Annotated in this window: 207 protein-coding genes, 2 tRNA genes and 2 pseudogenes (2 of these 211 running past the window's edge); 132 read left to right on the top strand and 79 right to left on the bottom strand. The window is 75.3% G+C overall.

All coding sequences use genetic code 11. The features are described from left to right. The 5 genes from JOD57_RS12380 to pknB form a co-directional block, all read left to right on the top strand. Positions 1-234: the end of a PP2C family protein-serine/threonine phosphatase gene (locus JOD57_RS12380; RefSeq protein WP_204692301.1), read on the top strand. The gene continues 1,185 nt to the left of window position 1, outside the view; only the last 234 of its 1,419 coding nucleotides appear in the window; the start codon falls outside the window, past its left edge; its stop codon occupies positions 232-234. Further along, entirely contained in the window at positions 231-1,649 is a 1,419-nt protein-coding gene (locus JOD57_RS12375) for an FtsW/RodA/SpoVE family cell cycle protein (RefSeq protein WP_307824642.1), read from the top strand. The genes JOD57_RS12380 and JOD57_RS12375 overlap by 4 nt, the downstream gene beginning before the upstream one ends. Next, the gene (locus tag JOD57_RS12370) at positions 1,646-3,094 is read left to right on the top strand and encodes a peptidoglycan D,D-transpeptidase FtsI family protein (RefSeq protein ID WP_204692300.1); all 1,449 of its coding nucleotides are present in this window, start codon (positions 1,646-1,648) and stop codon (positions 3,092-3,094) included. The genes JOD57_RS12375 and JOD57_RS12370 overlap by 4 nt, the downstream gene beginning before the upstream one ends. After that, entirely contained in the window at positions 3,094-5,031 is a 1,938-nt protein-coding gene (locus tag JOD57_RS12365) for a serine/threonine-protein kinase (protein WP_204692299.1), read from the top strand. Before JOD57_RS12370 ends, JOD57_RS12365 begins: the two co-directional genes overlap by 1 nt. A gap of 136 nt (positions 5,032-5,167) precedes the next feature. Then, the gene (gene pknB, locus JOD57_RS12360; RefSeq protein ID WP_204692298.1) at positions 5,168-7,102 is read left to right on the top strand and encodes a Stk1 family PASTA domain-containing Ser/Thr kinase; all 1,935 of its coding nucleotides are present in this window, start codon (positions 5,168-5,170) and stop codon (positions 7,100-7,102) included. 74 nt (positions 7,103-7,176) lie between these two features. On the opposite strand, the gene JOD57_RS12355 is transcribed toward pknB, so the two are convergent. Beyond that, on the bottom strand, positions 7,177-7,827 hold the full coding sequence (locus tag JOD57_RS12355; RefSeq protein WP_204692297.1) for an aminodeoxychorismate/anthranilate synthase component II: 651 nt from the start codon (positions 7,825-7,827) through the stop codon (positions 7,177-7,179). A 36-nt stretch (positions 7,828-7,863) separates the two neighbouring features. Then, positions 7,864-8,628 (bottom strand): DUF881 domain-containing protein, encoded by a 765-nt coding sequence (locus JOD57_RS12350; RefSeq protein ID WP_204692296.1) that lies wholly within the window; start codon positions 8,626-8,628, stop codon positions 7,864-7,866. A 132-nt stretch (positions 8,629-8,760) separates the two neighbouring features. On the opposite strand from JOD57_RS12350, the gene crgA reads away from it, so the two are divergent. Both crgA and JOD57_RS12340 read left to right on the top strand, forming a co-directional pair. Further along, entirely contained in the window at positions 8,761-9,033 is a 273-nt protein-coding gene (gene crgA, locus JOD57_RS26865) for a cell division protein CrgA (RefSeq protein WP_204692295.1), read from the top strand. A gap of 512 nt (positions 9,034-9,545) precedes the next feature. After that, on the top strand, positions 9,546-9,953 hold the full coding sequence (locus JOD57_RS12340) for a PH domain-containing protein (protein ID WP_204692294.1): 408 nt from the start codon (positions 9,546-9,548) through the stop codon (positions 9,951-9,953). A 74-nt stretch (positions 9,954-10,027) separates the two neighbouring features. Here JOD57_RS12340 and JOD57_RS12335 read toward each other — a convergent pair whose 3' ends face one another. The 3 genes from JOD57_RS12335 to JOD57_RS12325 form a co-directional block, all read right to left on the bottom strand. Beyond that, a complete protein-coding gene (locus JOD57_RS12335; protein ID WP_239568418.1) occupies positions 10,028-10,810 on the bottom strand; it encodes a rhomboid family intramembrane serine protease in 783 nt (260 codons plus the stop codon). A gap of 134 nt (positions 10,811-10,944) precedes the next feature. Next, positions 10,945-11,478 (bottom strand): peptidylprolyl isomerase, encoded by a 534-nt coding sequence (locus JOD57_RS12330; protein WP_204692292.1) that lies wholly within the window; start codon positions 11,476-11,478, stop codon positions 10,945-10,947. Between the two features lie 66 nt (positions 11,479-11,544). Beyond that, on the bottom strand, positions 11,545-12,054 hold the full coding sequence (locus JOD57_RS12325; RefSeq protein WP_204692291.1) for a MarR family winged helix-turn-helix transcriptional regulator: 510 nt from the start codon (positions 12,052-12,054) through the stop codon (positions 11,545-11,547). Positions 12,055-12,140: 86 nt separating this feature from the next. On the opposite strand from JOD57_RS12325, the gene JOD57_RS12320 reads away from it, so the two are divergent. Continuing rightward, positions 12,141-13,064, top strand: coding sequence for an EamA family transporter (locus JOD57_RS12320; protein ID WP_204692290.1), 924 nt, complete (start codon positions 12,141-12,143; stop codon positions 13,062-13,064). A 98-nt stretch (positions 13,065-13,162) separates the two neighbouring features. Further along, positions 13,163-15,460, top strand: a complete 2,298-nt coding sequence (locus tag JOD57_RS12315; RefSeq protein WP_204692289.1) for a putative bifunctional diguanylate cyclase/phosphodiesterase — start codon at positions 13,163-13,165, stop codon at positions 15,458-15,460. Positions 15,461-15,737: 277 nt separating this feature from the next. On the opposite strand, the gene JOD57_RS12310 is transcribed toward JOD57_RS12315, so the two are convergent. Beyond that, entirely contained in the window at positions 15,738-16,748 is a 1,011-nt protein-coding gene (locus JOD57_RS12310; RefSeq protein WP_204692288.1) for a class I SAM-dependent methyltransferase, read from the bottom strand. An 804-nt stretch (positions 16,749-17,552) separates the two neighbouring features. On the opposite strand from JOD57_RS12310, the gene JOD57_RS12305 reads away from it, so the two are divergent. Together JOD57_RS12305 and JOD57_RS12300 are read left to right on the top strand one after the other, a co-directional pair. Continuing rightward, entirely contained in the window at positions 17,553-17,915 is a 363-nt protein-coding gene (locus JOD57_RS12305) for a cyclophilin-like fold protein (protein WP_204692287.1), read from the top strand. Between the two features lie 128 nt (positions 17,916-18,043). After that, positions 18,044-18,811 carry a glucose 1-dehydrogenase gene (locus JOD57_RS12300; protein ID WP_204692286.1) on the top strand — a complete coding sequence of 256 codons (768 nt, stop codon included), beginning with the start codon at positions 18,044-18,046 and terminating at the stop codon, positions 18,809-18,811. A gap of 195 nt (positions 18,812-19,006) precedes the next feature. On the opposite strand, the gene JOD57_RS12295 is transcribed toward JOD57_RS12300, so the two are convergent. The 6 genes from JOD57_RS12295 to gyrB form a co-directional block, all read right to left on the bottom strand. Then, positions 19,007-19,082 (bottom strand) — tRNA-Ala (locus JOD57_RS12295). Between the two features lie 37 nt (positions 19,083-19,119). Next, entirely contained in the window at positions 19,120-19,272 is a 153-nt protein-coding gene (locus tag JOD57_RS12290; protein ID WP_204692285.1) for a DLW-39 family protein, read from the bottom strand. Positions 19,273-19,361: 89 nt separating this feature from the next. After that, a tRNA-Ile gene (locus JOD57_RS12285) sits at positions 19,362-19,435 on the bottom strand. A gap of 55 nt (positions 19,436-19,490) precedes the next feature. After that, on the bottom strand, positions 19,491-20,333 hold the full coding sequence (locus JOD57_RS12280; RefSeq protein WP_204692284.1) for a DUF3566 domain-containing protein: 843 nt from the start codon (positions 20,331-20,333) through the stop codon (positions 19,491-19,493). A gap of 156 nt (positions 20,334-20,489) precedes the next feature. After that, complete coding sequence (gene gyrA / locus JOD57_RS12275) at positions 20,490-22,958, bottom strand: DNA gyrase subunit A (protein WP_204692283.1); 2,469 nt, start codon at positions 22,956-22,958, stop codon at positions 20,490-20,492. 70 nt (positions 22,959-23,028) lie between these two features. Then, positions 23,029-25,065 (bottom strand): DNA topoisomerase (ATP-hydrolyzing) subunit B, encoded by a 2,037-nt coding sequence (gene gyrB / locus JOD57_RS12270; RefSeq protein WP_204692282.1) that lies wholly within the window; start codon positions 25,063-25,065, stop codon positions 23,029-23,031. A gap of 280 nt (positions 25,066-25,345) precedes the next feature. Here gyrB and JOD57_RS12265 point away from each other — a divergent pair, with 280 nt between their 5' ends. Beyond that, entirely contained in the window at positions 25,346-26,860 is a 1,515-nt protein-coding gene (locus JOD57_RS12265) for an SDR family oxidoreductase (protein ID WP_204692281.1), read from the top strand. 409 nt (positions 26,861-27,269) lie between these two features. Here the strand turns inward: JOD57_RS12265 and JOD57_RS12260 are convergent, their stop codons facing one another. From JOD57_RS12260 to dnaA, 7 genes are all read right to left on the bottom strand, one after another. Further along, the gene (locus JOD57_RS12260; protein ID WP_307824641.1) at positions 27,270-29,090 is read right to left on the bottom strand and encodes an ABC transporter ATP-binding protein; all 1,821 of its coding nucleotides are present in this window, start codon (positions 29,088-29,090) and stop codon (positions 27,270-27,272) included. Between the two features lie 26 nt (positions 29,091-29,116). Then, the gene (locus JOD57_RS12255; RefSeq protein WP_204692280.1) at positions 29,117-30,046 is read right to left on the bottom strand and encodes a hypothetical protein; all 930 of its coding nucleotides are present in this window, start codon (positions 30,044-30,046) and stop codon (positions 29,117-29,119) included. Between the two features lie 45 nt (positions 30,047-30,091). Continuing rightward, positions 30,092-30,592: a DciA family protein gene (locus JOD57_RS12250; RefSeq protein ID WP_204692279.1), complete on the bottom strand. Its 501-nt coding sequence runs from the start codon at positions 30,590-30,592 to the stop codon at positions 30,092-30,094. Then, positions 30,585-31,757, bottom strand: a complete 1,173-nt coding sequence (recF, locus tag JOD57_RS12245) for a DNA replication/repair protein RecF (RefSeq protein WP_204692278.1) — start codon at positions 31,755-31,757, stop codon at positions 30,585-30,587. The genes JOD57_RS12250 and recF overlap by 8 nt, the downstream gene beginning before the upstream one ends. A 147-nt stretch (positions 31,758-31,904) precedes the next feature. After that, on the bottom strand, positions 31,905-32,837 hold the full coding sequence (gnd, locus tag JOD57_RS12240; protein ID WP_372440243.1) for a phosphogluconate dehydrogenase (NAD(+)-dependent, decarboxylating): 933 nt from the start codon (positions 32,835-32,837) through the stop codon (positions 31,905-31,907). A gap of 170 nt (positions 32,838-33,007) precedes the next feature. Beyond that, positions 33,008-34,270, bottom strand: coding sequence for a DNA polymerase III subunit beta (dnaN, locus tag JOD57_RS12235; protein ID WP_239568416.1), 1,263 nt, complete (start codon positions 34,268-34,270; stop codon positions 33,008-33,010). Positions 34,271-35,159: 889 nt separating this feature from the next. Further along, a complete protein-coding gene (gene dnaA / locus JOD57_RS12230; RefSeq protein ID WP_204692276.1) occupies positions 35,160-36,959 on the bottom strand; it encodes a chromosomal replication initiator protein DnaA in 1,800 nt (599 codons plus the stop codon). A 750-nt stretch (positions 36,960-37,709) separates the two neighbouring features. On the opposite strand from dnaA, the gene rpmH reads away from it, so the two are divergent. The 8 genes from rpmH (at position 37,710) to JOD57_RS12190 (ending at position 43,575) form a co-directional block, all read left to right on the top strand. Continuing rightward, positions 37,710-37,847 carry a 50S ribosomal protein L34 gene (gene rpmH / locus JOD57_RS12225; protein WP_040338882.1) on the top strand — a complete coding sequence of 46 codons (138 nt, stop codon included), beginning with the start codon at positions 37,710-37,712 and terminating at the stop codon, positions 37,845-37,847. Between the two features lies 1 nt (position 37,848). Next, positions 37,849-38,232 carry a ribonuclease P protein component gene (gene rnpA / locus JOD57_RS12220; RefSeq protein WP_204692275.1) on the top strand — a complete coding sequence of 128 codons (384 nt, stop codon included), beginning with the start codon at positions 37,849-37,851 and terminating at the stop codon, positions 38,230-38,232. After that, positions 38,229-38,621 carry a membrane protein insertion efficiency factor YidD gene (gene yidD / locus JOD57_RS27275; RefSeq protein ID WP_372440242.1) on the top strand — a complete coding sequence of 131 codons (393 nt, stop codon included), beginning with the start codon at positions 38,229-38,231 and terminating at the stop codon, positions 38,619-38,621. Before rnpA ends, yidD begins: the two co-directional genes overlap by 4 nt. Beyond that, positions 38,614-39,825 (top strand): membrane protein insertase YidC, encoded by a 1,212-nt coding sequence (gene yidC, locus JOD57_RS12210; RefSeq protein WP_204692274.1) that lies wholly within the window; start codon positions 38,614-38,616, stop codon positions 39,823-39,825. Before yidD ends, yidC begins: the two co-directional genes overlap by 8 nt. A 133-nt stretch (positions 39,826-39,958) precedes the next feature. Beyond that, positions 39,959-40,612, top strand: a complete 654-nt coding sequence (locus tag JOD57_RS12205) for a Jag family protein (RefSeq protein ID WP_307824640.1) — start codon at positions 39,959-39,961, stop codon at positions 40,610-40,612. Continuing rightward, a complete protein-coding gene (gene rsmG / locus JOD57_RS12200; protein ID WP_204692273.1) occupies positions 40,609-41,271 on the top strand; it encodes a 16S rRNA (guanine(527)-N(7))-methyltransferase RsmG in 663 nt (220 codons plus the stop codon). Before JOD57_RS12205 ends, rsmG begins: the two co-directional genes overlap by 4 nt. Before the next feature lie 94 nt (positions 41,272-41,365). Beyond that, the gene (locus JOD57_RS12195) at positions 41,366-42,508 is read left to right on the top strand and encodes a ParA family protein (protein WP_204692272.1); all 1,143 of its coding nucleotides are present in this window, start codon (positions 41,366-41,368) and stop codon (positions 42,506-42,508) included. After that, positions 42,505-43,575, top strand: a complete 1,071-nt coding sequence (locus tag JOD57_RS12190; protein ID WP_204692271.1) for a ParB/RepB/Spo0J family partition protein — start codon at positions 42,505-42,507, stop codon at positions 43,573-43,575. The genes JOD57_RS12195 and JOD57_RS12190 overlap by 4 nt, the downstream gene beginning before the upstream one ends. A 57-nt stretch (positions 43,576-43,632) precedes the next feature. Here JOD57_RS12190 and JOD57_RS12185 read toward each other — a convergent pair whose 3' ends face one another. The 9 genes from JOD57_RS12185 to JOD57_RS12145 all read right to left on the bottom strand — a co-directional run bounded on the left by JOD57_RS12185 (position 43,633) and on the right by JOD57_RS12145 (position 55,828). Then, positions 43,633-44,640, bottom strand: a complete 1,008-nt coding sequence (locus tag JOD57_RS12185) for a D-alanine--D-alanine ligase family protein (protein WP_204692270.1) — start codon at positions 44,638-44,640, stop codon at positions 43,633-43,635. A gap of 4 nt (positions 44,641-44,644) precedes the next feature. After that, positions 44,645-46,039 (bottom strand): aminotransferase-like domain-containing protein, encoded by a 1,395-nt coding sequence (locus JOD57_RS12180; protein WP_307824639.1) that lies wholly within the window; start codon positions 46,037-46,039, stop codon positions 44,645-44,647. A 130-nt stretch (positions 46,040-46,169) separates the two neighbouring features. Continuing rightward, positions 46,170-47,270: an N-acetylmuramoyl-L-alanine amidase gene (locus tag JOD57_RS12175; RefSeq protein ID WP_307824638.1), complete on the bottom strand. Its 1,101-nt coding sequence runs from the start codon at positions 47,268-47,270 to the stop codon at positions 46,170-46,172. 186 nt (positions 47,271-47,456) lie between these two features. After that, the gene (gene trxA / locus JOD57_RS12170; RefSeq protein WP_091368131.1) at positions 47,457-47,783 is read right to left on the bottom strand and encodes a thioredoxin; all 327 of its coding nucleotides are present in this window, start codon (positions 47,781-47,783) and stop codon (positions 47,457-47,459) included. Between the two features lie 109 nt (positions 47,784-47,892). After that, positions 47,893-48,903, bottom strand: coding sequence for a thioredoxin-disulfide reductase (trxB, locus tag JOD57_RS12165; RefSeq protein ID WP_443667586.1), 1,011 nt, complete (start codon positions 48,901-48,903; stop codon positions 47,893-47,895). Between the two features lie 89 nt (positions 48,904-48,992). Next, a complete protein-coding gene (locus JOD57_RS12160) occupies positions 48,993-50,660 on the bottom strand; it encodes a hypothetical protein (RefSeq protein ID WP_204692269.1) in 1,668 nt (555 codons plus the stop codon). A gap of 80 nt (positions 50,661-50,740) precedes the next feature. Continuing rightward, complete coding sequence (gene murJ, locus JOD57_RS12155; RefSeq protein WP_307824637.1) at positions 50,741-52,981, bottom strand: murein biosynthesis integral membrane protein MurJ; 2,241 nt, start codon at positions 52,979-52,981, stop codon at positions 50,741-50,743. Then, on the bottom strand, positions 52,954-55,284 hold the full coding sequence (locus JOD57_RS12150) for a DUF6049 family protein (RefSeq protein WP_204692268.1): 2,331 nt from the start codon (positions 55,282-55,284) through the stop codon (positions 52,954-52,956). The genes murJ and JOD57_RS12150 overlap by 28 nt, the downstream gene beginning before the upstream one ends. Positions 55,285-55,351: 67 nt before the next feature. Next, a complete protein-coding gene (locus JOD57_RS12145) occupies positions 55,352-55,828 on the bottom strand; it encodes an NUDIX hydrolase (protein WP_204692267.1) in 477 nt (158 codons plus the stop codon). A gap of 42 nt (positions 55,829-55,870) precedes the next feature. On the opposite strand from JOD57_RS12145, the gene JOD57_RS12140 reads away from it, so the two are divergent. Then, a complete protein-coding gene (locus tag JOD57_RS12140) occupies positions 55,871-57,355 on the top strand; it encodes a CCA tRNA nucleotidyltransferase (RefSeq protein ID WP_307824636.1) in 1,485 nt (494 codons plus the stop codon). A 110-nt stretch (positions 57,356-57,465) separates the two neighbouring features. Beyond that, positions 57,466-58,347, top strand: a complete 882-nt coding sequence (locus tag JOD57_RS12135; RefSeq protein ID WP_204692266.1) for a matrixin family metalloprotease — start codon at positions 57,466-57,468, stop codon at positions 58,345-58,347. On the opposite strand, the gene JOD57_RS12130 is transcribed toward JOD57_RS12135, so the two are convergent. After that, entirely contained in the window at positions 58,344-59,624 is a 1,281-nt protein-coding gene (locus JOD57_RS12130; protein ID WP_204692265.1) for an MFS transporter, read from the bottom strand. The genes JOD57_RS12135 and JOD57_RS12130 overlap by 4 nt on opposite strands. 63 nt (positions 59,625-59,687) lie before the next feature. On the opposite strand from JOD57_RS12130, the gene JOD57_RS12125 reads away from it, so the two are divergent. Continuing rightward, positions 59,688-60,353, top strand: a complete 666-nt coding sequence (locus tag JOD57_RS12125) for a YqgE/AlgH family protein (protein ID WP_204692264.1) — start codon at positions 59,688-59,690, stop codon at positions 60,351-60,353. A gap of 150 nt (positions 60,354-60,503) precedes the next feature. Here the strand turns inward: JOD57_RS12125 and JOD57_RS12120 are convergent, their stop codons facing one another. The 3 genes from JOD57_RS12120 to JOD57_RS12110 all read right to left on the bottom strand — a co-directional run bounded on the left by JOD57_RS12120 (position 60,504) and on the right by JOD57_RS12110 (position 63,260). Beyond that, positions 60,504-61,262, bottom strand: coding sequence for a hypothetical protein (locus tag JOD57_RS12120; protein WP_204692263.1), 759 nt, complete (start codon positions 61,260-61,262; stop codon positions 60,504-60,506). Positions 61,263-61,448: 186 nt separating this feature from the next. Continuing rightward, the gene (locus tag JOD57_RS12115; protein ID WP_204692262.1) at positions 61,449-62,528 is read right to left on the bottom strand and encodes an inositol-3-phosphate synthase; all 1,080 of its coding nucleotides are present in this window, start codon (positions 62,526-62,528) and stop codon (positions 61,449-61,451) included. Between the two features lie 138 nt (positions 62,529-62,666). Beyond that, on the bottom strand, positions 62,667-63,260 hold the full coding sequence (locus JOD57_RS12110) for a PadR family transcriptional regulator (RefSeq protein WP_204692261.1): 594 nt from the start codon (positions 63,258-63,260) through the stop codon (positions 62,667-62,669). A 157-nt stretch (positions 63,261-63,417) separates the two neighbouring features. Here JOD57_RS12110 and JOD57_RS12105 point away from each other — a divergent pair, with 157 nt between their 5' ends. The 3 genes from JOD57_RS12105 (at position 63,418) to JOD57_RS12095 (ending at position 67,953) form a co-directional block, all read left to right on the top strand. Next, positions 63,418-63,837 (top strand): DUF5318 family protein, encoded by a 420-nt coding sequence (locus tag JOD57_RS12105; protein ID WP_307824635.1) that lies wholly within the window; start codon positions 63,418-63,420, stop codon positions 63,835-63,837. Positions 63,838-63,986: 149 nt separating this feature from the next. Beyond that, complete coding sequence (locus tag JOD57_RS12100; protein ID WP_204692259.1) at positions 63,987-66,386, top strand: transglycosylase domain-containing protein; 2,400 nt, start codon at positions 63,987-63,989, stop codon at positions 66,384-66,386. 22 nt (positions 66,387-66,408) lie between these two features. Then, positions 66,409-67,953, top strand: coding sequence for a glycosyltransferase family 87 protein (locus JOD57_RS12095; protein ID WP_204692258.1), 1,545 nt, complete (start codon positions 66,409-66,411; stop codon positions 67,951-67,953). Between the two features lie 16 nt (positions 67,954-67,969). Here the strand turns inward: JOD57_RS12095 and JOD57_RS12090 are convergent, their stop codons facing one another. Beyond that, positions 67,970-68,788 carry a deoxyribonuclease IV gene (locus tag JOD57_RS12090; protein ID WP_204692257.1) on the bottom strand — a complete coding sequence of 273 codons (819 nt, stop codon included), beginning with the start codon at positions 68,786-68,788 and terminating at the stop codon, positions 67,970-67,972. A 193-nt stretch (positions 68,789-68,981) separates the two neighbouring features. Here JOD57_RS12090 and rpsF point away from each other — a divergent pair, with 193 nt between their 5' ends. The 6 genes from rpsF to JOD57_RS12060 all read left to right on the top strand — a co-directional run bounded on the left by rpsF (position 68,982) and on the right by JOD57_RS12060 (position 74,667). After that, a complete protein-coding gene (rpsF, locus tag JOD57_RS12085; RefSeq protein WP_204692256.1) occupies positions 68,982-69,269 on the top strand; it encodes a 30S ribosomal protein S6 in 288 nt (95 codons plus the stop codon). Between the two features lie 2 nt (positions 69,270-69,271). Further along, positions 69,272-69,760: a single-stranded DNA-binding protein gene (locus JOD57_RS12080; RefSeq protein ID WP_204692255.1), complete on the top strand. Its 489-nt coding sequence runs from the start codon at positions 69,272-69,274 to the stop codon at positions 69,758-69,760. Positions 69,761-69,852: 92 nt separating this feature from the next. After that, positions 69,853-70,089 (top strand): 30S ribosomal protein S18, encoded by a 237-nt coding sequence (gene rpsR / locus JOD57_RS12075; RefSeq protein ID WP_014378671.1) that lies wholly within the window; start codon positions 69,853-69,855, stop codon positions 70,087-70,089. A 2-nt stretch (positions 70,090-70,091) separates the two neighbouring features. Continuing rightward, entirely contained in the window at positions 70,092-70,547 is a 456-nt protein-coding gene (gene rplI / locus JOD57_RS12070) for a 50S ribosomal protein L9 (RefSeq protein WP_204692254.1), read from the top strand. A gap of 606 nt (positions 70,548-71,153) precedes the next feature. Then, positions 71,154-72,524, top strand: a complete 1,371-nt coding sequence (gene dnaB, locus JOD57_RS12065; RefSeq protein ID WP_204692253.1) for a replicative DNA helicase — start codon at positions 71,154-71,156, stop codon at positions 72,522-72,524. A gap of 232 nt (positions 72,525-72,756) precedes the next feature. Then, a complete protein-coding gene (locus JOD57_RS12060) occupies positions 72,757-74,667 on the top strand; it encodes an Ig-like domain-containing protein (RefSeq protein WP_204692252.1) in 1,911 nt (636 codons plus the stop codon). An 85-nt stretch (positions 74,668-74,752) separates the two neighbouring features. Here JOD57_RS12060 and JOD57_RS12055 read toward each other — a convergent pair whose 3' ends face one another. Both JOD57_RS12055 and JOD57_RS12050 read right to left on the bottom strand, forming a co-directional pair. Further along, positions 74,753-75,982 carry a fatty acid desaturase family protein gene (locus JOD57_RS12055; RefSeq protein WP_204692251.1) on the bottom strand — a complete coding sequence of 410 codons (1,230 nt, stop codon included), beginning with the start codon at positions 75,980-75,982 and terminating at the stop codon, positions 74,753-74,755. A gap of 29 nt (positions 75,983-76,011) precedes the next feature. Further along, entirely contained in the window at positions 76,012-77,130 is a 1,119-nt protein-coding gene (locus JOD57_RS12050) for a ferredoxin reductase (protein WP_204692250.1), read from the bottom strand. Between the two features lie 103 nt (positions 77,131-77,233). Here JOD57_RS12050 and JOD57_RS12045 point away from each other — a divergent pair, with 103 nt between their 5' ends. Both JOD57_RS12045 and JOD57_RS12040 read left to right on the top strand, forming a co-directional pair. Continuing rightward, positions 77,234-78,415, top strand: coding sequence for a PucR family transcriptional regulator (locus JOD57_RS12045; RefSeq protein WP_204692249.1), 1,182 nt, complete (start codon positions 77,234-77,236; stop codon positions 78,413-78,415). Between the two features lie 110 nt (positions 78,416-78,525). Then, positions 78,526-78,846 (top strand): hypothetical protein, encoded by a 321-nt coding sequence (locus tag JOD57_RS12040; protein WP_204692248.1) that lies wholly within the window; start codon positions 78,526-78,528, stop codon positions 78,844-78,846. Positions 78,847-78,849: 3 nt separating this feature from the next. On the opposite strand, the gene JOD57_RS12035 is transcribed toward JOD57_RS12040, so the two are convergent. Together JOD57_RS12035 and JOD57_RS12030 are read right to left on the bottom strand one after the other, a co-directional pair. Continuing rightward, positions 78,850-79,440 carry a class I SAM-dependent methyltransferase gene (locus tag JOD57_RS12035; protein ID WP_204692247.1) on the bottom strand — a complete coding sequence of 197 codons (591 nt, stop codon included), beginning with the start codon at positions 79,438-79,440 and terminating at the stop codon, positions 78,850-78,852. Continuing rightward, on the bottom strand, positions 79,437-80,801 hold the full coding sequence (locus JOD57_RS12030) for a DNA polymerase IV (protein WP_204692246.1): 1,365 nt from the start codon (positions 80,799-80,801) through the stop codon (positions 79,437-79,439). The genes JOD57_RS12035 and JOD57_RS12030 overlap by 4 nt, the downstream gene beginning before the upstream one ends. Before the next feature lie 66 nt (positions 80,802-80,867). Here JOD57_RS12030 and JOD57_RS12025 point away from each other — a divergent pair, with 66 nt between their 5' ends. Together JOD57_RS12025 and JOD57_RS12020 are read left to right on the top strand one after the other, a co-directional pair. Further along, positions 80,868-81,707: an alpha/beta fold hydrolase gene (locus JOD57_RS12025; protein ID WP_204692245.1), complete on the top strand. Its 840-nt coding sequence runs from the start codon at positions 80,868-80,870 to the stop codon at positions 81,705-81,707. Positions 81,708-81,795: 88 nt separating this feature from the next. Next, entirely contained in the window at positions 81,796-82,221 is a 426-nt protein-coding gene (locus tag JOD57_RS12020) for a nuclear transport factor 2 family protein (RefSeq protein ID WP_204692244.1), read from the top strand. 147 nt (positions 82,222-82,368) lie between these two features. Here JOD57_RS12020 and JOD57_RS12015 read toward each other — a convergent pair whose 3' ends face one another. Then, positions 82,369-84,075, bottom strand: coding sequence for a DEAD/DEAH box helicase (locus tag JOD57_RS12015; protein ID WP_239568410.1), 1,707 nt, complete (start codon positions 84,073-84,075; stop codon positions 82,369-82,371). A 69-nt stretch (positions 84,076-84,144) separates the two neighbouring features. Between JOD57_RS12015 and JOD57_RS12010 the strand changes: the two genes are divergently transcribed. From JOD57_RS12010 to JOD57_RS12000, 3 genes are all read left to right on the top strand, one after another. Continuing rightward, on the top strand, positions 84,145-84,999 hold the full coding sequence (locus tag JOD57_RS12010; RefSeq protein WP_204692243.1) for an alpha/beta fold hydrolase: 855 nt from the start codon (positions 84,145-84,147) through the stop codon (positions 84,997-84,999). Positions 85,000-85,076: 77 nt separating this feature from the next. Then, positions 85,077-85,301 carry a FitA-like ribbon-helix-helix domain-containing protein gene (locus JOD57_RS12005; protein WP_204694806.1) on the top strand — a complete coding sequence of 75 codons (225 nt, stop codon included), beginning with the start codon at positions 85,077-85,079 and terminating at the stop codon, positions 85,299-85,301. Beyond that, positions 85,298-85,693, top strand: coding sequence for a type II toxin-antitoxin system VapC family toxin (locus tag JOD57_RS12000; RefSeq protein ID WP_204692242.1), 396 nt, complete (start codon positions 85,298-85,300; stop codon positions 85,691-85,693). The genes JOD57_RS12005 and JOD57_RS12000 overlap by 4 nt, the downstream gene beginning before the upstream one ends. A 31-nt stretch (positions 85,694-85,724) precedes the next feature. Here JOD57_RS12000 and JOD57_RS11995 read toward each other — a convergent pair whose 3' ends face one another. Then, positions 85,725-88,982 carry a DEAD/DEAH box helicase gene (locus tag JOD57_RS11995; protein ID WP_204692241.1) on the bottom strand — a complete coding sequence of 1,086 codons (3,258 nt, stop codon included), beginning with the start codon at positions 88,980-88,982 and terminating at the stop codon, positions 85,725-85,727. Between the two features lie 110 nt (positions 88,983-89,092). Further along, on the bottom strand, positions 89,093-90,307 hold the full coding sequence (locus JOD57_RS11990; protein ID WP_204692240.1) for an HNH endonuclease signature motif containing protein: 1,215 nt from the start codon (positions 90,305-90,307) through the stop codon (positions 89,093-89,095). A 265-nt stretch (positions 90,308-90,572) separates the two neighbouring features. On the opposite strand from JOD57_RS11990, the gene JOD57_RS11985 reads away from it, so the two are divergent. From JOD57_RS11985 to JOD57_RS11950, 8 genes are all read left to right on the top strand, one after another. Beyond that, positions 90,573-90,986 carry a DUF4190 domain-containing protein gene (locus tag JOD57_RS11985; RefSeq protein ID WP_204692239.1) on the top strand — a complete coding sequence of 138 codons (414 nt, stop codon included), beginning with the start codon at positions 90,573-90,575 and terminating at the stop codon, positions 90,984-90,986. A 96-nt stretch (positions 90,987-91,082) separates the two neighbouring features. Then, positions 91,083-91,937 carry a helix-turn-helix domain-containing protein gene (locus tag JOD57_RS11980; protein ID WP_204692238.1) on the top strand — a complete coding sequence of 285 codons (855 nt, stop codon included), beginning with the start codon at positions 91,083-91,085 and terminating at the stop codon, positions 91,935-91,937. After that, positions 91,934-92,329, top strand: coding sequence for a VOC family protein (locus tag JOD57_RS11975; RefSeq protein WP_204692237.1), 396 nt, complete (start codon positions 91,934-91,936; stop codon positions 92,327-92,329). The genes JOD57_RS11980 and JOD57_RS11975 overlap by 4 nt, the downstream gene beginning before the upstream one ends. Then, a complete protein-coding gene (locus JOD57_RS11970; RefSeq protein WP_204692236.1) occupies positions 92,326-92,643 on the top strand; it encodes an MmcQ/YjbR family DNA-binding protein in 318 nt (105 codons plus the stop codon). The genes JOD57_RS11975 and JOD57_RS11970 overlap by 4 nt, the downstream gene beginning before the upstream one ends. Next, a complete protein-coding gene (gene bluB / locus JOD57_RS11965) occupies positions 92,640-94,382 on the top strand; it encodes a 5,6-dimethylbenzimidazole synthase (protein WP_307824634.1) in 1,743 nt (580 codons plus the stop codon). The genes JOD57_RS11970 and bluB overlap by 4 nt, the downstream gene beginning before the upstream one ends. A gap of 48 nt (positions 94,383-94,430) precedes the next feature. Beyond that, a complete protein-coding gene (gene pgm, locus JOD57_RS11960) occupies positions 94,431-96,065 on the top strand; it encodes a phosphoglucomutase (alpha-D-glucose-1,6-bisphosphate-dependent) (RefSeq protein ID WP_204692235.1) in 1,635 nt (544 codons plus the stop codon). A 49-nt stretch (positions 96,066-96,114) separates the two neighbouring features. Continuing rightward, complete coding sequence (locus tag JOD57_RS11955; protein ID WP_204692234.1) at positions 96,115-97,224, top strand: M20 family metallopeptidase; 1,110 nt, start codon at positions 96,115-96,117, stop codon at positions 97,222-97,224. Positions 97,225-97,309: 85 nt separating this feature from the next. Further along, positions 97,310-97,867: a hypothetical protein gene (locus JOD57_RS11950; protein ID WP_204692233.1), complete on the top strand. Its 558-nt coding sequence runs from the start codon at positions 97,310-97,312 to the stop codon at positions 97,865-97,867. 31 nt (positions 97,868-97,898) lie between these two features. On the opposite strand, the gene JOD57_RS11945 is transcribed toward JOD57_RS11950, so the two are convergent. Further along, positions 97,899-98,795: a diguanylate cyclase domain-containing protein gene (locus JOD57_RS11945; protein WP_307824633.1), complete on the bottom strand. Its 897-nt coding sequence runs from the start codon at positions 98,793-98,795 to the stop codon at positions 97,899-97,901. 143 nt (positions 98,796-98,938) lie between these two features. Here JOD57_RS11945 and JOD57_RS11940 point away from each other — a divergent pair, with 143 nt between their 5' ends. Both JOD57_RS11940 and JOD57_RS11935 read left to right on the top strand, forming a co-directional pair. After that, positions 98,939-99,883, top strand: coding sequence for a hydroxymethylglutaryl-CoA lyase (locus JOD57_RS11940; RefSeq protein ID WP_307824632.1), 945 nt, complete (start codon positions 98,939-98,941; stop codon positions 99,881-99,883). Beyond that, positions 99,880-100,380 (top strand): flavin reductase family protein, encoded by a 501-nt coding sequence (locus tag JOD57_RS11935; protein WP_307824631.1) that lies wholly within the window; start codon positions 99,880-99,882, stop codon positions 100,378-100,380. The genes JOD57_RS11940 and JOD57_RS11935 overlap by 4 nt, the downstream gene beginning before the upstream one ends. 82 nt (positions 100,381-100,462) lie before the next feature. Here JOD57_RS11935 and JOD57_RS11930 read toward each other — a convergent pair whose 3' ends face one another. Further along, entirely contained in the window at positions 100,463-102,832 is a 2,370-nt protein-coding gene (locus JOD57_RS11930) for a SpoIIE family protein phosphatase (RefSeq protein ID WP_307824630.1), read from the bottom strand. Between the two features lie 163 nt (positions 102,833-102,995). Here JOD57_RS11930 and JOD57_RS11925 point away from each other — a divergent pair, with 163 nt between their 5' ends. After that, entirely contained in the window at positions 102,996-103,811 is an 816-nt protein-coding gene (locus tag JOD57_RS11925) for a hypothetical protein (protein WP_204692231.1), read from the top strand. 3 nt (positions 103,812-103,814) lie between these two features. On the opposite strand, the gene JOD57_RS11920 is transcribed toward JOD57_RS11925, so the two are convergent. Both JOD57_RS11920 and JOD57_RS11915 read right to left on the bottom strand, forming a co-directional pair. Further along, positions 103,815-104,264 carry a hypothetical protein gene (locus JOD57_RS11920; protein ID WP_204692230.1) on the bottom strand — a complete coding sequence of 150 codons (450 nt, stop codon included), beginning with the start codon at positions 104,262-104,264 and terminating at the stop codon, positions 103,815-103,817. Beyond that, a complete protein-coding gene (locus JOD57_RS11915; RefSeq protein ID WP_204692229.1) occupies positions 104,257-104,622 on the bottom strand; it encodes a hypothetical protein in 366 nt (121 codons plus the stop codon). The genes JOD57_RS11920 and JOD57_RS11915 overlap by 8 nt, the downstream gene beginning before the upstream one ends. 120 nt (positions 104,623-104,742) lie before the next feature. On the opposite strand from JOD57_RS11915, the gene JOD57_RS11910 reads away from it, so the two are divergent. Next, positions 104,743-105,567 carry a PaaX family transcriptional regulator C-terminal domain-containing protein gene (locus JOD57_RS11910; RefSeq protein WP_204692228.1) on the top strand — a complete coding sequence of 275 codons (825 nt, stop codon included), beginning with the start codon at positions 104,743-104,745 and terminating at the stop codon, positions 105,565-105,567. Positions 105,568-105,631: 64 nt separating this feature from the next. Here the strand turns inward: JOD57_RS11910 and JOD57_RS11905 are convergent, their stop codons facing one another. After that, complete coding sequence (locus JOD57_RS11905; protein WP_204692227.1) at positions 105,632-106,624, bottom strand: aldo/keto reductase; 993 nt, start codon at positions 106,622-106,624, stop codon at positions 105,632-105,634. 103 nt (positions 106,625-106,727) lie between these two features. On the opposite strand from JOD57_RS11905, the gene JOD57_RS11900 reads away from it, so the two are divergent. The 5 genes from JOD57_RS11900 (at position 106,728) to JOD57_RS11880 (ending at position 111,955) form a co-directional block, all read left to right on the top strand. Continuing rightward, the gene (locus tag JOD57_RS11900) at positions 106,728-107,672 is read left to right on the top strand and encodes a siderophore ABC transporter substrate-binding protein (protein WP_204692226.1); all 945 of its coding nucleotides are present in this window, start codon (positions 106,728-106,730) and stop codon (positions 107,670-107,672) included. Beyond that, positions 107,669-108,703 (top strand): ABC transporter permease, encoded by a 1,035-nt coding sequence (locus JOD57_RS11895; protein WP_204692225.1) that lies wholly within the window; start codon positions 107,669-107,671, stop codon positions 108,701-108,703. The genes JOD57_RS11900 and JOD57_RS11895 overlap by 4 nt, the downstream gene beginning before the upstream one ends. After that, entirely contained in the window at positions 108,703-109,683 is a 981-nt protein-coding gene (locus tag JOD57_RS11890; protein ID WP_204692224.1) for an iron chelate uptake ABC transporter family permease subunit, read from the top strand. Before JOD57_RS11895 ends, JOD57_RS11890 begins: the two co-directional genes overlap by 1 nt. After that, positions 109,680-110,438, top strand: coding sequence for an iron ABC transporter ATP-binding protein (locus JOD57_RS11885; RefSeq protein WP_204692223.1), 759 nt, complete (start codon positions 109,680-109,682; stop codon positions 110,436-110,438). Before JOD57_RS11890 ends, JOD57_RS11885 begins: the two co-directional genes overlap by 4 nt. Positions 110,439-110,611: 173 nt before the next feature. Beyond that, on the top strand, positions 110,612-111,955 hold the full coding sequence (locus JOD57_RS11880; protein ID WP_239568404.1) for a 13E12 repeat family protein: 1,344 nt from the start codon (positions 110,612-110,614) through the stop codon (positions 111,953-111,955). Here JOD57_RS11880 and JOD57_RS11875 read toward each other — a convergent pair. Further along, entirely contained in the window at positions 111,915-112,586 is a 672-nt protein-coding gene (locus JOD57_RS11875) for a peptidyl-tRNA hydrolase (RefSeq protein ID WP_204692222.1), read from the bottom strand. The two genes, JOD57_RS11880 and JOD57_RS11875, sit on opposite strands and share 41 nt — an antisense overlap. A 170-nt stretch (positions 112,587-112,756) precedes the next feature. On the opposite strand from JOD57_RS11875, the gene JOD57_RS11870 reads away from it, so the two are divergent. Both JOD57_RS11870 and ngg read left to right on the top strand, forming a co-directional pair. Then, complete coding sequence (locus JOD57_RS11870) at positions 112,757-114,538, top strand: N-acetylglutaminylglutamine amidotransferase (protein ID WP_204692221.1); 1,782 nt, start codon at positions 112,757-112,759, stop codon at positions 114,536-114,538. Between the two features lie 10 nt (positions 114,539-114,548). After that, positions 114,549-116,309, top strand: coding sequence for an N-acetylglutaminylglutamine synthetase (gene ngg / locus JOD57_RS11865; protein WP_307824629.1), 1,761 nt, complete (start codon positions 114,549-114,551; stop codon positions 116,307-116,309). 13 nt (positions 116,310-116,322) lie between these two features. Here ngg and JOD57_RS11860 read toward each other — a convergent pair whose 3' ends face one another. After that, a complete protein-coding gene (locus JOD57_RS11860; protein WP_204692220.1) occupies positions 116,323-116,610 on the bottom strand; it encodes a helix-turn-helix transcriptional regulator in 288 nt (95 codons plus the stop codon). A 171-nt stretch (positions 116,611-116,781) separates the two neighbouring features. Between JOD57_RS11860 and JOD57_RS11855 the strand changes: the two genes are divergently transcribed. From JOD57_RS11855 to JOD57_RS11765, 19 genes are all read left to right on the top strand, one after another. After that, positions 116,782-117,816: a TerC family protein gene (locus JOD57_RS11855; protein WP_204692219.1), complete on the top strand. Its 1,035-nt coding sequence runs from the start codon at positions 116,782-116,784 to the stop codon at positions 117,814-117,816. A gap of 238 nt (positions 117,817-118,054) precedes the next feature. Further along, the gene (locus JOD57_RS11850; protein ID WP_204692218.1) at positions 118,055-118,429 is read left to right on the top strand and encodes a fluoride efflux transporter FluC; all 375 of its coding nucleotides are present in this window, start codon (positions 118,055-118,057) and stop codon (positions 118,427-118,429) included. Further along, on the top strand, positions 118,426-118,776 hold the full coding sequence (locus JOD57_RS11845) for a fluoride efflux transporter FluC (protein ID WP_204692217.1): 351 nt from the start codon (positions 118,426-118,428) through the stop codon (positions 118,774-118,776). The genes JOD57_RS11850 and JOD57_RS11845 overlap by 4 nt, the downstream gene beginning before the upstream one ends. A gap of 48 nt (positions 118,777-118,824) precedes the next feature. Then, a complete protein-coding gene (locus tag JOD57_RS11840) occupies positions 118,825-120,240 on the top strand; it encodes an alpha,alpha-trehalose-phosphate synthase (UDP-forming) (protein ID WP_204692216.1) in 1,416 nt (471 codons plus the stop codon). Further along, entirely contained in the window at positions 120,237-120,995 is a 759-nt protein-coding gene (gene otsB / locus JOD57_RS11835; protein WP_204692215.1) for a trehalose-phosphatase, read from the top strand. Before JOD57_RS11840 ends, otsB begins: the two co-directional genes overlap by 4 nt. Positions 120,996-121,314: 319 nt before the next feature. Then, entirely contained in the window at positions 121,315-122,916 is a 1,602-nt protein-coding gene (locus JOD57_RS11830; RefSeq protein ID WP_204692214.1) for a methyl-accepting chemotaxis protein, read from the top strand. Between the two features lie 48 nt (positions 122,917-122,964). Further along, on the top strand, positions 122,965-124,575 hold the full coding sequence (locus JOD57_RS11825; RefSeq protein ID WP_204692213.1) for a methyl-accepting chemotaxis protein: 1,611 nt from the start codon (positions 122,965-122,967) through the stop codon (positions 124,573-124,575). Between the two features lie 100 nt (positions 124,576-124,675). After that, entirely contained in the window at positions 124,676-126,274 is a 1,599-nt protein-coding gene (locus JOD57_RS11820) for a methyl-accepting chemotaxis protein (RefSeq protein ID WP_204692212.1), read from the top strand. A gap of 309 nt (positions 126,275-126,583) precedes the next feature. Beyond that, positions 126,584-128,242, top strand: a complete 1,659-nt coding sequence (locus JOD57_RS11815; protein WP_239568401.1) for a methyl-accepting chemotaxis protein — start codon at positions 126,584-126,586, stop codon at positions 128,240-128,242. 271 nt (positions 128,243-128,513) lie between these two features. Further along, positions 128,514-130,145, top strand: a complete 1,632-nt coding sequence (locus JOD57_RS11810; RefSeq protein WP_204692211.1) for a methyl-accepting chemotaxis protein — start codon at positions 128,514-128,516, stop codon at positions 130,143-130,145. Between the two features lie 198 nt (positions 130,146-130,343). Then, positions 130,344-132,785 carry a chemotaxis protein CheA gene (locus JOD57_RS11805; RefSeq protein ID WP_204692210.1) on the top strand — a complete coding sequence of 814 codons (2,442 nt, stop codon included), beginning with the start codon at positions 130,344-130,346 and terminating at the stop codon, positions 132,783-132,785. Position 132,786: 1 nt separating this feature from the next. Further along, a complete protein-coding gene (locus tag JOD57_RS11800) occupies positions 132,787-133,239 on the top strand; it encodes a chemotaxis protein CheW (protein ID WP_204692209.1) in 453 nt (150 codons plus the stop codon). A 145-nt stretch (positions 133,240-133,384) separates the two neighbouring features. After that, a complete protein-coding gene (locus JOD57_RS11795; RefSeq protein ID WP_204692208.1) occupies positions 133,385-134,293 on the top strand; it encodes a hypothetical protein in 909 nt (302 codons plus the stop codon). 406 nt (positions 134,294-134,699) lie between these two features. Further along, on the top strand, positions 134,700-135,812 hold the full coding sequence (locus JOD57_RS11790) for a protein-glutamate methylesterase/protein-glutamine glutaminase (protein ID WP_204692207.1): 1,113 nt from the start codon (positions 134,700-134,702) through the stop codon (positions 135,810-135,812). Next, positions 135,809-136,633 (top strand): CheR family methyltransferase, encoded by an 825-nt coding sequence (locus tag JOD57_RS11785; protein ID WP_204692206.1) that lies wholly within the window; start codon positions 135,809-135,811, stop codon positions 136,631-136,633. Before JOD57_RS11790 ends, JOD57_RS11785 begins: the two co-directional genes overlap by 4 nt. Then, complete coding sequence (locus JOD57_RS11780; protein WP_239568398.1) at positions 136,630-137,019, top strand: response regulator; 390 nt, start codon at positions 136,630-136,632, stop codon at positions 137,017-137,019. The genes JOD57_RS11785 and JOD57_RS11780 overlap by 4 nt, the downstream gene beginning before the upstream one ends. After that, positions 137,016-137,540 carry a chemotaxis protein CheX gene (locus tag JOD57_RS11775; protein WP_204692205.1) on the top strand — a complete coding sequence of 175 codons (525 nt, stop codon included), beginning with the start codon at positions 137,016-137,018 and terminating at the stop codon, positions 137,538-137,540. Before JOD57_RS11780 ends, JOD57_RS11775 begins: the two co-directional genes overlap by 4 nt. After that, the gene (locus JOD57_RS11770) at positions 137,537-137,899 is read left to right on the top strand and encodes a response regulator (protein WP_204692204.1); all 363 of its coding nucleotides are present in this window, start codon (positions 137,537-137,539) and stop codon (positions 137,897-137,899) included. The genes JOD57_RS11775 and JOD57_RS11770 overlap by 4 nt, the downstream gene beginning before the upstream one ends. Continuing rightward, positions 137,896-138,387, top strand: a complete 492-nt coding sequence (locus tag JOD57_RS11765) for a hypothetical protein (protein ID WP_204692203.1) — start codon at positions 137,896-137,898, stop codon at positions 138,385-138,387. The genes JOD57_RS11770 and JOD57_RS11765 overlap by 4 nt, the downstream gene beginning before the upstream one ends. A 133-nt stretch (positions 138,388-138,520) precedes the next feature. Here the strand turns inward: JOD57_RS11765 and JOD57_RS11760 are convergent, their stop codons facing one another. Then, positions 138,521-138,979: an ATP-binding protein gene (locus tag JOD57_RS11760; RefSeq protein ID WP_204692202.1), complete on the bottom strand. Its 459-nt coding sequence runs from the start codon at positions 138,977-138,979 to the stop codon at positions 138,521-138,523. Between the two features lie 199 nt (positions 138,980-139,178). Between JOD57_RS11760 and JOD57_RS11755 the strand changes: the two genes are divergently transcribed. Beyond that, on the top strand, positions 139,179-140,951 hold the full coding sequence (locus JOD57_RS11755; RefSeq protein WP_204692201.1) for a SpoIIE family protein phosphatase: 1,773 nt from the start codon (positions 139,179-139,181) through the stop codon (positions 140,949-140,951). Positions 140,952-140,973: 22 nt separating this feature from the next. On the opposite strand, the gene JOD57_RS11750 is transcribed toward JOD57_RS11755, so the two are convergent. The 3 genes from JOD57_RS11750 to JOD57_RS11740 all read right to left on the bottom strand — a co-directional run bounded on the left by JOD57_RS11750 (position 140,974) and on the right by JOD57_RS11740 (position 143,692). After that, the gene (locus JOD57_RS11750) at positions 140,974-141,894 is read right to left on the bottom strand and encodes an alpha/beta hydrolase (protein ID WP_204692200.1); all 921 of its coding nucleotides are present in this window, start codon (positions 141,892-141,894) and stop codon (positions 140,974-140,976) included. A 125-nt stretch (positions 141,895-142,019) separates the two neighbouring features. After that, on the bottom strand, positions 142,020-143,216 hold the full coding sequence (locus JOD57_RS11745; protein ID WP_204692199.1) for an ATP-binding protein: 1,197 nt from the start codon (positions 143,214-143,216) through the stop codon (positions 142,020-142,022). Between the two features lie 44 nt (positions 143,217-143,260). Next, positions 143,261-143,692: a thiol-disulfide oxidoreductase DCC family protein gene (locus JOD57_RS11740; protein WP_204692198.1), complete on the bottom strand. Its 432-nt coding sequence runs from the start codon at positions 143,690-143,692 to the stop codon at positions 143,261-143,263. 100 nt (positions 143,693-143,792) lie between these two features. Here JOD57_RS11740 and JOD57_RS11735 point away from each other — a divergent pair, with 100 nt between their 5' ends. The 6 genes from JOD57_RS11735 (at position 143,793) to ppk2 (ending at position 153,213) form a co-directional block, all read left to right on the top strand. After that, entirely contained in the window at positions 143,793-144,188 is a 396-nt protein-coding gene (locus tag JOD57_RS11735) for a nuclear transport factor 2 family protein (RefSeq protein WP_204692197.1), read from the top strand. A gap of 65 nt (positions 144,189-144,253) precedes the next feature. Next, positions 144,254-144,625, top strand: coding sequence for a phage holin family protein (locus tag JOD57_RS11730; protein WP_204692196.1), 372 nt, complete (start codon positions 144,254-144,256; stop codon positions 144,623-144,625). Positions 144,626-144,730: 105 nt separating this feature from the next. After that, entirely contained in the window at positions 144,731-149,686 is a 4,956-nt protein-coding gene (locus tag JOD57_RS11725) for an NAD-glutamate dehydrogenase (RefSeq protein WP_204692195.1), read from the top strand. 186 nt (positions 149,687-149,872) lie between these two features. Further along, the gene (locus JOD57_RS11720) at positions 149,873-151,219 is read left to right on the top strand and encodes an alkaline phosphatase (RefSeq protein WP_204692194.1); all 1,347 of its coding nucleotides are present in this window, start codon (positions 149,873-149,875) and stop codon (positions 151,217-151,219) included. A gap of 225 nt (positions 151,220-151,444) precedes the next feature. Next, a complete protein-coding gene (locus tag JOD57_RS11715; protein ID WP_204692193.1) occupies positions 151,445-152,203 on the top strand; it encodes a lysophospholipid acyltransferase family protein in 759 nt (252 codons plus the stop codon). Then, positions 152,185-153,213 (top strand): polyphosphate kinase 2, encoded by a 1,029-nt coding sequence (gene ppk2 / locus JOD57_RS11710; protein WP_307824628.1) that lies wholly within the window; start codon positions 152,185-152,187, stop codon positions 153,211-153,213. The genes JOD57_RS11715 and ppk2 overlap by 19 nt, the downstream gene beginning before the upstream one ends. Positions 153,214-153,261: 48 nt before the next feature. Here the strand turns inward: ppk2 and JOD57_RS11705 are convergent, their stop codons facing one another. After that, complete coding sequence (locus JOD57_RS11705; protein WP_204692192.1) at positions 153,262-154,701, bottom strand: amidase; 1,440 nt, start codon at positions 154,699-154,701, stop codon at positions 153,262-153,264. Positions 154,702-154,857: 156 nt separating this feature from the next. Then, on the bottom strand, positions 154,858-155,868 hold the full coding sequence (locus tag JOD57_RS11700; protein WP_204692191.1) for a GNAT family N-acetyltransferase: 1,011 nt from the start codon (positions 155,866-155,868) through the stop codon (positions 154,858-154,860). A 115-nt stretch (positions 155,869-155,983) separates the two neighbouring features. On the opposite strand from JOD57_RS11700, the gene JOD57_RS11695 reads away from it, so the two are divergent. The 4 genes from JOD57_RS11695 (at position 155,984) to fdhA (ending at position 162,527) form a co-directional block, all read left to right on the top strand. Next, on the top strand, positions 155,984-157,711 hold the full coding sequence (locus JOD57_RS11695; protein ID WP_204692190.1) for a DEAD/DEAH box helicase: 1,728 nt from the start codon (positions 155,984-155,986) through the stop codon (positions 157,709-157,711). Between the two features lie 670 nt (positions 157,712-158,381). Next, positions 158,382-159,335: a cyclase family protein gene (locus JOD57_RS11690; protein ID WP_204692189.1), complete on the top strand. Its 954-nt coding sequence runs from the start codon at positions 158,382-158,384 to the stop codon at positions 159,333-159,335. A gap of 6 nt (positions 159,336-159,341) precedes the next feature. After that, positions 159,342-161,003, top strand: coding sequence for an AMP-binding protein (locus JOD57_RS11685; protein WP_204692188.1), 1,662 nt, complete (start codon positions 159,342-159,344; stop codon positions 161,001-161,003). A gap of 306 nt (positions 161,004-161,309) precedes the next feature. Then, entirely contained in the window at positions 161,310-162,527 is a 1,218-nt protein-coding gene (gene fdhA / locus JOD57_RS11680; RefSeq protein ID WP_204692187.1) for a formaldehyde dehydrogenase, glutathione-independent, read from the top strand. Positions 162,528-162,577: 50 nt separating this feature from the next. On the opposite strand, the gene JOD57_RS11675 is transcribed toward fdhA, so the two are convergent. The 3 genes from JOD57_RS11675 to JOD57_RS11665 all read right to left on the bottom strand — a co-directional run bounded on the left by JOD57_RS11675 (position 162,578) and on the right by JOD57_RS11665 (position 167,300). Next, positions 162,578-165,130 (bottom strand): SpoIIE family protein phosphatase, encoded by a 2,553-nt coding sequence (locus tag JOD57_RS11675; protein ID WP_307824627.1) that lies wholly within the window; start codon positions 165,128-165,130, stop codon positions 162,578-162,580. Between the two features lie 216 nt (positions 165,131-165,346). Continuing rightward, positions 165,347-166,093 carry a peroxide stress protein YaaA gene (gene yaaA / locus JOD57_RS11670; RefSeq protein ID WP_204692185.1) on the bottom strand — a complete coding sequence of 249 codons (747 nt, stop codon included), beginning with the start codon at positions 166,091-166,093 and terminating at the stop codon, positions 165,347-165,349. A 76-nt stretch (positions 166,094-166,169) separates the two neighbouring features. Beyond that, positions 166,170-167,300: an SPL family radical SAM protein gene (locus tag JOD57_RS11665; RefSeq protein WP_204692184.1), complete on the bottom strand. Its 1,131-nt coding sequence runs from the start codon at positions 167,298-167,300 to the stop codon at positions 166,170-166,172. Positions 167,301-167,470: 170 nt separating this feature from the next. Here JOD57_RS11665 and JOD57_RS11660 point away from each other — a divergent pair, with 170 nt between their 5' ends. The 3 genes and pseudogenes from JOD57_RS11660 (at position 167,471) to JOD57_RS11650 (ending at position 169,801) form a co-directional block, all read left to right on the top strand. After that, the gene (locus JOD57_RS11660) at positions 167,471-168,217 is read left to right on the top strand and encodes a sulfite exporter TauE/SafE family protein (protein WP_204692183.1); all 747 of its coding nucleotides are present in this window, start codon (positions 167,471-167,473) and stop codon (positions 168,215-168,217) included. Positions 168,218-168,231: 14 nt separating this feature from the next. Continuing rightward, a pseudogene (locus JOD57_RS27270) lies at positions 168,232-168,936 on the top strand (MOSC domain-containing protein); the annotation flags it as partial. 226 nt (positions 168,937-169,162) lie between these two features. Beyond that, entirely contained in the window at positions 169,163-169,801 is a 639-nt protein-coding gene (locus JOD57_RS11650) for an ATP-dependent Clp protease proteolytic subunit (protein WP_204692182.1), read from the top strand. A gap of 184 nt (positions 169,802-169,985) precedes the next feature. On the opposite strand, the gene JOD57_RS11645 is transcribed toward JOD57_RS11650, so the two are convergent. Continuing rightward, the gene (locus JOD57_RS11645) at positions 169,986-170,168 is read right to left on the bottom strand and encodes a hypothetical protein (RefSeq protein WP_204692181.1); all 183 of its coding nucleotides are present in this window, start codon (positions 170,166-170,168) and stop codon (positions 169,986-169,988) included. A gap of 275 nt (positions 170,169-170,443) precedes the next feature. Between JOD57_RS11645 and JOD57_RS11640 the strand changes: the two genes are divergently transcribed. Beyond that, positions 170,444-170,809: a hypothetical protein gene (locus JOD57_RS11640; protein WP_204692180.1), complete on the top strand. Its 366-nt coding sequence runs from the start codon at positions 170,444-170,446 to the stop codon at positions 170,807-170,809. 6 nt (positions 170,810-170,815) lie between these two features. On the opposite strand, the gene JOD57_RS11635 is transcribed toward JOD57_RS11640, so the two are convergent. After that, positions 170,816-171,094: a VOC family protein gene (locus JOD57_RS11635; protein ID WP_204692179.1), complete on the bottom strand. Its 279-nt coding sequence runs from the start codon at positions 171,092-171,094 to the stop codon at positions 170,816-170,818. A 108-nt stretch (positions 171,095-171,202) separates the two neighbouring features. Between JOD57_RS11635 and JOD57_RS26270 the strand changes: the two genes are divergently transcribed. Continuing rightward, entirely contained in the window at positions 171,203-171,331 is a 129-nt protein-coding gene (locus JOD57_RS26270) for a hypothetical protein (RefSeq protein ID WP_275582080.1), read from the top strand. 27 nt (positions 171,332-171,358) lie between these two features. Beyond that, entirely contained in the window at positions 171,359-171,745 is a 387-nt protein-coding gene (locus JOD57_RS11630) for an AhpC/TSA family protein (protein WP_204692178.1), read from the top strand. Between the two features lie 219 nt (positions 171,746-171,964). On the opposite strand, the gene JOD57_RS11625 is transcribed toward JOD57_RS11630, so the two are convergent. Next, the gene (locus JOD57_RS11625) at positions 171,965-172,768 is read right to left on the bottom strand and encodes an exodeoxyribonuclease III (protein ID WP_204692177.1); all 804 of its coding nucleotides are present in this window, start codon (positions 172,766-172,768) and stop codon (positions 171,965-171,967) included. Between the two features lie 266 nt (positions 172,769-173,034). Here JOD57_RS11625 and JOD57_RS11620 point away from each other — a divergent pair, with 266 nt between their 5' ends. The 3 genes from JOD57_RS11620 to JOD57_RS11610 all read left to right on the top strand — a co-directional run bounded on the left by JOD57_RS11620 (position 173,035) and on the right by JOD57_RS11610 (position 175,446). Then, positions 173,035-174,657 carry an LCP family protein gene (locus JOD57_RS11620; protein ID WP_307824626.1) on the top strand — a complete coding sequence of 541 codons (1,623 nt, stop codon included), beginning with the start codon at positions 173,035-173,037 and terminating at the stop codon, positions 174,655-174,657. Between the two features lie 154 nt (positions 174,658-174,811). Further along, the gene (locus JOD57_RS11615) at positions 174,812-175,006 is read left to right on the top strand and encodes a hypothetical protein (RefSeq protein ID WP_204692176.1); all 195 of its coding nucleotides are present in this window, start codon (positions 174,812-174,814) and stop codon (positions 175,004-175,006) included. 236 nt (positions 175,007-175,242) lie between these two features. Further along, positions 175,243-175,446 (top strand): hypothetical protein, encoded by a 204-nt coding sequence (locus JOD57_RS11610; protein ID WP_204692175.1) that lies wholly within the window; start codon positions 175,243-175,245, stop codon positions 175,444-175,446. 133 nt (positions 175,447-175,579) lie between these two features. Here the strand turns inward: JOD57_RS11610 and JOD57_RS11605 are convergent, their stop codons facing one another. From JOD57_RS11605 to JOD57_RS11585, 5 genes are all read right to left on the bottom strand, one after another. After that, the gene (locus tag JOD57_RS11605; protein WP_204692174.1) at positions 175,580-176,791 is read right to left on the bottom strand and encodes an acyl-CoA dehydrogenase family protein; all 1,212 of its coding nucleotides are present in this window, start codon (positions 176,789-176,791) and stop codon (positions 175,580-175,582) included. A gap of 164 nt (positions 176,792-176,955) precedes the next feature. Further along, the gene (locus tag JOD57_RS11600; protein WP_204692173.1) at positions 176,956-177,399 is read right to left on the bottom strand and encodes a DUF4383 domain-containing protein; all 444 of its coding nucleotides are present in this window, start codon (positions 177,397-177,399) and stop codon (positions 176,956-176,958) included. A 207-nt stretch (positions 177,400-177,606) separates the two neighbouring features. After that, on the bottom strand, positions 177,607-179,253 hold the full coding sequence (locus tag JOD57_RS11595) for a carbamoyltransferase family protein (protein ID WP_204692172.1): 1,647 nt from the start codon (positions 179,251-179,253) through the stop codon (positions 177,607-177,609). Positions 179,254-179,362: 109 nt separating this feature from the next. Then, positions 179,363-181,081 (bottom strand): RecQ family ATP-dependent DNA helicase, encoded by a 1,719-nt coding sequence (locus JOD57_RS11590; RefSeq protein ID WP_204692171.1) that lies wholly within the window; start codon positions 181,079-181,081, stop codon positions 179,363-179,365. A gap of 142 nt (positions 181,082-181,223) precedes the next feature. Next, positions 181,224-183,548, bottom strand: coding sequence for a putative bifunctional diguanylate cyclase/phosphodiesterase (locus JOD57_RS11585; RefSeq protein WP_204692170.1), 2,325 nt, complete (start codon positions 183,546-183,548; stop codon positions 181,224-181,226). 169 nt (positions 183,549-183,717) lie between these two features. On the opposite strand from JOD57_RS11585, the gene JOD57_RS26860 reads away from it, so the two are divergent. The 8 genes and pseudogenes from JOD57_RS26860 to JOD57_RS11550 all read left to right on the top strand — a co-directional run bounded on the left by JOD57_RS26860 (position 183,718) and on the right by JOD57_RS11550 (position 189,645). Next, positions 183,718-184,113 (top strand): TOBE domain-containing protein, encoded by a 396-nt coding sequence (locus JOD57_RS26860; protein ID WP_204692169.1) that lies wholly within the window; start codon positions 183,718-183,720, stop codon positions 184,111-184,113. Positions 184,114-184,226: 113 nt separating this feature from the next. Further along, the gene (modA, locus tag JOD57_RS11575; RefSeq protein WP_204692168.1) at positions 184,227-185,009 is read left to right on the top strand and encodes a molybdate ABC transporter substrate-binding protein; all 783 of its coding nucleotides are present in this window, start codon (positions 184,227-184,229) and stop codon (positions 185,007-185,009) included. Beyond that, positions 185,006-185,800, top strand: coding sequence for an ABC transporter permease (locus JOD57_RS11570; RefSeq protein ID WP_204692167.1), 795 nt, complete (start codon positions 185,006-185,008; stop codon positions 185,798-185,800). The genes modA and JOD57_RS11570 overlap by 4 nt, the downstream gene beginning before the upstream one ends. 29 nt (positions 185,801-185,829) lie before the next feature. Then, a pseudogene (locus JOD57_RS27430) lies at positions 185,830-186,273 on the top strand (ATP-binding cassette domain-containing protein); the annotation flags it as partial. Positions 186,274-186,393: 120 nt separating this feature from the next. After that, on the top strand, positions 186,394-186,849 hold the full coding sequence (locus JOD57_RS27425) for a TOBE domain-containing protein (RefSeq protein ID WP_443667593.1): 456 nt from the start codon (positions 186,394-186,396) through the stop codon (positions 186,847-186,849). A gap of 13 nt (positions 186,850-186,862) precedes the next feature. Further along, positions 186,863-187,444 (top strand): nucleotidyltransferase family protein, encoded by a 582-nt coding sequence (locus tag JOD57_RS11560; RefSeq protein ID WP_204692165.1) that lies wholly within the window; start codon positions 186,863-186,865, stop codon positions 187,442-187,444. Next, positions 187,441-187,866, top strand: a complete 426-nt coding sequence (locus tag JOD57_RS11555; protein WP_307824625.1) for a molybdenum cofactor biosynthesis protein MoaE — start codon at positions 187,441-187,443, stop codon at positions 187,864-187,866. The genes JOD57_RS11560 and JOD57_RS11555 overlap by 4 nt, the downstream gene beginning before the upstream one ends. Positions 187,867-188,040: 174 nt before the next feature. After that, on the top strand, positions 188,041-189,645 hold the full coding sequence (locus JOD57_RS11550) for a SpoIIE family protein phosphatase (protein WP_307824624.1): 1,605 nt from the start codon (positions 188,041-188,043) through the stop codon (positions 189,643-189,645). A gap of 6 nt (positions 189,646-189,651) precedes the next feature. On the opposite strand, the gene JOD57_RS11545 is transcribed toward JOD57_RS11550, so the two are convergent. The 6 genes from JOD57_RS11545 to JOD57_RS11520 form a co-directional block, all read right to left on the bottom strand. Beyond that, positions 189,652-189,867: a hypothetical protein gene (locus JOD57_RS11545; RefSeq protein ID WP_204692164.1), complete on the bottom strand. Its 216-nt coding sequence runs from the start codon at positions 189,865-189,867 to the stop codon at positions 189,652-189,654. Then, on the bottom strand, positions 189,864-190,925 hold the full coding sequence (locus JOD57_RS26855) for a hemolysin family protein (protein ID WP_204692163.1): 1,062 nt from the start codon (positions 190,923-190,925) through the stop codon (positions 189,864-189,866). Before JOD57_RS26855 ends, JOD57_RS11545 begins: the two co-directional genes overlap by 4 nt. Beyond that, positions 190,918-192,309, bottom strand: coding sequence for a hemolysin family protein (locus JOD57_RS11535; RefSeq protein ID WP_204692162.1), 1,392 nt, complete (start codon positions 192,307-192,309; stop codon positions 190,918-190,920). Before JOD57_RS11535 ends, JOD57_RS26855 begins: the two co-directional genes overlap by 8 nt. 69 nt (positions 192,310-192,378) lie before the next feature. Continuing rightward, on the bottom strand, positions 192,379-192,642 hold the full coding sequence (locus JOD57_RS25370) for a MoaD/ThiS family protein (RefSeq protein ID WP_204692161.1): 264 nt from the start codon (positions 192,640-192,642) through the stop codon (positions 192,379-192,381). Between the two features lies 1 nt (position 192,643). Continuing rightward, positions 192,644-193,705: a GTP 3',8-cyclase MoaA gene (moaA, locus tag JOD57_RS11525; RefSeq protein ID WP_204692160.1), complete on the bottom strand. Its 1,062-nt coding sequence runs from the start codon at positions 193,703-193,705 to the stop codon at positions 192,644-192,646. Positions 193,706-193,813: 108 nt separating this feature from the next. Next, complete coding sequence (locus tag JOD57_RS11520) at positions 193,814-194,701, bottom strand: hypothetical protein (RefSeq protein WP_204692159.1); 888 nt, start codon at positions 194,699-194,701, stop codon at positions 193,814-193,816. Between the two features lie 190 nt (positions 194,702-194,891). Between JOD57_RS11520 and JOD57_RS11515 the strand changes: the two genes are divergently transcribed. Continuing rightward, on the top strand, positions 194,892-196,154 hold the full coding sequence (locus JOD57_RS11515; protein WP_204692158.1) for an MFS transporter: 1,263 nt from the start codon (positions 194,892-194,894) through the stop codon (positions 196,152-196,154). Positions 196,155-196,229: 75 nt separating this feature from the next. Next, positions 196,230-197,069 (top strand): aldo/keto reductase, encoded by an 840-nt coding sequence (locus tag JOD57_RS11510; protein WP_204692157.1) that lies wholly within the window; start codon positions 196,230-196,232, stop codon positions 197,067-197,069. An 82-nt stretch (positions 197,070-197,151) separates the two neighbouring features. On the opposite strand, the gene JOD57_RS11505 is transcribed toward JOD57_RS11510, so the two are convergent. Further along, positions 197,152-197,931, bottom strand: coding sequence for a DUF3097 domain-containing protein (locus JOD57_RS11505; protein ID WP_307824623.1), 780 nt, complete (start codon positions 197,929-197,931; stop codon positions 197,152-197,154). Between the two features lie 369 nt (positions 197,932-198,300). On the opposite strand from JOD57_RS11505, the gene JOD57_RS11500 reads away from it, so the two are divergent. The 7 genes from JOD57_RS11500 (at position 198,301) to JOD57_RS11470 (ending at position 206,604) form a co-directional block, all read left to right on the top strand. After that, positions 198,301-199,335, top strand: coding sequence for a PRC and DUF2382 domain-containing protein (locus tag JOD57_RS11500; protein WP_204692155.1), 1,035 nt, complete (start codon positions 198,301-198,303; stop codon positions 199,333-199,335). A gap of 180 nt (positions 199,336-199,515) precedes the next feature. After that, positions 199,516-200,430 (top strand): AAA family ATPase, encoded by a 915-nt coding sequence (locus JOD57_RS11495; protein WP_307824622.1) that lies wholly within the window; start codon positions 199,516-199,518, stop codon positions 200,428-200,430. 88 nt (positions 200,431-200,518) lie between these two features. Continuing rightward, on the top strand, positions 200,519-201,601 hold the full coding sequence (locus JOD57_RS11490) for a vWA domain-containing protein (RefSeq protein ID WP_307824621.1): 1,083 nt from the start codon (positions 200,519-200,521) through the stop codon (positions 201,599-201,601). Between the two features lie 83 nt (positions 201,602-201,684). Next, positions 201,685-202,806 (top strand): XdhC family protein, encoded by a 1,122-nt coding sequence (locus tag JOD57_RS11485; RefSeq protein WP_204692153.1) that lies wholly within the window; start codon positions 201,685-201,687, stop codon positions 202,804-202,806. Beyond that, entirely contained in the window at positions 202,803-203,375 is a 573-nt protein-coding gene (locus JOD57_RS11480) for an MOSC domain-containing protein (RefSeq protein ID WP_307824620.1), read from the top strand. Before JOD57_RS11485 ends, JOD57_RS11480 begins: the two co-directional genes overlap by 4 nt. Before the next feature lie 141 nt (positions 203,376-203,516). Beyond that, positions 203,517-204,656 (top strand): NDMA-dependent alcohol dehydrogenase, encoded by a 1,140-nt coding sequence (locus JOD57_RS11475; RefSeq protein ID WP_204692152.1) that lies wholly within the window; start codon positions 203,517-203,519, stop codon positions 204,654-204,656. Between the two features lie 76 nt (positions 204,657-204,732). Continuing rightward, the gene (locus tag JOD57_RS11470; protein ID WP_204692151.1) at positions 204,733-206,604 is read left to right on the top strand and encodes an AAA family ATPase; all 1,872 of its coding nucleotides are present in this window, start codon (positions 204,733-204,735) and stop codon (positions 206,602-206,604) included. A gap of 72 nt (positions 206,605-206,676) precedes the next feature. Here the strand turns inward: JOD57_RS11470 and JOD57_RS11465 are convergent, their stop codons facing one another. Next, entirely contained in the window at positions 206,677-207,534 is an 858-nt protein-coding gene (locus JOD57_RS11465; protein ID WP_307824619.1) for a LuxR C-terminal-related transcriptional regulator, read from the bottom strand. Between the two features lie 173 nt (positions 207,535-207,707). Here JOD57_RS11465 and JOD57_RS11460 point away from each other — a divergent pair, with 173 nt between their 5' ends. Continuing rightward, positions 207,708-209,405, top strand: coding sequence for an AMP-binding protein (locus tag JOD57_RS11460; protein ID WP_204692149.1), 1,698 nt, complete (start codon positions 207,708-207,710; stop codon positions 209,403-209,405). A gap of 47 nt (positions 209,406-209,452) precedes the next feature. Here JOD57_RS11460 and JOD57_RS11455 read toward each other — a convergent pair whose 3' ends face one another. Then, complete coding sequence (locus JOD57_RS11455; protein WP_204692148.1) at positions 209,453-210,580, bottom strand: NDMA-dependent alcohol dehydrogenase; 1,128 nt, start codon at positions 210,578-210,580, stop codon at positions 209,453-209,455. A 200-nt stretch (positions 210,581-210,780) separates the two neighbouring features. On the opposite strand from JOD57_RS11455, the gene JOD57_RS11450 reads away from it, so the two are divergent. The 4 genes from JOD57_RS11450 to JOD57_RS11435 all read left to right on the top strand — a co-directional run bounded on the left by JOD57_RS11450 (position 210,781) and on the right by JOD57_RS11435 (position 214,210). Then, entirely contained in the window at positions 210,781-212,223 is a 1,443-nt protein-coding gene (locus JOD57_RS11450; protein ID WP_204692147.1) for a bifunctional 3-(3-hydroxy-phenyl)propionate/3-hydroxycinnamic acid hydroxylase, read from the top strand. Positions 212,224-212,258: 35 nt separating this feature from the next. Next, positions 212,259-212,477 (top strand): hypothetical protein, encoded by a 219-nt coding sequence (locus JOD57_RS11445; protein WP_204692146.1) that lies wholly within the window; start codon positions 212,259-212,261, stop codon positions 212,475-212,477. A gap of 304 nt (positions 212,478-212,781) precedes the next feature. Beyond that, positions 212,782-213,567 (top strand): sensor histidine kinase, encoded by a 786-nt coding sequence (locus tag JOD57_RS11440; protein ID WP_204692145.1) that lies wholly within the window; start codon positions 212,782-212,784, stop codon positions 213,565-213,567. Next, positions 213,560-214,210, top strand: a complete 651-nt coding sequence (locus JOD57_RS11435) for a MadR family response regulator transcription factor (protein ID WP_204692144.1) — start codon at positions 213,560-213,562, stop codon at positions 214,208-214,210. The genes JOD57_RS11440 and JOD57_RS11435 overlap by 8 nt, the downstream gene beginning before the upstream one ends. Positions 214,211-214,227: 17 nt before the next feature. Here the strand turns inward: JOD57_RS11435 and JOD57_RS11430 are convergent, their stop codons facing one another. Further along, positions 214,228-215,142, bottom strand: coding sequence for an IS982 family transposase (locus JOD57_RS11430; RefSeq protein ID WP_204692143.1), 915 nt, complete (start codon positions 215,140-215,142; stop codon positions 214,228-214,230). 262 nt (positions 215,143-215,404) lie between these two features. Between JOD57_RS11430 and JOD57_RS11425 the strand changes: the two genes are divergently transcribed. Beyond that, entirely contained in the window at positions 215,405-216,352 is a 948-nt protein-coding gene (locus tag JOD57_RS11425; RefSeq protein WP_204692142.1) for an oxidoreductase, read from the top strand. A gap of 52 nt (positions 216,353-216,404) precedes the next feature. Here JOD57_RS11425 and JOD57_RS11420 read toward each other — a convergent pair whose 3' ends face one another. Further along, complete coding sequence (locus tag JOD57_RS11420; RefSeq protein ID WP_204692141.1) at positions 216,405-216,869, bottom strand: SRPBCC family protein; 465 nt, start codon at positions 216,867-216,869, stop codon at positions 216,405-216,407. Positions 216,870-217,273: 404 nt separating this feature from the next. Between JOD57_RS11420 and JOD57_RS11415 the strand changes: the two genes are divergently transcribed. Beyond that, complete coding sequence (locus JOD57_RS11415; protein WP_204692140.1) at positions 217,274-218,479, top strand: cysteine desulfurase-like protein; 1,206 nt, start codon at positions 217,274-217,276, stop codon at positions 218,477-218,479. 38 nt (positions 218,480-218,517) lie between these two features. Here JOD57_RS11415 and JOD57_RS11410 read toward each other — a convergent pair whose 3' ends face one another. Beyond that, entirely contained in the window at positions 218,518-219,183 is a 666-nt protein-coding gene (locus tag JOD57_RS11410; protein WP_204692139.1) for an acyl-CoA-like ligand-binding transcription factor, read from the bottom strand. 135 nt (positions 219,184-219,318) lie between these two features. On the opposite strand from JOD57_RS11410, the gene mftA reads away from it, so the two are divergent. The 6 genes from mftA to JOD57_RS11380 all read left to right on the top strand — a co-directional run bounded on the left by mftA (position 219,319) and on the right by JOD57_RS11380 (position 223,936). After that, positions 219,319-219,441 carry a mycofactocin precursor MftA gene (mftA, locus tag JOD57_RS11405; protein ID WP_204692138.1) on the top strand — a complete coding sequence of 41 codons (123 nt, stop codon included), beginning with the start codon at positions 219,319-219,321 and terminating at the stop codon, positions 219,439-219,441. 13 nt (positions 219,442-219,454) lie between these two features. Next, on the top strand, positions 219,455-219,817 hold the full coding sequence (gene mftB, locus JOD57_RS11400; protein WP_307824618.1) for a mycofactocin biosynthesis chaperone MftB: 363 nt from the start codon (positions 219,455-219,457) through the stop codon (positions 219,815-219,817). After that, entirely contained in the window at positions 219,814-221,043 is a 1,230-nt protein-coding gene (mftC, locus tag JOD57_RS11395; protein WP_204692137.1) for a mycofactocin radical SAM maturase, read from the top strand. Before mftB ends, mftC begins: the two co-directional genes overlap by 4 nt. 366 nt (positions 221,044-221,409) lie before the next feature. Next, a complete protein-coding gene (locus tag JOD57_RS11390) occupies positions 221,410-222,246 on the top strand; it encodes a mycofactocin-coupled SDR family oxidoreductase (protein ID WP_204692136.1) in 837 nt (278 codons plus the stop codon). An 11-nt stretch (positions 222,247-222,257) separates the two neighbouring features. Then, complete coding sequence (locus tag JOD57_RS11385; protein WP_204692135.1) at positions 222,258-223,085, top strand: mycofactocin-coupled SDR family oxidoreductase; 828 nt, start codon at positions 222,258-222,260, stop codon at positions 223,083-223,085. A 17-nt stretch (positions 223,086-223,102) separates the two neighbouring features. Continuing rightward, positions 223,103-223,936, top strand: a complete 834-nt coding sequence (locus JOD57_RS11380) for a mycofactocin-coupled SDR family oxidoreductase (RefSeq protein WP_204692134.1) — start codon at positions 223,103-223,105, stop codon at positions 223,934-223,936. A gap of 80 nt (positions 223,937-224,016) precedes the next feature. Here JOD57_RS11380 and JOD57_RS11375 read toward each other — a convergent pair whose 3' ends face one another. Beyond that, the gene (locus JOD57_RS11375) at positions 224,017-224,505 is read right to left on the bottom strand and encodes a pyridoxamine 5'-phosphate oxidase family protein (RefSeq protein ID WP_204692133.1); all 489 of its coding nucleotides are present in this window, start codon (positions 224,503-224,505) and stop codon (positions 224,017-224,019) included. Between the two features lie 106 nt (positions 224,506-224,611). Between JOD57_RS11375 and JOD57_RS11370 the strand changes: the two genes are divergently transcribed. Continuing rightward, positions 224,612-225,862, top strand: a complete 1,251-nt coding sequence (locus tag JOD57_RS11370; protein ID WP_307824617.1) for a multidrug effflux MFS transporter — start codon at positions 224,612-224,614, stop codon at positions 225,860-225,862. Between the two features lie 10 nt (positions 225,863-225,872). Next, complete coding sequence (mftE, locus tag JOD57_RS11365) at positions 225,873-226,556, top strand: mycofactocin biosynthesis peptidyl-dipeptidase MftE (protein ID WP_204692131.1); 684 nt, start codon at positions 225,873-225,875, stop codon at positions 226,554-226,556. A gap of 4 nt (positions 226,557-226,560) precedes the next feature. On the opposite strand, the gene JOD57_RS26850 is transcribed toward mftE, so the two are convergent. After that, a complete protein-coding gene (locus JOD57_RS26850) occupies positions 226,561-227,325 on the bottom strand; it encodes a DUF427 domain-containing protein (RefSeq protein ID WP_204692130.1) in 765 nt (254 codons plus the stop codon). 75 nt (positions 227,326-227,400) lie between these two features. On the opposite strand from JOD57_RS26850, the gene JOD57_RS11355 reads away from it, so the two are divergent. Next, the gene (locus JOD57_RS11355; RefSeq protein WP_239568391.1) at positions 227,401-228,909 is read left to right on the top strand and encodes a purine-cytosine permease family protein; all 1,509 of its coding nucleotides are present in this window, start codon (positions 227,401-227,403) and stop codon (positions 228,907-228,909) included. A gap of 1 nt (position 228,910) precedes the next feature. On the opposite strand, the gene JOD57_RS11350 is transcribed toward JOD57_RS11355, so the two are convergent. Further along, positions 228,911-229,921, bottom strand: coding sequence for an iron-siderophore ABC transporter substrate-binding protein (locus JOD57_RS11350; protein WP_204692129.1), 1,011 nt, complete (start codon positions 229,919-229,921; stop codon positions 228,911-228,913). 92 nt (positions 229,922-230,013) lie between these two features. On the opposite strand from JOD57_RS11350, the gene JOD57_RS11345 reads away from it, so the two are divergent. Together JOD57_RS11345 and mftF are read left to right on the top strand one after the other, a co-directional pair. After that, positions 230,014-230,553 (top strand): cysteine hydrolase family protein, encoded by a 540-nt coding sequence (locus JOD57_RS11345; RefSeq protein ID WP_204692128.1) that lies wholly within the window; start codon positions 230,014-230,016, stop codon positions 230,551-230,553. Beyond that, positions 230,550-230,686, top strand: partial view of a mycofactocin biosynthesis glycosyltransferase MftF gene (gene mftF / locus JOD57_RS11340; protein ID WP_204692127.1) — the 5' portion only. Its footprint extends 1,321 nt past the window's final position; the window shows 137 of its 1,458 coding nt (coding positions 1-137); its start codon is at positions 230,550-230,552; its stop codon lies off the right edge, out of view. The genes JOD57_RS11345 and mftF overlap by 4 nt, the downstream gene beginning before the upstream one ends.

Here is a 230,686-nt window from a genome sequence, read left to right as displayed (position 1 = left end):
CTGCACGTCGCCGCCTTGCCCGTGTGCCCCTCCGAGGCGGCCTCCGCGACCCCGGCCACCTCCGCCCCGGCCGCGCCGTCCACCGAACCGCCCGCCGAGCCCGCACTCCCCGTCCCCGACGGCGGCGCGCCCGCGCCCGAGACCCAGGCGGCGCCGGCACCCACGACGACCACGACGTCGTCGACGCCGACGGAGGCGCCCGAGCCCGGAGTGGACTGCCGGGAGGCCGAGTGATCGGCGGCCCCTCGACCGACCCGCGCTCGGCGGCGCCGGGCACGGCGATCCCCACCCGGCGCAACACCGAGCTGGCGCTGCTGGGCTTCGCCGTCCTCATCACGCTCGCGGCGCAGTCCATCGTGGACGTCACCGTCACCGGGTCGCTGCGCCCGGAGCTGGCCACGTTCGGCGGCTGGTTCGCCGCGCTGTGGGCGGTGCTGCACCTCGTCGTCCGCCGGTTCGCGCCCTACGCCGACCCGTTGCTGCTGCCCGCGGTCGCGCTGCTGTCCGGCCTGGGGCTGACCATGATCCACCGGCTCGACCTCGCCGGGGAGCAGGTCGGCGCCGCCGCGGGCTCGGAGGACGCGCCGGTCCAGCTGCTGTGGGCCACCGTCGGCTCCGGGCTGTTCATCGCCGTCCTGGTCGTCCTGCGCGACCACCGGCTGCTGTCCCGCTTCGCCTACACCCTCGCGCTGGTCGGGCTGGTGCTGCTGGCGATCCCCGCCGTGCTGCCCGCCTCGATCTCGGAGGTCTACGGCGCCAAGATCTGGATCCGCGTCGCCGGCTTCAGCATCCAGCCCGGCGAGTTCGCCAAGATCTGCCTGATCGTCTTCTTCGCGTCCTACCTGGTCGACAAGCGCGACGTGCTCGCGCTGGCCAGCCGCCGGGTCGCGGGGCTGGAGCTGCCCCGCGGCCGCGACCTCGGCCCGGTGCTGGTCGCCTGGGCGCTGTCGATCCTCGTGCTGGTCTTCGAGCGGGACCTGGGCAGCTCGCTGCTGCTGTTCGGCATCTTCGTGGTGATGCTCTACATCGCCACCGAGCGGGCCAGCTGGCTGCTCATCGGTCTCGGGCTCTTCGCCGGCGGGGCGTTCTTCGCCTACCAGGTGTTCGGTCACGTGCAGGTCCGGGTGGACACCTGGCTCGACCCCTTCGCCTACCGCGACGAGGGCGGCTACCAGCTGGTCCAGTCGCTGTTCGGGCTGGGCACCGGCGGCCTGTTCGGTGCCGGGCTCGGCGGCGGGCGCCCCGACCAGGTGCCGGTGGCCAAGAGCGACTTCATCGCCGCCGCGCTGGGCGAGGAGCTGGGCCTGTTCGGCCTGGTCGCGGTGATCGTCGTCTACCTGATCCTGGTCGAGCGCGGTCTGCGCACCTCGCTGGTCGTGCGCGACGCCTTCGGCAAGCTGCTGGCCGGTGGGCTGGCCTTCGCCGTCGCCTGGCAGCTGTTCGTCGTCCTCGGCGGCGTCACCGGCCTGCTGCCGCTGACCGGCCTGACCACCCCGTTCGTCGCCTACGGCGGCTCGTCGCTGGTGGCCAACTTCGGCCTGGTGGCGATCCTGGTGCGGATCAGCGACGCCGCACGCCGTCCGGCCACCCCGCCGGCACCGCCCAAGCAGGCGATCGGCGAGGCGCCCACCGAGGTGGTGACGCCGTGAACGCACCCCTGCGCCGCGTCGCGATCAGCGTGCTCGTCCTGTTCACGCTGCTGATCGTCAACGTCAACTACATCCAGGTCGTGCGCTCCGACGAGCTGCGCGAGGACTCGGGCAACACCCGCGTGCTCACCGAGGAGTACTCCCGCGAGCGCGGCTCGATCGTCGTCGACGGCACCGAGGTGGCGCTGTCGGTGCCCACCCAGGACACGCTGACCTACCTGCGCCAGTACCCGCAGGGGACGACGTACGCGCCGGTCACCGGCTACTACTCGCTGATCTACAACAGCTGGCAGATGGAGCAGGCGGCCAACGACGTGCTCGCCGGCTCCGACGCCCGGCTGTTCACCCAGCGGCTGGCCGACCTGTTCACCGGCCGCGACCCGGCCGGCGGCGACGTCGTCCTCACCCTCGACCCCGCCGTCCAGGAGGCCGCGATGGCCGGGCTCGAGGGCGTCACCGGCGCCGTCGTGGCGCTCGACCCGTCCACCGGCGCGGTGCTCGGCATGGCCAGCACCCCGACCTACGACCCCGGCCGGCTGTCCAGCCACGACCCCGACGCCATCCGCGCCTACGCTGCCGAGCTCGAGGCGATGGACGCCGACCCGCGGCTGAACCGGGCAATCCAGGACAACTACCCGCCGGGCTCGGTGTTCAAGGTCATCGTCTCGGCCGCGGCCCTGGCGTCGGGCGAGTACACCCCCGACACCGTCGTCCCGGCGCCGGACACGCTCACCCTGCCGGGCACCTCGACCCAGCTGCGCAACTTCGGCAACTCCTCGTGCAGCAGCAGCCAGGAGCAGTCGCTCATCGACGCGCTGACCATCTCCTGCAACACCGCCTTCGCCCAGCTGGGGATCGACCTCGGCGAGGACCGGGTGCGGGAGATGGCCGAGGCCTTCGGCATGACCGGCGAGGGCCTGGAGATCCCGATGGAGACCGCCGGCAGCAGCGTCGGCGACATCGAGAGCGAGGCCGCGCTGGGGCAGAGCTCGATCGGCCAGCGCGACGTCCGGATGACCCCGCTGCAGGCGGCGATGGTGGCCGCGGCCGTGGCCAACGACGGGACACTGATGACGCCCTACCTGGTCGACCAGGTGCGCGCCCCCGACCTCACGGTCATCGACCGGGCCGACCCGGAGGAGCTCTCCGAGCCGGTCAGCGCCGAGGTGGCCGGCCAGCTGACGGAGATGATGGAGAGCGTGGTGGCCAACGGCAGCGGCCGGGCCGCGCGCGTCCCCGGCGTCACGGTGACCGGCAAGACCGGCACCGCCCAGGTGGCCGAGGACGTCCCCGACCACAACTGGTTCATCGGCTTCGCCCCCGCCGAGGACCCGCAGATCGCCGTCGCGGTGTTCGTGGCCAACGGCGGGGGTACCGGCGGCGACACGTCCGCACCGATCGCCCGCGAGGTGATCGAGGCGCACCTCGAGGGTCAGGGGGGCTGATGGCCCTGTCCACCGGCACCGTCCTGGCCGGCCGCTACGAGATCACCGAGCCGATCGCCACCGGCGGCATGGGCGAGGTCTGGCGCGCCCGCGACCGCGTGCTCGACCGCATCGTGGCCGCCAAGGTCCTGCGCAGCGAGTACACCGGCGACCCGAGCTTCGTGGCCCGGTTCCGCAACGAGGCCCGGCACACCGCGGCCCTGTCGCACCCGAACATCGCCTCGGTCTACGACTACGGCGAGACCAGCGCCGACGGCGGCCCCGGGCAGCTGGCCTTCCTCGTCATGGAGCTGGTCGAGGGCAAGCCGCTCGTGCAGATCCTGCACGAGGAGGGGCGGCTGCCGGTCGACTGGACGCTGCACGTGCTCGGCCAGGCCGCCGACGGGCTGTCGGCCGCGCACGCCGCCGGCGTCGTCCACCGCGACATCAAGCCGGGCAACCTCATCGTGCGGCCCGACGGCGTGGTGAAGCTGACCGACTTCGGCATCGCCCGGACCCGCGACGCGACGCCGCTGACCCGCACCGGGATGGTGGTCGGCACCGCGCAGTACCTCTCGCCCGAGCAGGCACAGGGCCTGGAGACCACCGCGGCCTCCGACGTGTACTCCCTCGGCGTCGTCGGCTACGAGTGCCTCACCGGTGGGCGGCCGTTCGACGGCACCTCCCAGGTCGCCATCGCGCTGGCGCACATCAACCGGCAGCCCCCGCCGCTGCCGGCGGACATCCCGGCCCCGGTGCGCCGGCTCGTGGACCGGGCGCTGGCCAAGGACCCCCACGACCGGTTCAGCGACGGCGCGGACTTCGCCGCCGCGATCCGGGCGGTCGCCGCCGGCGGGAGCCCGGCACCGGCGACCACGGCCACCGGCACCGCCGCCGCGGCCGGGGCCGCGACCGAGGTCATCCCCGAGGTGGGCGGCGACGGCACCCGCGTCTTCGGCGGGCCGGTGACCGGCGCCGCCGCAGGAGCGGCCGCCGCCGGGGCCGCCGCAGCGGCGGCCGGGGGCCCGCGCACGGGCGGACGGCACGCCGCCGACGCGCGGACCATGCCACCGCTGCAGGGCCCGCCGGTCGACGACGACGAGCAGGAGTACGGACGGCCGGCGCCGCAGCCGCGGCGCAGCGAGCGGCGGCAGAGCGAACGCCGCCAGGGCAACCGCCGCTGGGCGTGGCTGGTGGCCGGCCTGGTGGTCCTGGCCGGGTTGCTGACCGGCGCCTTCCTCCTCCTCGGGGGCGGGGACGGCGACAGCGGCGGCACCACCGCCGAGGAGACCACCACCAGTGCCCCCACCACGGGCGCGCCGACCGCGGCGCCGCAGCAGGTGACCATCGGCGCGGCGTCGGAGTACCTCGGCGAGGACGCCGACGTCGTGCAGGCCGACCTGGAGGAGCTGGGCCTGGTCGTGTCCCGGACGGCCGCCACCGCCGACCAGCTCGCCGCCCTCGGCCTCGAGCTCGACGCGAACGACGTCGCCGGCGTCGACCCGTCGGGCGTGCAGGTCGCCGCGGGCAGCACCGTGACCCTCACCGTCGCCGAGGACGGCTACAGCCCCGTGCAGGAGGAGCCCGAGGAGGACCAGGGCTCCGGCGACGACGGGCAGGGCGACAGCGGCAACGGGAACAGCGGCAACGGGAACGGCAACAGCGGGAACGGCAACAGCGGGAACGGCGGGAACCCGACCCCGACCACCCAGGCGCCCACTCCGACGCCGACGCCGACCACCACGCCGCCCGCCGAGGAGGAGCCCGAGGAGGAGCCCGCTCCGGGCGGGGGCGGGGGCGAGGACGAGGGCGGGGACACCCAGCCCGGCAGCTCCGCACCGGCCCCGTCGTCGGCGGTGACGACGACGACACCGACCGCGCCGGTGCAGCAGAACGTGCCCCCGAACGGGCAGCAGTCCGGCGGTGGGGCGGCCGTGGCCGAGGGTCCGCAGGCGTGACGCCGCTCACCCGCGCCGTCCCGGCATCGGGCACCTCGGCCGTTACGCTGCCCGCCGGGAGGGGGTCCCTGCCCGGCGCTCGACCGTGCCCGGCCCCGCCCACGACGCGCCGGCGCACCGCCCGAGAGGACCACCGATGACCACCCCCCAGGTGCTCGGCGAGCGCTACGAGATCGGCGGGGTGCTCGGCCGCGGCGGCATGGCGGAGGTGCACCGCGGTCGCGACCTGCGCCTGGGCCGCGAGGTGGCGGTCAAGGTGCTGCGCAGCGACCTCGCCCGCGACCCCTCCTTCCAGGTGCGGTTCCGCCGGGAGGCCCAGGCGGCCGCGTCGCTGAACCACCCGGCGATCGTCGCGGTCTACGACACCGGCGAGGACCGGACGCCGTCGGGCGCGACGCCCTACATCGTCATGGAGTACGTCGAGGGCGAGACGCTGCGCGACGTCCTCCGCCGGGAGGGCGTGCTCCCGCCCGAGCGGGCGATGAGCCTGGCCGCCGACACCTGCGCGGCGCTGGACTTCAGCCACCGCAACGGCATCGTGCACCGCGACGTGAAGCCCGGGAACGTGATGATCACGCCCCAGGGCACCGTCAAGGTGATGGACTTCGGCATCGCCCGCGCGGTCTCCGACTCCGCCGCGACGATGACGTCGACCGCGGCGGTCATCGGCACCGCGCAGTACCTCTCCCCCGAGCAGGCGCGCGGCGAGGCCGTCGACGCCCGGTCCGACGTCTACTCGGTGGGCTGCCTGCTCTACGAGCTGGTGACCGGCGCGCCGCCGTTCACCGGCGACTCCCCCGTCTCGGTGGCCTACCAGCACGTCCGGGAGGACCCGCGGCTGCCGTCGTCGATCAACCCGGCGATCCCGCCGGACCTCGACGCGATCCTGCTCAAGGCGCTCAGCAAGAACCCGGCCAACCGCTACCAGTCGGCCGCGGACATGCGCAACGACCTGCTCCGGTCACTGGCCGGGCAGCGGGTCGAGGCGACGCCGGTGATGGGTGACGAGGAGAAGACCACCATCCTCGGCGCGACCCCCGGCTTCCCCGGCGACGAGGACGGTTGGGACGACGACGAGGCCGCCCGCCGGCGCAGGCGCAACCGGCTGGTCGCACTCGTCGTGGGCGCCCTCGTGCTGGTCGGCGCGGTCGTCGGGGTGGCGCTGCTGCTGAACTCCGGCGACGAGGAGCCGCCCGCGGCCGAGGTCGCCCGGGTGGCGGTGCCCGACGTGGTCGGGGACCCGCAGGCGGAGGCGGAGGCGGCCCTGCGCGAGGCCGGCCTGACCGTCGGCCCGGTGACCCCGCAGGCCAGCAGCGCCGAGCAGGAGGGCCTGGTGCTCAGCACCGACCCGGCCAGCGGCGCCCAGGTCGAGCGCGAGAGCACGGTGGCCCTCGTGGTGGGCGCCGGACCCGGCACGCTGACCGTGCCGCCGATCGTCAACCTCGACGCCGACGACGCCGAGACGGCGCTGCGCAACGCCGGTTTCACGGGGAACATCAACACCGACCAGGTCGACTCGCTCGAGGACGAGAACACCGTCGTCGCCGCCGACCCGGCGCAGGGCTCGCAGGCCGCCCCGGACACCGCGTTCACCCTCGAGGTCTCCGACGGCACCGTCGAGATCCCGGACGTCGTCCGCCAGGACGAGGCCACCGCCCGCGACACCCTCGGCACGGCGGGCTTCGGCCGGGTGACGGTCGAGGAGGTCGACTCCGACCAGCCGGCCGGCACGGTCGTCGCCAGCGACCCGGCCGCCGGCACCCAGGCCACGGCCGACACCGACATCACCCTGCAGGTGTCCGGCGGCGCCGCGGAGGTCACCGTGCCGACCTCGATCGTCGGCGCCACCGAGGCGCAGGCGCGCCAGGCGCTGGCCCAGGCGGGCTTCACCGGCACGATCACCGTGCTGCCCACCGAGGGCGAGGGCGGCCAGACGCCGGGCACCGTGGCCGGCAGCGACCCCGAGCCGGGTCAGACCGTCGAGCCCGACGGCCAGATCACGCTGCTCGTCGTCCAGCAGGTTCCCGCCACGGGCAGCTCCACCCCGAGCACGGCGACACCGACCGGCTGACGCCTGCCGCACACGACACGAGGGCCCCTCCCGGACGGGAGGGGCCCTCGTGTCGTACGGAGGTCCGACGCGGCTCAGGCAGGCGTGGCCGACAGCCGGCGGGCGCCGGCCGCGGCGGCCTCGACCACGTCGGGGTCGGGCGCCAGGCCGCAGGCCGCCAGCCAGGTGGCCAGCATCCGGTGCCCGCCCTGGGTGAGCACCGACTCGGGGTGGAACTGCACGCCCTCGACGGGCAGCTCGCGGTGGCGCAGCGCCATCACGATGCCCGAGGGCGTCGTCCCGGTGACCTCGAGCTCGGCGGGCACGGTGGTCCGGTCGACGGCCAGCGAGTGGTAGCGGGTGGCGGTGAACGGCGAGGGCAGCCCGGCCAGCACGCCGACACCGTCGTGCACCACCTCGCTGGTCTTGCCGTGCAACAGCTCCGGCGCCCGCACCACCTCGGCGCCGAACGCCTCGGCGACGGCCTGGTGGCCCAGGCACACACCCAGCACCGGCGTGCCGGCCTCGGCGGCCGCGCGCACCATCGGCACGGTCACCCCCGCGCCGGCGGGCGTCCCGGGACCGGGGGAGAGCAGCACCCCGGCGACGTCGAGGTCGGCCAGCTCGTCGACGGTGACGGCGTCGTTGCGCCGCACGACGCACTCCACGCCCAGCTGCCCGAGGTACTGGACCAGGTTGTAGACGAAGCTGTCGAAGTTGTCGACGACGAGGACGGGACGGCTCACGCCTCCTGTCTACACCGCTCCCCACCGCGGCCGGGCTCACCCGTCGGCCGCTGTGGCGTACTCCATGACCGGCGGGGCGTCGTGGCCCGGCAGCGTGAGGTCGGGCCGCTCGCGGAAGGCGAAGCCCAGCCCGTAGTCCTCGACCGCCTGCAGGAAGACCTGCACCTGCGGCGAGGCGTCGAGCTGGGTGCGGACGGCCGCCGGGTCCCCGATGGCGGTGACCACGAACGGTGGCGAGTACGTGCGCCCCTGCAGCAGCAGCACGTTGCCGACGCAGCGGACGGCGCTGGTGGCCACGAGCCGCTGGTCCATGATCGCGACGCCGTCGGCACCGGCGGCCCACACGGCGTTCACCACCGCCTGGACGTCGGACTGGTGGATGACGACGTCGTCGGGCCGGGCGCCGGTCGGCAGGCCGCCGTCGGGACGGCGCGGTGCGTCGTCCAGGGTGATCTCCACGCCCCGCCCGCTCATCGCCACCAGCCCGGCCGACAGGGCGCCGTCCTCGCCGGCCGCCCGGGCGGCCGCGACCGCGCCGTCGCGGGAGGCGGCCTGGTCGGTGAGCGCCTCGGCCCGGCGCTGCAGCGCCTCCAGCTGCGCCTCCTGCTCGAGGATGACCTCGTTGCGCTGGGCGATCAGCGTGGACAGCTCGGTCACGTCGCCGGCGCGCAGGTCCGAGCCCTGGGCGGTCTGGCCGGAGGTGGCGAACAGCAGGCCCGCCGCCAGCGCCACCACGGGCACCAGGGCGCCCCACGCCGCGCGCCCGCGGGGCGGGGGCCCGGGTGTCGGAGGCGGGGTCACGGGCGGCTCCAGGGACACGTGGGGGGAGCGACGGCCCTCGGGAGAGCCGACCTGCACCCCTCTCAGCCTAGGCTGGGACGAGTACGTGCCGGTCGCGACGGACCGGTGCCCCGGGAACAGGAGTCGGTCGGAGTGCCCAAGTCGAAGGTGCGCAAGAAGTCGGTCTACACGCCGCCCGAGGGTGTGCTGCAGTCCCGGACGTCCCAGGCGCGCGCCGTGCAGCCGAGCCCACGCTGGTGGGCGCCGCTGATGGTCACGCTCATGGTGCTCGGGCTGCTGTGGATCGTCGTCTACTACGTGGCCGGCGACCAGATCCCGTTCATGGCGTCGCTGTCGGCCTGGAACTTCGCCATCGGCTTCGGCGCCATGGTGCTCGGCCTGGTCATGTCGATGCGCTGGCGCTGAGGACGGGCCCTCCTGCCCGCCGCAGGAGGGCCGGACCACCGCTCGCGAGGCCCTCGTCCCCTGGGGACGGGGGCCTCTCGCGTACCGGGGACGTCTACACCAGCCGCCCGGACGTCGTCCCGGGGGGTGGACGGTCACTGTGCACAGGCCGTCGTGGGATCCACAGGTCGACAAGGCGCTCCACCCCCAGGGTTGTCCACGACGTGTGGAGAACGGGTGTTCGACTGCACCGCGCTGACCTCGGGCTTCACGTCTGGTGTGGCGCGTGTGACGAGAAAGGCGGCCGAGTAACTACAGGTCTGTGCTTTGTCCCCAGCTGTGTACCCAGCTGGGGACAAAGCGACGTGGGCCGTGTACGAGGGCGGTCACGCTGTGCGAGCAGGTCTGCACTGTCGAGCAGTCGACACGCGGCTGAACAGGGCACATCCCCGGTGACGGGCGGTCGTCCCCAGGTCCGGGGGCCTGTGGACGGAGGGTCCGCGGGGACGGCGGCCGCCTGGGAGGCTGGGGACGTGCAGTGGTCGGCGCGGACGGCGGAGGCGGTGGCCCTCGCACTCGGGGGACTGCTGCTCGGACTGGCCGCCCTGGGGCTCGACGCCGTCGGCCGGGTGCTGGTGGGCACGGCGGGGGTGCTCCTGCTGGCCCTGGCCGTCCGCGACGTCGTGCTGCGGCCCCGGCTGTCCGCGGGCGCCGACGGCGTGGAGGTCCGCACGCTCGCCGGCCGGACGCGGCTGCCCTGGGCCGCCCTGCGGGTGCGGCTGCGGACGACGAGCCGGCTCGGGGTGCGCTCCCGCCTGCTCGAGCTCGACACCGCGTGCGGCCCCGACGACGGCGGGACGCTGGTGGTCCTGGGCCGCCGTGACCTGGGCACCGACCCGGCCGACGTCGCACGGGCCCTGGAGGCCCTGCGGCCACGGTGAGCTGATGGAACGGCCCTCCTGCAGGGGCCCACGTCGAGCCTGCGAGGCGTGGGCCCCTGCAGGAGGGTCCTCCTTCAGAGGCCGAGGACCACCACGGGCACGGGCACGGCCAGCGCGACGGTCACGAGCACGGCGGCGAGCAGCAGCAGCCCGGCGCCCTGGACCACGGCGCGGCGCCGCTGCAGCGCCCGCCGGGTGAGCACCAGCAGCGCGGTGGCGAGGACGCCGGCGACCAGGCCGCCGAGGTGGCCGAGCAGCGAGACACCGGGCAGGAAGCTGATCACGACGTTGATCGCCAGCAGGGTGAGCAGTCCGCGCAGGTCCTGCCGGGCGGCGAGCATGAGCACGCCCAGGGCGCCCAGCAGGCCGTAGAGGGCCGCCGACGCCCCGGCGACGGGGCGGCCGGGCTCCCCGAACAGCTGGATCGCCACGGAGCCGCCGAGGGCGGAGACGAGGTAGACGCCCAGGTAGCGCCACCAGCCCAGCCGGGCCTCCAGCTCGGGGCCGAAGACCAGCAGGCTGAGCATGTTGAGCAGCAGGTGGGTGATCCCGATGTGCAGGAAGGCGCCGGTGATCAGCCGCCAGTCCTGGCCGAAGACGTCGACGAGGACGGGGACCTGGGAGAACTCCTGGAACACCGGCGAGCGCCAGTTCTCCAGCGGCCGCTCACCGACCGTCACCGCCGAGACGGCCGTGACGACGAAGACGACGACGTTGACCGCGACGAGCGTGGCGGTCACCGGCCCGAAGCGGCGGCGGGCGGCGGTCCAGCGCGGGACGGGCCGGGCGCGGCGCACGCCGGCGTTGCCCGCCCGGACGTCGTCGGGGCACTGGAAGCCGACCGAGGCCGGCGTCATGCACTCGGGGCAGATCGGCCGGTCGCACCGGGTGCAGCGGACCCCGGTCGGCCGGTCGGGGTGCCGGTAACAGGTGGTCGGCGGGGGCACCGGCGGCGGGACGTCGCCGGCACCCCCGTCGGACGGGGAGCCGGTCAGCTGCGCTGCACCTCGACCGACTGCAGGACGACGTCCTCCACCGGCCGGTCACCGCGCGCGGTGGCGACCTTGCCGATCCGGTCGACGACCTCGCGGCTGGCCTGGTCGGCCACCTCGCCGAAGATCGTGTGCTTGCCGGTCAGCCACGGGGTGGCGGCCACGGTGATGAAGAACTGCGAGCCGTTGGTGCCGGGCCCGGCGTTGGCCATGGCCAGCAGGTAGGGCCGGGTGAAGGCCAGGTCGGGGTGGATCTCGTCGCCGAACTGGTAGCCGGGGCCGCCGATGCCCTGACCCAGCGGGTCACCGCCCTGGATCATGAAGCCGTCGATGATCCGGTGGAAGACGGTGCCGTCGTAGAGGCGGTCGGTGGTCTTCGCGCGGGTGCGCGGGTGGGTCCACTCGCGGCGCCCCTCGGCCAGGTCCGCGAAGTTCGCGACCGTCTTCGGCGCGTGGTCGGGGAACAGGTCGACGGTGATGTCGCCGTGGTTGGTGTGGAGCACGGCACGGCGTGCGGGAGTCGCTTCGGTCACGGCGTCCACTCTCCCACCCCGTCGCCGGGTGGTCCCGCGGGACGAGGAGCGGCCGCTCCGCTGCAGCTACTCCGGCGCGACGTGCCGCTCGACGGAGGCGAGCAGGTCGCGCAGGTCGCCGTCGAGCCGGCGCACCCGGTCCGGGTCGAGGTCGCCGAGCATCCGCTGCTGCTCGGCCAGCCCGGCGCCGACGGCCTCGTCGACCAGCGCCCGCCCGCTGTCGGTGAGCCGGACGAGGAGGGCCCGCCGGTCGGTCGGGTCGGGCGTGCGGACCAGGTGGCCGGCCCGCTCCAGCCGGTCGAGCCGGCTCGTCATCCCCCCGCTGCTGAGCATGAGCGCGGCGGTCAGCCGGCCCGGTGAGAGCCCGTCGGGCGTGCCGGCGCGGCGCAGCGTGGCCAGGACGTCGAAGTCGGCGCGGGTCAGCCCGAACCGGGCGTAGCACCGCTCCTGCGCGTCGCCGACCAGGCGCGCGACCCGGTAGACGCGGCCGAACACCGCCATGGCCGCGGTGTCGAGGTCGGGACGCTCGACCGCCCACTGCTCGACGATCGCGTCGACCCCGTCCCGTCCCGCCACGTCCCCAGCCTGCCACGTCCCTCGGTTGACAGTGACTCGACGCCGAGTATCTTGACATCGAGATACACGACGACGAGAGGACCGTCATGGTCGCGACGACGACGTCCGCACCGGTCGCTCCGGCCCCGGCCCGCCTCGGGCACGGGTGGTCGCTCACCCTCGCCACCGCGGTCGCCCCGGTGACCTGGGGGACCACCTACGTCGTCACCACCGAGTGGCTGCCGCCGGACCGGCCGCTGCTGGCCGCCACGGTGCGGGCGCTGCCCGCCGGGCTGCTGCTGCTGGCCGTGGGCCGGGTCCTGCCGCGCGGCACCTGGTGGCTCAAGGCCGCCGTGCTCGGCGTCCTCAACATCGGTGCGTTCTTCGCGCTGCTGTTCGTCGCCGCCTACCGGCTGCCGGGCGGGGTCGCCGCCGTCCTGGGCGCCGCGCAGCCCCTCCTGGTGGCCGTGCTGGCCGTCCCCCTGCTCGGTCAGCGGCTGCGGCCGCGGAGCCTGCTGCTCGGTGTCCTCGGGGTCGGGGGCGTCGCGCTGATCGTGCTCAGCGGTCCGGTGCGCCTCGACCCGCTCGGCATCGCGGCCGGGCTGGCCGGCACGGCGAGCATGGGCACCGGCGTCCTGCTCACCAAGCGCTGGGGGCGGCCGGTGCCCGTCCTGGCGTTCACCGGCTGGCAGCTGACGGCGGGAGGCGCGGTGCTGCTGCCGCTGGCGCTCGCCGTGGAGGGGATGCCGCCCGCGCTGACCGGCACGCACGCGGCCGGCCTGCTCTACCTGGCGACGGTGAACACGGCGCTGGCCTACGTGCTGTGGCTGCGCGGCATCGGCGGGCTGCCCGCCGACCGGGTCAGCTTCCTCGGCCTGCTCTCCCCCGTCGTCGCCACGGTCGTGGGGTGGCTGCTGCTCGGCGAGGGACTCACCGCCCCGCAGCTGGCCGGCACGGTGCTCGCGCTGGGCGCCGTCGTCCTCGCCCAGCGCGCCGACGCCGCGGAGCCCCGGGAGCGGCCGACCGGCTGACCGGCGCGCCTCCCGGGGCGGCGTCAGGGATCCCCCCAGCGGGGGTGTTCCCGGACGATGCCGTCAAGGAAGGGCGCGCCGCCGTCGATGGCCTGTCCGTGCTCCACTCCCCGCCTCCCGCTCCCCGGCCGGTCGCCGACCGCTCGCGGGTCCTCCGCCGCGTCCTGCAGGCGGTCGCGGCCGGCTCCGGCGTCCCGTACCTGGTCTCCCTGCTGCCCGGCGTCCGGCCGGAGGCCGGCTTCTCGCTGGTGCTCGACGGGTGGTGCCAGACGGTCTTCGTCGCCGCCGTCATCGGTCTGGTGTCCTGCCGGGCCGTCGCCTCGGACCAGGACCGCCGCGCGTGGGCCGCCTTCGGCGTGGGCCTGGCCAGCTTCCTGGCGGGCACCCTCGTCTACTACGCGCGCTACCAGGACCTCGCGGTCGTCCCGTACCCGGCGTGGTCGGACCTGGGCTGGGTGCTCTTCTACCCGTTCGTGTACGTCGCGCTCCTGGGGATGCTGCGCACCCGCGTCCCGCGGCTGAGCGCCAGGGTGTGGCTCGACGGCCTGGTCGTCGGCCTGACCGTCGCCGCGGCCGGCGCCGCCTTCGCGCTGGGTGCGGCGCTGCGCGCCGCCGAGGGCAACCTGGACGTCGTCCTGGTCGGCCTCGCCTACCCGGTGGCCGACCTCGTCCTCCTCACGCTGGTGGCCGGCGCCATCGCCGTCATGGGCCGTGGTGCAGGCGCCTCGTGGTGGTGGATCTCGGGCGGCCTGGGCCTGTTCGCCGTCGTCGACACCGTCTACGCCTTCCAGCTCGCCCACGGCAGCTACGTCGACGGCGGTCCGGTCGACCTCGGCTGGGGACTGGCCTTCGCCTGCTTCGGCGCCGCCGCCGCCCGGCACCCCGCCCGCGAGCCGGGCCGGCGCCGCGAGGGCGCCGACGCGCTGGTGCTGCCCGCCGTCTGTGTCCTCGGCGCCCTCGCGCTGCTGCTGCGGGGCTACCTGGGCGACGAGAGCGAGCCGCTGGCGGGGTGGCTGGCCCTCGGCGCCGTCCTGGCCGCCCTCGCCCGCACCGCACTCAGCTTCCACGACGTCAAGGCCCTGGCCGACAGCCGCCGCCAGGCCCGCACCGACGAGCTGACCGGGCTGGTCAACCGGCGCGGCGTCTACGAGCTGCTGGCCACCCTCGACGAGGAGCTGGCCGCCGGCGCCGAGATGGCCGTGCTGCTGGTCGACCTCGACCGGTTCAAGGAGATCAACGACTCGCTGGGCCACGCGGCCGGTGACGAGCTGCTGCGCCAGGTGGGCCCGCGGCTCGCCGCGGACCTGCGCGCGACCGACGTGCTCGCCCGCCTGGGCGGCGACGAGTTCGTCGTCGTCGCCCGGGACCTGGACGCCGACGGCGCCACCGCGCTGGGCGAGCGGATCCGCACCCACCTGCGGGAGCCGTTCCGGTCCGGCTCGATGGACCTCACCGTGGACGCGAGCGTCGGCATCGCCGTCGGCCCGGTCCAGGCGTGCTGTGCCGAGGAGCTGCTGCAGATGGCCGACCTGGCGATGTACGCCGCCAAGCGCCGCCGCACCGGTGTGGCCGTGTTCGACGAGGCGCGCGACGGCCAGGGCCGTCACCGCCTCGAGCTGGCCGACCAGCTGCGGCGGGGCATCGCCGGCGGGGAGCTCGTGCTGCACTACCAGCCCAAGCTCGCCTTCGACGGCGACCACGTCGTCGGCGTCGAGGCGCTGGCGCGCTGGCGGCACCCCGAGCGCGGCCTGCTGTTCCCCGACACCTTCATCGAGGTGGCGGAGTCCTCCGGGCTCATGGGCGAGCTGACCGTCGCCGTCCTCGACCTCGCCCTGGCGCAGGTCCGGACGTGGGCCGACACCGGGCACCGGCTCAGCGTCGCGGTCAACGTCAGCCCGTCGAACCTGGTCGACGACCGCTTCCCCGACGAGGTCGCCCAGCGCCTGCGGGTGCACGGCCTGCCCGCCTCCGCGCTGGTCCTCGAGGTGACCGAGAGCCTGCTGATGGAGGACCGCGAACGCGCCGTCAGCGTGCTGCGCCGGCTGCGGGACGCCGGGGTGGGCATCGCGATCGACGACTACGGCACCGGCTACTCCAGCCTGGCCTACCTCGCCGAGCTGCCGGTCACCGAGCTCAAGCTCGACCGGGCGTTCGTCGGCAGCATGGTCGACAGCCCGCGGAACTCGGCCATCGTCACCTCGACGCTGCAGCTGTCGCACGCGCTGGGGCTGGTGCTGGTCGCCGAGGGCGCCGAGGACCAGGCCACCGTGGACGCGCTCGCCGACCTCGGCTGCGACCAGGTGCAGGGGTACCACCTGAGCCGGCCGCTGCCGCCCGAGCAGCTGCTCGGCTGGCTGCGCGACCGCGCCGCCCGCGCAGCGGCCGTGCCGGCCTGAGCGGACGGCCTACCGGCTTCTCAGCGTCATCGAGCGGGCCTCCGACCAGCTCAGGGCCTGGCGCGGCATCGCCACCCGCCACGACGAGCACGCCACCGTCTTCCACGGGGCGGTCGTCCTCGCCTGGATCCTGATCCGGCTACGGGACCGAGCGATGCGCCCCGGTCCGCGGACACTCACGACTCGGACCGGAGATCCTCCGATCCGGTCTCGATGGCGCTCGCAGGGACGACTCGTCCCAGGCCGGGGTCGGGCGGGCCGTCGAGGGCTCGGCCGGTCAGCGCCGGGCCGCCACCGCGACCAGCGGCTGCCCCGGCGCGAGCCGCCGGGCCGGTGCAGGCCGCAGCCCCGCATCGGCGAGCTGCTGGCGCAGCGGCTCCACCTCGGGCAGCTCCATGCCTCTGCCCTGGGCGCGGAGCAGCAGGTCGAAGTGCCGACTGAACGGGTCGGACGTGGCGGCGGTCGTCGTGACCAGCAGCGCGCCACCCTCGGACAGCAGGCCCGCCACGGCCCGGAACAGCGGGACCCGCTCGGCCAGCGGCAGGTAGTAGACGACGTTGGCGAGGAGCGCGAGGTCGTAGGGGCCGCCGGCCCGGTCGCCGGCCGCCAGGGCCGCGACGTCGCCGCGCAACACGCGAGCCCGCCCGGTCAGCCCTCGCCGCGCGAGCAGCCGCTCGGCGAGGTCGGCGACGGCGTCGTCGACCTCGATCCCCGTGCCCTCCGCCACCGGCGCGGCGGCCAGCATCGCGGCCAGGTTCTGCCCCGCCCCGCAGCCGACGTCGAGCACCCGCGCGGGACGCACCTCACGCACCGCGGCCACCAGCGCCTCGTGCAGGACCGGCTCCATCGCCCGAGTGAGCTGGGCGATCGTCTCCCCCTGCTCCGCGACGTCGCGGCGTGGCGTCCCCCCGCGCAGCTGGCGAGGGAGCTCCCGATAGAGCCCGGTGTGGAAGCCGGCGAACCCCTCGTACGCGGCGCGCAGCACCTCGTCGTCCAGCAGCCGCCGTCCGCGCCGGGACAGTGACCACCCGGCGTCCGAGGCGCGGACGAGCCCGTGCGCCTGCAGCACCCGCAGCCACGGCTCGAGCAGGCCACCGTCGTCGAGGCCGAGCTGCGCACGCACGGAAGCGGTGCCGACCGGCCCGTCCCGCAGGCACTCGAGCACGCCGGTGGACGAGCCTGCCGCGGCCACCGCGAGCCGGACGGCGGCCAGACCGTCACGGGCAGCGCGCAACCACGGCACCCCGCCGCCGCGGAGGAGCTTCGCGGTCGCGACGAGGCGGCTCATGCTCGCTCACCGAGCTCAGGGCCCGGCGCGACACCACCACCCGCGAGGACGAGCACGGCACCGTCTTCCACGGCGCGATCGTGCTCGCCTCGATCCCGACCCGCTCATCGACAGGGAGACGCGCCTCGGACGCCCGCTGCGGGATGGGCCTCGGGCCACCCCTTCCCCAGCCTCCGAGGGGGACCCGGCGGTACCCGACTCGACTCCTGGCCCGTCGCCACTCCGACCTGACTGCCGGAGCTCGGGCTTCGCCGACGAGCGGCTGACAACCCCTCCATCAGCGCCTGATCAGGTCGGAGATCGTGCGGTGGTCGGCACGCCGTGCCCAGGCGATCCCAGCTCCCACCAGTGGCGAGGCCCCCTGACCGCAGGGCGTCGGGCTCCGCAGCCCTGTGGCGCAGGGAGCTCGACGCCTCATGCCGCGATCAGCAGGTGGAGCGGCGGCCACACCGTCCGGCGTGGACTGCAGGAGCACCTCGGACACCAGGACATCGGTCGCGGACGTCGGAGGGTTGTCCACCCGATCGACGCCACGTCGCCCCGCCGGTCGAGGGAGGTCGAGCTCCTCCCCCCTACAAGCCGGCCCTCCCACGCCCGACCGCGAGCCGGTTGCATCGGTGTCGCCGAACGGGACAACTGCCGCGAGGAGATCACATGAGGTCCGCTGTCGCCGTGGTCGCCACCATCGCCGTGGCGGCGTGCAGCCCATCGTCCCCGGCCAGCGACCGGGCCGTCGGGAACAGCGGCCCAGCGGGCACCGGCGCGACCTCGACCACCCCACACGCACGTCAGGAGGCAGCCACCATGCGCATCCGCTTGACCGTCGACGGCGCCAGCGCCACCGCCACCGCACGTCTCTACGACACCGCCACGGCCCGCGACCTCGCGTCGCTGCTGCCGGTCACGCTCACGCTCCACGACCTGGGTGGGCGGGAGAAGGCCGGTGCACTGCCGCGCGCGCTGGCCGCCGACGAGGGGCAGAGCGACTACCGCGCTGGCCAGCTCGGCTACTGGTCGCCGAGCCACGACCTGGCGGTCTACTACCACGAGGACGGCTTTCGCATCCCGTCGCCGGGCACCGTGATGGTCGGCGAGATCGAGTCCGGACTGGACGCGATCAGCAGCGCCGAGGATGACGCGATCGTGCGCATCACCGCCGCCGAGTAGGCCACACCACCGTTCTGCAGCGTCACTCCTCGAACCGCCGGGCGGGCCCGGATCGACGTCGGGCTGACGAGCTGCCACCGGTCTGCTGACACACCCACATCCACACCCCGCGAGAGGGGACCCCTCCTGTGAACCCGACCTACGACTTCACCGGCCGCGTCGCGTTCGTCACCGGCGCCAGCTCCGGGATGGGCCTGGCCACCGCTCGGGCCTTCGCCGAGGCCGGCGCGGCCGTCACGCTGGCCGACGTCGACGCCGACGCGCTCGCCGCGTCCGAGACGGAGCTGCGCGAGGCCGGGCACCGGGTGCTCGCCGTGCGCTGCGACGTCGCCGACGAAGACCAGGTCGCCGCGGCCGTCTCCGCGACCGTCGACACGTTCGGCAGCCTGGACTTCGCCTACAACAACGCCGGCATCCAGTCGCCCACGACCGACGCCGCCGATGAGCCCGCCGAGGTGTTCGACCGGGTCAACGGGATCAACCTGCGGGGGATCTGGGCCAGCATGAAGCACGAGCTCGCCCACATGCGCACCCAGGGCTCCGGTGCGATCGTCAACTGCTCCTCACTCGGCGGGCTGGTCGGCCTGCCCGGCCGCGCCGCCTACCACGCCTCCAAGCACGGCGTGATCGGGCTGACCCGCAGCGCCGCGCTCGAGTACGCCCCTCGCGGCATCCGCGTCAACGCCATCTGCCCCGGCACCATCGAGACCCCGATGGTCACCCGGATGTTCGACTCCGGTGACCTCGACCGCGACGAGGCCGCCGCCAACCAGCCCATCGGTCGGCTCGGCACCGCCGAGGAGATGGCCGCCGCCGTGCTGTGGCTGTGCAGCCCCGGCGCCAGCTTCGTCGTCGGCGTCGCCCTGCCCGTCGACGGCGGCTACACCGCCCGCTGACCCCACCCGATCCGCGAGGCGCCCCCGGTGACGTCCGCGTCGAGGACCGGCCGGACCCGGAACCGAGCAGCCGACCGATGCAGCCACCCGGCTGTCGGCGACCCTGCGGGCCGCATCCCGCGGACGAGTTGCGGACCGAGACCCTGTCGGAGGGTTCGTCCGAGCCTCCGACGGAGGTGGATCCGCAGGTCAGGGTGGTGGAGACGAGGGGAATCGAACCCCTAACCCCCGCCTTGCAAAGGCGGTGCTCTGCCAATTGAGCTACGTCCCCGGGGCTGTCCCCGGCCGGCCCCGCGAGGGGACCGGGGTCAGCGGGTGGTGGGGCGGCTGACGGCCTGTGGGCCGCTGGTGGCCTCGTGCCACAGGTCGGCCTCGGCCTTGCCTGCGCCTCCTCCGGCGCGGCGCCGCACTGCGGCGACACCCGCTGCCGCGACGGCGGCCAGAGCCAGCTTCTTCAACACGCGGTACCTCCTGCGGTCGACGGCGCCACGGACGGCGCCCCCGCGCCGTGACGACGGGGCCGTCCGGCGCCGGGGCACCGGTACACGGGTGGGCCTGGGAGGACTTGAACCTCCGGCCTCATCCTTATCAGGGATGCGCTCTAACCGCCTGAGCTACAGGCCCGTGGACCTCGACCAATGTACCCGGCCCCTCGCGCGGCCCGGCACCTGGCCCCCCTCTACTCGCGCTCGGCGAGCGTGACCTCGAGACCGCCGACGAGGTCGGCACAGAGGTTGTAGATGAAGGCCGCGACGGTGCACAGCGCGGTCATGAGCACGATGTTGATCGCACCGATGACCGCCGCGCCGCCGAAGACGATGCCCGGGGTGATCACGTTCCCGCCGCCTTCGCCGCCCTCGGCGCCGGAGGCGGTGCCGAGCTGGCCGAAGAGGTCGTTGAGGGTGTCGAAGACGCCCAGGCCGGACAGGACGCCGTAGAGGACGCCGACCGCGACCATCCAGATGAAGAACAGCGCGATCGACAGGACCAGCGAGATCTTCAGCGCCGACCAGGTGTCGATGTGCCGCAACTGCAGGCGGGCCCGCCGCGGGCCGCGGGGACCGCGCTTGGGGGCCTTGCCCGCGGCCGGCTGACCGCCACGGGCGGCGGCCGGCGGCGGAGCCGCGGCTGCAGCGACCGGGGTGATGGTCTGGGTGGTGCCCGACGAGCCCGGGCCCGCGCCGGCCGGCGGCGGGGCGGCACCGGCCGGCTGCTGCCCGGCCGGCTGGGCGGGCACCTGACCGGTGTCCGGCTTGGACAGCGACGGCGCACCGCCGGTGGCCGGCTGCGCGGCCGGGGCGGCCCCGGTCTGCGCACCCGCGGCCGGGGCTCCGCCAGCGGAGGCACCGGCGGCGGACGCCCCGGTGGGCGGGCCACCGGCCGGCGCACCGCCCGCGGACGGACCACCGGCCGGAGGGGTCCCCGCCGGGCCGGCCGGCGACGGGTCTGCCCCGGGCGCCCTGTCCGCTCCGGCGCCGTCCGGGCGGACCCCGGTGCGCACCGCCTGCGGCCGGTCGCTCATGCCAGTCTCCCGTTCGCCTGCGGCCCTCGCCGCGTTCTCGCGACCGGGCGCCCCGGCGCACAGCCGAGGGCGCCCGGGCGCCGGTCGTTCCCGTCAGGAGGAGGCCGGAGGGAGCCGTGGCGCGCGGCCACGGTCCCCCGTGCTCCCGGTCCCACCCTAGGCGGCGGGCTCGTCGTTGTCCGTCGTCCGGGCGATCGCCACGATCGTCACGTCCTCGGGCAAGTTCATGAGCTTGACACCCATGGTGGCCCGGTCCTTGTTGTGGCGCACCCCGTTGACCGGGGTCCGGATGACACCGCCGCCGGAGGTGATCGCGTACAGCTCGTCACCGAGCCGCACCGCCAGGGCCCCCACCAGGTTGCCCTTGCGCGCCTTGGGGTCGGCGGTGAGCACGCCCTTGCCGCCGCGACCCTGGTTCGGGTAGTTCTCGATCCCGGTCCGCTTGGCGAAGCCGCGCTCGGTGGCGACGAGCACGTCGACGCCCTCCTCGACGACCATCATCGACAGCAGCGAGTCGTCCGAGCCCAGGGAGATCCCCCGGACGCCCTCGGTGGCCCGCCCCATCGGCCGCAGCGTGGCGTCGTCGGCCTTGAACCGGATCGACATCGCCTTGCGGGTGACCAGCAGCAGGTCCTGCTCCTGGTCGATGAGCGCCGCGCCGACCAGCTCGTCGCTCTCCCGCAGGTTGATCGCGATGACGCCGCCGCTGCGCGGGGAGTCGAAGTCGGTCAGCCGCGTCTTCTTCACCTGCCCGTTCGCCGTGGCCAGGACCAGGTACGGGGCGACCCCGTAGTCCTTGATCTGCATGACCTGGGCGATCTTCTCGTCGGGCTGGAAGGCGAGGATGTTGGCCACGTGCGCGCCGCGGGCGGTGCGGTTGGCCTCGGGCAGCTCGTAGGCCTTCGCCCGGTACACCCGGCCCTTGTTCGTGAAGAACAGGATCCAGTCGTGGGTGGAGCCCACGAAGAAGTGGTCGACGAGGTCGTCCTGCTTGAGGGCCGCACCCATCACGCCCTTGCCGCCGCGGCGCTGGGAGCGGTAGAGGTCGCTCTTGGTGCGCTTGGCGTAGCCGGTGCGGGTGATGGTGACGACGACCTCCTCCTCCGCGATGAGGTCCTCCATCGTCACGTCGCCGTCGTTGGCGACGAACTTGGTGCGCCGGTCGTCGCCGTACTTCTCGACGATCTCGGCCAGCTCGTCCCGGATGATCTCCCGCTGCCGCTGCGGGGAGTCGAGGATCGCCTGCAGCTCGGCGATGCGGGCCTCGATCTCGGCCAGCTCGTCCATGATCCGCTGGCGCTCGAGGGCGGCCAGCCGGCGCAGCTGCAGGTCGAGGATCGCGACGGCCTGGATCTCGTCGACGTCGAGGAGCTCCATCAGGCCGCTGCGGGCCGCCTCGGCCGACTCGCTGCGGCGGATGAGCGCGATGACCGCGTCGAGCTGGTCGAGGGCCTTGGCGTAGCCGCGCAGGATGTGCGCGCGCTCCTCGGCCTTGCGCAGCCGGTAGCGGGTCCGCCGCTGGATGACCTCGATCTGGTGGTCGACGTAGAGGCGCACGAGCTCGTCGAGGCGCAGCGTCCGCGGGACGCCGTCGACGATCGAGAGCATGTTGCAGCCGAAGGAGGTCTGCAGCTGGGTGTGCTTGTAGAGGTTGTTCAGGACGACCTTGGCCACGGCGTCGCGGCGCAGGGTGATGACCAGTCGTCGGCCGACCCGGTCGCTGGACTCGTCGGCGATCTCGCTGATGCCCTGCAGCCGGCCGTCCTTGACCCCCTCGGCGATGGCCTCGGCGAGGTTGTCCGGGTTGACCTGGTAGGGCAGCTCGGTGACGACGAGCTGCACCCGGCCGCGGGCGTCCTCCTCGACGGTGACCACCGCGCGCATGCGGACCGAGCCGCGGCCGGTGCGGTAGGCCTCCTCGATGCCGTCGCGGCCGACGATGAGGCCGTGGGTCGGGAAGTCGGGGCCCTTGATCCGCTCCATGCACGCGGTGAGGGCCTCCTCCGGCTCGGCGTCGGGGTGCTCGAGCACCCAGAACACCGCGGCGGCGACCTCGCGCAGGTTGTGCGGCGGCATGTTGGTGGCCATGCCGACGGCGATGCCGGCCGAGCCGTTGATCAGCAGGTTGGGGATGCGCCCCGGCAGGACCAGCGGCTCCTGGTTCTTGCCGTCGTAGTTGGGCTGGAAGTCGACGGTCTCCTCGTCGATGTTGGCCAGCATCTCCATGGCCAGCGGCGTGAGCCGGGCCTCGGTGTAGCGCATGGCCGCGGCCGGGTCGTTGCCCGGGGAGCCGAAGTTCCCCTGACCGTCGACCAGCGGATAGCGCATCGACCACGGCTGGGCCAGCCGCACGAGGGCGTCGTAGATCGAGCTGTCGCCGTGCGGGTGGTAGTTACCCATCACCTCACCGACGACGCGGGCGCACTTGACGTAGCCGCGGTCGGGACGGAAGCCCTGGTCGTACATCGCGAACAGCACGCGGCGGTGCACGGGCTTGAGGCCGTCGCGGACCTCGGGCAGCGCGCGGCCCACGATGACGCTCATCGCGTAGTCGATGTAGCTGCGCTGCATCTCCTGCTGGAGGTCGACCGGCTCGACGCGGTCGCGGGCAGGGGTCTCGGTCACGGTTCAGGTCTCCACGGTTGCGCAGGAGGGGAACGGGCGGGCGGAGGACGTCCGGGGACGTCCCCCGCGCTCACACGTCGAGGAAGCGGACGTCCTTGGCGTTGCGGGTGATGAAGCTGCGGCGGGCGTCGACGTCCTCGCCCATCAGCACGCTGAACAGCTCGTCGGCGGTCGCGGCGTCCTCGAGGGTGACCTGCGACAGGATCCGGGTCTCGGGGTTCATCGTGGTCTCCCACAGCTCCGTGGCGTTCATCTCGCCGAGCCCCTTGAACCGCTGGATCGCGTCGTCCTTGGGCAGCTTGCGGCCGGCCTCGGCGCCGGTCTTGAGGACGGCGTCGCGCTCCTTGTCGGTGTAGACGTACTCGTCACCGAACTTGCCACCCCACTTGATCTTGTACAGCGGCGGGTTGGCCAGGTAGACGTGCCCGGCCTCCACCAGCGGCCGCATGAAGCGGAACAGCAGCGTCAGCAGCAGGGTGCGGATGTGCTGGCCGTCGACGTCGGCGTCGGCCATGAGGACGATCTTGTGGTACCGGAGCTTGGAGACGTCGAACTCGTCGTGGATGCCGGTGCCGAAGGCGGTGATCATCGACTGGACCTCGTTGTTCTTGAGGACCCGGTCGATGCGCGCCTTCTCGACGTTGATGATCTTGCCGCGGATGGGCAGGATCGCCTGGAACATCGAGTCGCGGCCGGACTTGGCCGAGCCGCCGGCCGAGTCGCCCTCGACGATGTAGATCTCCGAGGCGCGCGGGTCGGTGGAGCGGCAGTCGGCCAGCTTGCCCGGCAGCGAGTTGTTGCTCAGCAGGTTCTTGCGGGCCAGCTTGCGGGCGTCCTGCGCGGCGCGGCGGGCGCGGGCGGCCGAGGCGGCCTTGGTGATGATGGTCTTGGCCTCGGCCGGGTTGGCCTCGAACCAGTGCGAGATCTGCTCGTTGCAGACCCGCTGCACGAAGCCCTTGACCTCGGTGTTGCCGAGCTTGGTCTTCGTCTGGCCCTCGAACTGCGGATCGCCGATCTTGACCGAGACGATCGCGGCCAGGCCCTCGCGGATGTCCTCGCCGGTGAGCTTCTCGTCCTTCTCCTTGAGCAGCTTCTTCTCGACGGCGTAGCGGTTGACGATCGAGGTCAGCGCGGTGCGGAAGCCCTCCTCGTGGGTGCCGCCCTCGTGCGTGTTGATCGTGTTGGCGAAGGAGTAGACCGACTCCGAGTATGCGTCGGACCACTGCATCGCGACCTCGATGCTCATCCGCATGTCGTTCTTGCCGAGACCCTCGGCGCCGAAGCCGACGATCGAGCGGTGGATCGGCGTCTTCTTGGCGTTGATGTGGCGGACGTAGTCCTCGAGGCCGCCGTCGTAACGGTAGGTGATCTCCGTGGGCTCGAACGCCGCGTCCTCGTGGCCCGGGGCGGGGGCCGCGTCGGCCAGCGAGATCTCGTCGGCCATGCCCGTGTCGGCCTTGCCCTGGCCGGGCCGCTCGTCGCGCAGGACGATCGTCAGGCCCCTGTTCAGGAAGGCCATCTCCTGCAGGCGGCGGCTGATCGTGTCGAACGAGTAGGTCGTCGTCTCGAAGATCGACCCGTCGGCCCAGAAGGTGATCTGGGTGCCGCGCTTGGTGGTCGGGCCGACCTCCTCGAGCGGGCCGGGCTTGGCCAGCGCGTAGCTCTGGTGGTACTCCCGGCCGTCGCGCCAGATGCGCACGTCGAGCGAGCTGGACAGCGCGTTGACGACGGTGACGCCGACGCCGTGCAGGCCGCCGGAGACCGCGTAGCTCTTGCCGTCGAACTTGCCGCCCGCGTGCAGCACGGTCATGACGACCTCGACGGTCGGCCGCTTCTCCCGCGGGTGCACGTCGACCGGGATGCCACGGCCGTTGTCCTCGACGCGCACCCCGCCGTCGGCCAGCAGCGTGACCCGGACGGTGTCGCAGTGACCGGCCAGGGCCTCGTCGACGGAGTTGTCGACGACCTCCCACACCATGTGGTGGAGACCGCGCTCCCCCGTGGAGCCGATGTACATGCCCGGCCGCTTGCGGACCGCCTCGAGCCCCTCGAGGACGGTGATGGAACTGCCGGAGTAGCTGTTGTCGGTCTGGGTCCGAGCGACCACGTGGGGCCCTTCTGTCACGCTCCCGGCGCGGGCCCCCCTCCCGACGGGGAGGGTCCCGAGGGCGCACAGCGCCACTGAGCCGGATGCTGGGGATTCCTGTCCTCCATGTTACCGGGTCCACCGACAGGAACGTCGCCGTCCACGCCCTGACGTGGCGTCTGCGCCACTCGCGGCACCGGCTGCACCACTGGTGCTGGCCCGGGGGTCGACACGCCCGCCCAGGGCCGCTGGCCGGTCCACCGGACGGCACCGTCCGTCCCGGGCTCCCAGACTGGTCGGCATGCAGCCCGCGCAGCGCGCACTCACCTGTCTGGTCACCGGTGCCACCGGCTACGTCGGCGGCCGACTCGTGCCCGAGCTCCTGGCCGCCGGTCACCGCGTGAGGGTGCTCACCCGCGCGCCGCGGAAGCTGCGCGACCGGCCCTGGATCGGGCAGGTGGAGGTCGCCGAGGCCGATGCCGCCGACGCCGAGGCGGTGGCCCGCGCCTGCGCCGACGTCGACGTCGTCTACTACCTCGTCCACTCCCTCGGCAGCGGCCCGGAGTTCGAGGCCACGGAACGGCGGACGGCGGAGGTGGTGGCCCGCGCCGTGCGGGAGGCCGGCGTCGGCCGGCTGGTCTTCCTCGGCGGGCTGGAGCCGGAGGACGAGGAGCTCTCCCCGCACCTGCGCAGCCGGGCGGAGGTGGCGCGGGTGCTGCTGGGCTCCGGGGTGCCGACGGTGGTCCTGCGCGCGGCGGTCGTCCTCGGGTCGGGGTCGGTGTCGTTCGAGATGCTGCGCTACCTCACCGAGCGGCTGCCGGTGATGGTCACCCCCCGCTGGGTGCACAGCCGGATCCAGCCGATCGCCATCCGCGACGTCCTGCGCTACCTGGTCGGCTGCGCCACCCTGCCGCCCGACGTGCACCGCAGCTTCGACATCGGCGGCCCCGACGTCATGGACTACGCCACGATGATGCAGCGCTACGCCGAGGTGACCGGCCTGCCGCGGCGGCGGATCCTGCCGGTCCCGGTCTTCTCCCCGTCGCTGTCGAGCCACTGGGTCGGCGTCATCACGCCGGTCCCGGCGGGCATCGCGCGGCCGTTGGTGGAGTCCCTGCGCAACACCGTCGTCTGCAAGGAGCACGACATCGCGCAGTACGTGCCCGACCCGCCCGAGGGACTGCTCGGCTTCGACGAGGCGGTGCGGCTGGCCGTGCTGAAGGTCCGCAACAACGCCGTCGACACCCGGTGGAGCGGCGCGTCGGTGCCCGGGGCGCCGTCGGACCCGTTGCCCTCCGACCCCGACTGGGCCGGCGGCAGCCTCTACCTCGACGAGCGGACCAAGGAGACCGACGCCCCGCCCGAGGCGCTGTGGCGGGTCGTCGAGGGCATCGGCGGGGAGACCGGCTGGTACAGCTTCCCCCTGGCCTGGGAGGTGCGCGGCTGGCTGGACCGCGCCGTGGGGGGCGTCGGCCTGCGCCGCGGCCGGCGCGACCCCCGTGACCTCCACGTCGGGGACGCGCTGGACTGGTGGCGGGTCGAGGAGCTCGACGAGGGCCGGCTGCTGCGGCTGCGCGCCGAGATGCGGCTGCCCGGCCTGGCCTGGCTCGAGTTCCACGTGGAACGGACCGACTCCGGGCGCACCCGGCTGCGGCAGAAGGCGACCTTCCACCCGCTGGGCCTGCTCGGCCAGCTCTACTGGTGGAGCGTCTCGCCGTTCCACGGGATCGTCTTCGGCAGCATGATCCGCAACATCACCAAGACCGCCGAGGCGTCGGCCGCCCGTTCCCCGCAGGAGCACGACCGCGCCGCCTGACCCCACGGCCCTGGTCACCCCGGCCCACACCGCCGGCGGGCGCCGTCCCCCGCCTGCGCCCGGCCGTGCGGACGCGGCACGTCCTCCCACACCGCAGCGCGTCCTCCCTGACGGGAGGCGGTCGGGGAGGACGCGCCACGATCAGTGGAAGGACCCCCTACCCCCCACCACTCGCAGGCTCGCGGCGGGACCCGGCCGGGCCGCGACCCACAGCGGTGTGCGCGTTGGTTGCCGAGTGCTGGCCCGGGCTCGCACGCCGGCAGGAGCTGGTGCCGGTCGGCTGACCACGGTGGGGGCGTGAGCTGCAGCAAGGTGCGCCCACGGCGCATCCGGTCTCCAGGACGAGCCCTCGGCGCACGTCACCGCCGGCGCCGGAGGCCACGGCCGCCAACCGATCGGCACACCGCTGTCAGACCAGCAGCTGAGCGGTGGCCAGCTCCCGGTAGAGCGGGCTGGTCCCCACCAGCTCGGCGTGCGTGCCACGGGCGACCACGCGGCCGGCGTCGAGGACGACGATCTGGTCGCTGTCGAGCACGGTGGACAGCCGGTGGGCGACGACCAGCAGCGCCCGGTCGGCGGCCGCCGCGGCCAGCGTGTCGCGCAGCAGCCCCTCGTTGCGCGCGTCGAGGCTGGCCGTCGGCTCGTCGAGCAGCAGCAGCGCCGGGCGGGACAGCAGCGACCGGGCGATCGCCAGCCGCTGCCGCTCCCCACCGGACAGCAGCACCCCCTCGTCGCCGACCGGCACGTCCAGGCCGCGCGCCGAGCGCTGCACCACGCCGGTGAGGCCGACGTCGGCCAGCACCGCCCACAGCTCGTCGTCACCGGCGTCCGGGGCGGCCAGCAGCAGGTTCTCCCGGACCGTCCCGGCCAGCACCGGCGCCTCCTGCTCGACGTAGCCGATCCGGGCCCGCAGCGCCGCGCGCGGCAGCTCCCGGACGTCGGTGCCGGCCCACCGGATCACGCCGCCCGAGAGCGGGTAGAAGCCCTCGACCAGCGCCAGCACCGTGGACTTGCCGGCGCCCGAGGGGCCCACCAGTGCCACCCGGCTGCCCGGCGGCACGGCCAGGGAGACCCCGCGCAGCACCTGCGTGCCGTCGGGATAGGCGAACGAGACGTCGTCGAGCTCGAGCAGCGGGGCGGGTGAGCCGGGGGCGGGGACGCGGGGTGCCGTCGTCGCGCCGCCCACCTCGGGGGCGTCGTCGCGCTCGGGCTCGAGCGCCAGGACCTCCTGCACGCGGGCCAGGGCACCCAGCCCGGTCTGCAGCTGGGTCCACGCCCCGATCGCCTGGCCGAGGGGCATCACCAGCAGGAACAGGTAGAGGATGAACGCGACCAGGTCGGCGACGGCGATCGAGCCGGTGGCCACCCGGTAGCCGCCCAGCCCCAGGACGGCGAGGAACGCGCCCTGGACGGCGATCGACCCGGCCGGCTGCACCAGGGCCTCGACCCGGGCCACCGAGACGCCGGCCCGGTACGCCCGTGCCGCGCTCTCGCCGACGCCGGCCACCTCGCGGGCGGTGGCCCCGCTGGCCCGGATGGTGCGCACCGCCGACAGCGCCCGCTCCACCGACGCCGTCATGGCGCCGACCTCCTCCTGCGCCTCGCGGGACAGCGTGCGCACCCGCCGGCTGGTGCTGACCACCACGGTCAGCCCCACCGCGACGGAGGCGACGGTGACCAGGAGCAGCCAGACGTCGACCAGCGCCATGGCCACCAGCGCGCCGACGCCGACGACCGCCGAGCCCGCCACCTCGACCACGCCGGAGGTCACCGTCGCCCGCAGCATCGTGGTGTCGGCGCCGATGCGGGACATCAGGTCGCCGGTGCGGCGGCGGTCGTACTCGGCCACCGGGAGCCGCAGCAGCCGGTCGGCCAGCGTCCGGCGGGTGGTGAGGACGACGCCCTCGCCGGTGCGCTGCAGCAGGTAGGACTGCACCGCGTTGAGCACCGCCCCGGCGACCAGGACGAGCAGCAGCGCGGCGACGGCGGGCAGCAGCGGCCGGCCCGCGCCGACGGCGGAGATCACCCGGCCGGTGAGCGCCGGCTGCGCCAGGGCCGCGGCGGCGCCCACCAGCGACAGCCCGGCGGCCAGCAGCAGCGGACGGCGGTGCGGCCGGACCAGCGGCAGCAGGTCGCGCAGCCCGGCGGCCGGGGAGGGAGCCGGTCCGGGGGTCGGCTCGCCGGTCAGGGTCCCGTCGCCGGGCGGGGCGTCGTCGGCGGTGGTGGCCACGTCGAGCTCGGTCGCCGGGCCGGGGCTCAGGCGACGCCCGCGAGGGCGGAGACCATGGCACCGAGCAGCCGGGCGTGGTGCTCGAGCAGCTCCGGCCGGTGGCCGTCGGGCCGGATCGCGGCCAGGTGCCCGGCGGCGGCCCAGAACTCGTCGCCGTCGTCGGTGCCCAGCAGGAGCCCGCGGACGGCCGGGTCGGCCACCAGCCGGCGCACCGCCCCACCGTCCTCGGCGGCCAGCAGCACCCAGCGGGCGTCGAAGACCTCGTCACCGCTGGGCACCGGTACCAGCCCGCCGGTGCGGTGCCGCCAGAAGCGGGCCGGGGACAGCCGCAGGCCGGGCAGCGGCAGCAGCACCGGCGCGGCGGTGACGGCGTACTGCGGCACGGTGTAGCGCTTGTCGACGAAGACGACGTCGAAGGCCACCAGCTCCAGTGCCCCGGCCCGCCCGCGCATCACCCCGGCGGCCCGGTGGTCCCGGGTGGTGCGGACCGGCGCGGTGGCGACCAGCTCGGCGAGGACGGCGTCCTCCGGCGCGGTGCCGTCGGAGACGGTCCAGCCGTGCTGCAGCGCCCAGCCCTGCGCGCCCACCGGGTCGCCCTGGTAGCGGAAGACCTGCTCGACGACCGACGGCGGCCGCAGCCGCGGGCCCCAGGCGACCCCGCCCGGCTGCGGCTGCCCGACGTCCACCGGCCGCCCGGCGTGCGGCTGCCCGGGCTCCTCGGCGGGCGGGTGCTCGGCGGGCCGCTGCTCGGCGGGCCGGTGCTCGTCCCCGGCCGGCGGCAGGTCCCAGCCCGGCGGCTGCCAGGCGCTCGCGCCGGAGCCGGTGCCCGGCCCTCCCTTGGTCAGGTCGACACCGTCCCCGTCGCCCAGGTGGGCCGGCTCCTGCCAGCCGTCGGGCCGGCCCGCCTCGCCTGGGCGGCGGTCGTCGTCGCGGTCGTGGTCGCTCGGGCCGCTCATCGCTGCACCGTCCTCCCGGGTGCCCGGTCCCAGCCGGGCGTGCCCTCATCCGTACGTGTCGCGGGGTCCCCGCCCGCGGACCGACCGCGGGCCCTTCTTCCAGCTGGGGGCCGTCGGTCCGACAACGCGCAGCCGGGTCACGACGTCCCCGCCGACCTGCGCGCGCAGCCGGGCGAGGATCGTCGGGGCCAGCAGCCGCAGCTGCGTGGCCCAGGCGGTGGACTCGGCGACGACGAGCAGCTCCCCCTCGGTGAGCGTCTCGGGGCGGCAGTGCGCGGCGATGTCGGGCCCGACCAGCGTCGACCACCGGCCGAACACCGCGCCGACCCGCGTCTGCTCCGACCAGTCCTGCGTGCTGACCAGCGAGTCGACGAGCCGGGCCAGCGGCTGCGGGTCGTCGTCGCCGGGGTGGGGACCGGTCCACCGCCGCCGCGGGCCGGCCACCCGGCGGCGGGTGGGGGCCGGTCGCGAGGCCGAGGCCGCCCGGGCCGCCTCCAGTGCGGCGCGGGCGATGTCGCTGGGCCGGGCCGGGCGGTCGTCAGACACCGGGCACCTCCTCCCCCGTGGGCTCCACCAGCGTCGCCGTCCCGTCGGAGACCTCCACGCGCGCTCCTCTCAGCTCCTCGGGCACGTCGTCGAGGACGGCCGCGGTGACGAGCGTCTGCTCCGCCGCGCGGGCCACCTCGGCGAGCGCGGCCCGCCGGCCGGCGTCCAGGGTGGCGAAGACGTCGTCCAGGACCAGGATCGGCTCCTCGCCGTCGGCCCGCAGCAGGCCGAAGCAGCCCAGCTTGAGCGCCAGCGCCAGCGACCAGGACTCCCCGTGGCTGGCGAAGCCCTTGGCCGGCGCGGGTCCCAGGTGCAGCACCAGGTCGTCGCGGTGCGGGCCGACCAGCGTCACGCCGCGGTCGACCTCGTCGCGGCGGCGCTCGGCGATGCGCTCGCGCAGCGCCGCGGACAGCTCGGCGGCCGGCGGTGTCGGGACGGCGGGCTCCAGCGGCGACCCGTCGCCGGCCCGGGGCACGCTGCTGGCGTAGCCCAGGCCCGCGGGCACCGAGCCCGGTCCGGCGACGCCGGCGTAGGCGCGCGCCACGTGCGGCACGAGGTCGGCGACCAGCGCCAGCCGGGCGGCCAGCAGCTGCCCGCCGAGCTCCACCAGGTGGGTGTCCCAGACGTCGAGCGTGGCCAGCGCGTCGCCGCGGGCCATCCGGGCGGTCTTGAGCAGGGCGTTGCGCTGCCGGAGCACCCGGTCGTAGTCGCTGCGGACGCCGGCCAGCCGCGGGGTGCGGCTGACCAGCAGGTCGTCGAGGAAGCGCCGCCGCTCGGCGGGGTCGCCACGCACCAGCGCGAGGTCCTCGGGGGCGAACAGCACGGTCTTGACCAGCCCGAGCAGCTCCCGCGGGCGGGGCAGCGCGGCCCGGTTGACCCGCACCCGGTTGGCCCGCCCGGGGTTGACCTCCACCTCGACGAGCAGCTCGCGGTCCTCGCGCCGCAGCGCCGCCCGGACGACGGCCTGCGACGCCCCGTGCCGCACCAGCGGGGCGTCGGCCGACACCCGGTGGCTGCTCATGGTCGCGAGGTAGCCGACCGCCTCCACGAGGTTGGTCTTGCCCTCCCCGTTGCGGCCGACGATGACCGTGGGGCCCGGCTGCAGCGCCAGGTCGACCTTCGCCCAGCTGCGGAAGTCGACCAGCTGCAGGTGCCGGACGTACACCTCAGCGCCTGCCCGCTGGTGAGGTGCTGGAACGCCCCCCCTGCAAGCCCCCACGAGCCTCTGTCGGCCTTCCTGCAGGGGCCCGCCGCGAGCCTGCGAGCGGTGGGGGGCAGGGAGGTCCTTCCCGGGGGGCAGGGGGGTCCTCCGTCATGCCGGGCGCTCGACCTCCTGCGCCTGGACGGCGTGCACCGCGTGCCCGCCGAACTGGTTGCGCAGGGCGGCCACCGCCTTCATGGTCGGGGAGTCCTCCTGGCGGGAGGAGAACCGGGCGAACAGCGAGGCGGCGATGGCCGGCATGGGGACGGCGTTGTCGATGGCCTCCATGACCGTCCAGCGGCCCTCGCCGGAGTCCTCGGCGTAGCCGGAGATCTGCTCCAGGGCCGGGTCCTCCTGCAGCGCGCGGACCAGCAGGTCCAGCAGCCAGGAGCGGATGACGGTGCCCTGGGTCCAGGAGGCGACGACGCCGGGGACGTCCTCGATGAGGTCCTTGGCGGCCAGCAGCTCGTAGCCCTCGCCGTAGGCCTGCATCATCGCGTACTCGATGCCGTTGTGGACCATCTTCGCGTAGTGGCCGGCACCGACCGGGCCGGCGTGCACGAACCCGGCGCCGGGCACGGCCTGGCCCGACGCGTCGGTCGGCTCGGGCGGCTTGAGCGCGTCGAACACCGGCTGCACCTTGGCGACGTCCTCGGCGGAGCCCCCGACCATCAGCGCGTAGCCGTTCTCCAGGCCCCACACCCCACCGGAGACACCGGCGTCCACGTAGCCGATGCCCTTCTCGCCCAGGATCCCGGCGTGCACCGCGTCGTCGGTGAACTTGGAGTTGCCGCCGTCGACGACGACGTCGCCGGGCTCGAGCAGGTCCCCCAGCTCGCGGACGGTCTGCCGCGTGGGGTCACCGGCCGGGACCATCACCCACACCACGCGCGGGGCCGACAGCGCGCCGACCAGCCCCTCCAGGCTGTCGACGTCCCGCCTGCCGGGCGCGCGGTCGTACCCGACCACCTCGTGACCGGCGCGACGCAGCCGCTCGGCCATGTTGCCGCCCATCTTGCCCAGCCCGATCAGCCCCAGCTGCACGGCTTCAGTCCTCTCGTCGCACACCGTCGTCGTCATGCGGGCGCACGCGCCGGTGCGGGTGCCCGCGCACTGCCGTGCCCGGGCCGGCGGCCCGGGACACCTCGTCGCCACGGCCCTCCTGCGGGGTCCCGCCGCCGGGGCCTCCCACGGTGAGGGCAGGAGGGTCCTCCTCAGCCGGGCAGGCGCACCGGCATGATCAGGTAGCGGTAGCTGCCCGGGCGGTCGGCAGGGCGCTGGGCGCCGTCCCCGTCGTCGGCGGCCGGCTCCTCGACACCGGAGAGCACGGCGGGCTTGAGCGGGCTGGTGAAGTCCATCCGCGCCCGGCCGGTGTGCACCGCGGCCAGCCCGTCGAGCAGGAACGTCGGGTTGAAGCCGATGGTCAGCGGGTCGCCGTCGAACTCGACGTCGCAGCGCTCCTCGGCCTGGCCCTCGTCGTCGCTGCCGCCGGCGCGCAGGGTCACCTGGCCGGGGGTGAACTCGCAGCGCAGCGGGGTGCCCCGCTCGGCGACCAGCGCCACCCGCTTGGCGGCGTCGGTGAACGGCACGACCGGCAGCGTCGCGTTGGCGCTGGAGTCGCTCGGCATGATCGCCCGGTACTTCACGAACTCGGCGTCGAGCAGCCGGGTGGTGGTCTGCCGGTCCTTGCCGGACAGGCCGAGGATGCCCTCGCCCGAGCCGCCGGAGGACAGCGAGACGACGATCTCCGGGCCGCTGGTCAGCGTCCGGGCCGCCTCGGCCAGCGTCCGGGCGGGCACCAGCACGGCGGCCGAGACCCCCGGGGTCTCCGGGCGCCAGGCGAACTCGCGCACCGCCAGCCGGTAGCGGTCGGTGGCCGCGAGGGTCACCCGGTCGTCGTCGATCTCCAGCCGCACGCCGGTGAGCATCGGCAGGGTGTCGTCGCGCCCGGCGGCGACGGCGACCTGGGCGACCGCCTCGGCGAACACGTCGCTGTCGACCACACCCGCCGACGACGGCATGGACGGCAGGGACGGGTAGTCCTCGACCGGCAGCGTCGGCAGGCTGAACCGGGCGTTGCCGCAGGTGATCGACAGGCGCGGGCCCTCGGCACGGACCTCGACCGGGTGCGGCGGCAGCGCCCGGGTGATCTCGGCCAGCAGCCGGCCGGGGACGAGCACGCGGCCGCTCTCCCCGCCCTGCACGTCGACCTCCGCGCGCGCAGAGACCTCGTAGTCGAAGCCGGACACCGACAGCTGGCTGCCGTCGACCTCGAGCAGGATGCCGGCGAGCACCGGCACCGACGGGCGCGGCGGCAGGCTGCGCGCCGTCCACGCGACGGCATCGGCGAGCACCTCGCGTGTCACCCGGAACTCCATGACCGACCCACCCCAGCTCTGCACGGCCCACTGCTTCGTCGTCTGTGCACCGCTGCTGTCCGGCGTCCGTGCGCCGACCGGGCGCGGTGCGTCGTTCATCGTGCCCGTCCGGCCTGGTCCGGGGGAACCCGGGACCCGATCAGGGGCCGCTCAGCGGGTTCCCGACCAGGTCGGAGCGACTGCCCGGAGCCCCTCCGGCCGGAGCTTCCCCACCCCTACTGGGGTTCAAGGAATCCTCGATACATCTCCCTCATCTTCGTCATCACCGGTGTGGAAGCTGGGGATCGGACCCCTTCGCGCAGGTCAGCCCCGAGGTCGACGTGTTGGTCCACTGTGGGTGGCCGGTGTCCGGCTGTTGTCGACACGTGGACATCTCGACGGCCGTGCACACCTCCCGTCCGTCGTCCACCCGCTGTCCCCCGTCCCTCCCGGGTCCGTCCCCAGTCCGTACCCAGGCCCTCGGCGGCGGCGAGGACCGACGGCGGGCTCCGGGGCGCTCCGGTCGTCCGTGGCGGGGCATCCGCGCAGGTCAGCGGCGTGCCGACCGTCCACTGCACAGGATGGGGACGGCTCTGGGGACGACGGGGCACCTGGACACCGGTCGCGGGACGGCCGGGTGCCGGTCGCCCCGGTTTCGAGACGATCTCCCCAGGGTGTGCACATCCCTGGGGACAACTCCTCGACGTGTCGACAGCTCAGCGGCGGCCGACCGGCGCACGAGCCCGTGACGACGGGCTCTCCGAGCAGGTCGCCGTCGTCCCCCGGCTGTGGACAGCCGCGGGACGGACCTGCACGGCGCCGTGGAGAACGGGGGGTCGCCGGAGGGTCCGCAGCCGCTCGGCTCAGCGGTGGGAACGGCACGTGGCCGCGGGGCGATCGACGAGTGGGGCCCGGAGGGTCCCCGAGGAGGGAAGGGTCGCAGCTGCTCAGCTCAGCGGGGAACGGCACGTGGCCGCGGTGTCGGCCGGAGGCCGACCGTGTCATCGCGTCACTGCCGGGCGCGGCTCTTGATCCGCGCCGTGAGCTCGGTGACCTGCGTGTACGTCGCGCGGCGCTCGCTCATCAGGTTGGTGATCTTCTTGACGGCGTGCATGACCGTGGTGTGGTCCTTGCCGCCGAAGGAGGCGCCGATCCGCGGCAGGGACAGCTCGGTGAGCTCCCGGCACAGGTACATGGCGATCTGGCGGGCGTTGACCAGCGTGCGGCTGCGGTTGGAGCCCTGCAGCTCCTCCATCGTCACGGAGAAGTACTCCGCGGTGGCCGCCATGATGATCGCGGCGGTGATCTGCGGACCCTGCTCGTCGCTGATCAGGTCCTTGAGGACCAGCTCGGCCAGCGGGAGGTCGACCTGCTGCTTGTTGAGGCTGGCGAACGCCGTGACGCGGATCAGCGCGCCCTCGAGCTCGCGGATGTTGGTCTGCACCTTGCTGGCGATGAACTCCAGCACCGGGTCGGGCGCCTGCAGGCGCTCGCCGTAGGCCTTCTTGCGCAGGATCGCGATGCGGGTCTCCAGGTCCGGCGCCTGGACGTCGGTGATCAGTCCCCACTCGAAGCGTGTGCGCAGCCGGTCCTCGAGCGTGGTCAGCTTCTTCGGCGCCCGGTCGGAGGTGATGACGATCTGCTTGCTGGCGTTGTGCAGCGTGTTGAAGGTGTGGAAGAACTCCTCCTGCGTCCGCTCGGCGCGCTCCAGGAACTGGATGTCGTCGATGAGCAGGAAGTCGATGTCCCGGTAGCGGCGGCGGAAGTCCTCGGCCCGCCCGGAGTGCACCAGGTTGATGAACTCGTTGGTGAACTCCTCGGTGCTCACGTACCGGACGCGCACGTTGGGGAACATCCGCGCCGCGTAGTGCCCGATCGCGTGCAGCAGGTGGGTCTTGCCGAGCCCCGAGTCGCCGTAGACGAACAGCGGGTTGTACGCGCGCGCCGGCGCCTCGGCGACGGCGACGGCCGCGGCGTGGGCGAACCGGTTGCTGTTGCCGATGACGAAGCTGTCGAAGACGTACTTGGGGTTCAGGCCCGGGTCCAGACCCGGCGGGCGGCGGTCACCGAACAGCGGCACCGCGCTCCCGCCCCCGCGCGTGCCCGCGCTGCGCCGCGGCGGACCGTCGACGTCCTCGGGCGCCCCGGGTGGGCCGTCGTCGTCGCCGAGGTCGAAGGGCAGCACCTCGGCGCCCTCCCCCGGCCGCGGACCGCGCCGCCGGCCGCCGGTGCGGCCCCGCCCGGCGGGGCTCCAGTCCGTGGCGCCCCACTCGTCGGCGCCGGGACGCTCGGCCGGCTCACCGGCCCCGGCCGAGGCGGCCGGGGCGTCGTACGCCGGCGGGTCGTACGCCGGCGGGTCGTAGGTGGGTGCGGGGTCGAAGCCGGCGCCGTCGAAGGAGCGGTCCAGCGGTCGCGCGTCGCTGCGCACGCCGAACGCGCTGCGCCCGTCGTCGGCCCGCTCCCGGTCCTCGTCGGTGGGCCGGTCCCCGGCCGGAGGCGTCCAGGGCCGGCGGGTCGGGGCCTCCTCGCGCGCCGGTGCGGCATCGGCCGGGCTGTCCTCGAGCTGCACGGCGACCCGGATGTCCCGGCCGAACTGCTCGGACAGCGCCTCGGCCAGCACCCGGCGCATGCGCGACTCGAGCACGGTCTGGGTGAACTCGTTGGGCGCGGCCAGCACCGCGGTGTCCTCGACCAGGCCCAGCGGCCGGGTGAGGTCGAGCATCGCGTTCTGCTGGCGGGTCAGGCTGGTGGCCAGCCGTTCGCGGACCGAGTCCCAGACCGTCGCCAGGTCGACCGTGGCATCGGCCATGTCCCTGTCCCTCCCACGCAGTTCGTCCCCGCCGTCGGCACACCCGGCGTCCCCGGGAGCCGGCCCGGCGTCCTCGCTCCGCGCGGCCCGGCTGTCCGGTTGTGGACATCCGGACACACGGGTTCCACACGAGTGTCCACAGGCTGTGCACGGCCGGCGACACGGCGCTCGGCGAGCCCGCTCCAGCGGGCTCTCTCCGTGCGTCGTCGCTGGTCGGGAGGGAGGTCGGGATGCGGCTCCGGGCGGACGGCGGTCGGGTCGACCGGGTGGTCGGCTCCCGGACCGGACGCGGTTGCCCGGACCGGAGCGACGGCGACGCTAACAGCCTCGTCCACAGCCCGGCAACGACGCCCGGGTGCTGGTGGGACGCCCGGTGCGCGTGTCGGTCGGCGTGTCGTCGGCGGCGCGTCGGCGTGCCGACACCGCGTGTCCTCCCGGCCGGTGCAGCCTGACCGGTCGGGCTCCCGCCGGGACCTCCTCCGGGTCCCCGGCGGGTCCCCTCCCGGTCGTCGTCCCGGGTGCCGGCCGACCTCGGCTATGCTGGTCGGAGTCTGTGGACCGGTCGCGGTGCCCGGACACGGTCCGGCGCGCAGTGGCGCCACACCGTGGCCGGAGGCGGCGGGGACGGTCCACAGCGACCAGCCTCCCGGGGTGCTGCGGAGCGGCCGTCGCCGCCCCGACCGGCACCCCGCCGCGTGCCTGCCCACCGGCGGGCCCGCACCACCCGATGTCCTGCCGTAGGAGCACCCCGTGAGCAAGCGCACCTTCCAGCCGAACAACCGCCGCCGGTCCAAGACCCACGGCTTCCGGCTCCGGATGCGCACCCGCGCCGGCCGCGCCATCCTCGCCGGCCGCCGCCGCAAGGGCCGCGAGAAGCTCTCCGCCTGAGGTGCTGCCCGCGCAGGCCCGCCTGCGCCGGCGTCCGGAGTTCACCGCGGTCGTCCGGTCGGGTCGGCGTGCCGGTCGGCCGACCATGGTGCTCCACTACCTCCCCGCCCGTCCCCCGGTCCCCCCGGCCGGGGCCGTCGGTGTGCCCGGGGGTCCGCGGGCGGGTTTCGTCGTGGGGAAGACGGTCGGCAACTCCGTCGTGCGCCACCGCGTGACCCGGCGGTTGCGCGCCGCCGTCCGCGAGGAGCTGCCGCGGCTGCCCGACGGTGCCGACCTCGTCGTCCGGGCCCGTCCGGAGGCGGGGACGGCGTCCTCCGCGCAGCTGCGCCGGGACCTCGCCGCGGGCCTGGACCGGCTGCTCGGCGAGCGGGGCCGGCCCGCGTGAGCGCCGACCGCGGCTCCGGGCCGGTCGCCCGCGCGCTGCTGGCCGCCGTCGGCTTCTACGCCCGTGCGATCAGCCCGGCGCTCCCCCCGCGGTGCCGGTTCGCGCCGACCTGCAGCGCCTACGCCGCCGAGGCGGTCGCCGTCCACGGCGCCGGCCGCGGGTCGTGGCTGGCCCTGCGGCGGCTGCTGAAGTGCGCGCCGTGGCACCCCGGCGGCTTCGACCCGGTGCCACCGCACGCCGGACAGCACGCCACCGGAACCGGTGGGGCCGGTCGTCCGTCGAGCACACCGGCACCCCTGGTGCCCGCCGCCGACGGTGCCCGTCGCCCCGCCCACGAGACCCCGCCGGCGTCCCGCCGGGCCCCGCAGGAGGAGTCCTCCCTTGCTTGACTGGCTCTACACCGCGATCGCCTTCGTCATGAAGACGTGGCACTCGGTGTTCTCGTCGTTCCTCGACCCGGCAGGCGGCATCACCTGGGCGCTGTCGATCGTCTCCCTCGTCGTCACCGTCCGGCTCATCCTCTTCCCGCTGTTCGTCAAGCAGGTGAAGAGCCAGCGGGCGATGCAGGAGATCCAGCCGGAGATCGCGAAGCTGCGCAAGCAGTACGGCGCGGACCGGCAGGGCTTCAGCCAGGCGATGATGGCGCTGCAGAAGGAGCGCGGGGTCAACCCGCTGGCCGGCTGCCTGCCGATCCTCCCGCAGATCCCGGTCTTCCTGTCGCTGTTCCACGTGCTGCGCCGGCTGCGGCCCAACGCGCCGGGGCTCTACAGCTGGGACGACACGCTGACCGACCAGGCCGCCCGCGCGGAGCTGTTCGGGGCGCCCATCTCCTCGTCGTTCAACATGACGGGGACGAAGGCGGAGGCGATCCTCGCCATCACCGGCGGCTACGGGCCGATCCGGACAGTGGCGCTGATCCTCATGGTCGTCATGTGCGTGACGACGTACGTCACGCAGAAGCAGATCATGCGGCGCAGCGGCCCGGTCGAGGGTCAGGCCGCCATGGTGCAGAAGCTCCTGCTCTACGGCATGCCGATCAGCCTCTTCGTCACCGGCTTCTTCTTCCCGATCGGCGTCCTCCTCTACTGGCTGGTCAACAACCTGTGGACCATGGGCCAGCAGTTCTTCATCCTGCGCAAGATGCCCCCGCCCGGGTCCCCCGCGGCCCAGGCCAGGGCCGCCGCCGACAAGCCGGCCGTCGACCCGAAGACGCTGGCGCCCAGGCCCGGCGCCAAGCCGGTCCGCGCCAAGGGCGGCCGCCCGGCGACGTCCGGCGTCGACCTGAGCAAGGACGGCGCCCGGGACGGTGACGGCCCCCCGGAGGCGACCGGCGTGGCCCTGACCAAGGACGGCGCGGGGGGCACCGGCGGCACCGGCACCGGCGCGGACGGCCCTGGCACGGACGGCACCGGCGCGCACGGCACCGGCGCGGACGGCAGCGGCGCGAACGGCACGGGCGCGCACGGCAGCACCGCGGCCGGCGCCGCCGGCGGGCCGAGCGGCCGCGCCGGTGGCGGCAAGGGCTCCCGGCCGGCCAACCGCGCTCCGCACGGCCGCCCCGCCGGCACCGGCGGCAAGCGCAAGCGCCGCTAGACCGCTCCGGTCCGCGCCGGGAGCCTCCTCGCGAGGACGCCCCGCGGACCCCGCCGGTACCGCGCCCGCACGGCGCGACCGGCTCCCGACCACCGGGTCCGCCCGGCTGCCCGCACCGACTGGAGGTACCTCCGTGAGCGCTCCGCACCAGCCCCCCGCCGACACCGCCCCGACCGCCGAGGTCACCGCCGGCGCCGTCCTGAGCCCCGCGGCCTCCACCGCGCCGGACGGGCCGACCGACCTGCCCGACCCCGACGACGCCAGCGCCGACGCGCTGGTGGAGCCGGCCGACGACGTGCCCGACGACGGCGCGGCCCGGAGCGGCACCGAGCTGCTCGTCCGCGAGGGCGACGTCGCCGGCGACTACCTCGAGCGGCTCCTCGACATCCTCGACGTGGACGGCGACATCGACCTCGACGTCGAGGGCGACCGGGCCTCGGTGGCCATCGTCGGCGGCGAGCTGCAGGACCTGGTCGGCGCCGACGGCGCCGTCCTGGAGGCCCTGCAGGAGCTCACCCGCCTGGCCGTGGCCCAGTCGACCGGCGTCCGCAGCCGGCTGATGCTCGACATCGGCGGCTACCGCGCCCGCCGCCGCTCCGACCTCACCTCGCTGGCCGCCGAGGCCGCCCGCCGGGTGGCGAGCAGCCGGCAGGCCGAGCGGCTCGCGCCGATGAACCCGTTCGAGCGCAAGGTCGTCCACGACGTCGTCGCCGGCGTCCCGGGCGTGCACAGCGAGTCGGAGGGCGAGGAGCCGAACCGTCGCGTCGTGGTCCTGCCGGACAGGTGAGCGAGCCCGGCACCGACGCCCCACCCGCCCCGTCCGCACCGGACGCCGCCCGGTCGGTCTTCGGTCCGGCGCTCCCCGACGCCGAGCGGTACGTCGCGCGGCTGGCCTCCGACGGTGTGACGCGTGGGCTCATCGGGCCGCGTGAGGTCCCACGGCTGTGGGAACGCCACGTGCTCAACAGCGCCGCGGTCGCCGAGGCGGTGCCGGAGGGCGCCCGGGTGGTCGACGTCGGCAGCGGTGCCGGCCTGCCGGGGGTGCCGCTGGCGCTGGCCCGCCCCGACGTGCGGCTCACGCTGGTCGAGCCGATGGCGCGGCGGGTGGAGTTCCTCGAGGAGGTCGTGGCCGAGCTCGGCACCCCGTGGCGGGTGGTCCGCGGCCGAGCCGAGGAGCCGGCGGTGGTCCGCGAGGTGGGCCCGGTCGACGTCGTCACCGCCCGTGCGGTGGCCGCGCTCCCCCGGCTGGTCGGCTGGTGCCGCGGCCTGCTGCGTCCCGGCGCCCAGCTGGTCGCCCTGGTCGGCGCCCGCGCCCTGGAGGAGCTGCCCGATCTGGTCCCCGAGCTGGAGCGGGCGGGGATGCGCGACGTCCACGCCCGGGCTGTCGGCACCGGGCTGGGAGAGGCTGCCACTACCGTGGTGGTCATGACCCGTGGGCCGCGGTGAGCCGTCGTCGGACGACCGGTACGCCGTTCCACGTGGAACCGCACAGACACCCGACCCCGTTCCACGTGAAACGGGTCGGCAGGGAGGACCCGCGATGACCGACCCGGGCCAGCGGCTGCGCAGCAGCCTCACGGCCGACTCGGCGGCCAGCTCCGGCGCGGACTTCGACAGCCCCATCGCCATGGAGGCACTGCGGGCCACCCGCGTGCTGCACGCCGCCGACCAGGAGCCGTTCCCGGCGCCCGGCCGCATCCGCGTGGTCACCGTGGCGAACCAGAAGGGCGGCGTCGGCAAGACCACCTCGACGGTCAACCTGGGCGTCGCCCTGGCGCTCTACGGCCTGCGTGCGCTGGTCATCGACCTGGACCCGCAGGGCAACACCAGCACCGCGCTCGGTGTCGAGCACACCGTCGGGACCCCGTCGATCTACGACGCCCTGGTCGGCGACAGCTCGCTGGCCGACGTCGTCCACCCGACCACCGCCAGCCCGAACCTGCGGTGCGTGCCGGCCACGATCGACCTGGCCGGCGCGGAGATCGAGCTGGTCTCCGTCGTCGCGCGCGAGTACCGGCTGCGCCGGGCGATCGAGGGCTACCTCCACTCCCTGCCGGAGGAGGAGCGGCCGCACTACGTGCTCATCGACTGCCCGCCGTCGCTGGGGCTGCTCACCCTCAACGCGCTCGTGGCCGGCGACGAGGTGCTCATCCCCATCCAGTGCGAGTACTACGCGCTGGAGGGGCTCGGCCAGCTGCTCAACAACATCGAGCTGGTGCGCGCGCACCTCAACCCGGGCATCGCCGTCCGCACCATCCTGCTCACGATGTACGACGGCCGGACCCGGCTCGCCGACCAGGTCGCCGAGGAGGTCCGCAGCCACTTCAAGGACCTGGTGCTGCAGACCGTCATCCCCCGCAACGTCCGGGTGTCGGAGGCGCCGGGCTACGGCCAGTCGGTGCTGACCTACGACCCGGGCTCGCGCGGCTCCACCAGCTACGTCGAGGCCGCCCGCGAGCTCGCCGAACGGGGCGTGCACCTGGTGCCCGAGGCCGACCCGCGTCCGATGGGCCCGCCGCCTCCCCCACCCGCGCCGGCCACCGCGCCGATGCGGGCGATCCGTCCCCAGGCCGGCCCGGCCACCGGCTCGCACGCCGACAGCTCGCTGGCCGGACGGGCCTTCGCCGGCACCGACGCGGCCGTCCTGCCCGTTCCCACCTCCGTCGACGAGGAGACCCGATGAGCAAGCGTGGCGGCCTCGGCCGGGGGCTGGCGGCGCTCATCCCCACCAGCGCCCCGCCCGCCGAGGCCCCCGCGGTGCACCAGGCGCCCCAGGGGTCACCGCCGTCCCCGGTGTCACCGGCCCCCGACGTGCCGGCCGACGGGCGCGCGGCTCCCGAGGCCCCGGCGGCGCCGGTCACGGTGCTGCCGCCGGCCGCGCAGGCCGCGGCCGAGGTGGCGCGGCAGCGGGAGGAGGCCGTCGGCGTCCCCGGCGCGCAGCTGCGCGAGCTGTCCGTCGACGAGATCGTCCCCAACCCGCGCCAGCCGCGGCAGGTCTTCGACGACGAGGCGCTCGAGGAGCTCACCCACTCGGTGCGCGAGTTCGGGCTGCTCCAGCCGATCGTCGTCCGCGAGAGCTCCGACGACGGCGGCCGCTACGAGCTCATCATGGGCGAGCGGCGCCTGCGGGCCGCCCGCGCGGCCGGTCTGGACGCCGTCCCGGCCATCGTCCGGGACACCACCGACGACGCCCTGCTGCGCGACGCGCTGCTGGAGAACATCCACCGGGTCCAGCTCAACCCGCTGGAGGAGGCCGCGGCCTACCAGCAGCTGCTGGAGGAGTTCGGCGCCACCCACGAGGAGCTGGCCCAGCGCATCGGGCGCAGCCGCTCGCAGGTCACCAACACGATCCGCCTGCTCAAGCTGCCGGTGAAGGTGCAGACGCGGGTGGCCGCGGGGGTCATCACCGCCGGCCACGCGCGGGCGCTGCTCGGTCTCGACGACTCCGACGCGCAGGACGCGCTCGCCACCCGGATCGTGGCCGAGGGGTTGTCGGTGCGGGCCACGGAGGAGGCGGTGGCGCTCGCCGCGGCCGAGCAGCCGGCCTCCCGCCGCCGGGCCCGCCGGATCAGCGCGCCGGGTGTGGAGGACCTCGCCGGCCGGCTGTCCGACGTCTTCGAGACGAAGGTGAAGGTCCAGATCGGCCGGGCCAAGGGCCGCATCGTCGTGGAGTTCGGCTCGGTCGACGACCTGCAGCGCATCATCGGGCTCATGGCCCCGGAGGTCTCGGGGCGCCGCGAGGAGGACTGACGGGGTCGAGAGCCCCGGTTCCGTCACGGACGGAAACCGGGCTCTCGTGCGTCGGGCTCAGGCGGTGGGGCGCGCCCGGCGGGTGAGCAGCCGGGCGAGGACGTCGCCGAGGTCGTGTCCGGCGGCCTCGACCGCCATGGGGAACATCGACGTCTCGGTGAGCCCCGGGGAGACGTTGACCTCGAGGAAGTGCACCTCGCCGTCGGGCGAGACGATCGCGTCGGTGCGCGAGAGGTCAGCCAGGCCCAGCGCCCGGTGCACGCGCACCGCGAGGTCGGCCGCGCGGGCGGCGACCTCGTCGGGGACCCGCGCGGGGACGGAGTACTCGGTCAGGCCGGGGGTGTAGCGGGCGGTGTAGTCGAAGACGCCGGACTCCGGGGCGATCTCCACCGCCGGCAGCGCCTCGGGGCCCTCCCCCAGGTCGACCACCGAGACGGCGAGCTCCACGCCGTCGACGAACCGCTCGACCAGCACCGTCTCGCCGTAGGCGAAGCAGCTGACCATGGCGGCCGGGAGGTCCTCGACCCGGCCGACCTTCTGCGCGCCCAGCGCGGAGCCGCCCGAGGCCGGCTTGACCATGAGCGGCAGCCCGAGGCGGGCGACGATGAGGTCGAGGACGGCGCCGGCGCCCAGCTCGCGGAAGGTGCTGTGCGGCAGGGCCACCCAGTCCGGCGTCGTCAGGCCGGCGCTGCGGACGACGGACTTCGCGGCCGGCTTGTCCCACGCCAGGCGGCAGGACGCGGCCGGTGAGCCGACGTAGGGGACGCCGGCGAGGTCGAGGACCGCGCGCAGGGCGCCGTCCTCCCCGGTGGCGCCGTGCAGCGCGATGAACACCGCGTCGGCGGGGGACGCGGACAGGCCGGGCAGCAGCTCGGCGTCGGCGTCGCGCAGCTCGGCGTCCACGCCGACGCGGGCGAGCTCCTCGACCACCTGGGTGCCCGAGGACAGGCTGACCTCCCGCTCGAAGGTCAGCCCGCCGGCGAGGACGACGGTGCGCAGCGGCGTCGACTCCGCGGCGGGGCCGGCGGCGGTGTCGGCGGCGGGGGGTGCGGCGGGCTCGGTCACGGCCTCAGTCCTCGGTCCGGTCGCTGTTGGCGGGTCCGACCATGGTCTCCGCGGGGGACTCGGCCGGGCGGACAGCACGGAACGTGCCGGTGTCCACGGCGTCGAAGGTGGAGTGCAGGTCCAGCTCGGCCTCGATGACGCGGGCCAGCCGGCGCACACCCTCGCGGATCTGGTCGGGCTCGGGGTAGCAGTAGGACAGCCGCATGTACTCCCGGCCCGACCCGTCGGCGTAGAAGCCGATGCCCGGCACGTAGGCGACGTGGGCGTTGACCGCGCGCGGCTGCATCAGCTTGGCGTCCAGGCCGTGCGGGAGCTTCAGCCACACGTAGAAGCCGCCGTCGGGGCGGGTCCAGGTGGTGCCCGCGGGCATGAGCGCCTCCAGGGACTCCAGGGTGGCGTCGCGCCGCTCGCGGTAGAGCTCGGTGAACAGCTTGATCTGCTCGCGCCACGGCTGGGTGTCGAGGTACCGGGCGACCGCGTACTGGGTCAGCGACGGCGGGCAGAGCACCTGCGCCTCGGTGGCCAGCACCAGCTTCTCGCGGACGGCGAGCGGGGCGAGCACCCAGCCCACGCGCAGGCCCGGGGAGAAGGTCTTGGAGAACGAGCCGAGGTAGATGACCCGCTGGGCGTCGCGGGCCCGCAGCGCGCGCATCGGCTCGCGGTCGAAGCCGAGCAGGCCGTAGGGGTTGTCCTCGATGACCAGCAGGTCGTACCGGTCGGCGATCTCGACGACGGCCCGGCGGCGCGGCTCGGACAGCGTCACGCCACCCGGGTTGTGGAAGTTGGGCACCGTGTAGAGGAACTTCACGCGGTCGCCGTTGGCGCGGCACTCCAGCAGCGCCTGCTCCAGCGCCTCCGGGATCAACCCGTCGTCGTCCATGGCGACGTGCCGGACGCGGGCCTGCGCGGCCTGGAAGACGCCGAGCGCGCCGACGTAGGAGGGACCCTCGGCGAGGATGACGTCGCCGGGGTCGCAGAAGACGCGGGTGACCAGGTCCAGGCCCTGCTGCGAGCCGACGGTCACCACGACCTCGCTGGGCGAGGCGTCGGTGATGCCCTCCAGCGCCATCACGTCGCAGATGCGCTCGCGCAGCCGGGGGTCGCCCTGGCCGGAGCCGTACTGCAGGGTCTGCGCGCCCATGCCGCTGACCAGCTCGCCGATCATCGAGCCGACGGCGTCGAGCGGGAGGGCGGTGACGGCGGGCATGCCACCGGCCAGGGAGACGACCTCCGGCCGGCTCACCACGGAGAACAGCGCGCGGATCTCCGAGGTCTTCATCCCGTGCGTGCGTGCTGCGTACCGGTCGGCGAGGGGGTCCAGCCGCGGGTGACGGGGCACGACGTGCGAGTGGGCGTGCGGGGTGCCGGACGACGGCGGACCCGGCGGGAGAGAGGCCACCCGTCGAGTGTAGGGAGACGCGGCAGCCGGGCCGCCGGACACCGCCGGGTGAGACGGACCGGTCACACCCGGCCGCCCCAGGCGCCCCAGGGGCACCGGCGCCCGGAGCCGGGCCGGTGGGACGGCCGGGTCAGCGCCGGTTGGGCAGGACGAACGTGCCGGTGGGCGGGTCGGCGTCGGCCGGCAGGAACAGCCGCTGGACGGCGGCCAGGACGGCGGAGGCGACGGTGCTGCGCAGCCGGGCGTCGAGCAGCAGCAACCGGTCGACCGGGTGGGAGAGGTACCCGCAGTCGAGGCGGACGGCGGGCATGCGGGTCATCCGCAGCAGGTCCCAGGTCTTGGGGTACCCGCCCAGGTCGAGCATGCCCGTGCGGGCCACGACCTCGCGGCGGGCCAGGTCGGCGAAGCGCTCGCCCACCGTCGACGACGTCCCCGAGCCGGTGCCGAAGTAGTAGCTGGCGACGCCGCGGGCGTGCTCGGAGGTGTGCTCGTCGAGGTGCAGGGAGATGAACAGGTCGGCGCGGGCGTCGTTGGCGAAGGCGGTCCGCTCGGCCGGCGTCGGGTCCTGGTCGCGGCCGCGGGTCAGGTAGACCGTGGCGCCGGCGGCGGCCAGCTGCCCCTCGATCCGGCGGGCGAGGTCGAGCACGAGGTCGGCCTCGGTGGTCTCGCCGGACGTCACGCCGGGGTCGGTACCGCCGTGGCCGGGGTCGACGACGATGCGGCGGCCGATGAGGTGCGGGCCGCTGTCGACGAACGAGGCGCTCTGCCGCAGCAGCTGCGGGCGCCCGCCGGTGACCTTGCGGCCGAGCTGGCGCAGCGCGCGCAGGGTGGCCGGTCCGCAGGTGCCGTCGGGCGTCAGCCCGTAGTCGCGCTGGAAGGCGCGCAGCCCGGCCTCGGTCTCCGGGCCGAAGATCCCGTTGGCGCGGCCGGCGTCGTAGCCGAGCTCGAGCAGCCGCTCCTGGAGGTTGGTGACGTCGTCGCCGCGCACCGGTCGCTCGAGGTCGTGGTGCAGCAGCCGGTCACCCAGGGACCACCGCGCCTCGGACAGCGCCCGGTAGGTCTCCTCGCCGACCCGGCCGTCGACCGAGAGCCCGCGCACCTGCTGGAAGTGGCGGACGGCGATCTCGGTCGCCGAGTCGTAGACCTCTGCGCCGTCGGCGGTGTCCGCCGCTGCGCCGTCGGTGGCGGCCAGCAGGCCCAGGCTGCGCAGGGCCGCCTGCACGTCGGCCACGGCCGGTCCCCGGCTCCCGGGACCCAGGACCTGCATGCGGTTCTCGGTAGACATCGTGGCTCCGATTGTCCCGTCCGCGGCGCCGTCCGGCCCGCTGGGGTGCCCCCGGACACGACAGGGCCCACCCGTCCTGGTGGACGGGTGGGCCCTGTCGAGCAGGCGGCCTCCCTGCAGGGAGGTCCGTGCTCAGATGTAGTCGGCGAGGTCGGAGAGGATCGCGCCCTTCGGCTTGGCGCCGATGATGCTCTTGACCGGCTTGCCGCCCTGGAACACGGTCATGGTCGGGATCGACATGACCTGGTAGTCGCGGGCGATCTGCGGGTTCTCGTCGATGTTGAGCTTGGCGATCGTCAGCTTGTCGCCGTGCTCGCGGGCGATCTCCTCGAGGACGGGGGCGACCATCTTGCACGGGCCGCACCACTCCGCCCAGAAGTCGACGAGGACGGGCTTGTCGCTGCCCAGCACCTCGTTGGCGAAGCTGGCGTCGGTGACCGTCACGGTGTTGCCTGCCATGGTCGTTCTCCTCTGTGTCTGGCTCGGGTGGCCCAGCCGGGTCAACCGGCCCGACCGCTGGTCTATGCCCGGTGCGCGACCGGCGCACCCGGCGGGAGGGGGAGCGGGGTCAGCGCTCGTCGAAGGTCTCGGCCAGCCAGCGCTCGGCGTCGATGGCCGCCGCGGCGCCGGTGCCGGCCGAGGTGATCGCCTGCCGGTAGACGTGGTCGACGACGTCGCCGCAGGCGAACACGCCGTCGATGTTGGTGCGCGTGGTCGGGTGCTCGACCTGGATGTAGCCCTCGTCGTCCAGCTTGAGCTGCCCGACGAACAGCTCGCTGCGCGGGTCGTGGCCGATGGCGACGAAGACGCCGGAGACCGGCAGCTCCTCGGTGGTGCCGGAGCCGACGTCGGTGAGCCGGACGCCGGAGACGGTCTGCTCGCCGAGGACGTCGATGACCTGCTTGCCCAGGGCCCAGCGGATCTTCTCGTTGTCCTGCGCGCGCTTCTGCATGATCTTCGAGGCGCGCAGCTCCTCGCGCCGGTGCACCACGGTGACCGTCTTGGCGAAGCGGGTGAGGAAGGTGGCCTCCTCCATCGCCGAGTCGCCACCGCCGACCACGACGATGTCCTGGTCGCGGAAGAAGAAGCCGTCGCAGGTGGCGCAGGCGGAGACGCCGCGGCCGAGCAGGCGCTGCTCGTTGTCCAGGCCCAGGTACCGGTACTTCGAGCCGGTGGCCACGATGACCGCGTGCGCGAGGTGCACCTCGTCGCCGACCTTGACCACCTTGGGGGTGGCGGTGAGGTCGACCTCGGAGACGTCGCGGGCGACGAGCTCGGCGCCGAAGCGCTCGGCCTGCTGGCGCATGTCCATCATGAGCTGCGGGCCCTGGATGCCCTCGGCGAAGCCGGGGAAGTTCTCCACCTCGGTGGTGGTCATGAGCGCGCCGCCGAACTGCGAGCCCTCGAACACCAGCGGGTGCAGGTTGGCCCGCGCCGCGTAGACCGCGGCGGTGTAACCGGCCGGACCCGACCCGATGATGATCAGGTCACGGACGCCGTCGTGCTCCGCCGGGGGGATGACGGGAGACAGGACCTCGGTGGTCGTCGCGGGGCCGGGGGTCGGCTGGGAGTCGGTCACGCGCGGCACAACGAGGATCGTAGGGGCCGCATTCCCGGGACGGGGCCGCTCCGGACGCGCGACGCCCCGGACGCGTGACGCCCCCGTCCTCAGGTGGCGGGGGTGACCGCGACCTCGGCCAGGTCGCCGGCGAAACCGTCGTCGGCGGGCACCAGGCCGGTCAGCCAGACCAGCACGTACCGCGTGGTCACCGGCTCGTCGAAGGCCAGCTCCGTGGTCCCGTCGACGGTGCCGGCGGTGGCGACCGGGAAGGCCTCGAGGTCGCCGTCGGGGGTGTCGCCGGTGCGGACCTCGACGGAGATCCCCGGCGTGGTGGTGGTCAGGCCGACCCCGGCGACCGGCTGGGCCGAGCCGAGGTCGTAGACGACGCCGATGCCGGGCTTGAGGCCGCCGAACTCGGCCGAGCCCCGGTAGGTGTACGTGGCCCACGCCGTGGCGGGGTCGCCGTCGTGGGACGCCGGGACGTCCCGGGGGTTGTCCGGGTCGCCGTCACCGAACGGGTCGAAGACCGCGCCACCGGCGATGACGGCCGGCGCGGCACCGGACGGCGGGGCGGCGCTCTCCTCGGCGGCGGGACTGGTGGACGGCGCGGTGGGCACCGGACCGGGCCGCTCGTCGACGTCGCCGGCGACCGAGAGCACGTTGGTGCCCACCCAGTACGCCAGCGCGATCACGATCAGCAGCGCGACCAGCGGCAGGCCGACGACCAGCATCTTCCGGCGCGCCGGGGAGAACCCGCCGTCGTCAGTGACCGGCTCGTCGTCGACCGGGTCCTCGGCCGCCGTCGCGGCGGCGCGGCCGCGCGGGACCGGCGGGCGGGTGCCGGGATCGAGGCGGTGGGCGACGCCGTCGTCGTGCCCGGGGTGGTCGTCGTGCCCGGGGTGGTCGTCGTGCCCGCGGCCGGCGTGGTCGTCGGCGGGCGGGGCGGCCGGCCCACCGGTGACCAGCTGGGTCTGCTGCTCCTGCCCGGTGTCGCGGTGCTCGCGCAGCCGGCGCAGCCAGCCGCTGTCGCTCTCGTCGCGGCCCCGGACCGGCGTCGCGCCGGAGCGCGGCCGCTCGGCCAGCAGCGCGGCGATCGCGGCGGCGCTGGCCAGCCGGGTGCCGGGCTCGGTGGAGCGGGCCCGGCGCACCAGTGCGGCCAGGTCGGGTTGGGCGATGAGCGGCCCGCCGGCGGGGCTGCCGCCGGGGCCCGCGACGCCGGCGCGGGAGCCGGTGAGGCAGTGCTCGAGCAGCGCGCCCAGCGCGGCGATGTCCTCCTGGACGGTGCCGGTGGCGGCCGGGACGGCGCGCAGCCCGACCAGGCCGTTGGGCCGCAGGACGACGGTCTCGGGGCTCAGCCCGCCCACGGCGAGGCCGACGCGGTGCGCCTCGGCGACGCCCTCGGCCAGCCGGCGCAGGACGGTGCGGGCCTCCCGCTCGTCCATCGGACCGGACTCGAGCCGCTCGGCGAGGGTCTGCCCCTCGATCCACTCGTTGACGACGTAGGCGGCGCTGCCGCTGCCGTCGCCGTTGCCCTCGGAGGCGTCGTAGACCATCGCCAGCGCCGGCGTGGCCAGCCCGCCCGCGGTCAGCGCGCGGGTGATCCAGGTGCGGGCGGCGGGGCCGCCGGGCTCGTGCACGCGGACGGCGACGTCGCGGTTGAGGACCCGGTCCTTGGCCCGCCAGCTGTGGATGACGCCGGTCTCGGTCCGCTCGACCGGGCCGACCTCGTCGAGTGGACGGTAGCGGTCGGGGAGGCCGGTGATCGTGGACGTCATGGACGCGGACGACCTCCTCGACCCTCCCCGGCCGGCGGCGCGCTGCCCCGGCGTCGGTGCCGGCCCGGGCGGGACCGTGCTCATCCGCGTCCCAGCCGCGCGCGGACGGCGGCGAGGGGTTCCCGGAGCTCCGGGACGCGGGCGAGCACGAACCCGGCGAGGGTCGTGACACCGACGACCACCGTACCGACCAGCAGGGTCCCGAGCGAGCCCGCGACCGACCTCCCGAAGGCGTCGTCGGTCACCCCCACGACCAGCCACCCGGCCAGCGCGCCCACGGCCGCGGCCAGGACCATCCGCAGCACCGGGCCGAGGGTCCCGCCGGCGCGGGCGTGCCCCAGGTGGCGCCGCAGCGCGACGTGACCCAGCAGCCAGCCGGCCAGGTAGGTGACGCCCGTGGCCAGCATCAGCCCGGCGACGACGTGCTCGGGCTCCACCAGCGCCGGCACCAGCAGCAGCAGGGGCACCCGGACGACGACCATGCCGACCTGGATGAGCGTGGGCGTGCGGGCGTCCTTCATGGCGTAGAAGACCCGCAGCTGCAGCAGCGTGACGGCCATGGGCAGCAGGCCGAAGGCCCCCACGGCCAGCGCGGCGCCGATGCCCTGCGCCTGCTCGACCGTTGTGTTGCCGCGGGCGAAGGCCACCGTGGCCAGTGCCGGTCCGAGGACGGTGAGGGCGGCGGCCACCGGCAGCAGGCCGAGGGCCGAGAGCCGGGTGCCCAGCGAGAGGTCCTGGACGACGCCGGGGACGTCGTGCCGGGCGGCGGCGCGGCTCATCCGCGGCACCAGGGCGGTCAGCAGGGCGACGCCGATGATCCCGTAGGGCATCTGGAACAGCAGGCTGGCGATGGCGAGGGCGCTGGACCCGAGCCCGCCGTCGCGGGCGGCGGCGTTGGCCACGCGGGTGGCGACGACGACGCCGATCTGGCTGACCGCGACGTAGAGGACCACCCACACGCCCAGGCCGCCGACCTCGCGCAGGCCGATCTGGCGCAGGTTCCAGCGGGGCCGCAGCGGGACGCCGGCCCGGCGCAGCAGCGGCACCAGGACCAGCGCCTGCAGCGCGATGCCCAGCGTGGTGCCGATCCCGAGCAGCCACACCTGGCCGCTGCTGATCGTCCGGGGGGTCAGCTCGCCGGGACCGCTGGCGGCGATGAACAGCACGCCGGTGGCGATGACGACGACGTTGTTGAGCACCGGCGCCCACGCGGGCGGGCCGAAGACCCCCCGCGAGTTGAGGATCGCCTGGGCGAGGGCGCCGACGCCGTAGAAGACGATCTCGAGCAGCAGGATCCGCGCCAGCCAGTTGGCCAGCCGGACCTGGTCCGGGTCGCCCTGGATGCCGTAGAGGGCGGTGAGCACCGGCGCCACCGCGACGGCGACCGCGGTGACCACCACCAGCCCGGCGATGGCCAGGGTGGACAGCCGCTGGGCGTAGGCCACGCCACCGTCGCGGTCCCGTTCCTGGGCGTGCACGAGCAGCGGCACGATCACCGAGGTGAGCACGCCGCCCAGCAGCAGCTCGTAGACGATGTTGGGCAGCGTGTTGGCGGTGTTGTAGGCGTCGTTGACCAGGGTCACGCCGAGCGCCGCGGCCAGCACCATCGTGCGCAGCAGGCCGGTCACCCGGGAGACGAGCGTGGCCACCGCCATCGTGCCGGCGGCCCGCAGGATGCCCCGGCTGCCGCCGGGGGCGCCCTCCCGCTCGCGGGCCTCCTCCTCGGTCTCCCCCTCCGGGGCGTGCGGGACCGGGGGCAGGACCTGGATCGGGATGACCTGGGTCTCGTCGGCCGGCAGGAACCGGGTCCGGTTGGGCGGGGGCACCGGCGGCAGCGGCCGCGGGCGACGCCGCACCGCCGCGGGCGGCGGCGGCACGGGTGGCCGGGCGGTCCCCCGCGGCTCGGCGGCCGGCGGACCGGCCGCCTCCCGCTCCGCGGCCGCGGGCGCCGGCGTCCCCGGGCGGCGGGCCGGTGGTGGCGGCACGGGCGGCACGGCTGGCACGCGACGAGGCGGCGCGGAGGTCGCGCGGGCGTCCCCGGGCGGCGCCACGGGATAGGGCGGCGGGGGGAGCGGGCGGGCGCGGTCGCCGGCCGGCCGGGCGGCGCGGGACGGGGACGGCGCCGCGGCCGGTGGCACCGGCGGCAGCGGGCGGGGCGCCGGCGTCCGGGCGGGCCGGCCGTCGTCGGGGTCGTCCGGTGGGTCCCCGGCGCGGTCGCCGGGGGCCCCGGGGACGTCGGAGGGGGCCCGGCGCGCCGTCAGCTCCTCCTCCTCCTCGCTGCGCGGGCGGCCGGTCACACCGGGCTCCGGCTCGGCGGCCACGCGTCCGCGGGCAGGTCCTCGTCGACCGCCCCGCGGCGGCGGCGGAGCACGAACAGGACCCCGCGGCGCAGGAAGAGCAGCCCGAGCAGGACGGCGGCGCCGATGGTGATCGACAGCGAGATCGTCCCGTAGGCGGTGCTGCGGACCTGGATGGCCACGGGGTCGCCCAGCCGGCCCCCGCCCGGGGTGGTCAGGCCCACCGAGACGGCGAAGCGTCCCGACTGGCGCACCTCGGTGGGCACCGTCAGCGTCGTGCGCTGCTGCGGGGCGACCTCCTGCGCGCCGACCTGCCCGATGGTCAGCCCCACGTTGTCGCGGGTGCGCACGTCCACCACCACCCGGACGGCGAAGGGCAGGTCGTTCTGCACGGTGAGCACCAGCGGCGCGTCGCTGGAGGCCAGGCTGTAGCTGCCCTCGGCCGGGGCGAGCAGCGTCACCTGCCGGCGCAGCCCCACGGCGGTCTGCCGCAGGTCGGCCGCGGCGGCCCGGAAGCCCTCGGGGTCCTCGCGCCAGGCGACGGCGACGGTGCGCGCCAGGGCGGCGTCGGTGGGGGCCAGGGCCGCGACGGGGTCGTCGACGACGGCACCGGCGAGGTCGTCGCGCAGCCCGGCCGCCGAGACGACGTCGGCCAGGCCGGCGGCGTCCAGGAGGACGGGTCCGGCCGGTTCGAGCGGCGTGCCGGCGTCGGTGCCCGGCCCGGTGGCGAGCTCGGCCAGCGAGGCGGGGCGCAGTCCCGGCAGCGCGGTGTCGGCGATCATCGCGGCGACGCCGTCGGGGTCGGGGTCGACGTCGCGCGGCGGGGCGACGAGGACGGTCTGGCCGGCGGGGTCGGCGACCGGCTGCCGGGAGAGCAGGACCAGCTCGGCGAGGTAGCGCTGCTCGGCCACCCGCACGCCGCCGCCGGTCGCGCCGGCGCCGACGAGGCCGGACAGGCCGCTGTCGGCGACCAGCGCCGTCACCGGGCCGCCGTCGCCGGTCACGGTGGTGCGCGCGGCCGCGGCGCCGGTCAGGCCGCGGACGGCGTCGCCGCCGCTGAGGGAGCCGGAGGCGAGCACCACCTGCTCGATGCCGCCGTCCTGCAGCGTGGCGAGCGTGTCGGCCCGCAGCGCGCCACCCGCCGCCCACGCGACGTCGGTCCGGGGCTGCACACCGAGCTCCTCGGCGACCAGCGCGACGCCGCGCGGCCCCGGGGACGCGGCGGTGGCGGTGGGCACGGCGTCCCCGCCGTTCGCGGTGCCACCGCCCGTGCCGCCCGTGCCGCCCGTGCCGTCACCGTCGGTCCCGCCGCCGCCCCCTGCGCCGGGCAGGCTGCGGGTCAGCGCGGCGGGCAGCTCGAGGACCTGCAGCGCGTCGGCGTCGACGTCGCCGTACGGCAGCGCGACGACGGGGTGGTCGGCGGCCACGGCGCGCAACCGGTCCAGCCACGCCGCGGCGGCGTCGGTCCCGGTGCCGGCGTCCTCGTCGCCGGCGACGTCGTAGGGGCCCTCGGCCATGAGCGCGAGCTCCTCGACCAGGACCGGGTCGACCGCCAGGGTGACCGGCGCGACCGGGGACGGCTCGGTCGCGCCCGGCGCCACGGCCTCGGGGACGCGCTCGACGACCGCCAGCGCGCGGTCGAGCCGGCCGCCGTCGGACACCTCGGCGGCCAGGTCGTCGTCGACGAAGGCCCCCGAGGCGTCGCGGTGGGTGCGCTCGACCAGCGGCCACAGCCAGGCGACCGCCGTCGCCGTCGCCGGCGGCGCGGTCTGCTGCACCACGGAGGTGCTCACCTCACCGACCCGGCTGGGCGCCCCGTCGGGGCCGGTGGCGTTGACGTTGAGCAGGACGGGGTAGACGCCGTCGCGGTCCAGGGCGAGGTCGGCGGTGGTGGCCGTGTAGGTGAAGGGGACCTCCTCGCCGGGCCCGAGCCCGGAGGCGACCGGCGCGAAGGCGCTGGAGGCGACGGTCTCCGGCTCGGCGTCGGCCTCGGCGTCGGCGGCGAGCAGGTCGGCGCGGGTGGTGACCACCTCGCCGCGCTGCAGCCGCGCCGTCAGGTCGGTCAGCGCCTCGGTGCCGGTGTTGGTGAGCGTGCCCTCGACGGTGACCGTGCCGCCGGGGGCGACGGTGCGCGGCTCGAGGCGGGTGACCTCGACGGTGACCGGCCGGTCGTCGTCGGCCGCCGGTGCCGGGGCGGTGGGGGGCGGCGCGGCCGCGGCGGGCGGGACGGCGGCCACGGGCGGGACGGCGAGCAGCGGGAGGGCCAGCAGCGCCGTCGTCAGGACCCGCGGCCACCGGGTGCGGGACGGCCGGACGGGGAGCGTCACGGCTCCCCCACGCCGGCCGGCCCCGGACCGGGGGGTGGGATGCCTGGGAGGGACCTCGCGCGCCGGGTCACGCACTGTCGGCGAGCAGCGCGGGCGCGCGCTCGACCAGCGCCCGCTCGTCGGCGTAGGCCAGGCGGCCGCTCAGCTCGTCGAGGGGCACCCAGGCCACCTCGGTGACCTCGACGTCGGCGTCGGACAGCGCGCCGCCGACGGCGCGCAGCAGGAAGTGGTGCACCGTCTTGTGCACGCGGCGGCCCTCGGCGACGAACCAGAAGTCGATGATCCCGAGCGGGGCGAGCACCTCGCCGATGATCCCGGTCTCCTCGGCGACCTCCCGGACGGCGGTGTCCTCGGGGGTCTCGCCCTCCTCGATGTGGCCCTTGGGCAGCGACCACAGCAGCCGCCCACGCCGGTCGGTGCGGCCGATCAGCGCGGCACGGGGGCCGGTGACGCCGTCGTCGGCGACCACCAGGCCGCCGGCGGAGGTCTCGTCGACGCGGCGCAGGCGGCGCCCGGGGCGCGCTCGTCCGCCCGTCCCAGCCATGCCAGGAGGGTAGCGCGCGCCGTCGCACTACCCTGGCGCGTCGTGTCCGCCGTCCCTCCGCGTCGCCCCGCCGCTGCGCCCGTCCCGGCGGCGGTCCAGGCGACCGTGCGCGAGCTGGTCGACGTGTCCCCCGTGCTCGTCGAGCTGGGCGCGCGGTTCGCCGCGGCGGGCTTCGAGGCGCACCTGGTCGGCGGCTCGGTGCGCGACGCGCTGCTCGCCGCGGGCAGCGACGCACCGCGGCCGCCCGGCGACCTCGACGTCACCACCGACGCCCGCCCCGAGCAGGTGCTGGACCTGCTGCGCGGCTGGGCCAGTTCCACGTGGAACACCGGCATCGCCTTCGGCACCGTCGGCGCCGAGGTCCGCGGCACCCGGCTGGAGATCACCACCTTCCGCGCCGACCGCTACGACCGCGAGTCACGCAACCCGGAGGTGGCCTGGGGGACGTCGCTGACCGAGGACCTCGCCCGCCGCGACTTCACGGTCAACGCCATGGCCGTGTCCCTGGGTCCCGACCGCACGGTGACCGACCCCTTCGGCGGCCTGGGCGACCTGCTGGCCCGCCGGCTGCGCACCCCGGGCGCGGCGGCGGACTCCTTCGCCGACGACCCGCTGCGGATGCTGCGCGCCGTCCGCTTCGTCGCCCAGCTCGGCCTCACCCCCGTCGAGGAGGTGGTCGAGGCGATGACCGCCATGTCCGGCGAGCTGGCGCGGATCACGCCCGAGCGGGTGCAGGTGGAGCTGTCGAAGACGCTGCTGCAGGACGCGCCGCGGGCGGCCCTGGAGTCGTTCGTCGACACCGGCCTGGCCGACGTCGTCCTGCCGGAGCTGCCCGCGCTGCGCATGGAGATCGACGAGCACCACCAGCACAAGGACGTCTACAGCCACTCGCTGACCGTGCTGGACCGGGCCATCGCGCTGGAGGAGGCCGATCCGGACGCGGAGTCGCCGGACCTGGTGCTGCGGCTGGCCGCCCTGCTGCACGACGTCGGCAAGCCGGCCACCCGCCGCCACGAGCCGCGCGGCCGGGTCTCCTTCCACCACCACGAGGTGGTCGGCGCCAAGCTGGTGCGCAAGCGGCTGCAGGCGCTGCGGTACAGCAAGGAGATCACCGAGGACGTCGCCCGGCTGACCTTCCTGCACCTGCGCTTCCACGGCTACGGGACCGGCGAGTGGACCGACTCCGCCGTGCGCCGCTACGTCACCGACGCCGGCCACCTGCTGCCCCGCCTGCACAAGCTGGTGCGCTCGGACTGCACGACCCGCAACCGGCGGCGGGCCGCGGCGCTGTCGGCCACCTACGACTCGCTGGAGCGCCGGATCGCCGAGCTGTCGGCGGCCGAGGACCTCGCCCGGGTGCGCCCCGACCTCGACGGCAACGCGATCATGGAGATCCTCGGCATCCCGCCGGGCCGCGAGGTCGGCGAGGCCTGGGCCCACCTCAAGGACCTCCGCCTCGAGCGCGGCCCGCTCGGGCGCGACGAGGCCGAGGCCGAGCTGCGCGCCTGGTGGGCCGCCCGCTCCTGACGCACCCCGCGCCGTCCTCCCCCGCACGGGTGGCAGCAGCCGCCCGGACCCTCCCCCGCCGGCCGGCCCGCCGGTAGGACGGACGGCCGGACCGACGGCGGGGGACGGGGATGGACGGGCGAGTCCAGGAGTGGCACGGCGGGCCGCTCACGCGGCCGGCCGGGTGGCCCGGCTCCCGGCACCGCGCGCCCTCCGCGGCCCGGGGCGTGCTGGCCGTCGCGCTCGTCCTCGTCCTGAGCCTCGGCGCCGCCGTCCTCGCCGGTGGGCTCCCGTGGCCCGGGACGGCGGGCCCCGGTGCCTGGCCCGGCGTCTCCGGCCCGGCGACGGGCCGCCCGACGCCCGGCTCCGGGGCCGCGGACGCCCCGCTCGGGCAGCCGGTGGACGCGCCCGCCACCGGGACGTGGGACTTCCTCCGGTACCAGGACGACGGCGTCACCCCCGTCGCCTACGACCCGTGCCGGCCGGTGCGCTACGTGGTGCGGCCCGACGGCGCGCCACCGGGCGCCGACCGCCTGGTCGCCGAGGCCGTGGCCGAGGTCGCCGCCGCCACAGGCCTGCGGTTCGTCCACGACGGCGCGACCGACGAGGCGTACTCCGAGAGCCGCCCGCCGCACCAGCCCGGCCGGTACGGCGACCGGTGGGCGCCGGTCCTGCTCACCTGGGCGACGCCGGCCGAGGCGCCCGGGCTGGCCGGGCCGGTCGCCGGGCTCGGCGGCAGCCACCCCGTCACGGCCGGCGGGCCGTGGGTCTACGTCACCGGGGCGCTCACCGTCGACGCCGCGTGGGCCGCGACCGCCGCCCGCTCGCCCGACGGCCGGGCCGACGTCCGGGCGGTGCTCGTGCACGAGCTCGCCCACGTCGTCGGCCTGGCCCACGTCGACGACCCCGCCGAGCTCATGCACCCGGAGAACGACGGCCAGCGCGAGCTCGGCGGCGGGGACCGGGCCGGGTTGGCCCGGCTGGGCCGGGGCGCCTGCGAGCCGGCGCTCTAGGTCCGGTGCGCCCGGGTCGCGCGGGCGTACCCGGCGGCGGCGAGGGCGTACCCGGCCGCGACGGCGAGCAGCGCGGGCACCGACGCCCCGTCGCGCGGGAGGAGCAGCGCGGCGACGAGCAGCGCCGTCACGTAGGCGACGTTGACCAGGGTGTCGTAGACGGAGAACAGCCGACCCCGGAGGTCGTCGTCGACCGACTCCTGCAGCGTGGTGTCGACGCAGATCTTCACGCCCTGCGCCACGAACCCGAGCACGAGGCCCGCGGCCACCGTCGACGCCGGCGTGAACGGCAGGCCCAGCGCGAGCTGCAGCGCGCCGCCCCCGGCCAGCAGCCCCGTCGTCCACCGGCGGCGGCCCAGCCGGCGGACGGCCGCGGGCGTGGCCGCGGCCGCCAGCAGCGTGCCCACCGCCCCGGCGGCGACCGTCTGGCCCAGGCCGACCAGCCCGCCCGGCAGCAGCCCGCCCGCGTCGGGGAAGCGGTTCCGGTGCAGCAGCAGGGTCATCAGCGTCAGCACGCCGTAGCAGAGCCGGTGCACGCCGATGACGAGCAGCGCGGCGGCCACCGGCGGCCGGGCCCGGGCGTGCCGGACGCCGGTCACCATGCCGCGCGCCACGTCGCGCGCGGTCAGCCGGCCGGGGCCGGCGTCCGCGTCCGGCCCGAGGTGCCCCGGGGCGAACCCGGCGACGACGGCCGCGCTCAGCAGGTACGGCAGCGCCGCGGACAGCGCCACGGCGGCGTAGACGGCGTCCCCGGCGACCCCCAGCCGGGACAGGGCGACCGCCACGCCGGCGCCGGCGACGGTGGCCACCGCGCCGGACGTCGTCGACAGGGCGTTGGCCGACACCAGCGAGGGCTCGTCGGCGGTGTGGGGCAGGCCGGCCGACAGCGCCGAGAGGACGAACCGGGTGACCGAGAAGACCGCCAGCCCGGCGGCGTACAGCGGCGGGCCGGCGGTCCCGGCGAGCACCAGGGCGGCGACGACGGCCACCAGCCCCGCGCGCAGCAGGTTGGCCCGGAGCAGCACCTGCCGGCGGCTCCACCGGTCCAGCCACACCCCGGCGAAGGGCCCCACGACCGAGTACGGCAGGAGCAGGACGGCGAACCCGGCGGCGACGTCGATCGGCTCGGCGGCGCGCTGCGGGTTGAACAGCACCGTGCCGGCCAGCGAGGCCTGGAACACCCCGTCGCCGAACTGGGCGGACAGCCTCGTGACCAGCAGCCGGCGGAAGTCGCCGCGGAGCAGGAGGTGGCGCACCGTCGTGTCGGCCCGCCGCACCGGTTCACCTTAGGACGCGCTCCGGCCGCCCCCTGCGCCCCGGGCTGTTGCACACTGGGATGGATGTCCACGGTGCCCTCGTCACCTGATCCGGAGTCCGGCCGGCCCAGCCGCCCGGGCACGGGCCGCCGCCGCGCGGCGGTCCCGTCGCTGTCGACCGGGTCGCTCGACGACGTGGGCCCCGGGTCCCTGCTGGTCGCGATGCCCGCGCTGACCGACCCCAACTTCGCCGGCGGCGTCGTCTACGTGCTCGACCACAACGACAGCGGCACGCTGGGCGTCGTGCTCGGCCGGCCCAGCCAGGTCGAGATCCGCGACGTCCTGCCCGGCTGGTGCGACCTCGCCGTCGAGCCCGGCGTCTTCCACGTCGGCGGCCCGTGCGAGACCGACACCGCGCTGTGCCTGGCGAGCTGGCCGGGCGCGGCAGGCGCGGAGGACGCCGGCCTGCGCCGGGTGGCCGGCGACGTCTACCTCGTCGACCTCGACGCCGACCCGGGCGCGCTCGACGGCGGCCTGGCCGGCCTGCGGGTGTTCGCCGGCTACGCCGGCTGGTCACCGGGCCAGCTGGCCGGGGAGATCGCCGAGGGCGCCTGGGCCTGCGTGCCCGGCACACCAGGCGACGTGCTCAGCGACCTGGCCGGCTCCGCGCTGTGGCGCGCGGTCCTGGGCCGGCAGCGCGGGCGCCTGGCGGTGCTCTCGACGGCACCGGCCGACCCCTCGGCCAACTGACGCGACACGACACCTCCCCAGGGGAGGCGCGTCCGGCCCGGGTCTGGTAGGAAAGGGGCCGGAGGGGGCGGTCTGGGGAAGAGGCCGCCCCCTCCACCCACGTCCGGGGCCGGCCGAGCCGCCCCGTGGCCCCTCTGCAGGGGTCCCTCCTCAGACGCCGACCGCCGCCGCCACCGCCGGGTGGGCTCCCGCGTCCACCGTCTGTGCCTCCTCCGGCAGCGCGATCGTCCGCGGCCCGTGGTCGGCCAGCGTCACGGTCACGTCGGCGTCCTGGCCCGGCAGTCGCGTCACGTACTGCAGCAGCACGCCGCTGCTGTCGTCCACGGCCACCGTCCAGCCCGCGTCGGAGGCGTACACCGAGGCCAGCCGCCCGTCGATCGAGCGCTGCCCCTCCCAGGTGGTGCCGCCGCCGGTGAAGGCGCCGGCGTCGTCGGGCTCGGCCGCGCCCAGGTTGAGCACCAGCCGTACGAGCACGTCGGTCAGGGGCACCGCCTCGGTCCCCGTCACGACCGGCCGGCGCACGAAGGGGACGTCGGGCAGCCCGGCGGCGGCGAGCGCCTCCGGCAGCCCCGGCAGGTCGCCGAACCAGATCTGCTCCGGGGTGAAGAACGCGGTGCGGACGTCGTCGGGCCGCTCGTCGCCGTAGGAGGTCACCGAGCGGGCGCGGCCGGCGGCGCCGGCCAGGTCGACCTCCCCGGTCAGGGTGAGCAGCCCGCCCTCGCCGAAGGGCGCGGTCACGACGACGTCGGCGCCGCCCTCCTCCGCGTTGCCAGCGAGCAGCCCGGCGAGCACCTCGGCCTCCTCGGCGGTGACCGGGTCCCCGGGCTGCCGGTCGGTGGGGTCGTCGGAGCAGCCGGTGAGCAGGACCGCCAGCAGGACGAGCGCGATCGCGAGCAGGCGGCGCGGCATGGCGGCCAGCGTATTCAGCGCGGGTGCGGCTCCGTCGTCGCACGCGCGGCGACCCGCGGATCCGGCGGCCGCAGACGCACCAGGACCCGCCCCCGTGCGGGGACCGGGTCCTGGTGACGTGCTGGAACGGCCTGCCTGCAGGGTCCCGCCCCGAGCGTGCGAGGGGTGGGGGGCAGGGAGGTCCTTCTACCGCTCGAGCTCGCCGCGGATGAAGGCCTCGACCTTGTCGCGGGCCTCGCTGTCGCGGTACTGCTCCGGCGGGGACTTCATGAAGTACGACGACGCCGACAGCAGCGGGCCGCCCACGCCCCGGTCCTTGGCGATCTTGGCCGCGCGGACGGCGTCGATGATGATGCCGGCCGAGTTCGGGGAGTCCCAGACCTCGAGCTTGTACTCCAGGTTCAGCGGGACGTCGCCGAACGCGCGGCCCTCGAGGCGCACGTAGGCCCACTTGCGGTCCGACAGCCACGGCACGTGGTCCGAGGGGCCGATGTGCACGTTGCCCTGGCCCATGTCGCGGCCGACCTGGCTGGTGACCGCCTGGGTCTTGGAGATCTTCTTGGACTCCAGGCGCTCGCGCTCGAGCATGTTCTTGAAGTCCATGTTGCCGCCGACGTTGAGCTGCATCGTGCGGTCGAGCTGCACGCCGCGGTCCTCGAACAGCTTGGCCAGCACCCGGTGGGTGATGGTGGCGCCGACCTGGCTCTTGATGTCGTCGCCGACGATCGGGACGCCGGCCGCGGTGAACTTGTCGGCCCACTCCCGGGTCCCGGCGATGAAGACCGGCAGGGCGTTGACGAACGCGACGCCGGCGTCGAGGGCGGCCTGCGCGTAGAACTCGGCGGCCTCCTGCGAGCCGACCGGCAGGTAGCAGACGAGGACGTCGGCACCGGACTCGCGCAGGGCGGCGACGACGTCGACCGGCTGCTCGTCGGACTCCTCGATCGTCTCCCGGTAGTAGCGGCCGAGGCCGTCGAGGGTGGTGCCGCGCTGCACCGGCACGCCCAGCGGCGGGACGTCGCAGATCTTGATCGTGTTGTTCTCGCTGGCGACGATGGCCTCGGAGAGGTCACGGCCGACCTTCTTGGCGTCGACGTCGAACGCGGCGACGAACTGCACGTCGGAGACGTGGTACTCGCCGAAGCGCACGTGCATCAGGCCCGGCACCGAGGCGGTCTCGTCCGCGTCCCGGTAGTAGTGCACGCCCTGCACCAGCGAGGCGGCGCAGTTCCCGACGCCGACGATGGCGACCTTGACAGCTCCCATGGTCTTCCCTTCTCCCTGGACCGGGTGGTCCTCGTTCTCGGGACCGTTCGGTCCTGGCGGTGGCTGCCGGTGGGGCGGGCAGCCGGTGGTGCTCTGCGGGCGGTGGGCCCGGCAGTCGTGCTCGGCGGTCGTGCTCGGTCAGTCGGCGCCGCGCTGCGGCTCCGGGGGCTGACCCGGGCCCGGGTCGCGCCGCTCGCTGTCGATGAGCTCCGACAGCCAGCGCACCTCCCGGTCGACCGAGTCGAGGCCGTGGCGCTGCAGCTCCAGCGTGTAGCGGTCGAGCCGTTCCCGGGTCCTCGCCAGTGAGGACCGCAGACCCTCCCGCTGCCGTTCGACCGTGCGGCGGCGCCCTTCGAGGATGCGCAGCCGCACGTCGGCGGCGGTGTGCCGGAAGAAGGCCAGGTGGACGCCGAAGAGCCTGCCGTCGTCGTACGCCTCGGGGCCGGCCTGGCTGACCAGCTCGGCGAAGCGCTCCTTGCCCTCAGCGGTGATCGTGTAGACCACCTTCCCGCGCCGGCCGGTGAGCGGCGGTGCGTCGGCCGGCAGCGGCGCGTGCCGGTCGGGCTCGTCGGTGGTGACCAGCCCGGCGGCGTGCAACCGCTTGAGCGCGGGGTACAGCGAGCCGTAGGAGATGCTGCGCAGCCCCCCGAGCACCTCGGCGAGCTGCTTGCGCAGCTCGTAGCCGTGCATGGGGGCCTGCTGCAGCAGGCCGAGGATGGCGAACTCGAGCACTCCGCCCCCCATCGGTCCGTGTCGGTCGATGTATCGGGACGATACATCGGGAGGTGAACGGGGCCGCAACTGGAGGTCCGTCGCGCCCGATCGGGTGACCCCCGCGGGTGGCGCTCGAGCGACCTCGGGGGTGGCGCACCTGCGTACATTGGCGGCCGTGCCCGGACGTCGCTCCGTCGTGGACTACTCGCTGCAACGGCGAGCCGTCCTCGCCGACGTGCAGTCCGGGCGCACCGGGGTCTTCGAGGTCTGTGACGCCAGCCCGTACCTCACCCGCGCCGCGAGGTACCACGGCCGGCTCACCGACCTCCCCTGCCCGGTGTGCCGCCGCGAGCGCCTCACGCAGGTGAACTACGTCTACGGCGAGTCGCTCGGGCACGTGTCCGGGCAGGCGAAGACCGAGACCGAACTCGCCCGGATGGACGCCGCGCAGGAGGAGTTCTCCGTCTACACCGTCGAGGTGTGCCGGGCGTGCGGCTGGAACCACCTGGACTCCTCGTACGTCCTGGGGGCCGAGCCGGCCCCCGGTCGCCAGCCGCGCCGGGCCCGGCGCCGCGCCGGCACCGAGCAGCGGTAGCCGGCCGGCGGGGGACCGCCGGCCCGTTCGTCACACACGTCCCGGGGGGACGGCGCCCGCGCGCGTCCTCCCGGGTCCACACAGCCGAGAACGCCACGCTGGGCGGGACCCCGTCCCGCCCACCTACCACCACGAGGAGGGGCTCCCTGGTGCCTCCCCACGACGAGACCTCGCCGGTCGGCCCGCAGGGCCCGCCCCGGCGCCCGCCGGCCGGCCGCGGCTCCGGGGGCCGTCCGCCCGCCGTCCGTGCCCGCTCGACGGCGGGCCGCCCCGGCGGCTCCCGTCCCGGTGCGCGCCCCGCGGGCGCCGCACCGTCCGGCAAGAAGGCGCGCACGAAGAAGCAGCGCCGCCGTCGCCGGCTCAAGATCGCCCTGGCCACCCTGGCCGGGCTGTTCGTCCTGTTCGGCGTCTTCGTCGGCGTCGTCTACGCCACCACCGAGGTCCCGGACCCCGACTCGGTGCAGAGCGCGCAGACGACCGTCGTCTACTACGCCGACGGCACCACCGAGATGGCCCGCCTGGGCGACACCAACCGCACCAACGTGGCGCTGGCCGACGTCTCCGAGGGCGCCCGCGACGCGGTGCTCGCCGCCGAGAACCGGAACTTCTACTCCGACCCGGGCATCTCCTTCACCGGCATCGTCCGGGCGGCGTGGAACAACGTCACCGGCGGCTCCACGCAGGGTGGCTCGACGATCACCCAGCAGTACGTCAAGAACGCGTTCCTGACGTCGGAGCAGACCTTCAGCCGCAAGTTCCAGGAGCTGTTCCTCGCGGTCAAGCTCGACAACGAGTACTCGAAGGACGAGATCCTCGAGAACTACCTCAACACCATCTACTTCGGCCGCGGCGCCTACGGCATCGAGGCCGCGGCGAACACCTACTTCGGCGTCTCGGCCGCGGAGCTGACCCCGCAGCAGGGCGCCGTCCTCGCCGTCCTGGTCCGCAGCCCCAGCTCCTACGACCCCGAGGGCAACGCGGAGGGCGCGCAGGACCGCTGGGGCCTGGTCCTCGACGCGATGGTCGAGGAGGGCTGGATGACCCCGGCCGAGCGCGAGGCCTCGGTCTACCCGCCGGTGCTGCCGCGGCCGGAGGGCTCGTCGCAGGGCATCCCGTCCGGCCCGGAGGGCCTGGTCGTGCAGCAGGCCATCGACGAGCTGCGGGCCAAGGGCTACACCGACCAGCAGCTGCTGGCCGGCGGTCTGCAGATCGTCACGACCGTCGACAAGCCCGCCCAGGACGCCGCGCTGGCCGCCGTGACCGACGTGATGGAGGGCGAGCCGGAGAACCTGCGGCAGGCGCTGGTGGCCATCGACCCGCGCACCGGCGCGGTCCGCGCCTACTACGGCGGCGCGAACGGCACGGGCAACGACTACGCGCAGGGGCAGCGGCAGCCCGGCTCGTCGATGAAGCCCTACGTGCTGGCCACCGCACTGGACCAGGGCATCAGCGTCAACGCCCGGCGTGACGGCTCCTCGCCGCAGACCTTCCCCGACCGCGAGGCCCCGGTGCGCAACTCCGGCGGCGCCTCGTGCGGGGCGTGCACGCTGGTCGAGGCGATGACCCGCTCGCTGAACACCACCTTCTACGGGCTGGCCTACGAGGTGGGCCCGGAGAACGTCCGGGAGACGGCGCTGGCGGCCACCGGCCTGCCCGAGACGTGGCAGGGCGGCCCGCTCGGGGGCAACACCACGCTGGCCAACGCCGACGGCTTCACCGGATCGGCGATCGGCATCGGCGAGTACGAGATGCGCCCGATCGACCAGGCGCACGGCTTCGCCACCTTCGCCGCCGGCGGGGTGGAGCGGGCGCCGTACTTCGTCAGCCGGGTCAGCGACACCTCCGGCGCGGTGCTGCTGGAGTACGGCGGCGAGAGCGGTGAGCAGGTGCTGCGCCCCGAGGTCGCCAACGACGTCACCTTCGCGACGGAGGGCGTCGCCCAGTACTCGCGTCGCTCGCTCGAGGGCGGCCGCGAGGTGGCCAGCAAGACCGGTACCCAGGGGCAGGGTGAGGACAACTCCGACGCCTGGATGGTCGGCTACACCCCGTCGATCTCGACCGCGGTGTGGATGGGCAACGACTCGCCCAGCGACCCGATCGTCAACTCCGACGGCGGGATCATCTACGGCTCGGGCCTGCCGGGCGCCATCTGGCAGCAGTTCATGGACACCGTCCTCGAGGGCACGCCCGAGGAGGACCTGCCCAACTCGCCGCGCATCCGGGGCGACACGGGCGAGGGCGTGGCCGCGCCGACGACGTCGTCCGCGCCGACGACGCAGTCGCAGCCGACCCAGCAGCCGACCACGGAGGCACCGCCGCCCACCACGGAGGCCCCGGCGCCGCCCACCACGGAGGCCCCGGCACCCGCGCCGGAGCCGGCGCCCGTGCCGGTGCCGGAGCCGGTGCCCGCCCCGGTGCCGGCCCCTGACGTCGAGGACACCGGCGACCAGGCCGGCGCACCGGCCCCGGCACCGGCCCCGGCCCCGGCACCCGCGCCGGAGCCGGCACCTGCGCCGGCCCCGCTACCGGACGGCCGGCCGGCCGGCTGACCCGCCCGGCACACTGGCGCAGGTGAGCTCCTCCCCCACGGGCCCGTCCGCCCCGGCGACACCGCCGGCGGACGGGCCCGCGGCGTTCCCGGGACCGGAGCCCGCCGCTCCCGCGGCCGGCCGCGGTCCCGGCCCGGTGGGGTCTCCCGGCCCCGACCGGGTGGTGCCCACCTGGTCGGACCCGGTGGCCGCGCAGGCCAGCGAGGCCGTGGGCGGGCCCTGGGGGCGGCACGCGGTGACCGGGCGGGCGCTGTTCTGGACGCCCCTGCGCGTGTGCCTGCTGTTCACCACGGCCGTGCTGGCGCTGGCCTGGCTCAAGCAGTCGCCCTGCTCGGACGGCAACTGGGCGGGCTCGGTGCAGTACACCCACTTCTGCTACTCCGACACCGTCCCGCTGTTCGGCATCCACGGCCTCGACGGCGGCGCGCTGCCCTACCTCGACTCGGCCGTCGAGTACCCCGTCCTCACCGGCGCCTTCATGGCGCTGGCGGCCACCCTCGGCAGCGCCTACGGGAGCCTGGCGACGGCGGCCGGGCTGCTCCCCCAGGTGCCGCCGGTGCAGGCCTACTACGTGGCCACCTGCCTGCTGCTGAGCCTGTGCGCGCTGGTCACCACCCGCGCCGTCCTCGGCGCCTCCGGGCACCGGCCGTGGGACGCGGCCGCGGTCGGCCTCTCCCCGCTCCTGCTCGTGCACGCCTTCACCAACTGGGACCTGTTCGCCGTCGCCCTGGCCGCGTGCGGCCTGTGGGCGTGGGCGCGCGAGCGGCCGGTGCTGGCCGGCGTCCTGCTCGGGCTGGGCGCCGCGGCCAAGCTGTTCCCGGCGATCCTGCTCGGGGCGCTGTTCCTGCTGTGCCTGCGGGCCGGCCGGCTGCGGGTGTGGCTGCGCGCGGCGCTCGCCGCCGGCGTCGCCTGGCTCGTGGTCGACGTCCCGGTGGCGCTGCTGGCGCCGGAGAACTGGTCGCTGTTCTTCCGGCTCAACAGCAGCCGGCCGGCCGATCCCGACACCCTGTGGAACATGGCGATCACCGCCTCGGGCGGGACGCTGTTCGACGGGCCGCTGGCCGAGGGCGAGACGCCCACGGTGCTCAACGCGCTGGTCGCCGGCTGCGTGCTGCTGGTGTTCGCGGCGCTGGGCTGGCTGGTGCTCGCCGCGCCGGTGCGACCGCGGGTGGCCCAGGTCGCCTTCCTGCTGGTGGCCGGGTTCCTGCTGGTGACCAAGGTGTGGAGCCCGCAGTACTCGCTGTGGCTGCTGCCGCTGGCGGTCCTGGCCCGGCCGCGGTGGCGCTCGCTGCTGGCCTGGCAGGCCACCGAGGCGGTGCTGTGGGTCGTGCGGATGCTCTGGTACCTCGGCACCGACAACCGGGGGGTGGGCACCGAGTGGTTCTTCCTCGCGGTGACCGTGCGCGACCTCGCCGTCCTCGTGCTGATGGGCCTGGTCGTGCGCGACGTGTGGCGCCCCGACGGCGACGTCGTCCGCACGTCGTGGCCCGGCGTCGACGACCCCGCCGGCGGCCCGCTCGACGGCGCCGGCGACGCGGTCACCCTGCGACGCCGCGTCGAGGCGTAGCAGGGAGGTCATTCCGCTACGCCCCGCTCAGCGCCTCGCGGACCAGGGCGACCTCCTCGGCGTGCGCGGCGGCGTCGCCCGGCGTCTCCAGGACGACGGGGCAGTCGGCGGCCCGGGCCACCCCGAGCAGCAGCTCCAGCGGGATCTCCCCCGCGGCCAGCGGCGCGTGCCGGTCGCGGCCGGAGCCGGCCGGGTCGCGGCTGTTGTTCAGGTGCACCAGGTCGATCCGGCCGGTGGTCCGGCGGACGTCGTCCACCGCCGTGGCGAGGTCCCAGCCGGCCGCCCAGGCGTGGCAGGTGTCGAGGACGAAGCCGGCGCCGAACTCGCCGACGGCCTCCCACAGGCGGTCGACGGCGTCCAGGCCGCGGGCCATCGCGTTGTCGCCGCCGGCGGTGTTCTCGATGAGCAGCGGCAGCGGGAAGCCGCCGTCCTCGGCCTGCCGGACGAAGGTCTTGCGCCAGTTGTCGAACCCGGCGGCCGGGTCGTCCTTGGCCAGCACGTGCCCGCCGTGGACCACCATGCCGCGCGCCCCGATGGCCGCCGAGGCGCGGGCGTGGGTGGCCAGCACCTTGCGGCTGGGGATGCGGATGCGGTTGTTGGTCGAGGCCACGTTGAGCACGTAGGGCGCGTGCACGAAGACCGCGACGTCGGCGGCGAGCAGGGCCTCGGCGTCGGGGCGCGGCGGCGGGACCTTCCAGCCCTGCGGGTCGCCGAGGAAGACCTGCACCCCGTCGGCGTCCACCTCCGCCGCGCGGGCCAGCGGGCCGCCGGCGTCGAGCTGGTTGTCCTCGGTCAGGCCGGGTCCGACGTGGACGCCGACCGGGTGGGTCGCCACCCCGCGACACTACGTCGGCACCGCGGCGGACGGCCCGCACCCGCGACGGCCCGCGGGCGGCGGCGGCCGCGCTGGTAGCCTCGGGCTGCGCGTCTCGTCCGCCGTCCCGGCGGGCCGGGCGCGCGACGCGTGTACGACCCTCCTGCTGCAGACGTCCTGCGGCCGCCACAGACCAGAGGAGGTGGGGTTCTCCGTGCGTCACTACGAACTGATGGTCATCCTCGACCCCGACCTGGAGGAGCGCACGATCGCTCCCTCCCTCGACCGGTTCCTGACCGTCGTCACCAACAGCGGTGGCACCGTCAAGACCGAGATCTGGGGCCGGCGTCGCCTGGCCTACGAGATCGACAAGCACGTCGAGGGCATCTACGCCATCGTCGACATCCAGGCCGAGCCCGCCGCGGTCGCCGAGCTCGACCGCCAGCTCAACCTCAACGAGGCGGTCCTGCGCACCAAGCTCATGCGGCCCGAGGTCCACTGAGCATGGCCGGCGAGACCGTCATCACCGTGATCGGCAACCTGACCTCCGACCCGGAGCTGCGGTTCACGCCGTCGGGGGCCGCGGTCGCCAACTTCACGGTCGCCTCGACGCCGCGCACCTTCGACCGGCAGTCGCAGGAGTGGAAGGACGGCGAGGCGCTGTTCCTCCGCTGCAACGTGTGGCGGCAGGCGGCGGAGAACGTCGCCGAGTCCCTCACCCGCGGCTCGCGGGTCATCGTCTCGGGGCGCCTCAAGCAGCGCTCGTTCGAGACCAAGGAGGGCGAGAAGCGCACTGTCGTCGAGCTCGAGGTCGACGAGATCGGCCCCTCGCTGCGCTACGCCACCGCGAAGGTCACCAAGGCCTCCCGCGGTGAGGGTGGTGGCGGCGGCTTCGGCGGCGGCGGTGGCGGCGGTTTCGGTGGTGGCAGCGGCGGCGGGGCCAGCGACCCCTGGTCGACGCCCGCCGGCCCGTCCGACGAACCGCCCTTCTGATGTAAGGACCCCCCTGCCCCCCACCGCTCGCGAGCTCGCGGTGGGCCCCTGCAGGGGGGCCGGTTCCATTCCGTCACTTCCTGGAGAACCCAGTGCCCAAGCCCCCCGTGCGCAAGCCCAAGAAGAAGGTCTGCCAGTTCTGCAAGGACAAGGCGACCTACGTCGACTACAAGGACACGACGCTGCTGCGGAAGTTCATCTCCGACCGCGGCAAGATCCGTGCCCGCCGCGTGAGCGGCAACTGCAGCCAGCACCAGCGGGACGTCGCCACGGCCGTCAAGAACAGCCGTGAGATGGCCCTGCTGCCCTACACCTCGACGGCGCGCTGACCATGAGCACCCAGAAGCTGATCCTGACGCAGGAGGTCACCGGTCTCGGGTCCTCCGGTGACACCGTGGAGGTCAAGGGCGGGTACGCCCGCAACTACCTCCTGCCCCGCGGCCTGGCCATCGTCGCCACCCGCGGTGCCGAGAAGCAGGTGGACTCGCTGCGCCGGGCGCGTGCCGCCCGCGAGGTGCGCTCCCTCGAGGAGGCCCAGGCCGTGGCCGGGCGCCTCACCGGCCTGACGGTCCGCGTGCCGGCGCGTGCCGGTGCGGGTGGCCGCCTGTTCGGCCGCGTCACCACCGCCGACGTCGTCAACGCCGTCACCGCGGCCGGTGGCCCGGAGCTCGACCGCCGCCGGGTCGAGCTGCCCAGCAGCATCAAGACCACGGGCCAGCACACCGTCACCGTGCGGGTGCACCCCGAGGTGACCGCCTCGCTGCCGATCGAGGTCGTCGCGGGCTGAAGAAGGACCCTCCTGCCCCCCACCGCTCGCACGCTCGCGGCGGGACCCTGCAGGAGGGCCGCCTGCCCGTCGAGGGGCGTCGGACACCCGTCCGGCGCCCCTCGCGGCGTCTCCGGGCCCGTGAGACCGCCACAGGTCGTCACCGGCCGGTCGCGAGGTGCGCCGGGACGCCGCCCTGTGGACGTGTGACCGCCGGGGCCGGTGGGTCACGGTTCGTGACACGCCGGGGCCCGATCCCGAGAGTTCTGCCACTTTTCTCCCGTCCACACCCGGTGGGTGGTCTTCGCGCTGGTCAGCCGCGGGACGGGGACGACGCGAGCGCCCCGTCCCCCGCCGTCTCCACATGTCGACACGCGTGTGTCCACCGACTTGTCCACAAGTTGTGCAGAACGCGCCCCACAGCGGTGTTGGACGGGCCCGGCTGCACTTCCTAACGTCCTCCTCGGCGGTCACGGGTGCGGTTTCGTCGGCACCCCGACCTAGCCTCGTGCTCGAACACGCGTTCGAGCGTGCGTGCCAGCAGTCCTGGTGCTTCCCCCACCAGACCCCGGCCACCGGCCGGGGTCTGTCCGCGGGTGCGCCGGTGGAGACAAGGAGGGGCTTCCCGTGGCGGTGGCCGACGATTTCAGCCGACCGTCCGCGACGGCGCCGGAGTACGACCGGCAGCCGCCGCAGGACGTCGCGGCGGAGCAGTCGGTGCTCGGCGGCATGCTGCTGAGCAAGGACGCGATCGCCGACGTCGTGGAGGTGCTGCACGGCGCCGACTTCTACCGCCCGGCGCACCAGGTGATCTTCGACTGCATCCTCGACCTCTACGGGCGCGGTGAGCCGGCCGACGCGATCACCGTCGCCGCCGAGCTCAACCGCACCGACCAGCTGTCGAAGATGGGTGGCGCGGTCTACCTGCACACCCTGATCGCCTCCACGCCGACGGCGGCCAACGCGGGCTACTACGCCGCGATCGTCGCCGAGCAGGCGGTGCTGCGGCGGCTGGTCGAGGCCGGGACCCGGGTCGTGCAGCTCGGCTACGGCGCGGCCGGCGGGCGCGGCGACGTCGACGACATCGTCGACCGCGCGCAGCAGGAGATCTACGACGTCACCGAGAAGCGCATGAGCGAGGACTACTCGCGCCTCGAGGACGTCCTGCAGCCGACGATGGACGAGCTCGACGCCATCGCCTCCCGCGGCGGCACCGCCCGGGGCGTCCCCACGGGAATTCGTGATCTCGATGAACTGACGAATGGTCTCCAAGCGGGACAAATGGTGGTGATCGCAGCGAGGCCTGGCGTTGGTAAGAGCACCCTTGGATTGGACATCGCGCGATCGGCCACGGTGAAGCACCACATGCCCGCCGTCATCTTCTCGCTCGAGATGAGCAAGCACGAGATCACCATGCGTCTGCTGTCGGCCGAGGCGAAGGTGCCGCTGCACCACATGCGCGCCGGCACGCTGTCGGACGAGGACTGGTCGAAGCTGGCCCGCCGGATGGGCGAGGTCGCCGACGCGCCGCTCTACATCGACGACTCGCCGAACATGACGATGATGGAGATCCGGGCGAAGGCGCGGCGGCTCAAGCAGCGCAACGACCTCAAGCTCGTGGTCATCGACTACCTCCAGCTCATGACGTCGGGAAAGCGCGTCGAGAGCCGCCAGCAGGAGGTCTCGGAGTTCTCCCGTGCGCTCAAGCTGCTGGCGAAGGAGCTCGAGGTCCCGGTCATCGCGATGTCGCAGCTCAACCGTGGTTCCGAGCAGCGTCAGGACAAGAAGCCGATGCTCTCCGACCTCCGCGAATCGGGTTCGATCGAACAGGACGCGGACATGGTCATGATGATCCACCGGGAAGACATGTACGAGAAGGAATCACCGCGAGCAGGTGAAGCGGACATCATGCTCGTGAAGCACCGGAACGGCCCGACCGCGAACGTCACCGTGGCATTCCAGGGGCACTACAGCCGCTTCGTCGACATGGCCAACTGACCCGTCCGACGCCCACCGGCCGCGCACAGCGAGGGGCCCGGGACCGTCGCGGTCCCGGGCCCCTCGCCGTCCGGTCGCCGGGCGGGCGCGCCGCCCGCCGACCGTCCGTGTCGCCGACCGCGCGGGCCGGCGCACGCAACGCCGGCGGGTGGCCCACCCTGTGACAGCTCCGGTTTGTGATGCGGGTCACCGTGGGTTACCAAGGTGCGTCCCCCACAGCTTGGAGTTCCACGTGCAGCAACGACGCTGGCACCGGGCGGCCCCTTCGGTCGTCGGTGCGCTGGCCCTCACAGCCGCCCTCTCGGTCACCGCCTCACCCGCGCTGGCCGACCCGGAGAAGCCCGAGCCGCTCTCGGTCTTCCCCTCCGACAGCCTCACCGTCCCCGACCCGGCCCAGCTGACCGGCCGCCGGGTGGACCTGCCGCTCGAGGACTGCGGCGCCCCCGTCTCCTGCGGCCTCGTCCAGCAGCTCAACCAGCTCGACGGCTTCGACCTCGACCCGCGCATCGCCATCCGGTTCAGCGGGCCCGTCGACGCGGCGCAGGTCGCCGGCCGGATCAGCGTGCAGGAGGCGCACGGCGGCTGGCGGACCGGCGTGGACCGCGTCGTCTGGGACCCGTCGACCAACACCCTCTACGCGCACCCGGCCGAGCAGCTCGCGCCGTCCACCACGTACCGCCTGCGGGTGCAGGGCGGCCCGCACGACCGGTCGGTCCAGGACACCTTCACCACCCTGAGCGCCACGGACGGGCTGCTGGACCTGCGCCGCCAGATCGACGACGGCTCGGCCTTCGCCGCCGCCGGGGTCACCCCCGGCCTGCGCGTCGACGGCGTGTTCCCCGCCACCGGCACGACCGTCTCGCTGGTGCAGGACAGCTCGACCACCGGCGCCGACACGACGGCGGTCGTCCCCGTCCCCCAGGCCGCGACGGGCGGCACGCTGGTGTTCGGGTCCTACGAGGCGCCGTCCTGGCTCCGGCCGGACGTCACCATCGCGCAGACACCGACGGAGGACGCCGGCCCGGCGCCCGTCGGGGAGGCGCGGCTGCCCTTCGTCGCCGTCCTCCCCGCCGGCCCCACCCCGCCCGGCGGCTGGCCGACGGCGGTGTTCGGTCACGGGTTCACCCGCTCGACGGCCGACGTGTTCATCGCGGCCGCCGTTCCCTCGCGCAGCGGGATCGCGACCATCGCCACCAACGTCGTCGGTCACGGCTACGGACCGGGGAGCACCTGGCAGGTCACCTCCGGTGGCACGACGACGTCCCTCCCCGCCTACGGGCGCGGTGTCGACCAGGACGGCGACGGGGCCATCGGCAGCACCGAGGGCTCCTCGGCCACCGGCGCCGCCGCCGCCCAGTCCTCCCGGGACGCGCTGCGGCAGACGAGCGCGGACGTCATGACGCTCGTGCGGTCGCTCGGCGGGACCGACGTGGACGGCGACCGCACGCCCGACCTCTCCGGCCGGGACGTGACCTACTTCGGGCAGAGCTTCGGCGGCATCTACGGCACGATGGTCACCGGCGCCGATCCGGCGATCGCCCGCTCGGTGCTCGACGTGCCCGGCGGGCCGATCACCGAGATCACCCGTCTGGGCGGGTTCCGGCCGCTGTTGACCCAGACGTTGCAGGCGGCCGGTCTGCTCAACAGCGACGACCCGACGCGGAACCACTTCCAGGAGCAGATGCCGCTGCGCGGTGAGGGCCCGGTGACGGTGACCGTGCCGGGGGCGGTGGCCATCCAGGAGTACCTGGCACGGTCGACGTGGCTGTCCCGTCCCGGCAGCCCGGAGACCTTCTCCCCGCTCATCGCGCCGGAGCGGGTGGTCTTCCAGATCGCCTTCGGTGACCGGACGGTGCCCAACCCGACGTCGTACACGGTCGTCGACGCCGGGGACCTGTGGTCGCGGACCAGCCTCTACCGCAACGACCGCACGCCGCAGGCGGGGATCGACCCGCACGGCTTCCTGCTGGACCTGGCGCAGTTCCCGGTGGCGGGCACCCAGGGCCAGACGCAGGTGGCGGCCTTCCTCGGCCGGGGCGAGGTCATCGACCCGGACCAGGGCGGGGACGTGTGGGAGGTGCCGATCAGCGACCCGGCGCTGCTGCTGGCGCTGAACTTCGACCAGCCGGCACTGCGGCCCTGACCGGCCGCTGACGCACGAGGGCCCGGGACGACGATCGTCGTCCCGGGCCCTCGTGCGTGGGAGGCGACCCCGGCGGGGTCCTGCCTCAGGCGGCCTCGGCCGCCCGGGTCAGCCGGACGCCGGCGGTCAGCTTCCGCTGCAGCGCGCGGCGCACCTTGGGCGTGCCGGTGGTCATCTTGTAGAGCACCGCGAGCTGCTGCGGCAGGTTGCGGCGGTTGGTCAGCTCCAGCCAGCCGTTGGGCAGGGACAGCCGGATGATCTTGTGCCAGGCCGAGCCGACCTGCTGCGGCAGCGGCGCCGTGTGGTAGTTCAGCCCGTAGCGGTCGAACAGGTCGCGGATCCTCGGGGCGATCTCGGCGTAGCGGTTGCTCGGCAGGTCCGGGAACAGGTGGTGCTCGATCTGGTGCGACAGGTTCCCGGTCAGGATGTGCATGACCTTGGAACCGGAGATGTTGGCCGAGCCGAGCATCTGGCGCAGGTACCACTCACCGCGGGTCTCGCCCTCGATCGACTTCTTCTCGAAGGTCTCGACGCCCTCGGGGAAGTGCCCGCACAGGATGACGGAGTTCGACCACAGGTTGCGCACGATGTTGGCGGTGAAGTTGGCCGCCAGCGTCGCGAGGAAGTTCGGGCCCGACAGCAGCGGGTGGATGACGTAGTCCTTGCGGACCTGCCGGCCGATCTTGCGCAGCACGGCCTTGGCGCGCTCCCGGAACTCCGGGTCGCCGGTCTGCTTCTTGGCGATGACGGCGCCCAGCTCCAGGTCGTACGCGGCGATCCCGTACTCGAAGAAGCAGGCGTTGATGAAGCTCCACAGCGGCTGGCCGAGGTGGAAGGGCTGCCACGGCTGGTCCTCGTCGACGCGCATGATGCCGTAGCCGAGGTCGTTGTCCTTGCCGATCACGTTCGTGTACGTGTGGTGCATCTCGTTGTGCGAGTGCTTCCACTGGTCGGCCGGGCTGGCCATGTCCCACTCCCACGTCGTGGAGTGGATCTTCGGGTCGCGCATCCAGTCCCACTGCCCGTGCAGGATGTTGTGCCCGATCTCCATGTTCTCGAGGATCTTGGCGATCGAGAGGCCGACCGTCCCGGCGATCCAGGCCGGCGGGAAGCCGGAGGCGAGCAGGACGGCGCGGCTGCCGAGCTCGATCTTGCGGTGCACGTCGATGACCTTGCGGATGTAGCGCGCGTCGGACTCGCCGCGGCTGTCGACCACGGTCTGGCGGATCTCGTCGAGCTCCTTGCCGATGAGCTCGACGTCCTCGGGGGTGAGGTGCTCGATCGGGTTGTCGGCCTTCTTCTGCAGGACGGTCACGTGGTGCGGCTCCTCTGGTCGGGAAGCGGTCAGTGGTCGATGTCGCAGGCGCCGGCGGCGGCGCTGATGCAGGTCTGGACGAGCACGCCGTCACCGGGGACGGCGGTGGTCACCTCGCCGGTGCGCAGGTCCCGGACGGCGCCCTCGCGCAGCGGGAGGACGCAACCGAAGCAGATGCCCATGCGGCACCCGCTGGGCATGAGGACGCCGGCCTCCTCGGCGGCGTCGAGGATCGGGGTGGCGCCGTCGGCCTCGAGCGAGGTCCCCTTCTTCGTGAAGGTCACCGTGCCGCCCTCGCCGGTCACCAGGACCGTGGGGCGGAACCGCTCGGTGTGGAGCCGGTCGGCGATGCCGGCAGCCGCCCAGTGCTCCTCGAGTGCCTCGAGCATGCCGACCGGCCCGCAGGCCCAGGTGGCCCGCTCGGCGAGGTCGGGGACGAGCCCGGCGAGCGCGGCGGGGTCGAGCAGGCCGGCGGTGTCGGTGTGCTGCTCGACCAGCCGGATGCGGCCCTCGGCGGCGAGCTGCCGCAGCTCGGCGCCGAAGACGACGTCGTCGGCCGTCGGTGCGGAGTGCACCAGGACGACGTCGGTCAGCTCCGGGTGGTTGCGCAGCATGCCCATGACCGGGGTGATGCCGGAGCCGGCGGTGACGAACAGGGCCTTGCCGGGCCGCTGGTCCGGCAGGCAGAACTCCCCGGTGGCCTGGTCGAGCTGCACGATGGTGCCCGGCTGGGCACGGCGGACCAGGTGGTTGCTCACCTTGCCGTCGGGGATGGCCTTGACGGTGACGGTGAAGCAGCCGTCGGTGCGGCCCAGGTCCGAGGTGACCGAGTAGGCGCGCCACATGCGGACGCCGTCGACGTCGATGCCGATGCGCACGTACTGGCCGGGCCGGTGCGGCTGCCAGTCGGCGCCCGGGCGGATGACGATCGTGGCCGCGTCGCGCGTCTCGGGGACCACGGCCTCGATGCGGCCGCGCAGGTCGGCGCCGGCGCGCAGCGGGTTGACCAGGTCGAGGTAGTCGGCCGGCAGCAACGGCGTCGTCGCCAGCTCGGCCAGACGCAGTGCGCGATCGCGCAGTGACCTCAGGGCCGGCAGCGACCTCGGGGCCCGGCGGGCCGAGGACGGTCGCGGAACGGTCGTGGTCATACCTCGATGGTTCCCTGCCTGGCGCGCAATCACCTGTGCCCTGGACGTGAACGTCACGCCGGATACTGTTCGCCGGGGACAAGTTCGGTCACGGGGAGGTCTCATGGCGCCGGAGGACGGCACCTTCGCCGCGGAGGTGGCGGCGGCGATGCGCGCCGAGCTGCCCTCGGTCGCCGCGCGGACCGTGGCCGCCATCGTCGTCGAGGTGCCCAGCTACACCGAGGCCTTCAGCGGCCCCATGGGCCGCAAGATCGAGAACGCCGTCCAGATGGCGCTCGGCGCCTTCCTCGAACTGGCGACGGCGACCGGCGGCGCGGACGCCAGCCGGCCGATCGCCCCGGCCATCGAGGGCGCCTACGCGCTGGGGCGGGGTGAGGCCCGCACCGGCCGGTCGATGGACGCCCTGCTGGCCGCCTACCGGGTGGGCGCGCGGGTGGCCTGGCGGCACATGAGCGAGACGGCGGTGGCGGCCGGCATGCCCGCCGGGTCGCTGGCGCACTTTGCCGAGCTGGTGTTCGCCTACATCGACCAGCTCTCGGCGGCCAGCGCCTCCGGGCACGCCGACCACCTGGCCACCAGCGGCCGCGTGCGACGCCGGCACCTGGAGCGGCTGGCCGAGCTGCTGCTCGCCGGCGCGCCGCCCTACGAGCTGCACCCCGTCGCCGAGCGGGCGGACTGGACGCCGCCGCGGACCCTCACCGCGGTGCTGCTGCCCGAGGAACGGGCCCGCGACGCGCTGGCGGTGCTCGACGCGCGCACGCTGCAGGCCGGTGAGGACCTGCCCGGCGCCGAGCCGTCGGCCGAGCGCGCCGTCCTGCTGGTGCCCGACGCCGAGGGGTTCGCGCGGGCGGCGCTGCTGCGGTCACTGGCCCGCCGGGAGGCCGTCGTCGGGCCGGCGCGGCCGTGGCAGGACGCGCGGTCGTCGTACTCGCGGGCGCTGCGGGCGCTGCAGCTGGGCCTCGAGCGCGACGGCGACGTCCCGGTCGACACCGAGCTGCGGCTGGCCGACCTCGTGCTGCGTGCCGACGGCGAGGCGCTGGCCGACCTGCGCGCCCAGGTCCTCGCGCCGCTGGACGACCTGGGCCCCGGGCCGCGGGAGAAGCTGCTGGAGACGCTGCGCTCCTGGCTGCTGCACCACGGCCGCCGCGAGCAGGTGGCCACCGAGCTGTTCGTGCACCCGCAGACGGTCCGCTACCGCATGGGCCAGCTGCGCGACCTGTTCGGCGCCCGCCTCGACGACCCGCAGACCGTCCTGGAGCTCACGCTGGCCCTCGGCGTCCGCTGACCGCAGCACGCAGCCGACTCGCACGGAGGTCACAGGGAGTTCCCAGCCGGGCGCCCGAGCCTCGTCCTCAGCGGCACCGGTCCGGAGCCGCGGAGCCGAGGAGGTCCCTCATGTACCCCAGCACCGAGCGCCGCGTCGCCGGGCGCCGTGTCCCCCAGCGTCGTGTCCCCGAGCGCTCCCGGACCGAGCGCACGGGCCGGCACGCCTGGGTCCGCACCGTGCGCCGTCCCCTCCCCGAGCTCACCGCCGACGTCGCCGTCCAGGTGGCCGCCGCCGCGGTGGCCGTGCTGCCCGGCGCGTCCGTCGAGTGGCTCGAGGTCGACGGCTCGGGCCTGTACGAGGCGCACCTGCTCTCGGCCGAGGGCCAGGCGGTCGTCGTCCACCTCGACGCCGACCTCACCGTCGTCGGCTGGCTGGCCGAGGTGGGCTGATCCTCAGGCGGGGCGCAGGACGGCGACGAGGAAGTCCGACGCCGCGGTGAACGGGTGCAGGTGCCAGCTCGACAGGAGCAGGTCCGGCTCGAGCCCAGCGGCGCGCGCGTCGGCGAGGAAGTCGTCGAAGGCGTAGTCGCGGCCCGCGCCGAAGCCGACGACGGCCCGGCCGCCGGCCGCCAGGTGGGCGCGGAACCGGCGCAGCACCTCCCCGCGGGTGCTCGGCGCGAGGAACGTGACGACGTTGCCCGCGCAGACGACCGCGTCGAACCGGTCGGGCAGGTCGAGCTCGGCCAGGTCACCGACCAGCCAGCGCGGCCCCGGGTGGTCCTCCTCGGCCGCGGCGATCAGCACCGGGTCGACGTCCACGCCGACGACGTCGTGCCCCACCGCGGCGAGGTGCCCGCCCACGCGCCCCGGGCCGCACCCGGCGTCGAGCACGCGCGACCGGCGCGGCAGCATCGCGTCGACCAGCCGCGCCTCGCCGACGATGTCCGTGCCACCCGCGGCCAGTGTCCGGAACCGCTGCACGTAGGCCGCCGAGTGGCCGGGGTCGGCCTGCGTCATCCGCACCCACGCGCTCGGTTCCGTCATGCCCCCATCGTCGCCGTCCGCCACTCCGGCGGGTCGCCCGGGTGCAGCGCCGGGTCGTCGGCGGCCAGCGTGCGCACCGGCCCGGGCGCCGTCAGCGGACCCTCGAAGCGGACGGTGACCCGGCCCAGGCCGCGGCCCCACACCCAGCCGGGTCCCAGCTCGTCGTGGACGACGTCCTGCCCGGGCCACCAGCGGCGCTCGGCGGGGGGCAGCGGCTCGGCCGGCTCCTCGGCGACGGCGGCCGGCTCGGCCTGCGCCGCCTCCTCGGGCGGGGCGTCCTCGACGTCGAGGGCGAACAGGTCGCCCTGGGCGTACTGCGACAGCCCCGAGACGCCGACGCCCAGCAGCCGCAGCCCCCCGCCGGTGCCGGCCTCCACCAGCAGCCGCCGCGCGATCGAGGCCACCTGGCGGGCGTCGTCGGTGGGCTGCGGCAGCGTCTGCGAGCGGGTGATCGTCGTGAAGTCGTAGCGGCGCAGCTTCAGGGTCACCGTCCGCCCCGACAGCGCCGAGGCGCGCAGCCGGGTGCCCACCCGCGTGGCCATCGCGTCGATGAGCCGGTTGAGCCGGGACAGGTCGGTGAGGTCGCGCTCGAAGGTCTCCTCCTGCGAGACCGACTTCGCCTCCCGCTCGGCGACCACGGGCCGGTCGTCCTCGGCGCGGGCCAGCTGGTACAGCCCGGTGCCGTGCGCCCGGCCGGCCAGCGCGACCAGGTCCGGCAGCGACTTGCGGGCCAGGTCGGACACCGTCTTCACGCCCACCTGGTGCAGCCGCTCGGCCGTCGCCGGGCCGACGCCGCCGAGCCGGGTGACCGGCAGGGGGTGCAGGACGTCGAGCTCCGACCCCGGCGGGACGACGACGAGGCCGTCGGGCTTGTCCAGGTCGGAGGCGATCTTGGCCATGAGCTTGGAGCTGCCGATCCCGACCGAGCCGGTGACCCCGCCGGTGGCCGCGGCGATCCGCTCCTTGAGGCCCCGGGCCAGCGCGGTCACGCCGTCCACCGACAGGTCGAGCCCGGGACCGGCGGCGAGGTCGACGTAGGCCTCGTCGATCGACACCGGCTCGACCAGCGGCGACAGCTCGCGCAGCAGCGCCATGACCACGTCCGACGTCCGCCGGTAGGCGCCGAACCGGCCGCCGAGGAACGCCGTCCCCGAGGGGCAGCGGCGGCGCGCCTCCGCCGTCGGCATCGCCGAGCGCGCCCCGTAGGCGCGCGCCTCGTAGGACGCCGTGGCGACCACGCCGCGCCCGCCCACACCGCCGACGACGACCGGCCGGCCGCGCAGCGAGGGCTTGTCGCGCTGCTCGACCGCGGCGAAGAACGCGTCCAGGTCCAGGTGCAGGACGCTCGCCTCCCGCCGCACCCCCCGATCATCCCCGGCCCGCCGGGCTCGTTGCCGGTCCGCCTCGCGCGGGGGAGGCTCACCCGGGTGACGCGGGGGGACGGCGATCGGCAGGCCGCCTTCGACGCCGCGTACGCCGCCGCCCTGGCCCGCTGGCCGGTGCCGGTGCAGTCCCGCGACGTCGGGTCGCGGTGGGGCCGCACCCACGTGCTGGTGAGCGGCTCGGCGGAGGCCCCGCCGCTGGTGCTGGTGCCCGGAGGTGGGGCGACGGCGCTGGCCTGGGCGGGCGCCGTGCGGCTGCTGGCGGCGGTCCGCCGGGTGTACGTCCTCGACCCGATCGGCGACGCCGGCCGCAGCACCGCGACGACGCCGCTGGCCGCCGCGGACGACGTCACGGGCTGGCTCGGGGAGACCCTCGACGGGCTGGGGCTCGACGCGGTCGACCTGGCCGGGCACAGCTACGGCGGGTGGCAGGCGCTGACCTTCGCGCTCGACCGTCCCGGCCGGGTCCGCCGCCTGGCGCTGGTCGACCCCACGACCACGTTCACCGGCTTCTCCCCCGGCTACCTGCTGCACGCGGTGCCGGTCCTGGCCCGGCCCACGGCCGCCCGGATGCGGGCGCTGGTGCGCTGGGAGACCGCCGGCCGGCCGGTGGACGACGCCTGGCTCGCGGTGGCCGCCGCCGGGGCGGAGCTGCCCGTGGCGCCGCCGGTGCGCACCCGCCGTCCCGACCCGGCCCGGCTGGCCGCCCTCGCCGTCCCGACGCTGGTCGTCGCCGCGGGGGCCGGCCGGGCGCAGGACCCGCGCCACGTGGCCCGCCGCGCCGCGGAGGTCATGCCGCGGGCGACGGTCGCCACGGTCGCGGGCGTCACGCACCACTCCCTCCCGGCCGGCGCCGAGCAGATGGTCACCGAGTTCCTGCGCTGACCGCGGCCGGCGCAGGCCCGCTCGTGGTGCCCCGGGGGCCAGGATGGGCGTGCACCAAGGCCGCCCCCGTCCGAGGAGGTCCGCGCAGGTGACGACCAACCGGGAGATCGTGACCGCCGCCTTCGAGGCGTGGGCACGCGGCGAGGGGCACGTGTCGCGCATCTTCCCCGAGGACACGACCTGGGAGATCACCGGCCGTTCCGCGGGGGCCGGGAGGTACACCAGCGCGCAGCAGTTCACCGACGAGGTGCTGCGGCCCTTCGGCGCACGGTTCCGGCCGGAGACGCCGTTCCGGCCGGTCGACGTCCGGCGCGTCCACGCCGACGGGGACACCGTCGTCGTCGTGTGGGACGGCGAGGGCACCACGACGGCGGGGACCACCTACCGCAACACCTACGCCTGGTTCCTGACGCTGCGCGAGGGCCTGGTCGTCGACGGCACGGCCTTCTACGACAGCCTGGCGTTCGACGAGCTGTGGCAGGGCGTGTCCCCGGACGGTGCGCAGGCGACGTAGCCCCGCGGCGTCGGCGCACCCACGGCGGCGCGTGCGCGGTCCGGGTCCGCCGTCACCCGCGCCGGAGCCGGTGCACCACCACGGCGGCGTCGTCGAGCGCCAGCGGGACCGACCGCACCGTCGAGCGTGGATGGCGTGACCGGTCGCTCAGGCGTCGGTGAGCGCGGCGGGCGGCAGCCAGTCGGCGTCGAGGAGCTCGGCGACCTCCTGCAGGGAGGAGGTGTCCGCGCCCGCCGTCGACCCGCTCACCGCCAGCCGCTCGACCATCACCCGGGCCACCTGCTCCTCCACGGTGTCCGCGGCGAAGGCCACCCGCCACGGCGAGACCTGGCCGTCGCGGTGGGTGCGGCCGGTGACCTGGCGGGCCTGGATGCCGGAGAAGCGGGGCTGGTGGAACAGCCCGACCCGCGGCGTGGTGGAGGCGGTGGCGCCGCCGGGCAGCAGCTCGCCGGCGTGCAGGCTGATCGACGCGGTCACCGTGAACACGCAGACCGGCGCGGCGCCGGTCTGGAAGCGCAGCCGCTCGGCCTCGACGTCGAAGCGGTCGCGGCCGTAGATGCTCGCGACGGCGATGCCGGAGTCGAGCAGCGCCTCGCGGATCGGGTCGGCCGCGGTCTCCACGAACTCGACCGACACCGCGACCTGCCGCTCGGCCTCGACCTGCGCCCTGACCCAGTCGACGGTGGCCTGTGCGCGGATCAGCCCGGCCTTCTGGCGGAAGCGGAGCAGCGCGGCCCGGCCGCGGGCGCTCTGCCGTGCCCTCCGGGCCAGCTGCATCTCGGCCCGGAACTCCTGCCAGCCCGACTCGTAGGCGCCCCTCTCGGCCGGTGTCAGCGCGACCGGCGTCCCGGTGACCGACACCGGACCCCAGGGCGCCGGGCGGTGCAGCATCGCGGGCGGGTCGCCGTCGGTGAGCCAGCCCTGCAGGCGGGCGAGGTCGGCGCGGCGCTCGTCGGCGTCCTCGGTCCACGCCCAGCCGTAGCGGCCGCGTTCCACGTGGAACGAGTGCTCGGCGAGCCTGGCCGGCAGGTCGGCCCACGCGCGCAGCGGCTCGCCGTGCCGGTGGGCGAACTGGGGTGCGAGGTAGGGCAGCTCCAGCGGCGTGTGCGCCGGGGTCGCCGTCGCGGCGATGACGAAGGGCACGTCCTTCGCCCTGGCGCCGCCGGAGACGGCCGTCCAGTGTCTCCACCGCTGTGTCGTCGTGTGCCGGACCATGTGCGCCTCGTCGGCGATCACGACGTCGAACCGGAGCTTGCCGACCTTCGCCAGCCGGTCCCAGGTGGTGACGCACCAGCGCAGGCCGCCGTCGCCGAAACCGGCGATCGAGCGGGTCCAGTGCGGGATGGTGATGGCCGCCGGCCGGTCGGCGACGACGAGCACGCGGTCGCCGCCGCGCAGCTCGCAGATCTCCCGGGCGGCCAGGACGGCGGTGCCGGTCTTGCCGACGCCGGGGTCGTCGCCGAGCAGGAAGACCCGGTGCCCGGCCGCGGCGGAGGCGACCACCGCCTCCGCGCCGGTGCACTGCTCCTCGCGCGGCACCATCGGCCGCCCCTCCGGCACCGGGCGCGGCGCCGCGTTGAGCTCGTCCTCGAGGTGGCGCTCGAGGGTGTACGGCGGGGGGTCGTAGGGGGCCAGCTCCGGGGGCAGCTCCCGGCCGACCCACACGTGCGCCTGCAGGCCGGCGTGCCAGACCGCGCCCGGTGCCGGCGCGCGGAACGGGACGGCGAGCACCCACACCCGCTCGCCCGGCCCGGCGGTGGGCAGGTCGGGCGCGGGCGGGCGCGCCGGTGACCGGCGGCGGGTCGCCGTCCGTCGTCTCGGAGTGGTGCTGGCGGCGCGGCGCCGTCCGGGCATGGGTGGGACCTCCCCGTCGTCCCGGGCACGGTAGGTCGCGCGACGCCGGGGATCTGGTGGAATCGCCGGATGACCGCCGACGCGCCCTCCGACGAGCGGCTGGCCGCACGCACCGTGGGCGAGGCCGGCCCGCGCGTGGTGTTCGTGCACGGGCTGTTCGGCCAGGGCAAGAACTGGACGACGGCGGCCAAGGGCCTCGCCGACGGGCACCGCGTCACGCTGCTGGACCTGCCCAACCACGGGCACTCGCCGTGGACCGAGCGGGTCGACTACCTCGACATGGCGCAGATGGTCGCCGACGAGCTGGAGACCCTGGGCGAGCCCGTGACGCTGGTCGGGCACTCGATGGGCGGCAAGGTGGCGATGCAGCTGGCGCTGCGCCGGCCGGAGCTGCTGCGCGCGCTGGTGGTCGTGGACATCGCACCGGTGGAGTACCCGCTCACCGGCGGCCGCACGGACGACGACGACGAGGAGGCCTCGCCCTTCGGCGCGTTCATCGCGGCGATGCGGGCGGTGGACCTCGGTGCCCTGCGCACCCGCGAGGACGCCGACCGGGCGCTGCGGGAGGCGGTGCCGAGCCGGATGGTGCGGTCGTTCCTGCTGCAGAGCCTGGTCCGCGAGGGCGTCGGTTCCGGCCGCTGGCGGTGGCGGCTGAACCTGGAGACGCTCGAGCGCGACCTCGGCGAGCTGCGCGGCTTCCCCGACCCGCCGCCGGGCGCCACCTTCGACGGCCCCGTGCTGTGGGTCGCCGGCGCGAAGAGCCACTACGTGCTGCCCGGCGACCGCGAGCGGATGGACGCGCTGTTCCCCTCGACCCGGCTGGTCAAGGTCAAGAACGCCGGCCACTGGGTGCACTCCGAGCAGCCCGAGGTCTTCCTCGAGACGCTGCGCCGCTTCCTGGACGCCGTCGAGGAGGGGCAGTAGACCTGCCCGTCCTGGATGTGCATGTGCGCCACATGCAGGTGCATGTGCTGCGCATGTACGGTGGGCGCGTGGCCAGGATGCTGCAGGTCCGCAACGTCCCGGACGACCTCCACGCGACCCTGCGGGCGCGGGCCGCGGCGAGCGGGCTGAGCCTCTCGGAGTACGTGCTCCGCGAGCTGCAGACGGTCGCCGCGCGGCCGAGCAAGGCCGAGGTCCTCGCCCGCGCGGCGCGACGCGGCGGGCGGATGTCGTTCGACGACGCCGTCGCTGCGATCTCCGCAGAGCGACCGGATGAGAGGTGATCGTCGTCGTCGACGCGTCGGTCCTCGTGCCCGCCCTGGTCGACGACGGCGGGTCCGGGGCCCTCGCCCGTGAGCGGCTCCTCGCCGCGGACGTGCACGTCCCGGCGCTGGCGGACGTGGAGGTCCTCTCCGCCGTCCGGCGCGCGGTCCTCGCCGGCCGGCTCCCTGCCCAGCGCGGCGCCGAGGCCCTGCAGGACTGGAGCGAGTTGACGGTGGAGCGGTACCCGCACCTCCCGCTCCTCGGCCGGGCCTGGCAGCTGCGGGACTCCGTCAGCGCCTACGACGCCCAGTACGTCGCGCTCGCCGAGCTCCTCGACGTCCCGCTGGTCACCGCCGACGGACGGCTGGCACGCGCACCGGGACTGCGCTGCCCCGTCGACCTCCTGTCCTGACGGCGGGCGGCACCTCCCCGGCCTGTCCCGGTCAGGAGAACAGGCCGCGGATGTCGTCGGCGGTCAGCGGTCCGGTCAGCGCGCCGTCGTCATCCAGGACCCGGGCGAACAGGTCGCGCTTGCGCTCCTGCAGGGCCACGACCTTCTCCTCGATGGTGTCCGCCGCCACCAGCCGGTACACCATCACGGTCCTGTCCTGGCCGATGCGGTGCGCACGGTCGATCGCCTGGGCCTCCACCGCCGGGTTCCACCAGGGGTCGAGGACGTACACGTAGTCGGCCTCGGTGAGGTTGAGCCCCGAGCCGCCGGCCTTGAGGCTGATCAGGAACACCGGCGCGCGGCCGCTGCGGAACTCCTCGATGCGCTGCGCGCGGTCGCGGGTGCGGCCGTCGAGGTAGGCGTGGGCCACGCCGTGCGCGTCGAGGCGGTCGCGGACGGTGCGCAGGAACCGGGTGAACTGGCTGAACACCAGCACGCGGTGTCCCTCGGACACCACCTCCTGCACGTGCTCGAGGAAGGCGTCGGCCTTGCTCGACGGGATGCCGGTGGAGGCGTCGTCGACCAGCGCGGGGTCGAGGGCCAGCTGCCGCAGCAGGGTCAGCGACCGGAAGATGGTGAACCGGTTCTTCTGCAGGTCGTCGACGAGGCCGAGCACCGTGCGCCGCTCCCGCTGCAGGTGGGTGTCGTAGACCTTGCGGTGCCGTGGGTCGAGCACCACCTCGAGCACCTGCTCCTGCTTGGGCGGCAGCTCGGCGGCGACCTGCTCCTTGGTGCGCCGGAGCACCAGCGGGCGGATCCGGCGGCGCAGGGTCTCCAGCGCGGCCGGGTCGCCGCCGCGCTCGATCGGCGTCCGGTAGTGCTCGGTGAAGCGCTTCGGGTCGGGGAACAGGCCCGGCGCGACGATCGAGAGCATCGACCACAGGTCCATCAGGCTGTTCTCCAGCGGCGTGCCGGTGATCGCCAGCTTGAACCGGGCGGGCAGCCGCCGCGCGGCGGCGTAGGTGCGGGCCGTGTGGTTCTTGACGAACTGGGCCTCGTCGAGGACCAGGCCGCTCCACGGCAGCGCGCCGTAGGCCCCCTCGTCCAGGCGCAGCAGCGTGTAGGTGGTGATCACCAGGTCGGCGCCGGCGACCACCTCGGCGAGCGGCATCCGGAGCTTCCGGCCGGTCGACTCGACCACCCGGACGGTGAGGCCGGGAGCGAACCGGGCCGCCTCGCGCGCCCAGTTCGACACCACGCTCGTCGGCGCGACCACGAGGACGGGCGCGGTCAGGGTGCCGGCCTCCTGCGCCCGGCACAGCACGGCGAGCGTCTGCAGGGTCTTGCCCAGCCCCATGTCGTCGGCGAGCACGCCGCCGAGCCCGGCGTCCCACAGGCAGGCCAGCCACCGGAGACCCTCGAGCTGGTAGGGCCGCAGCTGCGCGTCCAGGCCCGCCGGGACGGGCGGTGGGGTGGCCGTGTCGAGCCCGAGCAGGCCCTGGACGTCGCGTGCCCACCGCTCGCTCTGCTCGGCCACCACCCCGAGTTCGACCAGTTCCTCCCACAGCCCGGCCTGGTAGCGGCTGATCCGCAGCCCGGGACCGTCGGCGTCCTGCAGGTCACGCGCCTCGTCGATCAGGCGGCGCAGCCGGTCGAACTCGGGGCGGCGGACGTCGAACCAGGTGCCGCTGGGCAGCACCAGGTGGCTCTCACCCGCGGCCAGCGTGACGAAGAGCAGGGCGAACGGCACCTCCTCGTCGTCGACGGTGACCGTGACGCCGAGGTCGAACCAGTCGTTGTCCGCCCCGTCGGTCGCGGAGACGTGCACGACGGGCGACGAGCCGGTGTGCCGGTAGTCCGGCGGGTCGCCGGTGACCTCGACGACGACCCCGGCCTCGCACAGCGCGGGCACCACCTCGGTGGCGAGGACGACGGTGTCCATGCCCTGCAGCTGCGCGGTCGGGACCAGCCGGCGCCGCGGTGCTGCGGACAGGCACAGCCCGGGCACCCGGTCGACGGCGTCCGGCAGCTGCCGGACCAACCGCTCCTCCGCCGAGGGATCCCGCACGGGGTCGTGGGCGGCGCCGGCTCCCCCGGCCCACGGCAGCCGGCGGTCCTCCTCGCCGACGCGGTAGAGCACCGACCAGGTCGACGTCGCCCGGTGGCCGCCGGCGTGGGTGATCTGCAGGCACAGCCGGGGCGGGAGGACCTCCGGCAGCGCCACGGAGCCGTCGGAGGACCCCACGGCCACCGTGCGGCGCACGGCCGGGTAGAAGTCGGCGAGGAACCGGTCGACGTCGCCGCGGGGCACCGTCACGGCGGGGCCACGGAACAGCGGTGCGGCCCGGCGGTCCACCCGGTCCAGCGGGACGAGCAGCAACCCGCCGTCGGGGACGAGCCCGGCGGGGAGCCCCGGGGCGCCGGACGCGAGGACGGCGCCGTGCGGCGGATCGCCCAGCAGGCCCACCTCGTCGGCCGGCAGCGGCAGGTCGCCACCGGCCGGGAGCGCGAGGACCGGGCGGATCCGCAGGGCGGTGTCGTCGTAGCGCAGGTCGACCGCGAGCCGCGCCGGTCCGCCGGCCAGCCGCACGGGCGCGCCGCTGCTCGTCAGCATCGGCACGCCCGCACCGGCGACCTGCCGCAGGGCCGGCCACAGCTCGGGTCCGAAGTCGTCGAGGAGCACCGGCGGCTCGCCGGACCAGTAGCCGTAGGACCCGGCGCCGCCGTCGGCCAGCTGGTGCGCGCGGTACAGGACCGTCAGCGCGCCGGCGTGGTCGGGATCGCGGCGGCCGAGCGAGCCGTACTCCAGTGTCCGCCAGGACACCCCGCTGCGGATCCAGCGGCCCCTGGCGCCCGGGACGACGGGGCGCAGCCGGACGGCACGCCGCGGCCCGGTCCCCGAGACCTCGAACTGCAGGCCGATGGACGTGCCCCGCTGGTCCGCCGACGGCGCCGGGGCGACCAGTGGAGCCAGGGCCCGTTCCCAGTCGGGCGTCGCCGTGACGGCCGTCCTCGGCGGGCCGGGCAGCGCCTCCCGCGCGACCAGGAGGAGGGCGGCCACGTGCTTGCAGTCGTCACCGACCGGGCAGCTGCACTCACCCCACCAGCGCGCCGCGTCCCCACCCCACTCGGCGACGGTCCGGTAGACGCCACCCTGCCCGGCCACCTGGCCACTGACCTCGTCCAGATGGTGGACCACCAGGGACACGCGGCCTTCACGGGCGTAGGCGGCGCCGCGCCGGAACGTCGCGTCGCCGACCGAGCGCCGGATGACGGCGTCGGTCAGCCTGGGCCGCAGGTCCTCGAACACGCGACCGAGGCTAGGAGCGCGGGCCGACGCCGGTCACGGTTCCGAGGGCTTCTGTCGCCGGCCTGTGGACGACGGGTCCGTCTGTGGACGGCGGCGGACCGCCGCCGACGTCAGGGGCCGGCGCGGCTGAGGACCTCGGTGCCGTCGGACCGCCAGGTGTGCCAGGTGCTCGTCCCGGGATCCCGGGAGACGGAGAAGCCGCCTTCGTGACAGGCGGTGTGGTGCCGCTCGCAGAGCAGTGCGCCGTTGTCACAGGACGTCGGCCCGCCGTGCGCCCAGTGCACGACGTGGTGGACGTCGCACCACTCGGGCGGTGCGTCACAACCGGCGAAGACGCAGTGGCCGTCGCGGATCTCGACGGCCCGGCGGATGGCTGCGGTGGCGGTGCGCTGGGCGCGGCTGACGTCGAGCGGCAGCCCGTCCGGTCCGGTGACCACCCGTACGACGCCCGCGTCGCAGGCCAGGCGCCGTGCCGTCTCAGGGCAGATCGGTCCGGCCCACCCCAGCGAGCCCCCGGAGACGCCTGCTGCGCCCCGTGCGGCGCAGAGGGCCTGCCAGTCGATGGTGACCCGGACGTGCGGCCGCTCCCCGCGGACGTCGGGCAGCGAGCCGCCGTCCAGTGCGCCGCGGGCCAGGGCGACCAGCGCGTCGGCCTGGTGCTCCGCGTGGCTCCGGGTGCCGCCGGCCGGGCGGTCGCCGTTCATCAGCGCCGCCAGGGCGGTGTGCAGGTACTCGGCGCCGACCGGGTCGAACTCGCCGCGGACGTGCACGCGGCCGTCGAGGCCGTCGGCCATGCTGAAGCGGCGGCGGACGTCGGCCGCCTCGCCGAGCGTGCCGTCGGGGTCGATCCCGGCCACCCAGCGCTTCACACCCTGCTTCGTCTCGTGCGGCGTCGTCTTCCGCGCGAGGTCCGCGAGGATCACGTCCGTCTCGGCCAGCTCGATCCCCGCCTCGGCGGCCTTGGTGACGCGGCCCGGCGTCATGGCGCAGGTGATCACCCTGGCGTGGACGGCAGTGATCTCCCCGGCGGCGAAGGCTGCGGCAGTGGCCGGCAGCTGCTCGATCCGCCGGCCGCTGGACACGATCGCCGTGGCCTCCTCCGGCGCCAGCCGGCAGCTGCCGCGCAGCCAGCTCTTCATCGAGACGGCGCCGTCGCGCCGGTACGCCTCGCGGCGGTCGGCCACCCGCACGGCCGACGTGAGGACGGCGGCCACCCGGTTGGCGACGGTGCTCAGCTCACCGACGAGGTCGAGCACGGCGTCGTCGGACAGCTCGGCGAGGTCGAGTGCGGCGAGTTCGTCGAGAGCCGAACGGAGCTCGGACACGCACTCGCCTCCTTGTCTCGATCGGCCTCCTGACACCCCCACACTAAGACGGGGGTACGACAGAAACCGCAGCTCAGAGCCGAGTTCTCTGGTCGTTCCCGCGGGAACGCCGTCCGGGCGACCTGACCCCTCGGAGTGGCGTGGCTGGTCCGGCGACCCGCCGGCTCGTACCGTCCCTGCGGACCCGGCGCCGGGCGCCGGACCTCCGGTCTGCGCCCCGACCGGGGGATCGACGGCCGGGCATCGACGACGGGGGCGGACGGACATGACCCAGTGGGACGCGCGGGGCTCCGGTGCCGGTCAGCAGGGCTGGCCCGCCCACGGCTACCCGGGCGCCCCGGCGGCCCACGGACCGCCGCAGGCGCCCTACGGACCGCCGCAGGGGCCGTACGGACCGCCGCCCGGGCACCCGGGCACCGGGTACCCGCCGCCCTACGGGTACGGCTACGTGCCGCGGCGCACCAACGGGTTCGCCGTCGCGTCGATGGTCCTGGGGATCGTCTGGGTCTACTGGATCGGCAGCGTCCTGGCGCTCGTCTTCGGCTACGTCGCGCGCAGCCAGATCCGCGAGCGCGGTGAGGCCGGCGACGGCATGGCGATCGCCGGCATCGTGCTCGGCTGGATCGGTGTGGGGTTCTTCGGCCTGGTCCTCCTCGCGGGCATCGCGGCCGGATCCTGAGCCCGCAGCGACCGATCCGTGCACGTCCGCGGCGTGCACGCTCGCGGGTCGCGGTGACGTCTGGAGCGGGGGCCGCCGCGCTGCCATCCTGGGCCGGTGACCGGTGAGTCCGTGGCGCACCGGCCCTCGCCCGCACTGCAGGGGCTGGTGGCCCGCGCCGTCGGCTACCGGCACGAGGGGCTGCCGCCCGGCGTCCACCGGGGCCTGCCCTCCCCCGCCCTGACCCTCGTCGTCACCCTGGACGACCCGCTCGACGTCGCCGCCCACCCCGACCCGGCGCAGGCCGCCGGCCGCTACGACGCGCTCCTCGGCGGCCTGCACACGACGCCGGCGCTCATCCGGCACCCCGGCCGCCAGGCCGGCCTGCAGCTGGACCTGACGCCGCTCGGCGCGCGCCGGCTGCTGGGCGTGCCCGCCGGCGCGCTGGCCGGCCTCGACTGCGACCTGGACGACCTCCTCGGGCGGGCCGGCGGCGAGCTGGTCGAGCGGGTGCGGGCCGCCCGGGACTGGCCGGCCCGCTTCGCCGCCGTCGACGACGTGCTGCGGCGCGCCGTCCGGCCGCTGCCCGACGCCGCGCCCGAGGTCGCCGAGGCCTGGCGGCTCACCGTGGCCGGAGCCGGGCGGCTGCGGGTGGCCGAGCTCGCCCGCCGGGTCGGCTGGTCGGAGCGGCACCTCACCGTCCGCTTCCGTGCCGAGACCGGGCTGGGCCCCAAGGAGGCCGCCCGGGTGGTCCGCTTCGACCGCGCCCGCCGCGTCCTGGCCGCCCGCGTCTCGGCCGGGCGCCGCCCCGACCTCGCCGGACTCGCCGCCGCGGGCGGCTTCGCCGACCAGGCCCACCTGACCCGCGACTGGCGGGTGTTCAGCGGCCTGTCCCCGCTGCGCTGGCTGGCCGCGGAGATCGGGTTCGTCCAAGACGGCACCGCAGCCGTCCCGGGAGGCTCGGCGGCATGACAGCTCCCACCCCCACCGTCTGGCCCGCCTTCCGCGCCGCCGACGCCCCCGCCCTCATCCGCTGGCTGGTCGACGTCCTCGGCTTCGCGGAGGCCCTCGTCGTCCGCGACGGCGACCTGGTCGCCCACGCCGAGCTCGCCTGGCCGCCCGGCGGCGGGGTGATGCTCGGCTCCGTCCGCGACGACGGCGGCTGGCCCGTCCGGCCCGGTGCCACCGGTGCCTACCTGGTCACCCACGACGTGCACGGCGTGTGGGCGCGCGTGCAGGCCGCCGGGGCCGACGTCGTCCGGCCGCTGCAGCAGACCGGCCACGGCGGGGAGGAGTTCTCCGTGCGCGACCCGGAGGGCAACAGCTGGAGCGTGGGCGACTACCGCGGGGCGCCACGGCCGTGACCCCGGACGACGTCCGCGCCCTGGCCCTCGCCCTCCCGGAGGTCACCGAGGCCGACCACCACGGCCGCCCCTCGTTCCGGCTGGGGACCGCCGTGCTCGCCACGCTGTGGGCACCGGGCATCCTCAACGTCATGCTCGGGGAGTCGGATGCGCGCGCGGCCGAGGGCGGTGCGGTCTCGCTGCTGTGGTGGGGGAAGCGCCTCTCCGGCGTGCAGGTGGACCTCGCGGCCGCCGACGAGGCGACCGTCGCCGACCTGCTCGAGGAGTCCTGGAACCGCCGGGCGCCGGCCCGGCTGCGGCGGGGGCGCCCGTGACCTCCCCCGGCCCGGTGCCGGTCTACCCGCGCCCGGTCCCCCTCGTCGGCGACCCGACGTCGGCGGCGCAGCGGGCCGGCGACCCCGCCGGCTGGGCCATGCCCGGCTCCGCCGAGGGCCTCTACGCCGTGGTCGCCGCGCGCCGCGACGTCCGCCGCTACCGCCCCGACCCGGTGCCCGACGACGTCCTGCAGCGGGTGCTCGCCGCCGGGCACGCCGCGCCGTCGGTGGGGCACAGCCAGCCGTGGCGCTTCGTCGTCGTCCGCGACCCCGCGATCCGCGACCGCGCCGCCGTCCTCACCGACCGCGAGCGGCTGCGCCAGGCCGCGCGGCTGGAGCCCGACGCCGCCCGCCGGCTGCTCGACCTGCAGCTCGAGGGCGTGCGCGAGGCGCCGCTGGGGATCGTCGTCTGCTGCGACCGGCGGACGCCGGCGGCCGGCGTGCTGGGGCGGGCCACCTTCCCCGACGCCGACCTGTGGAGCTGCGCGGCGGCGATCCAGAACCTGTGGCTGGCGGCCCGCGCCGAGGGCCTCGGCATGGGCTGGGTGACGCTGTTCCGCCCCGAGGAGCTCGCCGGGCTGGTCGGCCTGCCCGACGGCGTGGCCACGCTCGGCTGGCTGTGCCTGGGCTGGCCCGACGAGCGCCCGCCGGCGCCGGGGCTGGAGCGGGCCGGCTGGTCGCGGCGGCTGCCGCTGTCGGCCGTCGTCGTCGAGGACCGCTGGCCGGCCGACGACGGCGGTCCCGCGGCTCCCCCGTCGCACCTGCGCGCGCCCGGCCGCGAGGCGGTGGTCGGCGCCCGCGACGAGGCCGACCGGCTGCTCACCCCGCCGGGCTCGCTCGGCGTGCTCGACCGGGCCGTCGACCGCGTGGTGGCACTGGGCCGCGGCGAGGTGACCGGCGGCACGCTCGTGCTGGCCGCCGCCGACCACCCGGTCGCCGCGCTCGGCGTCTCGGCCTACGAGGTGCGGGTCACCCGCGACGTCGCCCGCGCGGCGCTGGCCGGGGTCTCGGTGGGCGCGACCGCCGCCGCCGCGGCCGGGCTGGCGACCGTCGTCGTCGACGCCGGCGTGGCCGGTGACCCGCTGCCCGGCGCGGTGGACGCCCGGCCCGCCGGCCCCCGCGGCGACCTGGCGGCCTCCCCCGCCCTGACCGGCGACGACGTCACCCGGCTGCTCGCCGCCGGCCGGGCGCTGGGGGCGGCGCACCCGGGTCTCGTGGCCCTGGGCGAGGTCGGCGTCGGCAACACCACCGTGGCCGCCGCGCTGGCCGCCGGGCTGCTGGCCGCCGACCCGGCGGAGGTCACCGGCCTCGGCGCGGGCGCCGACAGCGACGTCCTGGAGCGCAAGCGCGCCGTCGTGGCCGCGGCGGTGGCCCGGGCCGGAGCCGGGCTCGACCGCGACCCGGCCCGCGCGCTGGCCGAGCTCGGCGGCCCGGAGCTCACCGTGCTGGCCGGGGTGGTGCTCGGCGCCGCGGAGGCCGGCACCGCCGTCGTCCTGGACGGGTTCGCCGTCTCGGTGGCGGCGCTGGCCGCCGTCCTGCTCGAGCCCGGTGCCCAGGCCGGCCTGGTCGCGGGCCAGCGCAGCCGCGAGCGCGGGCACGACCTGGTGCTGCAGGCGCTGGGCCTCGAGCCGCTGCTGGACCTGCGGCTGCGGGCCGGGGAGGGCGCCGGGGCCGCGCTGGCCGCCGGGCTGCTGCTCGACGGGCTGCGGGTCCGGCGCAAGACCGCCCGGGTCGACTGACGCGGTTCCGGTCGCCACCGGGTGTCGCGACGGGCCAGGATCGACGCCGTGACCGATCCCCGCGCCGGCCAGCCGGCCTCCCCCGCCGACCTGGTCGACGTCGCCTCGCTGGTGACCGCCTACTACACGCTGGTGCCCGACCCGGCCGACCCGGGGCAGCAGGTGTCCTTCGGGACCTCCGGGCACCGCGGGTCGTCGTTCGACGCCGCCTTCAACGAGGCGCACATCCTGGCCACCACGCAGGCCATCTGCGAGTACCGCGCGGCGCAGGGCTTCGACGGGCCCCTGTTCATCGGCCGCGACACCCACGCGCTCTCCGAGCCGGCGTGGGCCTCGGCGCTGGAGGTGCTCGCCGCCAACGACGTGACCGTCCTGGTCGACGCCGCCGGCCGGTACACGCCCACCCCGGCGGTCAGCCACGCGATCCTCACCGCCAACCGCGGCAAGAGCTCCGGCCTGGCCGACGGCATCGTCGTCACCCCGTCGCACAACCCGCCCCGCGACGGCGGCTTCAAGTACAACCCGCCCTCGGGCGGCCCGGCCGACACCGACGCGACGAAGACGATCGCCGACCGGGCCAACGAGCTGCTCGCCGCGGACCTCGACGGCGTGCAGCGGATCCCCTTCACCCGCGCGCACGCCGCGGCGCAGCGCTACGACTTCGTGGGGACCTACGTCGACGACCTGCCCGCGGTGCTCGACCTCGACGCCGTCCGCGCGGCCGGCGTGCGGATCGGCGCCGACCCGCTCGGCGGCGCCTCGGTCGACTACTGGGCGGCGATCGCCGAGCGGCACCGGCTCGACCTCACCGTGGTCAACCCGCTGGTCGACCCCACCTGGCGGTTCATGACGCTGGACTGGGACGGCAAGATCCGGATGGACTGCTCGTCGCCGTCGGCCATGGCCTCGCTGATCGGCAAGCGGGCCGACTACGCCGTCGCCACGGGCAACGACGCCGACGCCGACCGGCACGGCATCGTCACCCCCGACGCCGGGCTGATGAACCCCAACCACTTCCTCGCCGTGGCCATCTCCTACCTGTTCGCGCACCGGCCCGAGTGGGGCGCCGGGGTCGCCGTCGGCAAGACGCTGGTGTCCTCGTCGCTCATCGACCGGGTGGTCGAGGGCCTGGGCCGCCGCCTGGTGGAGGTGCCGGTCGGGTTCAAGTGGTTCGTGCCGGGGCTGCTCGACGGGTCGGTCGGCTTCGGCGGCGAGGAGTCGGCGGGGGCGTCGTTCCTGCGCCGCGACGGCGGGGTGTGGACGACGGACAAGGACGGCGTCCTGCTGGCGCTGCTGGCCTCGGAGATCCAGGCCGTGACGGAACGGTCGCCGTCCCAGCTGCACGCCGACCTGGTCGGGCGGTACGGGGAGTCGGCCTACGCCCGGGTGGACGCGCCGGCGTCCCGCGAGCAGAAGGCGGCGCTGGGGAAGCTGTCGCCGTCCGACGTCACCGCCACCGAGCTGGCCGGCGAGCCGATCACCGCCAAGCTGACCAGCGCGCCGGGCAACGGCGCGTCGATCGGCGGGCTGAAGGTGGTCACGGAGAACGCCTGGTTCGCCGCCCGCCCCTCGGGCACCGAGGACGTCTACAAGGTGTACGCGGAGTCGTTCAAGGGCCCGGAGCACCTGTCCCGCGTGCAGGAGGAGGCCCGCGCCGTCGTCGGCGCCGCCCTCGGCGCCTGACACCCGGTGCACTCCCGCGGGAGTGCGCGGACCGGGGCAGGATCGGGGCATGACGACGGCGAGCCCTGCCCCTGACGACACGGCCCTGGACCTGACCGCCCTGGTGCGCGAGCTGGTCGGCCGCACCACCGTCTCGGGGGACGCCGCCGCCCAGCAGGACCTCCTCGGCAGCCTCACCGAGGTGCTGCGCGAGCGCGCGCCGCACCTGCTGGTGACCGAGGGACGCGACCCGGACCACCCGTGGCGGCTGCTGCGGACCCCGGCCGACCCCGGCCGCCGGCAGCTGCTGCTGGCCTGCCACGTCGACACCGTGCCGGTGCCCGACGCCGGCGCCTGGCAGCGCGACCCCTTCGGCGCCGACCTCGACGGGGGCCGGGTGTGGGGGCGCGGCGGCAGCGACATGAAGGCCGGGGTGGTGGCCGCCGTCGCAGCGCTCGCGGCCGCCGACCCGCAGACGCCGCTCGCGCTGCTGCTGACCAGCGACGAGGAGATCGGCTCGAAGGGCGCCGCGGCCGCCGCGGCCGCCGTCGCCGAGCAGCCCGTCGGCGCGGTGGTGGTCCCCGAGGCGACCGGCAACGAGGTGGTCCTCGGCCACAAGGGCGCGCTGTGGCTCGCCGTCCGCACCGCCGGGCGGGCCGCGCACGGCAGCACCCCCGAGCGCGGGCACAACGCGGTGCTCGACCTGGTCGCCGTCCTCGCGCGGGCCGGCGGCGCCCTCCCCTTCCGCACCGACCCGTTCCTCGGCACGGAGACGTGGAACCCCGGCGTCGTGACCGGCGGGACGGTGCCCAACGTCGTCCCCGACCGCGCGGAGGTCGTCGTCGACATGCGCACGGTCACCGAGGGCGGTGACCTGCTGGCCTGGTGGCGGGGGCAGCCCGAGGTGGCCGACGTCGAGGTGCGCGTGGACCTGCCGCCGGTCGGCACGCCCGCGGACGACCCGTGGGTGGCCACCCTCCCCGCCCCGGCGCGGAGCACGCCGGCCACCTACTTCACCGACGCCTCCGTGCTGGTGCAGGTGGTCGGCGGCGCCCCGATCGTCGTCTGGGGCCCGGGCACGCCGGCGGTGATGCACGCGCGGGACGAGTACGTCGAGCTCGCCGAGGTGGAGCAGGCCGCGGCTGCCTTCACCGACGTCGCCGGCCGCTGGGACGGGTGACCCGGCGCCCGGGGTCTGCCCCGTCCGGGCGAGGGACACGGCCGGGAGCGGGGCGGACGGCGGTGGCGTCGGCACACTGTCGGGCATGACCGGGCAGCCGTACGAGCAGGACCGGCCGGCCCACCCCTACGGCCCGCCACCCGGGTACCCGCCCCCGCCCCCCTACGGCCCGCCGCCCGGCTACGGGTACGGCCCGGGGTACGGCTACGCCTGGGCGGTCCCGCCGGCGCCGCCGGCCTGGCCGGCCGGTCCCGGCCGTCCCGGGGTGGCGACCGCGGCGGCCGTCCTCGGGTTCGTCACCGGCGGCCTGACGCTGGTGGTGTCGCTGTTCCTCCTGGCGCTGACCGTCGGCGGGGAGGGCGACCCGGCGACGACCACGCTGCTGGGCCTGCCGTGCGCGGCCGGGCTGGTCAGCGGCGGCGTCCGGCTGCTGGGCCGGCGGTCGCCGCTGGTGCTCTCCACCTCCGCGCTGGCCGCGGTGGTCGTGCTCTTCCTCGCCCTGGTGGCCGCCGCCGGCACGCTGGACGCGGACGACGTCGAGGGCCTCGTCGTCGTCCTCGTGCTCGCGCTGCCCCTGCCGGTGCTCACCGCGGTGTTCTCCCGGCTGCCCGCCACGGTCGGCTGGGCCTCGTCCCGACCCTGATCCCGAGGCCGCGGCGCCCCACCCGGACGGCTCAGCGGCGGCGGGCCTTGTCCGCGTACATCGCCGCGTCCGCCTGGCGCACGACCGCCTCCTGCGCCTGCTCCGGCTCGGTACCGCCGTCGATCGAGCCGATGCCGATGCTCAGCCCGACCCGCACGGTCGCGCCGCCGACGGTCAGGCTGGCGGGCAACACCTCCTGCAACCGTGCGGCGAGGCGCTCGGCGTCGGCCCGCTCGGTGTTCTCGCAGACGACGGCGAACTCGTCGCCACCCAGCCGGGCCGCGGTGTCGCTGGCGCGCAGGACGCCGGTGAGGCGCTCGGCCACCTCCACGAGGACGGCGTCGCCGGTCGGGTGGCCGTGCTCGTCGTTGACCGCCTTGAACCCGTCGAGGTCGAGCACCAGCACGCAGGTGGGCGTGTGCTCACGGTGCCCGCGCTCGAGCGCGTGCCGCAGCCGGTCGTGGAAGAGCAGCCGGTTGGGCAGGCCGGTGAGCGGGTCGTGCGCCGACAGGTGCAGCAGGCGCGCCTCCAGCTCCTTCCGCTCGGTCACGTCCTCGACCACCATCACCAGGTGCGCCGGGTCGGCCGTGGTCGCACCGTCCACCCACGACACCGTCAGCTGCACCGGGACGGCCTCACCGCCGGGCCGCAGCACCCGGCACTCGTGCCGGACCCGGCCGTGCTGGTCCTGCAGCTGCCGCCACACGCCGACCGCACCGGTCAGGTCCTCGGGGTGGACGACGGCGAACAGCGCCGCGCCGCGCAGCTCCTCCGGGGGGACGCCGAGCAGCTCTCCGAGGGTGGCGTTGGCCGCGAGGAACACCCCGTCCGGCGTCGTCAGGGCGACCCCCATCGGCGAGTTCGTGAAGGCGCTGCCCACGTCGGCGGGCGGCAGGGTGCCCACGGGCTCGCCCTCGGCGTCGAACACGGTTCTCCTCCGTTTCCTCCCCCTCGGTCTGATCCCGGTGATCCCAGCTACTCCTTACTTCCCGCCGGGTTCCACGTGGAACCACTCCACGGGGCAGGATGGACCCATCGGATGACAGGACCGCGCAGGTGAGGAGAGCGATCGTGCCCACGGACTTCGACCTGGTGCTCCCGACGTCCGTCGACGTCCGCGAGGTGGGCATGCGCGACGGCCTGCAGCTCGAGGCGCCCGTCCCGCTCGAGGCCAAGCTCGGCATGCTCGACGCCCTGGTGGCCACCGGCGTCCGCCGGATCGAGGTGACGTCGTTCGTCTCGCCCAGGGCCGTCCCGGCGCTGGCCGACGCCGACCGGGTCGCCGCCGAGCTGTCCCGCTGGCCGGGCGTGCACTGGTCGGCGCTGGTGGCCAACCCCCGGGGCGCGGTCCGCGCCGTCGACGCCGGCATCGCCGAGCTGGAGATGGTGGTCTCCGCCACCGACGGGCACAGCCGCGCCAACGCCGGCCGCTCCACCGCCGAGGCGCTCGCCGGCGTCGGGGAGGTCGCGGCGCTCGCGCACGGGGCCGGCGGCTCGCTGGAGGTCGTCGTCGCCACCGCCTGGGACTGCCCGTTCGACGGGCGCACCCCGATCGGGCGCACCGTCGACGTCTGCCGGGCCGCGGTCACCGCCGGCGCCGACGCCCTCTGCCTGGGCGACACCATCGGGACGACGACGCCGGCGCGGGTGGTCCGCCTGCTCGACGCCGTCCGCCGCGCCTGCCCCGGCACGCCGGTCGCCGTCCACTTCCACGACACCCGCGGCACCGGGCAGGCCAACGCGCTCGCCGCCGTGCAGGCCGGCGTCACCCAGCTCGACGCCTCGGTGGGCGGCCTGGGCGGGTGCCCGTTCGCGCCCGGCGCCAGCGGCAACATCGCCACCGAGGAGCTCGTCTACTGGCTGGAGGAGTCCGACGTGGCCACCGGCATCGACCTCGACGCGCTGCTGGCCGCGGCCCGGGTCGCCGAGGAGGCCGTGGGCCACGAGCTGCCCAGCTCGCTGTACCGGGCCGGCGGCCGGTCGGTCCCCCGGGCCGCGGCCGGGAGTCCTGCGTGAGCGCACCCGGCGGGACGGTCGACCCGCAGGTCATGCGCGACGTCCTCGGGCACTTCGCCTCCGGCGTCACCGTGGTGACGGCCAGCACCGGCGAGGGACCGATCGGCTTCACCTGCCAGTCGTTCAGCTCGCTGTCGCTCGACCCGCCGCTGGTGGCCCTCGCCCCGTCCCGCACCTCGAGCACGTGGCCGCGGCTGCGCGCCATCGGCCGGTTCTGCGTCAACGTCCTCGCCGAGGACCAGTCCGGCCTGTCGGCGGCCTTCGCCCGCTCGGGCACCGACAAGTTCGCCGGGGTGGCCTGGCAGCCCAGCCCGCACGGCTCGCCGGTCCTCGAGGACGTCGTCGCCTGGATCGACTGCACCCTCTGGGCCGAGTACGACGGCGGGGACCACACGATCGTCGCCGCCCGCGTGCTCGACCTCGGCGCCGACCCGGACCGCCGGCCACTGCTGTTCCACCGCGGCCGCTACGGCCTGGCGGAGGGCCGCGGCGCCTAGCCGCGGCCCGTCCGGGGGGCGAGGGCGGCCCCCTCGCAGGGTCCCGCCGCGAGCTCGCGAGTGGCGGGGGGCGAGGGGGTCCTTACCGGAAGCGGACGGCGATCAGCGCGACGTCGTCGCGGCCGTCGAGGGTGCCGCTGACGGCGGCGTCGCACAGCTCGCGCGGCGAGGCGTCGGCCGGTGTGGCCGACAGCCGCTCGACCAGCGCGGCGATGCCCTGGTCGAGGTCGGAGCCCGGCGTCTCGACCAGACCGTCGGTGTAGCCCACGACCGTCGACCCGGGCGGCAGGTCGACCGCCAGCGCGGCCCGCTCGGCGTCGACGTCGACCCCCACGAGCAGTCCGGTCACGCCGTCGATGGGCCGCACCTGCCCGTCGGGCGAGCGCAGCAGCAGGGGCGGGTGGCCGGCGTTGGCCAGCAGGGCCCGCCACGGCCCGCCCTGCTCGGCCGGGGGGACGGCGCGCAGGTAGGCCATCGTGGCCAGCGAGGCGACCCGCAGGCCCTGCACGAGCCGGTCCACCCGGGTGAGCACGGTGCTCGGGTGCGGGTCGGGGGCCTCCCACATGCAGGCGCGGAGGAGCCCGCGCAGGTGCCCCATCGCGGCCGCGGCGGCGACGTCGTGCCCGACCACGTCCCCGACCACCATCCCGACCGAGCCGTCGGGCAGTTGGAGCAGGTCGTAGAAGTCGCCGCCGACGTCGGCCGCGGTGGAGGCGCTGACGTAGTGGGCGGCCGCGGTCACGCCGGGGATGGTGGGCAGGTCCGGCAGCAGGGAGCGCTGCAGGGTGTCGGCGACGGCGTGCTCCTGCTGGTAGAGCCGCACGTTGTCCATGACCAGCGCCGCCCGCCGGGCGAGGTCCTCGACCAGGCCGACGTCGTCCGGGGTGAACGGCCGGTCCGGTGAGGTGCGCACGAGGGTGATCGCCCCGGCGGTGCGGTGGCGCGCCACCATCGGCGTGCTCAGCGACGTCACCGCGCCGAGCCGACCGGCGACCTCCTGGGCCACCGGGGAGGCGATCGCGTCGTCGAGCCGCCCGGGCAGCCGCTCGACCAGCACCGTCCGCGACGAGGTGATGGCGCGCTGGCTCGGGGAGCCCGCCGGCAGCCGCAGGGCGTGCCCGGCCTCGAAGCGGCGCACCTCGGTGCGCTGCCGCTCGCGGTCCCGGGCGACGACCTCGTGCACCTCACCGGACCCGTCGACGACGGTGATGACCACCCAGTCGGCCAGCGTGGGGACGCACAGGGTGGCCAGCCGGTCGAGGAGGTCGCCGGCGTCGAGCGTGGCGATGAGCGAGCTGGTCGCCTCGGCCATGAGCGCGAGGCGGCCCTGCGCGTCCTCGGCGTCCCGCTGCGCCTGCTCGGCGACCGCGCGGGCCTGCTCGGCCTCCTGGCGGGCGTTCTGCTCGGCGGCGAAGGCGGCCTCGCGCTCGGACTCGACCCGCACCCGCTCGGTGACGTCGGTCTGCACCCCGACGAAACTGACCAGCTCGCCCTCGCCGTCGAAGACCGGGCTGATCGAGAGCTGGTTCCAGAAGGCGGTGCCGTCGCGGCGGTGGTTGAGCAGGACGACGGTCACCGCCTCCTGGGCGGCCAGCGCCGTCCGGATGGTGGCGACGGCGGCCCGGTCGGTGGACGGCCCCTGCAGGAACCGGCAGTTGCGGCCCACGGACTCCTCGTAGGAGTAGCCGGTGATGCGCGTGAAGGACGGGTTGACCCAGACCAGCGGGTCGTCCGGCTCGCGCGGGTCGGTGATCGTGAACGCGATGTCGGTGGCGACGACGGCCCGCTCGCGCAGCGCCTGCAGCTCGGCCTCGGCGTCCCCGCCACCGGCGACCCCCTCGACCTCGAGGAAGACCACCAGGGACAGCTGCTGGCTGTTGCCCGGCTGCGACAGCGGGAAGCCGGTCACCCACAGCAGCCGGTCGTCCCCGCCGTCGTCGTCGTGGGCGCGGTCGGTGCCGGTGCCGCGGCCCGGCTGCAGGCGGACCGCCTCACCGGTGACCGGCTGGCCCTGCGCCACGACCGACAGCGGCCCGGTGGTGCGGGCCAGCGGGGCACCGCCGAGGTCGGTGAGGCCGACGGCGGCGCCCCAGGTGTCGATGTCGACCGGCAGGTGCACGTTGCCGGCCATCTCCACCGCCGCGGCGTTGGCGTAGGTGACCGACCCGGACTTCTGGTCGATGAGCAGGACGGCGACCGGGACGTCGGCGAGGACGGCGGGCAGGGCGGTCGAGGCGGCCTCGGCGTCGCCGTGCTCGGAGACGACCGCGCTGGCGGCCGTGACGACGCCGGCCTGCCGGTCACCGGGGACCTCACCGGCCGGCGACGCGGCCTCGGCCATCGCCGCCCGGGCGGCGACCGGGACGCCGTCGTGGGCCGGACCGGCGCCGAAGGCCAGGTCCTCCGGAGGGGGCGTGGTCGATCCCCTGGTCTGCTGGCCCTCCGGTCGCACGCAACGAATCTAACCGTCGTCGCAGGTCGGCCGCCCGCCTGCTCCCGGGCGGCCACCCGCCGGGCGGTCACCCGGACGGGGGCGCGCGGTGCGGCGGACGCCGCCCAGGTGTGCGGCCTGCCCGCGCGGGAACTCCCCGGGGACGACCCCGGGAGGAGACGCCATGGGACTGCTCGACCGGCTCTTCGGCCGCCGCCGCGCGCCGGAGCCCCACCACGACGGGTACGCGCCGCCCCCGCCACCGCCCCCGGCCGCCTCCGGGCAGCGCGCCCCGGCCAGCGACCGGCAGGCGATCGAGCGCTACCGCTACCTGCTGCGCACCGCGCCGCCCGACCAGATCGAGCAGGCGCACACCGAGGCCTTCTCCCAGCTCACCCAGCAGCAGCGGCAGGAGGTGCTCACCCAGCTCGCGGCCGCGGTCCCGGCGTCCGAGCGGCCCCGTGCCGACGACCCGCAGACCCTGGCCCGGGTGGCCACCCGCGCCGAGCTGCGCCAGCCCGGGACGCTGGAGCGGGCCTTCGGCGGCGGCTTCGGCGGTGGCGGCTACGGCCCCGGGTACGGCGGGGGCGGCTACGGCCCGGGGTACGGCGGAGGCTACGGAGGTGGCTACGGCCCCGGCTACGGCGGCGGCTACGGGCCCCGGATGGGCGGCTTCGGCGGCTCGCTGGGCGGCAGCCTGCTCGGCACCGTCGGCGGCCTGGTGATCGGGACGGCGGTGGCCGACGCCCTGTTCGACACCGGCCTCGGCGACGGCGGGCTCTTCGGCGGCGGGGACGAGGAGGCCTACGCCGAGGGGTACGCCGACGGCGCGGACGGCGGTGGTGACGGCGGCGGCGACTACGCCGCGGCCGACGGCTACGGCGGCGACCCGGGCGCCGACTTCGCCGGTGGCGCGGACAACGGCTACGACGGGGGGGACTTCGGGGGGGACTTCGGCGGAGGGGACTTCGGGGGCGACTTCGGCGGCGGCGACTTCTGAGGGTCAGGCGCCGGGGGACGGCCGGACGGCCCTCCCCTGGCGCCGCAGCCACAGCAGGCCGAGCACCGGCAGCACGAGCGGGACGTAGCCGTAGCCGCGGCCGAACGCCGACCAGACCGTCTCGTCCGGGAAGGCGGCCGGGTCCAGCACCGACAGGGCGCCCACGACGAGCACCCCGGCGAGCTCCACCGAGCAGGCGACGACCGCCGTCCGCCGTCCGCCCCGCCCACCGCGGGCCAGCCCGACGGTGGCGACCACGTACACCGCGGCGGCGAGGGCGGAGAGCAGGTAGGCCACCGGCGCCTCGCCGAAGCGGGTGGCCAGCTGCACCGTGGCGCGCGCCCCGGCGGCCAGGGCGAAGACCGCGTAGACGGCGACCAGCACCCGCCCGGGCCCGGCCGCCGTCCCGCCCGGCGCGGTTCCCGACGGCTGTCGACCAGCGGGGTCAGGCACCCGGGGCCTCCCACAGCTGCACCAGCCGCCACACCATCACGACGGTGACCAGGCTGGCCACGGCCAGCACCGTGCCCGCCCAGCGGCTGGGCTCGGTGCGCGACCAGAGCACCCCCGCGACCGGCAGGAGCACCACGCCGGCGAGGTAGCCGACGAAGGTCGCCGTCTGCGGCGGGCGCTGGCCGCCGGCCAGCGCCACCGTCGCGACGACGGCCTGCGAGACGAGCAGCACCTCGAGCACCGCGGCACCGGCGAGGTGCACCAGGCCGATCCGCCGGCGGGCGACCGTCGAGGCGAGGCCGGCGAGCGCCACGAGGACGGCGACCGCCGTCGCGGACCAGGCGAGGGCGGGCGTCACCGGGACGGCCGGGCGGAGGGGGCGGCGGGTCGCACGCCCCCATCCTCCCGCGCCGGCCCGCCGGGCGGCCGCGGTGACCGGCCACGTCCCCCGGTGGCGGGCGTGGGGGATGGTGGGGGCATGACCGTCCGCGACCTCCTGGTCGACCTGTGCGCCGAGCACCTGGACGCCGTGACCGGGGAGCCCGTGCCGCTGCAGGCGCTGGTCGGGCTGCTCGCCGCCTGCGGGGTCGCCGAGCCCAGCACGCGGGTCGCGGTGGCCGCGCTGCGGCGGACGGGCTGGCTGACGGCGGTCCGGCGGGGGCGGGAGACGCTGTGCGCGCCGGCGGCCCCGCTGCGCGAGGCGGTCACCGCGCAGCGGGAGCGGATCGACCGCCGGCTCGGGCCGTGGGACGGGCAGTGGCGGATGGTCGTCTACTCCGTCCCGGAGACCGACCGGGCCGCCCGCGAGCGGGTCCGGCAGGGCCTGGCGAGGGCCGGGTTCGGTCCGCTGGCCCCGGCCACGTGGGTCTCCCCGCACCGCTGCGCCCTCGACGAGGTGCACGCCGAGCTCGCCGGCGAGCACACCTCACGCCTGGACCTGCTGATCGCATCGGTCGCCGACCCGCGGCTGACCGACGGCGAGCTGGCCGCCCGCTGCTGGGACCTCCCCCGGTTCGCCGCCGGCTGGACCCGGGTGCTCGACCGGCTGCGCGCCTCCGCCGCGGCGGGCACCCCCGACGGCCCGGCGGCCCTCGGCCTGCACCTGCGGCTGCGCGCCGAGACCCGGGCGGTCCTCGCCGGCGACCCGCTGCTGCCCCCGGTGCTGCAGCCGCCCGGCTGGCCCGCCCGCGACGTCCGCGACGCGTGGGCCGACGCCGGCGCCCGGCTCGCCGCCGCGGCCCGCGCGCACGTCGCCGACGTCCTCGGCGTCGTCGCCACCCCTCCCCGCGCCGCCGTCGCCTAGCCCGGCGGCCTCCTGCAGGGGCCCGCCGCGGGCGTGCGAGCGTTGGGGGCAGGGAGGTCCTCGCTCAGCGGTGGACGGTGGACATGTCGGGGTAGCGGTCGCCGACCGCGGCGCCGACGGGTGCGGCCTCGTCGAGGCGGCGCAGGTCGTCGTCGGACAGCCGGACGTCGGCAGCGGCGGCGTTCTCCTCCAGGTAGGCCACCCGCTTGGTGCCCGGGATCGGCACGACGGCCGGGTTGCCGCCGCGGCCGCCCTGCGCCATCACCCACGCCAGCGCGAGCTGCGACGCCGTCACGCCCTTCTCGTCGGCGATCTCGCGCACCCGGTCGACCAGCCGCAGGTTCTGCGCGAAGGCCTCGCCCTGGAAGCGCGGGTTGTTGCGGCGGAAGTCGTCGGGCGCGAGGTCCTCGACGCTGCGGATCTGCCCGGACAGGAAGCCGCGGCCGATCGGTGAGTACGCGACGAAGCCGATGCCGAGCTCGGCGCAGGTGGCCAGCACCCCGTTCTCCTCCGGGTCGCGGCTCCACAGCGAGTACTCCGTCTGGACCGCGGCGACCGGCTGGACGGCGTGCGCCCGGCGGATGGTCTCCGGGGCGGCCTCCGAGATGCCCGCGTGCCGGACCTTGCCGGCCTCGACGAGCTCCCGCAGCGCACCCCAGGTGTCCTCGACCGGGACGGTGGTGTCCACGCGGTGCTGGTAGTAGAGGTCGATGACGTCGACGCCGAGCCGCTGCAGCGAGGCGTCGCAGGCCCGGCGGACGTAGTCCGGCTTCCCGTTGACACCGAGGGACGTGCCGTCCTCGCGCCGCTCGTTGCCGAACTTGGTCGCCACCACCACCTCGTCGCGGCGGCCCGCGATGGCCGTGCCGACCAGCCGCTCGTTGGTGAACGGGCCGTACATGTCGGCGGTGTCGAGGAACGTGACGCCGAGGTCCAGCGCCCGCCGGATGGTGCGCTCGGCCTCCGCCTGGTCACCGGTGCCGTAGAACTCGCTCATCCCCATGCAGCCCAGCCCCATGGCCGGGACGGACAGGGATCCCAGGGTGCGTGTCTCCATGGACCTCCCCTGCCCAGCGGGCCCCCCGGTCGACACGTGCACCGGACGGTGTGGCAGGTTAGGCATCCCTAAGTGAGCCGAGCCTTACCTGATCTGGAGCACGATGCGCACGCCCTCCCGGCCGATGGCCGCCCTGTCCCTCACCGTGGCCACCGCGCTGGCCGTCAGCGCCTGCGGCGGGGACACCACCGCCGAGGCGTCCTCGGAGTCCGCCGAGGTCACCGTTGCCCACGCGCAGGGCGAGACCGCGGTCCCGGCCGACCCGCAGACCGTCGTCGTGTTCGACGTCGGCGTCCTGTCGACCCTGGACAGCCTCGGTGTCGAGGTGGCCGGCGTCCCGGAGGCCACCTACCCGGAGTCGCTGGCGCAGTACGGCGGGGACGAGTACGCCAAGGTCGGCTCGCTCTTCGAGCCGGACTACGAGGCGGTCGACGCCCTCGAGCCCGACCTCATCGTCGTCGGCGGGCGCTCGGCCGCCGTGTACCCGGAGCTCGCCGAGATCGCCCCCACCATCGACCTGACCGTCGACAACGGCGACTTCCTGGCCTCCTTCGAGGAGCGGGTGACCACGCTCGCTGAGGTCTTCGGCGAGGAGGACGCCGTCGCCGACCGGCTGGCCGCCCTGGACCAGCGGGTCGCCGAGGTGCGGGAGACCGCGGCCGGCGCCGGGGACGCGCTGTTCGTGATGACCAACGCCGGCGAGGTCAGCGCCTACGGCCCCGAGACGCGCTTCGGCATGGTCTACAGCGAGCTGGGGCTGACCCCCACCGACGAGGCGCTGACCGCCGCCGACCACGGTGACGCCATCTCCTTCGAGTACATCGCCGAGAAGGACCCCGACATCCTGCTGGTCCTCGACCGCGACGCCGCGATCGGCGAGTCCGGCACGGCCGCGCAGCAGGTGCTCGACAACGAGCTGGTCCGGGGGACCACGGCCTGGCAGGACGACGACGTCCACCATCTCGACTCGTCCGTCTGGTACATCGCGCCGAACGGCCTGCCGTCGGTCGAGCAGATGGTCGAGGAAGTCGCTGCGGCCGTCGAGTGACGCGCACGACCGGACGACGCAGCGGCGTCGCACCCGCCCCCCGGGGGCAGGTGCGGCGCCGCCGCGGTGTGCAGCGGTGGCACGTCGCCGCCGCCCTGGCCACGCTCGTGCTGGCTGCGCTCGCGTCCCTGTTCGTCGGGGTCGGCGACCTGACGCCGGCCGACCTGCTCGACCCCGACGAGGCGCAGGCCCGGGTGCTGTGGACCAGCCGGGTGCCGCGGCTGCTGGCGATCCTGCTGGCCGGGTCGGCGATGGCGGTGGCCGGGCTGGTGATGATGCACCTGACCCGCAACCGGTTCGTCTCCCCGCAGACCGCCGGGACGACGGAGTGGGTCGGGCTCGGCATCGTCGTCGCGACGCTGTCCTTCGGCGGGGCCTCGGTGCTCGGCAAGATGGTGATCGGCGTGGTGTTCGCGCTGGCCGGCACGGCGCTGTTCGTCTGGCTGCTGCAGCGGATGGTCCTCACCGACGTCGTGGTGGTGCCGCTGGTCGGCATCCTGCTGGGCGGCGTGGTGAGCGCGGCGGCGACCTTCCTGGCCTACCGCTTCGACCTGCTGCAGACCGTGGACGTGTGGATGAACGGCGACTTCTCCGGCGTCCTGGCCGGTCGCTACGAGCTCCTCTGGCTGGTGCTGGCCGCCACCGTGGTCGCCTACCTGTGGGCCGACCGGTTCTCCGTCGCCGGCATGGGCGAGAGCTTCGCGATCAACCTCGGTGTCGCCTACACCCGCGTCGTCATGGTCGGCCTGGCCATCGCCTCGGTCGTCACCGCGATCGTCGTGGTCAGCGTCGGCTCGATCCCCTTCCTCGGCCTGGTCGTCCCGAACCTGGTCACGCTGGCCATGGGTGACGACCTGCGCCGGGTGCTGCCGGTGACCGCGCTGACCGGCGCGGCGTTCGTGCTGGTCTGCGACGTGCTCGCCCGGACCGTCCGGTACCCGTACGAGGTGCCGGTCGGGATGATCGGCGGCGTCGTCGGCGGCGTGCTGTTCATCTGGCTGCTGCTGCGTGCCCGGAAGCGGGCCCTCTGATGGCCGCCGTCCTCACCGCGCCGCAGCGGGCCGTCCGCCGCCGGCGCACGCTGGTCGTCCTCGGCGTCCTCACCCTGGCCGTCGTCGCCGCGTTCCTCACCGTCGACGTCACCGGCTCCTGGGACTACGCGCTGCAGCAGCGCGGCCGCCGGCTGGCCGCGATGGCCGTCGTCGCCGTGGCGGTCGCCGTGTCCACCGTGCTGTTCCAGACCGTCACGAACAACCGGATCCTGACCCCGGAGATCATGGGGTTCGACCGGCTGTTCGTGCTGATCCAGACCGTGGGCGTCTTCTCCCTCGGTGCCGCCACCGTCACCACCACCGACCCGCGGCTGCGCTTCGCCGTCGAGGTCGTGGTGCTGATCGGCTTCGGGGCGCTGCTGTACCGGTCGCTGTTCGGTCGCACCGAGCGCGACGTGTACGTCCTGGTGCTGCTCGGGGTCGTGCTCGGCTCGACCTTCACCAGCCTCACGCTGCTGGTGTCCCGGCTGATCGACCCCAACGAGTTCCTCACCCTGCAGGACCTGCTGTTCGCCAGCTTCAACTCCGTCGACCGGCAGATGCTGGCGCTGTCGGCGGTCCTGGTCGCCCTGGTCACCGCCGGCGTCTGGCGGCTGCTCCCCCGGCTCGACGTCGTCGCGCTCGGCCGGGACACCGCCGTCGGCCTGGGCGTCGAGCACCGCCGCGTGGTCGACCGGGCGCTGCTCGCCGTCGCCGTCCTGGTCGCCGTCGCCACCGCTCTGGTCGGGCCGATCACCTTCCTCGGCCTGCTGGTGGCCAACCTGGCCCGCCAGCTGCTGGGCACCCACCGGCACGCCTGGGTGCTGCCCGGGGCGGCCCTGCTGGCGCTGCTCGCGCTGGCCGGCGGGCAACTGGTCCTGGAGCAGGTGTTCGGCTTCAACTCCAGCCTCAGCATCGTCGTCAACTTCGTGGGCGGGATCGTCTTCATCGCCCTCCTCGTCAGAGAGCCCCGCCAGTGATCGAGATCGAGTCCGTCTCCAAGGCCTACGGCGACGTCCGCGTGCTCGAGGACGTCTCGCTGACGATCCCGACCGGCGGCATCACCTCGCTGATCGGCGCCAACGGTGCGGGCAAGTCCACGCTGCTGTCGGTCGCCGCCCGGCTGCTGCCGGCCGACGCCGGCCGGGTCCGCGTCGACGGGATGGACGTCGCGACGACGCCGGGGCGGGTGCTGGCGCGGCGGCTGGCCGTGCTGCGCCAGGAGAACGCGATGTCGGTGCGGCTGACCGTGCGCGAGCTCGTCGCCTTCGGCCGCTTCCCGCACTCCGGCGGCCGGCTGACCGCCGATGACCACCGCCTGGTCGACGAGGCGATGGAGTGGTTCGAGCTGGGCCCGCTGGCCGACCGGCACCTCGACCAGCTCTCCGGTGGGCAGCGCCAGCGCGCCTACGTGGCGATGGTGATGTGCCAGGGCACCGACCACGTGCTGCTCGACGAGCCGCTGAACAACCTCGACATGCGGCACGCCGTCCAGATGATGCGGATGCTGCGCGGCATGGCCGACGAGCTCGGCCGCACCGTCGTCCTCGTCGTCCACGACGTCAACGTCGCCTCCTGCTACTCCGACCGGATCGTGGCGATGCGGGAGGGCCGGCTCGTCGCCGAGGGGCCGACGGCGGAGCTGATGACGCCGGAGCTGCTGCGCAAGGTGTTCGACGTCGAGGTCGAGGTGCACGAGCTGGCCGGGCGGCGGATCGGCGTGCCCTGGTCCTGACCCGCGGGTGACCGGTGCTGCAACGGGGTCGACGCACCGGACGACGACCAGCGCCACCTCCTGGTCCGCCTCCCGCGTGCGCGAAAGGCTTGGTCAGCGGCGGGTTGGGGGTCCGGAGGTGTCGTAGGTTCGGGTCGTGCAGGAGGTCGCCGGTCACGCGTCGCCGGTGGCGCGTGCGCTCGCCGGGTGGCTGGTCGAGCGGCCTGCGCCGTTCCGCCGGTTGCCGGTCGGGCTGCTGTCGCGGGAGCAGAAGGCCGCGGAGTTGCCACGGCACCGCCGCCCATCTGGCGCACCGCGCGTGGCTCTACCGGTCGCACCTGCCGGCGACCTGGGCGGCGCTGGCCGCCGGGGAGCTGGACGAGGCGCGGGCGAAGGTGCTGGTCGACGTCCTGGCGCACACCAGCGCCGGAGTGGCCCGCGGCATCGAGGCGCAGCTGCTGCCCGAGGCGGCCGACCGCACGACCGGCAGGCTGCGCCAGCGGGCCCTGGGCCTCCTGCTGCAGGCTGACGCCGACGCGGTCGACGCCCGCCGGGCGCAGGCCCAGCGGCCCGCCGACGTGCGCTGCTACCCCTCGCCGCTGGACGGGATGGCCACCCTGGCCGCCGAGCTGCCCGCGGGGACCGCCGCGGCCTGCCACGACACCCTCGACCGGCTGGCCCGGATGCTGAAGGCCGACGGCGACCACCGCCCGGTCGGGCAGCTGCGCACCGCGGTGCTCGCCGACCTGATCCAGCGCCCGTGGGACACCGGCCACCCCGCCGTGACCGCGCACCTGCAGATCACCGCCACCCTCGCCGCGCTGGCCGGCGCCTCGGCCGAGGCCGGCGACGTCAACGGGCTGGCCATCACCGCCGCGCAGGTGCGCGAACTGCTCGCCCAGTTCGACGCGCTGAACCTGTGCACCGCCGAGGGCGGCACCACCACGATCGGGATCACCGACGAGGCCGGCGTCCTGCTGGCCACCGCCGGCCTCGACCGGCTGCGCCGGCTGGCCCGCCGCAGCTGCCCCGATCACCCGGCCACTGACTGCGGCTGCCCGGTCCTCGACCGCCCCGAGCCCGTCGACACCTACGAGCCCTCCGCGGCGCAGCAGACCTTCCTCCACACCCGCGACCGCACCTGCCGCTTCCCCCCTGCGGGCAGCGGGTCGGCTGGGCCGACGCCGACCACGTCCTCCCGCACGCCTGCGGCGGCGACCGACTGCGCCGACCTGTGCTGCCTGTGCCGCAGCCACCACCGGCTCGAGACCCACGCCCGCGGCTGGCGCTTCCAGATGGACGCCGACGGCGTCCTCACCGTCACCACACCCTCGGGCATCACGAGGACCACGAGACCACCGGGCCTGCGACCACCCCCCGCCGTGGACACCGGGCCACCGCCGCAGCCCGACCCGCCGGTACGCCGGACGACGACCCGCCACCCTTCTGACCGGAGACGGCCGGAATCGACGTGTCCGCAGGTGCACGTGGGCGGAGCTACGCCCAGCGGGCCAGCGCCGTGCAGGTCCCCGGCGTGACCACGGTGAACCCCGCGTCGACGATCGCCACGGGAGCCTCCGCCCGCAACTGCGCCCAGCGTGCGGCGGCCGGGTGCTCCACGACCACCGGGAACGCAGCAGCCGACCAGGCGGCCAGCCGCTGCGCGGGCATCCGCATCGCGGTCACCTGCGCGGCGTGACCGGCGGCCGCGGCGGCCTTGCCGAGCGGGAGGAACGGCTCCGGGCAGATCGACACGACGACGGGACCACCCGGCGCCGGGTCGACCAACTCGCGCACGTCCGGGTCCTCGAGTTCGCTGCCGGACAGCTGCAGCCTCGCGACCTCCCGCGGCAGCTCGTCGAGCGCGGTGGGTACGAGCGCGCGGACCCGGGCGCCGGCCACCTCGGCGGTGACACCGGGCAGCTCCCCCACCCGCTCCCAGGCCGCACCCCGGGCCCGCCGGCAGTGCTTGCGGATCCGCCCGTCGGTCCACCGCCGGACCTGCGGGTGCCACTCACCGCCGGCCCGCGACCGCGCGTCGGCCAGCAGCCGGACGACCGCGACCGCCGCGGCCTCGCAGACGGCGGTCCGGGTCGGCGGAGCGCTCCTCCCGACGCACGCGACCAGCTGCATCGCCCAGGGCGCCTGGCCCTCCGGGTCCGCGTGCACTCCCCCACCCTGCCGACTGCGACCCACACCGCGCCGAGGGGGTGCGCGCGGCCGGTGCCGACCACCCGCCACCCGCGGCCCGGTTCCACGTGGAACCGGCGGTGTGACGTCCGTGTGACGATTACCGCGCGGCGTCGCATCACTCGGCCGGGTGGGGTTGGATCGAACCCATGTGCGGCCTCTCCGGCGAGATCAGGTTCGACGGCTCCCTGGCCGACACCACCGCGGTGGCGCGGATGGTCGACGCACTGGTCCCCCGCGGGCCGGACGGCGAGGGCCACTGGAGCGCCGGCCGGGTGGCGTTCGGCCACCGGCGGTTGTCGGTCATCGACCTCTCGGCCAGCGGCGGGCAGCCGATGGTCGACAGCGAGCTGGGCCTCTCGGCGGTCTTCAACGGCTGCATCTACGACTACAAGGAGCTGCGCGCCGAGCTCGAGAGCCACGGCTACCGCTTCTTCTCCACCAGCGACACCGAGGTCCTGCTCAAGGGCTACCACCACTGGGGCGTCGACTTCGTCGACCACCTGCACGGCATGTTCGTCGTCGTCATCCACGAGCGCGACAGCGGCCGCGTGGTCATGGCCCGCGACCGGCTGGGAATCAAGCCGCTGTACCTGGCCGAGACGCCGGGCCGGCTGCGGTTCGCCTCGTCGCTGCCGGCCCTGCTGCGCGCCGGCGACGTCGACACCTCCATCGACCCGGTCGCCCTGCACCACTACCTGACCTGGCACGCCGTCGTCCCCGCGCCGCGGACACTGCTGAACGGCGTCCGCAAGCTGCCGCCGGCCACCGTCCGCGTCATCGAGGCCGACGGCACGAGCACCGAGCGCCGCTACTGGGAGCCCACCTACGAGCGGCGTCCGGAGCACTCCGGCTGGTCGGCGCGCGACTGGGAGGACGCGATCGAGGAGGCGCTGCGGGTCGCCGTCCGCCGGCGTCTGGTCTCCGACATCCCGGTCGGCGTGCTGCTCTCGGGTGGCCTGGACTCCAGCCTGATCGTCGGCCTGCTGGCTCAGGAGGGGCAGACCGGGCTGGCCACCTACTCGATCGGCTTCGAGGCCGCGGGCGGGCGCGAGGGCGACGAGTTCCAGTACTCCGACGTGATCGCCGAGCGCTTCGCGACCGACCACCACCGCATCCGCGTGTCCTCCGACGAGCTCGCCGCGGCCCTCGGCCACGCGATCGGCGCGATGGCCGAGCCGATGGTCAGCCACGACGTCGTCGCCTTCGACCTGCTCTCCGAGCGGGTCAGCCAGTCGATCCGCGTGGTGCAGTCCGGGCAGGGCGCCGACGAGGTGTTCGCCGGCTACCACTGGTACCCGCCGCTGGCCGACGTCGGCCGCGAGGAGGCCGTCGAGCGCTACGCCGCGGCCTTCTTCGACCGCGGCGCCGACGACATGGCGGCGCTGGTCGGCGAGCGGTACGCCCTCGACGGCGACCCCAGCCTCGACTTCGTCCGCGAGCACATGTCCCGGGCCGGCGCGCAGACCGCCGTCGACGCCGCGCTGCGCCTCGACAGCGAGGTCATGCTCGTCGACGACCCGGTCAAGCGGGTGGACAACATGTCCATGGCCTGGGGTCTGGAGGCCCGCGTGCCCTTCCTCGACCACGACCTGGTCGAGCTGGCCGCCGCCTGCCCGCCCGAGCTCAAGCTCGCCGACGGCGGCAAGGGCGTGCTCAAGGCGATCGGCCGGCGGATCATCCCGCCGGAGGTCATCGACCGGCCCAAGGGCTACTTCCCGGTGCCCGCGATCACCCACCTCGAGGGCAAGGTGCTCGGCCTGGTGAAGGACGCGCTGTCCAGCGACGCCGCCCGGGACCGGGCGCTGTTCCGCCCCGAGTACGTGTCCCGGCTGCTCGACCACCCCAACGCCGACCTCACCCCGCTGCGCGGCAACAAGCTCTGGCAGCTGGGCCTGCTCGAGCTGTGGCTGCAGAACCACGGGGTCTGAGGGGATCCCCGTGGTGCCGCCCCGGCTGGCCGGACTGCGCCGTCGTCCCCTGCCGGCGCCGACGCCCGACCTGACCCGGCGCAGCTGGCAGAAGCCCTCCGAGCACCAGCTGGAGGGCATGGACACCGACGTCGTGCTCGACCTCGCGTGGGGCCGGCTGGTCTTCGGCCAGACCTTCGCCGAGATGCGGCGCATCCTCGACGCGCTCCGGGCGGAGGGGGCCGGCCAGCGCGACATCTGCATCTACGCGCGCGACCCGCACGTGCTCGTCGGCCTGGCCCCCGACGAGCTGTTCATCGACCCCTCCTACACCTACCGGCTCGACCTCTACCGCTACCGGCCCCGGCCCGAGCTCATCCGCGGCGTCTTCGTCCGCACGGTGACCGCGCTGGAGGAGATGCAGGCGATCAACGAGATCTACGCCCGCAACGGCATGGTGACCGGCGACCCCGGGACGATGTGGGCCAACCACCGGACCCGCTGCTTCACCTACCTCGTCGCCGAGGACACGCGGACCCGCACGATCGTCGGCACGGTCACCGGCGTCGACCACGTGCTCGCCTACGGCGACCCGGAGGGCGGCACCAGCCTGTGGTGCCTGGCCGTCGACGGGCAGAACGCCCCGCCGGGCACCGGGGAGGCGCTGGTGCGGGTGCTGGCCGAGCGCTACGTCGGCCGTGGCCGCTCCTACGTCGACCTCTCGGTCATGCACGACAACAGCGGGGCGATCGCGCTCTACCGCAAGCTCGGCTTCGTGCGCGCCCCGGTGCTGTGCGTCAAGCGCAAGAACCCGATCAACACGCCGCTGTTCGCCCCCCGTCCGGCCGGTCTGGACCGGCTCAACCCCTACGCGCGGATCGTCGCCGACGAGGCGCTGCGCCGCGGCATCCGCGTCGAGGTCACCGACGCGGAGTTCGGCGAGCTGCGGCTGTCCCTCGGGGGCCGGCGGGTGCTGACCCGCGAGTCGCTGTCGGAGTTCACCACCGCCGTCGCCATGAGCCGGTGCGACGACAAGCGGGTGACCCGCCGGATCGTCGAGGCGGCCGGCGTCCACGTGCCCCGGGGCGCCACCGTGCCCGAGGACGACCTCGGCCCGGCGCACGACCTGCTGGCCGAGTGCGGCGAGCTGGTGGTCAAGCCCGCCCGCGGGGAGCAGGGCAAGGGCATCACGGTGGGCGTCAGGACCGGGGACGAGCTGACGCGGGCGGTGTCGGCCGCGCGGCTGTTCTGCCCCGACGTCCTCGTGGAGGAGCTCGTCGCCGGCGAGGACCTGCGCGTGGTGGTCATCGACCACGACGTGGTCGCGGCGGCGGTGCGCCGGCCGGCCGAGGTGGTCGGCGACGGCCGCCGGACGGTCACCGAGCTGGTCCGCGCCACCAGCCGGCGGCGCGAGCGGGCCACCGGCGGGGAGTCGCGCATCCCGCTGGACGACGTCACCGCCGACGTCGTCCGGGCGGCCGGGTACACGATGGACGACGTCCTGCCCGACGGCGAGCGGCTCCGCGTGCGGCGGACGGCGAACCTGCACACCGGCGGCACGATCGAGGACGTCACCGAGCGGCTGCACCCGGCGATCGGGCAGGCGGCGGTGCGTGCCAGCCGGGCGATCGGCATCCCGGTCACCGGCATCGACTTCCTGGTCCCCGACGTCGAGGGCCCCGACGCGGTGTTCGTCGAGGCCAACGAGCGCCCCGGTCTGGCCAACCACGAGCCGCAGCCCACCGCCGCGCGCTTCGTCGACCTGCTCTTCCCCGAGACCCGCCGCCGCTGAAGGAACCCGGACCTCACCGGGGGGCGAACACGGCGATCAGGTCGTCGACGTCGCGGTGCGCGTGGCGCGGGTGGCGGAACGGCCGGTGCGGCTGGACCTCGTAGTGCGTGCCCCGGCCCCGGCGGGTGCGGGTCACGTAGCCGTCGTCCTCCAGGTCGCGGAGGATGCCCAGCGTCGCCCGGGTGCTGATCCCGACGCGGGCCGCGATGTCGGCCACCCGGCTGTCGGGGTCCTCGGCGACCGCGAGCAGCACGTGCCCGTGGTTGGTCAGGAACGTCCAGGACGGTCGTCGGTCGGTCACCGCTGCCTCCGCTGGCACTGATGGGTGAACTCTGCTTCACTCGTCCGCAGGAGGGGAGTATCCCCGCGACGCTCCGTCGTCAGGACGGCCCCACGGGCGGGGTCCGGCGGAGCGGGCCCGACGAGGGCCGGGAGAGACCTCCGGTTGGTGCACACCGACTGGAGGTTGTCCGTGGACGTCCCCTCCCTGCTCTGGCTGACCGTGCTCGGCCTCATCGTCGGCATGCTCGCCGTCGACCTCTTCGCCCACCGCCGCGCGCACGTCATCGCCGTCCGTGAGGCGGCCCTGTGGTCGGCGGTCTGGGTCGCCGTCGGCGTCGGGTTCGGCGCGTGGGTCTGGCTGGCCCACGGCGCCGAGCTCGGCCAGCAGTACTTCGCCGGGTACCTGATCGAGAAGTCGCTCGCCGTCGACAACGTCTTCGTGTGGGCGATCGTCCTCACCTCCTTCGCCGTGCCGCGGGAGTACCAGCACCGGGTGCTCTTCCTCGGCGTGCTCGGGGCGCTGGTGCTGCGGGGGGCGTTCATCGCCGGCGGCTCGGCCCTCATCGCGAGCTTCGGCTGGGTGCTCTACCTCTTCGCGGCGTTCCTGCTGGTCACCGGGTACCGGATGCTCCGCCGGCGCGACGAGCACGTCGACCCGTCGCGGTCGCGCACCCTGCGGCTGTTCCGCCGCCTCGTGCCGATGACCGACGCCTACCACGGGCAGCGCTTCGTCGTCCGCCGCGGCGGCGTCCTGCTGGCCACCCCCCTGCTCGCCGTGCTGGTGCTCGTCGAGGTGACCGACGTCGTCTTCGCCGTCGACTCGATCCCGGCCATCTTCGCCGTCACCGACGAGCCGTTCCTGGTCTTCACCGCCAACGCGTTCGCCATCCTGGGCCTGCGGGCGATGTACTTCCTGCTCGCCGACCTCGTCCACCGCTTCGTGTACCTCAAGGTGGGGCTGGCGCTGGTGCTGATGTGGGTGGGCGTCAAGATGCTGCTCAAGGTCGACGTCCTGTACGTGCCGACGACGCTCTCCCTCGCGGTGATCGTCACGATCCTCGGTGTCTCGATCGCGGCGAGCCTGCGCGCCACCCGGGGGCAGGGACGCCGGGCGCTCGAGGCCCCCGCCGCTCCCCCGTTCCGGGTGGCCTCCGACGAGGAGACCGCGGCGCTCGAGCCCGTCTGGCGCCGGCGCAGCCGGGAGCGGGCGGGTGAGGTGGGCTGAGCCCCCTCACTGCCGTCCTCGCTCCCGTACCCGAGCCGACCGCCGGGCCGGCTGGCCCGGCCGGCGACGTCCCTGCCCGCGTGGCCGACGCCCGGTCCCCGACCACGGGTTCGGGCTCGTGCCGACCCTCCGCGGACCGCCTCCCGCCCCACGGCGATCATGGACCTGCGGTGGCGGCGCGCGCGGGGACGCCGGGAGTGTCGCCACCGGCAGCCCATGATCGCCGGACGGGGGGACGATGGCCTACCTGCTGGCCGCGCTCGGTGGCGCGCTGGGCGCGCTGGCGCGCTGGGGCGTGGCCGAGGCGCTCCCCCGCTCCCCCGGCGGCTGGCCCTGGGCGACGCTGCTGGTCAACCTCGGCGGCTGCCTGCTGATCGGCGTCCTCACGGGCGTGCTCGCCGCCCGCCGTCCCGAGCCGGCCTGGGCGCGGCCGTTCCTCGCCGTCGGCGTGCTCGGCGGGTACACGACGTACTCGGCGTTCGCGGTGGAGGCGGTGCTGCTGGCCGACCGCGGTGCCGTCGTGCTGGCCGCCGGGTACGTGCTCGCCTCGGTGCTCGGCGGAGTGCTGGCCGTGGTGGCCGGTGTGCGTGCGGTGCGGGGCCGGGCCCGGTGACGGCGCTGCTGGTGGCCGTCGGTGCGATGGCCGGCGCGCCCCTGCGGCTGCTGGTCACCCGGCTGGCGGCGCGGTCGCACCACGATCCCGCGCTCGGCACGCTCGCGGTCAACGTCGCGGGCTCGGCCGTCCTCGGGGTCCTGCTCGGGCTGGGCAGCGCGCCGTCCTGGGTGCTCGCGCTGGTCGGCACCGGGTTCTGCGGGACGCTGACGACCTTCTCCGCGTTCGGCGCCGACGTCGTGCGGCTGGTCGAGGAGCGGGCCGTCGGGCGGGCCCTGGCGTACGTGACCGCCAGCCTCGTCCTCGGCCTGGCGGCCGCCGCAGCCGGGTGCGCACTCGCCCGCTGAGCGCCCTGCAGGTGCCACGCGGACGCGTCGTCAGTAGGGTCGGGACCGGTGGCCGGGACAGACGCGGGAGACGGGCGGGCGGACAGTCCGGTCGTCGTCGTGGCCAACCGGCTGCCGGTCGACCAGGTGACCGACCCCGACGGGACGACGCGCTGGCAGCGCAGCCCCGGCGGTCTGGTGACCGCGCTGGAGCCCTTCGTCGCCGGCCGCGGCGGCGCGTGGGTGGGCTGGTCCGGCTCGGCCGGCGAGGCGCCCGAGCCCTTCGAGTCCGGCGGCATCTCGCTGGTCCCCGTCCCGCTCTCCGAGGACGAGGTCGACCGCTACTACGAGGGCATGTCCAACGCCTCGCTGTGGCCGCTGTACCACGACGTGGTCGAGAAGCCCGAGTACCACCGCACCTGGTGGGACACCTACGTGCAGGTCAACAAGCGCTTCGCCGACCGGGCCGCCGAGGTCGCCGCCGAGGGCGCGATCGTCTGGGTGCACGACTACCAGCTGCAGCTGGTGCCGGCGCTGCTGCGCCAGCGGCGCCCCGACCTGACCATCGGCTTCTTCCTGCACATCCCGTTCCCGCCCTATGAGCTGTTCACCCAGCTGCCGTGGCGCTCGGCGGTCGTGGAGGGGCTGCTCGGCGCCGACCTGGTCGGTTTCCAGCGGCCCAGCGCGGCGGTCAACTTCGTCCAGCTGGCCCGCCGGCTGCACGAGCTGCCCACCCGCGGGGCCACCATCGGCTACGACGGCCGCACGGTGACCGCCCGGGCGTTCCCGATCTCCATCGACGTCGCCGCCTTCGACGAGCTGGCCTCCTCCCCGGAGGTGGGCAAGCGGGCCGAGGAGATCCGCGCCGAGCTCGGCAACCCGGAGAAGATCGTCCTGGGGGTCGACCGGCTCGACTACACCAAGGGGATCGGCGTCCGGCTGCGGGCGTTCGAGGAGCTGCTCGAGGACGGCGCGATCGAGGCGCCGCAGACGGTCCTGGTGCAGGTGGCCACGCCCAGCCGCGAGCGGGTCGAGCACTACGTGCACATGCGCGAGACCATCGAGCAGCAGGTCGGGCACATCAACGGGGTGTACGGGTCCATCGGCGCCCCGGCCGTGCAGTACTTCAACCAGTCGATGCCGCGCGAGGAGCTCGCCGCTCTCTACCGGGCCGCCGACGTCATGCTCGTGACGCCCTACAAGGACGGCATGAACCTGGTGGCCAAGGAGTACGTCGCCGCCCGCGGCGACCTCGGCGGCGCGCTGGTCCTCTCGGAGTTCGCCGGCGCCGCGGCCGAGCTCAAGCAGGCGTTCCTGGTCAACCCGCACGACATCGCCGGCGTGAAGAACCAGCTGCTGCGCGCGCTCCGGATGGAGCCCAAGGAGGGCGCCCGCCGGATGCGCGCGATGCGCCGGCACCTGGTCAGGCACGACCTGGACCACTGGGCGACGTCGTTCTTCGACGCCCTGCGCGCGCAGGCGTGACCGGGCTCGCGGGCAGCGCCGTCCCCGACGGTCTCGTCGCCGCGCTGACTGGCCTGGCCGCCCGCCGTCCGCTGCTGGTCGCCTCCGACTACGACGGCGTGCTGGCGCCGCTGACCGACGAGCCCTCCAGCGCCGTCGCCTCCCCCGGCGTGGCCGAGGCGCTCGCGCGGGTGGCCGCGGCCGAGGGCGTCACCGTGGCGCTGGTCAGCGGACGCGGTGTCGACGACCTGCGCCGGGTGAGCCGCTTCGACGGCCCCTACCGCTGGGTGGGCAGCCACGGCGCCGAGTACGGCGGGCCGCTGGCCGGCGAGCTGGCCGGCCGCCGTGACGTGCTGGCCGGGACCCTCGCCCCGCTGGTGGCCGCCGTCCCCGGTGCCCGGCTGGAGGTCAAGCCGGCCAGCGTGGCCGTCCACGTGCGGCAGGTCGGCGATCCCGTGGCGGCCGCCGCGCTGCTGGCGGACGCACGGGCGGCGGTGGATCCGTCACTGACGATGAAACCGGGCAAGGCGGTGCTCGAGGTCGCCGTCACCGACGCCGACAAGGGCAGCGCGGTGCGCCGGCTGCGCGAGGAGCTCGGCGCGGTCGCGGTGCTCTACCTCGGCGACGACCTCACCGACGAGGACGTGTTCGGCACGCTCGGTCCGGCCGACGTCGGGATCAAGGTCGGTGAGGGCGAGACGGCGGCCGGGCACCGCGTGACCGACCCCGAGGCCGTGCTCGCCGTCCTCCGGCTGCTCGGCGACCTGCTGGCCTGACCCCCCGGCGCGTCGCCTCCCCGGAGAGAGCGACCGCCGGCCGGCCGGGGGGTCACCTCTCCCTCGCGGTCGACTCGACGACGGTCACGTCCGTGCTGACCTGCGCGGACGTCGCCACCGTCGGCCGCCCCGGACCGGTCACCGCGGCAGCGCAGTCGACCTGACGACGGCGCCGCGGCCGGTCACCGCCTCGTCCACAACGATCCGGCCGGGACCGTTCCCCGTGCCGCGGTGCGGGCGCCGGCGGGCCGCACCATTCCTCCTGCACGCCCGTCAGTCCGAGCGGTCACCCGCGTGCACCGTCGCCAGGAGGCCTCCCGTGAACGCCGCGCTCCCCCCGCGCTCCAGCTCCGCCGGCTGGTTCGCCGACCGTCCGCTGACGGTCAAGTTCGGCGCCCTCGTCGCCGTCGGCACCCTGTCCCTGGGCGGTCTGCTCGGCGCCGTGGAGCTGGGCAACAGCGCCGTGCACGACGCCCAGGGGCGGCTCGCCGAGCTGCACCACGCCCAGGAGCTGGTGCTGCGGCTGGACACCCGGGCCAGCGAGCTGAAGGTCGACGGGTTCAAGGCCATCGTCCGCGACGACCCCGCCGAGCAGCTCTCGGAGCTGGCCGACGACGTCGCCGAGCCGGAGGCACTGCTCGCCGAGCTGGACGGCGTCGCCCTCGACGGCGACGCGGCCGCGGCGGTGGCGGACCTGCAGGGGACCTTCGGCGACTACACCGACGCCATCACCGCCTTCGTCGACGGCGCGGTCGCCGACCAGGCCGCCACCCGCCTGCGGTGGGAGGACATCCAGGCCGCCAACGACCTCACCGACGGGGCCGTCGGTGAGGCGAAGGACACCCTGGACGTCCAGGCCGCGGCGGCCGAGCAGGCGGTGACCGACGCCATCTCCCGCGCGGAGACCACCGCGCTGCTCGCCGCGGCGGTCGGCCTGGTGCTGCTGGTCGGCCTGAGCTGGCTCACCGCCCGCTCGGTCATCCGCCCGGTCCGGACCGTCCAGGCCTCCCTGGAGGCGCTCGCCACCGGCGACCTGACCGGCACGACCGGCATCACCTCCCGCGACGAGCTGGGCCAGATGGCCGGGGCCCTGGACGGCGCCCGGGCCGGCCTGCGCGAGGTCATGGCCGCGGTCGTCGGGGCCGCCGACTCGGTGGCGGCGTCGTCGGAGGAGCTGAGCGCGTCGTCGGCGCAGATCTCGGCGTCGGCGGAGGAGACCTCGGCGCAGTCCGGGGTGGTCGCCGGTGCGGCGGAGGAGGTCAGCCGCAACGTGCAGACCGTGGCGGCCGGTGCGGAGCAGATGGGCGCGAGCATCCGGGAGATCGCCAGCAACGCCGCGGAGGCGTCGGCGGTGGCGGCGCGGGCGGTGACCGCGGCGGAGACGACCACGGCGACGGTGGCCAAGCTGGGGGAGTCCTCGGCCGAGATCGGCAACGTGGTGAAGGTGATCACGAGCATCGCCGAGCAGACCAACCTGCTGGCGCTCAACGCCACCATCGAGGCGGCCCGGGCCGGAGAGGCCGGCAAGGGCTTCGCGGTGGTGGCCAACGAGGTCAAGGAGCTGGCCCAGGAGACGGCCAAGGCGACCGAGGACATCGCCCGGCGGGTGCAGGCGATCCAGGCCGACACCGGCGCCGCGGTGGGGGCGATCGGGGAGATCTCCCAGATCGTCGCGGCGATCTCCGACCGGCAGACCACCATCGCCTCGGCGGTGGAGGAGCAGACCGCGACCACCAACGAGATGAGCCGGTCGGTGCAGGAGGCCGCGCAGGGGTCGGGGCAGATCGCGGACAACATCACCGGGGTGTCCACCGCGGCGGAGTCCACCACCCAGGCGCTGACCCAGACCCGCACCGCCGTCGACGAGCTCTCCCGGATGGCCGCCGACCTCCGCACCAGCGTCGCCCGCTTCACCTACTGAGACAGGGCCTCCCCGCAGGGAGGCCACGACAGCACAGGAGAATCCCGGATGTCCTCCCCCGCCGCGACCCGTCGCCGGCGCTCCCGCTGGTTCGCCGACCGGCCGATCGCCGTCAAGATCCTCAGCCTGCTGGCCTTCAGCGCCTCCGTCGGCGTGGTGCTGTGCCTGGTCGCCGTCGGCCGGATCGACGCCCTCGACGAGAGCCAGCGGGACATGTACGAGGGCCACGTCGTGGCCCTCTCCGATCTCGACGGCATCCAGGCCGGCTACGAGCAGCTGCGGCAGGGCTACCAGGCCTACTTCCTGGCCGACGCCACCACCCGCGTGGGGCTGAGGGCCCAGCTGGCCGAGGGGCAGCAGGCCGTCGGCCAGCTGGTGGAGGCCTACGCGGCCACCACCGAGCACCCCGAGCTGTTCACCCCCCTGGCCGAGGACCTCGCGACGTCGTTGCGGGTCAGCGACGAGCAGTTCGTCGCCGCGCTCGACGCCGGTGACGTCGCCACCGCCGGCGCGGTCGCCGCCGGGCCGCTCGTCGAGGCGCAGGACGCCGTTACCGCGGGGTTCAGCGAGCTGCGGCAGGTGCTGCGCGACGAGGCCGACGACCAGGCCCTGGCGGGCGCCGACACCGCCGCCGGAGCGGTCACGACCCTCTGGACGATCCTCGCGGTGACCGTGGGCATCGGCCTGCTCGTCGTCCACGTCGTCGTCCGGCAGATCGTGGGCACCGTCCGCGCCGTGCAGCGCACCGTCGACGCCCTGGCCGCCGGGGACCTCACCGTGACCCCGGACGTCGACACGCTCGACGAGCTGGGCCGCATGGCCGCCGGCCTCGGCGCCGCCCAGGACAACCTGCGCGCGGTGCTCACCTCGGTGGCCGCCTCGGCCGACGCCGTCGCCGCCTCCTCGGAGGAGCTGTCGGCCTCCTCGGCGCAGATCTCCGGGTCGGCGGAGGAGACCTCGGCGCAGTCGGGCCGGGTCGCCTCGGCGGCCGAGGAGGTGTCCCGCAGCGTGCAGACGGTGGCGGCGGGCGCCGAGCAGATGGGCGCCAGCATCCGGGAGATCGCCAGCAACGCCGCCGAGGCCTCCGCCGTCGCCACCCGCGCAGTGACGGCCGCGGAGACGACGACGGCGACGGTGGCCAAGCTCGGTGAGTCCTCCGCCGAGATCGGCAACGTGGTCAAGGTGATCACCTCGATCGCCGAGCAGACCAACCTGCTGGCGCTCAACGCCACCATCGAGGCGGCCCGGGCCGGAGAGGCCGGCAAGGGGTTCGCCGTGGTCGCCAACGAGGTCAAGGAGCTGGCCCAGGAGACGGCCAAGGCGACCGAGGACATCGCCCGCCGCGTCGAGGCGATCCAGGGCGACACCACCGCGGCGATCGGGGCCATCGGGGAGATCAGCCAGATCGTCGCGGCGATCTCCGACCGGCAGACGACCATCGCCTCGGCGGTGGAGGAGCAGACCGCCACGACCAACGAGATGAGCCGCTCGGTGCAGGAGGCCGCGCAGGGCTCCGGCCGGATCGCCGGCACCATCACCGGCATCTCGACGGCGGCCGCCGCCACCACCCAGGCGCTGGGCCAGAGCCACACCGCCGTCGACGAGCTCTCCCGCATGGCGACGGACCTCCGCGCCACGGTGGGCCGCTTCACCTGGTGAGTCCGCAGACCCGGCGGGGCGCCCGGACGGGGCGCCCCGCCACCCACCCCCACACGTCTGGCCGCCGGACGGCGACCTCCCCCACCCCAGGAGCACACCGATGACCGCACCGACACCGGCACCGACCCGACGGCGGCGCCGGTCGACGGACCGCCCGGTCGCCGTCCGCATCACGGTCGCCGTCGGGCTCGCGGCCCTGACCGCGGTCGTCGTCGGCCTGATCGGCCTGGGCAACCTGCAGGGGCTGCGTGACGCCCGCGCCGAGGAGCTGCGCACGTCGCTCCCCCACCTGCAGACCCTGCACTCGATCGGGCTGACGGCGAAGGCCACGGCGAACGACGAGCGGGGCTTCCTCCTCACCGGCGACGAGGACTTCCGCGCCCAGGTCGACGAGCGCCTGGCCACCATCGACGAGCTCTTCGTCACGGCCCGGGAGACCGCCGCCCCAGGGGACGAGGCCGCGCTCGACGACCTGGAGGCCGGCATCGCGACCTGGTCGGACGGCCTGGCCGACGAGTTCGAGCGGTTCGGGACCGACCGGGACGGGGCCGTCGCGCAGGCCATGGGCCCGACCCGCGACCTCCGCAAGGCCTACGAGGAGCTGCTCGAGGCGTCGCTCGCCACAGCGGAGGCGCGGATCCTGGAGGGAGCCGGCTACGAGGACACGGTGTCGACGGCGACCACCGTCATGGTGGCGGCCTGCGCGGCCGGCGTCGGGCTCGCCGTCGTCGTCGGGCTGCTGGTGACTCGGTCGGTGACCCGCGGCCTGCGCCGGCTCGAGGAGACGGCGGGCCGGCTCGCGGCCGGGGACCTGACCGTGTCCACCGGGGTCGACCAGGCCGACGAGATCGGCCGGACCGCCGCCTCGCTCGACGAGGCCGTCGGCGCGCTGAGGGTGGCGCTGGGGTCCGTGGCGGCCTCCGCCGACGGACTGGCGGTCTCCAGCGAGCAGCTGTCGGCGTCCTCGGCGCAGATCTCGGCGTCGGCGGAGGAGACCTCGGCGCAGTCCGGGGTGGTGGCCGGCGCGGCGGAGGAGGTGTCGCGCAACGTGCAGACCGTGGCCGCGGGTGCGGAGCAGATGGGCGCCAGCATCCGGGAGATCGCGACCAACGCCGCGGAGGCCTCCGCGGTGGCGGCCCGCGCGGTCACGGCCGCGGAGACCACCACCGCCACCGTCGCCAAGCTCGGCGACTCGTCCGCCGAGATCGGCAACGTGGTCAAGGTGATCACGAGCATCGCCGAGCAGACCAACCTGCTGGCGCTCAACGCCACCATCGAGGCGGCCCGGGCCGGGGAGGCCGGCAAGGGCTTCGCGGTGGTCGCCAACGAGGTCAAGGAGCTGGCCCAGGAGACGGCCAAGGCGACCGAGGACATCGCCCGCCGCGTCGAGGCGATCCAGCACGACACCGGGGCTGCCGTCGGCGCGATCGGGGAGATCAGCCAGATCGTGGCCCAGATCAGCGACCGGCAGACCACCATCGCCTCGGCGGTGGAGGAGCAGACCGCCACCACGAACGAGATGTCCCGGTCGGTGAGCGAGGCCGCGCAGGGCTCCAGCCAGATCGCCGGCACGATCTCCGGCGTCTCCTCCGCGGCGGCCGCCACCACCCAGGCCCTGGACCAGAGCCGGACCGCCGTCCACGAGCTGTCGCGGATGGCCGGCGACCTCCGTGCGGCGGTGGGCCGCTTCACCTGGTGACCCGCGCCCCCTGCACGGCCGGCCCCGCCGGCCGAGGGGGGAGCACCCGACGACGCCGCGGCCCGCGCCTCCCACCCCGGGAGGCGCGGGCCGCGGTGCGTTCGCCGACCATTCTCCACGGACCCGGCGGAATGGTCATCGCCGCTCCCGTGACGCCATGTCGACACGGCGTCCGGAATGGCGCAGGAGTTGTCGCGGGCAACCATTCAGACCGCGTTCGAGACGTGCCCGACACGCCATCGGAAAATGCAGGGCGAATTGTCCTCCGTCCCCCACAGTCATCTCGACGGCGCGACCCGCGCTCCCACCATGACACTCCTGGAGATCCTGATGACCATCCCGACCGACGTCCCGGGCCGCGGCCCCGCGGCCGGTGCCCGCTCCTCGTGGTGGGGCGACCGTGGTGTGAAGACGAAGGTGCTGACCGCCGTGGGCGCGGCCTCCGGCGTCGCGCTCGTCGTGGGCGCCACCGCTGTCCTCGGGCTGGACGGCGCCGCCGAGCGCAGCACGCAGCTCAGCACCCAGGTCGAGGCGCTGTCCGACGTCACCACCATGCGCGGGGCGGTCAAGGACGCGCGCATCAAGGCCCGCGACGCGCTGATCGCCGTCGACCCGGACCGCTCGCAGGAGGCGCTCGACGCCCTCCCGGGGATCGCCGACCGCTTCGCCGCCGCCCGGGAGGCCTACGAGGTCACGGACCTCAGCGAGGAGCAGCAGCGCCTCGCTGCCGAGGCCCAGGACGCGTTCGACCAGTATCTGCAGGCCGAGCAGCAGCTCCTCGAGCCGCTGGCGCTGGCCAACCAGTACGCGGCGTGGGACCAGGCCAACCAGACGCAGGTCGTGCCCTTCGGCGAGGCGGCCGAGGAGGCGGCCAACGAGCTCGTCGAGATCGAGAAGGCGGAGGCCGCCGCGGACGCGCAGGCGGCCGTCGGCTCCGCCGGCCAGCAGCGCGTGCTGGTGCTGGTCGTCCTGGCCGCCGGCCTGGCCGTCGCCTTCGGCCTCGGCCTGCTGGTCGCCCGCGGCCTGGCGCGCGGCGTCGCCCGCGTGCAGGACGTCGCCGAGGGGCTCTCGGCCGGCGACCTGACCCGCAGCACGGGCCTCACGACGAAGGACGAGGTGGGCCGCATGGGTGCCGCGCTGGACACGGCCATGACGGAGCTCCGCGCGGTGCTGGCCTCGGTGGCCGGTGCCTCGGACGCGGTGGCGGCGTCGTCGGAGGAGCTGTCGGCGTCGTCGGCGCAGATCTCGGCGTCGGCGGAGGAGACCTCGGCGCAGTCCGGGGTGGTGGCCGGTGCGGCGGAGGAGGTGTCGCGCAACGTGCAGACCGTGGCGGCCGGTGCGGAGCAGATGGGTGCCTCCATCCGGGAGATCGCCAGCAACGCCGCCGAGGCCTCCGCGGTCGCGGCCCGCGCGGTGACCGCGGCGGAGACGACCACGGCGACGGTGGCCAAGCTGGGGGAGTCCTCGGCCGAGATCGGCAACGTGGTGAAGGTGATCACCTCGATCGCCGAGCAGACGAACCTGCTGGCGCTCAACGCCACCATCGAGGCGGCCCGGGCCGGGGAGGCCGGCAAGGGCTTCGCGGTGGTCGCCAACGAGGTCAAGGAGCTGGCCCAGGAGACGGCCAAGGCGACCGAGGACATCGCCCGGCGGGTGCAGGCGATCCAGGCCGACACCGGCGCCGCGGTCGGGGCGATCGGGGAGATCTCCCAGATCGTCGCGGCGATCTCCGACCGGCAGACCACCATCGCCAGCGCGGTGGAGGAGCAGACCGCGACCACCAACGAGATGAGCCGGTCGGTGCAGGAGGCCGCGCAGGGCTCGGGGCAGATCGCGGACAACATCACCGGGGTGTCCACCGCGGCGGAGTCCACCACCCAGGCGCTGACCCAGACCCGCACCGCGGTCGACGAGCTGTCCCGGATGGCCGCCGACCTGCGTACCAGCGTCGCCCGCTTCACCTACTGAGCCACGCGTCCGAGAGGGGCGGTGACCGGTTCTCCGGTCACCGCCCCTCTTCGTTTCCGGCGGTCCCGGGAATGGTCGATGGCGGCATGTCGACAACGGGGGGGAGGGGTCGCCGACCTTTCCGCACGGGCTCCGCGACACGCGCGGGAAAGGGTGCCCTGCGAAACGGGAACGCACTAATTTCCCCTCACCACCGCGATCCGGTAGGCGGCGGCCAGGGCGCACCGGCCTCGGACAGAACCGGCGAGACAGAAATGGGGAACAGCACGAGATGAGCACGAACAGGGGTGTGCGCCGCGCCGGCCGCTTCGGGGTCCGAACCGCGATCCTCGCCGTCGGAGCCGTCGGCATGGTCGCAGCCGGCGCCGTCGGCGTCCTCGGCATGACGAAGCTGGAGGACGCAGCCCGGACGCTCGACGAGGTCAACGGCCTGCACGCCGCGCTCAGCACGGTCCAGGACATCGAGACGTCGAACTCCGACGTGACGGGCTGGCAGGCCGCCTACGCCTGGGACACCCGGCGCATCGGCGGCGCGGCAGCCGTCCAGGACGACAACGCCAACCGGGCCGGCTTCGCCGACAGCGCCGACCGGCTGCGCGGCCACCTGGCGGCGATGCAGACCGACGTCCTGTCCGGCGCCGAGCAGGACGCCTTCGAAACCATCGAGGAGCAGTGGGACGCCTTCTTCGAGGTCGACGACCAGGCCGTCGCGCTGTACGCCCAGGGCACCCCGCAGGGCGTCGAGGCTGCCGACCAGCTCGTCCTCGGGCCCGGGTGGGAGGTCTACTTCGAGGTCTTCACGCTCACGGCGGAGCTGCGGGAGTCGCTGGAGAGCCGTGTCGGTGCCTCCACCGACGCCGCCCGCGCGCAGAAGACCCAGGCGCAGTGGATCATGGGGATCGCCGTCGCCGTCGGGCTGGTCTCCAGTCTCGCTCTGGCCCTTGCCGTCTCCCGGCGCATCGTCCGGCCGCTCAACTCGGTCGTGACCGTCGCGGAGGCCCTGGCCGCCGGTGACCTGACGCGGACGACGGGCGTCACCCGGGACGACGAGGTGGGCCGGGCCGCCGCCGCCATCGACGCGGCCCTCGGCGAGCTGCGCGTCGTCATGAACGCGGTGGTGGCCTCTTCGGACGCGGTGGCGGCGTCCTCGGAGGAGCTGTCGGCGTCGTCGGCGCAGATCTCGGCGTCGGCGGAGGAGACCTCGGCGCAGTCCGGGGTGGTGGCCGGTGCGGCGGAGGAGGTGTCGCGCAACGTGCAGACCGTGGCGGCCGGTGCCGAGCAGATGGGTGCCTCCATCCGGGAGATCGCCAGCAACGCCGCCGAGGCCTCCGCGGTGGCGGCCCGCGCGGTGACCGCGGCGGAGACGACCACGGCGACGGTGGCCAAGCTGGGGGAGTCCTCGGCCGAGATCGGCAACGTGGTGAAGGTGATCACCTCGATCGCCGAGCAGACGAACCTGCTGGCGCTCAACGCCACCATCGAGGCGGCCCGGGCCGGAGAGGCCGGCAAGGGCTTCGCGGTGGTCGCCAACGAGGTCAAGGAGCTGGCCCAGGAGACGGCCAAGGCGACCGAGGACATCGCCCGCCGCGTCGAGGCGATCCAGCACGACACCGGGGCTGCCGTCGGCGCGATCGGGGAGATCAGCCAGATCGTGGCCCAGATCAGCGACCGGCAGACCACCATCGCCTCGGCGGTGGAGGAGCAGACCGCCACCACGAACGAGATGTCCCGGTCGGTGAGCGAGGCCGCGCAGGGCTCCAGCCAGATCGCCGGCACGATCTCCGGCGTCTCCTCCGCGGCGGCCGCCACCACCCAGGCCCTGGACCAGAGCCGGACCGCCGTCCACGAGCTGTCCCGGATGGCCGCCGACCTGCGTACCAGCGTCGCCCGCTTCACCTACTGAGGAAGGACCTCCCTGGCCCGCACCGCTCGCGGCGGGCCCGCTGCAGGGAGGCCGCTCCCGCGGCCGGCACCCCGCCGGCCGCGGGAGGACGCACGCCCGCCCCACGGCCGCGCCCCACTCACCTTGAGTCCGGCGCCCGGCGGCCGATGACCCATCCGGGACGGATCCGTCCCCCCTGCAGCGAGAGAGAAGGCAACGGTGGACGGTCTGGACGACATCGTCGAGGAGTTCCTCGTCGAGAGCCACGAGAACCTCGACCAGCTCGACACGGACCTGGTCGCCCTCGAGCAGGAGCCCGACTCCCGGGAGCGGCTCTCGAGCATCTTCCGCACGATCCACACGATCAAGGGCACCAGCGGCTTCCTCGCCTTCAACCGGCTCGAGGAGGTCACGCACGTCGGGGAGAACATGCTGTCCCGGCTGCGTGACGGCGTCCTGTCGCTGACCCCCGAGCGCACCAGCGTGCTGCTGCGCATGGTCGACACGGTCCGCTCCCTGCTCAACTCCATCGAGACCACCGGCGGCGAGGGCGGCGTCGACGTCTCCGCCGTCGTCGCCGCGATCAGCGCCGCCATGGAGGACTCCCCCGCCCCGGCTCCCGCGGCCCCCGCCGCTGCCGAGGCGCCGGCCCCCACCGCCACCGTCACCGCTCCGCCGGCGGCCGCCGAAGCCGTCGTCGAGGCCGCGCAGGCCGTCGTCGACGCCGCCGCCGGGACCGTCGTGGGGGCCGTCGCGGAGGACGCCGCGGTCGCCGTCGAGCCGGTCGCGCAGCCCGCCGCCGAGCCCGCTCCCGAGGCCGCCGCCCAGGTCGAGGCGTACGACGACGACACCGCCGAGGACCACGCCGAGGACCACGCCGAGGACCACGACGAGCCGCACGCCGACGCCCCCGCCGGCGGCCCGGCGGGCGCCGCGAGGTCCGAGGCCCAGGGTGGCCAGCAGGGCCGCCGCGCCGTCGCCGACAGCACCATCCGCGTCGACGTCGACCTGCTCGACTCGCTGATGCTGCTGGTCGGCGAGCTGGTGCTCACCCGCAACCAGATCGTCCAGTACGTCGGCCGCTCGACCGACACCGACCTGGTCCGCGCCTCCCAGCGGCTCAACCTCATCGCCAGCGAGCTGCAGGAGGGCGTCATGAAGACGCGCATGCAGCCGATCGACCACATCTGGTCCAAGTTGCCGCGCGTCGTCCGGGACCTCGGCATCCAGTGCGGCAAGAACGTGCGCCTGGAGATGGAGGGCAAGGACACCGAGCTCGACAAGACGCTGCTCGAGGCGGTCAAGGACCCGCTGACCCACCTGGTCCGCAACTCCGTCGACCACGGCATCGAGTCCCCCGACCGCCGCCGCGCCGCCGGCAAGCGCTCCGAGGGCGTGCTCACCCTGCGCGCCAGGCACGAGAGCGGCCAGGTCGTGGTCGAGGTCGCCGACGACGGCGCCGGCATCGACCCGGCCCGGATCGGCGCGAAGGCCGTCGAGCGCGGCCTGATCACCGCCGAGCAGCTCCTGCGCATGGGCCCGCAGGACGTCCTGCAGATGATCTTCCTGCCCGGGTTCTCCACGGCCGCCGCCGTCACCAACGTCTCCGGCCGCGGCGTCGGCATGGACGTGGTCAAGACCAACATCGAGTCCATCGGCGGCACCATCGAGGTCGAGTCGGAGCCGGGCCGGGGCACGGTGTGCCGGCTGCGGATCCCGCTGACCCTGGCGATCGTCCCGGCGCTGACCGTCGAGTGCGCCGGCGACCGCTACGCCATCCCGCAGATCAGCCTGCAGGAGCTGGTCAGCCTCGACGCCGAGAAGGCCGCCAACGCGGTCGAGGAGGTCGGCGGGGCGCCGGTCTACCGGCTGCGCGGCGAGCTGCTGCCGCTGGTGCGGCTCACCGACGTCCTCGGCCTGACCTCCGACCGGCACGACGGGCACGTCGTCATCGCGGTGCTGCGCTCCGAGGGCCGCCGCTTCGGCCTCGTCGTCGACCGGGTCATCAACACCGAGGAGATCGTCGTCAAGGCCGTCGGCGGCCAGCTCAAGGCGATCGGCCTCTACTCCGGCGCGACCGTCCTCGGCGACGGCACCGTGGCGCTCATCCTCGACGTGCAGGCCCTGGCCCGCCGCGCGCTGCGCACCGAGACCGCCGAGCGGCAGGAGGCCCGCGAGGCCGCGGCCCGCAGCGTCACCGCCGAGACCGAGCGGCAGCGGATGCTGCTGGCCGCGATCGGCGAGGGCCGGCGCGTGGCCATCCCGCTCGACACGGTCACCCGCCTCGAGCAGGTGCGCACCGACGCCGTCGAGCGCGTCGGCAACCGCGAGGTCGTCCAGTACCGCGGGGCGATCCTGCCGATCGTCCGGCTCGACCGGCACCTGGGCGCCTACGGCACCAGCGACCGCGAGGTGCTCGAGGTGATCGTCTACAGCGACCACGGCCGCAGCGTCGCGATCGTCGTCGAGGAGATCCTCGACATCGTCGACGGCGGTGCCGCCGTCCGCAGCGACATCGACGACCTGGGCCTGCTCGGCTCCGCCGTCCTCGGCGACAAGGTGACCGAGCTGCTCGACGTCCGCGCCGCGATCCTCGCGGCCGACCCGGCCTTCTACGCCACCCCCGCCCACTCCCCCACGTCCGCGCTGCTGGAGGTCTGACGTGACGACCCCGACCGAGACCACCCCCCGGGCGACCAGCGGCCAGCTGGCCACCTTCCGGCTCGACGGCGACCTCTACGGCGTCGAGGTCGAGCACGTGCAGGAGGTGCTGCGCAGCCAGGGCCTGACCCGGGTGCCGCTGGCGCCGCCCGCCGTCGCCGGCCTCATCAACCTGCGGGGCCAGGTGGTGACCGCGATCGAGCTGCGGGAGCGGCTGGGCCGCCCGCCGCGGCCGGCCGGCACCGACGCCGTCGTCATCGTCGTGCGCCTGCACGGCGAGGCGGTGAGCCTGCTGGTCGACTCGATCGCCGACGTCGTCGACGTCGAGGCCGGCGACTTCGAGGCCCCGCCGGACACCCTCGACGGGCAGGCCCGCGAGCTCATCCGCGGCGCCTACAAGCTCGACGGGACGCTGCTGCTCGCGCTCGACGTGCAGAAGGCCGTCGGCGCCTAGATCACGCACCGTCATCGTTCGAGTACGCCAGGCGTCCCGCCACGCGGCCGTTGCCCTCCGCCCCTCCGGCGTTCGGGTGACGGCCGCGTGGCGTGTCCCGGGGGGTACGGCCAGTCTGGGCTGACCCCACTCCCCTGGAGGCGACGTGCCCTACTCGCTGGTCAGTGCCGCGACCCTCGGTTTCGACCTGGTGCGGCTGCCCGCGGGCCGCGTCGTCGCCGACGTGCTGCTCACCGGTCTGGCCGCCGGCCCGGCCGAGCTGTCCGCGCTCGCCCGCGGCGCCCGTACGCACGGCGCCGACCCCGGGCAGCGGTCGGTGCTGGCCGTGCGCGCCCGCCGGGCCCGGGAGCTGGCCGCCGCCGTGCCGCAGCTGCGGTCGGTGGGGCAGGGGGACGCGGACGGTCCCGGCGCCGACCGCACCGCCGTCCTGGTGACCCAGCTGGAGCGGGGCACCATCGGCAACGCCGCCTCGCTCGAGCGGCTGCTGCGCGAGGACGTGCTGGGTCCCGAGCACGCCGCCCTGGGCCGCCTGGCCGACGACGTGCGCGGGCAGGCCGCCGACGTGCTCGCCGACGCCGCCGTGGGTGCCTGGGCCGCCGAGGTACTGCCCCCGCTGGTCCGCCGCGAGCTGGAGCAGCCCTTCACCGCCGTCGTCCCGGACGCGGCCACCCGCGGCGCCGACGCCGACCTCGGTCCGGCCACCCCGGAGCTGCGCTCGCTGCTGACCGTGGTGGCCGCGCTCGACACCCGCGGGCGGGACCGCTGGCGGGCCGCCGTCGACGAGGGCCGGGCCGAGCAGCGCCCCTGGGCCGCGGCCATGCACGAGGCCTCCTGGGCGGCGCACGTCTCCGGCCGCACCCGCACGCTGGCGACCGCCCAGCTGCTCGCCGTCCGCGCGTTCACCGACGCCGGCTTCACCGCCTCCGACGGCGCCGCCGGCTCGTGGAACGCCCTGGCCGGCGTCGTCCAGGCCATGACGATGGGCGACCTCCTCGACGGCAGCGCCCTCGGCGTCCTGCGCGCCCCCTGGACGCGCCTCACCGCTCCCCGCTGAGCCCGCGGGGCCGCCCTCCGCCCTCCCCGCGTCCGCGCGGTCGATCGTCCGCGCGGTCGATCATCGGGCTGTTGCCGCCGACACGCGCTGACACGCCGCCCCGAGCGGCCACGAGGCGGTGGTCGGCGCGCCGGCACGCCTCCGGCGACACCGCGTCCCCGTGCTGCCGCGCCGCGTGGTCGACATGTGCCGCGTGGGGCGGCGGTCGCCGGACGTTCCGTAACGGTTGCCCCGCCGGCCTCAACCCCGGCCGTCCCCCGGCCGACAACCTCTTCGACGCCGGTGCACCCGGGGAACCGGCCCACGGCGGGAGACCGGCTTGCGCTCAACACGAAGTCGCCCGGTGCCGAGACCCGAGGGACAGCCCCGCACCCGGGGCTGGACCGCGGCAGCAGCAGGAGGACGTGTGGACCCGATCCGGGTGATGGTGGTCGACGACTCGGTCGTCGTCCGGAAGATCGTGACCGACGTGCTGTCCGCCGACCCGGGCATCGAGGTCGTGGGCACGGCGGTCAACGGCAGGCTCGCGCTGGCCAAGATCGACGCGCTGCGGCCCGACCTGGTCACCATGGACATCGAGATGCCGGAGATGAACGGCATCGAGGCGGTCCGCGCCATCCGCGCCGGCCGCAACCGCGTGCCGATCGTCATGTTCAGCACGCTCACCGAGCGCGGCGCCTCGGCCACCCTGGACGCGCTCTCGGCCGGCGCCAACGACTACGTCACCAAGCCGGCCAACGTCGGCAGCGTCGCGCAGTCGATGGAGAGCGTGCGCGAGCAGCTCATCCCCAAGATCAAGGCCCTCACCGGCCGCCCGGTCACCGGGCTGCCCCGGCCCGCTGCCGCACCGGTCGCCGTGCGGCCGCCGGCGCCCCGGACCGCGCCGCACAAGGCGCCCGCGGTCCTGGTGATCGGCTCCTCGACCGGCGGCCCCGAGGCCCTGGCCAAGGTGCTGCCGGCGCTCCCGGCGAGCCTCCCGGTGCCGGTGCTGCTGGTGCAGCACATGCCGCCGGTCTTCACCCGCCAGTTCGCCCAGCGGCTCGACCGGCTGTGCGCCCTGCGCGTGGTCGAGGCCGCCGACGGCTCGCCGCTGCTCCCGGGCACCGTGCACCTGGCCCCCGGTGACCACCACCTCACCGTCCGCGGCTCCGGCCGCGGCGCGACGACGACCCTGTCGCAGGGTCCGCCGGAGAACTTCTGCCGCCCCGCCGTCGACCCGCTGTTCCGCTCCGCGGTGACCGCCTACGACGGCGGCGTCCTGGCCGTGGTCCTGACCGGCATGGGCTCCGACGGCCGCACCGGCGCCGGCGCCGTGCGCGACGCCGGCGGCACCGTCGTCGTCCAGGACCAGGCGACGTCGGTCGTCTGGGGCATGCCCGGCGCCGTCGCCTCCGCCGGCCTCGCCGACGAGGTCCTGCCGCTGGACCGCGTGGCCGAGGCGATCACCCGCCACCTCGCCCGGGCCCTGCCCGGCACCCCGCCCGCCGCCCAGATCCTCGCGAGGGGAGCAGCCCGATGACCCTCACCACCACCCGCTTCGACTGGGTGCGCCAGCTGGTCCACCGGGAGAGCGCGATCGTCCTCGCGCCCGGCAAGGAGTACCTCGTGGAGGCCCGGCTCCTGCCCGTCGCCCGCACGATGGGCCTGGCCGACGTCGACCAGCTGGTCGACACCGTCCGCAGCCGGCCCCGTCCGGACGACACCCGCCGGATCGTCGAGGCGCTGACCACGAACGAGACGTCGTGGTTCCGCGACGGCGACCCGTTCACCGCGCTGACCTCCACGGTCGTGCCCTCGCTGACCGCCGCGCGCGGCCCGGCCGAGCGGCTGCAGATCTGGTCGGCGGCCTGCTCCAGCGGCCAGGAGGCCTACACGGTCGCCATGCTGCTGGAGGACGCGCTGCCCAACGCCGCCTCGCGGGTGTCGATCACCGCCACCGACATCTCGCGCGAGATGGTCGAGCGCACCCGGGCCGGCCGGTTCAGCCAGCTCGAGGTCAACCGCGGCCTGCCCGCGCCGATGCTGGTCCGCCACTTCACGCGGGCCGGCAGCGAGTGGGAGGTCTCGCCCACGCTGCGCCGCATGGTCAGCGCCCGGGAGTGCAACCTGGCCGCCCCGCTGCCGCGGATGGGCCCCTTCGACGTCGTGTACCTGCGCAACGTCCTCATCTACTTCGACCTGCCGACCAAGCAGGCGATCCTCCGCCGGGTGCGCGAGCTCATGCGCCCCGACGGGTGGCTGTTCCTCGGTGCCGCCGAGACCACTCTCGGCGTCGACGACTCCTGGAGCCGCGTCGTCGTCGGACGCAGCTCCGCCTACCGCCCGCTGAAGGGGGCATGACCGTGCGTGCTCTGGTGATCGACGACTCCCGCGCCATGCGGCGCATCGTGACCGGCATCCTCGGGGAACTCGGCTACGAGACCCGGCAGGCCGGCCACGGCCAGGAGGCGCTCGACGTCCTCCACGAGGGCTGGGCCCCCGACCTGTGCACCATCGACTGGAACATGCCGGTGATGGACGGCCTGCAGTTCGTCCACGCCGTCCGCGCCAACCCCGCCTGGCGGACGGTGTCGCTGGTGATGGTGACCTCCGAGAGCGAGCACGGCCAGATCGTGCGCGCCCTGGCCGCCGGCGCCCACGAGTACGTCATCAAGCCGTTCACCGCCGACGCGCTGCGCGACAAGCTCGCCCTGCTCGGCCTGCTGCCGGAGGGGGTCTCGCTGTGAGCTCCGCGACCGGCACCGGGCCGCGCCGCCGCGCGTCCGACCGCTCGCCGTCGATCACCGCGCTGATCGACGAGGGGACGGTCCAGGAGATCACCGAGCAGGCGTGGCTGGCCCTGGTCGGCGAGGACGAGGTGCTCGTCCCGCTGCCCGCGCCGCTGCCCGCCGACACGCTCAGCTCGTGGGTCGAGATCGTCGGCCCCTGGGACGGCTCCGTCGTCCTCACCTGCGGCCGCGACACCGCACAGGAGCTGACCCGCGCCCTGCTGGGGGCGCACGCCCCCGAGGTGCTCGAGGACGAGGACGTCCACGACGCCCTGGGCGAGCTGGCCAACGTCGTCGGCGGCAACGTCAAGGCCGTCCTCCCCGGCCCGTCGGTCCTCGGCCTGCCCGAGGTCGGCACGACCCCACCCCCCGGCCGCGAGGAAGACACCTGCCGCGTCGACGTCCTGTGGCGCGGCTCCCCCCTCACCGTCCGCGTGCAGTCCGTGCTCGCCGAGCAAGAGAACGAGGTGCCCCTGTGAAGATCCTGGTCGCCGACGACAGCCGCGTGATGCGGCAGATCGTCATCCGCACCCTGCGTCAGGCCGGTTACGACGACCACGACATCGTCGAGGCCGAGGACGGCCGCGACGCCTACGACAAGGTCCGCTCGGAGGCCCCCGACCTGGTCCTCTCCGACTGGAACATGCCGAACATGACCGGCCTGGAGTGCCTGCAGGCGCTGCGCTCCGCGGGGTCGGCCGTGCCGTTCGGCTTCGTCACCTCGGAGGGGTCGGCGGACATGCGGGAGAAGGCCGCCGACGCCGGCGCGCTCTTCCTCATCGCCAAGCCGTTCACCGAGGAGACCTTCCGCGAGAACCTGGACGGGGTGATCGCGTGAGCGCGCCGCTGACCGTCGTCCTGCCGGACGCCAAGGCCGTCAAGGACATGCTCTCCGGGCTGGTCGGCAAGCCGGTCGGGGTCACCCCCGGCGCCCCGGTCACGCCGACGCCGACCGAGCCGGTCTCGGTCGCCGTCTACGTCAGCCCCACGATGGCCGTGAACGCCCTGTGCGTCATGGACCTGCCGCTGTCGGCCTGGTCCGCCGGTGCCCTCGCCCTGCTGCCCCCCGGCGGGGTCCAGGACGCCGTGGAGGAGGACGGCGAGCTGACCGCGATGCTCACCGAGGCCCTGCACGAGGTGGTCAACGTCCTGTCGGCGCTGTTCAACGTGCCGGGCGCCCCGCACTCGAAGCTGCACGCGCTCCACGCGCCCGGCGACGACCTGCCCGGCGACGTCGCGGGCATGCTGGCCGCGTTCAACCGGCTCGACCTCGCCGTCGACGTGCCCGCCTACGGCAAGGGACGGCTCTCGCTCGTCGTGCCGTGAGTCGTGGGCCCGCTGCCGGGCCCCGCCGCGAGCGTGCGAACGGTGGGGGCAGAGGTGTCCCCTCCACCCCGGGGCGGCGCGGGGACGACCGTCCCCGCCGCCCCGGGCGCACGCGTCCCCGGGGCCGTCCCGCTCAGGCCGGGGTGGGCGCCGTCTCCTCGATGACCGTCGGCAGGCAGGCCCAGACGTGCTTGCACCCGTCGTCGACGTACCAGCCGTGCGCCACCGACAGCCGCGCCACCAGGTAGAGCCCCAGCCCGCCCTTGGACGGGTCCCGGCCCACGGCGGGGGCGGGCATCGTGTGGGGGTCGCGGTCGCAGACGTCGAGCAGCCAGCCGCCGGTGCCGGCGACGACCGTGACCACGACCGGTGAGAGCCCGTGCCGCAGCGCGTTGGACGCCAGCTCGTCGAAGGCCAGGACCAGCCGGTCGGCCGCCGGGTCCTCCAGGTCGCGCGGGAAGCCGATCGAGCCGAGGTGGTCCCGCAGGCCGGCGCGGGCAGCGGGCAGCTCGGCGACCTCGCCGAGGTCCCAGCGCCATAGATCACCGCGCCCGTCGGGCAACGGCCGCAGCGGCCACGTCAGTCGGCCCATGTCCTCTCTCCGTCGTCGTCCCTCTGTCTGGAACGTCATCGGGGTGCCCAGCCGGTCCGTCCCCCAACCGTGTGTGCCCGGCCCGGAGCGGATCGCCAGGTGCGCCGGGGACCCCTCCGGGCGAGTCCTGCCCGGCCCGCACCCCTCGGCGGAACGGCCTCGGCCGCGTGGGCACGCGCATGCGGCAGCATGTGTCCCCGTGACCCCGGACGGCACCGCCCCGCCGCCGCGCGACCTGCTCGTGGCCGCCGTCGAGGGCATGGAGCGGCCGCTGTTCGTCCTGGACGAGGCCTGGCTGTTCACCTACGTCAACCCGGCCGGGGCCGCGGTCCTCGAGCGCACCGTCGACGAGCTCGTGGGCCGGGTGATCTGGGAGGCGTTCCCGTGGGCCGTCGGCGGCCCGTTCGAGGAGCTGTACCGGCACGTGCGGGCGACGGGCGAGTCGGGCACCACCGAGGCGGAGTCCGCGCGCCTGGACAGGTGGTTCCGGGCCGACGCCTTCCTGACCGCGGCCGGCCTGGTGGTCACCTTCGACGACGTCACGCAGCGCCGCCGCACCGAGGAGGAGCGTGCGGCGGCGATCGTGGCGCGCGAGGAGGCCGCCGCGCAGGCCGCCGAGGCCGCGGCGCGGGCCGAGACCGCGGCCCGCCACCTCGTGCTGCTCGGTGACATCAGCCAGGCCATGACCGCGACCACCGACGTCGACGAGTCCGTCGGGCGCTTCGCCGCCCTGGTCGTGCCGCTGCTGGCCGACTGGTGCCTGGTCAGCGTCGTCGACCCCGACGGCACCCGGCGGGACGTGGGACGGGCGCACCGCGACCCCGCCATGGTGCCGGCGGTGCACCGCTACGCCGACCGGCGGGTGCGCAGCAACCGGCCCGCGGCGCCGGTGCCGACGGCGCTGGCCAGCGGCCGGCCGGTGGTCATCCCGCAGGTCACCGACGCCGACGTCCGGGCGATGGTCGCCGACGAGGAGAGCCGGGCGGCGCTGGCGCCCCTGCGGCCCTCGGCCGTCGCCACCTTCCCGCTGCTCGCCCGCGGCGAGCCGTTCGGCGCCTTCACGCTGGTGAACGGACCCGGGCGCGGGCCGCACACCGGGACCGAGCTGCGCACCGCCGAGATCGCCTCCCGCCGGGCCGCGCTCGCCCTGGACAACGCCCGTCTCGCCGGCGCCGCCCAGCAGGTGGCCGAGCGCCTGCAGCACAGCCTGCTGTCGCCGCCGGTGCAGCCCGACCACCTCGAGCTCGCCGTCCGCTACCGGCCGGCGACCCGCGGGGTGTCCATCGGCGGGGACTGGTACGACTCCTTCCTGCAGCCCGACGGCGACACCGTGCTGGTGATCGGCGACGTGATGGGCCACGACATCGAGGCCGCCGCGGCGATGGGCCAGGTCAAGACGCTCGTCCGCGGCATCGCCTTCGACCGCTTGGAGGCGCCGGCCGAGGTGCTGCGCCGGGTGGACCACGCCCTCGTCGGCCTCGCGGTCCCCGCGATGGCCACCGCCCTGGTCGCCCGCGTCGAGCAGGACCCCGCCGACCGGGCGGCGGGGCTGCGCCGGTTGCGCTGGGCGTCGGCCGGACACCCCGACCCGGTGCTGCTGCTGCCCGACGGGACGGTCCGCGACCTCAGCGCGCCGGTCGGGCCACCGCTGGGGATCGGCTGGCGCGGGCGGCGCGCCGACGGCCGGGCGGTGGTGCCCGAGGGCAGCACGCTGCTGCTGTTCACCGACGGGCTCTTCGAGCGGCGCGGGGTCCCGCTCGACGAGGGCCGCGAGCAGGTGCGGCGGGTGGTGTCGGCGGCGGTCGAGCGGCCGCTGGGGCAGCTGTGCGACGAGCTGCTGGGCGCCATGCTGGGGGAGGGGGCGGAGGACGACGTCGCGGTGCTCGCCGTCCGGGCGCACCCGGCCACGGGGGAGCGGCCGGCCGAGGCCGGCCCCGAGGTGCTGCCCCCGTCGGTGGGCCGCCCGGCCTGAGCGGCCCGGCCCGGCGGGCGGCTCAGCGCGCCGCGGCGGCCCGCACCTCCTCGGCGACCACGGCGACGCCCTGGTCGGCCCACAGGACGGAGTAGTGGTTGGTGTCGGGGACCTCGCGCGCGGTGATGCCGGCCGACTCGAGCCCCAGGCCGGCCAGGCGGACCTCGTCGTAGAGCCCGGGGGTCTGGTCGAGCAGGCCCCGGCGTGCCCACAGCAGGGTCGCGGGCACCGGGAGCGAGCCGGTCGCCTCCAGCACCCGCTCGTTGAGCAGGACGTCGCCGCCGTCGACCCGCACCGCCTCCGGGACGCAGGCGCTGCGCAGCGGCTCGGCACCGGGCACCAGGTCACGGGCCAGGTAGGCGGCCACCGAGGGGACGTCGACCCAGGGTCCGACGGCGGGGTGCCGCGCCCAGAACGCCCGGACGGCGGCCAGGTCGGGGAACGTCATCGCCAGCCGGTCGAGCGCCGGCCCGAGGACGGCGGAGAGCTTGGCGTCGAGGTCGGCGCCCGGCGGCTCGGGCAGTGCCAGGCCGCCGTCGACGAGGACCAGCCCGTGCACCCGGTCGCGCGCCGGACCGGCCGCCGCCATCGCCGCGACGAAGGCGCCCATCGAGTGGCCGACGAGCACGGTGGCGTCGGCGCCGGTGTCGCCGTCGGCACCGAAGCGGTCGAGCACGACGGCGACGTCGGCCGCGTGCCGCTCCAGGCCGTACGGACCGGGCAGCCCGGCCGAGCCGGCGCGCCCCCGCAGGTCGGGGGCGACCACCTCGAACTCGCCGGCCAGGGCTGCGGCGACGCGTGCCCAGGCCATGGCGTTGGCGGTGATCCCGTGCACCAGGACGGCGATCGGCGCACCGGGCGCGTCGGCCGCCCAGTGCAGGGCCGACAGCTCGCCGCCGTCGACCGGGACGCTGATCTGGACGGGGTCGCGCACCTCGGTCACGGCTCCACCCTGCCGCCGCCGGGCGCCGCGCGCAGGTCAGGGCGCGCCGGGTCGCACGACGGTGCAGCGGTCCCCGCGACGATCAGGTTCCCTGATCATCCCCGCGACCATCGCCGTGCCGGGGCTCAGTCGGGGTGGCGCAGCAGGTAGCGGCCGAAGTGCGGGACGGTGAAGGCGATCTGCCCGCGCTCGGCGGAGTAGACCAGCCCCTTCTTGATCAGCGAGTCGCGCGCGGGGGACAGCGACGCGGGCTTGCGGCCGAGGGTGGCGGCGACCTCCGACGTCGCCACCGGGGCACCCGCCGGCCCGCCGAGCTCGGCCATCGCGTGCATGTACTCGCGCTCGGCGGGCGTGGCCCGGTCGTAGCGGGAGCCGAAGAACCCGACGGCGAGCTCGGCCTCGGCCACCGGGGCGGCCATGGCGACGTCGGCGGCGGTGATGGGGGAGGCGGCCGCCACGTCCCAGGTGACCTTGCCGTAGGCCTGCACGAAGTAGGGGTAGCCGTCGGCGGCGCCGTAGAGCGCGTCGAGGGCGGCCGGCTCGAACTCGACGTCCTCGCGGGCCGCCGGCGCCAGCAGCGCGCGGTCGGCGGCGGCGCGGTCGAGCCGGTCGATGCGCAGGTAGCGGAACAGCCGCTCGGAGTAGCTCTTGGACGCCGACAGCACCGCCGGCAGGTGCGGCAGGCCCGCGCCGACGACGATCAGCGGCGCGCCCTGCTGCGACAGCTCGTGGCACGCGGCGCAGACGGCCGAGACGTCGCCGCTCTGCACGTCCTGCATCTCGTCGACGAACAGCGCGATGCCCCTCCCCACGTCGGCGGCCAGCCCCGCGGCGTCGGTGAGCAGCTCGACCAGGTCGATCTCCATGTCGCCGGAGTCGGCCCGACCGCTCGACGCCGCGACGTCGATGCCCGGCTGCCAGCGGTCGCGGAGCCTCGCGGCCGTGCCGTCCCCACCCACCCCGCGCTGGGCGAAGGCCTTGAGCGTGCCGAGGACGGCGTCCATGGAGTCCTGGTCGGGGTGGCGCAGCTCGCGCAGGGCCATGTGCAGCGCCGACGACACCGGCCGGCGCAGCGACTGCTCGGGCCGCGCCTCGATCTTGCCGGTGCCCCAGCCGCGCCCGATCGCCGCCGAGCGCAGCTGGTTGAGCAGCACCGTCTTGCCCACGCCGCGCAGCCCGGTGAGCACCAGCGAGCGCTCGGGCCGGCCGCGGGCGATCCGCTCGAGGACGACGTCGAAGGCCGACAGCTCGTCGTCGCGGCCGGCCAGCTCCGGAGGGCGCTGGCCGGCGCCCGGGGCGTAGGGGTTCCGCACGGGGTCCACGTCGAGCACCGTATGCAGGCCTCTACCCCGGTTCGTAGAGCCGCCTAGACAGCCCGATCGTGTCGGAGGACCGGAGGCGCGTCGCCACGCTCGGTGCCCGCGTCGCTCGTCGTGGGCAGGGCGCAGGCCGTCGTGCTCCCGGGCAGGCGCATCCGGTTGGCCGCGACCACCCGGTAGACCACGCCGGCCAGCGGGGCGACCGGCCGCAGCTGCAGCACCCGGCCGAGCAGTGCCCACCCGGACCCGGCGGCGCGCAGGGCGGCGGCGACGGCGGGCGCCCCGCCGAGGACCTCGCCCACGGGCGGCACCCACAGCACCTCCCGCCGGGCGCGGGCCGCGGTGGTGCCCACGGCGGCGAGGTCCGCGCCCTGCCAGGGGACGACGGCGCACCCGGCGGGCAGCACGCGCCGGGCGAGCGCCGCCGAGCGGGTGCAGAACCCGCAGTCGCCGTCGAAGACCAGGGCCGGTCGCTGCACGGCGTCCCCTCTCCTCGTGGGTCCTCGTGGGCACGGTAGAGCGGAGGGCTCGTGGCGCGGGCCGTTGACGCCCGCCGCGCGCCACGCCAGCGTGCCGGGCATGGACGACGTCGTCACCACCGAACTGCTGGCGCTGGAACGCCGTGGGTGGGACGCCCTGTGCGACGCCACCGGGGCGGACTTCTACGGCGAGGTCATGACCGACGACGGCCTCATGGTCCTGGCCGACGGCTCGGTCATGGACCGGCCCACCGTCGTCACCGCGCTGGCCTCCTCGCCGCCGTGGCACCGCTACGTCCTCGACGACGTGCGCCTCGTGCGCGCCGGGACGGACGCCGCGTCCCTGGTCTACACCGGCACGGCCTGGCGCGACGAGGCGGAGCCGGGGTTCACCGCCGTGATGAGCAGCCTCTACGTGCGCGACGGCGGGCGCTGGCGGCTCGCGCTGTACACGCAGACGCCGGCTCGAGCGCCGTCTGCGGGTGTCCAGCGATGACGCCGGAGAGCTCTGGAGAGCCCGGCACCCAGGGGACTGCCAGGCGCGGCCACTAGCCTGACGGCGTGATCAGGTTCGCGCTCAAGGTCGTCATCACGGCGTTGGCCTTCTACGGGCTGACCCGCCTGCTGACGGGCATCGACGTCGTCGGCAACGAGGACGCACCGCTCGGCATCACCGGCACGTTCCTGTGGGTGGCCCTGCTGTTCGCCCTCGTCAACGCGGTGGTCGGCCCGATCCTCCGGTTCCTGTCCTTCCCGGCCATCCTGCTGACGCTGGGCCTCTTCCTCGTGGTCGTGAACGCGGCGCTCCTGGGGCTGACCGCGGCCATCTCCGACCGGCTCTCCGTCGACGGCTTCGGCACGGCGGTCCTCGGCGGGCTGGTGCTCGCCGTGGTCGGCTGGGCGGCCGACACCGCCCTCGACCGCCGCGGCTGAGCCAGGACCCCTGCCTGCACCACCCGCAGGCGGAGCGAGCGGCGGCGCGCCGGGTGGGGCTGCGCCGCGATGACGGGCACCACCCCGCGCACTAGCGTGCCGGGCATGGCCAGCACGTCCGGCGTGGACACCGCCGTCCCAGGACGACCCGACGACTCCGGCGCCACCTCGCCGGCGCAGCCCGTCGCCCCACCCGAGCCTCCCGCCCCGCCCGAGCTCGTCGCGCTCGAGGCGGCCAACGACGAGAAGCGCGCCCTGCTGGAGCAGGCGGCCGAGGCCGCGGCCGGCACCCTGGACGAGGAGCCCGGGCTGCCCGCCGGGTGCGGTGCGGCCGACATGCCGGCGCTGCTGCAGCGCTACTACTGGAGCGAGCCCGCCGCCGAGGTGGTCGGCCACGAGCCGGCCGACCTCGCCGGCCTGGCGCTGCGCCACCTGCGGGTCGCCGGCGTGCGCCCGCAGGGCTCGGCCACCGTCGTCGTCGAGCGGGTGACCGACGGCCGGGGGCTGCTGCTGGTCGTCACCGACGACATGCCCTTCCTCGTCGACTCGGTCACCGCCGAGGTGGTCCGCCAGGGCGCCGGGCTGCAGCACGTCGTGCACCCGGTGGTCGTGGTCCGCCGCGACGTCACCGGTGCGCTGCGCGCCTTCTGCGACAGCGGCGGCTCGGAGGCGGCCGACTGCGGCCCGGACGCGCTGGCCGAGTCCTGGATCGCCGCCGTCCTCGACGGCCCGCTGGACGACGAGGCCGCCGCCGACCTGGTCGCCGGGCTGCGGACGGTGCTGAACGACGTCCGCGCCGTGGACGAGGACGCGCCGCGCACCGCCGCCCGCGCGCTGGAGCTGGCCACCCGCCTGGAGGAGCAGGGGTCGGTCGACACCCCCGACCCGGCCGACGACCCCGCCGAGGTCGCCGCGCTGCTGCGCTGGCTGGCCGACGGCAACTTCGTCTTCCTCGGCGCCCGCGACGTCGAGGTCGGCGGCACCGTCCGCGCCGTCCCCGGCAGCGGCCTGGGCGTGCTGCGCAGCGACGCCGGCCCGGCGCTGCCCGAGGCCCCCGGCCGGCTGGGCCCCGCGCTGGTCACCGTGACCAAGGCCGACATCCGCTCGACGGTGCACCGCCGCGCCTGGCTGGACCTGGTCGCGGTCACCCTCCCGGCCGACGGCGACCGCCCGGCCCGCCAGCACCGCCTGGTCGGGCTGTTCCCCACCGCGGCCACCGCCGCCGGCGTCCGCGACGTGCCGGTGGTCCGCCGCCGGGTCGCCGAGGTGGTGGACCGCTCCGCGGTGCCGGCCGACAGCCACACCGGCAAGGTGCTCGTCGACGTCCTGGAGACCCTCCCGCGCGACGAGCTGTTCCAGGCCTCGGCCGGGGAGCTGCTGCCGGTCGCCCTCGCCGTCCTCTACCTGCAGGAGCGCCGGCTGACCCGGCTGTTCCTCCGCCGCGACCCCTACGGCCGGTTCTGGTCGGCGCTGGTCTACCTGCCGCGCGACCGCTACACGACCGAGGTCCGCCTGGCGATGCAGCAGCTGCTGCTGTCCCGGCTCGGCGGCCGCGACATCGAGTTCACCGCCCGCTCCACGGAGTCGGTGCTGGCCCGGCTGCACTTCGTCGTCCGGGTGCCGGTGGGCCGCGGCGGCGTCCCGACACTGCCCGAGGTCGACGCCGAGGCGCTGCAGCAGGAGCTGTCCGCCGTCGCCCGCAGCTGGACCGACGACCTCTCCGACGCGCTGGCCGCCCGCCACGGCGACGGTGCCGAGCAGGTGCTCGCCCGCGTCGCCGACGCGTTCCCCGCCGCCTACCAGGAGGACTTCCCCGCGACGGCGGCCGTCGAGGACCTCGCCCGCCTCGACGCGCTGGCCCCCGGCGAGCTGGGCCTGCGGCTGCGCCGCCCGCGTGGCGCCGGGGCCGCCGAGCCGCGGCTGACCGTCTACCGGGTGGGGGAGCGGCTGCTGCTCTCCGACGTCCTGCCGGTGCTGCAGCACATGGGTGTCGACGTCGTCGACGAGCGGCCCTACGAGATCGACCGGATCGGCGCGCCGCCGGCCTGGATCTACGACTTCGGGCTCACCGCCCCCGGCGGGGAGCTGCCCTTCCCCGGCTCGCTGCCCGAGCGGTTCACCGAGGCGGTCGGCGCGGTCTGGCGCGGTGAGGCCGAGGACGACGGCCTCGGGGCGCTGGTGCTGCTGGCCGGGCTGAACTGGCGGCAGGTCACGGTCGTGCGCGCCTACGTGCAGTGGCTGCGCCAGGCCGGGCTGCCCTTCGGCCAGCGCTACGTCGAGACGACGCTGGCCGCGCACCCCGACGTCGTCGCGCGGCTGGTGGCGCTGTTCGAGACCCGGTTCTCCCCGGGGCGCGAGTCCGGGCGGGCGACCCGGCAGGAGGCGCTGGTGGCCTCGCTGCGGGAGTCGATCGGGAAGGTCGAGTCGCTCGACGCCGACCGCGTGCTCACCAGCCTCCTCGCCGCCGTCACGGCCACCCAGCGCACCACCTACTTCGCGCCGGCGACGACCCGGCCCGCGCCGCTGGCGATCAAGCTCGACCCGCACGCCGTCCCCGACGTGCCCGAGCCGCGCCCGGCCCGCGAGGTGTTCGTCAGCTCCCCGCGCGTGATGGGCGTGCACCTGCGCTTCGGCGCGGTCGCGCGCGGCGGGCTGCGCTGGTCCGACCGGCACGAGGACCTGCGCACCGAGGTGCTCGGCCTGGTCAAGGCGCAGATGGTCAAGAACACCGTCATCGTCCCGACCGGCGCCAAGGGCGGCTTCGTCGTCCGCCGGCCGCCCGCGGAAGGGGCCTCCCGCGAGGAGGTCCTGGCCGAGGGGCAGGCCTGCTACCGGGTGTTCATCGGCGCGCTGCTGTCGCTCACCGACAACCTGGTCGGCGGCCGGGTGGTGCCCCCGCCGAAGGTGGTCCGCCACGACGGGGACGACGCCTACCTCGTGGTCGCCGCCGACAAGGGGACGGCGACCTTCTCCGACCTGGCCAACGCCGTCGCGATCGAGCGCCGCTTCTGGCTGGGCGACGCGTTCGCCTCCGGCGGCTCGGTCGGCTACGACCACAAGGCCATGGGCATCACCGCCCGCGGCGCGTGGGAGTCGGTGACCCGGCACTTCCGCGAGCTCGACGTCGACGTGCAGAGCCAGGAGTTCACCGTCGTCGGCGTCGGCGACATGTCCGGTGACGTCTTCGGCAACGGGATGCTGCTCTCGGAGCACATCCGGCTGGTGGCCGCCTTCGACCACCGGCACGTCTTCGTCGACCCCACCCCGGACGCGGCGACGTCGTTCGCCGAGCGGCAGCGGCTGTTCGCCCTGCCGCGCTCGTCGTGGGCCGACTACGACCCGGCGCTGATCAGCGCCGGCGGCGGCGTGTGGCCACGGACGGCGAAGGCCGTCCCGGTCAGCGAGCCGATGCGCACGGCGCTGGGTCTCGACGACGGCGTCGACACCCTGTCGCCGGTCGAGCTCATCCGCGCCGTCCTGCTGGCCCCGGTGGACCTGCTGTTCAACGGCGGCATCGGCACCTACGTCAAGGCCGCGACCGAGAGCCACCTCGACGTCGGGGACAAGGCCAACGACGCCGTCCGGGTCGACGGCGGGCAGCTGCGGGTGCGCGTGGTGGGGGAGGGCGGCAACCTGGGGCTCACCCAGCGAGGCCGCGTCGAGTACGCGCTGGCCGGCGGCCGGGTCAACACCGACGCGATCGACAACTCCGCGGGCGTGGACACCTCCGACCACGAGGTGAACATCAAGATCGCCCTCAACGGGGTGGTCGACGCCGGCCGGCTCGACGCCGAGGGCCGGGCCGAGCTGCTGGCGGAGATGACCGACGAGGTCGCCGTCGCCGTCCTGACCGACAACCACGCGCAGAACGCGACGCTGGCCGCCGAGGTGACCAACTCCCGCAGCCTGCTCGACGCGCACGAGCGGTTCATCCGGGCGCTGGAGCGCTCCGGCCGGCTGGCGCGCACCGTCGAGGCGCTGCCCGACGATCGCGCGCTGGCCCAGCGGCGGCGCGACGGGCAGGCGCTGACCAGCCCGGAGCTGTCGGTGCTGCTCGCCTACGCCAAGCTCGAGGTCAGCGACGCCGTCCTGGCCTCCGAGCTGCCCGACGACCCGGCGCTGGCCGGGCTGCTGCGCACCTACTTCCCGGCGGCGCTGCGCGAGCGCTTCCCCGAGGCGGTCGACACGCACCCGCTGCGCCGGGAGATCGTCGCCACCGCGCTCACCAACCGGGCGGTCAACGTCGCGGGGGTCACCGGGCTGTTCCGGCTGTCCGAGGAGACCGGGGTCGGCCTGATCGGCGTGCTGCGGGCGCACGCGGTGGCCCGCGCGGTGTTCGAGGTCGACCGGCTGTGGGACGCCGTCCGGCCGCTGGACAACCGGGTGCCCGCGCCGGTGCAGGTGGAGCTGCGCACCGAGGCGACCCGGCTGGCCGAGCGGGCCGCGCGCTGGCTGCTGCGGCTGCCGGAGCTCAGCGGGGAGACGACGGTCGGGCTCGCGGCCGTGACGGACCGGTTCGCCGCGCCCGTGGCGGCGGTGCGGGCCGGCCTGCCGGGGTGGCTGCTCGGCGACGAGGCGGCCGCGCAGACCGAGCGGTCGCAGCGGCTGCAGGCCGCGGGGGTGCCCGCCGCGCTGGCCGGCGAGGTGGCCGCCGCGCCGCTGATGCCCGCGGCCCTCGACCTGGCCGTCGTCGCCGAGCGGACCGGTGCACCGATCGAGCTGGCCGGGCAGGCGGCGCAGGAGCTGGCCGAGCGGCTGGCGCTGGTGCCGCTGCGGGAGCTGGTCATCGCCCTGCCCCGCGACCGGCGCTGGCCGTCGATGGCGCGGGCCTCGCTGCGCGACGACCTGGCCGCCGAGCAGGCCGAGCTGACCGCCGAGGTGCTGGCCGGGCGCGGCGGGGGCGCCGACGCGGCCGGGCTGGTCGAGTCCTGGGCCGCGGGGTGGGACGCGACGCAGCGCCGTGCCGCCGCCCAGCTCGCCGACATCGCCGCGGGGGACCGGCACGAGCTGCCCGAGCTGCTGGTCGCCGTCCGGACGCTGCGGGGTCTGCGGCGCCGCTGAGGACCCGCCCCGCCCGGGAGCGCGCCGGGCGGTGACTGTGAGGAACGGGTTCGTCCCCGTCCTGTGGCGACGCGGCGTCGGTGTGACCTGGTTCACCCGATGTCCACGCGTCGCACGCCGCGCGGTGCGGATCCCCCCGGACGGTGGCCCGGCACCGGGAACGGCTCCCGGGCGGGAGGGACGGTCATGACCAGGTCGAGGACAGGACGCCGGCCGCGGACGCTCGCCGTCGTCGCGGTCGCCGGCGGCACGCTCGCGCTGCTGCCGGTCGCGGGCGCGTTCGCCGGTGGCGGCGGCCCCGGTGGCGGGGACGGGCAGGGCTCCGGTGACGGCGGCGGGCACCCGCGCAGCGTCATCTTCGTCAACGGCGACGGGATGGGTGCCGCCCACCGCGAGGCCGCCCGGCTGGAGCAGGAGGGCTTCGACGGGCAGCTGGCCATGGACCAGCTGCCGATCGCCGGGCTGCAGACCACCGACGCGCGCGACCCGGAGGACACCGTCACCGACTCCGCGTCCTCGGCGTCGGCGTGGGCGACCGGCCAGAAGACCTACAACGGCGCGATCAGCGTCGACGTCGACGGCAACCCCCTGCCCACCATCGGTCAGCAGGCGGAGGAGGCGGGCCTGGCCGGCGGGATCGTGACCACCGCGCAGGTCACCGACGCCTCACCGGCGGCGTTCTTCGCCAACAGCACCGACCGTGCCGCGCAGGACGACATCGCCCGCCAGTACCTCGAGGTCAGCCGGCCCGAGGTCGTCCTCGGCGGCGGTGAGGACTGGTGGCTGCCCGCCGGGGACGAGGGGACCCACCCGCCCCGGGCCGGTGACGAGGAGGACCCGGAGGTGTCCCGCAGCACCCAGGGCGACCTCGTCGCGCAGGCCCAGGAGCAGGGCTACGAGTACGTCAGCACCGCCGAGGAGTTCGCCGCCGCCGACGCCGACCTGCTGCTCGGGCTCTTCGCCAACGAGGAGATGTTCCAGCAGCGTCCCGAGGGGGAGGGCGACGAGTTCGACCCGGTCGTCTCCCTCGCCGACATGACCACCAAGGCCCTCGACGTCCTCTCCGAGGACGAGGACGGCTTCTTCCTGCTGGTCGAGGAGGAGGCGGTCGACGAGATGAGCCACAACAACAACGCCACCCGGATGCTGGAGTCGATGCGCTCGTTCGAGGCGGCCGTCGAGGTCGCCCGGGCGTACGTGGCCGAGCACCCCGACACGCTCCTGATCGTCACCGGCGACCACGAGTGCGGCGGGCTGACCATCGAAGACGTCGACGCGGAGGACGAGAGCGGCCCCGGAGGCACGCTGCCGCAGGAGACCGCGGTCGAGGGCGAGACGGAGTCCGGTGAGGACGGCCCGTTCCTCGTCGCCGGCACCGACGGCGCCTACGACTTCGCGCTGGACTGGACGACGACCTCGCACACCGGCGTGCCGACCGTCGTCACCGCGGAGGGGCCGGGCAGCGAGGAGCTGACCGGCTACTACCCGAACACGCACCTGCACGAGGTCATGACCTCGGTGCTGTTCGACTGACCCCGCGGCCGGCCTGTCGATCACCGGGTGCGTGCCGCTCGCACCGGCGTGCCGGAGCGTGTCGCGTGCACGCACCCGGTGATCGACCCGGCGCGGCAGCCGGAGCGGACACCCCTCGCCGAGAGTCCCCGGGCAGTCGGCGGGAACGCCGCCCGGGCGTCATCCGCCGGACACCTCCGCGGCCGAGGCTGGGCGGGACCGCGAGCCCGCCGCCGGGAGGACCCGATGGACCCGTGCGCCCCGACCACCCGCCGCGGTGCGCTGACGCCGGTGCTCGCCCGCACCGCCGTCCGCGCCGCCACCGCCTCCTGGGGGAGTGACCGCCGCCGGCAGCGCCTGCGGGTGCGCACGTCCGCGGAGGTGCTCACCGCGCGGGGCCTGCGGGTGCGCGTCGTCTGCCCGCCGGTCGCGTGGCCGCGCGGGCCGCGGTTCGTCGTGGCCGACGCCGCCGGCTGGACCGACGTCCTGGCGCTGGCCACCGTCGTCCCCGGCGTCCCGGTGGTCGACGCCGCCCTGGCCGGCCCGCCGCTGCTGCGCGCGCTGGCCCGCCGCGGCGGCCTCCTGGTCGACGACGGCGGCAGCGGTGTCCGCGCCGAGGTGACCGCGCTGCTCCGCCGCGGGGTCGCCGTCACCGCCCACCCCGGCGGGACGGCGGCCGGCGACGGCACCCCCGGCCGGTTCCGCGCCGACGCGTTCACCCCGGCCGTCGAGGCGCAGGCCGCCGTCTGCCCGGTCGCCGTCCGGCGCACCGACGGCGACCTCGTCGAGGTGCGGCTGCTGCCCGCGCTCGGGCCCGGTCGCGTGCCCGGGGTGCTGGCCGCACTCGCCGAGCACGCCCTCGCGCACGTGCTCGAGGCGACGGGACCGGCGGTGCCGATCCCCCCGCCGCCGGTGCGGCGCAGGACTGTCCGCGCTCGGGTGGGGTACGGCCGCACCCGACCGGAACCGACCCGGGAGGGGACGCCGTGCAGCCCGACACCCTGATCGACCGCGACGACGCGGCAGCGCACGAGGTGACGGAGGACGGGACGCGCCGGCTGGACCCGCCCCGCACGGCCGACGTCCTGGACCTGTCCCGCTGGCGGCTCAACGCCCTGCCCGACGAGAACAGCGACGAGGACTGGGACGACGACCGGCAGCTGTTCGACCCCGAGGGGCTGCTGGTCGAGACCTGGCGCGAGGGCTACCCGTACACCGAGCGGATGGAGCGCCGCGAGTACGAGATCGAGAAGCGCCGGCTGCAGATCGAGCTGCTCAAGCTGCAGGGCTGGGTGAAGGACACCGGTCAGCGGCTGGTCATCGTCTTCGAGGGGCGTGACGCCGCCGGCAAGGGCGGCACGATCAAGCGCTTCACCGAGCACCTCAACCCGCGCGGCGCGAGCGTGGTCGCGCTGGACAAGCCGAGCGAGCGCGAGCAGGCGCAGTGGTACTTCCAGCGCTACGTGCAGCACCTGCCCGCCGCCGGGGAGATGGTCATGTTCGACCGCTCCTGGTACAACCGCGCCGGCGTCGAGCGGGTCATGGGGTACTGCACCGACGAGCAGTACGAGCAGTTCCTGGTGCAGGCGCCGGAGCTGGAGCGGATGTTCGTCGCCAGCGGCATCCGGCTGTTCAAGCTGTGGTTCTCCGTCTCCCGCGGCGAGCAGCGGACCCGGTTCATCGTCCGGCAGATCGACCCGGTGCGGCAGTGGAAGCTCTCGCCCACCGACCTCGCCAGCCTCGACAAGTGGGACGCCTACACCGAGGCCAAGGAGGCGATGTTCCTGCACACCGACACGCAGCACGCGCCGTGGACGGTGATCAAGAGCAACGACAAGAAGCGCGCCCGCCTCGAGGCGATGCGGCACGTGCTGTGCCGGCTGGACTACGAGGGCAAGGACTGCGACGTCGTCGGTGACCCCGACCCGCTCATCGTCGGCTCGGCCGCCGACGTGCTGGAGGAGTCCTCCGACGCGCCGGTGGCCCCGCCGCCGCCCCGGTCGGGCCGTCGATGACCTCGTCTGCGGCTCTCTAGGAATCGGGCTAGAGAGCCGCAGACGGCGTCAGAGAGGCGGACGGCGGCGGCCGTGCCCGGTGGCCTGCTCGATCGCGTGCGCCACCTCGAGCAGCCGCCGGTCGGTGCGCGGCGCGGTCACGACCTGCAGCCCGACCGGCAGGCCGTCGTCGGTGAAGCCGCCGGGCAGCGACAGCGCCGGGCAGCCGGTGGCCGAGACCAGCGTGCACGAGCGCATCCAGCCGAGGTAGTCCGCCTGCGGCACCCCGGCGACCTCGGTGGGGTACTCCAGCTCGACCGGGAAGGGCAGCACCTGCGTGGTCGGGGCCAGCAGGACGTCGTAGCGGTCGAAGAAGCCGACCACCCGCTCGTGCAGGCGGGTGTGCGCGAGCTCGGCGCGGGCGACGTCGGCCCCGGTGAGCGCCGCCCCCACCGCGGCGTTGGCGCGGATCGTCTCCTTCACCTGGTCCGGCGAGCGGCGGACGACGTCGCCGAAGGTCGCCTCGAACAGCCAGGCGCGCAGCGTGCCGAACACCTCGTCGGCCTCGCGCAGGTCGGGGCAGGCCTCCTCGACGGTCGCGCCGAGCGACTCCACGACGGGGAGCACGTCCTCGAGCACGGCGGTGATCGCCGGGTCGACCGGCACCAGGCCGCCGAGGTCGCGCGCCCAGGCGACCCGCAGTCCCCGCAGGTCGCCGTCCAGGGGTGCGGCGAACCCGGCGGGGTCGTCGGCCAGCGAGATCGGCACCCGCGGGTCGGGTCCGGCGACAGCCGAGAGCACCAGGGCGACGTCGGCGACGGTGCGGCCCATCGGGCCCTGCACCGACAGCGTCGACCAGCCCATCGCCGCCGGCCAGGTCGGCACCCGGCCCGGGGTGGGCCGCAGGCCGACGACGTTGCAGAAGGCCGCCGGGTTGCGCAGCGAGCCGCCCATGTCGCTGCCCTCCGCCACCGGCACCAGGCCCGCGACCAGCGCCGCGGCCGCGCCGCCGCTGGACCCGCCGGCCGACAACCCGTGCCGCCAGGGGTTGTGCGTGGCCCCGAACAGCGGGTTGACCGTCTGCGAGCCTGCGGCGAACTCGGGCACGTTGGTCTTGCCCACGCGGACCGCGCCGGCCTGCCGAAGCCGCTCGACGACCAGCTCGTCGCGGGCCGGCACCGTGTCGGCGTGCAGCGGCGAGCCCCAGGTGGTGCGCATGCCGCCGGTCTGGTGGGTGTCCTTGTGCGCCGCCGGCAGCCCGTGCAGCGGACCGACCGCCTCCCCGGCGGCCAGCGCGGCGTCGGCGGCGTCCGCGGCCGCGCAGGCGCCCTCGGCGTCGAGGGTGACGATCGCGTTGACCCGCGGGTCGACCCGCTCGATGCGCGCCAGGTGCGCCTCGAGCAGCTCCCGGGCCGACAGCTCGCGGGCGCGGAGGAGGGCGGCCAGCTCGGTCGCCGGGCGCAGGCACAGGTCGTCGTCACGGGTCGGTGCGCTCGGAACGGGGGTCACCGGGGGAGGGTGCCACGCCGCCACCCCTGCCGGGGACCGCAGGCCCGGCCGACGTGCGACGGCCCGTCCCGCCGGTCGATCCCTGGACGGGGCCCGGGAGGACCGCGGCACGGCTCTGCGCCGGGGCCGCCCGCTCAGCGACCTCGAGGCGCCCGGTCAGAGCCGGGTCGACCAGGTGGACAGCCCGCCCGCGCGGCGGAAGCCGAGCGCCTCGTTGACCGCGACCATCGGCCGGTTGGTGTCGAGGTTGTGGGTGCTGATCCGCCGGACCGCCGGCAGGGTCGCGGCGAGCTCGCGCAGGACCGCGGTCTTCACGCGGGCGCCGAGGCGGTGCCCGCGGTGCTCCCGCAGCACCAGCGTGCCGCTCTGGTTCGCGCGTTCCGGCTGTGCGGGCGACACGTGCAGGTCGGTGAAGGCGACCAGGCGGCCGTCCCGCACCGCGCCGGCCGACAGCACCGTGCGTCCGCGGGCCAGGGCGACGGCCTCCTGCTCGCGCACCCGCGCGGCGTCCCAGTCCTCCTCGCCGACCGGCACGTCCCCGCTCGGGGTGTCGGTCGACGCCCGGCGGTAGAGCAGTGCCCGGTCCTCGAGCAGGGGGTCCGGCGTCCGGTCGCGCCAGGTGAGCACCTCGTAGCCCGCGCTCGCGGCGACCGCCTGGGCCTCCAGGGCCGACAGCCGCTCCTCGGCCACGGGGAGCAGCAGGTCGCGGCGGGTCTCCCGCAGGTCGCAGGTCCACCCGTGGTGCGCGGCGAAGGCGCGGCCGGGTGCGTCCGGTCCGGGCTCGTCGACCCCGGGCTCGTCCACCTCGGCGACCAGCGACGGGCGTCCGGCCGCCGCTGCCAGCCGCGCGGCCTCCTGCAGCAGGGCGGTCCCGACGCCGCGGCGGCGGGTGGCGGGGTGCACGGCCACGTCGACGTGCGCGACGGAGGTGTTGTCCCGCACCGGCAGCAGCACGCGCAGCGCGCCGACGACGGTGCCGTCGGCGACCGCGGCCCGGTGCGTGCCTCCCGTCGAGCCGCCCGGGGTGGTGAGCCGCCGGCCGAGGGCGACGTGGTCGCTCGCCGGCCGCGGCTCCTCGTCGGGGCGCTCGGCGCGCTGGGTGGCCGCCCACACCTGGCACCAGGCGGTGAACCGCTCGTCGTCCGGGCCGGTCCGCACGATCTGCACCCGTCCGTCCTACCCGGCGGCGCAAACGCGTCCCCAGCGACGCCGGCCCGCCCGGGTCGCGGCCGGGCGGCCACCCGGGCTCCGCGCCGTCCCACCTGCCGGGGACCATCGGGGCATGACCAGCGAGGCAGAGACGGCGACCGGCCCGGCCCGGGGGACGGCGCCCCCCGAGAGCGACGGCGGCACGACCTTCGCCGACCTCGGACTGCGCCCCGAGCTGCTCGCCGCGCTGACCCGGCTGGGCTACGAGGAGCCGACGCCGATCCAGCGCGAGGCCGTGCCGCCGATGGCCGCGGGCCGCGACCTGCTGGGCCAGGCCGCCACGGGCACCGGGAAGACGGCGGCCTACGCGCTGCCGGTGCTGCAGCGGCTGCCCGACGACCGTCCAGGCGGCGACCCGCTCGCGCTGGTGCTCGTCCCCACCCGCGAGCTGTGCATCCAGGTGTCGGAGGCGCTGCACCGCTACGGCCGCGACCTCGGCGCCCGGGTGGTGCCGGTCTACGGCGGGCAGCCGATCCCGCGGCAGCTGCGGGCGCTGCAGGCCGGCGTCGACGTCGTCGTCGCCACTCCCGGCCGCGCGCTGGACCTCGTGCAGCGGCGCAGCCTGCGCCTGGGCGGGGTGGCCACCGTCGTCCTCGACGAGGCCGACGAGATGCTCGACATGGGCTTCGCCGAGGACCTCGAGGCGCTGCTCGACGAGGTGCCCGAGGAGCGGCAGACGGTGCTCTTCTCCGCCACCATGCCGCGCCGGCTGGACTCGATGGCCCGGCGGCACCTGCGCGACCCGCTGCGCATCGAGGTGGCCCGCGAGGTGCCGGTGGAGGGCGAGGCCCCGCGGGTGCGCCAGACGGCCTTCGTCGTCGCCCGCGCGGCCAAGGCCGCGGCGCTGGGCCGGGTCCTCGACGTGGAGAGCCCGACGGCGGCCCTCGTCTTCTGCCGCACCCGCGACGAGGTCGACGACCTGACCGAGACGCTCAACGGCCGCGGCTACCGCGCCGAGGCGCTGCACGGCGGGATGAGCCAGGAGCAGCGCGACCGGGTGATGAACCGGCTGCGCAGCGGCACCGCCGAGCTGCTGGTGGCCACCGACGTCGCCGCCCGCGGCCTGGACGTCGAGCAGCTCACCCACGTCGTCAACTACGACGTCCCCGCCGCGGCCGAGACCTACGTGCACCGCATCGGCCGGGTGGGCCGTGCCGGCCGCGAGGGCGTGGCGATCACGCTGGTGGAGCCGCGGGCGCACCGGATGCTCAAGACGATCGAGCGGGTCACCGGCGCGCCGATCTCCGTCGAGCGGGTGCCCACCGTCGCCGACCTGCGGGCCCGCCGGCTCGAGCTGACCCGCGCCGCGCTGCGGGAGAGCCTGCTCGGCGACGAGCTGGAGCGCTTCCGTGCCGTCGTCGACACGCTCACCGACGAGTTCGACGTCGTCGAGGTGGCGCTGGCCGCGGTCAAGCTCGCGCACGAGGCCACCACCGGCCCGGACGACGACGAGGAGATCCCCGAGGTCACCCTGCGACCCGAGCGGCCGCGGCGGGACGGCGACCGGGGCGACCGCGGGCAGGGCCGGGGTCCCCGCGAGCGCCGGTCCGGCGGCGGGGACACCGCCCGGCTGTTCATCGGCGCCGGCCGCAGCGCGGGTGTGCGCCCGGGCGACCTGGTCGGCGCGATCGCGGGGGAGACCGAGCTGCGCGGCCGCGACGTCGGCGCCATCGAGATCGCCGAGCGGTTCTCGCTGGTCGAGGTGCCCGAGGCCGCCGCCGAGGACGTCATCGCCGCGCTCAAGGCCACCACCGTCAAGGGCCGGAAGGTGACCGTCCGCCGGGAGCGGCCGCGTCCGTGACCGGCCGGGCGTGACGAGGCTGTCGGCGACCGGGGGCGGACCGATCACGAGCGCCGGCCACCCCGCGGCCTCCGCGTCGGCGAGCAGCCCGACCAGGGTCGTCAGGGAGTGCTGTCGGTCCACCCGCCGTCCTCCGTCGAGCACGTCGACGTCGTTGGTGCCGAACGCGAACACGGCGCCGTACCGGTCGCCGTCCCGCAGCCGGCGGCGGGCCTCGTCGAGCCAGCGACCGGCGACGTCGACCGAGGTGTCCCGGCGCACGCCCAGGCCGTAGGCGGTGAGCCGCCACCCGGCCTCCCGCGCCGCGGCGGACACCGGGCCGGCCCACCCCGCACCGGTCGGGTCCCCGACCCCCGCGGTCAGCGAGTCGCCGAGGAAGCACACCCGGACGTCGGGCGGGGCGCTCACGGCGCGGCGCGGTCGCCGCTCCCCGGACCGCCGCGGCGGCGTCGCGTCGCGGACGTGCACGCGACGACGGCCGGGACGGTGACGGAGGAGCGGGTCGTGTCAGCAGCACGTCGATGCGCACCAGTGCACCGTCGGACGTCGTCCGGGCCGAGCAGCCGACGCCGTTGACACCGGAGTCCCCCCTTGTGACGCTGGCCACCTTCCCGCCCCCGAGCAGCCGAGCGCTCGCTCGGGAGGCCTCTCCGACCGCTGGGAGACGACTGTGGCCGACGCCCCCGACATGACCGAGGTCCTCGCCGACGCCCCGAAGAACTGGGGCAAGTGGGGGGAGGACGACGAGGTCGGTGCGCTGAACTACCTGACCGCGGACGAGGTGATGCGCGGCGTCCAGCACATCCGGCAGGGACAGGTGTTCACCCTGCAGCGGCTGATCGGTGACCCCAAGGGCGACCCCGTCTGGCCGGGCCGCTCGCCGGCCGTCCGCACGATGCTGCTCGACGAGTCCACGTGGGACTCCGCCGAGGCCCCGCAGTTCCCCGGCGGCCTGCACTACGCCGACGACAAGATCGACGCGTTCCTCCAGGGCTCCACGCAGTACGACGCCCTCGGCCACGTCTGGTACGACGGCCAGATCTGGAACGGCTACGACGCCCGCAGCACGGTCGGCGGCATGGCCAAGGCCAGCGTCGAGCCGATCGCCCAGCGCGGCGTCGTCGGCCGCGGGATCCTGCTCGACATGGCCCGCTTCCGCGGGAAGGACACCCTCGACAAGGGCGAGACGTTCACCCACGAGGACCTGGTGGCCTGCGCCGAGGCCCAGGGCACCTCGATCGAGCAGCACGACATCCTGGTCGTCCGGACCAACTTCCTGCAGCTGTTCTTCGACCAGGGCGAGGCCTTCTACGAGGGCTTCAACGAGCCCGGCCTGTGCTACAGCCCCGAGCTGGTGCGCTGGTTCCAGGACATGGAGATCCCCAACCTGGTCACCGACACCATCGCCAACGAGGTCACCTACGACCCGAACAACGGCACGGCGCTGCCCCTGCACTGCGCCCTGATGCGCAACCTCGGCGTCACCCTCACCGAGATCTGCGACCTCGAGGAGCTGGCCGAGAGCTGCGCGTCCGACGGCCAGTACACGTTCCTCTACGCCGCGGCGCCGCTGAAGGTCCACCGGGCCACCGGCTCCCCGGTCAACCCGCTGGCGATCAAGTAGGCGGTCATGAGCGTCTACGACGAGCGGCCGTGGCTCGCCCTCTACGGGGACCAGCCGGCCGACTACGAGATCGAGTTCGACAACGCGCTGGAGATGTTCCGCGCCGGGGTGGCGCGGGACCCCGACGGCGATGCCCTGAGGTACTTCGACGGGGTCGTCCCCCGCCGGCAGCTCGACGAGCTCAGCGACGCGCTGGCCGCCGGCCTGCTGGCCGGCGGCTTCTCCGCCGGTGACCGCCTCGCCGTCTACCTGCAGAACGTGCCCCAGTTCGTCATCGCGATGGTGGCGACCTGGAAGGCCGGCGGCACCATGGTCTCGATCAACCCGATGAGCCGGAAGCGGGAGCTGTCCTACCTGCTGCAGGACTCGGGTGCGACGGTGCTGCTCGCACTGGAGGCGCTCTACGACGAGGTCGCGCGCGAGGTCGTGCCCGACACCGACGTCCGCCTGGTCCTCACCACCAGCGAGCTGGACTTCCAGAGCCGCGACGACGAGCGGCTCTTCGCCGGGGTGAGCCGTCGGCGGCACGAGGGCACGACGGACCTCCTGGAGTTCGTCGAGCGGTACCGCGGGCAGGTGCCGCCGCCGGTCGCGCTCCGGCCGGAGGACGTCGCGTTCCTGACCTACACCTCGGGGACGACGGGCGTGCCCAAGGGCGCGATGAACACCCACCGGAACGTGGTGTTCACCGCCCAGGTCTACCGGGACTGGGTGCGTGCGGGGCGGGACGGCGCGATCTTCGGCATCGCGCCGCTGTTCCACATCACCGGCCTCATCGGGCACATCGCGGTGAGCATGCTCGTCCCGGCTCCCCTGGTCCTCGCCTACCGGTTCGAGCCGCAGGTGGTCCTCGACGCCCTCCTCGAGCACCGGCCGACGTTCACCATCGGCGCCATCACGGCGCTCAACGCCCTGCTCAACGCGCCGGGCTTCACCAGGGACCACTTCGCCTCGTTCACCTCGGTGTACTCCGGGGGCGCGGCGATCTCCCCGACGGCCGAGAAGGCGTTCCTCGAGGCCACGGGCACCCAGGTGCACAACGCCTACGGCCTGACCGAGACCACCTCGCCGATGACGGTCACGCCGTTCGGCTCGCCGTCGCCGGTCGACCCGACGTCGGGGGCGCTGTCGGTCGGGGTGCCGGCGCCGAACACGATCGTCCGCATCCAGGGCGACGACGGGCAGGACCTGCCGCTCGGCGAGGTCGGCGAGATCGTCGCCGACGGGCCGCAGGTCGTCGCCGGCTACTGGGGCAAACCGGAGGAGACGGCCGCCAACCTGCCCGGTGGGGCGCTCCGGAGCGGCGACGTCGGCTTCATGAACCCCGAGGGCTGGGTCTTCATCGTCGACCGCAAGAAGGACATGATCAACGCCTCCGGGTACAAGGTCTGGCCGCGGGAGGTCGAGGACGTCCTGGCCGAGCACCCGGCGGTGCGCGAGTCCGCGGTCGTCGGCGTACCCGACGAGAAGCGCGGTGAGACGGTCAAGGCGTTCGTCAGCGTGCGGTCCGGCGTCGAGGTGACGCCGGAGGAGCTCATCGCGCACTGCCGGGAGCGCATGGCCGCCTACAAGTACCCGAGGCAGCTCGAGATCGTCGACGAGCTGCCCAAGACGGTCACCGGCAAGATCCTCCGCCGCGAGCTGCGCGACCAGGCGGCGGGGAGCTGATCGGCACCGGGTGCCCCGCCGGGGAGCGGGGCGCCCGGTCACCGGTGCGGCGGCAGCGCGAGCGCGACCGGACACGCTGCGTGTCAACAGGCCGGGGGTCCCGGCGTGTCGGGGGTTCCCTGGCGTCCCACCGAGTGGCCCGCACCACACTCGGGCTCCTGGTGCCCCTGGGCACCCCGCGACGGAGCGGCCGGCGACGACGCCGGGTCACACCGACCGTCGGGGGACGGCCGCGCCGACCGGCGCGGCGCACGACGCACGAGGCCGGCACACAGGCGTGCCGGCCACCTACTGGGAGGAGCGTCCGTGGCAGGCAACAAGGCGGTCATGTACATGGGGCCGGGCAAGGTGGAGGTCGCCGACCTCGACTACCCCGGGTTGGAACTGAAGGAGGGGCCGGGGGTCAACCCGGCCAACGTGGGCCGCAAGACCCCGCACGGGGTCATCCTGCGGACGGTGGCCACCAACATCTGCGGCAGTGACCAGCACATGGTCCGCGGGCGGACGACCGCGCCGGAGCGGCTGGTGCTCGGCCACGAGATCACCGGGGAGATCGTCGAGAAGGGCTCGGACGTCGAGTTCCTCGAGGTCGGCGACATCGTCAGCGTGCCGTTCAACATCGCCTGCGGACGCTGCCGCAACTGCAAGGAGGGCAAGACCGGCATCTGCCTGAACGTCAACCCCGACCGCCCCGGCTCGGCCTACGGCTACGTCGACATGGGCGGCTGGACCGGCGGCCAGGCGGAGTACGTCATGGTGCCCTACGCGGACTGGAACGCCCTGAAGTTCCCCGACCGGGACCAGGCGCTGGCCAAGATCCGGGACCTGACGATGCTCTCGGACATCTTCCCGACCGGCTACCACGGCTGCGTCACCGCCGGCGTCACCACCGGCTCGACGGTCTACATCGCCGGCGCCGGTCCGGTGGGGCTGGCCGCGGCCGCCTCCGCGCACCTGCTCGGGGCCGCCGTCGTCATCGTCGCCGACCTCAACGCCGACCGGCTGGCCCAGGCCCGCAGCTTCGGCTGCGAGACCGTGGACGTCTCGAAGGGTGACCCCAAGGACCAGATCGCGGAGATCCTGGGCGAGCCCGAGGTCGACTGCGGTGTGGACGCGGTCGGCTTCGAGGCACGCGGCCACGGGAAGGACGCCGAGCGGGAGCAGCCGGCGACCGTGCTGAACTCGCTGATGGACATCACGCGGGCCGGCGGTGCGCTCGGCATCCCCGGCCTCTACGTGACCGGTGACCCCGGTGCGGCCGACGAGGCGGCCAAGACCGGCTCGCTGTCCATCCGGCTGGGCCTGGGCTGGGCGAAGTCGCACGCGTTCACCACCGGCCAGTGCCCGGTCATGCGCTACAACCGCCAGCTGATGATGGCGATCCTGCACGACCGGGTGCAGATCGCGAAGGCGGTGAACGCCGAGGTGATCCCGCTGGAGGACGCACCGCGGGGCTACGCCGAGTTCGACCAGGGGGCGGCGAAGAAGTACGTGCTCAACCCGAACGGGCTCATCCCGGCCTGAGCCGGAGCTGACGGGCGCCCCGCCGGGTCCGGCGGGGCGCCCGTCGGTGGTCAGGAGCGGCGGGCCGGGCTGGCCGGGTCCTCCGGGACGACGTCGGGCACCCGGTTGGGCCCGGCCACCGCCGGCCGCGGGGCGTCCTGCCGGTGCAGCCGCACGGCGACCAGGGCGACGTCGTCCTCCGGGTGGCCGTCGACCAGCCGCTCGAGCACCTCGTCGAGCATCTCCTGCAGCGGCCGGTGGGCCAGCTCCCGCAGCGCCTCGCGCAGCCGCGCCAGGCCGGCGTCGAGGTCGGCGTCGCGCCGCTCGACCAGGCCGTCGGTGAACAGCAGCACCGTCGCGCCGCGGTCGAGGGTCACCATCGACTCCTCGCGGCGGGTCTCCGGGTCGATGCCGAGCAGCAGGTCCCCGCGCCAGGAGACCAGCTCGGCCACGCTGCCGTCGGGATCGATCACCAGCGGCGGGAGGTGGCCGGCGTTGGCCCAGCGCATCCGGGTCACGCCGCGCCGGCGCTCGTCGTCGGTCTGCTCGAGGCGGGCCACCGCCGCGGTGGCCAGCACCCGGGTCTGCAGCAGCGCCATGGAGGCGTCGAGCCCGCGCAGCACCTCGCCGGGACCGGCGTCGCTGTAGGTGGCGATGCCGCGCAGCAGCCCGCGCAGCTGGCCCATGGCCGCCGCGGCCTCGGTGTCGTGACCGACGACGTCGCCGATGACCAGCATCGTCGCGCCGCCCGGCTGCAGGAAGGCGTCGTACCAGTCGCCGCCGACCCGGGCCGCCTCGGCGGCCGGGTGGTACCGGACGGCGATCTCGGCGTGGTCGGGCTCGGGTGGCTCGGTGAGCAGGCTGCGCTGCAGACCCTCGGCCAGGGCCTGCTGCTGGCCGTAGAGGCGCGCGTTGTCCAGCGCCAGGCCGGCGCGGTCGGCGACGTCCTGGGCGGTGGCCAGGTCCTCCTCGCGCGGCGTCCAGCCGCGGCGGAAGTACAGGGTCATCACGCCGAGCGTCCGGTCGCGGCCGCGCAGCGGGATGCAGATCGCCGACCCGGGGCCCAGCGCGGCCAGCAGCCCGCGTGCCTCGCCCTCGGCCAGGAGGCCGAGCACGGACTCGGCCAGCTCCATGACCGGCTCGCCGGTGAGCAGGGCGCGCATGAGCGGCGCGGTGACCGGCATGGCGTCCATCCGGACGGCGGCGTAGCGCTCGACCAGCGCGCGCGTCGAGGGGTCGGCGTGCCAGTGCCCGACGTCGCGCGGGCGGCCGTCGGGGTCGACGACGGTGACGATGCACCAGTCGGCCAGCGCGGGCACGACCAGCCGCGGCAGGTGGGCGGTCGCCGACTGCACGTCGAGGGCCCCGGCCAGCTCGGCGCTCACCTGCGCGAGCAGCGCCAGCCGCTGCGCGCCGCGCTCGGCGCGGTCCTGCACCCGGCGCCGCTCGGTGACCTCGAGGAAGTAGACCGACACCCCCTCCGGGCTCGGCCAGGCCCGCACCTCGTACCAGCCGTCGAGCGGCGCGGGGTAGTGGGCGTCGAAGTGCACCGGCCGCCCGATGCGGACGGCGGTGCGGTAGTTCTCCTCGAAGACGCTGCCGACCGTGGCCGGGAAGGCGGTCCACAGCTCGTGGCCGAGCAGGTCGTCACGGCTGCGCCCGAGCAGCCGCTCGGCCTCGGCGTTGACGTGGGTGAAGCGCCACTCGCGGTCGAGGGAGTAGAAGCCGGCGGGCATGGCCTCCAGCACGCGGGTGACCCGCATCCCGGCGGCGCGCTCGGCGGTGGTGTCGTAGGCGGCGCCGAGCACGCGGGTCGCCGTCCCCTCCGCGTCGACGAGCGTGCGGCCCCGGGCCTGGACCCAGCGGGTGTCCCCGTCGGGCCAGACGACGCGGTACTCGGCCTCGTAGTCGCCGCGGGAGTCGATGCTGGCCTGCAGCGCGTCGGCCACCCGGGGCAGGTCGTCGGGGTGCACGCGCTCGTTGAAGGCCTCGATGCTGCCGCCGAAGGTCTCCGGGGTGTAGCCGAACATCTCGATCAGCCGCGCGTCCCAGGTCAGCTCGCCGGTGCGCAGGTCCCAGTCGAAGGTGCCGATGCCGGCGGCGTCGATGGCCAGGCCCCAGCGCAGCCGGTCGCTCTCGTAGGCGGTCGCGAGGGCGGCCAGCTCCAGCTCGGTGACCGCGGCGGCGGCCAGCTGCCGGAGCGTCGCGACGTCGGCGTCCGACCACGGGCGCGGCGTCGGTGCCACGGCGCAGAGGACCCCCACGGTGTGCCCGTCGGAGTCCACGAGCGGTGCGCCGAGGTAGGCGCCGACGGCACCGGCCGCCACCGGCGCGAGCCGGCTGACCCGCGGGTCGGTGTGCGCGTCGGGGACGACGACGGGCGCCCGCTCGGCAGCGGCGATCGCGCAGGCGGTGGCCTGCAGCGGCGTCTCGCTGCCGAAGGCGCCGGGCTGCAGGCCCGCGCCGGCCACCACGACCTGGACGTCGTCGATGAGGGAGACCTGCGCGATCGGGACGTCGAGGAGCCGCGAGGCCAGCTCGGCGATCCGGTCGAGGGCGGCGCTGGCGTCACGGAGCCGCAGCCGGCGCGCCGCCCGGGCGCGCGGCCGGTCGGCCTGCAGCACCGCTGCGGCTGCCTGTGGATCCGGAACGGCGCTCCCCGTGCGGGATCGGAACGTGTCGTCCACCGAACCCCTCTGCCCGGCTCGTGGCCGACTCGACACCCAGCCGCCCGACCGCTGTTGGGCCCAGGCGCCGGACAGATCGTAGGCGACGCCGGTTGTGACCAACAGAGCTGACGGCAAGCTCACATCCGCTGACGCTCGGTCATGGCCTGCGGTTCAGGCCGCGGGGAGGACCAGCGTGAGTGCCGTCCCGCCGTCGTGTTCCACGTGCAACCCCGCTCGGCGCAGGAGTGCGCGCAGCCGGACGACGGAGTCGGGCTCGGCGGTCGTGGTGGCCAGCAGCCGGGCGACCCGCCCCTTGTGCGACTTGTTCGCGTGGCTGATCACGGTTCGCGTGCCGTCGGGGCGCTGGCTCCGCACGTCGACGGTCACCGCGCCCGGGACCGGCGCCAGGGCCTGGTACCCCCCGCTGCGCAGGTCGACGACGAGCTCCCCGGCCGCCGCGAGCGCCGGACCGAGGACGGGCCGCCACAGCGTGCGCAGGGTGGGCAGCCCCGGTAGCGCCGAGCCGGCCGAGAGCCGGTAGGCCGGGATCGGGTCGGTCGCGCGGGCCAGGCCGAACAGCGCCGAGACCACGGCGAGCCGGCGGTCCGCCCGCGCCCGCTGGGCCCGCGTCATGGACCGGACGCCGAGGGCGTCGTAGAGGACGCCGGTGTAGCGCTCCAGCGCGGGCGTCGTCGGGCTGGTGCACAGCGCGGCGTTGCGGCCCAGCTCGGTGTCCTGGCCGGGGGAGAGGCCGAGCGCGGTGCGGGCGACCGGCGGGTCGGCGGCGAGCCGGACCAGCGCGTCGACCAGCGTGGCGCGCACCGCGGTGAGCTCCGGGGTGGCCAGCGCGGCGAGGTCGAGCGGGGCGCCGTCGCCGTCCGGGCACTTGGTCTCCGACGGCGGCAGCAGCACGAGCACGAGGAACGACGCTATCCGGCCCCTCGGCAGGGCCCCGCCGCGAGCCCGCGAGCGGTGGGGGCAGAGGGGTCCTTCCTCAGGTCCAGTACAGCAGACGGGCGCCGGGGAGCCGCTCGGGGAGCTCGCGCTCGAACCAGCCGCGCAGCTCGGCCATCGTGTCCTTCGGGTACACGTGCTTCACCGAGCCGAACTTGCCGCGCTTGGTGGTCCGGCGCGTCTCGTCCATCTCCAGCTTGGTCCGCGGGTACCAGTCGAGCAGCGTCTCCTTGCTGCCCGGCGTGAACCGGTGGGTGATGCACTCGACGGTGAGGTCGTGTCCGACCGGGACGGCGGCGGCGATCCCGTCGAGCAGCTCGCCGTACTCCTCGCGCCAGCCCTCCACCGGCATGATCGGCGCGATGGTCACGCCCACCGGGTAGCCGGCCGCGGCCACCGCCGACAGCGCCCGCAGTCGCCCCGGCACCTTGGCCGTCGCACCCTCGAAGCGGCGGTCGACCGACGACGCGTTGACCGAGAAGCGCAGCCGGGTGCGGCCGCCGTGGGGCAGGGTCAGCAGGCCGGCGACGTCGTCGAACTTGGTGGTCGCCCGCAGCTGCACGGGACCGGCCCAGTCGTGGGTGCCGAAGTGCTCGACCATCCGCGACAGCCCGCCGGTCAGGTGCTCGATGGCCAGCGGGTCGGTGTAGCAGGAGGCCTCGAACGTCGTCCCCTCGCCGCCGCGCTCGAGCGTGCCGGAGGTGACGGCGCCGCGGCCGACGTAGGCGTCGAGGCCGTCGAGCACCTCGTCGAGGTCGGCGAACACGCGGGTGATCGGCGGCCCACCGAGCGAGCCGGCGAGGTAGCAGTACTGGCAGTGCGCCGGGCAGCCCTCGGCCAGGTCGACCCGCCAGTCCGCCGACGGCGGGATCGGCTGCAGCTCCCGCTTGGACGGCGCCGGGACCACGAGCGCGAGGGTGTCCTTGGCGGCCATGAACGCCGCGCGGTCGCCGTCGCCGCGCAGGTTGGGCAGCCGGTCGCCCCGGAGCACCTCCACGGCGTCGACACCGGCGGCCTCGAGGCGCGCGAGGACGCGCTGCCCGTGCGGCCGCTCGGCGGCCGAGCGGGTGACGAGGACCCGCTTGGGGGTCCACAGGCGGGAGGGTGCGGGAGCGGCGGGGGACAGGGCGGCGTCGGACGGGACGGCGGGCGGTGCGAGCAGCGCGGTCATCGCTCGGTGCAACACCGGGAGCGGCCCGCTGATGCCCTGGTCAGCAGCCTTTCCTGGCCCTCCTGTCGCCGTCGGCGGAGCCGTCGGTCAGGGTCGGGAGGTGTCCGTCCGCACCCACCCCGGCTCCCCGCCGGCTCCGGCGGCGCCGCGTCCGGGACGGGCCCGCTGACGTGGACGCCGGCTGGCCGGCCCCGCTCGGACTCGCGGTCGCGGTCGCGCTCGGTGCCGGCACGCAGCGCATCACCGGGCTCGGCTTCGCCCTGGTCGCGGCGCCCTTCCTCGTGCTGCTGCTCGGGCCGTTCGCCGGGATCCTCCTGATCAACGTGCTGGGGGTCGCCGCCTCGGTGCTGGTCCTCGCGCAGGTGCGGCGGGACGTGGACGTGCGCCGGGGCCTGCTGCTCTCGGCACCCGCGCTGGTGGCGGTCCTCCCGGGCGCCTGGGTCGCCCGCACCACCGCACCCGCTCTCCTGCAGGTCCTGGTGGGCGGCTGCGTGGTGGTGGCGCTGCTCGTCGTCCTCGCGGCCGACCGGCGCAGCGGCACCGGAGCGGGCGTCGCGGCAGGGACGGCGCCCGCGGTGCTCGCCGGGGCGGCGTCGGGCTTCATGAACGCGACCGCCGGCGTCGGCGGGCCGGCCCTGACGATCTACGCGGTGGCGACCCGGTGGCCGCAGCCCGCGTTCGCCGCGACGGCGCAGCTGTGCTTCGTCGTCATCGGCTCGGCGTCGGTGGCGGCCAAGGGCCTGCCCTCGCTGCCCGCCGCGGACTGGGTGGTCGCGATCGCGGCCCTGGCCGTCGGCCTCGTGGCCGGCACCGCCCTCTCCGCGCGGGTGGCGCCGGCGGCCGCCCGCACCGCCGCCCTCGCGCTGGCCCTGGTCGGGAGCGTCGCGACCGTGGTCGACGGCCTGCTCGGCGGTTGACGGCCCGGCCCCGTGTGACCTGCCCGCTACCGTGCCCCGTGCGCATCGGTGCCGTCGCCGGCCTGTCGAGGTCCCCGGTGAAGTCGATGGCCGGAGAGCACCTCGACACCGTCACGATGACCTCCCGGGGCGTCGAGGCCGACCGGAGCTGGGCGGTCTACACCGCGGACGGCTGCATCGGCAGCGGCAGGACGACCCGGCGGTTCCGGCGCGTGGACGGCCTCGCGGAGCTGCGCGCGCGCCGGGGTGCGGCGGGCGTGCCGCTGGTCACCTTCCCCGACGGGCGAGACGTGCCCGCGGACGACCCGGCGGCGAGCGCGGCGCTCAGCACCCTGCTCGGCCGGGAGCTGGAGCTCCGCCGGGAGACCGCGGTGGCGCACCACGACGAGTCGCCGGTGCACGTGATCACGACCGCGGGTCTCCGCCACCTCGGCCAGGTCCTCGGGCGCCCCGTGGCCGCGGCTCGCTCCCGGGCCAACGTCGTCCTGGACGTCGAGGGCGACGGCTTCGTCGAGGACGTCTGGCGGGGACGCCGTCTGGCGATCGGGCCGGACGTCGTGCTGCAGCTCGGGGCGGGCATGCCGCGGTGCGTCATGGTCTGTGCGCCCCAGTCCCACGCGGGTCTCGGTCCCGAGGAGGGGCTGCTCCGGGTGCTCGGGCAGGTCCACGACGTGGACTTCGGGTTGCAGGCGGAGGTCGTCCGGGGCGGCACGGTGCGCTGCGGCGACACCGCGGTCCCGTACCAGCCGCGCGCAGGTCCCGACCTCCCGGCGGCCGGCGCGGGGACGTCGCCGGGCACGGGCAGCCGGCCGGCGTCAATCCGTTTCGCGAGAGGCGAACGCCATTCCGCGTATAGCAGAAGAATGGCGATGGGCGCGCATTCCCCAGCCATTCCCGCCAGGCTCCTGGACGTCGGCACGGACACGACCGGAGGAGGCCCCACCCATGCGCACCCACACGTCGAGCAGCGGGTACCCGCGCCTGAGCAACGGGGACGGGAGGTCCCCGGGCCTCTCCGACGCCGTCCTCGACCGGCTCCTGCGCGAGCGGATCGTCGTCCTCGGCAGCGAGGTGGACGACGAGGTCGCCAACCAGCTCTGCGCCCAGATGCTGCTGCTGTCGGCCGAGGACCCGAAGCGCGACGTCCACCTCTACGTCAACTCACCCGGCGGCTCGGTCAGCGCCGGGATGGCCATCCACGACACCATGCAGTTCCTCGACTGCGACGTCGCCACCTACGCCTTCGGGATGGCCGCCTCGATGGGGCAGTTCCTGCTCACGGCCGGCACCCCGGGCAAGCGGTTCTCGCTGCCCCACACGCGGATCATGGTCCACCAGCCCTCGGCGGGCATCGGTGGGACGCAGTCGGACATCACCATCCAGGCCGACATGCTGCGCCGGCTCAAGCGCGACCTCAACGAGTTGCAGGCGCAGTACACCGGCCGGACCGTGGAGGAGATCGAGCGGGACTCCGACCGCGACCGCTGGTTCACCCCGGCCCAGGCGCGCGAGTACGGCCTGATCGACTCCGTCGTCGCCTCCGCCGCCGCGCTGCCCGGCGGTGGCGGCCCGGTGGTGGGCTGAGGCGGCAGGGAGGGGGACCTCGGGTGGACGTGCTCGTGCTCGGCGGGACGGCGTGGCTGGGCCGCGAGGTGTCGCGGCAGGCGCTGGGGCGCGGGCACGCGGTCACCTGCCTGGCCCGGGGGGAGGCCGGCGAGGTCGCCGACGGCGCCCGGCTGGTGGTCGCCGACCGCGGGCGCCCCGACGCCTACGCCGCGGTGGCCGGCCGCTCGTGGGACGCCGTCGTGGAGGTGTCGTGGCAGCCGGCCTTCGTCCGCGCCGCGCTGGAGGCGCTGGACGCCCGGCACTGGACCCACGTCTCCTCGGTGAGCGTGTACACCTCCCGCACGACGCCGGGCGAGGACGAGACGGCCGAGCTGGGGGCGTCCACCGAGCGGCCCCGCGTGGGCCGGGACCTCTACGGGCCGGCGAAGGTGACCTGCGAGGAGGTGTCCCGGGCCGCGGTGGGGGACCGCCTGGTGGTGGCCCGCGCCGGCCTGATCGGCGGTCCGGGCGACCACACCGACCGCTCGGGTGCCTGGGTCGCCCGCGCCGCGCGCGACCCGGAGGGTCCGATGCTGGTCCCCGACACCCCGGACCTGCCCACGCAGGTGGTCGACGTCCGGGGACCTCGCGGCGTGGCTGGTCTCCTGCGCGGAGCGCGGCGTGACCGGCACCTACGACGCGGTCGGGCCGGTGGTCCCGTTCGGCCAGTGGGTGGCTGCCTCCCGGGCGGTGGGCGGGCACACCGGGCCGGTGGTGCCCGCGCCCGGCGCCTGGCTGCTGGAGCAGGGGGTCGAGCCCTACACGGGCGAGGAGTCCCTGGCCCTCTGGCTGCCCGCGCCGGAGGACCGCGGCTGGTCGAGCCGCTCGGGCGCGCGGGCCGCGGCCGCCGGGCTGCGCCACCGTCCCCGGGAGGAGCTGCTGGCCGACGTCCTGGCGTGGGAGCGCGCGCAGGGGCTGGACCGGCCGCGGCGGGCCGGGCTCAGCGCCGCGCGGGAGGCCGGGCTGCTGGCCGCGCTCGCCCGCTGACGCCCCTCAGCCGGCGTGCGGCTGCAGGAACTCCAGGCGGTCGCCGAACGGGTCGGCGGCGTGGAAGGGATCGTGGCCGGGGAAGTCGTCGTCCCAGGTGACCGGGTGCCCGGCGTCCTCCAGTCGCCGGGCGGGAGCGGCCAGGCCGTCGACGAGCAGGCCGGGACGGGCCTTGCGGGCCGGGGAGACCGGCTCCTCGACGCCCAGGTGCACCTCCAGCGCGCCACCGCGGAACCAGCACCCGCCGCGCGCGGCGAGCACCGGCGGCTTCTCCAGCTCCCGCATCCGGTCCTCGTGTCCGACGCCAGGACCCCGAGCACGTCCCAGGTCGAGCGGGGCACCGCCGCGACGCCTGCGTGCGGAGGTGCGCCGGTGCTCGTCCATCCTGGGCGCATGACGCGCCGGGCACGAGTCGCCGTGGACGTCCACGACCTCCGCCTGACCGATCCCCGCGGGCAGGGGCGGCCGCTGGCCGACGGGCCGGGCGTGCGGGTCGTCGTGCTGATGCGGCACCGCCACTAGCTGCCCTGCCGGCAGCACCTGGTCCAGGTGCAGGAGGAGGTGCGCGCGGCCGGCGCCCCGGAGCTGGGGCCGGTCCTGGTCGGCTTCGGCCCGGCCGACCGGCTGGCCGCGGTCGTCCGCCGGGCCGGGTTCACCGGCACGGTGCTCAGCGACCCCGGCCGCGTGCTGTACCGCCGGCTGGGGATCGGGCGGGCGCCGTGGTGGCGGGTCTACAACCCCGGGACGCTCGCGCTGTACGCGCGGGCGCTGCGCTCGGGCACCCGGCTGGCACGGCCCTCCGGGGAGGACACCCGGCAGCTCGGCGGGGACGCCGTCGTCGTGGACGGCACGGTCGTCGAGGTCTGGCGGCCGCGCAGCCCCGACGACCGGCCCCCGGCCGGCGAGGTCGTGTCCGCGGCGCTCGCGCAGCGCTGAGCGCCCGGCGGCGGGCTCACAGCGGTGTGCGCGTTGGTTGCCAGGTGCTGGACCGGGCTCGCACGCTGGCGGGCGCTGGTGCCGGTCGGCTGACCACAGTGGGAGGCGTGACCTGCAGCACTGTGCGCCTATGGTGCAGTTGGTCTCCAGAGTGAGCCGTGAGCGCACATCACCGCCGGCGTCGGAGGCCACGGCCGCCAACCAATCGGCACACCGCTGTCAGTCGGCCAGCTCGACCACCACGGGGGCGTGGTCGCTGGCGCCCTTGCCCTTGCGCTCCTCGCGATCTACCAGGGCATTCGTCACCCGCGAGGCGAACGCAGGGGAGCCGAGGACGAAGTCGATCCGCATGCCCTCGCGGCGCGGGAACCGCAGCTGCGTGTAGTCCCAGTACGTGTAGACGCCGGGTCCGGGGGCGTGCGGCCGGACGACGTCGGCGTACCCGGCCTCGACCACCGCGCGGAACGCCACCCGCTCGCGCTCGGTGACGTGCGTCGAGTGCGCGAAGACGCTCATGTCCCACACGTCGTCGTCCTGCGGGGCGATGTTCCAGTCGCCGACCAGCGCCACCTGCGCGGCGGGGTCGGCGGCCAGCCAGCCGCCGGCCGCGCTGCGCAGCGCGCCCAGCCACTCGAGCTTGTAGTCGTAGTGCGGGTCACCCAGCGCCCGGCCGTTCGGCACGTACAGGCTCCACACCCGCACGCCCCCGCAGGTGGCGCCCAGGGCGCGGGCCTCGGCGGCGGGTTCCGCACCCTCCTTCGCGCTCCACGTCGGCATCCCGGGGAAGCCCGTCTCGACGTCGGCCAGCCCGACCCGGGAGAGCACCGCGACGCCGTTCCACTGCGAGTGGCCGACGTGGGCGACCTGGTAGCCCAGGGCCGTGAAGCGCTCCTCGGGGAACTGGTCGTCCCGGCACTTGGTCTCCTGCAGCGCCAGGACGTCGACGTCGCGCCGCTGCAGCCAGGCGGCCACCCGGTCGGCGCGGGTGCGGATGGAGTTCACGTTCCAGGTCGCGAGGCGCACGACCCCCGAGACTAGTGAGAGGACCTCCCCGTCCCCCACCGCTCGCAGGCTCGCGGCCGGCCCTGCAGGAGGGCCGGCCGTCGGGACCACGGTCGGCGAGCAGGAGACCACGGTCACGTCCCTTCGGGTGACCTGCACGTTCACGGGGTACGGGCGCCCCGTGACTGCCAGCGACCAGTGGGACCATGGGCCGGTGACCATGACCCGGACGACGCGCCGGACCCGCGGGACGACGCGATGACCGGGGCCGCCCACCGGGTGCGGTCGTGAGCGACGACGCCGACCTGACCCGCCCGATCGGCGACGCGCCGGCCCTCCCGCCGGTCCCCGGTACCCGGGGGGCGGAGCGGGAGGCCGAGGGCCACGGCTCCCGGCAGCGTCCCGAGTCGCGCTCGCTGGTCGCCGTCCTGGTGCTCACCGTGGTCAACGCCGTCGTCTGGGGCACCGCCTTCCTCGCCTCCGGCCGTCGCCGGCTGGGCGCGGCCGTGCTCGTGCTCTTCCTGCTGCTGGTCGCCGGCGGCGTCTGGGTGGCCACGGCCGGGCAGCGCACCGCGGCGCGGCTGCTCGTCGACTCCGGCAGCCTCACCTGGGTCCTCGCCGGGATCGTGGTGCTGGCCCTCGCGTGGATCGCCGTCGTCGTCACCGGCTACCGCTCGCTGCTGCCCCGGCGCAGCTCCCGTCCCCGGCTGGCCCTCGGGGCCCTGCTCGTCGTCGCCCTCGTCGCCGCCATCGCCTACCCGGCCTACCGGGTCGGCACGGTGGCGGTGGCCCAGCGCGGCCTGCTCGACGGCGTCTTCGCCGACGACCGCGAGTCGGCCACGGTCGACGACTCGGTCGACCCGTTCGGCACCAAGGAGCGGGTCAACGTCCTGCTCCTCGGCGGCGACGGCGGCGAGGGCCGCGAGGGCGTGCGCACCGACACGGTGATCGTCGCCAGCATCGCCACCGAGACCGGCGTGACCACGCTGTTCAGCCTGCCGCGCAACCTCGAGGACCTGCCGTTCCCGGCCGACAGCCCGCTGGCCGCGATCTACCCCGACGGCTTCGACGCCGGCAGCGAGAGCGAGAGCCTGCTCAACGCCGTGTACCGCAACGGCCCGGCGCAGCACCCCGGCGTCCTCGGGGCCACCGACGACCCCGGCGCCGACTTCCTCAAGCTCGGCGTCGGCGAGGCCCTCGGCCTGGAGATCGACTACTTCGTGCTGGTCAACCTCGACGGCTTCAGCCGCCTGGTCGACGCCCTCGGCGGCATCACGGTGAACGTGAACTACTACGTGCCGGTCAACGGCAACCCCGGGACCGGCGAGCTGCCCGACGCCTACATCGCCCCGGGGCCGGACCAGCGGATGGACGGCACGACGGCGCTCGACTTCGCCCGCGGGCGCTTCGGTCTCACCGACTACGACCGGATGGACCGCCAGCGCTGCACGATCACCGCGATCATCGACGCGGCCGACCCGATCACCCTGCTCGAGCAGTACCAGGAGCTCGCGGCCACGACGCAGGACATCGTCAGCACCGACATCCCGCGCACGGCCCTCGACGACTTCGTCGACCTGGCCTTCCTGGTCAAGGACGCCGAGGTCCGCAGCGTCGTGTTCGACACGAGCCTGATCGACCCGGCCTACCCGGACTACGACCTGGTGCGCCGGATCGTGTCCGACTCGCTGGCCCCGGCGGCCCCGGCGGCCCCGGCGTCCTCGGCGTCTTCCACCCCGCCGGCCGCCCCCGGCGACCAGGCCGCCGGTGCCGAGGGCGACACGGCCGGGCAGACGCCGACACCCCCGCCCGCCGCTCCGGCGGCCGACGTCGGCGACGCCTGTGCCTACGACCCGGTGCGGGCCCAGGAGGCCCTGGCCGCGGGCCAGCCGCCCACGAGGAACGGCTGACCGAGGACCCCGCCCGCCGGACCGTCCGCAGCTCGCGGCGGGACCCCGCAGGCGGCCGGACGCGGTGGGCCCGCCCGTGCCGCGCCACCGGCCGGGTGCCGGTCTGGTTGGCTCGGAGGCAGTCGGGGTCGAGCCCGGCGGGAGCGGAGGCGGCATGAGCACCCCACGGGACGGCCGACGCGAGCGGCTGGTCGCACTGCTCGTGCTGGGCATCGGCGCGGTGCTGCTGCTGTCCTCGCCGACCTGGTTCGGCAGCGGCCGCACGGAGGTGGGCACCGGACAGCTCGTGCTGGCCGTCGCCCTGCTCGGGTCGGGCGCGCTGCTGCTGCGCCGGTCCCGCGCCGGCTGAGGCGCCCGGCACCTGCCGGACCGGCCGCCCGGGCCCGGAACGGCGCGTCGGCGGACCAGGCGGCGTCGATCCACGCCGGCGCGTGGGCTCTCCCACGCGATGTGTGGAGGCCCTGCGGGAGGACCGCTCGCGGGGCGACGCCACCGGTCCGCCTGCACGGTGGGCGCCGCTTTGCGCAGGTCGGTGACCCGCACCACACTCCGGGGGACAGCGGACCCCAGGACGGGAGGAAGCGCGTGAAGCTGGACAAGCAGGAACTGGTGAAGATGTTGCGCGCCGAGGGCGACAACGACCGGGCCGACCGGGTGGAGGGCGGTCAGCTCCCCGACGAGATCGACACCGACCGGGACGCCGACGCCCTCACCGCGGCGGGCCTCGACGGCTCGACACTGCAGGCCAAGCTCGCCGGCGGCGCGATCGGCGGCAACCTGCAGATCTGAGGACTGCCCACCACTCGCGGGCTCGTGGTGGGCCCCGGGAGGCGGGCGGACGGAGCCGGCACCCGGCCGGGTGCCGGCCCCGTCGTCGTGCCGTGACGCCTCGGCAGGGGCCCGTCGCGGGCCCCTGCCGGCCTCAGCCGGCCCAGGGGCGCTCGCGGGCGAGCTCCTCCTTGGCGACCCCGCGGATGTGCACGGCGTCCGGGCCGTCGACGATCCGCAGCGTCCGGGCACTGGCGTAGAAGCGGGCCAGCACGGTGTCGTTGCTGACGCCGGCTCCGCCGTGCAGCTGGATGGCGCGGTCGATGACGTCGAGGGCGACCCGCGGGGCGGCGACCTTGATCGCGGAGATCTCGGTCCTGGCGCCCTTCGCGCCGTACTTGTCGATCAGGTCCGCGGTCTTGAGCACGTAGAGGCGGGCCTGGTCGATCTCGATGCGGGAGAGGGCGATGCTCTCCCGGACGGTCCCCTGCTCGGCCAGCGGCCGGCCGAAGGCGACCCGCTGCTTGGAGCGCTCCACCATGAGCGCCAGCGCACGCTCGGCCATGCCGATGGCGCGCATGCAGTGGTGGATCCGGCCGGGCCCGAGCCGGGCCTGGGCGATCATGAAGCCGTCGCCCTCGCCGGAGAGGATGTTGGACACCGGCACCCGGACGTCGGTGAAGCGCAGCTCCGAGTGGCCGTGCTGGTCCTGGTACCCGAACACCGGCAGGTGGCGGATGATCTCCAGGCCCGGGGTGTCCCGCGGGACGAGCACCATCGACTGCTGCCGGTGCGGAGCGCCCTCCGGGTCGGTCTTGCCCATGACGATGAAGATCTGGCAGCGCTCGTCGGCGGCACCGCTGGTCCACCACTTGCGGCCGTTGATCACGTACTCGTCGCCGTCGCGCACGATCGAGGTCTGGATGTTGCGCGCGTCGGAGGAGGCGACGTCGGGCTCGGTCATCGCGAAGCCTGAGCGGATCTCGCCCTCCAGCAGCGGGTCGAGCCAGCGCTGCTTCTGCTCGGGCGTCCCGAACAGCATCAGCGTCTCCATGTTGCCCGTGTCGGGCGCGCCGCAGTTGGTCGCCTCCGGGGCGATGGTCGGCGACCAGCCCATGATCTCGGCGACCGAGGCGTACTCGAGGTTGGTCAGGCCACCGAGCTCGTGGTGGAAGAGGTTCCACAGGCCCCGGGCGCGGGCCTCCTTCTTGAGGTCCTCGAGGACCGGCGGGTGGCCGTGGTCGTCGTGGCCGCGGGCGGTGCGCCACTCGTCGTACACCGGCTCGGCGGGGAAGACCTGCTCACGCATGTAGTCCCACATCCGGCCGCAGACGTCCTCGGCTCGGGCGGAGAGGGCGAAGTCCATGTGTCGGAAGGTATCCCTCCACGTGACCGGCGTCGCACCGGGGTCGCGCGCCGATCCGGGAGCCGGGCACCCGCTGACGCGGCGGGTGCCCGGCTCCCGGAGAGTCCTCCTGCACGGGCCCGCCGCCAGCCCGCGAACGGTGGGGGCAGGAGGACCCGCTCCTCTCAGACGCGCGAGGAGCGCGCGATCGTGCTGGTGACCGGACCGAGCGCGATCACGAGGCCGACGACCGCGGTGGCGACGTGCAGCACGTTGTCGGCGGCGTTGATGTTGAGGAAGTCCCACGGCTGGTTGATCGCGATGAGGCCGTAGACGAAGGCCGCCGCGTAGCCGACCGCGAGCAGCCAGCCGTAGGTGCGGGCGCCGGCCAGCGTGCGGGACAGCGCGATGCCGGCCAGGCCGATGACGATGTGCACGATGTTGTGCAGCGGGTTGATCATGAAGATCAGGAGCATCTCGTCCTGCGCGTTGTCGGCGAAGGAGTCGAAGCCGGTGACGAAGAAGCCGACGATGCCGACCAGGAGGTAGACGACCCCGAACGCGAGAGCGAGGGTCTGGGGCCAGGCCTTGGCCGGGCGGGCGCCGGTGTTTCCTGCGGCTGCGGACATGGGTGTTCCTCCGGATCGTGGGGTGCCCGCCGTCCTGGCGGGGTGTCCACCGAGCGGTACCCCGGCGTGATCACCGGTAACGGGGACTCCCCCTTCCGGGGGGTCCCCGTTACCGGAACGTCATCAGTCGCCGGGGCTGGTGCACCCGGACCTCGCGGGGACCGGCTCCTCCGGTTCGCCTCGCTCCCCCGGAGGGGGGACCCGGCGTCAGGGCCTCGGCGTCGGGCGGGGGCGGCGGACGACAAAGGGGCCGATGGCCAGCAGGTCGACCGGCGCGGACCCGAAGCACTCCAGGGCGTCGCGGGGGTCGTCGACCATCGGCCGGCCCGCGGTGTTGAGGCTGGTGTTGACCACCACCGGGATCCCGGTGCGGCGCTCGAACGCCGAGATCATCCGGTGCACCAGCGGCTCGGTGTCCTGGTCGATGGTCTGGATGCGTGCCGTCCCGTCGACGTGGGTGACCGTGGGGATGCGGTCCTTCCACTCCGGCGCGACGTCGTGCACGAAGAGCATGTACGGCGAGGGGATGGGCCCGCGGCTGAAGATCTCCGGAGCCCGCTCCAGCAGCACCATGGGGGCGACCGGGCGGAACTGCTCGCGGCCCTTGACGTCGTTCATCCGCTCGAGGTTGGCCTCGAAGCCGGGGTGGGCGAGCAGCGAGCGGTGGCCCAGCGCCCGCGGGCCGTACTCGCTGCGGCCCTGGAACCAGGCGACGATGCCGTTGTCGGCGAGCACCTCGGCCACGGCCTCGGCGACGTCGTCGGGTCGCTCGTGGTCGATGGCGGCGGTCTGCAGCCAGCGCTCGATCTCGTCGTCGCTCCAGCCGCGGCCGAGCGCGGCGCCGGGCATCGGCTCGGTGCGCTCGCCGAGCTCGTGCGCGACGTGCAGCGCGCTGCCCAGTGCGGTGCCGGCGTCGCCGGCGGCCGGCTGCACCCAGACCTGCTCGAACGGGCTCTCGGCGAGGATGCGGGTGTTGGCCACGCAGTTCAGCGCGGTGCCCCCGGCGAGGGTGAGGGTCTTCTCGCCGGTCTGGGCGTGCACCCAGCGGGCCAGGTCGACCAGCACCTCCTCCAGCCGCGTCTGGACGCTGGCGGCGAGGTCGGCGTGGTCCTCGGTCCACGGCTCGTCCTTGCCCAGCCGGGGCGCGAACTCGGCGAAGTCGATGCGCTCGGTGCGGAAGCCGCCGTCGTCGGTGGCGCGGATCAGCTCCGACAGCTCGCCGAGGAAGCGCGGCTTGCCGTAGGAGGCCATGGCCATGACCTTGAACTCGTCGGAGCTGCGCAGGAAGCCGAGGTGGTCGGTGAGCTCCTCGTACATCAGGCCCAGCGAGTGGGGGAGCGCCTGCCCGGCGAGGACCTCCAGCTGCCCGTCGACGTAGCGGCCGGCCAGGTGGCTGTGCGCCTCGCCGCGGCCGTCGAGCACGAGCACCGCGTTGTCGCGCTGGGGCACGGCCTTGCCGGCGGACGCGGCGTGCGCGACGTGGTGCTTGACGAAGCGGACCTTCGCGGGGTCGAGGCCGGGGAGGGCGTGGGCCAGGAAGTCCGGCGCCATCTCCGCGTACTTCTTGCGCATGACGTCGCCGTCGTCGAACAGGCCGGTCTCCTCGGGGGTGACCATCAGCGCGGGGTCGAAGGAGTAGGCGACGGCGTCGAGCTCCTCGGGGCGGATGCCCGCCTCCCTCAGGCACCACGCCGCCGACAGCTCGGGCAGCTCCCAGGCGCTCCAGGGCAGCGGGCGCTTGCCGTGCTTGCGCCGGCTGAACCGCTCCTCCTCCGCCGCGGCCACGACCCTGCCGTCGACCACCAGGGCCGCCGCCGGGTCGTGGTAGATGGCGTTGATCCCCAGGACCTTCACCCGTGCACTCCTCCCAGCCGGGCGCCGCGCCCGGTCGTCGTCGCGCTGATCTTCCCGGCGGGGCAGCGGGCCCGCAGGGCGAGCACCCGATGAGGTGGGCGCCCGCCGGTCACCCGGTGGCCCCGCGGACCCTCAGCAGGTCGTTGGCCTCGACGGCCCTCAGCGCCAGGGTCTTGTAGCCGACCTCCTCGAACAGGACGACGACGCGGTCGTCCTCCACCCGCATGACCACCCCCGGTCCCCACTCGGTGTGCTCCACCGGCGTCTCGGGCGGGAAGGGCGCCTCGGCGCCGGCGGTGGTCGCGCGCTCCTGCGCGGTGCCGGCCGAGCAGGTGTCGCAGTTGCCGCACGGCTCGTCGAGCTGCTCGCCGAAGTAGCCGAGCAGGAACTGGCGGCGGCAGTCGGTGGTCTCGGCGTAGCCGCGCATCATCTCCACGCGGCTCTGGTCGACCCGCTCGTGGTGCTGGGCCAGCTCGCGGGCGGCGGCCGCGGCCTCGCCCGGGGGCGGCGCGCCCTCCGCCGGGTGCGCGGCACCCTCCTCGTCGAGGACGACGGCCTCGACCTGCTCGAGCAGGTTGAGGTCGCGGGCCAGGGGGGTGGCGGCGCGGCCGGTCTCCTCGCGCAGCTGCCTGACGTCGACGCCCTCCTCGATCCCGGCCGCCGGCGCCGCGGCGACCAGCCCGGCCACCTGCTGCAGCTCCTCCTCGGCCGGGGTGCCGGCGGCGAAGAAGCGGCGCAGGCCGAGGTCCTCCTGCCGGTACACCAGGACGGCGAGCGCCGGGTCGCCGTCGCGGCCGGCGCGGCCGATCTCCTGGTAGTAGCTGTCGACCGAGTCGGCCGGCTCGCTGTGGACGACGAAGCGGGTGTCGGGCTTGTCGATGCCCATGCCGAAGGCGGTGGTGGCGACGACGACGTCGAGCTCGTCGTCCATCCAGGCGCGCTGGGTGTCCTCGCGCTCGCTCTTCCTGAGACCCGCGTGGTACGGCCGCGCCCGCAGGCCGCGTCCGGTGAGTGCCTCGGCGACGTCGAGCGTGCCCCTGCGGGTGGCGCTGTAGACGATGCCCGGGCCGCGGCCGGCCTCGACCTCGGCCACCGTGCGGTCGACCACCGCGTTCCGCTTGGCGTGCGCGTCGGCGTGGTGGTCGACCTCCAGCCGGATCTCGGGCCGGTCGAACCCGGCGACGACGACCTCCGGGTCGCGCATGCACAGCCGCTCGAGGACCTCCGCACGCACGGGTGGTGCTGCGGTGGCGGTGAGCGCCAGCACCGTCGGGTGGCCGAGCTGCTCGACCACCTGGCCCAGCCGGAGGTAGTCGGGGCGGAAGTCGTGGCCCCAGGCGGAGACGCAGTGCGCCTCGTCGACGACGAACAGCGCCGGGCCGGCGTCGCGGACGGCGTCGACCACCTCCGGCTTGGCCAGCTGCTCGGGCGCCAGGAACAGGTAGCGGACCGTTCCCTCCGCCAGGCCCTGCAGGGCGGCACGCTGGTCGCCGGCGGACAGGCTGGAGTTGAGCTGGGCGGCCCGGCCGACGGCGTCCCCGAGCTCGTCGAGGCGCTCGACCTGGTCGCGCTGCAGGGCGATCAGCGGCGAGACCACGAGCACCGGACCGTCGAGCAGCTGCCCGGCGACCTGGTAGACCGCCGACTTCCCCCCGCCCGACGGCAGCACCGCCAGGGTGTCGCGCCCGGCCAGCACGGCCTGCATGGCCCGCTCCTGACCGGGACGGAAGTCGTCGAAGCCGAGGACGTCGCGGGCGACCTCGCGCAGCCGGCGGGTGCGGACGGAGGCCGAGTTGCCGACGGGGTTGTCACCGGGTTCGGGTGGCACCGGCTGCGGCTGCCCGGGCGCCGAGATCGGCAAACGGACCACCGGTGGACACCGGGCGTGGCCGCCGTCACCAGGGGGCTCCCCCGGGGAGCGGGTCGCCCGCCAGGCGCTGTGACGACGGGCCGCCGTCCACAGGTCCGCGTCACCGCGGGCGGCTGAGCCAGTCCCGCTCGATCCGGTCGGCGGTCGCCGGGCCGCCGAGGAGAAAGCCCTGGACCTGCGGGCAGCCGAGCTCCCGGAGGCGCTGCAGCTGCTCCTGCGTCTCGACGCCCTCGGCGGTGACGGTGGCGCCGAGGTGCTGGGCGAGCGCGAGCACGGCGGAGACGATCGCGTCGGTCGGGCGGTCGTCGGGCAGCTGCGCGACGAAGGAGCGGTCGAGCTTGAACGCCTGCGGCGTCCGCTCGCGCAGCGCCGCGAAGCTGGAGTAGCCGGTGCCGAAGTCGTCCACGGCCAGCCGGACGCCGGCGGCGGTGAACTGCTCCAGGGCCGCGCGTGCCCCCGGCTCCAGGGCGCAGGACTCGGTGATCTCCAGCTCGAGGGCGTCGGCGGGCAGCCCGACACGGTCGAGCAGTGCCAGCACGCGGGGGGCGAAGTCGGCGGGCAGCAGCTGACGGGTGGAGACGTTGACCGCCACCCGCGGGGTGGCGGCGGGGCCGAAGACCCGCCGCCACCGCGCGGCCTGGGTGCAGGCCTGCTCGAGCACCTGCACGCCGAGCTCGTGGATCAGCCCGGTCTCCTCGGCCGCGGCGATGAACTCCGCCGCCGGCACCTCGCCGCGCTCGTCGTCGTGCCACCGGGCCAGCGCCTCGACGGTCTCGAGCCGGCCGTCGCCCACCCGCACGATCGGCTGGTAGGCGACGGCCACCGCGCCGGCGCCCACCGCGCGGCGCAGGGCAGCGCGCAACCCCAGCCGGTCGCGGGTCTGCTGGCGCAGCGGCTCGTTGAACAGCTCGTAGCGGTGCCCCCCGCTGGCCTTGGCCCGCTGCAGCGCCATGTCGGCTGCGCGGAGCACCTCCTCGGCGTGGCCGCTCCCGTCCGACCCGGCTGCGCCCTGCTCCTCGCGGAGCCGCGGTCCGGCCAGGCCCTCGGCGTCGGCGACCGCGACCCCGACACTGACGGTCACGACGACCTCCCGGCCGTCGACGGCGTACGGCTGGGCCAGCGCGGCGAGCAGCCGCTCGGCCACCCCGGCCGCCTCCTCGACGCCGCTGACGCCGTCGAGGAGGACGGCCATCTCGTCCCCGCCGAGGCGACCGACCAGGTCGGCGGGCCGCACCGCCTTCTCCAGCCGGCGCGCGACCGCCACGAGCAGCTCGTCGCCGGCGTCGTGGCCGAGCTGGTCGTTGACCCCCTTGAAGCCGTCCAGGTCGCAGTAGAGGACCGCGAACCGGGCGTCGGGGCCGCGCTCGGCGCGGTGCGCGGCGGCGTCGACCCGGTCCATGAGCAGCACCCGGTTGGCCAGCCCGGTGAGGGGGTCGTGGACCGCCGCGTGCTCGGCGGCCGCGATGCTGGCCTGCCGGCCGGTGACCAGCGCGCCGAGGGTCAGCCCGGCCAGGGTGAGGGTGACCAGGCCCAGCTGCAGGCGCAGCGGGCTCTCCACGACGTCCCGGCCGACCAGTGCCACGGCGACGGCGTTGGCGACGAGCACGGCGGCGGCCACCCGGGGCAGTCCGCCGCGGACGGCGATCCAGATGAGCGGCACGTAGACCAGGTAGGCGAGGTCCAGCCCGCCGACGGAGGGCTCGCCGTAGGCGAGGTACACGGTCGCCAGCAGCAGGGTGGCCTGCCCCGCGACCTCCAGCCGCCGGTCCAGCACGCGCCCGGCGAGCCGGCCGAGCCACCGTGGCCGGGCACGGTCCGGCCAGGACGGGCGCGGGTACCCCGGTCCGGGCCGGGGCGGGCCGGTGAGGGGCGGCCGGTCGCGCCACAGCGCGGGCACCCGCCGGCTCGCGACGAGCAGTGCCGGCGCCAGCACCCCGACGCCGGTCGCCCGGCCGGACCAGAAGCCCAGGACGCCCCGGAACCACTCGCCCCAGGTCAGCAGTCCCGTGACGGTGTACTGCAGGACCTGCGCGACCGCGACGACGAGCGGCCCGGCGACGGCGGCCAGCCCCAGGAACCAGGCGACGTCGCGCTGGCCGGGCAGCCGCGGGTCGATCCGCAGCCGCCGGAGCAGCAACCAGGCCACGGCCGTGTAGACGGCGGTGCTCAGCACGCCGCTGAGCCAGACGCTGGTCCAGCTCACGTCCGGACTGCTGACCACCAGCCCGTGCAGGGGGTCGGTCAGCAGGAGGAGCGGGGCGTAGCGCAGCCCGAACACCAGCAGCAGGGCGAAGCTCAGCCCCGTCGGGGGGTACCACAGCGACACCTCCTGCCGGGCCTGGAAGACGCTGGCGATGGCGTCCAGCCCGAGCCAGAGCCCCAGGTACACCACCGAGACGATCAGTGGACCGCGCCACCGGCGCATGCTCGTCGCGCCCTCCTGTCCCCGACGGCCGGACGGGCACCGGCTGCGTCCCTCCCCTGCCCCAGGCCCAGGGGCCTACACGCCGGGGCCGCACGGTGGCCTCCCTGCGGGGCCTGCCGCGAGCCTGCGAGCGGTGGGGGCAGGGGGGTCCTTCCCCTAGCCTGCCGCGGTGACCACCAGCTACCGGATCGCCGAGGCCGCGGCGCTGCTCGGGGTCAGCGACGACACCGTCCGCCGCTGGGTCGACAGCGGCCGGCTGCCGGCGCGGCGCGAGGGCGGTGGCCCGGCCGTGGTGGACGGCGCCGACCTCGCCCGCGTCGCCACCGCGCTGCACGAGGCGCCCGAGCCCGGTGCCACCCGCGGGTCCTCGGCGCGCAACCGGCTGGCGGGGATCGTCACGCGGGTCGTCCGCGACACCGTCATGGCCCAGGTGGAGATCCAGGCCGGTCCGTTCCGGCTGGTCTCGCTGATGTCCCGCGAGGCCGCCGACGAGCTGGGCCTGGAGGTCGGCGTCCGGGCGGTGGCCACGGTGAAGGCCACGCAGGTGGGCGTCGACGTCCCCTGAGCGGTCTCAGCTGAGGACGTCCTACCCGATCGGGTAGCCGCACCCTCGGGTTCGGCAGCGCTATCGTCTTCCGCAGGCGCGGATCGCCGGTCCGCCGGCGGGGAGGAGACCCGGTGCGCAAGGTGGCGGCGGTGCTGGCCGCGGTGGTGCTGGGCGCCACGGCCTGCGGGGGCGGGGAGGGCGCGGCGGCGTCGTCGGCGTCCGACGGCGGCGGCGGGCTCACCGGCACGCTCACCGTCTTCGCGGCCGCCTCGCTCACCGACGTCTTCACCGACCTCGGGCAGCGGCTGGAGGGCGGCAACCCGGACCTGACCGTGCAGTTCAACCTCGCCGGCAGCTCGGCCCTGGCCACCCAGCTCACCCAGGGCGCCCCGGCCGACGTGTTCGCCTCGGCCAACGGCGCGCAGATGGACGTCGTCACCGGCGCCGGCCTGGCCGACGGCGACCCGACCGTCTTCACCGCCAACGTGCTGCAGATCGCGGTCCCCGCGGGCAACCCGGCCGGCGTCACCGGGCTCGCCGACTTCGGCCGCGAGGAGCTCACCCTCGCCGTCTGCGCGCCCGAGGTGCCGTGCGGTGCGGCCGCCGAGGACGTCTTCGCCGCCGCCGGCGTGACGCCGCGCCCCGACACCCAGGAGGAGGACGTGCGCGCCGCGCTGACCAAGGTCGAGCTCGCCGAGGTCGACGCCGCGCTCGTCTACGCCACCGACGTGGTCGCCGCCGGGGACGCCGTCGAGGGCGTCCCCGTCCCCGAGGCCGAGGACGTCGTCAACGACTACCCGCTGTGCACCCTGGCCGCCGCCCCGAACCCGGAGGCCGCGCGGGCCTTCGTCGACCTGGTCCTCTCCGAGGAGGGGCAGCAGGCGCTCGAGGCGGCCGGTTTCCGCGCCCCGTGAGGCGCTCCCGGACGCCGGCGCCCCTGCTGGTCCCCGCCGCCCTCGCGGTCGCCTTCCTGGTCCTGCCCCTGGCCGGCCTGCTGGTCCGGACGCCGTGGTCGCAGCTCGGCACGCTGCTCACCGCCCCGGGCGTCGGGCAGGCGCTGCGCCTCTCCCTCGTCTCGGCGACCCTCGCCACCGCCGTCTCCGTCGTGCTGGGCGTCCCGCTGGCCTGGGTGCTCGCCCGCTCGCAGGCGCGCGGCCGGGCGGTGCTGCGCGCGCTGGTCACCGTGCCGCTGGTCCTGCCCCCGGTCGTCGGCGGCGTCGCGCTGTTCCTCGTCCTCGGCCGGCAGGGCATCGTCGGGAGCTGGCTGGCCGACACCACCGGGATCACCATCCCGTTCACCACCGCCGCGGTCGTCATCGCCGAGACCTTCGTGGCGATGCCGTTCCTCGTCATCAGCGTCGAGGGCGCGCTGCGGGCCGCCGATGCCCGCTTCGAGGACGCCGCCGCCACCCTCGGCGCCGACCGCTGGACCACCTTCCGACGGGTCACCCTGCCGCTGGTCGCACCCGGCGTGGCCGCCGGCGCGGTGCTGTGCTGGGCCCGCGCGCTGGGGGAGTTCGGCGCGACGATCACCTTCGCGGGCAACTTCCCGGGGACGACGCAGACGATGCCGCTGGCCGTCTACCTGGCCCTGCAGCGCGACCCGCAGGCGGCCATCGTGCTCTCGCTGGTGCTGCTCCTCGTCTCGGTGGCCACGCTGCTGCTCCTGCGCGACCGCTGGCTCGGGCGCGGAGCGGCCGCGTGAGCCTGGCGGCGCACGTGACGGTGCAGCGGGGCCCGGTCGCCGTCGACGTCGCGTTCGAGGTGGCCGACGGCGAGGTGCTCGCCGTCCTCGGTCCCAACGGCGCCGGCAAGTCCACGCTGCTGCGGGTGCTGGCCGGCCTGCTGCCCCCGCAGGGCGGCCGGGTCGCCGTCGACGGGCGGACCTGGGACGACGTCGCCGCCGGCGTCCACCTGCCCGCGCACCGCCGCCCGCTCGGGATGGTGTTCCAGGACCACCTGCTGTTCCCGCACCTGTCGGTGCTGGACAACGTCGCCTTCGGCCTCCGGACGCGGGGCGCGTCCCGGACGGCGGCCAGGGCCGCGGCCGCCGCCTGGATCGAGCGGGTGGGCCTGGCCGGCCTCGGCGACCGGCGGCCCGGGCAGCTCTCCGGCGGGCAGGCGCAGCGGGCGGCGCTGGCCCGCGCGCTGGTCGGCGACCCCGCGCTGCTGCTGCTCGACGAGCCGCTCTCGGCGCTGGACGCCCGCACCCGGCTCGCCGTCCGCGCCGAGCTGCGCCGGCACCTGGCCGACTACGCCGGGAGCACGGTCCTGGTCACCCACGACCCCGTCGACGCCATGGCGCTGGCCGACCGGGTGCTCGTCGTCGAGGACGGCGCCGTGGTGCAGGCCGGCCCGCCGGCCGACGTCGCCCGGCACCCGCGCACCGACTACGTGGCCCGGCTGGTCGGGCTCTCGCTGCTGCCCGGCACCGCCGACGGCCTGACCGTGCGGCTGGACGGCGGCGGGGTGGTCGCCGTGGCCGAGCCGGCGCGGGGGCCGGTGCTGGTGGCCGTCCGCCCGGAGTCGGTGGCGCTGTACCCGTCGCGGCCCGAGGGCAGCCCGCGCAACGCCTGGCCGGCGCGGGTGGCCGGCGCGACGCCGCACGGCTCGACGGTGCGCTGCGAGCTCGACGGCGAGGTGCCGCTGGTCGCCGACGTCACCGCGACCGCGTTCGCCGAGCTGGGGCTGGCCCCCGGCTCGCCGGTGTGGGCGGTGGTCAAGGCCTCCGAGGTCGCCGTCTACACGCGGTGACAGGGTGGCGGGCATGAGCGCAGTCGCCGGGCTGGTCCTCGCCGCCGGGGGCGGCCGCCGCTACGGGATGCCCAAGGCGCTGGTCGAGTACGGGGGCAGCCTGCTGGTCGAGCGGGCGGTGCGGACGGCGCGCGCGGTCTGCGACCCGGTGCTCGTCGTGCTCGGCGCCCGGGCGGTCGACGTCTGGCGGACCGCCGACCTCGACGGTGCCACCGTGCTGGCCAACCGGGACTGGGAGACCGGCATGGCCTCCAGCCTGCGCACCGGCCTCGACGGCCTGCGCGGCTGGCCCGGGCTGGTCGACGCCGCCCTGGTCACGCTGGTCGACATGCCCGGGATGACGCCGGAGGCGCTGCGCGTCCTCGCCGCGCACGCGGCACCCGACGCGCTGGCCGTCGCCACCTACGACGGCGTCCGCGGGCACCCGGTGCTCCTCGGCCGCGAGCACTGGGCCGGGGTGGTGCAGACGGCGACCGGCGACGAGGGCGCCCGCCGCTACCTCGCCGCGCACGACGTCACCGAGGTGGACTGCACCGGCCTGGCCGACCCGGTGGACCTCGACGTGCCGCCCGGCGGGGTAGCTTCGGCGCCGTGATCGCCGGCCACCTGATCGCCAGAGTCGTCGACGAGCCGCTGTCGGTCGCCGAGCACGAGCGGGCCGTGACCGACCCCGGCGCCGGCGCCGTCGTCTCCTTCTCCGGGGTCGTCCGCGACTCCGACGGCGGCCGGTCGGTGACCGAGCTGGAGTACGTCGGGCACCCGACGGCCGAGGCGGTGATCGCCGAGCTGGCCGAGGAGTTCGCCGCCCGCCCCGAGGTGCGCGCCGTCGCCGTCTCCCACCGGGTCGGCCTGCTGCGCATCGGCGACGTCGCCCTGGCCTGCGCGGTCAGCGCCGCCCACCGCGGCGAGGCCTTCCGCGCCTGCGCCGACCTCGTCGACGAGGTGAAGGCGCGGCTGCCGATCTGGAAGCGGCAGGTCTTCACCGACGGCGAGGAGGAGTGGGTGTCCTGCCCCTGACGGAGCGCCGGCCGCGGTCCTCCGGACGGCCGCGTTCCGTCATCGAATCGTGTCCGTGCGTGCGGTCCGGCACCTTGACCTGGTACGGGGCCCGTGGCAGAACAGTGCCGGAGCTCCGAGGGCGGGGTCGCGGGTCTCCCGGCACGTCGCCACGGCCGACGGAGGTGCGTCCTGGTGCTCGCCGCGCGGCGTGACCCCGTCCTGGAGTCGATGCCGCTGGGCTACATGGCCGTCGACGGCGACTGGCGGGTCACCTACGTCAACGCGGCCGGTGAGGCCGTCGTCGGCCAGTCGTGGGACGAGCTCGTCGGGTCCGACTACTGGACGGCGTTCCCGGCCAACGTCGACAACGAGTTCGGCCGCGCCTACCGCGAGGTGGTCGCCACCGGCCGGCCGCAGACGATCGAGGCCTTCTACCCCGAGCCGCTCAACCGGTGGTTCGAGGTGCACGCCGTCCCGGTGCCGGACGGCCTGACGCTGTACTTCTCCGAGGTCACCGCCCAGCGCCTGGCGCAGGACCGGCTGGCGCTGCTGGCGCGGGTCGGCACCGAGCTGACCGGCACCCTGGACCTCGCCGAGGCGGTCCGCCGCATCCCCCGTCTCGTGGTGCCCGAGCTGGGCGAGGCCTGCCTGCTGACCGTCCTCGACGACGAGGGCCGCCCGCGCGACCTGGGCTCGTGGCACAGCGACCCCGCCCGCCGCGACGCGCTCACCCGCTACGCCTCGGTCCGGCTGCCCGGGATGCCGCCGACCGCGCCGGTGGTCCGCGCGCTGGGCGGCGAGACGGTGGCCGCCGACGGCGCCGACGTGCTCGCCGCCCTGCCCGACGCCGAGGCGCACGCGCTCTACCGCGAGCTGGGCGCGCCCTCGGTGCTGGCCGTGCCGCTGCCCGGCCGCGACCGGGTGATCGGCGCGCTGACCTTCCTCGCCGGGACCGGCAGCAGCGCCGTCCGCGTGGACCCGCTCACGGCTCGCGAGGTGGCCGGCCGGGTGGGCCTCGCCCTGGACAACGTGCGGCTGTTCGCCCGCCAGCAGCAGGTGGCCGAGACGCTGCAGCGCAGCCTGCTGACCCGCCCGCGGCGCTCCCCGCTCGGCCGCATCGCGGTGCGGTACACCCCCGCGGCCGAGGCGGCCCGGGTCGGCGGTGACTGGTACGACGCCTTCACCCAGCCCGGCGGCGGCACCACCCTCGTCATCGGCGACGTCGTCGGGCACGACACCGCGGCCGCGGCGGCCATGGGCCAACTGCGCTCGCTCCTGCGGGGCATCGCCGCCTACAGCGACGCCGGCCCGGCCGAGGTGCTGCGCGGCCTGGACACCGCGATGGCCACGCTCGCGGTCGACACGTACGCCACCGCCGCCGTCGCCCGCTTCCAGAGGTCGGAGGAGGACGCCGGGACCGGCCGGACCCGGATGACCCTGTCCAACGCCGGGCACCTGCCGCCGCTGGTCCTGGCGCCCGGCGGCGGTCCGGTGGTGCTGCCCGAGGGCCCGGGGGACCTGCTGCTGGGCGTCGACCCGGACAGCCCGCGGACCGAGTGGACGGTGTCCCTGGACCGCGGCACGACGGTGCTGCTGTTCACCGACGGCCTGGTCGAGCGGCGCACGACCGACCTCGACAGCGGGCTGGCCCGGCTGGCCGCCACGGCCCGCGAGCTCGCCGGCCGCCCGCTCGGCGTGCTCTGCGACGAGCTCATCGAGCGGCTGGTGCAGGGCCGGCCGGAGGACGACGTCGCCCTGGTGGCCCTGCGCCTGGACGGCCGGGACACCCTCGGCTGAGGGTCCTCAGCCGACGGTGCTGCCGTCGTCGTCGGTGCGGCGCGGGGTGCCGCGCCCGTCGGCCTCCTCGGCCCGCCCCTCCTCGAGCTCGACCTCGGCCTCCAGCCGGTGGGCCTCGCCGGCCACCGTGGCGGCGGCGTCGCCGTGCGACTGGCCGTAGACCTCCTCGGCCCGCCCCAGCAGCTCCTCCGCCTTCGCCCTGGCCCTGTCGATGAAGCTCATCGCGCTCCCGCCCTCCCTGGTCCCCGGGCCGGTGCCCGGTGTGCCGCGTCCTGGATCTCGCCGACCAGCTCCTCCAGGATGTCCTCCAGCGCCACCACGCCGACCACCCGGCCCCCGTCGGTGACCGCGGCGAACTGCGCCCGCCCGGCCTGCATGACCCCGAGGGTGCGGCGCAGGTCGTCGGCGGCGGCCACCCGCGGCAGGGGGCGGGTGATGTCGCGGACCCGCGGCTCGGGTGCGCCGTCGGCCACCAGCACGTCCTTGACGTGCACGTAGCCGAGCAGCCGCTCGCCGTCGGCGACCGGGAAGCGGGAGAACCCGGTGGCGGCGGCCGCCCGCTCGACGGCGGCGGTGTCGTCGCCGGGGGAGACGACGGTCAGCGCCGCACGCGGGATGAGCACCGAGCGGGTGTCCCGGTCCTCCAGGCCGAGGGCGCCGGTGAGCAGCTCGTGGCCCCGCTCGTCGAGCAGCCCGCCGGCGCGCGACTCGTCGAACAGGCCGGCCACCTGGTCACGGGTGAACGCGCTGGTGACCTCGTTCCTGGGCTGCACGCCCATCAGCCGCAGCACGCCGTTGGCCAGCGCGTTGAGCGACACGATGACCGGCTTGAGGACGGTGACGACGGCGGCCAGCGGCGGCGCGAGCGCCAGCGCCGCGCGGTCGGGCCCGGCCAGGGCCAGGTTCTTGGGCACCATCTCGCCGATCACCACGTGCAGCGCGACGACGACGGTGAGCGCGATGACGAAGGCGATCGGGTGCACCAGCGCCTCGGGCACCGCGAGCAGCTCGAACACCGGCTCGAGCAGGTGCGCCACCGCCGGCTCGCCGATGGCGCCCAGGCCCAGCGAGCACACCGTGATCCCGAGCTGGGCGCCGGCCATCATCAGCGAGACGCGCTCCATCGCCGCGAGCGTCGTCCGGGCGCGGCGCGAGCCGGCCTCGGCCAGCGGCTCGATCGACGAGCGGCGGGCGGAGACCAGCGCGAACTCCGCGCCGACGAAGAAGGCGTTGGCCAGCAGCAGCACGACGGCGACGAGCACGCCGACCCAGTCACCCACGGTCGTCCTCCTCCTGCTCGTCGCCGGTCGTGGCGGGCAGGCCCCCGACGACGGCGCGCTCCACCCGCGTGCCGTCGACCCGCTCGACCCGCACCCAGACGCCGGCCGGCAGGCCCTCGGCCTCGGCGGCGAGCTCCGGCGGCAGGGCCGGCCGCGCCTCGATCCGGTCGCCGACGTCGGGGATGCGGCCCAGCACGTGCAGCACCAGGCCGCCCAGGGTCTCCCAGTGCCGGTCGGCGGGGACCGCCAGGCCGGTGGCCGCGGCCACCTCGTCGGGCCGCAGCAGGCCCGACACCGACCAGGTGCCGTCGCCGCGGTCGACGACGTCGTCGCCGGTCTCGGTGTCGTACTCGTCGGTGAGGTCGCCGACCAGCTCCTCGACCAGGTCCTCCACGGTCACCACGCCGTCGGTGCCGCCGTACTCGTCGACGACGACGGCCATCTGCAGCCCGCCGCGGCGCAGGTCGCCGAGCAGGTCGTCCAGCCGCCGCGACGTCGGGACGAACAGCGCCGGCAGCATCACCGCCGACACCGGCGTGTCCGCCCTGCGGTCGCGGGGGACGCCGAGGGCGTGTTTCACGTGCACCATCCCGACGACGTCGTCGACCCCGCCGGCGGCGACGACCGGGAAACGGGAGTGGCCGGAGTCGCGGGCGGTGGTGAGCACCTCGTCGACGGGTGCGTCGGCGTCGACGGTGGTGGTGCGGGTGCGCGGCGTGGCGGCGTCGCTGGCGCGCAGCTCGCCGAAGGCCAGGCCGCGCTCGAGCAGGACGGCGGTCTCGGCCGGCAGCGTGCCCTGCCGGCCGGAGCGGCGGACCAGCGAGGTCAGCTCCTCCGGCGAGCGGGCCGAGGCCAGCTCCTCCTGTGGCTCGACGCCGAACACCCGGCGCAGCAGCGCGTTGGCCCACCCGTTGAGGAACCGGATGAGCAGGGACGTGGCGCGGGTGAAGCCGCGCTGGAAGCCGGCGACGGCCCGCGCGGTGCGCAGCGGGTCGCTGATCGCCAGGTTCTTGGGCACCAGCTCGCCGAACACCATCGTCAGCGCGGTGGCCAGGACCAGCGCCAGGGTGATCGACACCGACCGGGCGGCGGTGCCGGACAGGCCGACGGACTGCAGCGGCTCCCGGAGCAGGGCGGCGATCGACGGCTCGGCGACGAAGCCGATGGCCAGGTTGGTGATGGTGATGCCGAGCTGTGCGCCCGACAGCTGGGTGGACAGGGTGCGCAGCGCGTCGAGCACGCCGGACGCGCCCCGCGTGCCCGCCGCCGCCTCGCGCTCGACGGTGGGCCGGTCGACGGTCACCAGGGCGAACTCGAACGCCACGAAGGCGGCGCAGGCGAGCACGAGGACGAGGCCGACCAGGAGGAGCAACCACTCGGTCATGCAGCGCCTCGGAGGCGGGGGTGGGACGGGGGACGGCTCGTATGGTGAGGCAGGCTCACGAGGGGGCGGTCATCCTCCGGCGAAGGGGGGCAGCACGTCGACGACCGCCCCGGGTGCCAACTGCAACGCGCGGTCGCGCGTCTGCGTTCCGTCGACGAGGAACGAGCAGGCGGTGAGCACCCGCTCGAGCCGCTCGCCGTGGGTCTCGACGATCCGGCCGACCAGCTCCTCGAGCGTGCCGGCCGCGCAGGTCTCGGTGTCGACGCCGGCCGCGGCTCGGGCCCCGGCGAAGTACCGCACGGTGACCGCCGGGGGAGCGGGCTGGGGGGACACCTCAGCCGCCGATCGCCGACATCGGCCGGCTCGGCTGCAGGAAGCTCGGGTCGTCGATCCCGTGACCGGGCAGCTTGGCCAGCGTGGCGATCCGCCAGCGGTCGGCCAGCTCGTCGTCGGTGGCACCCTCGCGCATCGCCGTCCGCAGGTCGGACTCCTCGCGGGCGAACAGGCAGTTGCGGATCTGGCCGTCGGCGGTGAGCCGGGTGCGGTCGCAGGTGCCGCAGAAGGAGCGGGTCACCGAGGCGATGACGCCGACCGTGGCCGGGCCACCGTCGACCAGCCAGCGCTCGGCCGGGGCCGACCCGCGCTCCTCGGTGTCGGGCGTGAGCTCGTGTGCGGCCGACAGCCGCTCCAGGATGTCCTCGGCGGTGACCATCTCGCCGCGGGTCCAGGCGTGGTGGGCGTCGAGCGGCATCTGCTCGATGAAGCGCAGCTGGTAGCCGCGCTCGAGGCAGAAGTCGAGCAGCGGGACGGCGTCGGCCTCGTTCATCCCGCGCAGCAGGACGGCGTTGACCTTGACCGGGGTGAGCCCGGCGTCGTGCGCGACCGCCAGGCCGGCGAGGACGTCGTCGAGCCGGTCGCGGTGGGTCAGGGCCGTGAACCGCTCGCGGTCGAGGGTGTCGAGGCTGACGTTGATCCGGTCCAGGCCGGCCGCGGCCAGCGCCGGGGCGACCCGGGCCAGGCCGATGGCGTTGGTGGTGAGGCTGACCTCGGGGCGGGGGGTCAGGGCGGTGGCGGCCTCGACGATGCCCACCAGCCCGGGGCGCAGCAGCGGCTCGCCGCCGGTGAACCGGACCTCCTCGATGCCGAGCCGCTCGACGCCGATGCGCACCAGCCGGACGACCTCGTCGTCGGTGAGCTGCTCGACCTTGGGCAGCCACTGCAGGCCCTCGGGCGGCATGCAGTAGGTGCAGCGCAGGTTGCAGCGGTCGGTCAGCGAGACCCGCAGGTCGGTGGCGACGCGGCCGTGCCGGTCGACCAGCCCGCCGCTGCCGGGGGACACGGCGGGCGCGGGTGTGCGGCGCACCACCGGGTCGGGCAGCGGGCTGGGCGTGGTCACGACAGCGAATGTAGTGGCGCGCGGCCCGTCCGCGCCGCCCCCGGACACGACGACGGGGGCGACCCGGGTGCGGGCCGCCCCCGTCGGGGGAGTGCGGGTCAGGCGAGGTCAGCCGATCGGGGTGGGGTCGGTCGGGTCCGGCGGGACCGGCACCGAGCCCTGGATGCGGTTGCGCGCCTGGCAGTCGGTGGTGCAGTCGGTGGCACCGGCCGACAGCTCGATCGCGTCCTCGCCGAGGACGCCGCCCATGCGGCCGCCCGAGGCGACCGACCAGCGGGTGGTGGTGGCGGTCTGCTCGAGCTTGGTGGCCACCTGCGGGCTGTCCTTGCCGAGCAGCATCTGGTGGGTGGCGTCGGCGGCGATGCCGTCACCGAAGTTGATCTTTCCCGTGTACTCGTTGACGAAGTAGAAGAGGCCGGCGCCGAGGGTGTGGACGTACTCGACCGCGGTGCCGAACTCCTGCTCCATCTGGAAGATGCCGCCCTGGGGGGCGTCCTTCGACTGGACCTTGAACTTGCCGCCCGCGGTGCTGAACTCGGTGACGAGGACGTCGTCACGCAGGCGCAGGTCGCTGATCCGGACGCTGCGCAGCTGCGCCGCGGTGAGCACGGGCACCTTCGAGGCGAACACGACGGTCGGCCGGGTGACCATGCGCTGGGCACTGGGCGCCCCGGTCAGCGTGTAGTCGTAGACACCGAGCGTCGCGGGGTCGATCCTGTACGTGACGTGCTGGCCACGAACGGTGATCGAGCTCGTCGGCGTCACGCCCTGCAGACGGGTCTCGCGACCGGCGGCGGGGTTGTACGTCCGGCCGTTGACGGTGACCGAGAAGTCGCCGCCGGCGCTGCCGCCCTCAGCGCCGCCGTCGTCACTGCCGGCCCACGCGGTGCCGGGTGCGAGCAGGGGGGCGAGGGCCGAGAGAACGGCGAGCAGCAGGACGAGCACGGCACGGAGGGGCAGCGGGCGGGACGCGGGCTGCCGGGTGGTGGAGGCCACAGGGCTCCTCATGTTCGGTGAGCGGGTCGTCACAGAAAGTACGTGAAGTTTCATGCACCTGGTCCTCGACCCGCCGTGTCGACGAACCGGGACGACGACACCGGAGCGGGTGGTTACCGTCGGGGACGCCACCCGAGGAGCCCGCGGACGGATCCGCGCTCGCCTGTGGCCAGGAAGCGCGAGAGAGCCCGTGTCACCCCGCACCGTCCTCCGGTCCGTCCTGGGGCCCTACGCCCGCCTGTTCGCCGTCCCGGGGGCCGCCTGGTTCTCCCTGGCCGGCTGGGTCGCCCGCCTCCCGCTGCCGATGCTGGGCCTCGGCGCGGTCCTGCTCGTGGAGGGCGAGTCCGGCAGCTACGCGCTGGCCGGCGCCGTCTCCGGGACGCTGGCGCTCTCGGCCGCGGTGGCCGGACCGCAGTGGTCACGGGCGATGGACCGGCGGGGCCAGGGCGCCGTGCTGCGGGCGGCGATGGCGGCCTACCTGGTCACCGGGCTGACCTTCGTCGGCGTCGTGGTCGGCGACGCGCCACGCTGGAGCTGGTTCCTCCTCGCCGCGCTGACCGGCGCGAGCCTGCCCAACATCGGCGCGATGGTGCGGGCCCGGTGGGCCGCCGCGCTGGAGGACGCCGAGCGGCGGCAGACCGCCTTCGCCTTCGAGGCCGTCGTCGACGAGGTCGTCTTCGTCGTCGGCCCGCCGCTGGTCACCGTGCTGGGCACGCTGGTCGCCCCGGCCGCCGGCTTCACCACCGGCATCGTGCTCGGGACCGTCGGCGGGCTGTGGCTGGCCCGCCAGCGGGACACCCAGCCGGCGGTCGTGCCGGTCGCGAGGGGCCAGCGGCGCGGCCGGGCGGCCGCGCTCGGACCGGCGGTGATCGTCGTCTGCGCCGCCTACCTGGGCGTGGGCACGGTGTTCGGCGCCATGGACGTCGTCGTCGTCGGGTTCGCCGAGGAGCAGGGGGTGCCCGCCCTCGCCGGGCTGGCCCTGGCCCTCTACGCCGGCGGGAGCCTGGTCGCCGGCCTGGCCTACGGCGTCGCCCGGCTGCGCGGCACGCTGTCGGCCCGCTTCCTCGTCACCGCGGTCGCCTTCGGGCTGGCCGCGCAGGCGCTGTGGGCCGTGGCCTCCCTGCCGCTGCTGATCGGCGCGGGGTTCCTGGCCGGGCTCGCCGTCGCGCCGGTGCTGGTCTCCGGGGCCTCGCTGGTCGAGTCGCGGGTGCCGCGGGCGGCGCTGACCGAGGCGCTGGCGTGGACCAACACCGGGCTCACCCTGGGCGTCACGGCCGGGTCGGCGCTGGCCGGCGCGGCGGTCGACGCCTGGGGCGCGCAGGCGGCCTTCGCCGTCCCCGCGCTGGCCGCCGGCGGGGCCGCGCTGCTCGCGCTGGCCGGCGCGCCGCTGCTGCGCCGTCCCGTGCCCGCCGGGGGAGCCCCGTCACGGGTTGAGGACGCGGTCGGCGGGTAGGCGGCGGGAGCGGGGAGATCGCGCGCCACCGGATGGCGCGCCGCCCGCCGTCCGCCCACCCCAGGAGGAGGCCCCGTGGCATCCGTGCCCACCATCGCCCTGAACAACGGCGTCGAGATCCCGCAGCTGGGTTTCGGCGTCTACCAGATCCCGCCGGAGGAGACCGTCTCGGCCGTCCGGACCGCGCTCGAGGTCGGCTACCGGCACATCGACACCGCCGAGATGTACGGCAACGAGAAGGAGGTCGGCCAGGCGGTCCGCGAGTCGGGCGTCGACCGCTCGGAGGTCTTCGTCACGAGCAAGCTGAACAACGGCTTCCACCGCCGAGACGACGCGCTGCGCGCCTTCGACCAGACGCTGGCCGACCTCGGCCTCGACCAGCTCGACCTGTTCCTCGTCCACTGGCCGCTGCCCACCATCGACGTCGACTACGTCGAGACGTGGAGGGCCATGGAGGAGATCTACCGGTCCGGCCGGTGCCGGGCGATCGGCGTCTCCAACTTCCAGGTCCACCACCTGCGGCGGCTGTTCGGCGAGACCGAGGTGCGGCCGGCGGTCAACCAGATCGAGGTGCACCCCTACCTCGCCAACGACGAGCTGCGCGCCTTCGACGCCGACCACGAGATCGTCACCGAGGCCTGGTCGCCGATCGCGCAGGGCAAGGTGCTCGACGACCCGGCGATCACCGCGATCGCCGAGAAGCTGGGCCGGACGCCGGCGCAGGTCGTGCTCCGCTGGCACGTGCAGCGCGGCGACGTCGTCTTCCCGAAGTCGGTGACCCGCAGCCGGGTCGAGGAGAACTTCGCGCTCTTCGACTTCGAGCTGGACACCGGCGACATGGCCGCGATCACCGGCCTGGACCGCGGCGAGCGCACCGGCCCGGACCCGGACACCTTCGACTACGTCCCGCGCTGAGGGACCCCCTCGCGACGATCACGGAGCCGTGACCACCGGGACCGCCGTCCCCGTGGTCACGGCTCCGTGATCGTCGTGGCGCTCAGTCCGTCGTGACGAAGTCGATGAGCTCCTCCACCCGGCCGATGAGGGCGGGCTCGAGGTCGGTCCAGGTGCGCACGCGGGCGAGGATGCGCTGGGCCCAGACGTAGCCGGTGTCGTCCTCCCAGCCGAGCCGGCGGCACACACCGTCCTTCCACGACTCGCCCCTGGGCACCGTGGGCCACTCGCGGATCCCGACCACCGACGGCTTGACGGCCTGCCAGATGTCGATGAACGGGTGGCCGACGACGAGCGCGTGGTCGCCGGTCACCTGCCCGGCGATGCGGGACTCCTTGGAGCCGGTGACCAGGTGGTCGACCAGCACGCCCAACCGCCGCCCGGAGGACGGGCGGAACTCCCGGACGATGCCCGGCAGGTCGTCGACGCCGTGCAGGGGCTCGACGACGACGCCCTCGATGCGCAGGTCGTGGCCCCAGACCTTCTCGACCAGCTCGGCGTCGTGCTTGCCCTCGACGTAGATGCGCCCCTCGCGGGCCACCCGCGCCCGGGCACCGGTCACGTAGGTCGAGCCGGACGCGCTGCGGGTGGGCGTCGCCGGGCCCCTCGGGGTCGGGCGCACGAGCACCACCGGCCGGCCGTCGACCCAGAACCCGGGGCCGAGCGGGTAGGCGCGCACCTTCCCGAACCGGTCCTCGAGGTGGACGACGTCCTTCTCGCAGCGGACCACGGCACCGACGAACCCGGAGCTCGGGTCCTCGACCACGAGGTCGCGCTCGGCGGCCACCTGCGTCGGCGGCTTCCTGACCGTGCGGGGGTGCACCAGGTCGTCATGGGGGGAACGCGGCGGCACGGTCCCAGGAGAGCCGATGACGGCGCGCCCGGCGGGGAGACGCGCCGAGGGAACGGGACCGGGAGTGGCACGCGACACGCCCGGGCGAGGTGGTGCTCGCGCTGGGTCACCGTTCGTCGCGGGCGGTCCGGTGTGCTCCCGGACACCGCGGACGGGCTGCTGACCTGCGGGGACACCCCGGCGGACCGCCGCGGCCGGTCGCCGTCCGGCGTGCGTGACGGCCGTCACGCGGCGTCCCCGTCCGAAGGAAGATCGACTCCGGCCGTTTCGGTCCGTCGTGCCTGGTCACCCATCTACCCGACCGTTCCACCAGAGCTCAGATGGGAGCGAGAAACGACGATGATCGGCACCGACACCATCAGCCGTGTGATCGGCCAGGACGTCTACGACGCGTCGGGCGAGAAGATCGGCTCGGCCTCCGAGGTCTACCTCGACGACGAGACCGGTCAGCCGGAGTGGGCCACGGTGCGCACCGGCCTGTTCGGCACCAAGGAGTCCTTCGTACCGCTGCGTGACGCCGACCTGACCAACGAGGGCTTGCGCGTGGGCGTGAGCAAGGCCCAGGTCAAGGACGCCCCGAAGATCGACACCGACGGCCACCTCTCCCCGCAGGAGGAGCAGGAGCTGTACCGGTACTACGGCCTGGGCACCGGCACGCAGTCGACCACGCAGACCACCACCGACACCGGCCAGGCCGGCACCTACGCCACGGACCAGACCCGGACCGACCAGGACCTGACGACGGCCGGCACGGGCACCGCGGGCACGGCCGGCACGGGCACCGCGGGCACGGCCGGCACGACCGGCCGGGACCGCGACGGCGACGGCGTCTACGACGACGTCCAGGGTGGCACCGTCGGCCGCGACACCTCGGGCCCGACGACCGACAACGCGATGACCCGCTCCGAGGAGCACCTCCAGGTCGGCACCCAGCGCGTCGAGGCCGGGAAGGCCCGGCTGCGCAAGTACGTCGTCTCGGAGAACGTGACGCAGACCGTGCCGGTCTCGCGCGAGGAGGTCCGGGTCGAGCGCGAGCCGATCACCGACGCCAACATGCCCAACGCCATGGACGGCCCGGCCATCTCCGAGGAGGAGCACGAGGTCACGCTGCACGCCGAGCGTCCCGTCGTCTCCAAGGAGGCCACCCCGGTCGAGCGCGTCCGCCTCGACACCCAGACCGTCACCGAGCAGGAGACGGTCAGCGGTGAGGTCCGCAAGGAGCAGATCGAGGTCGACGGCGGCCAGACCGGCGTCGCCGGCACCGGCACCACCACCGGGACCACCACCGGGACCACGGGTCAGGACGACCGCGGTCTGGTCCAGAAGGCCAAGGACGCCCTGGACCGCGACAACGACGGCAAGATCGGCCGCTGACACAGCACCACGGCTGACGCCCGGCAGCACCACCCGGGCAGCACGCACCGGCGGCGGCCGGCCGGGGAGACCTCTCCCGGGCCGGCCGCCGTTCGCCCACCCGGGCGGTCCCGGTCGCCCTCCGGCCGCCTGCCCGGCCGGACGGTGTCCGCTGCTCGCGCGGGTGGGATGCTCGGCGGCGTGACCGAGACCACCGCGTCGCCCTCCGCGACCGACGCGTTCCCCGGAGGGCCCGAGGACCTGGCCGCCGCGCTGCGGGCGACCGGCTACCTCCCCGACGAGGGCCTGGCCACCGCGGCCTACCTGGCGCTGGTGATGCGCCGCCCGCTTTTCCTCGAGGGCGAGGCCGGTGTCGGCAAGACGGCGCTGGCCCAGGCGCTGGCCCGGGTCACCGGCCGCCCGATCTACCGGCTGCAGTGCTACGAGGGCCTGGAGGCCAGCCAGGCGCTGTACGACTGGGACTTCGGCCGCCAGCTGCTGCACCTGCGCGCCGCCGAGGCCGCGCACGCCACCGCGGACACCGCGAGCCTCGAGGCCTCGCTCTACGACCGCCGCTTCCTGCTCGCCCGGCCGCTGCTGCAGGCGCTGGAGGACTCCCCGAGCGTGCTGCTGGTCGACGAGGTCGACCGCGCCGACGACGAGTTCGAGGCGTTCCTGCTCGAGGTGCTCTCCGACTTCACCATCTCCATCCCCGAGCTCGGCACCGTCCGCGCGGAGGTCCCGCCGCTGGTGGTGCTGACCTCCAACCGCACGCGCGAGGTGCACGACGCGCTCAAGCGCCGCTGCCTCTACCACTGGCTGCAGCACCCCGACTTCGACCGCGAGGTCGCCATCCTGCGCACCCGGCTGCCCGAGGTGACCGAGCGGCTGGCGCGCGAGGTCGCCCGGGCGGCGGCGAAGCTGCGCACCCTCGACCTGCTCAAGCCCCCGGGTGTGGCCGAGGCGATGGACTGGGCCACCGCGCTGCACACCCTCGGCGCGCGCGACCTCGACCCCGACCTCGCCGCCCGCACGCTCGGCGCCGTGCTCAAGTACCGCGAGGACACCGACCGGGTGCACGCCCTGGCACGGGGAGCGCTGTTCGGTGGCGGCTGAGGAAGGACCCCGTCCCTCTCACCCCTCGCGAGCTCAGGGTGAGCCTCCGGACGGGGCCGTTCCCGCACGTCGCGATGTCGTCGCCACGGTGCTGGGGTTCGCCCGCACGCTGCGCGCCGCCGGGGTCGCCGCCTCGCCGGACCGGGTGGAGGCGATGCTCTCGGCGGCCGGGGCCCTCGACGTCCTCGACGCGAGCGCCGTCTACTGGGCCGGGCGCCTGACGCTGTGCGCCGGTCCCGACGACCTCGACCGCTACGACGCCGCCTTCGCCGCGTACTTCGGCGGCGAGGCGCCCCGCCGGACCACCCCGGTGGCGCAGAAGCCGCCGACCCTGGCGACCTCCGCGCCGCTGGACGCCGGCGCCGGCACCGGCGAGGACGGCGAGGACGCCCCCGACCTGGCCGCGCAGGCCAGCGGCGATGAGGTGCTGCGCCACCGCGACGTCGCCGACCTCACCCCCGCCGAGCGCGAGCACCTGCGCCGGCTGTTCGCGCTGGTGGTCCCGGCGTCGCCGATGCGCCTGTCCCGGCGCCGGCGCCCCAGCCCGCACGGCGCCGTGCACGCCGGCCGCACCGTGCGGCGCTCGCTGCGCGACGGCGGCGAGGTCACCCGCCTGCTGCACCGGCGGGCCCGGCCCCGGCCGCGGCGGGTGGTGCTGCTGGTCGACGTCTCCGGGTCGATGGCCCCCTACGCCGACGCGCTGCTGCGCTTCGCCCACGCGGCGGTGCGGGCCCGGCCGGCGTCGACCGAGGTGTTCACCGTGGGCACCCGGCTCACCCGTGTCACCCGCGAGATGCGGCTGCGCGACCCCGACCGGGCGCTGGCCGCCAGCGGCCAGGCCATCCCCGACTGGTCCGGCGGCACCCGCCTCGGTGAGGTGCTCAAGGCCTTCCTCGACCGCTGGGGCCAGCGCGGCACCGCCCGCGGCGCCGTCGTCGTCGTGTGCAGCGACGGCTGGGAGCGGGGCAGCCCCGACCTGCTGCGCGAGCAGATGGCGCGGCTGCGCCGGCTCGCGCACGCCGTCGTCTGGGTCAACCCGCACAAGGGCCGGGCCGGTTACGAGCCGCTGACCGGCGGGATGCAGGCCGCGCTGCCCTCGGTGGACGCGTTCGTCGCCGGGCACAGCCTGGCGGCCTTCGAGGAGCTGTCGGCGGTGATCTCCGGTGCATGAAGGACCCTCCTGCCCCCCACCGCTCGCGAGCTCGCGGCGGGCCCCTGCAGGAGGGCCGAACGTCGAGGTGGAGGAGCAGCCACGTGCGTGATGTCTTGGACGACCTGGTCGGCTGGTGGCAGGCCGGCGAGACGGTCGGGATGGGGACGGTGGTGGCCACCTGGCGCTCGGCGCCGCGGCCGGCGGGGGCGTCGATGCTGGTCGGCCCCGACGGGACGGCGGTGGGCAGCGTCTCCGGCGGCTGCGTCGAGGGGGCGGTGTACGAGGAGGCCAAGGACGTCGTCGAGACCGGCGTCCCCACCCTCGAGCGGTACGGCGTCAGCGACGACGACGCCTTCGCCGTCGGCCTGACCTGCGGCGGGATCCTCGACGTGTTCGTCGAGCCGGTGTCGCGGGAGTCGTTCCCCGAGCTGGGCGAGATCGCCGAGTCGGTGGGCCGGCACGAGCCGGTCGCCGTCGTCACCTGCGTGCGCGGGCCGGAGGACCGGATCGGCAGGCGGCTGGTGCTCTGGCCCGACCGGCGCTCCGGCACCCTCGGCCTGCAGCGCCTGGACGACGCCGTCGCCGACGACGCCCGCGGCATGCTCGCCGCCGGCCGGACGGCGACGCTGACCTACGGCCACGACGGCGAGCGGCGCGGCGACGAGCTCACCCTGTTCGTCTCCTCCTTCGCCCCGCCCGCGCGGATGGTCGTCTTCGGCGCCATCGACTTCGCGGCCGCCGTCGCCCGGGTCGGGGCGTTCCTCGGCTACCGGGTGACCGTGTGCGACGCCCGGCCGGTGTTCGCCACCGCGCGCCGCTTCCCCGACGCGCACGAGGTCGTCGTCGAGTGGCCGCACCGCTACCTGCAGGCCGAGGTCGACGCCGGGCGCATCGACGAGCGCACCGTGCTGTGCGTGCTCACCCACGACCCGAAGTTCGACGTCCCGCTGCTGGAGGTCGCGCTGCGGCTGCCGGTGGCCTACGTCGGGGCGATGGGCTCGCGGCGCACGCACGAGGAGCGGCTGGACCGGCTGCGCGAGGCGGGGCTGTCCCCCGACGAGCTCGCCCGCCTGTCCTCGCCGATCGGGCTGGACCTCGGTGCCCGCACCCCCGAGGAGACCGCCGTCTCGATCGCCGCGGAGATCATCGCCGGGCGCTGGGGCGGCAGCGGTGAGCGGCTGACCGCGATCGGGGGCCCGATCCACCGCACCGCCGAGCGGTGAGCGAGCGACCCCACTCGTACCGGGTCGAGGTCGTGGGGCTGCTCGTCTCGCCGGTGCACCGCTACGACGGGCGGCCGGGTGGAGGAGTCCCGCCCCAGGACGGCGACCGGGTGACGCGGGCCGGGGTCCGCGCGGGCCACGGCATCGTGGGTGACCGCTACGCCGGCCGGCCCGCCCACCGCGACGCCGCGGTCACCGTGCTGGCCGCCGAGTCGGTCGAGGCGCTGGCCGCCGAGCTCGGCAGCGGCGCGCTCGACCCGCTGCTCACCCGGCGCAACGTCGTCCTGCGCGGCGCCGAGGTAGAGGCCCTGCGCGGCGAGGTGTTCGCCCTGGACTGCGGCGAGGGCCCCGTCGTGCTGCGGGGCGGCCGCCCGGCCAACCCGTGCGCCTGGCTGGACACCGTGCTGGCCCCTGGCGCGCACCGGGGGATGCGCGGGCGCGGCGGCGTCCGGTGCGCGCCGCTGTCCGACGGCGTGCTGCGGCTGGGACCGGCCGTGCTCACCAGCGCCGCCCCGCTCGACCCGGCCCGGGCGGGGGAGGCCGTCCGGCCGGCCCCGCGCCGCCGCTGACACCCCCGTCCGGGGGTGGCCGGCGTCACAGTGCCGTCCGACGATGGCGGTCCGGCCGCCGAGGTGCTCCACGAGCCGCGCGACCGGCCTGCATCCGCGTAGCAGATCCGGTACGGCTGGTGCCGGGGACTGGAGGAGTCGATGAAGACCAGGGCAGCCGTACTGCGCGACACCGGGCAGCCGTTCGAGATCACCGAGCTCGAGCTCGACGAGCCCAAGGCCGGCGAGGTGCTCATCCGCTACGTCGCGGCGGGGCTGTGCCACTCCGACGAGCACCTGCGGCACGGCGACATCGTCCCGCAGTTCCCCATCGTCGGCGGGCACGAGGGCGCCGGGGTCATCGAGAAGGTGGGCCCGGGCGTCACCCGGCTGCAGCCCGGCGACCACGTCGTCTGCTCGTTCCTGCCGGTGTGCGGCCACTGTCGCTGGTGCTCCACCGGCAAGTCGAACCTCTGCGACATGGGCGCGTCGATCCTCGTCGGGAACCTCCCGGACGGGACCTTCCGCTTCCACGACGCCGACGGCAACGACTACGGCGGCATGTGCATGCTCGGCACCTTCTCCGAGCGCGCCGTCATCAGCGAGAACTCCGCGGTGAAGGTCGACCCCGACCTGCCGCTGGACAAGGTCGTGCTCATCGGCTGCGGCGTCCCGACGGGCTGGGGCTCGGCCGTGCACGCGGCGGCCACCGAGCCCGGCGACACGATCGTCATCTACGGCATCGGCGGGATCGGCATCAACAGCGTGCAGGGCGCGGCGCTGGCCGGAGCGCGCAACGTCGTGGCCGTCGACCCGCTGCCCAACAAGCGGGAGGCCGCCGAGCAGTTGGGTGCCACGCACAGCTGCGAGACCGCCGAGGAGGCCCAGGAGCTGGTCCAGGAGCTGACCCGCGGGGTCGGCGCGGACAAGGCGATCATCACCGTCGGCGTCGTCGACGCGAAGGTGGTCACCGACGCGGTGAACACCATCCGCAAGGGCGGCACGGCGGTCATCACCGGCCTGGCCGACCCGACCAAGAACAACATCGAGCTCAGCAGCTCGCTGCTGACGCTGTTCGAGAAGACGGTGAAGGGCAGCCTGTTCGGTTCCGGCGACCCGTTCCACGACATCCCGAAGATGATCGAGCTGTACCGGTCCGGGGACCTCAAGCTGGACGAGCTGATCACCCAGACCTACACCCTCGACCAGGTCAACCAGGGGTACGAGGACCTGGTCAACGGCAAGAACATCCGCGGCGTCATCGTCTACGACACCCCTCCGCTGGAGGGCGCCCCGGCCTGACCTCCACGAGGTCTGCACACTGGTCCCCACGGGCCGGTGTGCAGACCTCGCCGTCCGTCGTCGAGGGAGGAGTCGCGTGGGGAACCCGACCGCGCCGCACCCGGTCATCGGGCTGCAGCGGGAGCGCGAGGTGCTCAGCGTCGCGCTGCGGACCAACCGGCACGTCGTCCTCGAGGGGCCCCCGGGCACGGGCAAGTCGACGCTGCTGCGCGCGATCGCCGCCGACGCCGGCCAGGAGGTCGTCTTCGTCGAGGGCAACGCCGAGCTCACGCCGGCCCGGCTGATCGGCCAGTACGACCCGGCCGCCGTCCTGGCCGAGGGCTACGTGCCCGCCAGCTTCACCGACGGGCCGCTGCTGACGGCGATGCGCGGGCACGGGCTGCTCTACCTCGAGGAGCTCAACCGGATCCCCGAGGAGACGCTCAACGTCCTCATCACGGTGCTCACCGAGGGCGAGATCACCGTCCCGCGGCTGGGCCACGTGCGGGCGGCGGCCGGGTTCCGCCTCATCGCGGCGATGAACCCCTTCGACGCCATCGGCACCGCCCGGGTCGGGCAGGCGATCGCCGACCGCATGTGCCGGGTGGTGCTCGGCTACCAGGAGGCCGACGCGGAGCGGGCCATCGTCGCCGCGGTCACCGGGGCGCCGCCGTCGCTGATCGGGCTCGCCGTCCGGCTGGTGCGCGCCACCCGGGTGCACCGCGACGTCCGCATGGGCTCCTCGGTGCGCGGCGCCACCGACCTGGTGCTGCTGCTGGGCGGCCTGCTCGACGTGCGCGGGCAGTCCGGTCTCGGGGCCGACGGCGCCCGGGAGACCGCCCGCGACGCCGCGTACGCCGCGCTGTCGGGCCGGATCCGCGTCGCCGAGGGCGTCGAGCGCACCCCCGAGGCGGTCATCGACGACATCCTCGACGACGTGTGGCCGGAGACGGGACCGCCACCGCCCGACGAGCAGCCCCCGGCCGATCCCTCGAGCGGTGGTGATCAGGGAAAAGGTGAGGGCCCGCCGGAGTCCCCGGCGGGCACCGACTCCCCGTCCTCCCTGCGGCGCGACCGGCGCTCCGGAGGCGGCCGGCGGCAGACCAGCCGCCGCGAGATGGCCGCCCGGCACGAGGCGTTCGAGGAGGTCAGCCCCGAGGTCGGCGAGCTCGACGAGGAGGCCTTCGCCGCGCTGATGGCCGAGGACGCCGACGCCGCGGCCGCCCTGCTCACCGACCTCGCCGCGGCCACCGACCGCGAGCTGCGCGCGGCGGCCCGGCGGCTGGCCGGGCGGGTGTTCGTCCAGGTCGGCCGGGTGGGCCGGACCCGCACCCGCGGCACCCGGCGGCTGGTGCCCGACCACCGCGGCGACGGCGACCTCGACCTCGACCGCACCCTCGACCGGTGGGACCTGGGCACCCCGCTCGAGCCCGGCGACCTGGTGACCCGCCGCTGGACCGGGCACCGGCGCGCCGTCTGCCTCGCCGTCGACACGTCGGGGTCGATGACCGGCCTCGGGGTGGCGATCGCGGCGATCGCGGCGGCCGGCGTCGTCCTCACCGGCGACGAGAAGCTGCGGACCAGCCTGCTCACCTTCGGCCGGGACGTCGACGTCGTGCAGCGCTCCGGCCACCGGCGGGCCGTCGAGGACGTCGTCACCCACCTGCTGGGGCTGCGCGGCCACGGGATGACCGACCTCGCCGCCGCCCTGCGCGCCGCCCGCCTCGAGCTGGCCGCCGAGGTCGCCGACGAGCGGGTCGTCGTCCTGCTGTCGGACTGCCTGCACACCACGGGCGACCCGCCGGAGTCCGCGCTCGGCGGCATCGACCGGCTGCACGTGCTCTGCCCGCTCCCGACGCCCGAGGCGGAGGAGGCCGCGCGGTCGCTGGCCGGACGCGGCGGCGGGACGGCGCAGATGGTGCGCACGGTGCGCGACCTCGGCCCCGCGCTCACCCGCCTGCTCGGTTGATCACCGGGTGCGTGCACGCCCGACCGGCGTGTCCGCGCGTGTCGGCGGCAACAGTCCGATGATCGACGGCCGCTACGGCAGCAGGCCCAGCCGCCGGGCGCGGACGACGGCCTCCAGGCGGGTGTGCGCGTCGAGCTTGGTCATCGCCGAGCCCAGGTAGCTCTTCACGGTCTCCGGCCGCAGCGACAGCCGCGCGGCGGTCTCCCGGTTGCTGCAGCCCAGCGCCACCTGGGTGAGCACGTCGACCTCGCGGCCCGACAGGTGCACCGTCGCCGGCTCGTCCTGCGCCGCGCCGAGAGCGGCCAGGCGGGTGCAGGCGGACAGCAGCCGGTCGCGCAGGGCGGCGTCGTCGGTGGCGGAGGCGGCCAGCCGCAGGTCGGCGTGCACCGCGCGCACCTCCTCCCACCGGGCGGGGTCCTCCGCCGCCGGCGGGCCGGACGGGACGGCGGCCATCAGCGCCAGCCGGCGGTCGACCTCGTCGCGGACGCCGAGCTCCGCGGCCATGCGCGAGGCCGCCCGGGCCAGCGCGTCGCGCACCCGATCGCCGACCGAGCCGCCCTCGCGGCTGGCGGCGTACAGCACCGCCCGCGGCCGGCCGTCGACCAGCACGGGGACGGCGGCCACGGTGCGCAGGCCCTCGGCCAGCACCGGCCCGTCGTAGTCGTGGGTGATGTCGAGCGCGCGGCCGTAGTCCTCCACGCCGGCCGCCCGGCCCTCACTGAGCACCCGGCCGCCCAGACCCGCGCCGGCGCGCACCTCCAGTCCCCGCAGGTACCGGGTGCGCCCGCCCAGCAGCTCGGCGATCCGGAAGCTGCCCGACCCGACCGGCCCGGCGAAGGCGACGCTCATCCCGGAGGTGGCGCGGACCTCGCGGACGGCGGCGCGCAGGGCGTCGCGGTCGTCGGGACGCGCGGCGGGCGGCAGCGGCACGAGACCTCCTCGCCGAGGGGTGGTGACCCGGGTCACGTTAGCGCAGGTCGCGAGGGTGGTCGGCAGACCCGGGAGGACGGCCGGCGGGCCCGGCGCGATCGGGGGTGGCGGCGGACGGGAGGCCCGGCCGACCATGCCCAGCACGCACCCCCGACGACGACGAGGAGGCCGTGATGCCCGGGCCTGCCACCTCCGCCTACCGCGCCGCCCGCGACCAGCTGCTCGCCCTGCGCGGCGACCCCGTGCGGGCGGCCGCGGAGTTCGGCTGGCCGACGATCGAGGGGCCGTTCAACTGGGCGGTCGACTGGTTCGACGAGGTCGCCCGCGGCGTCGAGCGGCCCGGGCTGGTGATCTCCGAGGACGACGGCAGCACGGGCCGGTGGTCCTTCGCCGAGCTGTCCCGCCGCTCCGACCAGGTGGCCGCGTGGTTGCGCGAGCGCGGGGTGCGGCGCGGCGACCGGGTCGTCCTCATGCTCGGCAACCGGGTCGAGCTGTGGGAGTCGATGCTCGCCGTCATGAAGCTCGGCGCGGTCATCATGCCGACGACGACCGCCCTCCCGCCCGCCGACCTCGCCGACCGCATCGGCCGCACCGGCGCCCGGCACGTCGTCGCCGACGCCGCCGAGGCCGCGAAGTTCGACGCCGTCCCCGGCGACTACGGCCGGATCGCCGTGGGTGGCGAGCCCGCCGGCTGGGCGCCCTACGCCGACGCGGCCGGCGCCCCGGACCGGCCGCTGGGCCACCCCGGCACCGAGCCCGGCGACCCGCTGCTCCTGTACTTCACCAGTGGGACCACCAGCCGGCCCAAGCTGGTCGAGCACACCCAGGTCAGCTACCCGGTCGGCCACCTGTCCACGATGTACTGGCTGGGCCTGCAGCCCGGCGACGTGCACCTCAACATCAGCTCGCCCGGCTGGGCCAAGCACGCGTGGAGCTGCTTCTTCGCCCCGTGGGCGGCCGAGGCGACCGTCTACCTCGCCAACTACCGGCGTTTCGACCCCGCGGTCATGCTCGAGCGGATCCGCAGCGCGGGGATCACCACCTTCTGCGCCCCGCCGACCGTCTGGCGGATGCTCATCCAGGCCGACCTGTCCGCCGGCCCGGGCGACCTGCGCGAGGTCATCGCCGCCGGTGAGCCGCTCAACCCCGAGGTCATCGAGCAGGTGCGCCGGCGCTGGGGACTGGTCCTGCGCGACGGCTACGGCCAGACCGAGACGACCGCCTCGGTGGGCAACCCGCCCGGGGCACAGGTGCGGCCGGGCTCCATGGGCCGCCCGCTGCCGGGCGTGCCGGTGGTGCTCGTCGACCCGATCACCGGGCAGCCGGGGGACGACGGCGAGATCTGCCTGGACCTCTCGCAGCGGCCCGTGGGCCTCATGACCGGCTACCAGGGCGACCCCGAGCGGGCGGCGGATGCCATGGCCGGCGGCTACTACCACACCGGGGACGTCGCGACCCGGGACGCCGACGGGTACATCACCTACGTCGGGCGCACCGACGACGTCTTCAAGGCCAGCGACTACAAGATCAGCCCGTTCGAGCTGGAGAGCGTGCTGATCGAGCACCCGGCGGTGGTCGAGGCCGCCGTCGTCCCGGTGCCCGACCCCGTGCGCGCGGCCGTCCCCAAGGCCTACGTCACCCTGGCGCCGGGCTGGGAGCCGGGCCCCGAGACGGCGCTGGCGGTGCTGCGGCACGCGCGCGAGCGGCTGGCGCCCTACCTGCGGGTGCGCCGGGTGGAGTTCGCGGAGCTGCCGAAGACCATCTCGGGCAAGATCCGCCGCGTCGAGCTGCGGCAGCGCGAGGAGCACGCGGCGCCGCAGGGCACCGGCACCGACTACGCCGACACCGACTTCCCCGAGCTGCGCGGCTGAAGCGGCCCCCTGCCCGCCGGGAGCGCCGGCGGGCACGGGGCGGCGGCTCAGCGGTCGGCGTCGGTGTAGACGACCATCCCGCGGATGTTCTTGCCGTCGCGCATGTCCTCGTAGCCCTGGTTGATGTCCTCGAGCGAGTACCGGGTGGTCACCAGGTCGTCGAGCTTGAGCTGACCCTCCTGGTAGAGCGCGAGCAGCTCGGGGATCGCCGCCCGCGGGGCCAGGCCGCCGAAGATGGCGCCCTGCAGGTCCTTCTGCAGCAGCGTGAGCTCGAACAGGCTGAGCTTGACGTCGGTGTTGGCCGCGTTGCCCATGCCGGTGACGACGGCGCGGCCGCCCTTGCCGGTCAGGCTCAGCGCGGTCTGGATGTCCTCGCCCTGGATGTCCCCGACGGTGATGATCGTCTTGTCCGCCATCCGGCCCCAGGTCAGCTCGTTGACCTTCTCGGTGGCCTCCTCGGCGTTCTCGAAGACGTGCGTGGCGCCGAGGTCCATGGCCCACTCGCGCTTGCGCGCCACCGGCTCGATCACCATGACCCGCTTGGCGCCGGCCGCGGCCGCGCCCTGGACGGCGTTCATGCCGACCCCGCCGGCGCCCATGACGACGACGTTCTCCCCGGGCCGCACGTCGGCGACCTTGGTGGCCGAGCCCCAGCCGGTGGTGACACCGCAGCCGACCAGCGCCGCGACCTCCAGCGGGATGTCGGGCTCGATCTTCACCACCGACGCCTGGTGCACGGTCATGTAGGGCGAGAACGTCCCGAGCAGGCACATCGGGATGACGTCCTTGCCCTTCGCCTGCACCCGGTAGGTGCCGTCGGAGATGGCCGTCCCGGCCAGCAGGTTGGCGCCGAGGTCGCAGAGGTTCTGCATGCCCTTCGAGCACGGCGGGCACTGCCCGCACGCGGGGATGAAGGCGGTGACGACGTGGTCGCCCTCCTGCAGCCCGGTGACGCCGGGCCCCACCTTGGTGACCACGCCGGAGCCCTCGTGCCCGCCGATGACCGGGTAGAACGCGACCGGCGTGGCGCCGTTGACCAGGTGCTCGTCGCTGTGGCAGAGCCCGGAGGCGGCCAGCTGGACCTGGACCTCGCCCTCACGGGGGTCACCCAGCTCGATCTCCTCGACCGACCACTCCTCGCCGACACCCCACAGGATCGCGCCCTTGGTCTTCAACCCTCGTCCCTCCGTCCGCCCCGCCCTCGTCGGCGGGGTCACGGCGCACGGACTGTGCGCCGGGCCACAGACTGTGGCGGGCCGCAACCCCCGTCAAGTCCGCGGCAGCGGTGGTGCCCAGCGGCCGGGGTGGCAGGTGGTCAGCGTCAGGTGGGCGCCGGTGGGGCCGGCCCGGCCCGCGGTCCGCGACACTGGGCGGCATGTCGGGGGCTCCGGTGGTCGTGGTCGGCGCCGGCCCGGTCGGCACCACCGCGGCCCTGCTGCTGGCCCGGCACGGCCTCGAGGTCGTGCTGCTGGACCGCCGCCCCCGGCCCTCCGACCTGCCCCGTGCGGTCCACCTGGACGACGAGGCGCTGCGGGCGCTGGCCGACGCCGGCGTCGCGGACGGCTTCCTCGCGCTGAGCCGGCCCGCGGCGGGGCTGCGGCTGCTCGACGCCGGCCACCGGACGCTGGCCGAGTTCCGCCGGGAGCCGGACGCGGGCCGGCACGGCTGGCCGCAGGCGTCGATGTTCCACCAGCCCGACCTCGAGGAGCTGCTGGGCGCCGCCGTCGAGCGGGCGCCCGCCATCACGGTGCGCCGGGGTGCCGAGGTGGTCGGGCTGGCCGCGGCGGACCGGTCCGTCACGGTGGAGGTGCGGGACGGCGGCCGGCGCCGGGACGTCGTCGCCTCGGCGGTGCTCGGCTGCGACGGCGCGCACAGCACCGTCCGCGGCCTGCTCGGGACGCGGATGCGCGACCTCGGCCGGCCCGACCGGTGGCTGGTGGTGGACCTGCGCTCGCCGGCGCCGCTGCCGGTGTGGCCGGGCGTGCACCAGGTCTGCGACCCCGCCCGCGCGGCCACGTTCATGCCCGTCACCGGCGACCGGTACCGCGTCGAGGCGCGACTGCGCCCGGGGGAGACCGCGGCCGACCTCACCCGGTCCGCGACGCTGCACGCCCTGCTGGCGCCCTTCGGTGCACAGGACGCCGAGGTGGTCCGGGCCGCTGAGTACGTCTACCGCGCGCAGGTCGCCGACCGCTGGCGCCGCGGGCGGGTGCTGCTGGCCGGCGACGCCGCGCACCTGACCCCGCCGTTCGTCGGCCAGGGCCTGGGACTCGGTCTGCGCGACGTGCACCAGCTCGCCTGGAAGCTCGCCGCCGTCGTCGGGGGGACGGCCGGCGAGGAGCTGCTCGACAGCCACCAGGCCGAGCGCGAGCCGCACGCGCGGGCGCTGGTCCGGCTGGCGGCGCTGGTCGGGCGGCTGATGACCGGTGGGGGAGCGGCCGCCGCGCCGGTCCGCCGCGCGGTGCTCACCGCGGTCGGCCGGGTGCCGGCGCTGGCCGCCTACGCCACCGACAGCCGGACGCCGGCGCTGCGGGGCGGGCCGCTGGTGGACCGGCGCGGCCGGCCCGGCCGCCGGCTGGCCGGCACCCTCGTGCCGCGGGCGCGGGTGCGCGCCGGCGGGCGGGAGTGCCGCCTCGACGACGTCCTCGGCGCCGGTCCCGCGGTGCTCACCGCGGGCGGCGGCGTCCTGGCCGTCGAGGCCGGCGGGCGGCGGACCGAGGTCGACGACGTCGACGGTGTGCTCACGGCCTGGCTGCGGGCCGGCCGCGCGACGACGGTCGCCGTGCGGCCGGACCGGGTCGTCCGGTCGGCCTCCTGACGCATCGGCGGCCGGGAGCCGGGTAGGGGTCGGACATGCAGATCGACAAGAACCAGATCCTCGAGCTCCTGCGCTCCCAGGGTGACGACGCCAAGGCGCAGCAGGCCGACCAGGAGCTGCCCGGCCAGGTGGACACCGACGAGCACGCCGGGATCCTGCAGAAGCTCGGCCTGAACCCGATGGACCTCGTCAAGATGCTCGGCGGCGGTGGTGGCGGCATCGGCGGCGCGCTGGGCGGCGTCCTCGGCCGCTGAGGAAGGACCCCGTCCTCCCCACCCTCCGCAGGCTCAGGGCGGGACCCGGGACGGGGCCGCCCCGCCCCCCACCGCTGGCACGCTCGCGGCGCGCCCCTGCAGGGGGTCGCCCGGCGGGCACGCCCCCGGGGGTGCCTGGTGCACTCCCGCGGGCGTGCGTGTCCGTCGCACGCGATTGTGTGACGGGCATCACGACTCCGGCTATCGTGGGCGGGCCGCTCGCGCCCCCGGAGGTCGTCGTGCCCGCAGACTCCCGCGATCCCGCGGACACCCGCCTGCCCGTCCCGCCGTCCTCCCCGCCGCGGTGACCGCCGTCCCGCTGCAGGCCGGCCCGTCCGTGGCCGGCATCCCGCCGACCCGGGAGCTGCGGCCTCGCGCCGAGCCCGCGGCCGGACCGGCTGCCGAGGCCGAGCACCGTCTCGACGTCGCCGCCCAGCGCGAGGCGGTGGACGCCGAGCGGCACCGCATCGCCCGCGAGCTGCACGACAGCGTGGCCCAGCACGTCCTCTCGGCCGGGATGACCATCGAGTGGTGCCGGCCGGAGGTGGCCCACCACGCGGAGGTGCACGAGCGGCTCGGCCACGCCAAGGCGCTCACCCGCGAGGCCGTCGAGCGGCTGCGCGGGGCCATCCACGCGCTCTCGGTGCACGCGTCCGACGTCCCGGAACCGGGGCTGCCGGGGCTGCTGGACCGCCTGCCGACCGTGCCGGGGCTGGCGCTCGCCGTCCGCGTCGAGGGTCGGCCGCGGGTGCTGCCCCCCGACGCCGAGCACCAGCTGTTCCGGATCGCCTCGGAGTGCCTGTCCACCACCGCTCGGCACGCGCGGGCCGGCCGCGCCGTCGTCCGGCTGGGCTACCGCCCCGACGGGCTGCGGCTGTCGGTCGCCGACGACGGCGCCGGCGACCCCGAGACGCTGCGCCGCGCGCTGCGGGCCGCGGCCGGCCGGGACGACGGCCACCACCGCGGGCTGCTCAACATCGCCTCCCGCTGCCGCGAGCTCGGCGCCACGCTGCGCTTCACCCGTGCCCGCCTGGGCGGGGTGCGGGTGGAGGTCCGGCTGCCCCTGACCCCCGAGGAGACCGGTGACTGACCCGATCCGGCTGGTGATCGTCGACGACCACGCCATCGTCCGGCAGGGGCTGCGCTCGATCCTGGAGCGCGAGCCGGACATCGAGGTGGTCGGCGAGGCCAGCACCGCCGCCGGCGCCCTCGACCTGGTCGCCGCGGCCCGGCCGCACATCGTGCTGCTCGACCTCGAGCTCTCGGCCGGCTCCGACGTCACCGGGCTCGCCCTGTGCGGCGAGCTCACCGCCCGCACGCCGGCGCCCGGCGTCCTGGTGGTGACGACGTTCCTCGACGAGCGGCTGGTGCTCGAGGCCATCCAGCGCGGCGCCCGCGGCTACGTGCTCAAGGACGTCGACGCCGTCGCGCTGGTCGCCGCCATCCGCGCGGTGCGCCGCAGGGAGAGCGCCTTCGACAGCCACAGCGCCGCGATGGTGGTCCGGTCGCTGGCCGCCCCGCCGCCGCCCTCGCCGTCGTCCCCGGACCTCACCGGCCGCGAGCGCGAGGTGCTGGCGCTGCTGGCCCGGGGGCTGTCCAACGAGGCGATCGGCCGGGAGCTCTACATCTCGGCGACGACGGCGAAGTTCCACGTCACCAACCTCATGCGCAAGCTCGCCGTCTCCCGGCGCGCCGAGGCGGTCTACGCCGGGTCGAAGCTCGGCCTCATCTAGATGACTGATTCCAAGGGTCAGTGGTCGTAGGCGAGTAGCGATCGGCGGACGGGTTGGCCGATGTGGTCGTTGTGCCAGATCGCTGCGGTCAAGGCGAGCAGGCGCTGGAGCACCCGGATCAGCACACCAGCCGGGGTGTGGCCGCCGTGCCGTTCCAGGTCGAGTTGGCCTTTGAGGGTGTCGAAGACCGACTCGATGGTCTGGCGCAGCGGTTTGAACACCGAGGCACCGGGCCGGTCGGGTTCTCCGTGGCGGGGGCGGCGCAGCAGGATCAGGCCGGCGTCGGTCAGCTCGGCCTCGAAGCGGCGGCCGTAGTAGTGCTTGTCGGTGATGAGGATCTGGCCGGGATGACTCCAGACGAGGGCGGGGTCGGCACCGAGCAGGTCGAGCAGCACCTGGCGCTCATCGGCCTTGGCGCCGGAGATGGCGAAGGCGACCGGTAGTCCCTGCAGGGTGGCGATCAGGTGCAGCCGCAGTCCCCAGAAGTAGCGGGTGTGGCTGGCGCAGTAGCCGTACTCGGCCCAGCCGGCCAGCTCCGAGCGGCGCACTGCTTCCCGGGAGCGGGCGCATTCGATGGGCGTGGAGTCGATCACCCATACGTCGTCGGCCCACAGGCTGGTGTCGGTGGCCAGGGCGCGGATCAGCCAGATCACGGTGCCGGCGAGGCGGCGCAGCCGCTTGTTGTAGCCGGGCTGCTGGGGCAGGTAGGAAAACAGCGGGTGCAGTTGCTCGCCGGCGAACCGCAGCCAGCGCGCCTCGCTGGTGAACCCGAGCAGCGCCTGCAGCACCGCCAGGGTCACCAGCTCGGCATCACTGATCCGGGGGGCGATGCCGCTCGCCGGTCGCCAGGGCAGCCGCTCCGGCGCGGCCTTCAGCAGATCGTCAGTGCGGGCATACAGTGCCGTCGCGAGGGTGTCCAGGTCGGCGTCCACGAGGGCCTCCCGGCTCGACGTTGGGTTAGCAACGCCAAGCCTGAGCACCCTCGCCTGTGATCACACGGGCTTGAGCCCGGCCCCCTTGGAATCAGTCATCTAGTCGCGCGTGGTGACACGCCCGGTCGCGCGTGGCGACACGCGCACGACACGGTGTAACCGGACCACGACCCGTGAGGCCGCGCCGGGAGCCGGGCCGGACGTGTCGTGCGGAGGCTGCCTGGCCTCGACCGGAGGCTGCCCGGCTCTAGCTTGTCCCGGCATGACGACCACCGTGGCGGACTCCGGACAGGTCATCCTCGGCGACCGGGTGGTGCACCGCCTGGGCTACAGCGGCATGAAGCTCACCGGACCCCGGGTGCTGGGTCCCCCGGCCGACCGTGAGGCGGCGCTGGCCGTCCTGCGCCGGGCCGTCGAGCTGGGGGTCGACCACATCGACACCAGCGGCCTCTACGGCCCGCACGTCGTGAACGACCTGATCCGGGAGGCGTTGCACCCCTATCCCGAGGACCTGGTCATCGTCACCCGGGTGGGTGCCCGCCGGACACCGGAGGGGGCGTGGCAGGAGGCGCTGACACCCGCGGAGCTGCGCCGGTCGGTGGAGGAGGACCTGGAGCACCTCGGGCTGGACGCGCTGCACGTCGCCACGCTGCGGATGCCCGGCCTGAGCGAGCCGGCGGAACGCTCCCTCGCCGAGCCGTTCGAGGCGCTGGCGCGGCTGCAGCAGCAGGGTCTCGTCCACCGGCTCGGGGTCACCCACACCACCAGCCGGCAGGTGGCCGAGGCGCGTGCCATCGCGCCGCTGGCCTGCGTGCAGAACCACTACAACCTGATCCACCGCACCGACGACCGCCTGGTCGAGGACCTGGCCCGGGACGGGATCGCCTACACGGCGCTGGAGGGGGTCTCCTACACGTCGTTCTTCCCCGTCGGCGAGATGACGCCGCCGCAGTCGGCGGTCCTGGAGACCGTCGCCGGGCGGGTGGGGGCGAGCCCGGTCCAGGTGGCCGTCGCGTGGCTGCTCGCCCGTGCCCCCAACGTGCTGGTCATCCCCGGTGCGACCTCGGTCGCGCAGCTGGAGGAGCTGTTCGCGGCGGGCGAGGTCGAGCTCGGCCCCGCCGACATCGAGGACCTGGACCGCATCGCCGGCATGGGGGGACCCGCCCCGCCCCCCGGCGGCGGGCCCGCGTGGGGCGGCCGCCGGGGATGACCGCACGCCGGGTGGCGGCGCGACGTCGCCCTGCCGGCGGTGGCGACGCGGTTCAGCTGCCCTCGGCGATGCGCCTGATGGCGGCGAGGGTGGCCGGGACGCCCTCGTGCGCGGCGCGGGTGCGCAGCTCGATCTGCTGCTGCGCGTCCGCGCCGTAGCGCTCGGCCATGAACGCCAGCCCGTCGGGGAGGAACGCCCACGACTCGGTGAGCCGCGTGCCACCGTCGGCCGGCTCGAGCGCGTAGCCCCACCGGGCCCGTGAGCCGCCGACGGCCCAGGCGAACTCGCGGCCGCGGTCGGCCACGACCACCCGGCTGCGGGTCTCCCACGTGCGCTCCGGCGTGACGTTGCGGCCGGTGAACCAGTCGCCGACCGCACCCGTGGCGCCCTCGTCCCACCAGGCCGCGACGCAGACCGGGCTCCACTCGCCGGTGCGGGTCACGTCGCTGACCAGGTCGTAGAGCTCCTCGGCCGGGACGGCGACGACGACGGAGTCCGAGAACGTCAGGTCGGTCACCGGTGCAGTCTGCCCGTCACCGGGCGGAGGCGCGGGTGACCACGTCGGTGGCCCAGCTCTCCAGGCCGCTGTGGTCGCGGATGACCTCCACGCGGTCGCAGTACTCGGCGTAGGCGGGCAGGTCGCAGCCGCCCAGCGCCCACGAGCACCGCGGCTCGGGGGTCAGCCAGATCGGGTCACACCGGCGGCAGGGGTCAGGGGGAGGAACCGGCCGACCGGAGGTGGAGGTCGGGCCGTCCGGCCAGGTGCACCTGCCCGACCGGCCAGTGGGCGCGGACGCCCGTCCGTGCCGGACGAGATCGCCGATCTCGTGCGGCTGCGGGCGCCGGAGCGGACGAGATCGGCGATCTCGTCCGGGAGGGAGGGGCTGCGACGGCGACGACGACGCCGGGCATGCTGCGGGAGTGACTGCTGCCACCACCTACGACGTCGCTGCCGTCCGCGCCGACTTCCCGGCCCTGCGCGCCGGCGCCGCGCACTTCGACGGGCCGGGCGGCTCGCAGGTGCCACGCCAGGTCGCCGAGGCGGTGGCGGCCACCCTCACCGCGCCCATCGCCAACCGCGGGCAGGTCACCGCCGCCGAGCGCCACGCCGACGCGGTCGTCGTCGCCGCGCGGGCCGCGGTCGCCGACCTGGTGGGCGGCGACCCCGGCGGCGTGGTGTTCGGCCGCTCCATGACCGCGCTGACCTACGACCTCTCCCGCGCGCTCGCCGCCGGCTGGGGCCCGGACGACGAGGTCGTGGTCACCCGCCTGGACCACGACGCCAACGTGCGGCCCTGGGTGCAGGCGGCCGCGGCGCGCGGGGCCACCGTCCGCTGGGCCGACCTCGACCCCGGCACCGGCGAGCTGACGCCCGAGGCCGTCGCCGCCGTGCTGTCCGGGCGCACCCGCCTGGTCGCCGTCACCGGCGCCTCGAACCTCATCGGCACCCGCCCCGACGTCGCCGCGATCACCGCGCTCGCCCACGACGCCGGGGCGCTCGCCTACGTCGACGGGGTGCACCTCACCGCGCACGCGGCGGTCGACGTCGCCGCCCTCGGCGCCGACCTCTACGCCTGCTCGCCCTACAAGTTCCTCGGCCCCCACCTGGGCTGCGTCGTCGCCGCGCCGTCCCTGCTCGAGACGCTGCACCCGGACAAGCTGCTGCCCTCCACCGACGCCGTCCCCGAGCGGTTCGAGCTCGGCACGCTGCCCTACGAGCTGCTGGCCGGCACCACCGCGGCGGTGGAGTACCTGGCTTCGCTCGGCGGCGCCGACGGTGACCGGCGCGCCCGGCTGGTCGCGGGCATGGCCGCCGTCGAGGCGCACGAGGACCGGCTGCGCGAACGGGTGGAGGACGCCGTCGCGGAGCTGCCCGGCGTCACGCTGTGGTCGCGCGCCCGGCACCGCACGCCGACGCTGCTGCTCACCTGGGCCGACCGCCCCGCCGCCGAGGTGTCGCGGGCGCTGGCCGGGCGCGGCGTCAACGCGCCGGCGAGCAACTTCTACGCCATCGAGGCGTCCCGGCGGCTGGGACTGGGGGACGCCGGCGGGCTGCGCGTCGGCCTGGCGCCCTACACCGACGACGACGACGTCGACCGGCTGCTCGAGGGCCTGCGGGCGGTCTGAACCGGCCGGCCGGGGCGGGAGGGCGGACCGGCGGCGCGTCAGTCCCGGGCGCGCAGCTGCGGGAAGCCCTCCGCGAGCTGGCCGAACGCCGTCCGCAGGGCGTCGGACAGGTCGGCGCGCTGGTCGCCGAGCCACACCTCGAACGCCGTGGTCGCCGCCGCGCGGGTGGCGGTGGCGACCAGCCGGGGGAGCAGCGCCGCCGGGTCCTCGCCGCAGCGGCGGGCCACGTACCCGGCCACCACGCGGTCGACGTCGGCGCAGCGGACCTGCGAGTGGGCCAGCAGCGCCGGCTCGGTGAGGATCAGCCGCATCCGCTGGCGGAGCACCGGCAGGTCGGCCGCGGCGTAGTCGTTGACCTCGACGTAGGCGCCGAAGACGGCGGGCAGCACCGGGACGTCGTCGCCGGCCGCGGCGAGCAGGCCGGCCAGCCGGGCCACGTGGCCGGCGAAGTCCCCCCAAACGGCGTCGGCCTTGCTGCCCACCTGCCGGAAGAACGTGCGCCGGCTGGTGCCCGCGGCCGCGGCGATGTCCTCGATCGTCACCTGCTCGAACCCCGCGGCGGTGAACAGCTCCAGGGCCGCCTGCTCGATCCGCGCCCGGGTCCCCGCGCGGACACCGCCGAGCGCCCGGGGGAGGGGCCGGGCGGTGTCCGGGACGGTCCCGTGACCGTCCCCGGGGACGGCGGGGAGGGTCGACGTGCTCACGTCCCCATCCTGGCCCACCCGGTCGGACAGGTCGGTGCCGTCGCACCGGGCGGGTCGCGGGGACGCGCTTGCCGGTGGCACCGGGTGTCTCTAACGTCCTCGCCATCCCCCGCCCCGTGGAACCCGGAGGTCCGCATGCCCGAGACGCCCGCCCAGTCCGAGAGCCCGGCCGAGCCGACCGCCGCCGCCGAGGAGGTCCTGGTCGAGGAGTCCCTCGTCGAGGAGGTCTCCATCGACGGCATGTGCGGCGTCTACTGAGCCGTCCGGTCCCGTGGACCCCGCCGCTCCGGCCGCAGACGTCTTCGACCCGGTCCTGCCCTGGCGGCGGGCCCGGTCGGTCGCCCTGCGGCCGGAGCCGTTCGGGGCGCTCGTCTACCACTTCGGCAACCGGAAGCTCTCCTTCCTCAAGTCGAAGACGCTGGTCGCCGTCGTCGAGGCGCTGGCCGACCACCCCAGCGCCGACGCGACACTGCTCGCGTGCGGCGTCCCCGACGCCCAGCGGCCCGCCTACGTCAAGGCGCTGGCCGACCTGGCCCGCTCCGCCATGATCGAGAGAAGGACCTCGTCGCCCCCCGCCACTCGCCGGCTCGCGGCGGGTCCCTGCGACGAGGCCGCCCCGGAGGCTCACTCATGACCGCCGTCCTGCCGTCCCGTCCCGCAGCGCCGGAACGCCCCACCGGCGGCCGCCTGGTCGACCAGTTCGAGTACGGCCTCGACGCCCCGATCTGCCTGACCTGGGAGCTCACCTACGCCTGCAACCTGGCGTGCGTGCACTGCCTGTCCTCCTCCGGACGGCGCGACCCGCGGGAGCTGACCACCACCGAGGCCGAGGGCGTCATCGACGAGCTGCAGCGCATGCAGGTCTTCTACGTCAACGTCGGCGGCGGCGAGCCCACCGTCCGGCCGGACTTCTGGCACCTGCTCGACTACGCGATCGGCCACGACGTCGGCGTCAAGTTCTCCACCAACGGCGTCAAGCTGGACCGCGCCCGGGCGCGGCAGCTCGCGGCCACCGACTACGTCGACGTGCAGATCTCCCTGGACGGCGCGACCGCCGAGGTCAACGACCGCGTCCGCGGCACCGGCTCGTTCGCCACCGCGGTGCGGGCGCTGGAGAACCTGGCCGAGGCCGGGATGCAGGACTTCAAGGTCTCCGTCGTGGTCACGCGGGAGAACGTCGCCCAGCTCGACGACTTCCGGGCGCTGACCGACCGCTACGGCGCCCAGCTGCGGATCACCCGGCTGCGCCCCTCGGGCCGCGGGGCCGACGTCTGGGACCAGCTGCACCCCACCCAGGCCCAGCAGCGCGAGCTGTACTCCTGGCTGCTGGCCAACGGCGACCGGGTGCTCACCGGCGACTCGTTCTTCCACCTGTCGGCCTACGGCGAGGCGCTGCCGGGCCTGAACCTCTGCGGCGCCGGGCGGGTGGTCTGCCTGATCGACCCGGTGGGCGACGTGTACGCCTGCCCCTTCGCCATCCACGAGCAGTTCCTCGCCGGGAACGTGCGCGGCGAGGGCGGCTTCCAGCGGGTGTGGCAGCAGTCGGACCTGTTCCAGGAGCTGCGCAGCCCGCAGACCGGTGGCGCGTGCACGAAGTGCGCGCACTTCGACGCCTGCCGGGGCGGCTGCATGGCGGCCAAGTTCTTCACCGGCCTGCCGCTGGACGGCCCCGACCCGGAGTGCGTGCAGGGCTACGGCGAGGCCGCGCTGGCCGGCCGGGAGGCCGACCTGGTCACGCCGAGGAGCCACCTCGACCACTCGCACACCGGCCCGGTGCGCGGCCAGCCGACGCTGCTCGGCATGCCGGCCGTCCCCGCCCGGGCCTGCGACGAGTCGCCGCTGGCGGGCTTCGCCGGCTGAGCGTCAGCGCGAGACGACCAGCGCCGGCCCCTCGGGCAGCAGGGCGGGCGCGAGGTCCGCGAGCGTCATGGTGACGAGCAGGACGACGAGCACGGTGAGGGTGAGCACCTGGCACCTCCGGGTCGTGGGTGGACTCCCGCCCGGGGCGTCCCCTCGTGCTGGAGGCGCCCCGGAGAGAGCCACCTGAGCATCATCCGCGCGGCTGGCCGCAGCCGGGACGGCGGCTGGGAGTCCCCTGGCAGCACCCACGGGCCGGACGGCGCCCTCCCCGGGCGCGGTCCGGCCCGCCCCGTGGCGGCACCTTGTGTCCCTGCACACCATCCGCATAGTTTGTGGTCCAGGTCACCGACGTGCGGAGGAGTCCCCATGGGCAAGCTCGACGGCAAGGTCGCTCTCATCACCGGTGCCGCCCGCGGCCAGGGCCGCAGCCACGCCCTGCGCCTGGCGCAGGAGGGCGCCGACGTCATCGCCGTCGACCGCTGCGCCGACGTGCCGACGGTCGGCTACCCGATGGCGACGAAGGACGACCTCGACGAGACCGTCCGCCAGGTCGAGGCACTGGACCGGCGGGTCGTCGCCCGCGTCGCCGACGTCCGCGACACCGCGGCACTGACGGCCGCCGTCGACGAGGGCGTCGCCGAGCTCGGCCGGCTCGACATCGTGCTGGCCAACGCCGGCATCGCCAGCTTCGCGCCGGTGGAGGACCTCACCGACGAGATGTGGGACGAGATGATCGACATCAACCTGACCGGCGTGTTCAAGACCGTGCGGGCCGCGGTCCCGCACCTGCGCGCGCACGGCCAGGGCGGCGCCATCGTGCTCACCAGCTCCACCGCCGGCATCAAGGGCCTGGGCAACCTCGCGCACTACGTCGCGGCCAAGCACGGCGTCGTCGGCCTCGTGAAGACGTTCGCCAACGAGTTCGCGCCGGACATGATCCGGGTCAACTCGGTGCACCCGACGGCGGTGAGCACCGACATGATCCACAACCGCAAGACCTACGGGAACTTCGTGCCGGACAAGCCCGAGGACGAGGTCACCCAGGACGACGTCGCCCCGCTGTTCCAGGGGCTCAACGCGATGCCGGTCCCGTGGGTCGAGACGGCCGACATCAGCAACGCGATCCTCTGGTTGGTCAGCGACGACGCCCGCTACGTCACCGGCGTGCAGCTGCCGATCGACGCGGGATCGGTGGTCAAGTAGTGGCCGGCCGGATGGCGGGGAAGGTCGTCTTCGTCACCGGCGCCGGCCGCGGCATGGGCCGCAGCCACGCGATCCGGCTGGCCCGCGAGGGCGCCGACGTCGTCGGCATGGACGTCTGCGGGCCGATCCCGAGCGCCACCGGTCCGGTCACCACGCCCGAGGACCTCGCCGGGACGGTGAAAGCGGTCGAGGCGCTCGACCGGCGGATGGTGACCTTCCAGGCCGACGTGACCGACGAGGACGCGCTCACCGCCGGGCTGGCCGACGGCGTCGCCCAGCTCGGCCGGCTCGACTGCGCGATCGCCAACGCCGGCATCGGCGTCCCGCCGCACGAGGTGGCCGACACCCCCGCGCAGGAGTGGCGGGACATGCTCGAGGTCAACCTCACCGGCGTCTTCCTCACCGCCAAGGCCGCCGTCCCGTACATCCGCGCGCACGGCGAGGGCGGGTCGCTGGTCCTGGTCAGCAGCGCCCTCGGCCTGCGCGGGATGCCGAACGTGGCGTCCTACGTCGCCGCCAAGCACGGCGTCGTCGGGCTGATGCGCACCCTCGCCCTGGAGCTGGCGGCCGAGCGGATCCGGGTCAACTCCATCCACCCGACCAACGTCGACACACCGCTCATCCAGAACGAGAACGTCTACCGGCTCTTCCGGCCCGACCTCGAGCACCCGACCCGGGACGACGTCAGCGACGTCTTCGAGTCGCTCAACCTGCTGCCCACGCCGTGGGTGCAGCCCGAGGACGTCAGCGAGGCGGTGCTCTACCTCGCCGCCGACGACTCCGGCCGCTGGGTCACCGGGACCACGCACCGGGTCGACGCCGGCTGGATCACCAAGTGACCGACCGAGGAGGAACCGTGGCAGGACGCGTCGAGGGCAAGGTCGCCTTCATCACCGGTGCCGCCCGCAGCCAGGGCCGCAGCCACGCCCTGCGGCTGGCGCAGGAGGGCGCCGACGTCATCGCCGTCGACCTGTGCGGGCCGGTCGAGTCGATCTCCATGTACCCGCCGGCCACCGAGGAGGACCTCGCCGAGACCGTGCGGCAGGTCGAGGCGCTCGACCGGCGGATCGTCGCCACCAAGGCCGACGTCCGCGACCCGGCGGCCCTGCGCGCGGCGGTCGACGACGGCGTCGCGCAGCTCGGCCGGCTCGACATCGTGCTTTCCAACGCCGGCGTCTTCGAGCTGGCGCCCGCGCTCGAGCTCACCGACGACGCCTGGCAGGAGATGATCGACATCAACCTGACCGGGGTCTGGAACACCTGCCGGGTGGCGCTGCCGCACCTGATCGAGTCCGGCGGCGGGTCGATCGTCATCACCAGCTCGACCGCCGGGCTCAAGGGGACCGCGAACACCATCCACTACACCGCGGCCAAGCACGGCGTCATCGGCGTCATGCGCACGCTGGCCAACGAGTTCGGCAAGCAGTCGATCCGGGTCAACACCGTGCACCCGACCGGCGTGGACACCGTGATGATCCAGAACGAGAAGACGTGGGGGCTGTTCACCCCGGACGACCCGAACCCGACGCGGGAGAAGTTCGCCGAGCTGTTCGAGACGCTGCACCCGCTGCCGGTGGCCTACGTCGACCCGGTGGACATCTCCAACGCGATCCTGTTCCTGGTCTCCGACGAGGCCCGTTACGTCACGGGCGTGACGCTGCCGGTGGACGCCGGCTACACCATCCGCTGAAGAAGGACCCCGTGCCCCCCGACCCTCGCTCCGCTCGGGCCGGGACCCTGCACGGGGGCCGAGGGGCCGGGGGTCCTTCCTCAGGGCAGGTCGACCTTCTCGTGGTGACCGGTGTCGGGCTGCGAGCCCGTCGCCTTGGCCTTGACGAAGCTGAACGCGGTGGCCAGCCGGTTGCCCGGGCTGTCCCAGTACTCGGCGGAGTCGCCGTCGACCTTCACGAGCACCACGGACGGGTCCTCGGGGCCCTGCGGCAGCCACGCCTCGACGCCGCTGTTCCACAGCTCCTTCTTCTTCGCGACGTCGTCGACGACCAGCGCGTGCCCGGTCAGCGACACCCAGTTGCCGCCGCTGCCGACGCCGACGTTGACCTGCGGCGAGGCGGTGATGTGGGTGAGCCAGGGGGCGTCCTGCTGGGCGAAGAACCACAGGTCGCCGTCGAACTCGACCTCCTGCAGCGACATCGGCCGGCTGGTCAGCTTGCCCTCGGGCGTCGTCGTGGTGAGGAAGCCGAACTTCTCGCCCCTGAGGAGCTCGGCGACCTTGCGGGTGGACTCGGTGTCAGCGGTCATGTCCCTCCCGTTCCCCGCCAGGGCTCGCTGACACGGGCGACAGCGCGTGTCCGAGGGCACGACGGCCGGCGGAATGCGCGGCGCCCCGTCCGGCTTCCTCCCCGGAGTGACCACCACCCAGGAACGGCCGGCCGCGGCCCCCGCCGTCCGCGACCGGCCCGGGACGGCGCGCACCGCGCTGACCCTCGGGGCGTTCGTGGCGCTCGGCCCGCTGACCGTCGACATGTACCTGCCCGCGCTGCCGACCATCGCCGAGGACCTGGGGACCAGCCCGGCGACGGTCCAGCTCACGCTCACCGGCACGCTCGTCGGGCTGGCGCTGGGCCAGCTGGTCCTCGGCCCGCTGTCGGACGCCCTGGGCCGGCGCCGTCCCCTGCTGGCGGGGACGGCGCTGCACGTCGTCGCCTCGCTGCTGGTCCTGGTGGCACCCGACATCACCGTCCTCGGCCTGCTGCGCTTCCTGCAGGGCGTGGGGACGGCGGCCGGTGCGGTCATCGCGCTCGCCGTCGTGCGCGACCTGTTCGAGGGCCGGGCCGCGGCGACCATGCTGTCCCGGCTGTTCCTCGTCCTCGGCGCGGCGCCGGTGCTGGCGCCCACCGTCGGCGGGGAGGTCCTGCGCGTCACCTCGTGGCGCGGGGTCTTCCTCCTGCTCGGGGTCTACGGGCTCCTGCTGCTCGCCGTCGGCGCGCTGGCCGTGCGCGAGACGCTGCCGCCGGAGCGACGGCGCAGCCCCGGCCTCGCCGGCACGCTGCGCGCCTACCGGGTGCTGTTCCGCGACCGCACCTACGTCGGGCTGGTGCTGGTCGCGGGCCTGACCATGGCCGGGCTGTTCAGCTACGTCTCCGGCTCGTCGTTCGTCTTCCAGGACCAGTTCGGCCTCGACGAGCAGCAGTTCGGCCTGCTCTTCGGCGCCGGCGCGGTCTGGCTGATCGCCGCCACCCAGCTCAACCCGGTCGTGCTGCGCTGGTTCTCCCCGGCCCAGGTGCTGGTGGCCGGCACGGTCGTCGGCGCCCTGGCCGGCGCGGTGCTCCTGGTCCTCGCCGGCACCGGCACCGGCGGGCTGTGGGCGGTCGCCCTCCCGCTGTGGGTGGTGCTCTTCGGCTCCGGCCTGGCGCTGCCGAACGCGCCCGCGCTGGCGCTGTCCCGCCACGGCGAGGCGGCCGGCACCGCGGCGGCGCTGCTCGGCGCGGTGCAGTTCGGCGTCGGCGCGGTCGTGGCCCCGCTGGTCGGCGTCCTCGGCAACGACGCGGTCGCGATGGGCGTCGTCGTCGTGGCGGCGCTGGTCACCGCGATCGTCGTCCTGGTGGTCGTCGTCCGCCCGTGGCAGCTGCCCGACGAGGTGCCCGTCCCCGCCTAGGCTGACCCGCGTGCCCGACCTGGCCGGGGCCGTGTGGCCGCAGCTGCCCGAGCGGCCGCTGCTGGTCGTCCCACTCGGCTCGGTCGAGCAGCACGGCCACCACCTGCCGCTGGCCACCGACACCGTGGTCGCGGAGGCGGTGGCGCGGGCGGCGGACCTCGGCGGGGTCCTGGCGCCACCCCTGCCCTACGGCGCCAGCGGCGAGCACGAGGGCTTCCCCGGCACCGTCTCGATCGGCACCGCGGCGCTGACCACCGTGCTCGTCGAGTACGGCCGCTCCGCCTGCCGCTGGGCCGGCCGGCTGCTCGTGGTCAACGGCCACGGCGGCAACCTCGACGCGCTGCGCCGCGCCGTCCCGCTGCTGCGCGAGGAGGGCCGGGACGCCGCCTGGTTCCCGTGCGGCGTCCCCGGCGGGGACGCGCACGCCGGGCGCGCCGAGACGTCGCTGCTGTTGCACGTGGAACCACGGTCGGTGCGGACCGACCGGTCCGTCCCGGGCGAGACCGCGCCGATCGGCGACCTGCTGCCCCGGCTGCGCGCCGAGGGCGTGCGCGGGGTCAGCCCGACCGGCGTCCTGGGCGACCCGGCCGGCGCCTCGGCGGAGGAGGGCGCGCGCTCCCTCGCCGGCCTCGTCGCGCGGCTGGCAGCCGCCGTCGCGCGCTGGGACGTCGACGACGCCGGCCGGCTGCGCTGAGCGGTCAGCGCATGTGCGTGCGCGGCCGCTCGCGGCGGACGCCGTCGACGAACACGTCGACCACCTCGTCGTAGAAGGCCACCAGCCCGGCGATCGGTGACATCTCCCGCGTCGGGAAGTCGTAGGACCACGCGACGTCCTCGACGACCGCGCCGCCCACGTGCGCCGACCAGTACCCGCTGGTGCGGCCCTTGTAGGGGCACTGGGTGACCGTGGCGCTGGGCGCCAGGTGCTCCCAGCGGACGTCGGTGCGCGGCAGGTAGGACCGCGTCGGCAGGCCGGTCTCGAACACCAGCACCGGCGAGGCGGACTCGGCCAGGACGACGCCGTCGCGCTCGACGCGGACCCGCCGCGAGCTGCGCAGCGCGTCGACCCGCGCGTAGGGGTTGCGCGGGTGGACGAACACCTCCTCGTCCTCCTCGAACCAGGCGTCCAGCGCCGCCCAGTCGAAGCGGACGGTGCCGGCCAGCTCGGGGACCCGGTCGCCGGTGTGCACCAGCGCCGCGCCGGGCCGCTGCGCGTCCCCGGCCCGCAGCGTGTGCCGCGTCGCGGTCCCGACCGGCGTCTCCGCGACGGTGCCCTTGTCGGTGAGCACGCCCGGGGCGACGTCGGCCAGCGGGATCGCGTACTGCGGGTACGGCGGCCACTCCCACACGTAGGACGCCCGGCAGGTGTCCACGACGACGGTGCCGCCGAGCACGGCGCGCACCCGCCGCGGCACCGGCGCGACCGAGCCGGTGGGGACGATCGGTTCGGGGTGGTCCTGCACGGGCCCTCCTGACCTCGGGGCACCAGGATGACGGCAGCAGCCGTCCGCCGACACCGTCCCAGCGAAGGAGACGCCATGGCGCACCAGCCGGTCGTGGACCCGGGCCCCGGGGCGCCGATGGCACCCGCCCGGGGCGCCGTCGAGACCAACGGGATCAACGTCATCGCCGAGGAGGAGCGCCGGGGCCGGCCGCGGCAGCTGTTCTGGCCGTGGTTCGGCGCCAACGTCAGTGTCCTCGGCCTGGCCTACGGCTCGTTCCTGCTCGGCTTCGGCATCTCCGCGGCGCAGGCGCTGGTGGCCGGCGTCGTCGGGATCGTCGTGTCGTTCCTGCTCTGCGGGCTGGTGTCGATCGCCGGCAAGCGCGGCTCGGCGCCGACGCTGGTGCTCAGCCGGGCCGCGTTCGGCGTCACCGGCAACCGGGTGCCCGCGGTGCTGTCGTGGGTCTACACCGTCGGCTGGGAGACGGTCCTGGTCTCGCTGGCCACCCTCGCGACGACGACGGTGTTCACCCAGCTCGGCTGGGGCGGCGGGACGGCGACGCAGGTGGTGGCGCTGCTGGTGGTCGCCGCCCTCGTCGTGGGCGGTGGCGTCCTCGGCTTCGACGCGATCATGCGGATGCAGACGGTCATCACCGTGGTCGGCGGCGCGCTCACCGTCGTCTACGTCGTCCTGGTGGCCGGCCGGGTCGACTGGTCGGCGGTCACCGCGACGCCGAGCGGGTCGACGGCGGCGTTCGTCGGCGCGCTGGTCCTCGCCATGACCGGTTACGGCTTCGGCTGGGTCAACGCCGCGGCCGACTACTCCCGCTACCTGCCGCGGACGGCGTCGACCCGCGGTGTCGTCGCCTGGACGACGTCCGGCGGCGCGCTGGCCCCGGTGGTCCTGCTCGCCGCCGGCCTGCTGCTGGCCGCGTCGGACCCGGAGCTGTCGGGGGACATCGGCGCCGACCCGATCGGGGCGCTGGGGGCGATCCTGCCGACCTGGTTCCTCGTGCCCTTCGTCGTCGTCGCGGTGCTCGGCCTGGTCGGCGGGGCGCTGCTGGACATCTACTCGTCGGGGCTGTCGCTGCTGGCCGCGGGCCTGCGGGTGCCCCGCCCGGTGGCGGCGGGCATCGACGGCGCGCTGATGGTGCTGGGCGCCGTCTGGGTGGTGTTCCTGGCCGGGAGCGACTTCTTCGTCCAGTTCCAGGGCTTCCTCATCACCCTGGGTGTGCCGATCGCCGCCTGGTGCGGGGTCTTCCTGGCCGACCTCGCGCTGCGCCGCCGCGCCTACGCCGAGCCTGACCTCTACGACCCGCGCGGCCGCTACGGCGCCGTCCCGCCGGTGCCGCTGCTGCTCCTGGCCGCCGGCACCGTCCTCGGCTGGGGCCTGGTGACCAACGGCCTGGCCGGCTGGCTGGACTGGCAGGGCTACCTGCTCGGCCCGCTCGGGCTCGGTGGCCGCGAGGGCGACTGGGCCTTCGCCAACCTCGGCGTCCTGGCCGCCTTCCTGGTGGGGCTGCTCGGCACGCTGGCGCTGCGCCGCCCGGCCGTGCGGACGCAGGAGGCCGCCCCGCCGGTCGCGGGACGGCCTCCGGTCGGCTGAGTCAGGGCTGCAGGGTCTCGGCGAACAGCGGCACCGCGTTGTCCAGGGCGTACCCGGTGCCCAGCACCGAGCCGCTGGAGAAGGCGTTGACCAGCGTCTCGTCCTCCAGGAGGAGCGCGTTGCCGGCCTGCACCGAGCCCAGCGTCTGCCACAGCGGGTTGCCGGTGATCTGCGCCGGGTCGACGAAGATCGGGAAGACGACGGTGAGCGGCGCGTCCAGCAGCGGCACCTGCTCCTCGCTGATCGGCACGAAGAAGCCCTCGCCGGCCAGGTCCTGGATCGCCGGCTCGTTGCTGAAGCCCAGCGCCTCCATGAAGTCGACGCGGGTGTCGCCGCGGACGTAGGCGCCGAAGCCCTCCGACGTGTACGCGCCGACGGCGACCTCGGTGCCGTCGAACCCGGGGTTGGCCTCGGCGGCGTCGGCGAACCGCTGCTCGAGGTCGCTCCGCAGCTGCCCGGCCTCGTCGGTGCGGCCCAGGGCCTGCCCGACCAGGTCGAGCTGCTGCTGCCAGGTGGTCCGGTACTGCGTCACGCCCTCCGGCACGCCGACCGTCGGGGCGATCTGGCGGAGCTGCTCGTAGCGCTCCTGCGTCCCGTCGGAGCGGGTGTCGAGGATCAGGTCCGGCTGCAGCGCGGCGACCGCCTCGAGGCTGGGCTCGAGCGTCTCGACGATCTCCGGTGCCTCGTCGTAGAGCCCCTCGGCCCACGGGCCCACGCCCTCGCCGCCGAAGCCCAGCCAGTCGCTGGCGCCCACCGGCTGCACGCCCAGCGCCAGGGCGGTCTCGGCGTCGGACCAGCCCAGCGCCACGACGCGCTGCGGCTCCTCGGGGATCTCCACGTCGCCGAAGGCGGTGCTCACGGTGACCGGGAAGGTCCCGTCCCCGCCGCCGGCGGACGACGACGCCGCACCCCCGCCGGACGCACCGCCGTCGGAGCCGCACGCGGCCAGCGTCCCGGCGGTGGTCAGGGCAGCCGCGACCAGGGCGGCGCGGCGGGTCAGGGGTCGGGGCATCGCGGATCTCCTCGTCGTCCAGGGAAGGTGAGCCTAACCTGACCACGGGGACGCCCTGCGCGCCCCGGGATCCGCCTGGATAGCCTCCGGCCGTGACCGATCCCGCCGGCCGGCTGGTCGTCGTCGACCTCCAGCGGGTGTTCGGCGACCCCGCCTCGCCCTGGGCGGCGCCCCGGTTCGAGGAGGTCCGTCCCCGGATCCGCCAGCTGGTCGCCGCCTTCGGGGAGCGCGTCGTCTTCACCCGCTTCGTCGCCCCGCGCGAGCCGGCCGGCGCCTGGGTGGCCTACTACCAGCAGTGGCCCTTCGCCCTGCAGCCACCCGACGCGCCGCTGTACGCGCTCGTCGAGGACCCCGGCGCCGCCCCGGTGCTGGACGCCACCACCTTCGGCAAGTGGGGGCCGGAGCTGGCCGCGTTGGTCGGCGGCGGCCCGCTGACCGTGGCCGGGGTCGCCACCGACTGCTGCGTCGTCTCCACCGTGCTGCCGGCCGCCGACGCCGGCGTCGCCGTGCGCGTGGTCACCGACGCCTGCGCCGGCTCCACCGACGACGACCACCGCCGCGCCCTGGACCTCATGGCCCTCTACGCGCCGCTGGTCGAGCTGACCACCACCGCGGACGTGCTGGCCGGGTGAGCCGAGCCGCTCCTGCCGGCCCGGCGGTCCCCGCGCCGCCGGACGCGCGGCTGCCCGACGGCTACGCCGTGCGCCTCGACCCGCGCACCCGCCGGACGGAGGACGGCGCGGCGCTGCTCGGCGGCTCCCCGCT

The organism is Geodermatophilus bullaregiensis (assembly GCF_016907675.1).
GTDB classification, from domain to species: domain Bacteria; phylum Actinomycetota; class Actinomycetes; order Mycobacteriales; family Geodermatophilaceae; genus Geodermatophilus; species Geodermatophilus bullaregiensis.
The sequence above is the reverse complement of the archived record's forward strand: the minus strand, read 5'-3'. Positions and strand labels throughout refer to the sequence as shown.

Bases quoted from the DNA above. Each gene is read 5' to 3' on its own strand.
- JOD57_RS11585 (WP_204692170.1), bottom strand. From the start codon at position 183,548: ATGCGCCGGTGGCGCGGTCCACTGATCGTCTCGGTGGTGTACCTGGGG.
- JOD57_RS11910 (WP_204692228.1), top strand. From the start codon at position 104,743: ATGACCGTCCGCGACCTCCTGGTCGACCTGTGCGCCGAGCACCTGGAC.
- JOD57_RS11735 (WP_204692197.1), top strand. From the start codon at position 143,793: ATGGACGACGTCGTCACCACCGAACTGCTGGCGCTGGAACGCCGTGGG.
- JOD57_RS11890 (WP_204692224.1), top strand. From the start codon at position 108,703: ATGGCCGCCGTCCTCACCGCGCCGCAGCGGGCCGTCCGCCGCCGGCGC.
- JOD57_RS12265 (WP_204692281.1), top strand. From the start codon at position 25,346: ATGCAGCCCGCGCAGCGCGCACTCACCTGTCTGGTCACCGGTGCCACC.
- JOD57_RS11850 (WP_204692218.1), top strand. From the start codon at position 118,055: ATGGCCTACCTGCTGGCCGCGCTCGGTGGCGCGCTGGGCGCGCTGGCG.
- JOD57_RS12195 (WP_204692272.1), top strand. From the start codon at position 41,366: ATGACCGACCCGGGCCAGCGGCTGCGCAGCAGCCTCACGGCCGACTCG.
- JOD57_RS12135 (WP_204692266.1), top strand. From the start codon at position 57,466: ATGGACGGGCGAGTCCAGGAGTGGCACGGCGGGCCGCTCACGCGGCCG.
- JOD57_RS11535 (WP_204692162.1), bottom strand. From the start codon at position 192,309: ATGACCGAGTGGTTGCTCCTCCTGGTCGGCCTCGTCCTCGTGCTCGCC.
- JOD57_RS11810 (WP_204692211.1), top strand. From the start codon at position 128,514: ATGAGCACGAACAGGGGTGTGCGCCGCGCCGGCCGCTTCGGGGTCCGA.
- JOD57_RS11815 (WP_239568401.1), top strand. From the start codon at position 126,584: ATGACACTCCTGGAGATCCTGATGACCATCCCGACCGACGTCCCGGGC.
- JOD57_RS12255 (WP_204692280.1), bottom strand. From the start codon at position 30,046: ATGAGCGGCCCGAGCGACCACGACCGCGACGACGACCGCCGCCCAGGC.
- JOD57_RS11900 (WP_204692226.1), top strand. From the start codon at position 106,728: ATGCGCACGCCCTCCCGGCCGATGGCCGCCCTGTCCCTCACCGTGGCC.
- JOD57_RS12005 (WP_204694806.1), top strand. From the start codon at position 85,077: ATGCTGCAGGTCCGCAACGTCCCGGACGACCTCCACGCGACCCTGCGG.
- JOD57_RS12115 (WP_204692262.1), bottom strand. From the start codon at position 62,528: ATGGGAGCTGTCAAGGTCGCCATCGTCGGCGTCGGGAACTGCGCCGCC.
- mftA (WP_204692138.1), top strand. From the start codon at position 219,319: ATGCCCGAGACGCCCGCCCAGTCCGAGAGCCCGGCCGAGCCGACCGCC.
- JOD57_RS12050 (WP_204692250.1), bottom strand. From the start codon at position 77,130: ATGACCACGACCGTTCCGCGACCGTCCTCGGCCCGCCGGGCCCCGAGG.
- JOD57_RS11650 (WP_204692182.1), top strand. From the start codon at position 169,163: ATGCGCACCCACACGTCGAGCAGCGGGTACCCGCGCCTGAGCAACGGG.
- JOD57_RS11785 (WP_204692206.1), top strand. From the start codon at position 135,809: ATGACCCTCACCACCACCCGCTTCGACTGGGTGCGCCAGCTGGTCCAC.
- JOD57_RS12035 (WP_204692247.1), bottom strand. From the start codon at position 79,440: ATGACGGAACCGAGCGCGTGGGTGCGGATGACGCAGGCCGACCCCGGC.
- JOD57_RS11955 (WP_204692234.1), top strand. From the start codon at position 96,115: ATGACGACGGCGAGCCCTGCCCCTGACGACACGGCCCTGGACCTGACC.
- JOD57_RS11665 (WP_204692184.1), bottom strand. From the start codon at position 167,300: ATGACCGCGCTGCTCGCACCGCCCGCCGTCCCGTCCGACGCCGCCCTG.
- JOD57_RS11870 (WP_204692221.1), top strand. From the start codon at position 112,757: ATGTGCGGCCTCTCCGGCGAGATCAGGTTCGACGGCTCCCTGGCCGAC.
- JOD57_RS12320 (WP_204692290.1), top strand. From the start codon at position 12,141: ATGGTCGCGACGACGACGTCCGCACCGGTCGCTCCGGCCCCGGCCCGC.
- JOD57_RS11545 (WP_204692164.1), bottom strand. From the start codon at position 189,867: ATGAGCTTCATCGACAGGGCCAGGGCGAAGGCGGAGGAGCTGCTGGGG.
- JOD57_RS11925 (WP_204692231.1), top strand. From the start codon at position 102,996: ATGGGACTGCTCGACCGGCTCTTCGGCCGCCGCCGCGCGCCGGAGCCC.
- dnaA (WP_204692276.1), bottom strand. From the start codon at position 36,959: ATGGCCGATGCCACGGTCGACCTGGCGACGGTCTGGGACTCGGTCCGC.
- JOD57_RS11375 (WP_204692133.1), bottom strand. From the start codon at position 224,505: ATGACCGCTGACACCGAGTCCACCCGCAAGGTCGCCGAGCTCCTCAGG.
- JOD57_RS12365 (WP_204692299.1), top strand. From the start codon at position 3,094: ATGGCCCTGTCCACCGGCACCGTCCTGGCCGGCCGCTACGAGATCACC.
- JOD57_RS11985 (WP_204692239.1), top strand. From the start codon at position 90,573: ATGACCCAGTGGGACGCGCGGGGCTCCGGTGCCGGTCAGCAGGGCTGG.
- JOD57_RS12335 (WP_239568418.1), bottom strand. From the start codon at position 10,810: ATGACGCCGGCCTCGGTCGGCTTCCAGTGCCCCGACGACGTCCGGGCG.
- JOD57_RS11615 (WP_204692176.1), top strand. From the start codon at position 174,812: ATGAGCACCCCACGGGACGGCCGACGCGAGCGGCTGGTCGCACTGCTC.
- JOD57_RS11685 (WP_204692188.1), top strand. From the start codon at position 159,342: ATGAGCGTCTACGACGAGCGGCCGTGGCTCGCCCTCTACGGGGACCAG.
- JOD57_RS27425 (WP_443667593.1), top strand. From the start codon at position 186,394: ATGGCGCTGGCCGACCGGGTGCTCGTCGTCGAGGACGGCGCCGTGGTG.
- mftC (WP_204692137.1), top strand. From the start codon at position 219,814: ATGACCGCCGTCCTGCCGTCCCGTCCCGCAGCGCCGGAACGCCCCACC.
- JOD57_RS12280 (WP_204692284.1), bottom strand. From the start codon at position 20,333: ATGAGCGACCGGCCGCAGGCGGTGCGCACCGGGGTCCGCCCGGACGGC.
- JOD57_RS12045 (WP_204692249.1), top strand. From the start codon at position 77,234: ATGGCGCCGGAGGACGGCACCTTCGCCGCGGAGGTGGCGGCGGCGATG.
- JOD57_RS11500 (WP_204692155.1), top strand. From the start codon at position 198,301: ATGATCGGCACCGACACCATCAGCCGTGTGATCGGCCAGGACGTCTAC.
- JOD57_RS11780 (WP_239568398.1), top strand. From the start codon at position 136,630: ATGACCGTGCGTGCTCTGGTGATCGACGACTCCCGCGCCATGCGGCGC.
- JOD57_RS11605 (WP_204692174.1), bottom strand. From the start codon at position 176,791: ATGGACTTCGCCCTCTCCGCCCGAGCCGAGGACGTCTGCGGCCGGATG.
- JOD57_RS11385 (WP_204692135.1), top strand. From the start codon at position 222,258: ATGGCGGGGAAGGTCGTCTTCGTCACCGGCGCCGGCCGCGGCATGGGC.
- JOD57_RS12010 (WP_204692243.1), top strand. From the start codon at position 84,145: ATGACCGCCGACGCGCCCTCCGACGAGCGGCTGGCCGCACGCACCGTG.
- JOD57_RS11355 (WP_239568391.1), top strand. From the start codon at position 227,401: ATGGCGCACCAGCCGGTCGTGGACCCGGGCCCCGGGGCGCCGATGGCA.
- JOD57_RS11445 (WP_204692146.1), top strand. From the start codon at position 212,259: ATGCAGATCGACAAGAACCAGATCCTCGAGCTCCTGCGCTCCCAGGGT.
- JOD57_RS11350 (WP_204692129.1), bottom strand. From the start codon at position 229,921: ATGCCCCGACCCCTGACCCGCCGCGCCGCCCTGGTCGCGGCTGCCCTG.
- JOD57_RS11950 (WP_204692233.1), top strand. From the start codon at position 97,310: ATGACCGGGCAGCCGTACGAGCAGGACCGGCCGGCCCACCCCTACGGC.
- JOD57_RS26270 (WP_275582080.1), top strand. From the start codon at position 171,203: ATGACGCGCCGGGCACGAGTCGCCGTGGACGTCCACGACCTCCGCCTG.
- JOD57_RS11720 (WP_204692194.1), top strand. From the start codon at position 149,873: ATGACCAGGTCGAGGACAGGACGCCGGCCGCGGACGCTCGCCGTCGTC.
- JOD57_RS12145 (WP_204692267.1), bottom strand. From the start codon at position 55,828: ATGGCTGGGACGGGCGGACGAGCGCGCCCCGGGCGCCGCCTGCGCCGC.
- JOD57_RS11825 (WP_204692213.1), top strand. From the start codon at position 122,965: ATGTCCTCCCCCGCCGCGACCCGTCGCCGGCGCTCCCGCTGGTTCGCC.
- JOD57_RS11425 (WP_204692142.1), top strand. From the start codon at position 215,405: ATGACGACCACCGTGGCGGACTCCGGACAGGTCATCCTCGGCGACCGG.
- JOD57_RS12305 (WP_204692287.1), top strand. From the start codon at position 17,553: ATGCGCATCCGCTTGACCGTCGACGGCGCCAGCGCCACCGCCACCGCA.
- dnaN (WP_239568416.1), bottom strand. From the start codon at position 34,270: ATGAACGACGCACCGCGCCCGGTCGGCGCACGGACGCCGGACAGCAGC.
- JOD57_RS12190 (WP_204692271.1), top strand. From the start codon at position 42,505: ATGAGCAAGCGTGGCGGCCTCGGCCGGGGGCTGGCGGCGCTCATCCCC.
- JOD57_RS11635 (WP_204692179.1), bottom strand. From the start codon at position 171,094: ATGCGGGAGCTGGAGAAGCCGCCGGTGCTCGCCGCGCGCGGCGGGTGC.
- JOD57_RS11975 (WP_204692237.1), top strand. From the start codon at position 91,934: ATGACAGCTCCCACCCCCACCGTCTGGCCCGCCTTCCGCGCCGCCGAC.
- JOD57_RS11760 (WP_204692202.1), bottom strand. From the start codon at position 138,979: ATGGGCCGACTGACGTGGCCGCTGCGGCCGTTGCCCGACGGGCGCGGT.
- JOD57_RS11560 (WP_204692165.1), top strand. From the start codon at position 186,863: ATGAGCGCAGTCGCCGGGCTGGTCCTCGCCGCCGGGGGCGGCCGCCGC.
- JOD57_RS11600 (WP_204692173.1), bottom strand. From the start codon at position 177,399: ATGTCCGCAGCCGCAGGAAACACCGGCGCCCGCCCGGCCAAGGCCTGG.
- JOD57_RS11475 (WP_204692152.1), top strand. From the start codon at position 203,517: ATGAAGACCAGGGCAGCCGTACTGCGCGACACCGGGCAGCCGTTCGAG.
- JOD57_RS12015 (WP_239568410.1), bottom strand. From the start codon at position 84,075: ATGCCCGGACGGCGCCGCGCCGCCAGCACCACTCCGAGACGACGGACG.
- JOD57_RS12080 (WP_204692255.1), top strand. From the start codon at position 69,272: ATGGCCGGCGAGACCGTCATCACCGTGATCGGCAACCTGACCTCCGAC.
- JOD57_RS11460 (WP_204692149.1), top strand. From the start codon at position 207,708: ATGCCCGGGCCTGCCACCTCCGCCTACCGCGCCGCCCGCGACCAGCTG.
- pknB (WP_204692298.1), top strand. From the start codon at position 5,168: ATGACCACCCCCCAGGTGCTCGGCGAGCGCTACGAGATCGGCGGGGTG.
- JOD57_RS12120 (WP_204692263.1), bottom strand. From the start codon at position 61,262: ATGCCGCGCCGCCTGCTCGCGATCGCGCTCGTCCTGCTGGCGGTCCTG.
- JOD57_RS12040 (WP_204692248.1), top strand. From the start codon at position 78,526: ATGTACCCCAGCACCGAGCGCCGCGTCGCCGGGCGCCGTGTCCCCCAG.
- JOD57_RS11725 (WP_204692195.1), top strand. From the start codon at position 144,731: ATGGCCAGCACGTCCGGCGTGGACACCGCCGTCCCAGGACGACCCGAC.
- JOD57_RS11905 (WP_204692227.1), bottom strand. From the start codon at position 106,624: ATGGAGACACGCACCCTGGGATCCCTGTCCGTCCCGGCCATGGGGCTG.
- JOD57_RS12310 (WP_204692288.1), bottom strand. From the start codon at position 16,748: ATGAGCCGCCTCGTCGCGACCGCGAAGCTCCTCCGCGGCGGCGGGGTG.
- trxA (WP_091368131.1), bottom strand. From the start codon at position 47,783: ATGGCAGGCAACACCGTGACGGTCACCGACGCCAGCTTCGCCAACGAG.
- JOD57_RS12160 (WP_204692269.1), bottom strand. From the start codon at position 50,660: ATGACGTCCACGATCACCGGCCTCCCCGACCGCTACCGTCCACTCGAC.
- JOD57_RS12125 (WP_204692264.1), top strand. From the start codon at position 59,688: ATGTCCACGGTGCCCTCGTCACCTGATCCGGAGTCCGGCCGGCCCAGC.
- JOD57_RS11715 (WP_204692193.1), top strand. From the start codon at position 151,445: ATGGACCCGTGCGCCCCGACCACCCGCCGCGGTGCGCTGACGCCGGTG.
- JOD57_RS11695 (WP_204692190.1), top strand. From the start codon at position 155,984: ATGACCAGCGAGGCAGAGACGGCGACCGGCCCGGCCCGGGGGACGGCG.
- JOD57_RS11820 (WP_204692212.1), top strand. From the start codon at position 124,676: ATGACCGCACCGACACCGGCACCGACCCGACGGCGGCGCCGGTCGACG.
- JOD57_RS11390 (WP_204692136.1), top strand. From the start codon at position 221,410: ATGGGCAAGCTCGACGGCAAGGTCGCTCTCATCACCGGTGCCGCCCGC.
- rplI (WP_204692254.1), top strand. From the start codon at position 70,092: ATGAGCACCCAGAAGCTGATCCTGACGCAGGAGGTCACCGGTCTCGGG.
- JOD57_RS11450 (WP_204692147.1), top strand. From the start codon at position 210,781: ATGTCGGGGGCTCCGGTGGTCGTGGTCGGCGCCGGCCCGGTCGGCACC.